The organism is Posidoniimonas corsicana, from assembly GCF_007859765.1.
GTDB classification, from domain to species: domain Bacteria; phylum Planctomycetota; class Planctomycetia; order Pirellulales; family Lacipirellulaceae; genus Posidoniimonas; species Posidoniimonas corsicana.
In genome coordinates this window covers 1,108,583-1,339,268 of the sequence record NZ_SIHJ01000001.1, presented here as the reverse complement: position 1 = coordinate 1,339,268, position 230,686 = coordinate 1,108,583, and the positions used below count along the sequence as shown (strand labels likewise).

Below are 230,686 nucleotides of genomic sequence, written 5' to 3'. Positions count from 1 at the left end.
CCTCGGGGAGCGTCCACTGCTGGGGGATGAGCTGCGTGCCTGCCATGCCTGTTAGGGTCCTCGCTGGTGTTCGGTTCTTGGTTCTGCGCTGGTGCTTCGCCGCGGGCCGCGCGTTATCGCGTGAAGATTTGGTGAGTCCCGTCGGCGCCCGGGGCTAGCGGTAGATCCAGTAGAAGGTGGTCCCCGACTCGTCCACGCGGACCTCGCCCCGGAGCCTCGCCTGGAACAGCAGGCGGCTGAGGATGCGGTGGTAGGCCATGTTCGCACGCGGGAGCTTCACCTGGACCTCGGCCGGGTCGATCCGCTTGGCGTCCAGCGCGGCGTGGTCCCACAGCACGGGCATCTCGATCCGCAGGCCAATCGCGTCGACCGCCTCCTGCAGCGAGAACCCGTCGATCTCGACGTTGATCTTCTCGAACATCTTCGGCGCCAACTCGGTGCCCCGCGCCTTGGTGGGCCAGCCGATGGGCCAGGCGTCGTCGATGTCGCCCGCTAGACGGATGGCCGCCTGCACCGGCTTGCCACGCGGCTTCTCCGGCGCCATCGCCAACCCCTCGGCCTTCAACGCGATCGCCAGGCCGCAGCCGTACGAAAGGGATTGCAGCTCGTCACGGCAGGTGAGCCGCGACAGCGTGGGGGCGACGAGCGGATCGATCGTCACGCTCACGCCGGTTTCGGCGGATAGCTTGTCGACCAACGCGCCGAGCGGCTTGCCCTTGGTGGAAAACCGGATCGGCTTGCCGAGCTCGGTGAACGCGTGCTCGAATTGTTCCTTGGTCAGCCCATACCGCCCGCGCTCGGCGGTCATCGCCTGGGCGCCGTCGGCCAGCACGCGGTCCAGGTAGTCACGCAGCTTGGCGGTTTGCCCGATGGTGAAGCTCTCGCCCGGCAGCGCCAGCTTGCCGCCGGAGGTCAGCACCCCGGTGACCCGGTAGAGGGTCCCCGTGGCGAGCGGCGTCTCCTCGATGTCGGCCTGGTCGCCCGGCCGGCCGCTGCGGATACGCACGCTCGAGATGCCCGCGTTTGCCAGTCGTCGGCTCCACTCCTGCGGGGCGGTGATCGCTACGCCCTTGTCGGTGACGATTGTCAGCGAGTAGGAATCGGCGAATGCGGCGCCAGCGCAGCACACTACGAGTACGGTTGCAACGATTCTTTCCATGCCAAAGCATAACACGCACCCCGCCAAGAGCCGCCGGCGTCAGCCGGCGGAGAAAAACAAGCTCGGTGCTTGCAGCCGGGTTAGACTACGGATAGTGTACGCGTGTGCGCTTTCTTTCCTGCCGACCGGCTCTCCGACATGCGTTTCTGGCTCCTAACCAGCACCACCTACGGCTCGTGGCTCCCCGGTGATCCCCGGGGCAGCGTTACATCCGTCCGGGACTACCGTGCCGGCGACCCTAACACGCGACGCCGGGTCGAGCACGACCGACACGGCGACCCCTACGAACCGTACATGCCGGGGTTGTACCGCTCTGCCGGTGCGGCGCTCAAGCACAAGCCGGTAGCGTTCTCGCTGCAGCATGCGAAAAACTTGGCCGGTCGGTTCTGCGAAACCGCTGAGCATCGAGGGTGGCGGTTGTTGGCGTTCTCGATCATGAGGGACCACGTGCACTGGGTGTGTGGCGGCGCGGATTCGAGTCCGTCTGATGTACTGCGCGACTTCAAAGCGTACGGCAGCCGGGGGCTGAACGCGGAACTCAACGGCGGAGTTGCAAAGCGGTGGTGGACCGAAGGGGGATCCAAGCGGCTGCTGCCCAATGAGCGAGCGGTTTTTGGTGCGGTGAATTATGTCACCTGCCGGCAGTACATGCCGCGTGTGACTTGGCGATTGGAAGAAGAGTAGCGGAGTGCGTGTGGTGCTGCTCCGCGAGCTTACGCTCGCGGCTCTTGGTCTGACTCTATTCAAACGTCAGCTGCACGACTTCCTGATCGGGGTCGATCATCGATGGGCCCAGGTTCACGTTTACCTGGCCGCCGTCCGGCAGACCGACGGCCTCGCCGTCCTTGAGGATGGGGCCTTTCTCGAGCACGTAGTGCGCTACGTTGTAGGCCGTGCCGGCCAGGTGCTGGGCCTCGCCGGCGTAGAACGGCACCTCAAACTCGCGGTGGCCCAGCGACTCCAGCCCGGTGGTGAAGAGCGCCAGCGCGTCGGAGTCCTCGTGCTGCGTGACGCGGAAGTCGATCCACAGGTGCAGCGGCAGGTCCTGCGGCGTGATGGTGGCCGCCAGGCCGGCGAAATCCTCGGGGCGGTGCACCATGCCGCTGGGGCCCCATACGATGCCAGTGGCGTCCGCGGCCAGCGCGAGCGCGGCCGCCAGACGCGTCATCCGGGTGGCGGTGTGGATCGGCTTCTTCTCATCGTCGACCAGCGTCAGGAACAGGTGGGACGAGTGCCCCCGCAGCGCCGGCGCGGCTTCGGGCCAGTACCAGGCGGTGGCGCACGGTCCCTCGAGCCGCTCCCAGGGGATGGGGCGGTCCACCAGCGTGTAGTTGCCGTTGATCGAGCCCCAGCGGAAGGTGACCCCGCGGTCGGTGACGCTGGTCGCCTCGGGCGGCGCGGCTTCCGAGAAACGCTCGGCCAGCAGCGCGCCGACCTGCTCCAGGTCGGGCAGACGCTCCGCGTCGAGGGGCAGGAGGGCGAGCCAAGGGGATCCTGGGTGCATGGCGGTCAGTCGTTGCTGCGGGCCGCCTCGACCACCCGCGCGTGACCGGCGAGGTCGCGGATGGTCGGCCGACGCTCTAGGCCTGGGGTCTGGTCAATGAGTTGCTCCACCCGCGGCGCAATCATCGGGCTGATCTCCATCAGCAGCGACCCGCCGGGCTTCAGGTGGTGGGCGGCGGCCGGCAGCAGCCGCTCGATGACGTCCGTGCCCTGGGGTCCGCCGTCAAGCGCCAGGTGCGGCTCGAAGTCGCGGACATCCTTGTCCAGCTCGGTCATCTCCTCCGAGGTGATGTACGGCGGGTTGCTGACGATGTAGTCCAGCCGCATGTCGGGCTTGTTGGCGGGCAGCAGGTCCGCCTCCACAAAATAGACCCGGTCGTCCACCTTGTGCCGCTGGGCGTTCCGCTTGGCGACCGCGAGCGCCGCGGGGCTGACGTCGGTGGCCAGGATGTCTGCGTTCGGGACGTACTTGGCCGCGCACACGGCCAGCACGCCGCTGCCGGTCCCGATGTCGGCGATCTTGAGCCGGGCGTCGGCGGCGGGGCGCGCCTTCACCCGGTCGGTCAGCGCCACGACGATCAGCTCGGTCTCGGGCCGCGGGATGAGCACGTCCGGCGTGACCTCGAACGGCAGCGAGTAGAACTCGCGGCTGCCCACCAGGTACGCGACCGGCTCGCCCTCGCCGCGGCGCTTCACCAACGCCTTGAACTTGTCGCGAATGTTGGCCGGGGGGACCTCGTCGAAGGCCGCGTAGAGCATGATCCGCTCGCGGCCCAGCGAGTGCGCCAGCAGCACCTCGGCGTCCAGCCGGGCGGAGTCCGACTCGACCTTGGCGAAGTGGTCGGTGGTCCAGCTCAGCAGCCGGCCGATGGTCCAGGGGGCGGAGTCAGTCATTGCGGATTGTTGATTGCGTAGGGCTTCTCCCTCCCCCTTTGGGGGAGGGCCGGGGTGGGGGCGCCCCGGTACCCGCTTCACCCCCACCCTAACCCTCCCCCAAAGGGGGAGGGAAACATGCTCGCAATCAGTCCAGCCCCTCCATCTGGTCGCGCTGCTGCTGGCGTTCGTAGTCGATCAGGCCGTCGGTGACCGGCTGCAGGTCGCCGGCGATGATCTGGTCCAGCTTGTGGATGGTCAGGCCGATGCGGTGGTCGGTCAGCCGGTTCTGGGGGAAGTTGTAGGTGCGGATCCGCTGGCTGCGGTCGCCGGAGCCGACCAGGCTCTTGCGCTCGTCGGAGCGTTTCTTGTCTTCTTCTTGCTTGCGGTGGTCGTACAGCCGGCTCTTCAGCACGCGGAGCGCCTTGGCCAGGTTCTTGTGCTGGGACTTCTCGTCCTGGCACTGCACGACGATGCCGGTCTCGAGGTGCGTGAGCCGCACGGCGGATTCGGTCTTGTTGACGTGCTGGCCGCCGGGGCCGCTGGCGCAGAACTTGTCCAGGCGGTAGTCCTCGGGCTTCAGCTCGATCTCCACCTCTTCCGGCTCGGCCATCACGGCCACCGTGGCGGCCGAGGTGTGCACGCGGCCCTGGGTTTCGGTCTCGGGCACGCGTTGCACGCGGTGCCCGCCCGACTCGTACATCAGCTCGCGGAACACGCCCTCGCCCTCGAGCGACAGGCTGATCTCCTTGAAGCCGCCCAGCTCGGTGGCGCTGGCGTCCATGATCTCCAACTTCCAGCCCTTCGCCTCGGCGTGACGCTTGTACATCTCGTACAGGTCGCGGGCGAAGAGGGCGGCCTCGTCGCCGCCGGTGCCGGCGCGGATCTCCATGATGCAGCGGGCGCGGTTGGCGTCCTCGCCGCCGATGGTCATGCCCAGCAGCTCGTCCCACACGGACTCGCGCTCTTTGATCAGCTCGGGCAGCTCGGCCTCGGCCAGCTCGCGCATGTCGGCGTCGTCGCCGTCGGCCATCTCGCGGGCCTCGGTGATCTGGCGGGCGACGTCCTTGAAGTGCCGGTACTTGCCGGCCAGCTTGGCGAGCGAGCCGTGTTCGCGCGCCACCGCCGACATGCGGTTCGAATCGGCCTGCACGGCCGGGTCGAGCATGTCCTGCTCAAGCTGTTCGAAGCGCGCGAGTTTAGAGTCGAGTAGTTCGCGCATGGTTCAGGAAGGGGGGAAGGCAGGGTGGCAGGGGCAGGGACGTGAGCCGCCGGCCGCCAGCTACTTCTTCCCCTTCTTGCCGAGGCTGCCGTAATTGGCGCCGGCAAACTTCTTCTTGAACTTGTCGATCCGGCCCGCGGTGTCCACAAACTTGACCTTGCCGGTGAAGAACGGGTGGCAGGCGCTGCAGATGTCGACCTTCAGCTCGTTGCGGATGCTCCGCGTGGTGAAGGTGTTGCCACAACCGCAGTGGACTTCCGTTTCCTGGTAGTTGGGGTGGATGCCGTCTTTCATCGTGCTCGCCTTGGTCTGGCTGAACCTGGTAGATCTGATCCCGGGCGGCAGGCCCGGTGGATGTCCGTGGGGACCGGAGAATCTTTAAGAATACCGGCGCCATGACCGGGGCTCAAGCCCGGCCGGGCGGGGCGGCCCTCGGTCGGCGCCCGCCGCCGGAGCGACTTTTGTCCCTCATACGCCAACTCGATCCTTAGGGACAAAAGTCGGCACATCATCCGTCCCTCGATGAGCGTTAGTCTTTCTCACACAAGGGTTTGCAGCATACGGGGAAGATCACGACCAGAGACTTTTGTCCCTCCTGTGCACCCGATAGGGGCAAAAGTCGGGACCCAACTCAGCCGTGCTTCCGGCCGGCGACCGTCCGCACCCACTAATTCTACCCGTCGGGGTGGTCGGTTTCTGCCTCGAACTGCAGGAAACCGGACCGATGCGGTCCGCTAAGCGTCGGCGTGCCGGCGGCGGTGCCGGTCGACCACCAGCGTGTCGATCAGCAACTGCACAAAGTGGTAGGTGATCAGCGGGAAGATGGTCATCGGGCCGAACTGGAGCGCCACCCCCACGCCCACCGCCATCGACTTCTGGCTGCCGGCGACGATCACCGCCAGCGCGTCGGCCGGGCCGATGCCCGCGAGCCGGGCCGCGGCCGCGGCGATGGCGAGCAGCGCCAGGTGCAGCACGATGATCACCGCTGCCATCAGCAGCCAATCGGCCGCCGACGGCCGGAACTCGCTGGCCAGGATGGCGTTGCCGGCTTCGATGGCGCCCAGCAGCGCCATCAGCAGCACGCCCCACTGCGCCACCAGGCTGAGCGCAGCCTTTTTGTCGTCCGCCCATCGCCCGACCGGCCGCGCCAGCCGCAGCACCTGACCCAGCAGCATAGGCGCGGCGATGCCAAGCAGCAGCTTGACCATCAGTTCGCCGGGCTTGGTGTCGACCGTGGCGCCCAGCAGCAGGCCGGTCCAGAGCGGCAGCACGAGGAAGCAGGAGAAGTTGGAGATCATGCTGGTCAGCGCGGCGGCGGCGTCGTTGCCCCCGCCCCGGCGGGTCCAGACGATGGCCGCGGCGATGGTGCACGGCACGCACATGGCAACCGCCAGCCCTTCGGCCATCAGCGGGGGGAGCGGCCGCCCCATCAGCCACCCCAGCGGCGGCGCGGCGCCGGCGTTTACCAACAGCGCCAGGGCCACCGCGGACCAGCTGTCGCGGGCCCGCAACGCTAGCGCGAAGTTGGTGGCGAGCGACGTGGCGAGCATCACCACCGCGATCACGCCCAGCTTGGGCGAGTAGCGTGGGATCGCCGCCAGCTGCGGGCTGAACGCCAGCCCGCCAATCAGCGACGCCATCAGCACGACCAGGAACCACCGCTCTGCGAGGAAACGCCGCATGCAGGATCCCGGGGGCTACGGCTGGTTCGCGTCGGCGGCGAGCCGGTCGGCCCGGATCAGGTTGCCCAGCCGCTGCGGCGAGTCGTCGCCGCGGTAGAGCTCGGCTGCCTCCTCGTTGCGGCCGAGGCCCTCCAGCGCGCGGGCCTTGCCGTAGCGCACCGCATCACGCAGGTGGTCGTTCTCCGGGTCGTCGACGTCCACCCGGTCGAACCACTGCAGCGCCTGGGCGTGCTCGCCCTCCTCGTTCTTGAGCTCCGCGAGCCACAGCGTGGCGTCCGCCTTGGTGCGGTGGTAGATCTGCAGCCGCTCGGTGTTCGGAACCGCCTGGCTGAGGGTCTTCTCCGAGGGGCGGACCCGCGGGTGGAGGTAGAGCTGGGCGGCGGCCCGGTGGTCGTTGATCGGGTCGTGCAGCACGCCCTTCTTCTTCGCCTCGCGTTCGGTTTCGAGCATGCCGCGGAAGTAGAGCAGGCGGGCCTGCCACAGCCGCGGCGACCAGGCGAAGGGCCGCAGGTCGAGCGCTGCGGCGTTGCGGGCGGTTTCGGCGGCCGCGTTCGATGCCGCGCCCAGCACCAGCTCGCGGCGGAGGTTCTCGAACGGGTGGCGCCAGAGCACAACGTCCGACACGCCGGGGGCCTGCTCCAGCAGCTTGGCGGCCTCGTCGGCGTCGACCGTCAGCACAATGGCGGAGCTGCCGCTCTGCTGCTGCTGGAGCTGCTGGGCACGGCTGCTGAGCGAGAGGGGTTCGGCCACAACGGCGAACTCGGCGTTGGCCAGGCTGTCCGCGTCGACCGGGTAGGAGAGGTCGGGGCGGCTCAACGAATCGAGCAGCCCGGGGTCGGCCTGCGCCTGGGCGAACGTTAGCACCTTGCCGTCGGGGCCCGGCAGCGGCAGGCCGAGCTGCGGGTCGAACAGGTAGAGCTGGTCGTGGTCGACGATGCCGCACCACAGCCAGTCGCCCCCGCCCTGGTCGCCGGCCGGCAGCGTGATCACGCAGCACGGTATCCGCTGCTGGCGGCACAGCATGGCGAACAGCCACGACCGCTTCGCCGCGTTGCCGCGGCCGAAGACAAGCGTCTGCCACGGGCGGTGGTTCCGCAGGCGGGGGCTGTTCGAGAGGGTCACGTTGCGGACCACCCAGTCGAACAGACGCTCGGCCCGCGGCAGCGGGTCGAACGCGTCGCCCGCGTTCCAGGCGGCGATGTCGCGGGCCCAAGAGGCCTGCTGGATCAGCCGCCCCTCGTGGACGGCGAAGGTGTCGCGGTTGAGGGCGTCGGGGCTGATGTAGTCGGCTACCGGGGCTTTCTCCCGCAGCTCGGCCGGCAGCGACGCCAGCAGCTCCGGCGGGTCGACCGGATTGGTTTGCTTGCGGGAGCGGAGCCAGCGGTTGAAGCTCTCGGTCAGCCTCGCGAGCTCATCGGCGTCGGGCGTCGGCTCCCAGCCGAGCGCAGGCTCGCCGTTCCGCGCGTACCTGCCGAGGGCGCGGGTGATGGCCTGCATCTTGGCGTCCTTGTTGCGCCAGATCTCAATCCGCGGCGGCCACGCGATCGTAGGAACCAGGTTGTGGAGCTGGTCCAACGCGACGTTCTCGGCGGGGATGTTGACGCCGAACGCGTCGACCTTGCCCTGGGCGCGGAGGTCGTCGAGCTGGTCGATGCGCAGGCCGAAGGTCTCGGCGTAGAGCTCCTCCGGCACCCGGATCGATAGGTTGCCCGGTGGGCGGATGCCATCAATCACCTGCAGCTTGAGGTCGTCCAGGACTTGGGCGACAAGCAGGTCGGTCGCCTCGTGGGTGACCATCTGCGGGTCGACCTCGCCGGTCGCGTTCTGGCGGTCGCGGGTCTCGCTGTCGGGGAACATGTACAGCTTGATGATGTCGTTCGGTCGCACGCCCAGGTCGCGGAAGTTGGCGTTGCCGCTGACGATCTCCAGCGTGTTCCACGGCGCGCCGGCGATCCCTTCGGGACGCGAAACCGTCACCTCGACATCCTTCCCGTCGGAGCTGAACCGCGAGTCGAGCAGCACCGTCGGGGGGCTGAGCTCCAGCGGGATGCTGTCCGGCAGGTTGTCTAGCTTGACGAAGTCCGACTCCAGCATGGCGGCCGCCTCTTTGGCGGACCCCATCCCCCCCGAACCGGCGGAGTAGCGCGACTCCTGGCGCTGGCGGCACCCGGCGGGCGCCAGCAGCGTGCCGGCGAGGGCCAGCAGGACGGCGAGGTTCAGAAACGGCGCGTAGGCGGATCGATTCATGAGTGCAGGGCCGCCTCGCGGATCGTCGTGATGCGGCGGAGCAGCCGGGGGAGGTCGGCGAGCGGGACCATGTTGGCGCCGTCGCTCGGGGACTGGTCGGGGTCGGGGTGGGTCTCGAGGAACAGCGCGTCGACGCCGAGCGCGGCCGCCGCGCAGGCGAGCGGCTCGACCATCTCGCGGTTGCCGCCGGTGGCCCCGCCCAAGCCGCCGGGCTCCTGCACGCTATGGGTGGCGTCGAACACCACCGGCACGCCGAGCTGCCGCATCTGCACCAGGGCCCGCATGTCGTTGACCAGGCGGCCGTAGCCGAAGAAGGTGCCCCGCTCGGTCAGCAGGATGTTGTCGCAGCCCGAGCCGGCCAGCTTCGTCACGACGTGCTCCATGTCCCACGGCGCCATGAACTGCCCCTTCTTGACGTTCACAGTCTTGCCGGTGGCGGCCGCGGCCGTCAGGAGGTCGGTCTGCCGCGCCAGGAAGGCGGGCACCTGCAGCAGGTCGCACACCTGGCCGACCGCGGCCGCCTGGTGCGGCTCGTGCAGGTCGGTTGTGGTGGGCAGGCCGGTCTGCTCGCCGATCGACTGGAGGATACGCAGCCCCTCCTCGAGGCCCGGCCCGCGGTATGCGTCGAGGCTCGTGCGGTTGGCCTTGTCGAATGACGCCTTGAACACGAGGTTGATCGGCAGCGGCTCGACCGCCTGCATCAGGCCTTGGGCGATCTGCAGGGCGAGCTCTTCGCTCTGGAGCACGCACGGCCCGGCGATCAGCAGCAGCGGCTGCCCCTCTCCGCAGCGATACGGTCCGACGTTGGCGGGGTGATTCGGCACAGGGGTCGGGCTGAGTTGGGGGCGAAGAGCGAAACGTGTTGAAAGCGGCTAACTCGGCAGCCGAAAACCAAGCCGCGCGGCGATGTCGGGCCGCACGATGCAAGTCAGCCGCTGCGGCATCGACCGGACCGTGACCGGCAGGAACCCGCCCGGGTCGCCGTCGAGCTGGTAAGGAACTTTTTCATCGGACTCGACGGAGAACTCCCGGCACGGTGTGATCGACACGCTCGGCAGCCGGTGGTGGCGGCGGCGGAGCAGGTTCCACAGGTACCACACCGCCGACGACGCGTACCCGCGTTTGAACACGCACAGGTCGATCAGCCCATCGGTGCCAGACGCCTCCGGCGAAATCGGCAGCCCCTGAGCGTAACGCGGCAGGTTCATGCCGAACAGCCACCGACCCGTGGCGCCCCCCGCCGCATCGGCCCCGGGGCCCTGCCAGGCGGCCCGCAGGCTGGGGTACTTGTAGATACGCAGGGCGTCGAAGAAGGGTTTGGCGTAGGCCAGGTGGGTGATGTTGCCGCGGCGGCTCCTGTGCACCCGGTGCACGACGTCCGCGTCGAAGCCGACGCTGATCATCAGGGCGAACAGCCGCCCGTTGGCCTCGCCGGCGTCCAGCCGGACCTCCACGCCGCCCGTCAGCAGGTCGACGAGCTCGCGCGGCCGGGCCCGCTGTTCCAGGTACTTGGCGAGCAGGTTCTCGGTGCCGGCCGGCATCACGGCCAGCGCAGTTCCCGCGGGGGTCCGGTTGAGCGCGAGGCCGACGGTGCCGTCCCCGCCGATCGCCACGACCGCCCGCAGGGTCTGCTGGGCCATGGCTTCGGCGGCGGCTTCGGTCAGCTCGTCGGGCGTCTGCAGCCGGCAGGGGTCCAACCCGCTCTCGCGGAGCAGCGTTTCCGCCTCCGCTACCTTCCGGGCGCCCCGCCCTGCCCCGGCCTTGCGGTTGACGAGCAGCAGCACCCGCCGCCGGTCAGCGCCCAGCGGCGTCGCCTCCGGCGCCGCCGAGTCGCATTGCTCGCCGGTTGGTGGCGCATCGCTGGGGGGGAGCGGGACTGGCACGGCGTGCAAATGACCTGCGGTTGGGCGAGACGGTAGACAGCTGAGCTGCGGCCCGGCGTGCAGTTCGCTAGGTCGCGGAAGGTCGAAAGTCTCACATTGAGCCGGATCGGGCGCCGTTCGACGGCGGACAGCCGGTGGCCGGCGGCGGTTGGGGCAAGACGCGGCAAACGCAGCGTTTCGCTCCGCACGAAACGGCTTGTCTCATCTTTGGACGGCCATTCTAGGGCCCGCCCGGGACGAAGTTAAGGCGGGTTTGTCTCACCCTAACCCGAGTCAGGGAAAGCGATTAGCGATTCAGAACCGGCGATTGCCGAGCCCGCCGGTAGGCAATCGGCACGGCCCCTGCATTTAGATCGAGGCAACAGCAGGGCGGCGCTCTAGCCGCCCGGTGAAAATCGCTGGCCCGCGGGGCCTCGAATGATGTTGGCGTGTCGGGTCAATTGCCCCTGACCGATACGACCAGTCGGTGTGTAGCCGGCTCATTCGAGGCCCGCTTTTTTATGCGCGGTGCCGGCGGCGGGTGAGGCATCCCGTTAGGCCCAGCCCCACCAGCGCGGCGGCCGCCGGCTCGGGCGCGGCCGAGCCGCCCGCTGACAACGACCCGCTGGTCGCCCCAAAGTTGTCCCGCCACAGTTGGTAGTCGGCGGCGTCGACAACGCCGCTGCCGTCGCCGTCGGCCTCGAGCAGCAGCTCGGAACCGAGCGTGTCCCGCCACACCACATAGTCAGCTGAGTCGACCGTGCCGTCGAAGTTGTAGTCGCCATCGGGGTTGTCCAGCACCTCGATGCTGCTGAGGATCACGAGCGTGCCCAGCGGGTCGTCCACATCGCCGACCGGAACATCGTTGAAGGTCGAACTGTTGGCGCCGTCCAAATCGAGCTTCTGCAGCAGGTCGACGGCGTCGAACACAACCATGCCGTCTCCCAGCACCCGGCCGAATGCGGCGAACCCGCCGTCAGAGCGGGCGGGGCTGTCGAGGAACGAGTTGTTGTCCAGGTTGACGAACCACTGACTGGTCACTGTGTTGGGGCCCGACTTGGCGTTGGAGAGCGTGCCCCGCAGGTTGGAGATCCCCTGCACGCCGCCGCCCGGCTCGTCGGCAATCGGCGGGTCGGTTGCGATAGCCGGCGCGCTGTTGGGAGGCACGAACTCGAACCCGCCGCCCTGCACCACAAAGTTGCCGTCCGGCTGGCCAAGCGGGTTGCGCGTGTTGCGGTGGATGAAGGTCCCCGGGTAGCGATCGAAGTAGTTCAGGAAGTTCGCCACCGAGACCGGCATGGCGGAATCGAACATGCGGAAGTCGGCCGAGCCGTAGGCCTCACCGCCGATCGTGAAGTTCATCCGCACGACCGTGGCGTCGGCCTTGGGGGCGCCGAGGGCCAGAACCACCGCCAATGCGGTCAAGAAGCCACGCCGCTGGTTGGAGAGAGCCAGGGTACAAATCACGCGTGCTAACCTCCGCCCGAGCGCTCCGTCAGCCGCGATGCGGAGGGCCGCCCTGCTCTTGGTGTGCCTGCTAGTTCCGTAAAATAGGGGGTATCTGCATGCTAACCACCGTCGCCGAAGGCGTCCACGATCTCGCGGTCTGCTACCACACGCCCGGCAGCAGACGCCACACGTGGCGCCGGCAGTAGCGGTTGTACCCTTCCAAATTGGTCGTCAGCAGGCGTTCTTCCCGGAGGACCCGGACAACGAATACCGCGGTTCCCAGCAGCACCGGGACGAAGGCCCACCAAGAACCCAGCAACAGCGGCATCCCGAAATGGGCCAGCAGCATGCCTGCGTAACCGGGGTGTCGGACAGCGGCATAGGGCCCGGTCGTAACCAGGGTGTGCCCGCGGTCGGACTGGATGCGGACAAAGGTCGAGAAGAACCGATTAGCGCGCATCGCCCACAGCGCGAGACAGTACCCCAACACGAACGCGGCGCCGCCCAAGACGCTCAGCCAGCCCGGGACCGGCGGGCCCCACCCGAAGCGGACCGCATCCATTCCCGCGACCGCCATCGCGACCGGGTACAGCAGCAGGAAGCCCGCGGTGGCCAGCAGGGCGTCGCCGCGGTCGTAGCCGTCACCGGGGGCGGCGCGTTCCTTCAGCAGGTCGGAATCGACGATGGCCAGCGTAAGCGCGATGAACGCGGCGTACACGCCCAACAAAGCCCAACCGGCTGGCCAAGCGAGGCGGCCGGCGCCGCCGAACAGCGCGGCGGCCAGTCCCACCACCAGCGCGAGCGTCTTGAGCCACAGGTCGACCATGCCCGCAGCTTAGTGCAAAGCGGGACGGGGACAACCCGCGCGGGGTTAGGCCGCGGCCTTGAGCCCGTGGGCCGTGCGGGTGCGTCGCATAGCGACCGTGGTGGCGCGGATCACCCGGTTCCGTTCGGCCATGTCGGGTTCGACGTAGCCCCGCGAGTGGTCCAGGTGCACCGCGACCGCGCGGTACCGCAGCTGGATCGGCGTCAGGCCCAGGTTCACCAGCCGCTCACCGAACTCGCGGTCCTCGCCGCCGTACTGCATGCGCTCGTCGAAGCCGCCCACCTCCACGGCGTCGGACTTCCAGCACGACGCGTTGTTGCCGTTCCAGCTTGGCAGGGTGGTTGTCAGGCGGTCCAGCAGCGTCGGCAGCAAGCCGGGGCCGAGCAGCTTGAGACGCTGCACCGACCTCACACCGCCGTGCCGGGCGGCCCAGTCGCGGGTGAAGCAGCGGCCCATCGCGACATCGGCCTGCGTGATCGCTTTGCTCCCCTCGAGTGACAGCCGCACAGCGCCGCTCGACAGGAACGAGCCGGCCGCCGCGTGCGCGGCGTGCACGGCGATAAAGTCCCGCCGGGGGATGCAGTCGCCGTCGGAGAAGATCAGGTAGTCGCCCGTCGCCGCTTCGATCGCGCGATTCAGGATGATCGTCTTGCGGAAGCCGACGTCCTCGTGCCAGACGTGGTGGATGTTGAGCCCGGTCTCGCCGCGGGCGTGGTCGATGGCCAGCTCGGTGGCGTCGGTCGATCCGTCGTCGGCGATGATGATCTCGTCGGGCCGCCGCTGCTGGTTGGCGTAGCCCCAGAGGGTCTTGGTGAGCCACTCGGGCTGGTTGTACGTGCTGAGGATGACGCTGGTCTTCATCGCGCTGACTCCTGTCATGCGGCGTCGGTTGTGGGACGCGTCCACTGAACGATCGGCCGGCCGAACAGCCGGAGCCGCAGCTCGTTCTTCTCGATTCGGAGGCTCACGGCCTGCTTGCGCCAGGCCTTGAGGAGGGCTTGTTGGGTCTTCCAGCTCAGGCTGCCCAGCGGCTGCCGGTAGTCGCGCCACGGCGTGCGACGCAGCACCTCGGCGTACTCCCGCTTGAAGTGCGTGGGGAACAGCGACCACGGTTTGGGGCCCACGTAGTGGACCACGGCCGGTTCGGCGAACGCCGCCGCGACCCGGGCCCGCAGTGGGGCGTCGGTCAGCGGGTCGTCGGGCAGCTCGCGGTGCGCGACGTTGACGTTCCAGCGTTCCTCGAGCGGGCTGAAACCGCCCGCCACCGCGAGGTTGAGCGCGCACTGATCGGCGAAGCGGAGCTCCCGGCCCTTGGCGATCAGCTCTACGGCGCGGTCCATCTGGCCCTCGCGACGCAGCGCTTCCAGGTCGAGCAGCAGCACGCCGGCGTTGAAGTAGGACCCGACGCCGCGCCCCTCGGTGATGCGGCGGAAGTAGTCGCGTTCGACGCGGTTGTGCAGCGACAGCCACACGGCGCCGTAGTCGGGCGTCGCGGCCAGGGCGTGGCCGCCGAGGTCGTGGTCGAAGAGCTTCTGAACGTCGTCGCGCACCAGCGTGTCGGCGTCCAGGTAAACAGCGCGGTCGGCTTCAACGTACTGGGGCGCTAGCAGCCGGGCGTAGGTCATCCGGGTGTAGGCGCCGGCCCGCAGCGGCTTGGGCAGCCGGGCGAGCGCCTGGCCGGCGTCGACCAGCGTCAGCTCGGCGTTGCCGGCGGCGTCCGTGATCCGCTGGAAACGGTCCCGGCTCTCAACGGAGAGCGCGTCGTGGAACAGGTAGAAGTGCACCCGCGCAGAGGTGTTCTCGAGCGTCGACTGCATAACCACGCCGGCGCCGACGGCGAAGTTCTCGTCGGCGGCGACTACGATGGGGATGGCCAACAGGCTTCTCGGGGCGTGGGACGGTCGGTGCGGCGCGGCTAGGCGGCGGCGGCTTGGGGCGCCTTGGGCGTCATCCACAGCCACGATTGTTCAGACGGGCGCAGCTCGTCGACCATGTGCCGGCGGTACCGCGATGGCAGCAGCCGCGTCAGCACGCCCTCGAACGGGAAGTCCGCGGCGGTGCGGGGCGACTGCCACAGGATCTCGATATCGTGCGTGGCGCCGAAGCGGCGGAGAAACTCGGCCGTCACGCCGGGGCGTGCGAACTCGTGAAGCTCCACCAGCATCGCGCAGCGGGTCAGCGAGCCGACACGCCGCGGGTCGAGCAGCTCGGTCTCGTAGCCGTCGACGTCGCACAGCAGGAACGGCTTGGCTGACGACGCGATCAGCCCCTCCAGCTCGGCGGGGGTGCACTCGCCGCGCATCTCGATCTGGTTCTCGACGTTGTTGAGCCGGGCGAGCTCCTTCGCCATCGCGGTGGCGGCCGCGTCGCACTCGTAGCCCACCACACGGGCCTGGCTGCGTCCGGCCATCCCGACGGCAAAGTACCCCTCGGCCACGCCGACGTCGATCAGCGTGTCGTAGTCGGCGGAAAGCACCTCCTCCAGCACGGGGTAGAGCTCGCGCTCGTAGGTCCCCAGCACCTTGGGCACGTAGGCGCTGCCGAACGCCTGGTCGATGTAGTGCATGCCGCGGAACGGCCCGGCCTGCACCCGCTTGCCCGCCTGCGCGACCGCCCACCGCCGCAGGATCGCCCTGGGCGTGGCGTGGTTCTTGATGACAGAGGAGAGACGCACGGCGACTCCTTTTCGTTGCTGACTGTGCCGCACAGCGGGCGGCGACTCTATCGGTCGGTGGTGGCGCCCGCAAGGGCGATCGGCGCGGCCGGCTACGCGGCGTGGCCCAGGCCGTACTCGGTGCGGACCTTGCGCGAGGCCCGGGTGTCTTCGAGGATCGCCTCGTTGATGCGCATGATCTCGGGGTCGACGTAGCCCCGGTCGTGGTCCAGGTGCAGCGTCACTGCCGAGTAGCGGATCTGCAGCGGCCTGACGCCCAGGTTCTTCAGGCGTTGGCCGAACTCGAAGTCCTCGCGCCAGTACTGCATGCGTTCGTCGAAGCCGCCCACCTCAACGGCGTCGCGGCGCCAGCACGACGCGTTCGAACCGCTCCAGTGGGGCAGCACGCGCGTCATCCGGTTGAGCGTATCGGCCAAGGCGCGCGGGGCTGACACCTTCAGGATGCGGCGTAGCGGCACCCCGCCCACGCGGGCGACCCAGTCGGGCCGGAAGCAACGGCCGCTGCGGATCAGCGGCTCGTCGATGAGTTCGCTGCCGGCCAACGATAGCCGCACCAGGCCCCCCGAGAGGAACGCGCCGGCCGTGGCAAGTCGGGCGTGCGCTTCGACGTAGTCCGGCCGGGGGATGCAGTCGCCGTCAGAGAAGATGAGGTAGTCGCCCTCCGCCGCGTCGATCGCCAGGTTGAGGATCCGCGTCTTGCGGAAGCCTCGATCCGCGTGGCGGACGTGGCGGAGGTTCAGCGGCGAGTTCGCCCGGAACCGCTCGATGACGCGGCGGGTCTCTTCCCCGGAGCCGTCGTCGGCGATGACGATCTCATCGGGAAGGCGGCTCTGGTTGGCGAACCCGACCAGCGACTTCGTCAGCCAGAGCGGCTGGTTGTACGTGCTGAGGATGACGCTGACATGCATAATCACTATGCCCGCGGTCGGAGCAGGCCGCCAGTCACGGCATCCGCGAGATGGGTAGATGAGTGGGGCCCGGGGGCCTATTGGCAGCCTTATCGGCTCGTGGGCTGGTGGGATCTGAAGGGGAATGAGCGGCACGCTGGGAAAACTCCAGGCGCACCACTAGCCGAGGTCCGGGAGACCCTAGGGCGGCGGCAATGTACCCGCGTTGCGAGAATCTGAGCAAGCTCAGCTTGCAGGCCCGACTTGGCGCAGCCGCGAATGCATGCACCGCGTTTGCGTCCGCGGACGCTTGCGGTTGCAGTGCTAGTGGGCCATCCTAGGCGGTTTGCCCCGTGTTCACTCACCCCGACAAGCCCCATCCCGACAGGCGACCGGATGATTAGCGTTGACGACGGACTTACCCCGCAGGACCTGCTGCCCGCGATCGACAAGATGTGGGCCGCCTCGGCCGACCGGCTGGACCGCATCGAGGGCCGCTGGCAGGTGGGCGCGCCGTCGCCCGTGTTCACGATCAAGGGCGAGTACCAGGCGCAGGGCTGGACCGACTGGACGCAGGGCTTCCAGTATGGGTCGCTGATCCTGCAGTACGACGCCACCGGCGACGCGCGGTACCTGGAGCTCGGCCGCCAGCGGACCGCCGACTGCATGGCGCCGCACGTCACCCACGCCGGCGTGCACGACCACGGCTTCAACAACATCAGCACCTACGGCGCCCTGCTCCGCCTGGCGAACGAGGGCCGCCACGACGCTTCCGAGTGGGAACGCCGCTTCTACGAGATGGCGATCAAGGCGAGCGGCTCGGTCCAGGCGCTCCGCTGGTCCACCACCAAGAGCGGCGACGGCTACATCTATTCTTTCAACGGGCCGCAGTCGCTGTTTGTCGACACCATCCGCTCGTGCCGCGCGCTGGCGGTGGCCCACCAGCTGGGCCACAAGCTGATGGGCGAGCGCGACGAGCCGATCTGCCTGCTCGAGCGGATCGTCAAGCACGCCCGCGCCACCGCCCAGTACAACATCTGGTACGGCGAGGACCGCGACACGTACGACCTGCTGGGCCGCACGGCGCACGAGTCGCTGTTTAACGTCAACAACGGCGACTACCGCTGCCCCTCCACGCAGCAGGGGTACTCGCCGTTTTCCACGTGGACCCGCGGGCTGTCGTGGGCCATGGTGGGCTACCCGGAGCAGCTGGAGTGGCTCGCCACCCGGCCCGACTCCGAGCTGGAGCCGCTGGGCGGTCGCGCCGAGGTTGAGGGCGTGTTCCTCAAGGCCGCCCGTGCTACCTGCGATTTCTTCATCCAGCACACGCCCGTGTGCGGCGTGCCCTACTGGGATACGGGAGCGCCGGGCCTGGCCGCGATGGGCGACTACCTCGACCGGCCGGCCGACCCGTACAACGACCACGAACCGGTCGACAGCTCGGCAGCGGCGATCGGCGTGCAGGGGCTGATCCGGCTGGCCAATCTGCTCGACGCCCGCGGCGAGACGGCCGACGCCCAGCGCTACCGCCAGGCGGGCCTTACCTCGCTGCGGACGCTGCTCGACGGGCCCTACCTGAGCACCGGCAGCAACCACGAGGGCCTGCTGCTGCACTCCATCTACCACCGCCCGAACGGCTGGGACTACCAGGCGCCGGGCCAGGGCGTGCCCAACGGCGAGGCCTGCATGTGGGGCGACTACCACCTCCGCGAGGCCGCGCTGCTGGTCCAACGCCTGGCCAAGAACGAGCCGTACTACACCTTCTTCGGCCCGACGGAGTAGCCCATGCCGACTCACGACAAGCCCGTCGCGCTGGTGACCGGCGGCAGCCGCGGCATCGGCTACGGCATCGCCCAGGCGCTCGCCGCGGAGGGGATGAGCCTGGTGATCAACGGCCGCCGCCCTGAGGCGGACATCGCCGACGCGCTCGACGGCCTGAAGCCTGCCGAGACGCTCTACTGCCAGGCCGACATCAGCGACCTGGACGACCACGCCCGCATGATCGACGCCATCCGCGAGCGTTTTGGCCGGCTGGACGTGCTGGTCAACAACGCCGGCGTCGCGCCCGACGTGCGGGCCGACCTGCTGGACGCCACGCCCGAGTCGTTCGACCGGCTGATCCGGATCAACCTCCGCGGCCCGTACTTCCTGACGCAGGCGGTCGCGCGGTGGATGATCGAGCAACGCGGGGCCGACGCCGACCGGCGGCCGTCGATCATCAACGTGTCGTCGATTAGCGCGGTGGTCGCGTCGACCAACCGTGGCGACTACTGTATCAGCAAGGCGGGCGTCGGCATGTCGACCCAGTTGTGGGCTGCACGGCTCGGCGAGCACGGCATCCCGGTCTACGAGGTCCGCCCCGGCGTGATCAAGACCGACATGACCGCGGGTGTGGCAGACAAGTACGACAAGCTGATTGCTGAGGGGCTCACGATCGAGCCGCGCTGGGGCGTGCCGGAAGACATCGGGCGCGCGGTCGCCACCCTGGCCTCCGGCGGCCTCAGCTACGCCACCGGGAACGTGCTGTACATCGACGGCGGGCTCGCCGCGCCGCGGCTCTGAGGCGCCCCCCCGCCCTGCCCCGTGAGTTTGCCGCCGCTCCGCTAGTCCTGGCGGCGTGGCAGCTCGAAGTCCATCGCGTCGTCTGCCTCTGCGACTTCGGCGGTGAGCGGGGTCGACCTACGGTCGGCGTACACCGATGGGACCAGCCTCACGAACCCGGGGTCCTCGGCCTGCAGTTCTTCAGCGGGCGAGGCGGGGCCGGCTGAGTTCTCGCGGACCGCGTCGATCACTACCTTGTGCGTGCCCAGGAACGCGCCGTCGCCGCGGTCGTAGGTGGTAAGCTCGTAGTGGCCCGCGGCGTCGATGGCGCCCATCGCCATGCGGCGGCCGTCCTCGGGGTAGAACATGATCCGCCCTTCGGTCACGGGCTCGCCCGCGTAGGTGACCTTCCCGGAGATGGGCACGCGTTGGTCGCGGCCCGAGTCGCCGCCGCAGCCCGCCGCCAGAAAGATCCCGGCCAGCAACACAGGCAGCCGGTTCGTGCACCGGGTCATTCGCCAATCCGCTCCAAGCAAGGGGCCGTGCTACAGCGTCTGATCGGCTTGCGCGATCGACCCGTAGGCCTGATAGAGGTCGGTGCCAATCGACTCTTCGATGAAGCTCACGTGCCCGTCCGCCCACACGAACTGGGCGCCGCCGGGGTGCTCGCTCCCGAAAGGCACCTGGTCGTACTGGCCGCCGATGGGGTCGAGAACCGAGTTGATGGGGAACTTGGTGGACCGGGCGGAACGCCGCGTCCGCTGCCCGCCGGAGCAGGGGTTCTTGGCGGTGCCCCGGTTGCAGTTGCCGCCCCAGATCCAGGGCGTTGCTCCGCCCGAAGCGGTGTTGTAGAAGATGTCGGGCTTGCCGTAGCGGTCGCCGTGGATCGCCTCGCCGGCGGCGAGTGAGTGGGACAAGCCGTCGGTGATCTTGCCGGGCTTGGTGACCTGCGCCATGACGAACAGGCCGTCGGCGTGCCTGGGCTGCCGGTTAACATCTTGCCCCCGGACGCCGTAGTAGTCGCGCCGCTCCGGCAGGTCTTCCCACATCGATACCGAGGGGCACTTGTAGAGGTCGATGACGATCTTAGTGAGCGGGTCGTCGTTGCCGACCAGGGTGTTGGTGCCCATGACGGTTGACTTGTCGTAGCTGCCTTCGATGGCGCTGTCTTCCAGGTAGGGGAGCAGGGTCATCCACATCGGGGCGCCCCGGCAGGAGCCGCTGTTGCAGTTGTCCGGGAACTGGATGTGGTCGCTTGCGGGGAACGCCTTGTGGGTGGACGCGTAGTTGTGAATCGAGAGCCCGATCTGTTTCAGGTTGTTGGCGCAGTGCATCCGCCGAGCCGACTCGCGCGCCGACTGCACCGCCGGCAGCAGCAACGCAATCAGCACACCGATGATGGCGATCACCACCAGCAACTCGACCAGCGTGAACGCGCGGGCAAGACGCCGCGGTGCACGCGCGACTAGAAAAGTAACGAACACTTGCTCCCCCTTCCCAGGACTGCTGCAAGACGCTCGGCGCCGGATCCGGCGGTGAAAAGTTCGCGGGCTGGCCAGGGTTGCCCAGCCGCGGTCGCCTCATTCTACCGCGACCGCAAACCTCAATCGGGGCGGCATGCTGCAAGTCGAGGACCCTTGGCCGCAACCCGCGGCGGCCTCGTTGAGCGGTGGCGAGACTGACCGGTGTGCGACGCGTCAGTTCGTGCGTCCTCTGCTTGCAAACCGACGGCTCGCGCGTGACACACGCTGCACGCCGAGGCACAATCAGTCGCCTGCCCGCCGTTTGTTATCCCGCAATCTGGGGGAACCGCCGCCGGTGCTCACCGCCGCGACCCCGCAATCAACAACGAGGCAAAGATGAAGACCAAGCTGCTTCTCATGTGTGTCGCAGCGGCCGCTCTGGCGTATCGGGGGTTCGCCGAGGACGGCGCCGAGCCGGCGGACCGGGCGCCCGACAAGAAGTTCACGATCGACAACTGCGTGAACACCTTCAACATGGAGGGCGCCATCAAGACCGACGCCGGCTACCAGTACTGGTTCGCCGACAAGGACTTCCTCGACGGGCGGACACTGAAGCTGAGCGTTGTGAAGCCCCACCAGGCGACCCATGCGCCCCACACGCACGCCGAAGACGAGTTCTTCTTCATCCTCGAGGGCGAGGCCGAGTTCCACCTGAACGGCCAGACCAAGACCGGCGGCCCGCTGACCAGCTTCTACTGCCCGCCCAACTCGCACCACGGCCTGCGCAACATCGGCGACACCGAGATGAAGTACCTGGTGATCAAGAAGTACCAGCGTTGAGCTGGAGGGCCGGCTGCTAGTGCTTATAGATCTTGTGCTGCGGGCGGCCCGACAGGATCTGCTCCCTGCCCCAGGACGTGACGTCCTTGAACGACTGGCTGTGGATGAAGTCGACGAACGCCTGCTCGCTGGACCACTCGCTGGTGATCAGGTACGAGGCGTCGTCTGCGACATCCTTCCACAGCGACGAGCTGTCGTGCCCCTCGGCGGCCTTGAGCGCATCGATCACGCCGGCAAACTTCTCCTCGAACTCGGCCTGCTTGCCGGGGATCACGTGATAGTTCATGCCGACAGTAATCATGGAGAAGAGCCTCGGTAGTGGAGAGAAAGGTTGCGCACGCGGCGTGCGGCCACGCCGGCCCCACTATCGGCGATACGCCCTGTGCGGGCAAGTGAGCCCGCTGTCGGGCCGGCACGGGCGACTCAGTCGCTGAACAAACCGGTGGCGTACCAGATGCCGTTCGCGCCACGCTTGATGTCGTAGCCGTATGCGCGGTGCGGCCGGCTCACGCCGCGCCAGTGGCCCGACGAGTGCCGCCACGACGCGACGCAGTCGACGACCGAATCCATCAGCGACTGCCGCGGCCAACTCTCGGCGCAGACCTCCGTCACGCTGCTGCCAGCGGCCGCGGACAGGCGGTGGAACCGCCGCTCGAAGTTCTGGTGCCCCTGCTGACGGACACGCGCCTGGTAGGACGCGTGCTCCTTGGCGCCCGCCGCGAGCGCCGGGTGGAACTGTCCGCCGGTGCTCTGCGGCGCCTCGGGGTGCATCCTCACCGCCCACACCAGCGACCGCTGGGTGAGCGTGCCGGGCGGGAGGTCGAGCGCCGTGCGCAGGCCGCGGACGCTCCACTGGTAGTACTTCCCGCCAGCGTACGGCAGCACCGTGACCGCGTGGCGGAAGTACGGCGCGTCGGCGTGCTTGAGGTCGATGATCACGAATCCGGCGCCGCCGCCCAATTCGCCGAAGCCGTCGAGCCGCGCTAGGCTCTGGGGCTTTCCGGCAACGTCGATCTTCGTGTCGGCGGGCGCCCGGAGCAGCGTCATCTGCGTCAGCTGATCGCGCAGGCCTTCGTCGGCCGCGAGGGAGTCGTCGACGCTCTGCTGCCGGTTCGCGGTTCCAGGCGACGTGAGGTTCACCAGCAGCATCCGCCCGCCGTCGACCGCTTCGCGGTAGGCGTCGTAGTAGTCGGTGTGCCAGGTGAGCCCCGCTGCCTCGATTTGTTCAGCAGGGCCGGCCGGCTGGCCAGCCGGCCGGCTGCCCGAGGTGGTCGCGGCGGTCGCCGGAGCGGCGAGCAGGCTGATCAGGCACAGCGTTCGAATGAGAGACGACACGGCGGGGCTCCGTTGGCGGGGCGCAGCTTTCCCAGGGGAAGGCGTGCGGGGAGGATTGGGGGCGCGGGGCAGACGCGCTGCGCAAGCGTGTTCCGGTGAGGACCCGAGTCTAGCCCGGCGCCATCGACCGGGGGAACCGACCCCCCGCTTGGAGCGAAGCAGATGTGCGGAAGAATGAAGCCTGCCCGCGGGACGCCGTTATGAATCTCGGAGCAGCGCCTGTGTCTCGCGGAACCGCCCCTTCTTGGTCAGCCGCTCCCACCAGCTGGCGCGGCGGAGGTTGGGGTCGGCCAGCGAAACTGTATGCTCCTTGCCCGTGCGGGTGATCAGCACGGCCCGCTGGTCGTCGAGGATCTCCTTGACGACCCAGTACTTATCCACCGCGTAGGAGTAGGTTTCGCCGCGGGGCGCCGCGGAAACGTTCGTCGCCCGCGGTCCGGGCGCGGAGCTGTGCTTCCGCTTGCGGTAGACGACCCAGTCACTTGGTGCGATAGGCTTCACTCTAAACCCTCTTTGGCCCGGCGGTTGCATGCCGTGCGGCCGGCTCCTATAGTCTTGCCCAGGCTAGCGTCTTAAAGAAATCTTAACAATCGCGTTTCGGCGGGCGAGACTCCTTGAACCTTTCTTCACTGACCCAGCTCGTGTTCGAGCTGGTTGGCGGCCTGGGCATCTTTCTGCTGGGCATGAAGCACATGTCCGAGGGCATGCAGGCCGTGGCGGGCAGCAGCCTGCGGCGGATGATAAGTGCGGTTACCAGTAACAGGCTGCTGGCGATCCTGGTGGGTGTTGTGGTTACGTGCGTCGTGCAGTCGAGCTCGATCACCACGGTAATGGTGGTGGGCTTCGTCAACAGCGGCGTGATGGCCCTCAGCCAGGCGGTTGGCGTGATCATGGGGGCCAACATCGGCACCACCATCACCGGCTGGATCTTGGTGCTCAAGATCGGCAAATACGGCCTGCCACTTTTGGGAGCGGCCGCGTTTGTGTACTTATTCTCGCGTGGCGACCGCTGGCGCTACTGGGCGATGGCGATCATGGGCATCGGCATGGTGTTCTTCGGCCTGGAGCTGATGAAGGACGCCTGCGGGATTATCAAGGAGAACCCGGACTTCGAGAGCTGGTTCCACCGTTTCCGGGCCGACGACTACATCGGCGTGATGACCTGCGCGCTGATGGGGTGCCTGCTGACTACCCTGGTGCAGTCCTCTTCGGCGACGCTCGGCATCACGATCTCGCTGGCGTTCCAGGGGGTGATCTCCTACGAGACAGCCGCCGCGTTGGTGTTGGGGGAGAACATCGGCACCACGATTACGGCGCTCTTGGCGTCGCTTGGCGCCACCACCAACGCCCGGCGCGCCGCTTACTTCCACGTGCTGTTCAACCTGGCGGGCGTGTTTTGGGTGACGCTCGTCTTCCAGTGGTACATCGGGCTAGTGCAGTGGGTGGTGGACCTGGATGTTGCGAAAGAGGTGATTGTTGATGGCAATGCGACCTTCCCCAACACCACCGCCGCGATCGCCGCCACGCACAGCATCTTCAACATCGCGAACGTGTTGCTGTTCTTGCCTTTCGTGCCGATGCTCGTCCGCCTGCTGGAGCGGGTTGTGCCGTCGAAGAATTTCAAAGAGAAGCCGCACCTCACCGACCTCGACGTACGCATGCTCGACACGCCCGCGCTGGCGATCGAGCAGTCCCGCACCGAGTTGGAGCGGATGGGAGACGGGTGCGAGAAGATGCTGCAGTGGCTCGCCACGCTGCGCGAGCAGGACGAGCCGGACAAGCAGCTCGCCAACCGCCTGAAGCGGCGGGAGCAGGTCCTCGACTCGATCCAGGACGAGATCGCCGTCTACATCACGAACCTGTTGTCTGGCAACGTGCCCCACACCGTAGCCGACGAGGCCCGCCGTCAGCTGCGGATGGCGGACGAGTACGAGTCGGTCAGCGACTACATCGCCGACCTCGACAAGTTCGACTACAAGCTCCGCCGCGACGGCCACCGGTTCACCCCCGAGCAGCAGGCGGCGCTCAACAGCCTCAACGGCGAGGTGGTTGAGCACCTGGCCAAGATCAACGTCGCGCTCGAGCACGACAACCGCAACGTGCTGGTGGAGGTGGCCCCGGCCGCCAAACGGATCCGCACCCACATCAAGCAGGTGCGACGCCAGCACCTGGACGACCTTTCTCAGGGCGGCGTGCCTCCGCTGGTGAGTGTGGCGGTGATGGCTTCGCTGAACGCGTACTCACGCATTCTCGACCACACGCACAACATCGCCGAGGCGGTGTCGGGCGAGAAGTAACCGGCTTAGAAGAGTGGCGGCGTTGCGTTAGGCCGCCTTCTCCGACGGGGCGTTCTCCTCGGACTCCTCTGCCTCGTTGAGCGCCTCGTTGGTTTTCGACAGCTCGCTGCTGAACTCCTGCTGGCCCGGGTGCTCGCGGACAAGAGACTTGAGCGTCTCTTGCGACGCGCGGAGCGTCGCGAGGCCCTTGTCGCGCTCGCCCAGCTCGACCTGCAGGCGGCCCGCCTCACGCTGCGCGGCGCCCAGGTCGCGGCGCTGGCGGGGCGTGGGCGACTCCTCGGGCGGAACGTCGAGCAGCTCGACCGCGGACTCCAGCTCCGCGAGCGCCTCGTCGGGCAGATTGATGGACCGCAGCAGCATGCCCAGGTTCATCCGTGCGCCTGCCAGGTCCAGCTGGTAGGCGGGGGCCTCGGGGTTGCGGATCACCAGGCTGGTCATCAGCTCGGTCGCGGCGCGGTACTGCTCGATGGCGGCTGGGACGTCGTCGCGGGCGGCGTGGATATCGGCTAGCACCCGCCTGCACGTGGCGAGCCGCGATAGGTCGGCCACGTTGTTCGGCTCTGCCGCCGCCGCGCGCTCAAACTGCTCGATCGCATCGCGTAGCTGCGCGGCGGCTTCTTCCGGCCGCTGTAGCTCCAGCAGCACCAGGGCCGTGTTTAATGAGCCGATGCCCAGGTCACGCAGCAGGAGCGGGCCGGCTCCGGCCTCGCCGTCGGCGTGAGCCGCCCGGATCGACTGCGCGTGCTGCAGGCGGGCGAGCGCCTCCTCGCGGTCGCCGTAGCCGGCGAACAGCAGTCCGACGTTCATCACGGTGCTGGCGAGCTCGCGGGCGCGTTCCGCCGAGTCGGGTTGCTCCTCCGCGAGTTGCTGCCGGATTGAGATCGCCTGCTCATAGAGATCAAACGCGTCGTCGGGCCGCTGAAGTTTTTGATACGCGCGGCCAGTGGCGTTGAGTGTCAGGGCGTAGTCGATCGCCTGTTGGTCGGTCGCGGCGGCGGACTCGAGCTGAGCCTGCTGGATCTGGGCCGCCTGGTCGTAGTGCTCCAGCGCCTGCTCGGGGCCGTCGATCACCTCGGTGATCTTGCCGACATAGTAGTGCGCCGCGGCGGCCTCGGCCTGGAGCTGCTGGTCGTCGCCGCTCTCGGCGAGAAACCCCTGGTAGTAGTCCAGCGCCTGTCGCAGCAGGTCGTTCCGCAGGGGGTGCATGCCGGGCTGGTCGAGGAGCGACTCTTCGCTAACGCGGACGTAGTAGTCGCGGACCGCCTGCCGGGCGAGCTCGGCGTTCTCCTCGGCGCGCTGGCGCTGGGCGACCGCCTCCTGCAGGTTGAGGTCGGCCTGGTCCTTGGCGGCGGTGATCTTCTGGTTGGCGGAGCTCAGCAGCAGAACGCCGAGCGTCAACGCGACCAGCGCCACCACGGCGGCGGTCATGCCGCTGAGCACCAGCGTGCGGTGCCCGCGGACCCACCGCCACGCGCGGGCGGATAGGGGCTCTTCGTAGGCCGACACCGGCTGGTCCGCCAGCCACCGCTCGACGTCCAGGCCCAGTTCGCCGCACGTCGGGTAGCGGTCTCCCGGCTCGAGCGCCATGGCCTTTCGGCAGATGGCGGACAACGCCTTGGGCGCATCGGACGCACGCTTGCGGGGCGGCTCGAATATGCCGGACCGGACCGCGGCCAGCACGTTCGGGTTGTTGGGGTCGAACGGCGGGGCGCCGGTCAGTAGCTGGTAGAGCGTCGCGCCCAGGCAGTAGACGTCCGTTGCGGGGCCGATGCGGTCGTGCCGGCCGGCGGCCTGCTCGGGGCTCATGTAGATCGGCGTGCCGATTACCCGCCCGGCGGCGGTCATCTCGGCGGCCGAGTTGCCCGACAGCTCCACCGCGGGCGCGCTGCCGGTGTCGTCCAGCGAGTGGCTCTCGCCGGACGCCTTGGCCAGGCCCCAGTCGACGACCAGCGTCTCGCCGTAGTCGCCCAGCATGATGTTGCTCGGCTTCAGGTCCCGGTGAAGCACGCCGCGGCTGTGCGCGTAATGGATCGTGTGGCAGACGTCGACAAAGCAGCCCAACAGTTGGCGGAAGCGGAGCGGCTTCTTGTCCGGCGGTAGCAGGCGGTAGGCGTCGATCGCCTGCTGCAGGTCGGCGCCGTGGATGAACCGCATCGCGTAGTAGGGGCGGCCGTCCTCGTACTGCCCCAGCGAGTACACCGGCACCACGCCCGGGTGCTCCAGCGCACCGGTGATCTCCGCCTCGCGGACAAACCGCCGCCGGTTGTGCTGGTCGTCGGCGCTGGCGGGCAGGATCTCTTTGAGCGCCACCTCGCGGTTGAAGTCGGAGTCCCGGGCGATCGAAACCAGTCCCAGCCCGCCCTGCTGGTGGGGCCGCAGGATGGTGAACCGGCGGGGCTGGTCGGCGGAGGCCTCACGCGACCCTGAGACGCAGGTCACAAACGGGTCGGCGCCGGGCCCGCCGTCCTGGCTCGTGGCGGGCGGGGCGACCGTGAGATGGCCGTCGAGCAGGCACTGCATGTCCGGCGGCAGCGACGCGACCGCCCGCGACGAGTCGCCGCCGTGCGCCGCGAGCCGCCGCTCGACCTCCTGCTGGGTCCTGGCGGCGTCTTCGCCCGTCAGCAGGCCGAGTCCCTCCAGCCGCTCGCGCAGCGCGGCCCCATTGCCCATGGCCGCCGCGTCGGCCAGGTGGTCGGGCGTGAGCAGGCCGAGCTCCACCGCGGCCGCGCCAAACAGCAGGTCGAGCTCGTCGGACGCTTCCATACGGCGGGGCTAGGGGTCGCAGAACGGGTTAGGGTCTCTCCCTAGAATAGCCCCTCGGCAGGCCGATTTCGAGCACTCCGGCGGCGGCTAGAACTGATGCTGCACCTGCAGGTTGTACTCGAAGTCGAAGCCGCGGTTGTCGCCCGAGCGGAGCGGGGCCGTGAACCCGTTGGTGATCGTGGTGTTGTTCACCCGCGCCGACACGCCAAGCACCGCGTTGAGGATGTCGACTCGGCTGTTGAGGTTGCCGATCACCGGGTCGAACGCGTCGGCGTTGATGACCGTGTTGGGGCCCACCGCGATGAAGTCGAGCGGGATCCGGTCGAGCTTGGCGTCCTGCAGCGTGGTGGTGTAGTGGATCTCGGCCTGGGCGACCAGCTGGTCAAAGAAGCCGTGGTTGTCCTGCTCGTTGATCAGGAAGTAGCCGCCGCCCAGGTTGAGCCGCATCAGCGGCTGCGCCTGCAGGTTGAGCAGCGCCGAGCCGCCGATCGAGCCGTTGACGGTCCATAGGGCCACGAAGTCGGGCGAGCCGCCGGTGATGTCGTCGTCGACGATGCTGAACGAGCCGAAGTCGGTGAAACGCACCTTGGACGGGTTGGCCGCGACCTCCACCTGGGCAAACCCTTGGTGGAAGAACCGGCTGTTCTTCTTTTTCGATGCGTACGCCAGGAACGGCGAGAAGTACCAGGTCTCGTTGGTGAAGTGGGTTTCCGTGAAGAAGTTGCTGAGCGACGCGTACGGCACGGGCGCGTTCGGGTAGACCAGGACAATATCTTCGACGTCCACCGTGTACAGCACGTCCTGCGCGGTCGGGGCGGTCATGCCGCAGCCGGCCGAGAGCACAAACCCCTCGTGCTCGGCCAGCATCACCTTGAAGATCGCCGAGATGTTCGCCAGCTCAAACTCGCGCCCGCCCAGCAGCTGGAACGTGTCGGGGTCGATGAACCCGTCGAAGTCCGAGTCGATGATGGTGGTGGTCGGGTCGGAGGTCAGCCGCTGGTCGAATGGTATACGCAGCTCGACGCTGCAGTAGCCCTCGCCCAGGCGTCGCTCGACGCCCAGCGTGTGGCGGTCGACGTTCAGGTTCTGCATCAGCCCGAACACCTTGCCGGGCGTGGCGTTCTCGAAGTGCCGGTAGCTGTAGTAGACCCGGTCGGTGGTGACCGCGCGGTTGTTCTCCGCAATGTTGAGTCGGCTGCACGTGAGCGTCGGATGCGACAGGTCGCCCTCGATGTAGCCCGTGGTGCCGAACGACAGGCAGGTGCCGGCGGTGGTGTCGCCGATCATGTAGGGCACGCTCGCCAGCCCGGCGAACGCGCTCGCACGGACCGCGTTGCGGCGGAGCACCGTGTTGGAGAACCGCGGGCCGTCGCTCGGCGAGCGAGTGAAGCGGCTGGCGGACGGCGCCGTGGCGGGAGCGGACGACGCCGGAGCCGGGGCGGTCGCCTGAGCGGGCAGCACGCCTGGGTCGGCTTGGTCGGAGGCCCACGCCACATCCCCCCAGTCGGCCTCGGCGGCGATGCTGCCCGGCTGTGCGAGGCCGCTTTCCAGATCCGCTTGCTCGCGGGCTTGGAGCGACGCCGTCCCGAAGCATGCGGCCGCGAGCAGCGATAGCAGGGAGAGTCTAGCGGGGCGGTGGACCATGGCGGGGGCCGTGTGCGGAGGGAGTTCGGTTTACCTCCTGGTTAATCGAATGCGGCGGGTGCACTAATGGAGTCGATTGCGCCGCCTCGGCCCGGAGGATGCCGGCACGGTGAGAACCTGTTACGGTTAGCCAGCCCCAACCGCGCGAAACTGTGACGCCTAGGGCGGGTCTCTGGTCGTCGGTTGTCCGGCGACCAGTTCGGTCGGCGCCGAGAGGACGCGGCCCCGCGGCTAGAAAGGCCGCTGCACCTGCAGGTTGTACTCGAAGTCGAAGGCGCGGTTGTCGCCGGTCCGTAGCGGCATCGTGAAGCCGTTGGTGATCTGCGTACCGTTGATCCTGGCTGACACGCCCAGCACACCGTTGAGGATGTCGACCCGGCTGTTGCGGTTGCCGATGAACGGGTCGAACGCGTCGAACGCGCCGGTGAACTCCCCGGTGGTGTCGACGCCGAGCACGTCTAGCGGGATGCGGGCTAGTTTGGCGTCCTGCAGCGGCGTGGTGTAGTGGATCTCGGCCATCGCGATCAGCTGTTCGAACAAGCTGTGATTGTCAGACTCGTCAATCAGGAAGCAGCCGCCACCCAGGTTCAGCCGCATCAGCGGCTGCGCGTGCACGTCGCGTATCACCGAGCCGCCGATGAGACCGTCAACGGTCCAGATGACGCCGAACTCGGGGTTTACAAAGTCGTAGCTCACGATCGAGAACGAGCCGTTATCCGTGTACCGAACCCGCATAGGGTTCGTGGGGACCTCGACCTGCAAGAATCCTTGATAGAAGAACGGGCTGTTGCGAGAACGGTTGGACCACGCCAAGAAAGGCGAGAGGTACCAGGTCTCATTGGTGAAGTGCGTGTCGAGATCGAAGTAGCTGAGCGTCGCGAACGGGTCGGGGAGGTCTAGGTAGGTGAACACGATGTTCTGGATATCGACGTTGTGACGCACATCCTGGGCCGTGGGGGCGGTCATGCCGCAGCCGGCCGACAGAACGAACCCCTCGTGCTCGGCGAGCACCATTTTAAAGATCGCCGAGATGTTGGCGAGCTCCAGCTCGCGTCCGCCGAGCACCTGGAAGTCGTCGTCGAAGAACGTGTCCGGCGGATTAACGTCGTTCACGCGTGTCGCCATGTTGGAGGTGATGCGGTCCTCGAGCGGCACGCGGAGCTCGATGCTGCACCAGCCGTCTCCGAAGGTCTTCTCCAGCCCCAGCGTGTAGCGGTCGATGTTGAGGTTCTGAGAGAACTGGAACACGCGACCCGGAGAAGCGTTGTGGAAGTGCCGGTAACTGAAGTAGACGCGATCACTGGTGATGGCGCGGTTGTTCTCGGCGATGTTTAGCCGGCTGCACGTGAGCGTCGGGTGCGAGATGTCCGCCTCGTAGTAGCCGATGGTCGCGAACGACAGGCAGGTCCCGGCGCCGGTGTCGCCAATCATGAACGGCACGCTGGCCAGCGCCGCGTACGCACCGGTCTGCGCGGCGCCGCGCCGGAAGCCGGTCGTCGAGAACCGTGACCGCCCGGTCTGCGACCGGGTGAAGCGGCTCGTCGACGGGCTTGTCGGCGTGGTGGTTTGCGCGGGAAGAATGTATGGGTCGACCTCGGCCGCAACCCACTCCGCTTCCTCCTCGATAGACGACGGGTAGGCGAGTTCGATCCGTTCGAGCTGCCAGTCGGGCTGGTCAACCGGCGCGGCCTGAGCAGCGGACGCCAGGGCCGCTAACGCTAGCGTGAGCAGTGGTTTGGCCATGGTGCAGGCAGGGTTTGGCGGATGGGTTGGGCCGGACGTTCGGCTCGTCAGGCTCCTAATCGATTGAACGCCCGCGCCTAGTCGACCCGATTGTGCCGGATAGGCCCCAGCTTTGCTCACGCCGCGTCCGGTTGTTACAGTTACCCGGGTGGCGCCGTGTTAAGGGGCGCCGGTCGCCTCGCCTGTGCGGCGTGTAGGCGTTGTCCGGACCACCGCGGTCAGTGCGTTATTTCACGAAGATGAGCTTCAATCTCGCCGGCGATCCGATCCTCTCCGCCCGGTTCACGCTCCGCGTGTTCGAGGCGCACCAGCTCGTATTCGAGATGGATTTCGATGGCCCGGTCGAGCTCGGCCGGCAGCGTTCCGGCGAGGCCCGGCCCTACCACCGCTCGCACCAGGGCGAGGTGACGAGAGTCGTTGTGGCGCCGCTGGCCCAGACGGAGGTCTCGCGGCAGCATGTGCGGCTCGAGCCGGCCGCCGACGGCGCCCTCGCATGCACGAACATCAGCCGCTCGGCTTCGATCGTTGCGCCCGGTGGGCTGACCCTGGCCCCGGGCGAGTCTCAGGAGGTGGAGCCGCCGCTGCTGCTCACCCTGGGCGATCGGGTGGTCAGGGTGGAACGCGAGCGAGAGGACCAGCAGTTCGAGGGCCTCGGCGCCAAAACCCAGGCGCCCGGCTCCGACTCCGCCGAGCCGGAGAAGCTCCGCGACCTGATCGAGAACGCCACCGGCGGGACCGACGCCCAGGACCTGGTGGCCTGGCTGCGGGGTGTGATGGGCGTGTTCCAGAGCGCGGCGTCGCAGCCCGACTTCCTCAACCAGGCCGTGACAGCCGCGGCGTCGATCGCCGACCTGGACGCGACCAGCATCGTCGAGTGGACCGGCGGCGACTGGCGGGTTGCGGCGGGCCACGTTAAAGCCGACTCGACGCACGCCTGGCGTCCCAGCCGGCGGATGCTGGACCGCGTCCGCGAGGGGGGCATGACCTTCCGCTCGCAGCCGGGCGCACAGCTATCCGAGACCGGCGTCACCCGGGCCGAGGTGGCCGCCATCGTCGCTGCGCCGATCCTCAATGCGCAGGGCGAGGTGGTCGCCGCCCTGTACGGCGAGAAACGCCGCGGCGGACTGCCAGAAGGCTACGCGATCTCCGAACTCGACGCGATGCTCGTCGAGCTGCTCGCCTCGAGCGTGGCGGCCGGGCTGGCCCGGCTGCAGCAGGAGAAGGTGGCGGTCGCCGCCCAGGTGCAGCTGGAGCAGTTCTTCACCCCCGAGCTGGCCCGCACGCTCGCCGCCCAGCCCGGCCTGCTCGAGGCTAAAGACATCGAGATCAGCGTGCTGTTCTCGGACCTGTGCTCCTTCTCCGCCACTACCGAGCGGGCCGGCGGGCCCACCACGCTGGAGTGGCTGCACGAGGTGATGAGCCTGCTTGCCGATTGCGTGCTGGAGGAGCAGGGCGTGCTGGTCGACTTCCAGGGCGACGGCATGATGGCCATGTGGGGCGCGCCCGCCGAGCAGCCGGACCACGCGCAGCGGGCCTGCCAGGCGGCGGTCAACATCCTCCGCCGGCTGCCCGAGCTGAGCGCGAAGTGGGAGCCCTCCATCAAGTGCCCGACCCAGGTCGGCATCGGCATCAACAGCGGCGCGGCCCGGGTGGGCAACATCGGGTCCCGCCAGAAGTTCAAGTATGGGGCGCTGGGGAACGTCGTGAACATCGGCGCGCGGGTCCAGCAGGCGACCCGCCGGATGGGCGTCGACCTGCTGGTCACCGAGGCCACGGCGCGGCTTGTTTCGGGCGTGTTCGAGTGCCGGCCGCTCGGTCAGACGCGGCTCAACAACATCTCGCAGGAGATCCTGCTGCACGAGCTGCCCGCCGAGCCGGACGGCCCGTGGCGGGACTCGACGCGGGCGTACGCGGAGTCGCTATCGCTCTGCCAGCAGGGGGACCTGCACCGCGCGGCCGCGTCGCTGACGCAGGCGCTCTCGGCCCGGCCGCACGACCAGCCAACGCTGATGCTGCTGTCGCGCGTGATCGAGGCGATCCGCGGCGGGGGCGGCGGGTTCGAGCACGTGTGGGACCTGAGCCGCAAGCCGGCCTGACCGCCCTCGATTGCGGCGCCGCGTCTGCTGGCCTAAGATTCAGGTCCCGCGAGGTGACTCCAACGCCGCACCCTACCCCGATGCCCGAGCTATGGCGTTCCTGAAGATTGTGACCGGCGTCTCGCCCGGCAAGACGTTCGACCTGCTGAGCGACGAGTCGGTCATTGGCCGCAGCTCCGACTGCGAGATCGCGATCGACGTAGCGGCGGTCAGCCGCCGGCACGCGTCCGTGCTGCGCGAGCGTGGCCAGTTCCTGCTGAAGGACCTCGGCAGCCGCAACGGCACACAGCTCAACGGCCAGGCGGTAGTGGCGCCGACGCCGCTCCGCGAGGGCGACCGCGTCACGGTCTGCGACCAGGAGTTCTCCTTCCACGCCAGCCCGCCCAACAGCCTGCTGGGGGGCGACACCGCCTACCTGGGCGACGAGTCGTCGTTGGCCCAGCTGGTCAACGACACCGAGGACGACGGCCCCGCCAACGTGATGGCCACCCTCGACCTCGGCCCGGGCTCGAAGAGCTGGTCGATGTCCGCCAAGCCTGAGGTCAAGCTCTCCGCGCTGCTAGAGATCTCCAACAACCTCGGCAAGGCGCTGTCGGTGGAGGAGATCCTGCCGAAGCTGCTGGAGAGCCTGTTCAAGATCTTCGTGCAGGCCGACCGCGCGTTTGTGGTGATGCGTCCCGGCCCCGACGCGCCGCTGGTGCCGGTGTCGTGGCGGTGCCGCCGCAAGGCCGACAACGAGGAGGCGCCCCGCCTGAGCCGCACGATCGTTGAGCAGGCGATGAAGTCGCAGCAGGCGATCCTGTCGGCCGACGCCGCGTCGGACGAGCGGTTCGGCATGGCCCAGAGCATCGCCGAGTTCGAGATCCGCTCGATGCTCTGCGCTCCGATGATCGACTCGGACGGCAACTCGCTGGGCGTGATCCAGGTCGACACCACCAACCAACGCAGCCGCTTCACCGACGAGGACCTCGAGGTGCTGGCCGGCGTGGCGTCGCAGGCCGCGGTGGCGATGGACAACGCCGTGATGCACGAGCAGGTGGTCGCCCAGCGAGCGCTGCAGCGCGACCTGGAGCTGGCCGCCCGCATGCAGAGGGCGCTGCTGCCCTCGCGGGCGCCGGTCGCCGAGGGGTACGACTTCTTCTCCTACTACGAGTCGGCCCGCCAGGTCGGCGGCGACTACTACGACTACATCCAACTGCCCGACGGCAGGTTCGCCGTGATCGTCGGCGACGTGGCGGGCAAGGGCGTCTCGGCGGCGATCCTCATGGCCCGCCTGTCGAGCGATGTCCGATTCACCCTCGCCAGCGAGCCGGACCTGGCCAAGGTGGTGATGCGGGTCAACAAGCTGTTCGCCCAACAGGGCTGGGACGACAAGTTCGTCACCATGATCTTCGCAGTGGTCGATCCGACAACGCACGAGATGACCATGGTCAACGCCGGCCACATGGCGCCGCTGCTCCGCAGCACCGGCGGGATGGTCGAGGAGATCTCCGAGGAGATCTCCGGCCTGCCGATCGGCGTCTACGAGGACTACGAGTACGAGTCGCTTACCCGCACGCTCTCGCCCGGCGACGTGCTGACCGTGTTCACCGACGGCTTCAGCGAGGCGATGAACGCCGACCGTGACCTGTACGGGCTGGAGCGGCTGGCGAAGGTCGCCGCGGCCGATGCCGCCAACGTCAGCGAGCTGGGCCAGCACATCCTGGAGGACGTGCGGTCGTTCGTCGACGGCTACGCCCAGAGCGACGACATGTGCCTGGCCTGTTTCGGCCGCAACCCCTCATAAATAAAGCACCGACCGAGCGTCGCATTGGCCCACAGCAACCCAACCCCGGCTGAGCTCCCAACGGCGGTCGTGGTATTCGACGGCGGGCGGCCCCACCTGCGTGAACGCGCAGAGGCCCTGCTGCCCGACCTCAAGCGGTACTTCGCGGTCACCTCCGTTCAGGACGACCTGGACGAAGTGTTCCACCCGGAGGGCGCCCAGTTCGCGGTCACCCTGGGGGGCGACGGCACCATCCTCCGCACCGCCCGCCTGATGGCGGACCAGCAGCTGCCGGTGGTGGGGGTGAACCTGGGCAACCTCGGTTTCCTCGCCGCGCTGCAGCCCGAGCACCTGGACCGCGCGCTGCCCGAGCTGGCCGCCGGCGGCCACACGCTGATCGACCACCTGATGTTCGAGTGCGAACTGGTGAACGCCGACGGCGGGGCCACCTCCCGGCTCGGCCTGAACGAGGTCGCGGTGCTGGCCGGGCCGCCGTTCTCGATGCTCGAAGCCCAGCTCTACGTCGACGGCGACCTGGTCGCCACCTACAACTGCGACGGACTGATCATCAGCACGCCGGTCGGCTCAACCGCCCACAACCTGGCGGCCGGCGGTCCGATCCTCCGCAAGGACCTGCAGGCGTTTGTGATCGCACCGATCAGCCCGCACACGCTGACCAACCGTCCGGTGGTCGACTCGGCCGACCACGTGTACGAGGTAGTCGTGCCCGCGCCCAACGAGGGCACTTCCCTGCTGGTGGACGGCCAGGTGGTCGCGCCGCTCACGCCCGGCGACCGCGTGCGGGTGAAGCGTAGCCGCTCGGTGTTCCAGCTGGTTGAGGTCAGCGGCCAGAGCTACTACCAGACGCTGCGGCACAAGCTCGGCTGGGGCCGCCGACCCCGCGACCCGCAAGACGACGGCCCCTGCTAGCGGCATCCTGCTAGCTGCCCTGCGGAATGCTGGCAAACTGCTCTAAGCCGGCGGGCGGCGATTGATTATCCTGACGGCCCTCGCACAGCCGCCCCCTCATCCTCAGGAAGGAATCTCAGGATGTCGTTATCCGGACCCGCCGCCCGATTCGCGTTCTCGACCACGCTTGCGCTGCTCGCCGCCCTGCCCTGCCCCGCCGCGGACTCCGACGCGCAGAAGCACACGCTGCACTACAAATTCGAGATCGGCGACGTGCTGAGGTACGACATCGAGCACGATGCGCTTATCCGGTCGACCATGGAGGGCTCGACCCAGAAGGCCCAGACCCGCAGCCAGTCGGTCAAGGCGTGGAAGGTGATCGACGTGCTCCCCAACGGCGAGATCGAACTGCAGCACGTGGTCGAGGAGCTGCAGATGACCAACCGCCTGCCCGAGCGGGCCGAGGTGAGCTACGACAGCACCAAGGACAAGGCGCCCCCCGCCGGATTTGAGGACGCCGCCAAGGCGGTCGGCGTGCCTCTGAGCCACATCCGCCTGACCCCGTGGGGCAAGGTGGTGAACCACGAGGTCAAGCACCACCAGCCGGCGGCCGACCCCTACGCGCCGCTCGCGGTGCTGCTGCCCGAGAAGCCGGTCGCCGTGGGCGACTCGTGGGACGAGCCGGTCGAGATCAAGGTCAACCTGTCGGAGGGCGGCACCAAGGCGGTCACCACCCGCCGCCACTTCCGCCTGGCAAGCGTCAAGAACGGCGTCGCGGTGATCGAGTCCGCTTTTCAGACCCTCTCACCGGTGACGCCTGAAATGGAGGGCCAGCTGGCCCAACGCTACATCGAGGGCACGGTGCGGTTCGACATCAAGCGGGGCCGAGTGCTCAGCCAGGAGTACGACGTCGATAAGCGGGTGCTCGGCTTCGCCGGGCCGGCCAGCAGCATGCATTACCGCATGCACATGACCGAACGGCTGCAGGACGGCGCCGCTGTGGCGAGCCGCCCCTCGAAGACCGACGAGAAGTAGCGTCCGCGGCCGCGGGACAGACGCCGACGTGCGCAGATACGAGGGCCGGCGCGCCGATTAGCCCCTCGACTTCCGGCCGCAAGTCTGGGATTCTGGTGGGCTCCCGCCGCGCGGACGCGCGGCCGTCACGCGCCCCTCCCACCTGCCTGCCGCCCTCCGATGCCCCAGAAGACGCTGCCGATCCCCGAAGCGACCCTCCAGAAGCTGGCCGCCGAGACCCCCACGCCGTTCCACATCTACGACGAGGCCGGCATCCGCCGCAATGCCCGCGCGTTGATCCAGGCCTTCAGCTGGGCGCCCGGATTCCGCGAGTACTTCGCCGTCAAGGCGACGCCCAACCCGCACATCCTCAAGATCCTGTTCGAAGAGGGCTGCGGCATGGACTGCAGCAGCCTGGCCGAGCTGGTCCTCTCCGAGCGCGTCGGCGCCGGGCCGGAGGACATCATGTTCACCTCGAACAACACGCCCGCCCACGAGTACCAGAAGGCGAAGGAGCTGGGCGCCATCATCAACCTGGACGACCTCACCCACGTGGAGTTCCTGCGGGACGAGGTGGGGCTGCCGGAGCTGATCAGCTGCCGCTACAACCCCGGCCCGCTGAGCGCGGGCTCGGCCATCATTGGCAAGCCGACCGAGGCCAAGTTCGGCTTCTCGCGCGATCAGCTCATCGAGGGCTACGCCAAGCTGCGGGACAACGGCGTCAAGCGGTTCGGCCTGCACGCGATGATCGTGTCGAACGAGCTGAGCGAGGACGCACTGGTCGCCAACGCGCGGATGCTGTTCGAGCTCGCCCTCGAGATCCAAGAGAAGACCGACGTCCGGATCGAGATGGTCAACCTGGGCGGCGGCATCGGCGTGGCCTACAAGCCCGAGGACACGCCGGTCGACCTCGCCAGCTTCGGCGCGAAGGTGCACGCGGCGTACGACGAGGTGATCGGCGGCTCGGGCCTGGAGGGGCTGAAGGTGATGATGGAGAACGGCCGCTGCATGACCGGCCCGTTCGGCGTGCTCGTGACCAAGGCCATCCACACCAAGCACACCTACCGCGACTACCTGGGCGTGGACGCGTCGATGGCCAACCTGATGCGGCCCGGCATGTACGGCTCGTACCACCACATCACGGTGCTGGGCAAGTCGGACCAGCCGCCGGTGGGCGAGTTCGACGTGGTCGGCTCGCTGTGCGAGAACAACGACAAGTTCGCCGTGCAGCGGCCGCTGCCCAAGGTCGAGATGGGCGACTACCTCGCCATCCACGACGCCGGCGCCCACGGCCACTCGATGGGCTTCAACTACAACGGCAAGCTCCGCAGCCCGGAGTACCTGCTGAAGGAAGACGGCTCGCTGCAGATGATCCGGCGGGGCGAGACGCTAGATGATTTGTTTGCGACGCTGGAATTCTGAGCGACAAAGTCTCTGATGGTTCTCAGGGCCCGGGAATGGAAATCTAAGGTCTTGGGCATCCGGCGTTGTCTTCGAAACAGGCAGTGGCCAACTCGAGGGGCGTAGTTTAGATCAATGGCTACCCTTGCCGACCTCGAATCCAAGATCACAGCGTCGGTCCCAATCGGCTACTCTACGTATGTGAGATCTAACTCTGAAGACTCACTTTCTGCGCAAGGCTTTGATCCAACGACGCTGCTTGTGCTCAACTTGGAGCTTGCGGAGCTAGAGGACACGGCAACGCACAGGAACCGTTTCTTCTTGAATGGTGACGGGTGTGGCAATTACTACTTCGTTAAAGGCAAAGACCCGGATGAGACTGTGTACCTCTGGGATCATGATCCGCTTGGTGTAGCGGACATGGGAGTAGAACTCTCGGACTATCTTCCAACGGCAGTCCAGGAGTGCCGAATTGACTGGCCGCCGGATGATAGCCAGCTGTACATTTGTCGTACCCGGCAATTTGGAGAGTCCATTCTAGATCCGATCCGCCTCAATGAGTGGATCGCGGCTGTCGAAGCCACGGACGGCATTCAGCATGTCGGCTACCGAGAAGGTAAGAATCCATTCACTTACGCGGTTGTTCGATTCGAACAGCCGGGATTCTCAGTTACGAGTGGAGCTGCTGTCAGCCGAGCGGTGCATTGGTTGCACGGACGGGCGATTCTGGCAAACGCACCAGATAACTGGACGGTCGCAGCAACGCTTGCTGAGAAGCTAAACTCGCATCTAATTGGTAGCATTAATCGGTAGAGTTTGCGGTTGTTAATCCCTCTAGGCGAGGGTGGATCGGAATTGATGGTCGGCGGTGGGAAACTCAGGGCCACTTGCCTGCGAATCTCTCGGCACTGAGCCTCCAAAGTACACACGGTTTCCAAACCGTGAGAGGGATCTCGGAATGACGAGCCGGACCAGTTCCTGCTTCGGAGAGCCTTTGATTCCGTGTGCCCCTTTACCGGTGGGAATCAGTAAAGCTGCATCGGCAGATACCCACCGGTCGGCAGCGCGATGATCCCCCACGTGCTACCCTCTTCGAGCTTTAGCTTCTCGGTCTGCGGCGCCTCGCCGGGGATCTTGATCACCACGGTGTACGTGCCCGGGCCGACCGTGTAGTTCAGCGCGTCCTGGGGGTCGCGGCCCCCCTGCCCCGCCTTGAGCTGGTAGTCCTGCTTGCCGATAGTGAACACCACCGGCCGCGTGTGGGCGTTGCCGAGCACCAGCCGGGCCTTGCCACGCTCGGGCAAGATGCCTTCCTTCTCGGCTAGCGATTTCTCCCGCGTAACCACGAGGATTGACGTTCCCGAGCCGGCGGGCTTCACCACGGCCGTCAGCTCGCGCTGGGGCGTGCGGAAGGTGAGGCGGCCATCGTTGATGGTCACCAGGGTCCAGCCCTCTTTGGGTAGCTCGCGCTGGAAGAACTTGCTCACTTCCGGCCACGGCTTCGCCACGGTGGCGGTGTACTCCTTGCGGAAGTTGGAGCCCGTGCGGCTGAGGTCCTCGACGCCGTCGGGCATCGGGATGTCGGCGTCTTTGAATCCCGGGATCGGCGGCGCGGCGGGAGCTGCCGCGGACTCGGTCGGCATCGACGTGATCCGCGTGGTGGGGGTGAGCAGCGCCGCGTCGATCTCCGCGGTGAATGACATCTTGCGGCTGAGCACCGTCTCGGCCGCCATAGTCCACTTGCCCCGCACGCGGCCGTCCTCGACCTTCATCTGGTTGGTGTAGTCGGCCGGTTGTTTGCCGCCGATCCCGACTCCCGGCACGGAGAACGACACGCTCTCGAACTTGCCGAGCTGCAGGATCAGGTAGTCCGGGCTCTGGAAGTCGTCGTACAGGTCCCACAGCGATGGGTCGTCCTCGGCAGCGAGCAGCTGCTGGAGCTGTCCCAGCGGGATCGGCTTGGACGCGAACACCACTTCCGTGGCGTAGCCGCCGCGGTCCTTGGTCTGGAAACAGGCGACGTTGTTGAAGGTGTATTTCTTGCCGCCGTAGGTCACCACGGCCTGGCCACGGTTGTCGGCCACGCTGACGGGGGTCTTGTTCATCGCCGTTTCCGCGGCGACCTCCGCTTCCATGGCCTCGACCGGGTTGCCGATCGGCAGCGACGCCACGGCCGCCAGCGGCGGCTTCCTGGGCGTCGGCCGGGAGTCCTCGTAGCCGAGCACCGCCCGCGACCCGGCGTCGTGGGTGAACACGTTGACGCTCACCTCGGCGCCGCCCTGCTTGAACTCGGTGTAGCGGCGCGTGTCGGTGATAATCGGACGGCGGGACTCGCGGAAGCCGAGCTTGCGGACCTGATCACAGTAGAAGTCGTACGCCTCCTGCAGGCCCTGCGGCGAGATCACCGTGACGTCGTCCGCGTCGAAGTCGGGTTTCCGAGCGTCGGCGGGCGTTTCGAGCTGGGTGTGGAAGAACCGCACTGCCGGCGGCACGGGCAGGCCGGCGGCCGCGATGCTGGCGGGGTCGTCGACGCCGGCAAAGTCGAGCTCGTCGCCGTCGATACGGACCTTCACCTCTTTGGACCACTGGCTGATGCGGAGGTCGACCTCGTGTTCGCCATGGGTGAACACCAGCTCGATGGAGTCGTCGTCGATCTCGACCTCGTCCTTGTCCAGCTCCCAGCCTCGTTCTCGCATCTCCTCGAGGTAGAACGCGCCGAGCGACTTCAGCGGCGACTGGCTGTTGTAGGTGATGTCCTCGGACCAGGCGGTGAATTCCAGGTCGTACGCGTCCGGCGGGTACGGCAGCTTGAGCACTTGCGGGCTGAACTCGCCGGCCGGGCTTGTCCCGGCGGTCAGCAGCAACACGGCCAACGTGGAGCTCGCCAGCAGGCTGGATGCGCGGAGCATGCGTTTCCCTTCCCTCGTCATGCGGTTGTGAACGGCAGATCGAAACGGCAGGACGCTGCGCCGCATCCTACCGGGTAGGGCCGGCGCCGCAACCATCCCGTGAGCGGGTGGGTGTAGAACGCCCCCGTCGAGTAGATCATCAACCGCGCGTGTGGCCCGCCACGGGGATTTGACAGCTCGCCGCTAGACGTTGACGTACCGACTAGTTGGCGTCGATCGTCACGCCGCGGTACGTCATCTTGTCCCGCTTGGCGGTGAAGCGCGCGGCGAGCTCGGGGATGTCGTCGCCGTGGCCCAGGATGATGACGACGTCGCCCGCCGCGAGTTGGGTGTCGGTTGGCGGGTGGAGCGTGGTGGCGCCGTCGGCCGTGCGGATGCCGACAATCAGGAACCCGTGGTTGCCGCGGAGCTCGATGTCGGCCAGCGCCTTGCCGGCGATGGCGCTCTCGGGGGTGACCTCCAGCTCCTCGAAGCGGAGGCCGATCCTGCCCAGCTCCTCGCTCATGTCGCTGCGGCTGGTGAGCTGCTCCAGCAGGTTCTCGGCGGTTGGGCGGATGATCATCTGCGCCAGCTTCTTGGCGCCGATCGCCGTGGGCAGCACCACCTTGTCGGCGCCGCTTCCCAGCAGCTTCTTCTCCGTGCGGGGGTTCTCGCCGCGGGCGATGATGGTCAGGCCGGGGTTCATCTCGCGGGCGGTGATCGTGACGAACACGTTGTTGGCGTCCTGCGACAGCACGGTCGCCAGCACGGAGGCCCGTTCGATGCCCGCCTGCTCCAGCACGAACTCCTCGGTGGCGTCGCCGCTGACCACCAGGAACCCGCGGTCCTGGGCCTCCTGAAGACGCTGGGGGTCCGCGTCGATCACGACAAACGGCTTCCCGCCGGCCTGGAGCTCCTGGGCGAGGATGGTGCCCACCCGACCCGCGCCGCACAGGATGGTGTGGCCGCTGAGCTTCTGGATGTCGCGGGTCATTCGTCTTGCTCCTAGAGCTTTGTTCAGTTCGCCGTCGATGAGCATCTGCATAAACCCACCCACGGTGTAGATGACCGCCCCGTAGCCCGCGATGATCACCAGGATGGTCAGGGCCCGCTCGGCGGGGGAGTCGACCGGCTGGATCTCGCCGTAGCCGACGCCGAAGATGGTGATCACCACCATGTAGATCGAGTCGTCCAGCTCCCAGCCCGAGGCCAGGTAGCCGATCACGGCGATCAGGCAGACCGTGAGGAACAGCGCCAGGCCCGTGACAATCTTGCGGATGGGACCGGACAGGGCGAGCGGCCTTCGTCGTGCGGGCGGAGGGTTTTGTGGTTGCTGTTCCACGCTTCGCCCTTGCTGGGTGCTCCCGTTGGTGCGGTCTGCCTAGACCTTGGGCTCTGGCGCCTAAGTGCTGAGCTGATCAGTCGGCAAGCGTACCGGGACGCGGCGGCCAGACGAGGACGCCCGCTGCGTCAAAAACCCTTGTCACGAAACATCTTGAGCTTTGCTGGGCGGGCGACCGCCGTTGTCTGATAGCAGTTGTGGCGCCTAATTTGCATTTAGCGTGCCGGAGCTCGGGGCCCTCCCGATCTTCTGCCGTTTCCGATCTTGTTGTGGGGCGAATCGCCCAGGCGGACCCAAGTTTCGAAGGAGACCTCTCTGATCGAACCCCGGCGGCCCATGCCGTAGCAACGGCGTGCGCCGCAGCGTCTTCCAGACCACCGTCCGAGCCGCACGGCCCCGCCGCGCGGTTGCGGCTGGTTGCCTGCTTGCCACTGCCGATCCGCGGCGGCAAGCCTTCCCGACGCCGGCCGATGCGGCCGGGTTGCGGCGGCAGCCCCTGGAATTGCACGCCGGCATCGCTTATGCCTATGGCTCAAGCGCAGCCGGCCAGCAGGCGAAGACTCCCCGCCCGCCTCCCCCGCTCGAGATCCCCCGAACCCGTTCACAGGCGGCGCCACGCCGCCCTCCCGTACTCCTCACACCACACCAGGAGACCCCAAGTGAGCACGAACTCGACCTCCACCAGCACCGCCAAGTCGATTGGCGGACACTCTGGCAGTTCTACGCGGCAGTCGGCGATCACGGCGGCCATCAACTATCAGCCGTCGGCTCCCCCGCTGGACTTCGCGAACAGCTCGCCCGAGGGTGTGTTCGGCTCCAACGTGTTTGGCAAGGCGCAGATGAAGAAGCGTCTGCCCAAGGCGATCTTCAAGTCCCTGATGAAGACCATGGAGGCCGGCGAGAAGCTCGACCCGACCGTGGCCGACGTCGTGGCGATGGCCATGAAGGACTGGGCCATTGAGAAGGGCGCCACGCACTACACCCACGTCTTCTACCCGCTGACCGGCGGAACCGCCGAGAAGCACGACAGCTTCATGGCGCCCACCGGCGACGGCAGCACCCTCGCCCAGTTCAGCGGCAAGGAGCTGATCCAGGGCGAGCCGGACGGCTCCAGCTTCCCGTCGGGCGGCATCCGCCAGACGCACGAGGCCCGCGGCTACACCATCTGGGACGTCACCAGCCCGGCGTACATCCTGGAGAACCCCAACGGCACCACGCTGGCCATCCCGACCTGCTTTGTGTCGTGGACCGGCGAGGCGCTCGACAAGAAGACGCCCGTGCTCCGCAGCATGCAGGCGCTGGACGCCCAGGCGCACCGCATCCTGAAGCTGTTCGGCCACGACGCCAAGGCGTTTGTCGCCTCGACGGCCGGGCCTGAGCAGGAGTACTTCCTGGTCGACAAGGGCTTCTTCTACGCCCGCCCCGACCTGGTGAACGCGGGCCGCACGCTGTTCGGCGCCGCCCCCCCCAAGGGCCAGGAGTTTGACGACCACTACTTCGGCGCCATCCCCGAGCGGGTGCTGGCCTTCATGTTTGAGGTGGAGCGCGAGCTGTTCAAGCTGGGCGTCCCCGTGAAGACCCGTCACAACGAGGTGGCCCCCGGTCAGTACGAGATCGCCCCGATCTTCGAGACCGCCAACGTCGCGACCGACCACCAGCAGCTTATCATGCTGGTGCTGAAGAAGGTCGCGAAGAAGTACGACATGGAGTGCCTGACGCACGAGAAGCCATTCGCGGGCGTCAACGGCAGCGGCAAGCACGTCAACTGGTCGCTCGGCTCCAGCGAGCACGGCAACCTGCTTGACCCGGGTGACACCCCGCACGAGAACGCCCAGTTCTTGGTGTTCTGCGCGGCCGTGATCCGCGGCGTGTACAAGCACCAGGGCCTGCTGCGGGCGGTTGTCGCCTCGGCCGGCAACGACCACCGCTTGGGCGCCAACGAGGCCCCGCCGGCGATCCTCTCGATCTTCCTCGGCGACCAGCTGCAGGACGTGTTCGAGCAGATCAAGGGCGGCGGCGCCAAGAGCTCGCTTCCCAAGGGGAGCCTGGAGGTCGGCGTCGACACGCTGCCGCCGCTCGACAAGGACGCCGGCGACCGCAACCGCACCAGCCCGTTCGCCTTTACCGGCAACCGGTTTGAGTTCCGTGCGGTCGGCTCCAACTTCTCCATCGCCGGCCCGCTGGTGGCGATGAACACCATCATCGCCGAGTCGCTCGACTACTGCGCTTCGCAGCTCGAGGCGGCCACCGGCGGCGACGACGAGAAGCTGCACGGCGCCGTCCAGAAGCTGCTGTCGGACGTCATGTCCGAGTGCGGCGACATTATCTTCAACGGCAACGGCTACTCGGAAGAGTGGCACGCCGAGGCCGAGAAGCGTGGCCTGAAGAACCTGAAGACCACCGCCGACGCCCTGCCCGAGCTGCTCTCGGACAACGTCAAGAAGCTCTTCAGCACCTACGAGGTGCTCAGCGAGCGTGAGCTCGAGAGCCGCTACGAGACGTACTGCGAGCAGTACTGCATGACGGTCAACGTCGAGTCGAACCTGACCAAGCAGATCGCCCGCAAGATGATCTTCCCGGCCGCGATCCGGTACCAGAACGAGCTGGCCACGACCTGCACGAACCTGAAGTCCCTGGGCTACGAGTTCGACACCAAGACCCTCGACCGGATCACCGGCCTGGTCAAGGACCTGCAGGACGCCATCAACGAGCTGGCCGAGGCCACCAAGGAGGGCTGCGAGGACGTCCGCCTGGCGTGCGACAAGGTGCTGCCCGCTATGCTGAAGGTTCGCGCCGCCTCGGACATGCTGGAGGGACTCGTGGCCGACGACCTGTGGCCGCTGCCCACCTACCAGGAGATGCTGTTCATCAAGTAGTTCGGCCCCGCTGAACCTGCTTGCCCGCCTTCCGGCCGGGCGGCGGCCGCCCCGTGCGGTCCGTCGCCCGGCCGTTTTTCGTGGCGGGGCGGCCCTTCGAACGCAACCCATTACATGCAACTTAACTGAGCCACGCCATGACCGACCGCGAGAACGACCAGCACATGATCCGGTCGTGGTTGGCCAACGCCCAGGCGTGGGCCGACGCGGTCCGCCACGACAAGATCGAGAGCCGCGTGGCGGCCACCAACCACGCGATCGTCAGCACGGTGACCGACCTGGCCCCGGCGTCCGTGCTGGACGTTGGCTGCGGCGAAGGGTGGCTCGCGAGGTCGCTGGCGGTCCACGGGGTCGACGTGCTCGGCGTGGACGCCGTGCCGGGTCTCGTTCAGCAGGCCAACGAAGCGGGCGGCGCCCGGTTCTCCGTTTGCTCCTACGAAGAGATCGCCGCCGGCGCCCTCACCGAGAAGTTCGACGCGGTGGTGTTCAACTTCTCCCTCTTCGGCGACGAGTTGGTGTCCCGACTGTTCGCCACGGTCCCGAGCCTGCTGAACCCGGGCGGGTGCTGTGTTGTTCAGACGGTCCACCCGTTGGCGGTGGGCGGTGAACTCCCCTACCAGGACGGCTGGCGAACCGGCTTTCGGGACGGGCTGGGCGACGCCTTCCAGGACCCGCCGCCTTGGTACTTCCGCACGCTGGCGTCGTGGGTCGCGCTGTTCTCCGACAACCGCCTGCGGGTGGTTCGCTTGCGGGAGCCGATGGCGCCGGGAGCGAGCGTCCCGTCGTCGCTCGTCCTCGTGGGGCAGGCGGGCTAGCGGCGAGTCGCTTCGCCACCCCCCCAAGAAGGTCGGCCCCGCCCGCTGCAACCCGACCCCTTCTTCTGTCCGTTGCCGCCGGCACAACCCGACCAATCAACGTGTTGATTTGGGCACGCCCCGCGGGCGGGAGTATACTAGAGCGGCGCGTAACCGCGTCTCGCCGCCGGTCCGGGCGGCGTCAACCAGCACAGCCATCCGCACACAGAGCCCCCCACACACTCGGGAAGCCTAGACATGAGCGCCACCAAACTACTCTCGATCGTTTCCGTCACGCTGCTCGCGGTGCTCTGCCTGATCTGGGAGGGCGCGGCTCAGGACTCTGCGTCCGCCGCCACCACGGCCGCGCCGAAGAAGATGGACCCCGCGGCCGCCAAGGTCTGGAACAGCCCGCAGATGATCCAGGCCCGCAAGTGGCTTAACGACTACATTAGGGTCTCCGCCAAGATCACGCCCGAGGAGGGCGCCGAGTACAAGCGTGAGCTTGAGGGCCTCAGCGCCACTCAGATGAAGCTGTGGCTGCTGAAGTTTGAGCACGAGCAGCAGATGCAGCAGCAGCAACAGCAGGCGTGGCAGCAGGCCCACCAGGCGTCGCTGCAGCACGCGATGGCCTACCAGCAGGCGGCCAAGCAGGCGCTGTCGAGCGTCAGCCAGGGCGAGACCGCCGCGGCGATCGAAGGCGAGAAGCAGCTGCAGGTCGAGCAGCAGCGGGCGGCCGAGATGCAGCAGTCCAAGCTGGACGACCTGAACGCCCCGCCCACCTGGGGCGCCGGCGGTTGGTTCAACCCCTGGGGCGGCCCCTACGGCGGCTACGGCGGCGTGCACTACCACATGCACCTGTACCCCGACGGCCCGTAGGGGTGAGGCCGGCTTGGCTACCGGTGTGGCGGCAGCCGCAGCTCTCGGCTCGCCAGCTCCGCGTCACAGTCGTGAAACAGCGCCTGGCACGCGGCCCGTTCGACGTGCGGCAGGACCGCGCACCCGGGTTCTCGCAGCCCCCGCTGGGCGAGCTCCTGCGGCGTGACGTCCGACGACTGGGGCCAGTAGGCGTTGGCGTCCTCCATGGTTGACGCACCGAACACGACCAGCTCCAGCTCTGCCCACAGGCAGGCCGACATGCACATCGGGCAGGGCTCGCACGTGCTGTAGAGCACGTGTCCGGCGAGCGACAGCCGCCCCAGCCTGCGCGTCGCGAGGCGGATCGCGTTCACCTCGGCGTGGTTGGTCGGGTCGGTCTCGGCGATGACCGTGTCGTACGACTGGGACACGAGCTCGCCGCTCTGCAGGTCGTAGACCGACGAGCCGAACGGCGAGGGGTGCGGAGTTGAGAGCGAGGTTCGTGTGAACGCTACGAGCTCTCGCATCCGCAGCTCGTTGGCGGCCTTGTCTGGCAGCGGCATCTGTTCTCACCTTGGCCCGTTGTCGTCGTTCCACCAGCGGTCCCACAGAACGGCCGCGCCCATGGCCACCACGAGCGCCGCCGATCCGGGCTCGGGGATCGTGTTGACCGTGGCCTCCATGTTGTCGATCCGCAGGTCGACGCCCAGCGTCGTGGCGGAGTAGTCGGCGTGGAACGCGTAGGAGAACTGGAACGGCCGCGAGAAGTCGGGCGTTGCGCCGCCGCCATCGGCCGCCAGAAAGTCGTTGGCCTCCAGGCCGGCGTGGCTGAGGCGGGCCCAGCCGACTTCCGATCCGTCCATCGAAGGCGTGGACGAGGTCGGCGCGGCGATAAAGAACCCGTCCTGCAGCACGGCCATCGTCACGTCCACGCGTGACGCCCCGGCGAGCGACTCGGCGAACACGTCCACCACGAAGTCGAGAGAGGTCGCAGGGCCAAGCTCGATGGGGTCGTAGATGAACTCGTCGCCAATCGGAAACGCCACCACGAGCTGCTCGTCGGCGCCCGACGCGGGCGCAGAGAAGGCCAGTGCGGCGCTCGGCGGAGGGTTGCCGGAGTCAATGTCGAGCGAGTCGCTGAGCGTGGCCTGGCCGCTCGTGTCGATCGGCTTGTTCTTGCCGCCCTTGCCAACCGAAGCGCTGATCTTCTTCGCCATGTTGGAGCCCTCACCTGCGGATGATTGGTGGGGCACGCCGTGCCCGCCCTGATTGTAGGCGGCTGCGCCGGCGGAGTCACGCTTCGCCTCCAACGGGGGTCACGGGCCTGCCGGCGATACTGCTCTACGGCGCAGCCACCGGCTCGCCAACACGCGGCCAGCCCTCCTTGGTCCAGGTCAGCGGCCGCACCTGCAGGATCCGCTGGGCGTCCAGGTTCTCTACATCGTACGTGTGGTGCACCATCCACTGGCCCTGGTCGGTGGTGATCACGCCGTTGTGGCCCGGGCCGCGCCACCGCTCGCTGTTCTCCAGGACCAGCGTGCCGCCCCCTTCGAGCATCGGCTTGCCGTCGGCGTCGGCGTACGGGCCGGTCGGCTGCTTGCTGCGTCCGACCATCACCTTGTAGGTGCTCTTGGCGCCGTCGCAGCACGAGTCCCACGACACGAACTGGTAGTAGTAGCCGTCGTGGAAGATGACGAACGGCGCCTCGATGGCGTGCGAGCGGGTGTCGGGCCGGGCGGCCACGGCCAGCACCTCGGCGCCGTCCTTGGGCTTGCCGGTCGACGGGTCCACCTCGACCGCCTTCAGCCCGGCCCAGTGCGACCCCCAGAACAGCCACCACTTGCCCTGCTGGTCCACCAGCAGCGCCGGGTCGATGGCGTTGAAGTCGGTCTCGGCCGCGTCAGACGAGATCACCTGGCCGCGGTCTTCCCACTTGTTGTCGGGGTGGCCGGGCTCGAGCGACTTGTTCACCGCCAGCCCGATCACCGAGTGCTGGCTGCCGAAGGTCGACACGCTGTAGTACAAGTAGAACAGCCCGTCGTGGTAGCTGAGGTCCGGCGCCCAGATGCCCTGTGTGCCGGGCACCGCGCGGGCGGCCCACTCGGGCACGGGGGCGTGGAACACGCGGCCGGCCGGCTCCCAGCGCGCTAGGTCAGTGCTCCGGAGCAGTTGGACGCCCTGCCCCGTCGCCGCGACGTAGTAGACCGTCTCGCCCGCGTCGTTCTTGACCGCCACCCCCGTCGGATCCGGCGCCCCGTTCAGCAGGCCCTCGCGGGCGCTGGTTTGCGCCGTCAGGTGCGCGGGGGACCCGGCAGCTAGCAGGCCAAGCAGGAGCAGGGGAGCACGCAGGCAAGTCCGTGGCACGTGGGTCGTCACGAGAGGGTTCCTGATTCGAGGAGCGGCGTTTCGGTTGGGCGACATCCTAGCACGCCGCAACGCGCCGCGGGTAGCAGCCCTAACGGTAGTGCTTGTGAGACCCGTCGCACCCGGGCGGCTTCTGGGTGTGCCCACACGTGCAGTCGTTGAGGCCCTTGCCGTCGAGGATCCGCGGCGCGCACTTGTCGATCCGCGCCGTTCGTGTGCTGGATTGCTTGGCGGCCGCGAAGTGCATCAGGTACGCCCGCTGGCGGCCCGGCGTGAGCGCCTCGAACGCCGCCTTGAGGGCTGGGTCCTCACGCGGCCTGGCGTCAAGCTCGGCCGGCGCTTCGGGATCGACGCCCTCGCTCCGGTCCACCCGGGCGCCCTCCTGCTCGAGCCGAATCGCGTCGCGCAGGTAGGACTCGAGTAGGGGCGTCAGGGTCTCAATCTGGCTGACGCTGGTGAAGCGGGCGACGCGGGCCGCCCGGGTGTTCTCGCCCGGCTTGGTGAGGATGCCCTGAGGGTCTTTCAGGAGCGCGCCCTTAAAGAAGCTCAGCGTGCAGCTGGACTTGAAGGCGCCCAGGATCGCGACGTTGCTGTCCTGGTAAGTGTAGCAGGGCTGCCGCCACTTGTAGGCCTCGGTCAGGCCGCACCGCAGGGCGATCCGCCGCAGGGCGGCGAGCTCGTCGCGCCACTGCTCGAGCGACGCGAAGAACTCGTCGACTTTGGGGTCGGTTTCGGGCATCGCGTCAACTGCGCATGGCTCGTAGGGCTGGAAGTCACGCGCTGAGTTTACCGCAAGTCCGCGGTCGTGTCGTCATGCCCACGGCAGGTTACAATGCGGATGCGGTCGGGGTGCTGGAGGACTTGAGAACAACACTCCCTGCTCTTCACTCTTCGCGGGAGGTCGGCGATGTCTCGGTCGGTTTGCTTCTTCCTGCTTGCTGTTGGCGCCTCATCCAGCTTGTCGGCAGGCGTGCTCTACCGGGCCGATGACGGCGGCGCCGAAATGGTGCGTGGCGGACCTGCTGGGTTTGATGGACTGCTGGGGAATCTCTTCTCTGCCCAGCCCGGCGGGGAGGTCATCACCGCGATCCAGGTCGCGTGGGGGACGCCGCTGAACCCTGGCCACGCCCCGGCCGACACGCCTGTCGAGGTCCTGCTCTACGACGACCCGAACAACGATGGTCTGTTGAACGATTTAGTCCTTCTCTCCTCGGGCGCCGGCGTTATTTCCTCGCCTGACAGCAACACCTTTGTCAACTACCCGCTGGCGCCGACCAGAGTCCAGGGGACGTTCTTCGCGGCGGTCATCGTGCGGGATTTGCCCGGTGGCCCTTCGCCTATCGCGACCGATCAGGGCGACTTTCAAGGGGTTACCTTCACACAACTCTCGCCGGACATTGACACCTCGGCTATCTCTCCGATGTTCTCGTTTCCAATGACCGACGGCAACGCCATGGTGCGCGCAGTCGGCGTTCCCGAGCCGCTATCGGCATCGATTGTCCTCCTTGCGGGCGCGAGTGTTCTGGCGACAAGGAGAGTTGCTGAACGCAGGTACGATTCTGCCCGTTCCCTCTCTTCTTGGTAGAAACCGGCCACCCTGCGCGGTCCAATGTCTAATTGCGGCGGACTGTCTTCTGCCGCTCGTCGCCCGCGGGGTCGACGACTTTTGTCCCTACTAGCGTGTGCCGGTGGACAAAAGTCGGCCGAGTTAGAACTGAACGCAACCCGGAACCTGTTGTCAGCTTAGGGCTTGCGAAGAGAGCGTGCTGCGGCAGGGGCTGGCTTTTGTCCCTAAGATTGCGTAGCGCCAAATGGGACAAAAGTCCGTGGGCACGCGAAGGTGTCGAAGGACGGCTCGGCGCGGTTGGCCGCCTGATAGATGCGACGCCCTACGGCTTCTTGGGAGGCGTGAAGCGGATCTTCTCGACCAGGGTGTGGGTGTCGTTGTTCTCGTGGTAGCCGGAGATCGCGGTGATGGCGTGGATGGTGTAGTCGTAGCGGAGGTTGTAGTCGGCGTCGATCTCGACCTCCGGCTCGTCGCCGGCGCCGGGGCCGCCGTCGTCCTGGATGAGCGACCGCAGGTACTGGTGGAGCTGGGCGAACGCGTCGGGGCCGTTGCCGAACGACTTCTCGCCCAGGCTGACCGACTGCAGGCTGCCGTCGTCGTTGGAAGCGAGACGCAGCCGGAGAGTGGGGGTCTCGAGCGGCTGCGGCTGCGTGTCCTCGCTGGGCAGCGGCATGCGGATGTTGAAGTCGCCCTCGGGCAGCACAATCTTGAACGTCATGATGAAGAACACGAGCAGCAGGAACACGATGTCGATCATCGGCGTCATCTGCAGCTCGATCTTGTCGCGGTGGTCCGCGTGACGGATCTTCATCGGTTGGAGGGCAGTGCGTGGTGCGTGGTGGGTGGTGCGTGGTGGGTGGTGCGTGGTGGGTGGTGCGTGGTGGGTGGTGCGTCGTGGGTGGTGCGTAGTGGGTGGTGCGTAGTGGGCTGGGTTCCGGCCGCTAGCGACCAGTCACGAGACTCGTTACTCCCGCAGGATCAGGGTGTCTTCGCTGCTGGTCTTGCCGCGGAGGGCGAAGGTCTCGAATTCGGCTTCCTGGCAGGCGCTGATCGCGTCCTGCACCACGCCGGTGCGGACGGTCTCGTCGGCTCGGATGATGATGGTCACGTCCGAAAGCTGCTTGTCGTACGCGCGGATGATCGAAGCCTCGCGCCGCAGCGCGGGCAGCAGCGCGTCGGGCTCCAGCTCGTCGCGGGCGAAGAGGATGGTCTCGTCTTTGGTGATCTGCACGGTCAGCGGCTCGTCGTACGGCACGTCGGGCGGCTGGGCCAGCTCGCTCGCGGGCAGCGTGATCCGCTGGTCCTGCTCGACCTCGGTAAAGTTGATCAGCACCATGAAGAACGCGATCAGCTGGAACGTCATGTCGATCATGGGCGTCAGGTCGCCCTCGGATGCGTCGAGCTGCTTGCGTTGTTTGAATCGCATGTTGGGCGCTGGTTGGAGGGCGCTGGTTGTTGGATACGGCTGCGCCGTTAAGTCGTTCTCTTGGAGCGGATGAGGGCGTGTAGCAACTTGCCGAGCGGTGTCGTGATGGCGACGAGCGACTCGTACGACGTCAAGTCGAGGTATTCAATTCTCTAGCGATGTACAGTTGTGTTTCGATCTCCGCGAGTGACCCCAACGCGATTCCAGAGAATCGTATCATCTCGCTCGGAATGTTTCGGGCATCGCCCTCCGCAATGTTGGAGGGTACTGACACGGCGGCTCTGCGAATCTGAGAGGTGAGCCCGAACCGTTCGTCGTCCGGGAATGTGGCAGTCGACCGATAGACCTCTAGCGAGAGTCTCACTCCCTCCTTCCAAACCCGTAAATCCTGATAGCCGGCCAATGATTGCCCCTCAACACCAGCGCCCAGCGCCCTCCAGCCAGCGCCTACTCTACCTTCTTGCCTCCGCCGACGTTTTGGAAGCGGCTCATCAGGCCCTCGCTGACGATGCCGACTTCCAGCACCAGGCGGGCGATGCGGTTGCGGAGGATGTTGTACGCGGCGATCGCCGGGATGGCGATCATCAGTCCGGCCAGGGTGGTGAACAGCGCGGTCGAGATGTCGCCGGCCAGGTCGCTCGGGTTGGGGGCGCCGCTGGCGGTGGTGGCGATGGTCTGGAACGCGCTGATCATGCCCTGCACGGTGCCCATCAGGCCGATCATCGGGCTGATGGTGCCGATCAGCGCCATGTAGCTCAGGCGGTGCTCGAGCTTCATGTTCTCCTCTTCGCCGACCTCCTGCATGGCCTCGATGGCGTGGGCGTAGCTCTGGCCGCCGGACAGCTTGCCCAGGCCGGCGGAGAGCACCTTGCCGAGGAACGACTCGTCGGCGTTGGCCAGCTCGTAGGCCTCGGTGTACTGCTTGGCGTTGAGGTGCTCCTCGAAGCTCTCGGTGAGCTCGGCCGGCACCACGTTGCCGCGGCTGGCCTGCAGCAGGTTCATGACGAACAACGCGACCAGCGTAAACGAGAGCGCCAGGAACACGATGCTGTAGCCCCAGCCGAGCGAGGTGGCCACCCAGGTCAGGTAGTTCATCTGCTCGATCTGCGCGGCGGCGTTGCCGGCGTCCCCGTCCTGGGCAAGCGCCACGCCGGGCGTGGCGAGCACGCCGATGAGCAACGCGAACGAGAGGGAGCCCGTCAGGCCGCGGGGGCCGAACGGGGCGAGTGGTGACCGCATCTGGTTCTCCTGTGGCTGGGGCGCCAAGGCATCTGTTCCGGTAGAGGTTTCAGTCTAGTCACGCCGCGACAGGCCCGCAAAGCCCGCGGCGGGCGCCCGATGCCCGGCGGCGGGCCCGCGGCGCCAAGACGTAGCAGTTAGGAGGGTGGGGTGAGTCGCACGGCGTGCGGGCCGGCGCTAGCGGTTTGCCCACTTGCTCGACGCGTACTCGGCCTTGAGCGTCTTGCGCGCGTCGAGCGCCTTGGAGGACTGGCCGATCGCTTCCCACAGCTGGCCGAGGTGGTAGAGCGCCTCGGCGTGGGCGGCGGGGTCAGAGTCGTACAGCAGGTCGACGTGCAGGTAGGCGAAGAGCGCCTCCTTGGTGCGGTCGGCCAGCAGGTAGCAGCCGCCCAGGGCGTTGTAGGCGTCGGCGTGCAGCTGCTGCTCCTCGGGGTCGGCCTCGGCGATGACGGAGCGGACCAGCTCCACGCCCTCGTCCACCTTGCCGGTGGCGCCCAGGCTGACCGCTCGGCCAAGCTGCGCGGCCAGCAGCTGAGGCTTGTCGTCGTCGGAGTCGCCGGCCATGGCTTCGGCCTGGGAGAACCGCTGGATGGCTTCATCGTGCTGACCGGCGGCCTGCAGCGTCTTGCCGACCAGCACGGCCGAGCGGATCTTGAACGCGGGCAGGCGGCTCCGGGCGAGCACCTCGTACCGCTTGACCGCGTCGTCGCTTCTGCCGAGCGCGACCAGCATGTCCCCCAGCAGCTCGTTGGCCTCGAGGAAGTGGAAGCTCTGCCGGTTGTTCTTCACAAAGTTGTTCAGCTCGGAGCCGGCGCTGGACACGGATCCCTCGCCCACGAGCGCCTGCTTCGCCCGGCAGTAGGCCGTGTAGAACTCGACCTCCTGCTTGACCTCGTCCCGTTTGAGTGACGCAGCGTCGACCTGCGCTAGGCTCTCCAGCGCCTTGGCGTACGCGCCGCTGAGCGCGTTGACGCGGGCCTTGGTGAGCTCGGACGGCTCGTCGCCGAACTGGATGGTGCGGATCGCGGCGACCGAGATCGGCGTCTCGCGGCCGCTCCGCTCGACCGTCACGCCGAGCGGGCCGACCTGGGTGACCGTGCCGGTCTTGACCCCGGAGGTGGTCTTCACCCGATCGGTCTGAGCGGCCGCGGGTTGCGTGATCAACAGCGCGACCGCTACGGCCGCGAGGTACTGGAGTGGGTGGTTCTTCATGCTGCTGATAAGTGTTTGACGCCGGCCATGCGGCGGGAGGACTCAATGAGCGAAGCGGTGGTGAATTCAGCCAGGCCCGCCGGCTCTTCGCCCTGGGCCCGTTGGATCTTCTTGAGCAGCGTGTCGAAGCGGCTACGCATCGCGGGGCCGCCCAGGTCGGAATACTGCCGCGACAACAGGAGGATTGTCTTGCGGGCGCTGGCGAGCTGTTTGGTCTTCCGGTCGCCGCTGGACTGCATGCCGGCCAGGTACCGGCTGGTGGCGACGTTCAGCCAGGATTCGAAGAACAGATCCCGGTACTCCGGCTTGCTGCGGGCGACCTTGCCGCTGACGCTGGCCAGTTTGCTCCAGCCCCAGATCAGGTTCTTGCCGGTCTGGGGCGACTTGCGGGCGCCGCCGATCGATTGCTGCAGCCGCTCGGGGTCGCCCGACTCGCCCCACTCCTGGAGCGTGTACGCGGCCAGCTTCTGGACGTCGAGCATCATCTCGCGTTCGGCCAAGAGGTCGGTGAACACATCGACCGCCCGGTCGTACTCGCCCAGGCCCCGCAGGGCCGCCCCGAGCTGCATCCGCACCGCCAGCCCCGACGTGGGGCTCGGCATCGAGGCCGGATCGCTCGCGGCGCGGTCCGCGAGGGTTTGAAAGCCGTCGCGGGCGCGCTGGTAGAAGGCGGTGCGTTGCTCGGCGTCGCCATCGCCGAGGCCCTCGGCGAGCTTCAGGAAGGTCTGGGCCATCCACTGCTGCATGGTCCAGTCGGCGCCGTCGCCGGCGTCGCCGATGCGGGAGATGAACTCCGCGAACGCGGAGCTCACCCGCTGCGCGTCGGCGGACTTGCCGGCCTGGTTGAGCTGTTCGATCTGCCGCTGCAGCTGCACGCCGAGGGCGAAGTAGATGCGTGTGAGGGCCGACTTGTCGGCGACGGCGGACTCGAGGGTCTCCATCATCTGCATCGCTTCGGCGGTGCGGGGGGGCGTGACCGACAGGTACGCCTGCAACGCCGTGCGGTACGCCTCGGCCTTGAAGCCTGGGTTGTCGGCGATCGCCGGCGCGTCTTGGTTGGCGAGTGTCAGTGGTCCGAGCTTGGAATCCTCTAGCAGCTTCGCGGCGGACTGTGCGTCGCCCTGGCCGAGCTTGGCCTGGGCGAGGAACAGGGCGCCGGTCGCGCCGGTCGCGTCGACCTGGCCCTGCTCCCTGACCGCCCGGAAGGCGGACTCCAGGGCCGCGATCGCCTGGTCGCGTTGGGCCGGCGTGGCCTCGGCGTTCCCGCCGCGGGCGATTTGTTCCCAGTTGGCCAGCGCGAGCCGCAGTTCGAGCGGCGCGCGGCGTTCCGGGTCGACGCCGGCGAGGACGCTGCGGGCGTCTTCCAAGCGGTTGTCGCGGATTGCGGTTGCTAGCAGCACCTTAAACGCCGAGTCCGCCAGCGGCTCGCCCGCCCAGCGGCGGGTGACAAACTCACTCAAGCGGACCAGGTGGTCGGTGGCGAATTGGGTCGGCTCGCCGGTCTGCTCGGCTTCCGTCCGCAGCTTCTCAAAGGAGGCCATCGCCAGCTTGGCGGCGCTCTCGGCATTGGGGTCGTCCGGGTGCTTGGTGGCGAGGAACTCCGCCAGGGCGGCGCTGCTGAGGTAGTCGCCGGACTCCCAGTAAAGGTAGCTGAGTTTGTTGCGGGCGTCATTGAGGCGGGCGAGCGGGGTCTCGGAATCGGCGAGTCGCAGCGCCTGCCGAAACGCGTCGAGCGCCCGTTGGCTGTCCGCGGCCGTGGGGGCTGCGTCCTGGCCGCCGTTGGCCGCAAGCTGGGCGGCGAACACCGCGTTGAGCGCGTCGACGCCAATCTGGAACGCCTCGTCGAACGTGGCGGCCTGCACCTGCTGGTCGCCGAGTTCTTCGGACAGCGCGGCCAGGCGGAGGCGGGCGTCGGCCTGGTGTTCGTTGAACCCACGCGAGGCTGCGGTGAAATACTGGCGGGCCTGCTTGCGCAGCTCGCGTGAGTCGCCCTGGTCGTCGGTCGAGTCGGCGGCGGAGAGCGCGGCCTCGCCGAGCTGGTGCTTGAGAGCTAGCACGTCGGGCCGCGACTGCTCCTGACGGGGCACGTCGTCTACCCAGTCGGCGCCCCGCTCGAGCGCCTCGTCCGCCTTACCCTGGGCGGTCAGCCCAGCGACCAGGCTTGCCTGCGCCATCCGCACCAGGCGGCGGAGACTGGGGTCTTCGGTCGGCAGTGAAGCCACCACCTCGAAGCAGCCGTCGGCTAGTCGGTGGTCGCCCAGCTCTTGGTAGCAGCGGCCCTCGTACAGGTGGGCGTGGAAGCCGATGCCGGCCGACTGCTGGGTGTCGTACTTCTCGTAGAGCGAGGCGAACTCCTTCGCGGCGTTCTCTAGCGTCTGCTTCCGCTCACGCGAGTCCGACGGGAACGTGTTGGCCAGCTCCGCCAATGCTCTTGCGCTGTCGAACCGCGCCTGCGCGAGTTCGAAGCGGAGCTGCAGCCGCAGCTGCGACGCGTCGCTGCCCGGCTGGACGGATCTGAGGGGCTCGAGGGCCTGTTGGTAGGAGTCTTCCGCCTGGGACAGGTAGCCCCGCGCGTCCTCGATGTCGCGGCGGGCCTGTTTCAGGTCGGCGTTGTTCGCCCGTTGGGGCTGGCGTTCCATAGCCAGCAGGCTGCGGCCTGCCCCGTTCACCAGGGCGCCGGCCAGCTTGACGCTGGCCTCGGCGGCCAGGCGCGGCTCGGCGCCGCCGTTGATGAACTCCTGCAGTTCGCGGCGGGCAGAGGCGACCGCCGCCTGGCGGGCGGAGGAAGAGCTAATGGTCTGCGCCTGTTCGAGCTGAGTCACCGCCCGCTCGTACGGGATCCGCGAGCGGGTTTCGGGCGAGGTGCGGTCCGAAGCGGAGACGAGGTCCAGGTACTCGAGCGTCAGTTCGTAGTTGCCCGCCTGACGCATCGCGTCGAGGAATGCTGCCGTGTCGTCGGCGGCGCTGGACTCGCACGGCTGGAACCACAGCGTCAGCGCCAACGAGAGGGATAGGGAGAATCGCCTGGAGAGCATAGGGGGGACAAGGGGGCAAGCGGCTGTGGCGAGCAGAGTCGTCGCGTGACGCACGCATTCCCTTGACTATAAGCGAAACCAGACGGTTAGCTCCATTAGTTGGCAGAAAGCCGTCCGTTCACTCTTCTGCAGCAATCTGGTTCAAACGATTGTGCAGGCCATCGGGAATGCGCACGTTCTGCAGCAACGCGTCGAGGTCGACCGATTCGGCGGCAGGTGGGGCAGGAGCCTCGCCGCCCACGCGCGAGGCGACGCCCCGCTGGGAGGGGTCGAGCCGGTGCGGGCCGACGAACGCATTGAGGAAGCCGCTGTCCGAGGCGTCCAGCGAAGGAAGGTGGTCTGACATTAAACTGGTTCACTTTCCCAACCGGCGCCGCCATGGAAACCAGCGCCGATCGAATACAAGTTACACGCCCGGGGGGCGTCCCCTCCCTCCCCGGCCGGCCCACACCGCCGAGGCGGCGGGCATGATTCGGCGCGGGCATCAGTCCGCAGCGTTCTGCTGGGCACGCCAGGCAGCACGCGACGCGGGGGTCGGCAGCACTCTCTCAACAAAGCTTACGACACAGCGGCTTGTCGCATGGCTATCGCTTGGAGACGCTGAGGAGGTATTGGCGGAGTCGCCGGCGGGCCCGACTGACGCGTGAGAGCACCGTTCCTAACGGCACGCCCAATTCGTCAGCGGTCTGCTGGTGGGTAAGCTCTCCCACGACAACCAAGAGCAGCGACTCTCGGAGTTCGGGGGACAGCTTGGAGAGTGCGTACTGCATCTCGTCGGTATACTCGTGAGCCAACGGATCCTCGGCCTCGCAAGCGACGTCCATCACACGCTCGCCAGCCGCGACCGGGACTCTCCCGGAACGCCGCCAGCGGTCGACGACACGCCGCCGCAAAATTGCCGCTAGCCAGGCCCGTTCGCCTCGACCCTGCTCGAATCGCTCTCGGCTGGTCCATGCGCTACGCATGGTTTCCTGCACGATGTCCTCCGCGTCGTGCGGCGAACCCACCAGGCGGTAGGCCAGCCGGTACAATGCGGAGGCATGCTCCTCGATCAGGACGTGAAAATCGGCCCTTGATAGCGACACCCGTTGCCTCTCCTATCTGCCTGTTCCGTGCAGATGCTGGAGTATTCCGTGGCCTGCATCTTAGCACGCCACGCTCGTTCCGCACTACGATTCGGAGTTGCGGGCTGGACTATTCCATCTGGCAGAAGAAATTGAGGGAAATCCTGTAATCCCTTATGCCCGTTAGGGTTGTGGAGATGGTGGTGGGCTGGGACAGCCGGGCGTGCAGCGGCGAATACCCACACCGCTCGGCGCCAAGCGGGCTCAGACGGGGTTTCCGTAACTCGTCCCAATGCCGTTGCCTGACTTGAAACTCTAACTCAACCTGAGCTCTAGGATGACCTGCAATCCACTCGGTCACGCAGCGCGACGGTCGTTGGGCGTCGTCGTGGCGTTGTGCCTGTTGGCGACCGAACCCGCTACGGCGCAGCCGCCAGCGCCGACAGTCAACGACCTGGTCTACGCAAAGACCGTGTCCGACAGCGGCGAACCGATCGAGCTGCACCTGGACTTGTGGATGCCGCTGGACCGGTCTGCCAGACCGCGCCCGCTAGTAATCTGGGTCCACGGCGGGGCGTGGCTGGCCGGCAGCTACAACGCTCCGCCCCCGGGGCTGCGGCAGCTCCTGAGACGCGGGTTCGCGGTGGCGTCGGTGCAGTACCGCCTTTCTAGTCAAGCCATTGCGCCCGCGCAGATCCACGACATCAAAGGCGCAGTGCGTTTCCTGCGGGCCAACGCAGCCAGGCGTCAGCTCGATCCCGAGCGGTTCGCCGTGTGGGGGGCGTCGGCCGGCGGGCACCTGGCCGCGCTGCTGGCGACCTCCGGCGGGGTCGCGGAGTCGGAAGGTGACGTCGGCGGCAACGTCGACCAGCCGAGCGGCGTCCAGGCCGCGGTCGACTACTTTGGCCCAACGGACCTGTTGCGGATGCAGACCGACGTGGCGGATCCCCCCGGGAGCGCTATCGATCACGACGCGCCCGACTCGCCAGAGTCGAAACTGCTAGGGTTCACCGGACCCGGTCGGGGGGTAGGTGTGCTCCGCGAGGCTGCCGATAGTCGCCTGACAGAGTTTGCGAGCGAGATTGCCCTGGCGAAGCTGATGAACCCGATCGAGCATGTCGATGCCCACGACCCACCGATTTTCATTGCGCACGGCGAAGACGACAACGTCGTGCCGATTGAGCAGAGTGTGCGGTTGGCCCAGAAACTGGCAGAGGCTGGCGTGCCCCACGAGCTTCAGCGTGTCGCCGGCGCAGGGCACGGGTTTCGAGCCATGTCGGCTGACGTGAATTCGGCGGCCGTCGACTTCCTGGCCGAACGTATCGGCCCGGCCACGCAGAAGCGGCGACAGGCTGACGCCGGTTCTGCCGAGTAGCGTGGGGCGGGTCGCCGCTGCGAGGGGGGCCTGCTAAGCTGCGGGCCCACCATTCGATCCCCTTTAGTCCTTCCGTGCATGTCCGCCGCTGACTCCGCCGTTGCCGCTGCCAAGAAACTCGCCAAGCAGATCGACAAGCTCCGCTTCGCCGAACCGGTGGCGTGCGTCTACAACCCGCTGACCTACGCCTGGGCCGCCCACGAGGCCTACCTCCGCCAGATCCCCGCCGGCGGGGTGCGGGTGCTGATGCTCGGCATGAACCCCGGCCCATGGGGCATGGCTCAGACCGGCGTGCCGTTTGGCCAGGTGGCGTCCGTGCGGGACTGGATGAAGATCGACGCGCCGATCAAGCAGCCCAAGCAGCTGCACCCCAAGCGGCCGATCCAGGGACTGGAGTGCCCGCGGAGCGAGGTCTCTGGCGAGCGGCTCTGGGGGCTGATGCGGGACCGCTTCAAGACGCCCACACTGTTCTTCAAGGAGCACCTGGTCGCCAACTACTGCCCACTGGCGTTCATGGAGGAGTCGGGCCGCAACCGCACGCCCGACCACCTGCCCGCCGAGGAACGCGCGCCGATCGCTGAGTTGTGTGACGCCCACCTCGCCGCGGTGATCGAAGCGGTGCAGCCCGAGTGGGCGGTGGGCGTGGGCCGCTACGCGGAGAAGTGCCTGCAGCGGGTCGCCGGTGACAGGGCGAGGGTCACCACCATCCTGCACCCCAGCCCGGCCAGCCCGGCGGCGAACCGCGGCTGGGCCGCGGCCGCGACTAAGCAGCTCGAGGACGCCGGCGTGTGGTGAGGCCGGCGGCGGTAAGCAGGCAGGCTACCGCGGTGGGCTCAGGCGTCCGCGTCGCGGCGGCCGACGAGGCGCCGGCGGCGCCGTAGTTCTCCCGCCACGTCGAGTACTGATTCTGGCCGATGACGCCGCCGTCCAGGTCGTTCGGCAGCGAGCCGGCGGGCCCACCTAGGCTGTCGCGCCACACGCTGTAGTCGGCTGCGTCGACGAGTCCGTCGTCGTTGTAGTCGCCAGGCAGCAGCAAGCCGATGGCCGCAAGTTGCGCCGGGGTGATCTCAACCCCGGCCTCGTCCATCGCCTCCTGGAAGGCGTAGGAGTCCTGGACGTCGGTCAGCCCATCGAGGTTGAAATCACCCCTCCGCAGGCGGCCCAGGGTGTCGTGTCCGGAGGTGTCCGACTGCCAGACGCTGACGAACGTCCGGACATCGGCGGCCGTGAGCAGCCCGTCCAGGTTGGCGTCGCCGGTAAGCATGGTGAGCGCCGTGTCGAGGTACGCCCGGGCGACTGATGCCTGCTCGTTGAGGTTCCACTCGGAAAGCGTGTCGACGATCGGCCCGTTGCGGCCCCAGAACAGGTCGTAGTGGGTGTTCGGGTCCTGCTTGTTGGCGTTGAGCCACGCCAGCGCTCCGTGCACCGCGGTGCGCCACCGTGGGTCCTTGTCGGTTAGGTAGAGGTCATTCAACGCGTCGACCAGTTCGTAGGCCCAGTAACCCTCATCGTTGATGCGTCCGGTGGCGGAGTCGAAGTACCGGCCGAGGCTCGCCGTGGCGATGCGCTGCGCCTCGGAAAGGTAGCCCGCTTCGGACGTAGCGGCGTACAACTCGAGGTTTGCTGAAATCCCCACGCCAGCCGAGTTGACGATCTCCACGCCCGAGGGCGTTCCCTCTGCGATCAGGTAGCCTTGATTGAATAGCCCGTTGGAGAGCTGGATATGGGAGTTGGCCCATTCGAGCAGTCGGGTCGCGTCGGCAAGGTAGGCCGCCTCGCCGGTTGCCCGGAAGAGCATCGCGGCGCTGCGGGCGCCCTGCAGCGTTGAGATGGCGTCTTTCGACGAGAAGTCGAACTGCTTGAAGTAGATCCCGCCGCCCGCCGCCGTATCCTCGCCCTCGAGGACGAACTTGTAGGTGTCGATTGCCCGCGCGAGGTAGACCGGATCGTCGGTCAGGTTGTAGGCTTCGACCAGGGCGACGGCGATGTGGGCGTTGTCGTCGTAGAAGCGGTCGCCGGCGCCGGCCCCAGAGCGGTACCCGTCGTCCCAGTAGGATCGACGCAACTCGTTGGAGAACTGACGCAGCACGGTCGTGCTGGCGTTGGGCTCGGACTGGAGTAGCGAGTTCAGCACGCGGAACTGCGTGCTGGCGGGCCACACGAACGAACGGCCGTTGATCCCACCCGACTGGCCGCCTCCTAGCGACGCGGTCTCAGCGTATAGGTTCGTGCCCGGGACGCGGAGCGAGCTGTCGATCTCTGTTGCGACCGCTTCTCCCCAGCCCTGCAGCACCGACAACGCGACCGCCTCGCCGACCGACGGCGATGCGGCGAGCAGAACGCACAACGCCGCGAGCCGACGGATTATCAGGGGTGGGCTGGCGGCGATCATCGGATGCACGTCCTGGCCGTGGGGCGCCTGCTCGGGATGGCGCCGCATATTGAGTGGAGGGGGATAGGCCCGGCCAGGTGGGCCGTTGGGGGGAGTCTTTCTCATCGTAACACGGCGCCTCCGGGCCCGCCACGCAATGGACTGGCGCACCGCCGCTAGCGCCCGGCGAGCACGATTCCGGCGGCGCCTGCGGCCAGGACATAGTAGAAGAAGACCCACCAAGTCTTGCGGATGAGCACGCCCTCCTGACCGCTGACGCCGACCACCGCCGACGCGGCGACGATGTTGTGCACGCAGATGGTATTGCCGGCCGCTCCGCCGACCGCCTGCAACGCGACTACCCACAGCGGGTCGGCGCCGATCCGCACCGCGACGTCAAACTGGAACAGCGAGAACATCATGTTGCTGATGGTGTTGCTGCCGGCGACCGCGGCGCCCAGGCCACCGACCGTCGGCGCAACCGTCGGCCAGGCCGATCCGACCACCGACTCGACGCCCGCCGCCAGCGACAGCGGCATCGACTCGTGCCCGGCAGTCCCCCCGCCGCTGAGGATGAACACCTGCACCAGCGGCACCGCAAACAGCAACGCGACCGAGGCCCGAGCGACCGTAGCCGCCGCCGCACGCCACTCGCCGCCGTAGGTCCGCCAAGGACGGCCGCCCCGGCGGTGGAAGGCGGCGAACGCCAGCAGCGACACCACCACGAAAATCGTGCCTGGGGAATAAAGCGGCGCGACGCTGCGCGAGAACGACGCGCCTAGCGGGCTGGCTACCGGGATGACGAACGACGTCAACGCTTGTTTGACGGCCGGTGCGGTTCGCGTCAGAAGCAGCAGGGCCGCCGCCAACGCGTAGGGCGCCCATGCCCACACGGCGCTGATGGGCACCGTCGGGGCGTCCTGCTCAACGGCATCAGTATGCGAGTGCGGCGTGGTTGGTTCGAAACGCCACGGCGAATCGGCGTAGCTCCTGAAGAAGCCAAGCTTCAATGCCAACGCGACGACGACCAGCCCAACCAAGCCCCCTGCCAACGCGGGGAATTCAGGCCCAAGCAGCCAGGCCGCCGCCAGGTACGGCACGGTCATCGCTAGTGCGGCGAAGAGGGCGAACGGCCAAACCGATAGCCCGTCGCGGAACGAGCGGTTAGGGCCGAAGAATCGCGTCATCAGCGCTGTCATTAGGAGCGGGACCAGCGTGCCGATCGCCGCGTGTAGCACCGCCACGCGTAGACCGATCGCCTGCAGGAACCCGCGCCAGTCGGCTTCCGATGCGTACCCCAGCGATGCCGCGTACTGCTGAACCTCCGGGCTGCCCGACAGTCCGGTGGAGACCCCCACCAGGATCGGCGTCCCCGCCGCCCCGAACGACACCGGCGTACACTGGATCGCCAGCCCCGCGAAGACCGCCGCCAGCGGCGGGAACCCAAGCCCGACCAGCAGCGGCGCCGCTAGCGCGGCGGGAGTGCCGAAGCCCGACGAGCCTTCCACAAAGGATCCGAACAGCCACGCGACCACAATCACCTGCACGCGTTGATCGGGCGAGGCATTCGACACGCTGCTGCGGATCGCCTGCATCGCGCCGGTGCACTCCAGCGTGCGGAGCAGAAGCACCGCGCCGAAGACGATCAGCAGGATTTCGGCCGTGATTGTGAGCCCCTTAACCGAAGCGGCGGTGACCTGCGCGGCTGAAACGTCCCACACACCAGCAGCCAGCGCGACCACGCACACGTACCCGACCGGCATCGCGAACTTGGCGGGCGTGCGGAACCCTACCAGCAGCACGCCGACAACAATCAGCGGCAGCGCGGCGAGGATGCTGAGGCCAATGTCGCCCATCCAGGACTGGTCCCTGCCCCGGTCGGGGCGTAGGCGTTGGGGTCCGCTTGGATTCTGAGAGCCGAGGGGCCCTAATGGTTGTTGATGGTCACGCCCGGCCAGTCGTCGGTGCGGAACGGAGTGAGCGGCAGGTGGGCGCCGTCGTAGACGTTGACCACCGGGTTGTTGCCCCAGCCGTAGCGAACCGCCGCCGGCTCACTGACCTCGTCGCTCCAGACCTCGATCCGGTCGCCGTCGACAACCTTCGCCTGGGCCCAGACAAACTTCTTGTCGGTCCCGGCGATGGCGAAGCCGACCGGGTCGTTGGTGTCGAACGGCCGCAGGCCGCCGTCAACGTGGTCGAAGCTCAGAACGGCCTTGCCGTCGGCGACCTCCATCGAGCTGAACCGCGGGCTCCGATGGGCAATCTCGTAGCCGTAGTCGTTGGCGAGCGCCAACCGGGCCAGACGGTTGCCGACATCCCGCTTGTTACGGGGGTGGATGTCGCGGCCCTCGCCGATGTCGATGATCACCGCCTCGCCCGTGTTGGGCAGCTTGTCTTGGGTCATCGTCTGGGCCTCGCGGAGCTCGGCCCAGCCGCTCTCTTCGGGCTGGTCGGATTCGCCCATGAAGTCGGCCAGCTGCACCCAATAGAACGGGAAGTCGCCCTGGCCCCACTCCTCACGCCAGTTGGAGATCATCAGTGGGAAGAGCTCGCGGTACTGATACGAGCGTCCTGCGTTGGTCTCGCCCTGGTACCAGATGGCGCCGCGGATCCCGTAGCCGAGGTGGCTCTTGAGGACGCCGTTGTAAATGTTAGCCGGCCGGGCGTTGCCACGCATGTTGCGCCGCAGGTCCCGCAGGCGCCGCCGCTGCTCGTCGGTCGGCTCGTCTACCGTCGCGAGTTCATCGTACTCTGACTCCATCTGTTCCCAACGCTCCATCAGCTTGTCGAACCCGGCCTGCTTGATCTCGTCTCGGTTGATCCAGGCCTCGCACGCCGAGCCGCCCCATGCGTTGTTGATCATGCCGACGGGCACGCCGAGGGTCTCCTGCAACTGCTTGCCGAAGTAGTAGCCCACCGCCGAGAAGTTCCCGATGTTGTCCTGCGAGCTGAGCATCCAACGGCGGTCGTCGTGCGAGAAGATCGGCTCCTGCACGCCCACCTGTGGGAAGTTGATCATCCGCAGCTTGGGGTTGTTTGCGACCAGTTTCTCGAGGTCGGCGTCGTAACTGTTGTTGATACTCCACTGCATGTTGGATTGGCCGGAGCAGACCCACACCTCGCCGACCAGCACGTCGTTCACGGCGACCTCGTTTTTGCCCTTGGCCAGCAGCGTGTGGGGGCCGCCGGCGTCCAACGAGTCGAGCTCAACCGACCACAGTCCCTCTTCGTCGGCGGTCGCCTCGTGCGACTGATCCGCGATCGTCACGCGCACGCTCTCGCCCGGCTCCGCCTGGCCCCACACCTTGTTCGCCTGGTTCCGCTGCAGCACCATGTGGTCGCTGAAGATGTTGGGAAGCTTGACGTCCGCCAGGGCGGGCGCCGGCAACAGGGCCGCCGCCGCGGCAGCAGCAAGGAGGCATACGCCGGTGCGGGCAGCCAGTCGAGCAAGGTATGAGCGAAGCATGCAGAATTCCCCTGTGATCATCGTGTGGGCGCGGCCCAGACGGCGCCGCCGGCGGCCATTGTAGCCGAGGGTCGCGCGCCAAGCGAACTACCGCGAGGAACCGGTGCTCGGATCGGGGAAGGCTAGTTGGCGGCGGGGCCTTCGCCGCCGTTCGCCAGGTGCTTGCGGAGGTAGGAGGCGCGTTCGATCGCGCGGTCCGACGAGTCCAGCTCCATGCCGGCAAGCTTCTGCAGATGGGCGGGCTGGGTGTGGATGAAGAGCTTGTTGATGGTGGGCGTCTCGACGTCCTTGATCAGGCCCAGGTTGATGCCTAGGCGGACGCTGGAGAGCAGGTGCAGCGTCTCTTCGCTGGTGATGGTCTGCGCGGTGCGGAGGATCCCGTACGCGCGGCTGACGCGGTCGTGCAGGGTCTCTTGGCTCTCACGGATCAGGAAGTCGCGGGCCTGGCGTTCGTAGTCCAGCAGCACCGGGACCACGTCGGCCACCTTCTTGGTCAGCTCTTCTTCGCTCAGCCCGAGGGTCACCTGATTGCTGATCTGGTAGAAGTCGCCCATCGCCTGCGAGCCCTCGCCGTACAGGCCACGCACCGCCAGACTGATCTTCTGCAGGCTGCGGAACACCTTGTCGATCTGCCGCGTGATCACCAGCGCCGGCAGGTGGACCATGACGCTCACCCGCGCGCCGGTGCCGACATTCGTGGGGCAGGCGGTTAGGTAACCGAGCTTGTCGCTGTAGGCGTAGGTGACCTGCTCCTCGATCAGGTCGTCCAGCCGGTTGGCGGCCTCCCAGGTAGCCTGCAGGTCGAGCCCGCTGCGCATCACCTGAATCCGCAGGTGGTCCTCCTCGTTGACCATCACGCTGAATTGCTCCTGCGGGTCGACCGCCACGGCGCGGGCACCCTCGCTGTCGGCCAGTTCGCGGCTGATCAGCTGCCGCTCGACCAGGAACCGCCGATCCAGCTCGGCCAGCTCGCCCACGTCCAGGAACGTGAGGTTGCGGGGCAGCCGGTCCTCGGCCTGCAGAGCCTCGATGCGCTCGCGGAGGATCCGCTCGATCTCCGCCCGGTCAACTTCGGTCGCCTTGGCGATGAAGGGGAACTCGGCCAGGTTGCGGGCCAACCGCACGCGGCTGCTTACGACGATGTCCGGCTCGGGGCCCGTGCCCCGCAGCCATTCGCCGCAGCTCTGCGCAAGTTCGTTGAGGTCGAGGCCCATAGGTCGCTAGCGTTTGGGGGCGGGTGGATGGAACCAGGAGGGAGGAGGGCGGCGTCCGCTACGAGGCGCGGGCGCCCTCGATCGACTTGATCTCGTCGCGGAGCTCGGACGCGCGCTCGTAGTTCTCTTCCGCCACGGCCTGCTTCATCTCGCGTCGCAGCCGGATGAGCTGGGTCTGCTGCTCGGCGTCCTGAACGCTGTGCCGGGGCGATTTGCCGACGTGATGCGTCTCTCCGTGGATGTTCACCAGCAGCGGCTCGAGCTCACGGGTGAAGTGGGCGTAGTCGTGGGGGCAGCCCAGCCGGCCCTGCTTGCGGAACTCCAGGAAACTGATCCCGCAGAACGGGCAGACTCGCTCGTCGAGCCGCGCGAGGTCCTCGGCGGTTTCCCCCACCGCCGCCTGGGCAATCAGGCCTGCCATAGCGGGGATGACCTCGTTGGACTCCTCTTCCTCGGGCGACAAGAACGTGTGGGCGCACTGCTCACACAGGTGCAGCTCCTTGGGCTCGCCGTCCACCAGGTCGGTGATGTGGAACGTAGCCGGTTTCTCGCAGCGTTGGCATTTCATAGGTCGGCGCTCGGCGTTTGGTTCGCGGCGGGTGGGAGGGGGGAATCTGCCCTGGAATGGATGATCCGCGCGAACCCTCACGGCACAGGCGATTCTATAGAGGGCCCCCCCAGTGTCAAGGCAACTTACGCCGGCTGAGATCTTCGCAACCCCTAGCGGCGCAAGCAATAAGGGCGAGCCGCAGGGCCGTTGTCCCGCTCGCTTGCTGGCTGCTAAAGTAGGGGCTTCGACCAGGCGACTTCACCCCTCAACCCTGACGCTGCACGTGCACCACCCCTGCCCCGCCGATTTCAAGCAGCTGGCCTCTACCGCCGACTACGTCCCCGTGTTCCGGCGGCTGGTGAGCGACTCGCTGACGCCCGTTTCTGCGTTCGATCGGCTCGACGAGGGCGCCTCCGCCTGCCTGTTTGAGAGCGTAATCGGCGGTGAGAAGGTCGGCCGGTACAGCTTTGTCGCGGGCGACCCGTTTCGGATGATCGAGGCCCACCGCGACCGGGTGGTGATCACGGACTTCCACCGGCCTGCGGACGAGACCCCCAAGCCTCCCACGACCGCCGAGCAGCAGTCCGACAACCCGCTGGAATTGCTTCGCGAGCATGTGCAGGCGGTCCGTGTCGCCAAGCTGCCGGGCCTGCCCCCGTTTGTGGGCGGCGCGGTTGGCTACGCGGGGTACGACACCGTCCGGTACGTGGAGCACCTGCCCGACGCGCCGGAAGACGACCGAGAGCTTCCCGACCTGTCGTTCGCGTTCTTCGACCACATGGTGGTGTTCGACAATGTCAGCAAGACCGTCTACGTGATCGCCTTAGCAGACGTGTCGGGCGCGTCGAACGACGCGCAGCTGGCCGCGGCGCAGCAGGAGGCCGCCGCGCGGGTCGATCGGTTGGTGGATCGCCTATCGGTTCCCGCTAGCACTCTCACCCCTGAAGACATCGACACCACCGGCGGAGTCGACCTGCCCTACGAGTCCAACTTCACCCAGGACGGGTTCCAGGCGGCGGTGGAGAAGTGCGTCGAGTACATTCGCGCGGGCGACATCTTCCAGGTGGTGATCAGCCAGCGGCTACAGACGCCGCTCGAGCAGTCGCCGCTGGAGGTGTACCGCACGCTGAGGGTGGTGAACCCCAGCCCGTTCATGTTCCTGTTACGCTCGCCGTCCTGCACGCTGGTGGGCAGCTCGCCGGAGATCATGGTGCGGGTCGTTGACGGCAGGGTAACCGTGCGCCCCCTGGCCGGCACCCGCCCGCGGGGCGCGGACGACGAGGAGGACCGTCGCCTGGGCGAGGAGCTGCTGGCCGACCCCAAGGAGCGGGCCGAGCACGTCATGCTGGTCGACCTGGGACGCAACGACGTCGGGCGGGTCGCGCGGTACGGCAGCGTCGAGATCTCCGACGTGATGGTCATCGAACGCTACAGCCACGTGATGCACATCACTTCGAACGTGAACGGGCAGCTGAAGGAGGGCGCCGACGCGTTCGACGCCCTGGCCGCCTGCCTGCCAGCCGGCACGGTCTCGGGGGCGCCGAAGGTGCGGGCGATGGAGGTCATCGACGAGCTGGAGCCCCACCGCCGCGGGCCATACGCCGGCGCCGTGGGCTACTTCGACTTCGCCGGCAACCTGGACACGTGCATCGCCCTGCGGACCATCGTCATCAAGGGCGACACCGCCTACGTGCAGGCGGGCGCCGGCATCGTGGCCGACAGCGTCCCCTCCGCGGAGTACCAGGAAACGCTCAACAAGGCCCGCGGACTTCTCAAGGCGATCGAGATCACCAACCGCCGTGGCAAGCATGCGTAGCATTGGGGCACGCCGGCCGATCTGTGATTGGCCTTTCCCAAGGGCCGCGATCTTGATACAGAATCGCATCTATCGGCGGGCACGCGCAGAGGCTCGCTGCTAGCACTGGTCTCGCTGGTTCGATCGCGGCGTAGCTCTGATGAAGCTCAACGGTCCCCTCATCACGCGCGTCGCCAGCTGGCCCTTTTCGCTATCGATCCGTTCGTGGATGAGCACGCTGCGGTACCGGGTGCTGTACGAGGACCCCTCGGTCGACCCGCTGTTGGCGCCCGGCGAGCCGCGCATCTACGTCTTCTGGCACGAGAACATCCTGCTGCCGCTGGTGAAGCGCGGCGGCTGTCACCTGACGATGCTGCTGAGCCAGCACCGCGACGCGGACATCCTCGCGCGGATCGCCGACCGTTTCTCCTTCGAGTGCGTGCGCGGCAGCACCTACCGCGGCGCTACCGGCGCATTGCGTCAGCTCGCCGCCCACAGCAAGGACCATCACCTCACCATCACCCCCGACGGCCCCCGTGGCCCTCGGCGTCGGCTGGCCCAGGGGCCGGTCTACCTGGCGTCGAAGCTGCGGATGCCAATCGTCTGCCTGGGGATCGGCTACGACCGCCCGTGGCGGCTGCGCAGCTGGGACCGCTTCGCCGTCCCCCGCCCGTTTAGCCGGGCGCGTGCCGTGGTCAGCGGAGCGATCCGGGTGCCTGCCGAATTGGACCGCGAAGGAATTGAGAGCTGGCGGGTGCAGATCGAACAACGGCTGAACAACGCTACCCACGACGCGGAGCAGTGGGCCGAATCCGGCGCGAACCGTCCTGGTGAGCGGCCGATCCGCACCGGCGCCGGCTACCGCCCTTCCCGCGGCTGCGCGGTCGACGAAGACCGGCAAGCGGCCTAGCGCGGCGCCAAGCTACCACCGAGCGGCGCGATCGGTTATCTCTAGGGGGACCCCGCCGCCGCACCATCTACCCTGAGGGACCCGCCATGGGCAGCTTGAACGAGGGCATCAAGACATTCAACTCCACGGTTCGCACCCTGATCGCCGCGGTGGTGGTTGGCGGCGCCGGGCTGGTCGGCTACCAAGCGTACGACGTCTACAACGAGCCGAACAAACGCCTCCAAGAGCAGGAGGCGAAGCTGCAGCAGGCGCTGGGCGACCTGCAGGCCACCCAGAGCAGGGTAGAGGAGCAGCAGCAGGAACTAGCCGAGAAGACGCTGAAGATTGATCAGCTCGAAACGGCCCGCTACTTGTTAAAGGTTGATCAGCGGATCGCCGAGCTGCGGGTGCTCTCGCAGACGCCCGGGCCCGAGGAGGGGGACCCGGTGGTCACGACCGTGGAGTTCGTCGAGACCGACCCCGAGGGAAAGCAGATTGGCAAGCCGCAGCGATTCGACGTCCCGGGCGAGCAGGTTTATTTGGAGTACTTGGTCGTCAAATTCGACGACGAGTACGTAGAGCAGGCGCACCTCGAGAAGGGCACGGCCATCTGCCTGTTCCGCCGGTTGTTCGGCAGCGCTCAGAAGCCCGAGGAAGGGTTCCCACTCGACTCACCCAACACGCGGCCGACCGCCTACGCCCGCGGCGAGCGGATGTCGGAGTTCGAGGAGCAGCTCTGGGCCGATTTCTGGGCCCTGGCGCACGACCCGGATCGGCTGGCCGAGCTGGGCATCCGAAACGCGCAGTCCAACTCACCAGCGATCGTGGCCCGTCCCGGCGCCCGCTACCTGCTGGAGCTGCGATCGACGGGAGACCTCACGCTGAAGTATGTTGCGGAGTAGACGAACGCGACCTCAGACGGTCGCCAGCGCCTTGGGCTGGTAGCAGACGGCGCCGCAGTGCCGCTGGGGCGTCCACTCGGGGCCCATCTCGTTCAGCGCCTCGCTCGACCCGACGAACAACCAGCCGCCGGGGTTCATCTGTTCCGCGATGCGGCGGAACAGGCTCTGGCGGTCGGCGTTCTTGAAGTAGATCGCCACGTTGCGGCAGAACACGATGTCGAACCTGCCGAGCGAAGTGAACGGCTGCAACAGGTTGCGGACCTCAAACCGGCACTTGGAGCGGAGCACCTCGTTTACGTGGTACTCTCGGTTCGACTGGCTGAAGTAGCCGCTCTGGTGGATCTGATCCAGTCCACGGCTGATCTCGAGTTGAGAGTACCGGGCCTCGCGGGCGCGGCGAACCGCGTCGGACGAGATGTCGGTGCCGACGATCTCCAGGTCCCAGTTGGCGATGCCCGGCACAATGTCCGCGAATGTCATCGCGATGCTGTAGGCCTCCTGCCCGGTGCTGCAGGCGGCGGACCAGACGCGGATCTTCCGCGGCGTGGCGGTGTTCGCCTTGGCGTCGATCAGCTCTGGCAGGATCTTGAAACGCAGCGCGTTGAACGGCGTTGCGTCGCGGAACCAGAGCGTCTCGTTGGTGGTGATCGCATTGACGACGTCGTCCGCCACGGGGTTGGACGCCCCGGCCCGCGCCTTGCGCGCCAGCTCGGCGTACGACTGGCACCCGTGCTTCTTGACCAGGTCCGCCAGCCGCCCCTCGATCAGGTAGTCCTTGCTGGAATCCAGGTAGATCCCGCAGAGGTCGTTGACCAGGCCGCAGATGGCGTCGATGCCCTCGGCGTCGAGTTTCATACCCGCGCCCCCCCTCTGGTGTACGCGCCGATGACGGTCGGCATCATGGGGAGCGGGGCCACCTCGTCCGACAGCCCGGCCTCGAAGACCGCCCGGGGCATGCCGTAGACGACGCAGGTCGCCTCGTCCTGGGTGATGATCGGGGCGCCCTTGGCCTTGAGCAGGCCGGCGCCCAGGGCGCCGTCGTCCCCCATGCCGGTCAGCACGACTCCCAGCGCGGCCGAGCCGTAGGCCTCGGCGACCGAGCGGAAGAGGTAGTCCACCGACGGCTTGCAGTTGCGTTCGGGCGCATCGTCGGTGATCTGGATGACGTGCTCCTTGTCGCGTTTCACAACACGCATCTGCTTGCCGCCCGGGGCGATGATGACGTCGCCACGCTGGACGACCTGCCCGTCTTTGCCCTCGCTGACGTTCAGGGCGCACCGCCGGTTGAGGTCCTCGGCCAGGCTGGCCGTGAACATCGGCGGCATGTGCTGCACCAGCAGGATTGGGCAGGGGAAGCTGGCCGGCAGCTTGGGGAGCAGGCTCACCAACGCCTGAGGGCCGCCGGTCGAGACGCCGATCGCGACCACCTTCGACGGCACGTCGATGCGGCGGCGGACGGGCATCGGGGCCGGGCCGGTTGGCGCCGCACGCAGCGGCGCGCGGGTCGGCACGGCGCTTGTCGGGCGAGCGGCGACGCCGCGGCAGGCCTCAATCTTGGGGATCAGGTCCCGGCGGAGTTGTTGCACGCTCATCTCGAGTGACTTGGTGGCGGGCTTCAGGATGAAATCGAACGCCCCCTCGCGGAGCGCCGCGTTGGTCGACTGGGCGCCCTGGGCGGTGAACGCGCTGACCATGATCGCCTTGGGGGCGTTCTGCTGTCCGGCCAGCCGTTTCAGCACGCCGTGGCCGTCGAGCTGGGGCATCTCGACGTCCAGCGTAACCACGTCGGGGCGGAGTTGGTTGATCCGTTCCAGCGCCATGACGCCGTTGTTCGCGGCGCCGACGACCTCAACGCCCTCGATGCCGGAGAGCACGTCGCGGACGATCTTGCGGTACAAGGCCGAGTCGTCCACGACCAGGACCTTGAGTGGCGGGCGGTTGCTCATCGTGGTGCTCGTGTTGTCGATCAAGCCGTTTCGGCGGTCGAATCAAGGGGCCGCCGCGCCCCGCGGGAAGGGGGCGAGGCGGCGTCGTTGGGATCAGGTCTTGAACTGGCTGACCAGCGACTGCAACTCGGTGGCGAGCTGCGCCACCGACCCGCCCGCTTGCCGGGTCTCAGAAGCCGCGTCGGAAGTCTGCTTGGCGCCTGTGTCAACGCCGACGATGCTGCGGGTGATCTCCTCGCTGGCCGCGGCCGATTCGCCAACCCCCTGCGAGACGGCGTCGGCGGCGGTAGCGGTGTCTGCCACGGTGGCGGCGATGTCCTTGGTAGTGATGCTCTGCTCCTCAACCGCGGAGGCGATGGTGCGGGCGACCTCGTTGACGCGGTTGATCACGCCGGTGATCTCGTGGATGGCGCCAACCGCTTCGACGCTTGAGGACTGGATTCCCTCGATACGGCCGCGGATCTCCTCGGTCGCCAGCGCGGTCTGCTTGGCGAGTTCTTTGACCTCGGTGGCGACCACGGCGAACCCCTTGCCGGCCTCTCCGGCGCGAGCGGCCTCGATCGTCGCGTTCAGGGCCAGCAGGTTGGTCTGCTCGGCGATGTCCTGGATCACCTCGATCACCTTGCCGATCTGGTCGGCGGCCTCGCCGAGCCCCCCGACCTTCTGGTTGCTGACCTCGGCCAGGCGGGCGGCCTCGTCGGCCACCTTGGCAGACTGCTCGGCGTTCTGGGCGATCTCGGTGATGGTCGAGGTCATCTGATCCGTCGACGCGGCGACCGAGCGGATGTTGGTTGACATGGTTTCGCTGGCGGCGGCGACCTGCTTCATGTTGGCCGCCATCTGCTCGGCAGCCGAAGCGACGGTGGCGCTCTGCATCGTGGTGCTCTCGGCGCCGGAGGCGAGCGAATCGCTCGTGACGCCAAGCTCCTCGGCGGCGCCGCTAAGCGTGAGGCTGTTGCCGGCGACCAGGGCGATGATCTTCTGGACCCGGCCGATGAACACGTCGAACCAGTGCCCCAGCTCTCCCAGCTCGTCGGAGCTCTTCAGATCGAGGCGTTTGGTGAGGTCGGCTTCCCCCTCGGCGATCACACGGGCGGCGTCGACCATCTTGTTGATCGGCGTGACCAGCAGCCGCACGAACAGGTACGCGACGCCCAGCACCACGACCGCGGACACGGCGAGGATCGCCAGGGAGGTAGCGAGCATCCGGGCGGTGGCCGCGGCGGCCGTCTGCTGCATCTCACGCGCCGCGGTGAACGCCTCGGACGTGTCGATCTTTGAAGACTGGGTCCAACGGACCCCCAGCACGTCGACGGGGCCGTACGCGATGAGCGTCTCCTCACCGCGGTAGTCGGTCACTACGGCGGCGCCGGTTTCGCCGGCGAGGGCGGCCTTCACGGCGTCGCTCTTGACGCTGCCGGCAGCGGGGGTGCGGAACGAGGCCGCCAGGCTGTGGGTATCCGGCTGCAGGTGCGAGTTGCTGCGCATCTTGAAGTCGGGGCCGACGAGGATCGCCTCGCCGGTCTCACCCATCCCGTCCCGCGAGGCCATCAGGTCGCAGATCCGGTCGACCGGCATCTGGAACATGGCCACGCCGAGCAGCTCGTCGCCGTCATAGACCGGCGCTCCGATGAAGCTGGCCGGCGCCTCGTAGCTGGGCGTGTACTGCTCGAAGTCGACGAACGCGTACTCGCCCTTGCTCAGGCTGCGCGCCTGGCGGAAGCACTCGCCGAAGTTGGTCTGGGCGTACGGGCCGTCGATCAGCGAGGTGGTGTAGTCCAGCTCCTTGAACACGGAGTACACGATGTCCCCGGTCTCGGCGTCGACGAGGAAGATGTCGTAGTAGCCAAACTTGTCGAGGTAGTCGCGGACCACCGGGTGCACCATCTTGTGGAGCTGCCCGTAGTCGGTGTCTGTGTCGGCGGCGTCCAGCAGGTGCTTGGAGCCCAGCGGGTTTTGGTTGGCCTTGATGTAGGCGTGCTGCAGGGCGAGTGAATCGTCGTCCAGCGCGGCGAGGAGTCTGCCGGCGTCTGGGTCGGCGCCGCTGTTCTGCGCGCGGTACTCGTCGCTGAAGTCGCCCTGGTAGTACGACGCCAGCTCGTCACGCAGCCGCGGCAGGTCCTCTTCGGTCAGGCCCGCCTGCTCGCGGTACGAGCCGAGCCGCGTGGGGAATTCGCGCATCGCGCCGACGATCATGCGGTTTTCGGCGAAGGTTAGGGCCTGGTCCCGGATCTGACGGAAGTAGGCTTCGACCTGACGGGTCTTCAAGGCCCGCTGGACCTCAACGACCGCGGTCGCCTTGGCGCGCATGTCGGCGACCGCGTGCGTCTGCACGGCGTGCATGGCGCTGGAAGCCGCCAGGTAGCTCGTCACAGCGGCGATCGACAGAGGCACGAGGCCGCACGCCAGGAAGCCGAGGGTCAGCTTAGTGCGAATCTTCATTGTCGGGTTAGCTCTGAAGGGGAGGATGGGGAAACGGGTCGCAGAGCGGGAGCGGGGCCTGTGGGGTGGCGGCCCTGCTAGTCGCGGTCAGCCAAGACCTGCTCGACGTCCAGCAGCACAACGATGTCGGTCTCCAGGGTGTGGACCCCCTGGAAGAACCGGCCGTCGATGCCGTCGACGTTGGCCGGCGCCGGGGAGATCTCGTCCGCCTTAAGGGTCAGGATGTCGGAGATGCGGTCGACCCACAGGCCGATCGCCTCGCCCTGGGACGCGACGATCAGGTTGCGGGCGTCGCGCGACTCCTCGGCCGGGGGCATGCCCAGCACGGTGCGGAGGTCGATCACGGTGGCGACCTCGCCACGCAGGTTTATCACTCCGCGGACGTGGGCCGGCGCGTTCGGCACCGCGGTGATGTTGACCTGGCGGTTGATCTCCTGGACCGCGGCGATGTCGACGCCGAACAGCATCTCGCCGAGGTAGAACGTGGCGAACTGCCGCTCGCCGACGCGGGCGGTGGTGTTTTCTAGGATGGCGGTGGTCACGGTCTAGGCCTCCACGAGCTGGGACTGATTCTTGTTGCGGTCGACGCCGTGGTCGACAAAGTTGCGTAGGGAGTTGAGCAGCTTCTCGCGGTCCATCTTGATCTGGTAGTCGTCGATGCCGACCTCGATGCCCCGCTGGATGTCCGACGTCCCGGCCAGCGAGGTCAGCGCGATGACCGGCAGGTCGCGGAACTGGGCCGAGTCGCGGATCTTCTGGCAGAGCTGGAAGCCGTCCATGTTGGGCATCTCGATGTCCGTCACCACGACGTCCGGCGCGTACTCGCCGCTGGCCAGCTTGTCCCACGCGACCTGTCCGTCCTCGCAGGCCTCGACCCGGTAGCCCTTGTCCTCGAACATCTTCTGCACCTGGGTGCGGAAGAACGTCGAGTCCTCTGCCAGCAGCACCAGCGGCGGCAGCGCGTCGTCGGCGTAGCCGGCGGGCTCGTCGCCCAGGAACCACTCGGGGTGAGAGAGCTGGGTGATCTCGTAGAAGTCGATCAGACGCACGGTCTTGTCGTTCCGCACGAGCGAGCCAACCACGCCCTGCTCGCTGAAGGTCGCGGTGTCGATGTTGGTCGTGACGTTGGTGATGTCGTGCAGGACCGGGGCGATCAGGCCGACCTCTCGCCCCCGCACCTCGAACACCACGACGTAAGCCCGGTCCATCGGCCCGGGCGGCGTCGCACGGATGCAGTTCTCCAGCCGCAGCAGCGGCAGCGTGGTGCTCTTGTACTGCAGCACCTCCTGCCCGGCGACCGTGTCGATCTGGTCGGTGCGGATCCGCTCGATGCGGGCGATCAGGGCCATCGGGGCGGCGAACTGCTCGCCCGGGCCGTTCTCGAACAGCATCACGGCCTGCTCGTCGGTCTCCTCGTTCGACTGCTCAGCGTGCTTGTCGGCGGCCGCCTGCAGCTCCTCGTCGGTGCGCAGGTCCTGGTGAGCGGCGATGCCGGCGATGTCCAGAATCAGCGCGACGTGCCCGTCGCCGAGGATCGTGGCGCCGGCCAGCGTGCGGCAGTTCTTATGGTGCCGGCCGAGCGGCTTGACCACGATCTCCTCCGAGTCGTGCAGCGCGTCGACCACCAGCCCGAAGCGGGTCTGCCCGGTGTCGACGACGATGATGTTGGTGGCGCCGGTCTTGTTGTGCTCGTCTTCCTCTGGTCCGCCGCAGTTGAGGGCCTCGTTCAGACGCACCAGCGGCAGCAGGCTGCCCCGCAGGCGGAGCACCTCGGCGTTCTTGACGCGGCCCAGCTTGGTTTCGCGTTCGCTCTCGCGGACGCGGACCAGCTCGGCGATGTTGACCTGGGGGATCGCGAAGCGGTCCCCGCCCGCCTGGATGATGAGCGAAGGGATGATGGCCAGCGTCAGCGGCAGGGTGACGATGATGCTGGTGCCTTTGCCGAGCACCGACTCGACGTCGACCGTGCCGCCCAGCTTGGCGATGTTCGTCCGCACGACGTCCATCCCGACGCCGCGGCCGCTGACGTCGGTTACCTCTTTGGCGGTGGAGAAGCCCGGTGCGAAGATCAGCCGGACCGCCTCGCGGTCTCCCATCTGGTCGGCCTTCTCCTGGGTGATGACCCCCTTGGAGACCGCCTTCTCTTTGAGCACGGCCGGGTTGATGCCGCCGCCATCGTCGTTGATCTCGATGCGGACCTTGCCGGCCTGGTAGCAGGCGCGGAGCTCGATCTTGCCGCTGGCCGGCTTGCCGTTCTTGACCCGCGCGTCCGGCGACTCCAGGCCGTGGTCGACCGAGTTGCGGATCAGGTGGGTGAGCGGGTCGCCGATCGCCTCGACAATCGTCTTGTCGACCTCGACCTCCTTGCCCTCGATCTCCAGCTCGCACTGCTTGCCGAGCTTGGCGCTGAGGTCGCGCACAACCCGCGGGAACCGGCTGAAGACCGAGCCGATCTGCTGCATGCGGGTCTGCATGATCGCCTCTTGCAGCTCGCTGGTCACCTGGTCGATGCGTGCGGAGGTGGCCTCGAGGCCCGACCGCTCCTCCGAGGCGACCGCCTGCATCAGCTGGTTGCGGCTGAGCACGAGCTCGCCCGCCAGGTTCATGAGGCTGTCGAGGACGGTCACCGACACGCGGATGTTGGCGTCCGCCGTCGGCGACGGCTTGCTGGATTCCTCTGCCATGGGCTTCGCCTGCGGGGGTTCGGGGGGGGCGGGAGATGCGGCGGGTTGAGGCGCCTCGGCGGCCTTGGCCGCGTTCTTCGCCGCCAGCTTGGCGGCGATGGCGGCTTCGATCTGCTCGTCGAGCGTCAGCTCCGTCGACGGGGCCGCCTCGTCGGCGACCGGTTCGGGTGGGGCGGCCGGGGCGGCGGCGGTCGGGGCCTCGGCGCCGACAGCGATCGCTTCGAGCGACTCGACGTGGTGGCTGATGTCGTAGGTCGACGAGTTGTGAACGTCGTCGATCATCGAGGTGAGCGTGTCCGCGGCCTTGAGCATGACGTCCACGATGGCCGACGTGGGCGCCAGCTCGCGATTGCGCATCATGTTCAGCAGGTTTTCGAGGCTGTGGGCCAGGTCGTTGACCGTGGTCAGCCCCAGGAAACCCGCCGCGCCCTTGATGGAGTGGATGGCGCGGAACACCTCGTTGATCAGGTCCACGTCGATGTTGGCGCCCTGCTCCTCGATGGCCAGGAACTGGTTCTCAACGTCGGCCAGGTGCTCTTTGGACTCGATGACGAAGTCGTTCAGCAGTTCGTTGTCTTCCACCGTCTTCTCCCGCGCGGGTCGCAGAGGTCAGCGCGTGGGATCACGAAATCCCTGCGCTAAAATGTGTTTGATGACAAAAAGTAGGTCATCAGATGCGCGCCGCGGCGGACCTGGAGATCCACAGCGCAGCACAGAAATGGCGGCCGGGGGGATGACCGCACACGGGACCGGACGCGCGCGCGTACTGGGACAGATGCGCCGGCTGGGCGGGTGGCCTACCCCCGTGGGGGGTGGCGTCGTGCCGGTTTTTCGAGCTCCGCCGCCAAATCTTCTGCGTAGCCTGGCGGGAAGGGATTTCCCGAACTCTCGTCCGGCTTCTCCCCACGCGGCGGTGACGCGGGCGATTCGGACGCCGGGTCGCCCGCTCCGGACCGCGCCGGCGGGGCGGGCTCCGGCGCGGCCTCGTCGGGCGGCAGCGGCTGAGAGAACTCGTTGACCCAGTAGTCGGCGTCGCCGATGTCTGCGGGCTTCTCCGGAGTGGATACAGGCGGCGCGGAGACCGGGTGGGCCGGGCGGCGGAGGAGCTCGCGGTTCCAGTCGGAGCTGTCCCGCCAGGCGGCTCCGCGGCTCCGCGCTGCCCTCTGCACGCGGCGGTCCCCGGACACCACAAGCAGTTCCTTGGGCGCCCGGTCCGCTTCGATCAGGGCCTCGAGCATGGCGTCGGCGTCCGCGTAGCGGCGCGCGAACAGCACGTGGACGCCCTCGTACGTGTACTGGTCGGGCAGCCCGGGCGGCGCGCCGGCGGCGTCGAACACAATCACCGCACGCTTCCGCTCGCGCTTTGTCAGCCGTGAGGCCAGGAATGACAGCAACGCCTCGCGTGCGCCCTGCAGCGTGCCTGCCAGGGCGTCGGCGCCGTGCACGTCGGTGGCGTGCAGCAGGTTGTAACCGTCGATCAGCAGCCGGACACGCGCGGGCGAGCGGGCCATGTGCTCGCTCCTGGGGGCTAGTCGTTGTAGACGTGCCGCTCGCGGTAGGTCTCAAAGAAGTGGCGGGCGATGGCGTGGTCGACGTCCATCACGTGCGCCAGCAGCGCCGCGCGGACCCACATGCCGTTGCGGGCCTGGCGGAAGTACATGGCGCGGGGGTCGTCGTCGACCTCGGGGGGGATCTCGCCGAAGTGCTGGTCGCGCGGGAACGGGTGCAGGATGGGGGTGTACAGCCGCATCCGTGCAACCAGTTCTGGGGTCAGCCGGTATTTGAGGGTGTCGATGGCGGCCATCGACTCGGCGTCCTCGGGGTCGTCGTGCTCCTTCTGCACCCGCGTCATGTAGAGCGCGTCGACCTGCTCGATCACCGGCTTGCCGTCCAGGTGGGCCTCGAACGAGTCGAGCTCGTACACCGGCACGCCACGGTCGGCGAGCCGCTGCTTCAGGTCCTCGCGGATGCGGAGCTTCGGGTGGTCCGGCGAAATGAACACCAGCCGCACGCCTTCGTAGGCGGCCAGCAGCATTGCCAGCGAGCGGACCGTGCGGCCGCGGCCGATGTCGCCGCAGAAGGCGTAAGTCTTGTTCTCGAGGCCCTTGGTCAGGTCGCCGTAGCCGGGCATCTGCCGCAGACGCTCCAGCTTGTCGCCGCCGGGCGAGTCACGCGGGTTCTCGAAGTTGAACGTCCGCTGCAGCGTGTAGATGTCCAACAGCGCCTGGGTGGGGTGCTCGTCGGCGCCGCTGCCGGCATTGATCAGGGGCACGCTGCGCTGACCACTCCGCTCCAGGTCGTTCATCAGGTACGCGCACGACTCGGCCAACTTGGCCACCGGCGACCGCATGATGATCAGGTCGAAGTAGCTGGAGAACATCCGGATTGAATCGAAGCGGGTCTCGCCCTTGGTCTCGGACGAGGTGCTCGGGTCGCGGACCTCGTTGCAGGTAATCCCCAGGATCTGGCAGGCCGCCATGAACGACAAGAACGTCCGCGTCGAGGGCTGGGTGAAGTACAGCATTGCGCGGCGGTGCGACAGCAGGTTCCGCAGAAAGTCCTGCCCGCCGCGGCTCTTGGAGAGCAGCCGGATCATGTCGGCGGTCTCGGCCAGCTCGGACAGCATGGCCGGGGTGAACTGGCCGGAGAACACCACGTGACGCAGCCGGTCGCCGCGTTGGAAGTCGGGCGCCTTCATCAGCACGGGCCGCTCCAACCGGGCGGCGTAGTGCTCCAGGTTCAACTCATCCTGAGTGGGCGCTTGGCCCCGGCTGGCGTTCTGATCGGCTGGCGTAGACAACTTCGGCTCCTTGCGTCGGCGTTGCTAGCGTTATCGCACAGCCCCGCCCGGCGGGCAATCCACCCCGGTAAATCGCCGCGCCCTACCCGCGCACGCCGCTACTCGGACACCCGCCAGCGGGCGTGGAACAGCCACATGATCAGCAGCAGCAACGCCGCGTTGTACAGCACCGTCCAGCCGACGTACCCGTAGAACACGCCCATGTCGCCGATGGCCTGCTGCACCGCCGCGTCCGACCGGTCGTTGGAGTGCTCGATGTCGAGCGGCAGCGCGAACACCGCGGCGAACGGGCTGACGCTGCTGACCGCGTGCACTACCCGGGCGCCGGCCGTGTCCTGGAAGAACGTGTCGGAAAAAAACCGCGCAGCCAGCGGCGCCACGAACATCGTCAAAATCAGCACGTAGGTGGTCATCAAACTGCTGGACGTCTTGCGGTAGATGGTCGAGCAGAAGAGCGCCGTGAACGCGGTGGTCAGGCACGCCAGCGCCGTAACCAGCAGGTAGCCCGCCATGGTCGGCAGGTTGTTCCAGTAGTCCAGCGGCATCAGGCACGCTAGTAGCACCGGCCACAGCAGGAACGAGGTCAACACTACCGACACCCGCAGCCCGCTCAGCAGCTTGCCCCACAGCATCTGCCAGGGGGTGATGAGCGTCGTGAGCAGCAGGTCGAGGGTCTGGCGTTCTCGCTCGTTGCAGACGCTGCCGGCCGAGAACACCGGTCCCACAAGCATGTTGAACAGCAGAACGTACGCGATGTACCACGGCGCCAGGTTCATGTACATGTACAGGCAGACCGCCATGATCGGCAGCGCCAGGCCCATCGAGATCTGGATCACCAGCCGGAGCATCAGCGTGCCCTGGGCGAAGATCTCGCTCCGCATCTCCTTGTCGTAGATCGGGTTGGCGCCGTCCTCGATAAAGGTGGTCCGCTTCGGCGGGGCGAACAGCTTGTCGGGAAACTCGTCGCGCTTGATGTACAGGCCCACCGCCTCGCGGGCCTCGCTCTCCAGGTCGACCACTTCCTTGCCGCCCGAGCCCAGGTCGGCCGGGTACAGCAGCCGCCGCGCGATGTCGGCCCACAGCACTGCGCCCACCGCGGCGCACGCGATCGGCACGACCGTCGAGACGAACGCCACCCGCGCCGGGCCGAGCTGCTCCAACGCGTTCCACACCAGCACTCCTACGATCGCCAGCGGCAGGATCATCAGGTACGACACCACCAGCGACGCGCTGGTGCGTTTGAAGTAGCTGCTGGCCCACAGGCTGATCATGCCGAACAACGCCACCATGGAGAACATGGCGATGTACGCCGCGAACACCTCCAGCGCCGACACGCCCCCCAGCGGCAGGCAGAGCATCACGATCGGCAGCGAGCAGAATATCAGGATGCCCAGGTAGGTGAGCGACGCGAACAGCTTGCCCAGCACGATGGCGCCCGGCTTGATCGGGCTGGCGAGCAGCATCTCGTAGCTGTCGCGTTCCTTCTCGCCAGTGATCGAGCCCGCGGCGAAGCTGGGCGCCATCAGCGACGCCAGCATGTACTGCCCGAAAAAGAACAGCTCGACCAGCCGCTTGGCCTCCTCCGGCTGGGCGAAGTCGAGCTTCTGCTCCTGCGGCCAAGCCAGCAGCACTACGCCGCCCAAGAGCGCGATGTACGCAAACAGCAGCACAAACGCCCGCGGCAGACGCAGGGTGCTCAGCAGTTCGTACTGCAGCACGGGGTTGTCACGCACGTACATAGGCGGCTGGTCGGTGGTAGGTTGCTAGCGGAGGTCGTTCGGCCCACGGCGCCAGCCGCGGAACCAACTACCCGATATTCTCCAGCACCCGCTCAACTTCTTCCCAGACCACATCGGTCGGGATCTCCTTGAACGGACGGTCAACAAACGTCCCGCACGACTCGCACGGGGTCTGTACTTCGCTCGGGGCGACAAATCTTTGGTGCTCGCGGTGCGGGCGGGTCCATTCTACCGGGCTGATCTGGAACAGCGATACCATCGGCAGGCCGGCCGTGGCGGCCAGGTGGTGGGGGCCGCCATCGTTGCCGACAAACAGGTCGCACCGCCGCATCACGCCCATTAGCTGCGGGAAGGTCGGCATCGGGTAGTCGACCACGGCCGGCGACTTCATCCGGTCGGTCACCTCGCGGGTCGCCTGCTCCTGCCCCGGCCCGTACACCATCAGCGGCGTGTAGCCCCGCTCCGACAGGCGGTCGGCGATCTGGGCGAACCGCTCGGGGGGCCAGATCTTGTCGGGGTCCTGGGAGATGACGTACATCGCGACCGTCCGCCCGGGGATGTGATCGGCCTTGAACTGGTCGGCGAAGGCCTCGTCCTCGCTGCTGATCGGGAACTCGAGGTCGACGTCGTCGTAGTCCACGCGGCCGTCGCCCAGCAGCCGCAGGTTGCGGCGGGCGTTGTACTCGTACGGCATCTGGTCGCGGGGCGTCGACTCCGTGTAGCAGAGCGGCCCCCGCGCCAGCCACTTGCGGTAGCCGATCCGCCGCTTGGCGCCGCTCGCCAGCGTCAGCCAGGCGGTCTTGGGGATGCCGTGCAGGTCGATCGCCAGGTCGTACCGACGCTCACGCATTGCCCTGACGACCGACCAGATCTCGCCGGCCGACGCCTTACGGCGGAGCAGGTGCCGCTGCGCGACGTGCGGGCTGTAGAGGAAGATGGCCCCATTCTGCGGCTGGCACAGCAGGTCCACCTCCGCCTCGGGGTAGATCCTCTTGAGCTGCCGCACCAGCGGCGTAGCGAGGAGCGAGTCGCCCAGCATCCGCAGGCGGACGACCAGGATGCGTTGGGGAGGAGAATTCACCACAGAGTCACGGAGGGATCGGAGTAGCAGGAGAATACGCTAGAGCACGCGGCGTGTGATCCCGTGTTTGAGCAGCTGAGTGTTGAAATTGATTATCAGCCCCACCGATTTGCCCGAGAGTCGCAGGTAGGTAAGCAACTGGGCCTCGTGAATGCCGGTCACTGCGTCCACGGACTTTAGCTCAAGGATCAGCCTGTCATCCACCAGCAGATCGATTCGATAGCCCGCATCGAGTCGCTGGCCCTTGTAGTCAATCGGCAGCGGCACCTGACGTGCGAAGGGGATTCCACGTTCGGCAAGTTCGCGACACAGGCACTCCTCGTACGCGGATTCGAGCAGGCCCGGTCCCAGATGCCGATGCACTTCAACTGCTGCCCCAATCACCTGCTCAGTTAGGTCAGAGTGCGGGTAGCCTGTGACCACGGGGAATCCTCCCGGGAGCTCTCTCGGTGTTCTCAGTGACTCAGTGGTGAACTTGTCGAGCTCAGTCCACGCTCTAGTAAGCGCGGGGCCGCACTTTGCCAAGAACCCGGCTAGGCAGGCCCTGCAGGCGGATGAAGCCTTCGGCGTCGGTCTGGTCGTAGCTACCGCCGCCCTCCATGCTCGCAACCTCCTCGTCGTACAGGCTGTTGGGGCTGGTGCGGCCGTGGATCAGGATGTTGCCCTTGTACAGGCCGAGCGTCACCTCGCCGGTTACCGGCTGCTGGGCCTCCTTGATGAACGCCAACAGCGCGTCCATCTTCGGGCAGTACCAGAAGCCGTAGTACACCATCTCGGCGACTTCCGGCGCCAGCCGGTCGCGGAGGTGCACCAGGTCGCGGTCCAGGGTGAGCTGTTCCAGCTGCAGGTGCGCGGCGTACAGGGCGGTCATGCCGGGCGCCTCGTACACGCCGCGGCTCTTCATGCCGACAAAGCGGTTCTCGACGATGTCGATCCGCCCCACGCCGTTGCGGCCGGCGATGTCGTTCATTTCCTGCACCATCGCGAGCGGCGACTTTGCCTGTCCGTTGATGCTGACCGGCACACCCGCTTCGAAGCCGACGGTCACCTCTTCAACCGAGTCCGGCGCGTCCTGCGGCGAGACGCCCATGCCGAAGTCTACGATCGCCACGCCGTTGACCGCGGTGTCCTCCAGCTTGCCCGCCTCGTAGCTGATGTGCAGGCAGTTCTCGTCGGAGCTGTACGGCTTGGCGATGGACGCCTTGACCGGGATCTTCTTGGCGTCGCAGAAGTCGATCATCTCCGTGCGGCCCGGGAACTTCTCGCGGAAAGAGGCCATCCGCCACGGTGCGATCATCTTGACGTCTGGCTCCAAAGCCTCGGCTGCCAGCTGGAAGCGGCACTGGTCGTTCCCCTTGCCCGTGGCGCCGTGCACGAACGCCTCGGCGCCCACCTCGCGGGCGACTTCCAGGCAGGCCTTGCTGATCAGCGGCCGCGCGATCGACGTGCCCAGCAGGTAGATCCCCTCGTACTTGGCCTGCCACTGCAGCACGGGGAAGGCGAAGTCGCGGCACAGCTCCTCCTGCACGTCCACCAACCGGGCGGAAGCCGCGCCGTTGTCGTGCGCCTTCTGCATGATCGCCTCGCGGTCCTCGCACGGCTGACCGACGTCGACGTACACGCAGTGCACCTCGTAGCCCTCGTCCTGGAGCCAACCGAGGATCACAGACGTATCGAGGCCGCCGGAGTAGGCGAGGACGCACTTGCGCATGGGTAACAATCCGTAGCGGGGGAGAATCGGGCATTTTACGCGGAACGGACATTGTGGTTGCCGCCGCCAGAACTGACAAGCGGCGCCGTCGACAGGCTCACCGAGAGGTGGGCTGCGGAAGCAGGGAGTGGAAGAATCACGCGGATGGCTAGCCGCTGATGATCTCGAGCTGAGCCTCGAGCACCGGGTCTTCCGCTTGGCCCCGCAGCAGCGTGACCGTCAGCTCGTTGCCCCCCTCCTGCAGCGGCGGCAGCTCGGCCGCAGACCCGTCCAACGACAGCGGCCCGCCGTTGAGCTGGGCGCCCACAAGGGTGTGCGCGGTGGACAGCCGCACCAGCACCCGCGTGCCCGGACCGAGCGAGGTGGGCTGATTGAAGCGGCGGCTCAGCCGCACCTGATCGACCCCCTCGCCAAACGCGTCGCGCCACCCGCACGGCAGCTTCGCCCGCAGCGGCGGGCCGCTGGCGGCGACCGCCTGCCACGGGCCACGGAGTCGGATGACGTGCGCAGCACCCCCCGGGGCGCCGGCGTCGGACTCCGGCGGGCTCACTTGGGCACGAACGTCTGCTTGACGTTCACTTCGCGGATCTGGCGGCTGTCCAGTTCGTACCCGCGGAGCGTGATCTGGATGCCCCGCAACGCGGCTTCGTAGGGCGGCGCGGTTTCGCGTTCGCCCGCGTCGTCGACGCCGTTAATCCCGTCGTTGTCGAAGCCATCACTCCCTTCGTCGACGCCGCCAACCGGGGTTCCTGCGTCCCCGTCGTCGTCCTTGCCGTTGTTCTCGTAGGAGGTAGACCAGGTGTCGTAGGTGCGATACGGCTGAAACGCGTAGCCGCTGGCGTTGGCTACAGGCCAACCCAGGCCACTCTTCACCTGAGTGAGGCCGGCATACGGCGAATCTCCCAGCAGCGGTGCGAGGCTCGGATCGGTGCTTGCCGGCAGCCCGCCTACGGCCGTGTTGCGTGCGGCGAAGGCGCCGTGAAGATCGTAGTAGCCAAGGTCAACATACGCGCCGCGGCTGACGATTGGCTGATAGGACGTGCCCGAGCCTGGGTTAGTGAGTCGCTCGCGGAGGATCAGGCCCCAGCCGGGGTCGCCCGGGGCCACGACTTCACCGGGGTACGTGACCGACCGGCCGGTATCGTTGACAGGCTGCTCGGCCAGCAGCGGCGCCCCGGGGTCGTACACCTTGATGTCGAACGCCAGCATGTTGCTCAGCACCACGTCCTCGCCGCGTCGGTCGCCCGACAGCGGGACCATGCCATTGGTGAACATCACCACTTGGCCGTCCTCGTTAACGATGGCGCGCGTCGTGGGGCGTTGCTGACTGTCTTCATCGATGAATACAAACGGCCGGTTGCCCATCCGCTGACCCCGCTGGTTGGCGTCGCCCAGCTCGTACGTATCTACCGTTCCGCGGCCGCGAGCCGCGGCCCGCCCGCTGATGTTCGTGTCGTCGAACGCGATCGGATTGTCGCTGTCTTGCACCTGACGCATTGCCGGGTCAGCCCCGTGGCGGATGTTGACGATGCCCGACACTCCCCGGCCATCGTCCACGGACCGGTAGGGGAATCGACTGCGGGCGCCGTTTCGCGGGTCGCCCGCGGCGACGTGCTGGTGGTCGAAGCGGTTCTCGCGTTTGGTCAAGTCGCCCAGGGTGTTGGCCTTGATCAGCCAGAACCCGGCGATCGGGTCCCATTCCAGACGCACGGACAGGTCGTACGCGTCCTGGAACGCCAGCAACGCCGAGATGGCTTCGTCGACTGCATCCTGGTTGACGTTCCGCAGCACCCGCACCACCCCCGGCCCGAGGTCCTGGTTGTTGACCTCTATGCCGTAGTCCAGCTGGGGGGCGATCAGCAGCACCCGGCGGTAGACGGTGCGGAAGCCGGGTTCACCGAAGTAGAAGGTCCGTGCATTGGACGGCTCGACCGGGTTCTCCACCGCGAACCAGACCACCTCAGCCAGGGGAGATTCGATCTCGGTTGATCCCCAGTTGGCGAATCCGGCGCCGTTGCTGGGCACGCTGGCCGGCACGCGGCCGACGAATGGTTTGTCGTCGTTGCGGACCGTCAGCATCAGCACGTCGTCCCAATCGCCCAGGCCGCCGCCGTCGGTAACGTACTGCGAATCCATAGCCACGTTGCTGCCCGGCAAACGGTTGAGCGTCGATCCCGGCAGCTGCGAGATCGCCAGATCGAGCTGAACTTGATTGGAGGCAGGGCCAACTGGATCTACAAAGCTGTCATTGTTGACGTCCTGCAGGTAGATGCTGGGATCAAAATCGCACTGCGGGCCCTCGACGATTTCGATGTAGCCGTGGTTTGACTCCGGCTTGACCCACGGGATGGCGGGGCAGGTGTGGTTCGCCAGGTCCGCCTGCAGGAGGTTGCGGGCGTAGCGGAGCTGCGAGGACATCTCGATGCTGGCGCGGCGCTTCGCGACGCTCTCCGAGACGTTGGCGAACACGCCGATCACCGCCGCCATCATCAGCAGCGTGAGCGACATCGCCACTAGCATCTCGACCAGGGTAAAGCCGCGGCGCCAGCACAGGCTGGGCGCGGGCACGAAGCTCCGATGCGGCTGATCGCCGCGGATAAGAAGATACACGTTGCGCTCCACTGTCCGGTGGGTGGCATGAGAGCCCCTGACGCCACTCCAGACTTTCATTGCAACGCGCCGTAAAGTCTGTGTCAAGCAAAGGTTGTGTCCGCCGCGGAGCCGGAGTCGTGGCGCCGCGCGGACCGGCGGAAGGCCCCTGACAGGTAAAGGTTGCCACCGCCGGCCTCTGTTCGCGCCTTTTTCGGCCCCTGCGCCCTTGGACCAGCCCTGCGAAGGGGAGAATAATAGGGGCTACGCCGGTTGTCCCCGCCCCGCACCGCCCCAGCAGCGAATCCTTGCCCCCACGCCCGCCCTCTCCGGCCCTAGCCCGCCCGGCCAAACGCCCCACGGCCGCAGGAGTTCTCGCCTGCGGGCTGGCGTGGTTGATGCTGGCCGCATCCGCGCCAGCGCAGCAGCCGGCCAAGCCCTCTCCGGAGGCCGCCCGCGCGTACGCCAGTGCGGCCGCGCTGCAGGACCGTGGGTTGCACGACCTGGCGGCGAAGGAGTGGCAGACGCTCCTCAAAGAATTCCCTGCCGACGCGTTGGCGCCGCGGGCCGAGTACAACCTGGGCGTCTGTCGGTTCCAGCAGGGCGAGTACGCTAAGGCCGTCCAGGCGTTCGAGCAGGCCGCCCGGCACGCCAAGGATGACGCGGTCGCCGAGGGCGCGTGGTCCAACCTCGGGCTGGCCCGCTTCAATCAGGCCGCGTCGCTTGCGAGCAAGCAGCAGGCCGCGGCCGCCTATGGTTCGGCGGTCGAGGCGTTCGACCAGCTGCTCGCCAAGTTCCCGAAGTCGACGCAGGCAGGCGGCGCGCAGTTCTACCGCGGCGAAGCGATGACCGCGCTCGGCCAGTTCGATCGTGCGGCAGACAGTTACCGAGCAGCGCTGGCGGACGATGCCGCAGCCCCGCTTCACGTTGCAGCCCGATTGGGCCTGGCTTCCGCCGAGCTAGAGCTGGGCCAGCCGGACCAGGCCGAGGCGACCCTCAACACCCTGATCGCAGCCGGCGCGGTCGGTCAGACCGGCGGCGAGGCCCACACCTTGCGGGGTGAGGCCCGCCTGGCGGCCGGCAAGCCCGCCGCCGCCGCTAACGATTTCGCCCAGGCGGCCGCCGTGGACGGTTACGCGGCGGCCGACCACGCGCAGGAGCGGCGCGGGTTCGCTCTGTATTCCGCCGGCGACCACGCCGCCGCCGCCCAGGCCTACCAGGAGCTGGCGCGCAAGTTTCCCCAATCGCCCCTCGCCCCCGGCGCAACGCTGGCCGCCGGCAAGTGTCTGCTGCTGGCCGGGCAGCGCGAGGATGCGGCTTTTTTGCTGGGCGCGTTGTGGCGTTCCGACCCCACCGCCGGCAATGCCGAATCGGCCCACTGGCTGGTCCAAGCGCTCGCCGCGGCCGGTAAGCCCGATCAGTTGGTTGAACCCGCCCGCCAGGCGCTAGCGACCAACCCCGCGGAGGAGTTCGCCGGGCCGCTCCGCTTCGCCCTCGCCGACGCCTTGACGGAATCGCCCACCGGCCGCGTCGAAGCGCTCAGGCTCTACCAGCAAATCGCCCAGCGAGACCGCGGCGAATCGGGCCAGCGCGCCGCCTACCTGGCCGCGCACACGGCGATCCAGCTCAAGCAGCACGAGCAGGCGCTCCGCCTGGCGGAGCAATTCCTGCAGCGGCACGCGGGCAGCGAGTGGGCGGCCGAGGCAAGGCTCGTCGCGGCCGAGGCGGCCGCCCAGCTCGGCCAGACGCCGGCCGCGATCAAGCACTACCAGCAGCTGCTCGCCGCCAAACCCGACGACGACCGCTCAGCCGACTGGACGCTGCGGTTGGCGTCGCTGCTGCGGGCTGACAGCCAGTGGGACCAGCTCGCTGAGATGCTCGCGGCTCGATTGCCGACGCTGCCGCCCGACCGCCGCTCGGACGCGCTGGTGCTGTTGTCGGAGGCCCGCCAGCAGATGGGCGACGCCTCGGCCAGCATCGCCGCGCTCGGCAGTCTAATCGAGCAGTCCACGGACGACGCCCGCGTTGCGCAGGCCCTCTACCAACGCGGCGAGTTGCTCACGGCCGCGGGTCAGCTTGACGCCGCGAACCGAGACTTCGCCGCGGTGGCGCAGAATCACGGGAGGCACGAGCTCGCCCCTTACGCTCTCTATAGCCTCGCCAACAACCAGATGCAGGCCGGCGGCAAGGCCGCCGGCATCGCGACCCTGCGGCGGTTGGTCACCGACTACCAGCAGGGCCCGGTTGCCGAGGCCCGGTTCACGCTCGCGGGGCTGCTGCACGAGCAGAACCAGGACGCCGAGGCGCTCAAGCTGCTCGATGCCGCCAAGGCGCCACCGGCCGATCTTAGCTACCTGCGGGCGCTCTGCCTGCTGGGCGCCGGCCGCACGGAGGACGCCCGCTCGGAGCTCACGGCACTCCTCAAGAACTACCCGCAACACGCGAACGCCGATCAGGCAGTGTTCGAGTTGGCCTGGATGCGCCGCGAGACGTCGCCGTCTGAGGCTGCCGCACAGTTTAAACGCCTGGCGGCGGACTACCCGCAAAGCCCGCTGGGCGCCGAGTCGCTCTTGCGGGCCGGAGAGCTGCTCTACGAAGCGGGCGAAGAACAGCAGGCGGTCGAGCCACTCAAGGCGCTCGTCGGACGCCGCGATGCGCAGCCTGCGCTCCGGGCGCAGGCGAACCACTTGCTCGGCTGGGTCCGTTTCGACAGCGGCGACTACGCTGCCGCCGCCCAGGCATTCGCGGCTCAGCTAAACGATGAGCCGGCGGGCGCGGTTGCCGCGACGGGAGCGGCGATGCTCGGCGAGTCGCACTTCGCCCAGCAGCAGCACCAACCTGCGATCGACGCCTACGCCCGGGCCATCGACCCGGCCCCATCGGACAACCAGCTCGCCGCGACCGCGTGGCTGCACGCGGGGCAGGCGGCAGCACAACTTGGTCGCTGGGAGGACTCGCTCGCCTGGCTCGACCGTGCCGGTCAGGCAGACCAGGCGGGGTCGCAGTCGGACCAGATCCGCTACGAGCGGGCGTGGGCGCTGGTGAACCTGAATCGGACCCAAGAAGCGCGGCCGCTGTTCGAATCGCTGATCCAGTCGAAGGACGGAGTGCTTTCTGCGCGGTCGCAGTTCATGCTGGGCGAGATGCAGTTCGCCAACAAGGAGCACCAGGCGGCGGTCCGCACGTTCTTCCGCGTCGCCTACGGCTACGGCGGCCGCGACGCGCCGGAGGAGTACCACCCGTGGCAGGCGGAGTCGCTTTTCGAGGCCGGACGCTGCCTCGAGGCTCTCGGACGGAAAGAGCCGGCTCAGAAGCTCTATGTGGAACTGTTGGAACGTTTCCCCGACTCCGCCAAGGCGCGGCACGCCCGCGCTAGGTTGCAGCAGGGGGTGACGCGTTAGATGATGGAGCGTTGGATTCAGCCAGGCGAACGAAGTGAGATAACCGTGATGCCCCTTGCCCGCCACCTGGCGATGACTCTGGCTCTGCTGACGCTCGCCGCCGGCCCGCTCGCCGCGCAGGCGCCGCCCGCCAACCCGGGCGAGTTCACCTTCCCACCGCTGGGGCCCCCGCCGGGGCAGGCGGGAGTTGACCCGGACGCGCTGGCCGAAGCGGCGCTCGAGCCGCCCCCGGCGCCCGCGCCGGTAGACGACATGGCCACGCCGGTGCTTGAGCTGTTCCTCAAGGGCGGCTGGCTGATGGCGCCCATCGTGCTGATGTCGGTAGTGGTGCTGGCGGTCGCGCTGGAGCGGATGCTTGGGTTGCGCCGCGGGCGGATCCGCCCGCGGAAGCTGGTCGCCACGCTCCGCCGCTTTGCCGACGACGGCGACCTCGACCCGCAGCGGGTCTACAACGCCTGCCGCCGCAGCCGCAGCGCACTGTCGCGGGTGGTGATCGCGGCGCTGTCCAAGGTGGGCCGCCCCCACGCCGAGGTCGAAGCCGCCGCCGCCGACGCGCTGCAGAACGAGGCCGACCGCATGTACGGCAACGTCCGCACGCTCAACCTGGCCGCCGCGGTCACCCCGCTGATGGGACTGCTGGGCACGGTGTGGGGCATGATCGAGTCGTTCTTCGTCACCGCCAACGCCGCGGAGGGGACCGACAAGGCGACCGCCTTGGCCGAGGGCATCTACGTCGCGCTGATGACCACGTTCGCCGGACTGGCGGTGGCGATCCCCGCCGCGGTGCTGGCGCACTACTTCGAGGGGCGCATCCTCCGCTCGCTCCGCCGCGTCGAGAGCCTAATGACCGTGCTCCTGCCGCGCATCGAAGCGCTGGAGGGCCGCGGGCGGATCGACCTGCGGCAGCTCGAGATGAACTTCCAGAACAACCGGTCGGGCTACCGCGAGCCCGCCCCGGCGGTCCCGCCCGAACCGCCTGCCGGCCCGCCCCACCACCTGCAGCGCTCCGCCGAAGCGGGCGGGAGGGTGTAGCCGCCGATGGCAGTCAAAATCAACAAGGGGGCCTCGGCCGGCGCGCTGAGCATGACCCCGCTGATCGACGTGGTGTTCCTGCTGTTGATCTTCTTTCTGGTGGCCAGCCGGTTCGAGCAGGAGGAGCGGCAGATGGACGTCACGCTCCCGCAGGCCGCCGAGGCCGCGCCGACCGTCCTGCCCGGGCAGGAGGTGTTTGTGACCGTCACGCCGGCCGGGCAGTACTTCATTCAGGGGCAAGAACTGACCGCCGCGATGCTGCGGACGCGGCTCAAGGCGATGTACCAGGCGAACCCGGGCAAGCAGACCGTGGTGATCCGGGCTGACGCGCAGTCCAGCTCCGGCGCGCTGGTCACCGTGCTCGACGCCTGCAACCAGGCAAACATCGGCAACTACCGCATCGCGACCGAGTGAGTGAGGCAGCCATCGGCAACCTCCCATCGGTGTTGCGTCAGCAAGGACCCGCGTCCCGCGAGCTAACAGCCACAAGCTAACCGCCAACTGCCCGCCCGTTGTCCCTCGACCCCGCCATCCACCGACCAGCCTTCGACGAGCGGGCGGCCACCGTCAACGCGGCGCTTGCGCTGTGGACCGGCGCGGCGGCCGGCGGGATCGTCGCCCTCGGCGGGTTCGACGACCCCGACCCGTGGGCAAACGGCTACTACCGGCTGGCCACGCTGGGGCTGACCTCGGTGCTGCTGGCGGCGGCCTTCCTCGCCGCACCGGGGCCCTCGGCAAAGCGGCTGCAGCTGGGCGTGGTGGCCAGCCTGCTGGCGCACACGGCGCTGATTGCGGGGCTGGCGTTCGGCGCGCTGCGGATGCCGCAGCTGTTGGTCGAGGCCGACGCGCCGCCGTTCGAGCAGCCGGAGCAGGAGCAGCCCCCAGAGATGGTCATCATCGACCGCGAGCAGCTCAACGAGGTCCCCGACTTCGAGCGCCCGGTCGCGACCAGCGCCCCCCAGAGCCAGGCAGAGATCCGCGAACTCGAGCGGCAGGCGCCCAAGGTGGCGGAGACCATGCTGCAGCCGACCGATGCGCCCCGCGCCGCACCGCCGGCGCCGGACGCGGCGCGGTTCGAGCGTCCGCAGTCGACGCTCGCCCAGGCGGCCATCGAGTCTGGGCGGCGGAGCCGCAACGTCGCGTCGGCGGCCAGCATCGCCCCGCAGGCGGCTGAGTTTGACGTCGGATCATTGATCACGCCGGCGCCGGCCGACGAGCCGGAACCGAGCGCCCGCCCCACCCCGCAGCTGGCGCGATCGGCCGCGCCACTCTTGGCGCCCTCCTCGCCGGTGGTGACTCCCCGCGCTCCGTCGCGGCCGCTGCCGCCGCTGCAGGGCCCGCTCAACTCGGCGGCGCGGCCGACGCCACGGCAGGCCGCCGCGCCCACGCTCAGCGCGGCGCCGGTGACGCCCCGCTCGCGGCCCCGCACGCTGGCGCAGCTCGGCCCCTCGGCGATGGACCCGATCACGCCGCTCCCCTCCCAGACGAATGAAACCACGACCGACCAGCCGTCCGCACCGCGGATGGCCACGCTCGCCCCGGCGGTAGAGCGGCCACAGCGAGAGCGGCCCGCCATGGCCAGCCTGGCCCCCGCCCTGCCCCGCGTCGCGCCGGACCTGCCCGACATGGCGCCGCTAAGCCCAGCGCCGGCCGCGCCCGAGCGGCTCGCGATGCGGTCCGACGGCCCGCTGCCGCAGATCTCCGGCGCGCGGGTGCTGGCGGACGTGCGTTCCCGCCCCCGCGGCGGCGCCGCGCCGCTGGCCGCCCTCGGCGCCGCGGGCCGCGCACTAGAAGCCCCGGCCGCCGCCGCCACTCCCGGCGCCGGCCAGCCGGGAGTGGCGGCGGAGCTGGACGCCCGCCCCGACCGCGGCGGGCTGGGCGTGAAGCCGGCCGACACCGCCGGTTTGTCCAAGGCGGACCCCAACCGCGACGCCACTGCCAACCTCTCGCCCGGCCGGTTCCGCAACCAGGCGGCGGGCGGAGCGCCGGCGGTCTCGGGCGAGGGCCGCGCGCCGACCGCGGCATTCAGCAGCCGCGGCAAGCGGGTCGAGATGATGGAGTCCGGCAGCGAGGGCTCCCCCTCGCCGCGCACCGAGGCAGCCATCGAACTCGGCCTGAAGTTCCTGGCCGGCGTGCAGCGCCCCGACGGGTCTTGGGCGTTTGACTCGCTGGCGGGCGCCGAGGTCCGCGCGGCGGAGGTGCCGCAGATCCGGGCCGACGCGGCCGCCACCGGGCTGGCGCTGCTGTCGTTTTTCGGGGCGGGGTACGACCACATCGACGGCAAGCATCAGTCGACCGTCAAGAACGGCGTCGACGCGCTGATCGCGATGCAAGACGACTCGGGGGTGATCTTCCCCGAGTCCGGCAGCAGCGACGCCTACCAGGTAGCTCGGTTCTACAGCCACGGCATCGCCACCATCGCCCTCTGCGAGGCGTACGGCATGACCGGCGACCCGCGGCTGCAGCGGCCGGCGCAGCGGGCGATCGACTACATCGTGTCGACGCAGGTCGAGCGGCTCGGCGGCTGGCGGTACACGCCCGGGTTCAACTCGGACCTGTCGGTGACCGGGTGGATGCTGATGGCGCTACGGAGCGGCGATCTGGCCGGGCTGGAGGTACCCACCCGCACCTACGCCGGCGTGCGCCGGTTTCTCGAGGCGTGCCGCGAGCAGGCGGGCGACCAGGCCCGCTTCTGCTACAACCCCAACGCCCCGGCCAACGATGCCCGCACCAGCCACGGCCGCAACCCCGGCACGGTGATGACCTCCGTCGGCCTGCTGATGCAGCTCTACCTGGGTGAGGGGCGTGAGAGCCGCCGGATGCAGCGGGGCGCCGACCACCTGCTGGCCAACCTGCCGACCGTGGGCGAGTCGATGACCCCCGCCCGCACTAGCACGCTGGGCAACCCGCTGCGGGACACGTACTACTGGTACTACGGCACGCAGGTGATGTTCCACGTGGGCGGGCGCCACTGGGATGCGTGGAATGACTCCCTGCACCCGCTGTTGGTCGACAGCCAGACCCGCGGCGGCGAGCTGGCCGGTAGCTGGAACCCGATCGCCCCGGTCCCCGACAAGTGGCGGCACCTGGGCGGCCGGCTGTATGTCACGACGCTCAACCTGCTGAGTCTGGAGGTGTTCTACCGGCACCTTCCGCTGTATGAGATGACCGGTCGCTAGCGCCGCGCCCAGGTAGCAGTGACTTGTGCCGCACGCTGGTTGAGTCACCTAGACCCAGTTCAAGAGGATCACAGGAGGTGTTTATGGCCGCCGAAGCCGCCGAGCCGGCCGTGCTGCCCGCGGAAGAAACGGAGAAAGCAGCCGAGTGCCGCAAAAAGCCGAAGAAGCAGCCGCCCTACGCGGTCATCCTGCACAACGACGACATCAACGGCTTTCTGTTTGTGGTTGAATCGATCATCAAGGTGTTCGGCTACGAACCAGAGAAGGCGCTCAAGATCACGATGACGGCCCATGATTCTGGCAAGAGCTGTGTGTGGTCCGGCATGCGTGAGCACGCCGAGCTCAAGGCCGACCAGCTCCGCTCGTGCGGCGCCGACCCAGAGCAGGCCCACAAGAACGCCCTGCCGCTGAAAGTGACTACCGAGCCCTTGCCCGGGTGACCCAACTGCTAGTGCCAATCCGAGACCGACCCCCGCTCCGCGATACACCTTCATCCATGAGAATCACGATGCCGCGTCAGTTGTTGATCGCCTTGGTTGTGCTAGCCACCGCACCATGCTGTCAGGGGCAGGAGGCGCGTCCCGAGCTGAAGCAGCGGGGCTTGTCGGGCAACCCGGTGTTCGCCGGCTGGTACGCCGACCCGGAGGCGATCATCTTCGGCGACCGCTACTGGATCTTCCCGACCTATTCGGACAGGTACCACAAGCAGACGTTCTTCGACGCGTTCAGCTCCACGGACCTGGTGAACTGGACCAAGCACCCGCGCGTGCTCGACGCGGACAACGTCGACTGGGCCAGCTACGCGGTGTGGGCGCCATCGATCATCGCGGCCAACGACAAGTACTACCTGCTGTTTGGCGCCAACGACATCCAGAACGACGAGGCCCTAGGCGGAATCGGCGTGGCGGTGGCGGACAAGCCGGAGGGCCCCTACAAGGACGCCATCGGCCGCCCGCTGATCGACCGGTTCCACAACGGCGCGCAGCCGATCGACCAGTTCGTGTTCCGCGACGACGACGGCCAGCTCTACCTGTACTACGGCGGCTGGCGGCACTGCAACGTGGCCCGACTGGCGCCGGACCTGCTGTCGCTCCAACAGTTCCCCAATGGCGAGACCTTCAAGGAGATCACGCCGGAGAACTACGTCGAGGGCCCGTTCGTGTTCAAACGCGGCGGGCGGTACTACATGATGTGGTCCGAAGGGGGCTGGACCGGCCCGGACTACAGCGTCGCGTACGCGATTGGCGACTCGCCGACCGGCCCGTTTAAGCGGGTCGCGAAGATCCTGAAGCAGGACCCCAAGGTGGCCACCGGCGCCGGGCACCACTCGGTAGTGCACCCGCCGGGCTCGGATGACTGGTACATCGTCTACCACCGCCGGCCGCTGGGAGAGACCGACGGCAACCACCGCGTGGTCTGTATCGACCGCATGGAATTCAACGACGACGGCACCATCCGCCCGGTGAAAATCACCTTCGAAGGGGTCGAGCGGCGGCCGCTGGAGTAGCTCCGCCGGGGTGTCGCGGGTCCGGTGGGTCCGTTAACCTAAACGGTTTGCCTCCCCCCTCCCCTCGATGCCCACCGAGCACGCAGCATGATCCACGTTGTCGCGACCATCACCCTGAAGCCGGGCGTCCGGGCGGGATTCCTCGAGGCGTTCGCGCGGCTGACGCCGCTGGTGCGGGCCGAGGAAGGCTGCATCGAGTACGGCGCGACCGTCGACGAGCCGACCGGCATGGATGTGCAGCAACTGGCCGGCGAGGACGCCGTGGTGGTGGTCGAGAAGTGGGCGAGCACCGCGGCGCTCGAGGCTCACCTGGCCGCCCCGCACATGGACGCCTACCGCCAAGAGACGGCCGACATGACCACCGGCGTGACGCTGCTGGTGCTGAAGCCGGCCTGAGCGGCCCGCCTGCTTCGACCGCCGCGCCAGTAGTACAATGGGGCGCGCCCGGCGGGGGACGGAACCCGCCGCGGCGACCCTGCGCCGATTCTCGCCAACCCCCGTTTCACCGATGCTAGACGCCGTACGCAACGAGATCGCCGCCATCGCCGACATGGTTGTCGTGAAGGTGGGCACCCGCACGCTGACCGGGCCCGACGGGGCGCTCGACCTGGGGCAGATCAAGTCGATCGCCGACCAGATCGCCCGCCTGCGGGCCGACGGGCGCAAGGTGGTGCTGGTGAGCAGCGGCGCGGTGGGCGCCGGCATCGGCCGGCTGGGCCTGACCGAGCGGCCGACCGACCTGGCCCAGCTGCAGGCGGCCGCCGCGGTCGGCCAGAGCTGCCTGATTGAGTGCTACAACCAGGCGCTCGAGCCGCACGGGCTGCACGCCGCGCAGGTGCTGCTAACCGCCGACGACATGCACGACCGGCGCCGGTACCTGAACGCCCGGAACACGCTGCGGGCGCTGTTCGACTACGGCGCAGTGCCGATCGTCAACGAGAACGACACCGTGCGGGTCGAAGAGCTGCGCCGCTCGATGGGCGACAACGACCGCCTGGCGGCGCTGGTCACCAACCTGATCCGGGCGCCGCTGATGGTGCTGCTGACCGACGTGGAAGGCCTGTACGACGGCGACCCCAGCGTCGAGGGCTCGAAGGTGATCCCAATCGTGCGCGAGCTGGACAAGACCGTCATGGGGTTGGCCGGGGAGTCGAATCACGCAGGCGTGCGGCTGTCCACCGGCGGAATGTCCAGCAAATTAAAGGCGGTGAAGATCTCGACCGAGGCGGGCGAGAACGTGGTGATCGCCAACGGCCGCCGGCCGAACGTGCTGCCAGACATCCTGGCGGGCGAGTCGATCGGAACGCTGTTTATCGCTAACGGCGCGTCCGTGCGGGACCGCAAGCGGTGGATCGGCTGGAGCGTGCACCCCGAGGGGAAGCTGCGGCTGGACGCGGGCGCCGAGCACGCCATTGCGGAGGAGGGCGGCAGCCTGCTGGCGGTCGGGATCACGGCCGTCGAGGGCGAGTTCGACAAGGGCGACGTTGTCAGCCTGGTGGGCCCCAACGGCGAGGAGTTCGCCCGCGGCCAGACGAACTACAGCTCGAAGGACGTCCGGCAGGTGGCCGGCGAGCCGACCGAGCGGTTCAGCGAGATCCTCGGCAAGTGGTCGTACTACGAGGTGGTCCACCGAGACAACCTGACGCTGCTGCGGGCGTAGGGTAATGCGGGCCGCAGCGGTTGCGCGGGCGGCGGGCGCCAATTGACTTGGCCCCGCAGCACGGGTGATTAGGCTGGGGAATGAGGTTCTCTTCCTTCCCCGCGTGAGTCCCCGCCATGACCGCCCTGCCCCGCTTGGCCGCCCTGACGGCTGTTGTTTGCGTCGCGACGATTGGCGTCGACGCCGCCCGCGCCCAGACCGCCTATGACGTGCAGCGGCAAGTCGAAATCGCGGAGCTGCGGCTGCACCTGTACCAGAACGTTGAGCACCCGGCGGAGGTGCGTCGGCTGCGGACCGAGCTGACCATGGCCGACGCCGAGGCGGAGTCGCTCAAACGGCTGCTGCGGGAGTACGAGCCGTTCAACCGGTTCTCGACGGGCAATCCGCTGACGCTGACCGTGGAGTCCACCCGGCTGGCGTTGCTGCGGGCCGAGCTGCGGCGCGACAACACCAAGGCCGATCTACAGGCCATGCAGCGGCACCACGCTCAGCGGCTGCGGCTGCTGCAGCTCGAACTCCAGCAGGCGCAGGCGGGGCTGTAACCCCGGCGGCCGCGCCCGTAGAATGGACGCACAGCGCCGCCCGAGGGGAAGTCGGGCGGGATGACAGCGGGCCCACTCTCTGACGCGCCAGCCAGACCACTGGCGTTGATCACCAAGCTATGAGCGAACTGCGCCACGAGTGCGGCGTCGCGGCGGTGTACCACCTGCCCGGCCCGCAAAGCCCCCTCTGCCCCTCCCAGGGGCCGTCGCAGGCGTCGCGGCTGATCCCGCGGATGCTGCTGGACATCCAGAACCGCGGGCAGCTGTCCGCGGGGATGGCGTCGTTCAACCCGGACCGCAAGCACCTGATCGAGCGATACCGCGAGCTCGGCAGCGTGAGCGAGGTATTCCGCCTGAGCCACAAGGAGAAGACCGACTCCCTGATGGCCCGCTTCGCCGGCCCGGCGGCGATCGGCCACGTGCGGTACGCCACCTGCGGCAAGGACGACGTCAGCTACGCCCAGCCGTTTGAGCGGCGTCACCTGCAGAAACGCAAGTGGTTTAGCTTCGCCTTCAACGGGCAGCTGGCCAACTACGCGGAGCTGCGTGACCAGCTGCTGGCCGAAGACGACCACCACATCACCCGCGCCACCGACACCGAGATCATCATGCACGAGCTCGCCAAGGAATTGGCGGGCGAGCACCGGCAGCCGCTGCTGGAGGTGATGCGTGGGGCCGCCAAGCGTTTCGACGGCGCCTACACGCTGGCCATGATCAACGCCCTGGGCGAGATGCTGGTCGCCCGCGACCCGCTGGGCATCAAGCCGATGAGCTACGCGGTGCAGGACTCGCTGTTCGCCGCGGCCAGCGAGAGCGTGGCCCTGCTGAACCTGGGCTTTGCACAAGAGAACATCCACTGCCTGGAGCCCGGGCACGCGATCGTGATCTCCGACGGCAAGCTCGAGATCCAGCCCTTCGTGGACAACCCAAGCCGCGCGCACTGCTTCTTCGAGTGGATCTACTTCGCCAACGTGGCGAGCACGATGGACGGCCGCAGCGTGTACCTGTCTCGCAAGGCCTTGGGCGAGGAGCTGGCGCAGCTCGAGGACCTACCCATCGACAACGACACGGTCGTCGTGCCGGTGCCGGACACCAGCAAGGCGGCGGCCGACGCCATGGCGTTCAAGCTCGGCGTGCCGAGCGTCGAGGGGCTGATGCGGAACCGGTACTCCGGCCGCACGTTCATCGAGGGCGGCGACGCCCGCTACGCCAAGGCCGCCAGCAAGTACACGCCACTGCGCGAGGTGCTAGAGGGAAAGCGGGTGCTGCTGGTCGAGGACTCGATCGTCCGGTCGACCACCATGCGGGTGCTGATCGACCGGCTGCGGACCGTGGGCCGCGTGCGGGAGATCCACGTGCGGGTCGCCTGCCCGCCGATTGTGGCGCCCTGCTTCTACGGCATCGACATGTCGACCATCGGCGAGCTGTTCGCGCCGCACTTCTTGAACAAGTCCGCCACGGATGGGGAGGCGTTCCGCGCGATGGCCGAGGAGCTGGGCGCCGACTCGCTGCGGTACCTGCCGCTGGAGTCCATCGCCCGCGCGGTCGGCCGCCCCGCCGGCGAGCTTTGCCAGGCCTGCATCAGCGGCCAGTACCCGACCAGCTGCGGCCAGCAGCTGTACGAGATCGCGGTCGAGAATGCGGGCGGGTTCGGCGATCCCACAGCGGAGCAGTCGTCGTCGCGCACGTACGAGGCGGTCAAACCAGACGTGTGATCAGCCCAGACGCGTGATCAGCGTCAGGAACGCGCGGACGGCTACTCCGTCAGGTCGAACTGAGACATGTCGCCGATCCGCACGCGGGCGCGGACCTGGCGGCCGCCGCGGAAGACGAGCACGTCCATCTCCTGGCCGATCTCGGTCAGCTTCACCATGCTGATCAGGTGGTCGTCGTCCTCGATGCGGACGCCGTTGTACTCGATCAGGATGTCGTCGGGACGCAGCTCCGCGACGGCGGCGGGCGAGTTCGGTTCGACGCTCTTGATACGCGTGCCCACCAGGCGAGACAGCCCGGCGGCGCGGGCGCGGCGTTCGTCGAACAACGCGTCCAGCTTGACGCCCAGGTAGCCCCGGCGGACCTGACCGGTGCGGGTGAGCTGCTCGCCGATCCGCATCGCGATGTTGACCGGGATCGAGAACCCGATGCCCTCGTTCCCGCCGGAGTTGCTGGCGATCGCCGTGTTGAGGCCGATCACCTCGCCCCGCATGTTGATCAGCGGACCGCCGCTGTTGCCGGGGTTGATGGCGGCGTCGGTCTGCAAAAAGTTCTGATACTTCACCTCGCCCTCGCCGAGCTCCAGGTTGTACCTGCCCTTGGCGCTGATGATGCCGCGGGTGACGCTCTGGCTGAGGCCGAACGGACTGCCGACCGCCAGCACCGGATCGCCGATCTCCATCACGTTGGAGTCGCCGATGCGGGCGGGCGCCAGGTCCGACGCGTCGACCTTCATCACCGCGACGTCGGTGTGCGGGTCGCTCCAGATCTCGGTCGGGCTGATCCGCCGCCCGTCGAACAGCTGCACGCGGATGTGGGGCTCGGAAGAGTTCTTGATGACGTGCCGGTTGGTGAGCACGTACTTCTCCCCACCGGGGGAGAACTGCACCACCACGCCTGAGCCGGCCTCCTGCACGTCGCTGCGGACGCGCAGCTCGCGGATTGGCCGGGCCTCGATATGGACGACCGACGGGGTCACCAGCCTTACCACGCGCTTCACCAGCCCGAGCAGACGGTCCATCGCCGCGACGTCCTCGGCCAGGGCCTCGTACTGGCGGTCACGCTCGGCCTCGGTCAGCGCCGGCTGCCCGGGGGCCAGCTGGGCCGCGGCGGGCCGCGCCATACCCGCGGCCAGGCACGACGCGATCAGCGTGGTGAGCACGAGTCGTCCGTGGGCTGGTGCGAGGGGCATGGGGCTGAAGGGTTGGCTCTCTTGGGCAGTGGTAGCGATACGAAAAAGGCCGCCGGGAGTCGGAGACCCGCGGCGGCCGTGTGTGTGGGCGGATCCGTTCCCGGGGAGTATACCCCGTGGTACGGGCCTGAAGACCGCCTACTGGACCTCAAAATCCGAGATCGTCGCGTCGGCGTCGGAATAGCCGGTATCGACGACCCGGCCCCAATCTTCGACCCGGCGGTCTTCCAGGGTGCCGTCTTCGGAAGCCCGCTGGCACTCGATGCACATGGTCGCGTACGGCAGGGCGTTCAGACGCGCCATCGGGATATTGGCGGCGCAGACCTCGCACTTGCCGTACGAACCCTCGCGGATGCGCGTCAGGGCGTGCTCGATGTGCTTGAGCTCTCGGCTCTCTGCCTCCGCGAGCTGGGAGTTGATTTCGTCCTGCGCGGCGTCCAGAGCGAAGTCGACGACGTCGCCGCCGATCTGCTCGCGGAGCTGCTGCAGCATGCTGAGGTCGCCCGCCAGGGCTTTGCGGAGCGCGTCCCGGCGCGTCGTGAGAAGATCGCGCATCTTCAGGATGGAGTCTTTGCGTGCCATTGCCGTTCACCTTGCTTGGTTTGACGCCACGGCCCCGAATCCTGTGCACCGCCTGGGCGGGCCTCGGGGGGGCGGCGCCTGCCGCCTCGTGTTCCCAGGGGAGCGCCTTGGCCCTCCTCGGCCGCCGTCGCTCGCCCCGCTTCTCTGCTGTAAATCTGGTTGACGCACGGGCCGGTCGCCCCTGGCAACAACCAAACTATAGTACGCAGTTTTCCGAAAATGGGTCGTCGGTTGTTCAGTAAACCGAGTTGACGGGCTGAGTTCCCTCGCCCGGGGCCGATTTCCGCGGGTTTTTCCTGCCCCGCAGTCAACGGCGCAGCGTCAATCGCCTGCGATCCCTTGGGTGGTCGGGCTGGACATTCGTTTGATAGCGGGGAACCGCCGGCCGCCAGGCAAACGGTTATCTAATCGGATCCTCCGGAACATCCGGTTGAGTGAAATCGCCGGAGGACGCGAGTCCGGCCCCAGGGGCCCGGGCCGTTTTGACCGCTCGCTCGTTGGAAGCTACATCCCAGTGAGATTATGTCGGTACGGGCGGTTGGTTTGCGGCGGAGTCGTGATGGCTCGCCAACGGCTGTCGGTCCGTGGAAACCCTCGAAGATGACGCCCTCAATGTCTACCGAAACGCAGGCCGCGGTCCTTGCCACGGCGGCTCCGCTGGGAGCCCTTCAACTGTCCGCCTCCGATTGGGAGCAGGGGTTCCTGCTGCCCGAGGGGCCGACCTCCATCGGCGCCGGGCCCAAGTGCGACCTGCGCCTTGATGCGCCCGGGCTGAAGCCGCTGCACTGCGTCGTGGTTCTCGCCGATGGGGCGGCTACTGTGCGGCGGTGGTCGCCGGGCACCAAGCTGAACGGGAGCACCTTCACCGAGGCGCCCCTGCACGCTGGCGACTGCCTGTCGATCGGTCCAGTCGACTTGCACCTGCTGCCGGTCGAGTCGTCAGGCGCCGGCTACGAAGTTGAAACATCGGCTGGTGCGGACCTGTTTGCCGACGGTCCGAACGTTGGTGATGACGACCTCAACCTCAGCGAACACAACGAGTCCACGGCCGACGACTCTGACAACGCCACGCTTGTCGCTGACCAGCTGGCAACCGAGGAGTCGGGCCTCCAGGCCGCTGAACCTGCGGGCCTTCTTGAGCACCTCGCCTTTGAGGACGCGGACGAAGTCGGGGAAGAGGCGGCGTATGCAGAAGAGCTGGCCGCTCCAACGTACGACTCCGAGAAGGCGACTCAGGATGAGCCTTCGCTCGCGGAGCACCCATTGGATTCGGGCGCCGAGGAATCGGTCACGGACGAGCCTTCTGCCACTGACGAACAGCATGACCTGCAGCCGGAGAAGTCCGACGACTCCGAGGCTGAGGGAACAAAGGACACAGCGATAACGCCGCCCGGCGCCTCGGTCTCGCCGGTCCCCCCCCACCTGCTGAAGCCATGGGAGGACGCGAATCGCGAGTCGGCAGCAGCTGCCGAGGAGGCAGAGGAAACCGATGAAGCGGCCTGCCCAGCGGAGGACGAAGCCACCGATGCGGAGGTTTCCACAGACACCCACCACCTCGTCACCGTGCCCGAGGGCGTCGAGCCTGAGCCCACCGGCGAAGGCGCCGATGAGGCCGCCGAGTCAAACGACGACTGCCCTGCCGGTACAGAAGACCCCGATCGCTTCGAGTTCTACACCGATGTGAACTGGAAGTCGGTCGAGGCGGTCGCCGCGCAGGCGTCCGGCCACGCCGGACTTGAAGCGGGCGACGGCATCCCGACGCCCCACCCGATTGATCTAGCTTCGATGCTCCGGGGGCAGGAGAGGCTGACGGCTGTCCGCTCGCGTGCCAAGCGTCTCGTTGAATCCCTGCGCGCCGAGCGGCAGCGTGCGGCGGAGACGACCGACCAGCTCTCCCACTACATCGAGCGCTGCGAAGAGCTGTCGGCCTGTGTCGACGAACTCCGCGCCACGCTCGCGGATCGAGACGCCCAGTACGCTAGCCTGGAAGCCGAGAAAGCAGCACTCGATGGCGAGCTCGACGGGCTCCGTCAGAAAGTTGAGAGCCAGGACGCCGTCAACCAGGAGTTACGCGACCAACTCGCGGAGCAGGCCGAGAAGATCGCCTCGCTTTCCGCCGCGATCGAGAGCTGGGAGGCCGAGCGGGAATCGCTGGCCGGCGAGCTGTCGGCGGCCCAAGAGCAGCTACGGCAGCGTGCCGAAGAGGCGGCGGTGCAGGCCGACGAAGCCGAACTGCCTGAGCCTTCGGACGATGCTGCTGAGGCCGGCGTGCCCAGCGAAGCCGCCGCGTCGGATGCCAGCATTGAGCCGTCAGACGCCGATTGGTCGGTTTCCTCCGAAGCGACCGAGCCCCCGACAGTGTCCGAGGTCCGCGAGACCGAGGACACCCCCGAACCTACCCCAACCGAGGCGAACTCGGACGAGTGGCTGGCGGCGCTGCCGGGCGCCTCCACCGAGTCGACCGAACCCACCGCTGAGACTCCGGCGGAAGACGAGGAAGCCGCCTTCCTCGGCGGCAAGACGACGCCCATCCGGTCTGGTGGCGAGGAGTTCGGCGCGAAGTTCGCCACGCACGAGCCCGTGGCAACCGAAGAAGAGGAGTCGCAAGGCGGCGCTGACGAAGTCGAGCCGGTCGATTGGCGCCTCTCGGGCGGCGATGCCGACAGCGTTTCGGACGCAGGCGCCGAGCAAAGCGAAGAAGAGTCGCCGCTTTCGGGCATGTGGGACGTCGCTGCCAAGGCGGACGAGCCGGCAACGACGGCGACCCCTGCGATCGACCCCGCCGGTATGTGGGATATCGAGCGGACGACCACCGAGGAGCCTCAGGAACAGGAACCAGCTGCGGAGGAGTCGGATAGCGGTGTCGCGGAGGAGGGAAGCGGCATGCTGCCTCTAGCCCAGTCGCCGCCCGAAGAATCCGTTTCCGAGTCGGAGGAACAGCTACATGCGCCTTCCTGGGAGGTCCCCGTACCCCCGCAGTCTGACGCGACGGACAACGATCCTGCCCTCAATTCCGCGGCGACCGTTGCGGAGCAAGTCTCAGACGACGGCGAGCAAGTTTGCCAGGAGGAGGGCGACCCTGCCGGTCCGCGATCGGCATCGCCCATCCCCGACTGGTTGATGGACGACTCCGATGACGAGGAGGAGCCCGAAGGTCACGGCCCCGCCGCCGAGGCCGATGAAACGCCGACCGCGGCGTTCGAGGCGCCCAAGTCTTTCGTCGAGCAGTACGCCCACCTGCTGCCGGCCGAGGACGGGCCGGATGCAGAGCAGCAATCGATGCCCGAGCCGGCGCCGGCTGTTCCCGCGCCAGAGCCCGCTGCGGAGAGCGCCGACCCCGACGAAGAAGACATCGACGCCTACATGTCGAGGCTGATGGAACGCATGCGGGGCGGCATCAACACGGCTCCGGAAGCGACGGAGAAGCCCGCGGCCTCACGCGAGCAGCAGCAAGCCGTCGAGCCCACGCCGACGCCCGAAGCGCCGGCGCCGGCCAAGCAGCCCATCATGAGCCTGGACGAGATCAAGCGGTCGGTGCAGCCAGAGCAGTCGACCGACATGGCTTCGCTGAGGCGGCTCGCCAACGACTCCGCCCGCCAGGCGATCGGCGTGGCGGCGTCGAAGCACAGCCGCGAGCAGTCGATCGCCAACCTCGTTATCGCTTCCATCGCGATGGCTAGTGGCGGCTACCTGATTGCGTCGGCGCCAGCGGTGTTCAGCACCCAGTTGGTCGGCGGGGCGTTTGCCTTGCTGCTGGCCGGCGTGTGGGTGTTCCGCTCGCTCGCCCACCTGCTGCAATCCGTCAGGACCGGCGGCAGCGACGGCGCGCTGCAAGAACGCCTGAACGCCGAGAAGCTCCCCATCAACAAGTAGACCGGTGCGGCGACCTACCGGACCTCGCTCCCCCACAACTGCCCGGGAGTGCGGTTGTAGGGAATCCGCTTCTGCTTGGCGAGCAGCGCGGCCGCCGGCCGTACGCCTACCGGGGTGAACGTGCCGCCGTGGGCGCGGGCGATGAGCGTCAGGCCCTCGGCGGCGTCGGCGTTGCGGACCGTCATGCCAAGCGTGTGCACGGTGAACTGCCAGTGGTCGGTTTGCTCGGTCAGGTACTCCAGCTTCCCCGACTTCTTCCGCTCGGCGCCCTTGCCGGTGAACAGGTACCCCCCGTCGGACAGCAGGTACACCACGTGCGGGCGCAGCGCGGCGGCCTGGTCCATGGCGTCGGTCAGGCAGTCGCCTTTGCACATCTGCACGGACGCCAGCCACTGCTCTAATCGCCCTTTGTTCGCTCGCGTGGCCGCGATCAGCTCGTTGGCCGGCTGCGGGAAGAACATCGGGTAGACCTGATCGCTGTAGAACAGGACATGGAACTCCTGCTTCGGCTTCATGCCGCCGATGGAGTTGAGCAGCTCGAAGAAGGTGGTCTCCATCCGCCCGCCGGTCATGCTGCCCGAGTTGTCGACTACGAACACGAACCGGTTCCCCTGCGCCCGGGCGCCGAAGAACTGTGCGGACCCCGCGCCGCTCTCGCTGCCGTCGCCGGTTTCGCCCCCTGCCCCACTAATGCCTGCGGCCTGCATCAGACCGCTGGCGTCGGACGGGAGCGTCTCGATTGCGGTGACTTGGGTCACCGCGTAGTCCGACACGTCGGCGAACAACGCCGCGTCTATCGTGGCTAGCGCCGGCTCGTCGAGCGGCAGCGTGGCCAGCGGGTCTAGTTCGAGATCGAGCGGGGGCTCGTCCGACTCCTCGGCTTCGAGCGAGATCTCTACGAAATCGTCGAAGTCTTCACCGTCGGTCGCGTTGGCGAGCAGAAACCTAGTTTGATCCAAGGGGAGCCCAAACGTTACGCAGCCGAGCAGCACCACCAGCGCCAAGTGCGCAGCGAGGCTAACCGTCCAGGCGGGCTTGAGTCTCCGTTTCTTCGATCTCTTGCGTGATGTGCTCTTGGTCCGTGGGCCCTGACTCAGGGCGCCAAACTCGGGGCTGACCTGAGCATCCGCTGGATTATCAACGGGCGGTACGGCCGTCGGCGTGAATGGCTCATCGGGGTTGCTTTGCCTCGAGTCGATTCCCGCCGAGACCGGTCGCGTTGGTTGGATTCCCTCGCCGCGGAGCAGGTCTCGGTCCTCGGCCAGCCGTTCTTCCTCACGTTCCAGTTGCTCGGTAAGCCGCGCCGCCGCCTCGTCCTCGCCGCGGGCTTCCAGCCTGGCGAGTTCGGCGCGGAGTCGGTGGGTCTCGATCTCGAGCTGGGCGAGCCGCCGTCGGGCGTCTCGCAGCAGCGTCGCGCGGTCCGGCGGCGAGTCGGCGTGGATGGGTTCGGCCATGGCGGCGGCCGCCTTCGCAGGACTGTGCGGACAGGCCTGCGCAGCGGCGTGAGTAGCGAGCAAGAGGAGAGGCAACGCCTGGAACGAGTTGCCAGTCTAATTGCGGCCGACCGTTGGCTCAAACAAACCACTGGGTTTTGCCATATTTGTCGCGGTTTGACCCACTCGAGACGACGCGACGGCTCCCAGGACTCCGGCTCACGTTCCTTTACCGCCTGGGTAGCAGTGTTCTCGGCCTCCGCTACCGTTTGCGTTTCGGGCTCATATCGCGCCCATCCTTGCAGCTGCGACAGAACCTGACGAAACGGGTTCCGCTGACCGGTCTAGCCCGCGGTCAGGCGCCTGAGCCTTCCGGAACTCGTCAGCGCTCGACGTGACCCGACGCCGAGGCGCAAGGTGAGCACCTTAGGCGTCTACAGAGAGCCCATCGCGCGCCGCGATGGTGTTAGCCAGTTCCAACTCCTCGGCCGTGTTGACCTCGATCACCGGGCGCGTGACCTCGGTGACGCGGATCGACCGCCCGTGCTCAAGCGCCCGAAGCTGCTCGAGGCTCTCGCGCAGCTCCAGCGGAGTCTGGGGTAGTTGGCAGAACTCTTGCAGGAACGGCTCTCGGAACGCGTACAGCCCAAGGTGGTGCAGCGACTCGCCCGAGTCGAACGTCGACCCGTGCGGGATAACCGACCGTGAGAAATAGATCGCGTTCTGCTGCGCGTCACGGATCACCTTGACCGCGCTGGGGCCCTCGAACTGCGCCTGATCGCCGAACCGGGTGGCCACGGTCGTCATGTCGGGCGAGTCGCCGGCCAGGTAGGGGGCGACCAACGCCCGCAGCATCTCCGGGTCGACGAACGGCTGGTCGCCTTGGACGTTGGCCACGATCTCCGCGTCGGGGAACTGGCGGGCGGCGTCGGCCACTCGGTCGGTGCCGGTTTGGCAGTCGGCGGAGGTCATAACCGCTTGCCCGCCGAGGCGGTCGACCACCGCGGCGATCTCGTCGTGGTCGGTGGCGACTACGACCCGGTCGAAGACGCCGCTCGACTCGGTGCGGCGTAGCACCCACTCCACCATTGGGCGTCCGGCAATCAAGGCGAGGGGCTTGGCCGGGAGGCGGCTCGACGCGTGGCGGGCGGGGATAACGGCGAGCGTGCTGGGCATGGCGCTACGGCTTCCGGCCGAGGGAACAACCATTGGCCGCGGCGACCGCCGCGGCAACAAAAAAGGGACGCTCCAGAGAGCGTCCCTTAGTCGCTGTGCTAAGCGACCCCGACGGGGATCGAACCCGCAACCTCCGGATCGACAGTCCGGTGCTCTAACCAATTGAGCTACAGGGCCTTGCTGCCGGTGGGCGAGGCCCTCCTCAAGCAAGAACGGTAGTTTAGCTAGCCGCCCCGCTAAGCGTCAACCGCTGTTGGGGACGCCGCTAACAATCCCCCGCGGGGCGCCCGGCGCGACCGGTGCGGCCCCGACAAACCCGACCACCAGAGCTGCGGACGTCCCCCTTTCGCCCCGCGGGAACGCGCCGCAAGTTGACTTTTGTGACTCGGTTTTTCTACCATCAGACCTGGGCGAGAAACCTCGCTCCAGATTCTGGCTCTGGCCGCGAGCGGCCGCGGGCAAACCATCCCGGCCACCCTCGTCGCTCGCCTTGCAAGAAGGAGTTCTGCCATGCCTCTCTTTGAGATCGAGACCGACAACCACATCATTATCAGCTGGGCCAACGACGCCGATGAGGCGAGTGGTGTGGTGGCTGACGCCTACCCCCAAGAGAGCGTCAAGCGGCTGACGAAGCGGCCCCGCGACACGTGGGTGATCTCCAAGAGCGCACTCGGCATTCAGAACTCCGTCGACCCGTGCAACACCGCGCGCGACTGCCTGTCCAAGGCCGAGGGCGACAAGGTCCACGCCATCCGCCTGTACATGCACGAGACGGGCGTCGACCTAGAACAGGCCCGCAAGGTCATCGAGTCGAACATGGTGATGGGCTGGTAGCCCTCGCACCGGTCCGTCTCAAGGCAGCGGCGGCTCGTTTGGCTGATCTCCGCCAGCGGATGTGGTCACCTTCGCGCGGGTTGCATCGCCTGACGGCCGTTCACATCGTAAGTGCTGGACCTTCCCCGCTGCCGTCGATGTGACCCGCAGGGTGGGTTCGAAGACAGCTAAGCCCTAGCCCCGGCTCTAACGCCAACCGCGCGGCTTAGGGAAGAGCCGCTACACCTGTGCGCCGATTCTGAGCCGAGGCGCCGTGCCTGTTGTCGCTGCCGTATGGCTCACGGATTCCGGTGACCAGCACTACTTCTTTGTAGAAACCGGCCACCCCGCGCGGTCCAATACGGGGTGAGAAGGGGCTGGTCCGAGCGGGTAGGCGCCTGGCTGATCTCATCAACGCCCATGAGGCGTTGATCACGCCTTGGGCCCAGCAAAAGGGGCCCTGGGGGATTCGACCACTTTTGTCCCTATTAACGCGCGAGCGTGGACAAAAGTCGGCCGGCGGGCGCCGTGAGGATTCGTCCAGACGCTGCTATGCAAGCGTGAAACGAGCCTGGGGGCTTCCGGTGGGGCCCGACTTTTGTCCCTAAGAATCGATAGCGCCAAAAGGGACAAAACTCGCGCGGCGGTGGCCTAGGCCGCCAACCGCCCGTGGCGCCCTAGTAACGGTACGCCTCGGTGCTCGGGTAGGACGGCGCCGCTGGCGAGCCCTGCGGCTGGGCGGCAGGGGCCGCCTGCGTCTGGGGTGGCTGAGTCGCCGTTGGGGCGGTCCTCAGCGCGACGCTAACCTGCGAGTCGTAGCTCGAGGTGCCGCCCGGTCGGTACCCGCCGGGGACGCTGTTGATCGGCGCCGACTGGGCGGCCGTCTGGCTGACGTGCGGCGTGCTCGGTGCGGCGGGCGTGGACGTGATGGGCTGTGCGGCCGGCGTCGATGGCTGCAGGCCGGCGAGCGGCGACGAGACGGCCCCGTAGCGATCCCCCGCGGAAACCACTCCGCTGGCGGCAGGCGTGGTCGGCAGCGGCGAGCTCGGCGTTGACGGCGTCGTGGCAGCGGCCGCGACGGGCGGCATGTCGGCCAGCGGCAGCGAGTTGCCCCCGCCGTAACGGTTGTCGGCGTAGCGGTCGGCGGGCGCGGCGGGCGTTGTCGGTGCCGGCGGCGTGTAGCCGTTGGGATCGTACGGGCCAGCGGCCGGCGAAGCCGCCGCAGCGGGCGCCGACGCGGCGGCGTAGCTGTTGGTGCTCGGGTAGGCCGGAGTCGACGGCGCGGTTGTCGCCGGTGGGGCGCTCGCGACCCCGGTGGTGGGGTACGCGGAGGACGGCGGAGTGGTGGTCGGCGCCGTGGCCGCCGGCTGGAAGGCCGGCGCGTCCGACGTGGCCGAGGCGGAGCTCGCGAGGGCGGCGCCCCCGCCGGGATTGCTCGCTTGGGCCGTGGGCAGTTCCGGGGCGGTCCGCGCAGCGATCGAGGTTTCCTGGTCCCCGCTGGACCACGGGTTCAACGACGCCCAGCGAGAAGAGCTGCGGCAACCGGTGGTCATCGCAGTCAGAAGGATCAGCAACGCGGCGTACCGCTGGGTTTTCGCTGGGAAGGCTCGCATGGCGTCCGTGCCTGGGAGTTGGTTGTCTTCGACGTCGCAGGGTCCGGGTCGACCGAAGTCCTACAACCGCATTTTTATCTGTTCGGCTCACGCCGGGCCGGTGGTCCAGCCGGATCGGCACGCTTTGCAAAATGCATGCGGCGCCGGCACGGCGGATCAGCCAACCGCGGCGGAGTATAGGAGGCGGGCCGGTCGAGTCAACGCCGATTTGCCCGCGAATCCTGATCCGCTGCGCAGCACCATAAAGAAAGGCCCCGCGGGAAGCCCGCGGGGCCTGTGAGATTGCGTCAGTTTTCGCGGCGCCGCCGCGGGTGCTATCAGCCCTTGGCGGCGGCGTAGCGGTCCGCCACGGCCGACCAGTCCACCACGTTGAAGAACGCACTGATGTAGTCGGGCCGCCGGTTCTGGTAGTGGAGGTAGTACGCGTGCTCCCAGACGTCCAGGCCCAGGATCGGCGTGCGGCCTTCCATGTAGGGGTTGTCCTGGTTGGGGGTGCTTTCGACGACCAGCTTGCCGCCGTCAACGCTCAGCCAGGCCCAGCCGCTGCCAAACCGGGTGGCCGCGGCGTTGGAGAAGGCCTCCTTGAACTTCTCGAAGCCGCCCAGCTCGGCGTCAATCGCGGCGGCCAGATCGCCGCTGGGGGCGCCGCCGCCGGAGCCGCTCATCACGGTCCAGAACAGCGAGTGGTTGGCGTGGCCGCCGCCGTTGTTGCGGACCGCGCCGCGGATGTTCTCGGGGACCGACGCGATGTTGCGGCACAGATCTTCGATCGACTGCTCCGCCACGCCCGAGCCCTCGAGCGCGTCGTTCACCTTGGTGACATACGCGTTGTGGTGCTTTGTGTGGTGGATTTCCATGGTCCGCGCGTCGATGTGCGGCTCCAGGGCGTCGTAAGCGTAGGGGAGTTTCGGGAGGGAATAGGCCATGAGGGTGCTCCTGTATTCTCGTTGCGGCGGGTTGCCTTGCGTCAACTTGGGCTGCAACAACCGCGCCAAAATCTGCTTGGCGTTGAATGCCGCAGGTTAACGCGCTGCAGGTTGGCTGGCAATCCGCCAGGGAGCGGCCTCAGGGGCCCGCCCGGCCGCATCGGCGGCGCGGGCGGGCGGCGCGGTTAGCGTCTTTGCCGCTCTCGGATCTTCTCGACCGCCTTGGTCAGCTCGTCGTCCAGGCCGGCCTCGACCGCGATCTTGGTCGCCAGGTTGGCGATCCGCTCCACATTTTCCTGCGACAGATCACCGACGACGTTGGCCATCACCAACTCGCCCCCGTCCTGGGCCAGAACGAACACGCCGCGGACCGCCTCGCCCTCACGCTGCAGGTACACGTGCGCCAGCTTGTTTCCGTCCCGGGCGCGGAGGGTCGTCTCCCAGCCCTGGTCGGACAGCTGCGCGGCCACCAGTTGCGGCACGTCGGCCGCCGCGTCGCCTAGCGCGCGGGCGTCCTTCCAGACGTTGAGGTGGACGCTGTCGACCACCTCGCCGAGCACCTCCGTCAGTTCGCGCGTCGCGCCTACCTGCTGGGCGATGTAGCGGACCGCTTCGGCGTTTTCGGCGGCCGCGTTCTCCTCCAGGCCGCTGAGGAAGCCGGATAGCGCCGCCTCGCCCAACCCGAGGGCCTGCTGGATGAGCCCCTCGCTGAGGTTGAGCTCGACCGTCGGCCCCGGCAGGCTGGCGAAGTCGAGCCGCGCCTGGCCGGGCGTCGGTGACCCGCTCCGGTCTTGCGCCGAAGCGGCGGGCGCGAACGCCGTCGCCGCCGCGAGTCCCACGAGCACCCCAAGCCGCCGCACGCCGCTCGGCGCTTGCATTGCACAACCCATTGTCGATTCTCCCTGCGAATAGAGTGAAACCTGTCTGTGGCGGCCGGGCCGCCTGGAAGGTAATTCGCATCCGGCGCCGGCAGATTGGGCCGAGGCGGGAGATTGCAGAAAAAAAGCCGGGCTGCCCCGGCTCAGCGTTTATCAGTTCGACGCCGTAATGGTCACTCGGCGGAGTCGAGCAGCTCGAGCAGCCGGTTCAGCTCCCGACGCTGTTCGTCGATCTGCCTGAGCTGCGTGGCGATCTGCTGAACCGCCTCACGCGTGGCGTCAGAGCCGCGGCTGGCGGCGTGCGTGCCGTCGGTGCGGCGGGGCGCCGGCTCGAAACCGGCGAACGCCTCGTCCAGGGCGGCGCCCCCTTCGACGGCGTGGCGCGCGTGCTGCAACGCCCGGCCGCGGGGCCCGGTGGGGAGTTTCATCTCGTGGAGTTCGCGTTGCATGGCTGTGGTTCTACTTGGCGGGGGTGGGCGCGGCGTCCGCCTCGCGGGCCATTAGGTACGAGCGGAGGCTGCCGAGCAGCTTGCGGGCGCGTTCGGTCGCGTAGCCGCGGCGGCGGTCCCGCTCGTGCCGGGGCCGGATCGTCACCGCGGCGGTGGTCTGGGCGTAGGTGCCCTTGGCCATGCCGGCGGCGTTTTCGCGTTCGACGAACTCCTCGGCCAGCTTCAGGTCGAGGACGAAGCCCACCGGGCGGTCGTTGGCGCGACGCAGCGCGCCGGCGTCGGAGCACTCGATCCGGATCTCGTGCTCGGCGGTCTTGAGGATCTTGGCGTCGTGGTCGGCGATGAAGCCCTTGAGCTTCTCGACGGCGACCTCGATCGGGACGTTGGTGATGAGGGTCGTCTCGACGAGGGACTTGCCCCACGAACCGAATCCCCACCAGCTCTTCTTGGGTTCTTCTTCTTCCATCCCAGCCCCCAGCTGAACGACCTGGTTGCGCCCTTGGTCCTTGGCCTGCAGCAGCGCCCGGTCGGAGCGTCTGAGCAGCGTTTCTGGGGTGTCGCCCGCCTGCAGCTCGGACACGCCGAAGCTGGCGGTGATGGACTTGCCCCCGAGTTCCGTTTGGATTGTGTCGGCGAGGGTCCGCCGCATCTGCTCCGCCCGCATCGCCGCGTTGGCGTTGTTGCAGTCGGCACAGAGCACGGCGAATTCTTCCCCACCGTAGCGTGCGACCAGGTCGCCGGTGCGGCACATCGATTTGAGCAGCGACGCGAAGGTGATAATCGCCTCGTCGCCGGCCTGGTGGCCGTAGGTGTCGTTGATCGACTTGAAGTGGTCGATGTCCGCCATGATAAGGCTGCACGGCAGGCCGGTCTCCTGGTGCGCGTCGACGAACATCGCGAGCGCCCGGTCGAACTCGGCCCGGTTGGCCACCTGGGTCATCGGGTCCTTGGTCATCTCGACGTGCAGCGCCTGGCACCGCTGCTCGAGCGAAGCCTCGCTCGAGGCGTCGTGCAGCAGCACGGTGGCGCCCAGCACGCCTTGGCTTGGCGAGCAGACGGGGATCGAGTGCAGGTCCACCTCGACGTGCTTCCCCTTGCGGCCGATGACGCTCAGCCGCTGCACGTTGGGCGCGCCGGAGCTGATCGCCTCGGTGATGGGGCACTCGGCGTCCTCGAGCATGCGCCCGTCGGGGGCGCTCATCACCAGCAGCGACGGCGCCAGCGTCTGACCCACGGCGGCCGAACTGGCCACGCCGGTCAGCCGCTCCGCCCCGGTGTTCCACAGGATGATCTGGCGGTGCGGGTTCACAAACACGACGCCGTCGTGCATGTGGTCGATGAGCTCCTTCTCGAACATCGCGACTTCGTTGGCCGGCGACTCCGCCTCGGCCCGCGGCGCGTGCCGGGTGAACTCCCACGGGAGCTCGCCGCTGCCGGTCGACAGCTGCGAGAGCCAGCGTTTCGACACCTCTGCCGACCGCTCGGCGTGGTTCTTGCCGAGCTGGTCCACGAAGCTGCGGACCAGGCCGGGGTCGAACTGCGAGCCGGCGCACTCGAACAGCTCGGCCACCGCCCGCTCCTGCGACTTGGCGGGCCGGTAGACGTGGTCGGTGGTCATCGAGTCGTACGCGTCGACGATCGACAAAATCCGCGCGAGCGCCGGGATGTTCTCTCCCGCCATGCCCTCCGGGCCCCGGCTGCCGTCGAACCAGGCGTTCGAGGCGAGCACCACCTCAATCAGCTTCTCCGGGGCGCCGGCGCGGCTGAGGATCACCTGCGCGTGCCGCGGGCTGCGGCTCAACGCGGTGACGTCCTCCGGCTGCAGGCGGCCCTGCTTCATCAGCACCGAGTCGGGCACGCCGAGTTTACCGATATCGTGCAGCAGCGCGGCCAGCTCGAGCTGGGTGCGGAGCTCGTCGGGCATCTCCAACGCGGCCGCCCAGCGGCTGCAGCCGAGCGCGACACGCAGGCAGTGCGACGCGGTGGGGGGGTGCTTGCAGCGCAGCCCCGTGAAGAGCGAGCTCGCCACGCCTAGCCGGGCGGCGGCCAGCCGGTCCTCGAACTCGGTTGTCTTGGGGTCCGCATCGGCCGACGCGTGACCGCTGCGTCGGGCGGTTTCTTCCAGCGTTTGCAGCAGCTCGGGGATCCGAGACGGGTCTGCGGGCGGAGGGCCTAAGGGGACCGACGCACCAGGCAGAGGATCCACGGGGCTGGGCAGGGTGTCTGACATCTCGCCGGGGCGGGAATAATGGTTCTTGCGGACGCTACTCGGCAAAACTAGGTCACGCAGGGCCGCTCGGCAAACCACTCGCTTCAAACACGTTACAGCGATACGGTTGGGCGCGACCCAGCCGGCGCAACCGCTAGCAGTCGGCGTTTGCGCTGCTTGCCCAACCCGATTTATGAGCCCGCCGACTGAAACCTCCGGGTCGCATATGCCGATCCGAAAGGTTGTAGGGAACAACCGGTTCGTGGCCCCGCAGCGCCACGCTTGTCTCTGACCAATCGACCGCCCGCGGGATGCCGGGCTTAGGCGAGGGAACGCTGATGGCAGCTGGAGGAAGGGATGATCGCCGACGACGGATGCTCAACGACGGGACGCGGAACGCCGGCGGCGTCGCCGACGGGCCAACCGGCCCGGACTCGGCTGACACTCCCCCTGTAAAGAAGCGCCGGTTTGCGCCAGACGCGGCGAGCCCCAGTTTCGCCGTTGCTCGGGGCGTGCTCCCAACCAAGGGCGCGTCGCTGGCTGGCGCGATCGCGTTGGGCCTAGCCGCCAGCGGCGGCGTGGTTGCGGCTCAGTACTTCCACGCGTCGCTTCCGACCGCTCTTGCAAGCATGATCGGTGGATCGTCGCCGGCTTCGATCGGCGGCTGGTTTGCCGGCGCCCTGCTGCTGGCGCTGGGCGGGATGTGCGGTGTGATCTACGGCCTCCGGTCGAATCGCACGGACGACGTCCGCGGGCGGTACCGGTGGTGGGCGGTTGCGGCCTGCGCGGCGGTGACGCTCAGCGCCGCCTACTCGGTAGGCCTGGGCTCGGCCCTGGCGCAGCAGCTCAGCACGCTCACCGGGTTCGCCCCGTTGGGAGGCGCCGGCTGGTGGATGACCGGGTTGGTGATTGCCGCTGGGGTGATCAGTTTCCGTCCGGCTGCTGACGTTGTCGAGAGTCCGCTATCGCTATCGCTCGCCGTGCTGGCCGTGGTTGGCGTGATTGTCTCGTGGTGTGGGGCGACGGGCGCTCTCCCCGCCGGCGTGTCTGAGCACGCCGGGTTGTTCGAGATCGGCGGGCTGCTCTGCGGGCTAGTTCTTGGGCTAGGGGCCCAGCTGGCCTACGTCCGCCGCGTGCTGCTGGAGACCGACGGCGTCATCAACGCTCCGGTCAAGAAGCCCAAGCCGGTCAAGGCCGCCAAGCCGCGTGCCGACGAGGTCAAGAAGGAGAAATCGGCCCCCAGTCCGGCGCCGACGACCGTGAAGTTCGAACGCCCGACAGTGCAGTCTGATTCTGAGGCGGACGAAGAGGAGACCGACTCGCGTTCCGCCCGCCGCGCGGCCCGCCGCAAGTCGGCGCCGACGCCGGCGGCCTCTAGCGAGTCCCGCTGGACTGACGGCTCTGAGGGCGACGCCGAGTACGAGGACGACGATGCTCCACGGCGCAAGCTTTCCAAGGCCGAACGCAAGCGGCTGCGGAAGCAAAAAGCGAACGGACGCTACGCGGCGTAAGGGGATTGGCGTAGAATCACGCCCTTGCACCCGCACCGCGTAGGCCCGCTACCGCTATGACTGTCCGCACCCGTTTCGCGCCGAGCCCAACCGGCTACCTCCACATCGGCGGCGTCCGCACCGCGCTGTTCAACTGGCTCTTCGCCCGCAAGCACGGGGGTCAGTTCCTGCTGCGGATCGACGACACCGACCAGCAACGCAACGTGGAGGAAGCCCTGGCGCCCATCCTGCACGGCTTCCGCTGGCTGGGGCTCGACTGGGACGAAGGCCCCGAGTCGGGCGGCGAGTTCGGGCCGTACTACCAGTCGCAGCGTGGCGATCGCTACCAGGTCGCGGTCGATCAGCTGCTTGCCCAGGGCGACGCCTACCGCGACTACGCCAAGCCGGAAGAGCTGCAGGCCGAGCGTGAGGCCGCCCAGCAGGCGGGCGGGTCGTTTACGTACAGCCGGAGCTGGATGGCGGAAACGCCGGAGCAGGCCGCCGCGTTCGAGGCCGAGGGCCGCCAGGGAGTGGTGCGTTTGAGAATGCCCCGTGAGGGCGAGCTGGTGCTGCAGGACTTAGTGCGCGGCGAGGTCCGCTTCGCCTGGACGCGGGAGCAGGACCACGTAATTCAACGGGCGGACGGCTCCTGCCTGTACCACCTGGCGACGGTCGTTGACGACCACCAGATGCAGATCTCGCACGTGATCCGCGCGGAGGAGCACCTGTCCAACACGCCGCGTCAGGCGTTCATCGCCGAACGGCTCGGGTACCAGTTGCCCGAGTTCGCCCACGTCCCGTTCGTCGCCGAGCCGGGCAGCAAGACCAAACTGAGTAAACGCAAGCTCGACAAGTACCTCAAGAACCGCGATTTCGCCGCGCTGAACCAGCACGGTCAGCACGTTGCCGAGCTGCTCGGGCTGGAGACCGCGGCCGAGACCTTTAACCCGGTGATCGTCGACTTCTACGAGCAGGTTGGCTACCTGCCAGACGCTATTCTCAACTACCTGCTGTTGCTTGGGTGGTCGCTGGATGACTCGCGCGAGGAGTTCACTCGCGAGGAGATGATTGAGTCCTTCGACTTAATCGGCGTGAACAAGGCGCCGGCAAGCTTCGACCCGAGCAAGCTGCAGGCGTTTCAGGATCGGGCTATGCAGCAGCTCCCGCTGAAGCAGAAGGCCGCCTGGTGCGTCGACTTCCTCAAGCGGGCCGGCTATCTGGAGTCTCCCCCACCTTGTGAGGCCGGCCCCTACGTGACGGCGATCGTTGAGCCAGCCGGCGACCGGATCAAGACCGCGGGCGACATCCTCGATTACCAAGAGTTCTTTGTCGCGGATGACGAGCTGCAGTACGACGAGAAGGCCTTTGCCAAGCGGATCACGAAACCGGAGGAGGCCGCCGACCTGCTGCGGAAGTTTGGCGAGCGGTTGGCGGGCCTTGAGCCGTTTACTACGGAGTCGACCGAAGCCTGCCTGCAGTCGCTTCTCGAGGCCGAAGGGGTGAAGATTGGCCAGGTGATCCACGCAATACGGGTCGCGGTGACCGGCAAGGCGGTAGGATTTGGCGTCTACGAGACGCTCGCCATTCTCGGCCGCGACCGCTGCCTGGCCAGGATCGAACGGGCCTTGTCGCTGGCGGGGTAAGCCGGCCAGCGGGGGCGGGCGGACCGGCCGCGTCCCGCGTCAGTTGAGCGGCTTCTTCCAGAACAGCATCGCGCCGGGTGGGTTAGCTGAGTCCCCCCCTAAAAACCCGCACCCGCGGTACAGCGATTTGGCCTGCTCGTTGTCAGCCACGACTTCGAGCGTCAGGTAGCAGCAGCCGCGCCGTCGGGCCTCCGCCTCGACCGACTCCATCAGGCGCCGCCCGATCCCCAGGCCGCGGCGGTCCGCCGCGACCACCAGGTCGTGCAGGTTGAGGACGGGTCGCGCGGAAAACGTGCTGAATGTCTGGCAGCAGACCGCCGTTCCCACGGGCGCGTCGCCGTCAACGGCCATCAAGACGCAGGCGTTTGGCGTGGCCTCGAGCATCGCAGAGACGTTCTGGCGGGCCTCGTCGGTCATGCCGGTACCGCTCCCCTGGGGGGTGTCTGCGTAGGAGTCCAGCAGCGAAACCAACGCCCACCGGTGGGCGGGGGATCGGTAGTTGATCGGCACAATATCGACGGCCATGGCGCCTCTTTCTGGCAGGAATCGCGGCGAATCAGGCCGCATTCTAGCAGCCGGAGCGTTTGTAGTCGGGGGCCGGAGGGCATTGCCCCCGTGGGCCTACCCGTCTTAGCGGGGGTGCTGGCAGCCATTGACAGCTTTGAGGCCACACCGCTACTCTATGGGGCTTCGATGACCCCCCGATACCGTACAGGGGCCGCCCGACGGATGGGCCGCCCTGGCACTGGGCCCCAAACCATGGGCCCCCAGATTAGTAGAAGGCGCCGGAAATGGCTGTCCCGAAGAGAAAACACTCGAACTCACGCAGCGGCAAGCGCCGTAGTCACGACGCCCTCCAGGCCCGGCAGCTCCACGCGTGCCCGAAGTGCGGGACGATGATCCCCACGCACACGGTCTGCCCGAATCCGAACTGTGGCCATTACATGGGCCGCACGGTCGTTGAGGCCAGCTAAACCGTCGTCGCAATCGCCGCGTTGACCCTGCCGAGCTAAGCATCTTATGAGCTCTCGAACCGCCCTGCTCTTCCCCGGCCAAGGCGCCCAGACGGTGGGCATGGCCGCTGAGCTGTGCGAGCGGTCGATCGTGGCTCGCGAGCAGTTTGACGCGGCCGCCCAGATCCTCGGCTACGACTTGCTGAAACTGTGCGTCAACGGCCCGGCCGAGGACCTTGACTCTACCGCCTACAGCCAGCCAGCGCTCTACGTGAGCAGCCTGGCGGCGCTTGAGCAGCTTCGACTGGACGACCCCGCGGTTGTCGACAACTGTGTGGTGACCGCCGGGCTCAGCCTGGGCGAGTACACGGCTCTCGCATTCGCCGGGGCCATCTCTTTCGAGGACGGGTTGCGGGTCGTGGCCGAACGCGGCGCCGCAATGCAGGACGCCGCCGAAGCAACGCCGTCAGGGATGGTGAGCGTGCTCGGTCTGGAAGTGCCTCAGATTGCGGACCTCGTCGATCAGGCCCGCGGCGAGGACACCCTCGAGATCGCCAACCTCCTCTGCCCTGGCAACACGGTGGTTTCCGGCGGGACCACGGCCTGCGAGCGGGTCGCGGAGCTGGCCGACAAGGCGGGCGCAATGCGGGTTGTGCCGCTGGCTGTCGCCGGCGCGTTCCACACCAGCCTAATGCAGCCCGCGGTCGATCGCCTGCAGGCGAAGCTGGCCGGTGTCACCATCGGCACGCCGCAGATCCCGGTGATCTGCAATGTTGACGCGGGCGTGCACGACGACCCCGAAGAAATCCGCTCCCTGCTGGTCAAGCAGGTGGTGAGCCCGGTGCGTTGGGAGGACTCGATGCGGCGGATGATCGATGACTTCGGCGTCGACACGGTGTACGAGGTTGGCCCTGGTCGGGTGCTGCGGGGGCTGTTGAAGCGGATCAATCGAAAGCTGCCTTGCGAGAGCGTCCCCGCCTAGCGGCAGGCATCCTCAGGCGCCGTCCCTATAGAGCTGAAGTTTCTGCTAGGAGCCGCGATGGCTGAACCGAGTAAAGCACAGGTAACATCCGACCTCACAGGACGCACCGCATTGGTGACCGGCGCATCACGCGGCATCGGCCGTGCGATCGCGCTGCGGCTGGGCCGCGCCGGCGCAACGGTGGCTTGCGTCGCCAGGAACGTCGAGAAGCTGGAAGAGGTCGCCCAGGCGATCCGCGATGCGGGCGGCGAGGCGAGCGTCCACCAGTGCGACGTCTGCGACTCAGCCCAGGTGCAGCAGACCGTCGACGCCGTATCGGAAAAGTGGGGCGGGATTGACATCCTGGTCAACAACGCCGGCATCACCCGCGACACCCTGCTGCTCCGCATGTCCGACGACGACTGGGGGGACGTCATCTCGTCCAACCTGCGGTCGGTCTTCCTGTTCACCCGCGCCGTGGCGCAGGTGATGGTCCGCGCCAAGCGCGGACGCATCATCAACATCTCCAGCATCTCGGGCCTGATGGGCAACCCGGGGCAGGCGAACTATTCGGCGTCGAAGGCGGGCGTGATCGGATTCACCCAAACGGTCGCGAAGGAACTCGGCAGCAAGCGGCGCCCGATCACCGTCAACGCGATCTGCCCCGGCTTCATTCGCTCTGACATGACCGACATCCTGGCCGAGGCGGGCGGTGACGCCTTCCACGACGTGGTGAAGCAGCGCATCCCCCTTCAGCGGCTCGGTGAGCCCGAAGAGGTGGCGGACGCGGCGCTGTTCCTGGCGAGCGACTCGGCCGCGTACATCACCGGACAGGTGATCACAATCGACGGCGGGATGACCGGTTAACCCCTCCAAAACCGCCCGCTGCCCCGCTTCGCGGGTCGACCTAGACAGCCCCAACCCAAACGGCTATACCTTGACCTCGCTTGTGGAACTCCTCTATTTTGAGAGGTCAACCTCCACGCGGAGTCTGCAGGCAAAACACCCTACCAACTGATTCCCGGACCTCGGCCGGGGGCGTCGCTAGTCGCTCCTGGTAGTGGGCGGCAGGGCCTTCCGCTAAGCCCCGCCCAATCGCCACGGCAGACGGCCCGATTAGAAGCGTACCGCAAGCGGATTCAAGGAGAACTGTAGTGGCCTCGGTATTGGAACGCGTCACGGACATCGTGGCTGAGCAGCTCGGTGTCGACAAAGAAAAGATCACCGCGGACACATCGTTCGTGAACGACCTCGGCGCCGACTCGCTCGACACGGTCGAACTCGTGATGGAGCTGGAGGAAGAGTTCGACATCAATATCCCCGACGACGCCGCGGAGAAGATCCAGACCGTTGGCCAGGCGGTGGAATTCATCGAGGCCAACTCGGGGAGCTAGCCCCGCCGACGGCGGGGCGGCCGGCGTCTGTCAGAGGACGCCTGCCGCCGGTTCCGGGTAACGCCGGCGCGTGCAACGGCGCTGGGCCTCGCAGCCCGGCGCCCTTTTTTTTGGGCTCTGTGCGTCCGCGGACGCGTCGGCCCTCGAACGCGACTTTCCTCCGACACTAGACAGCGGGCGACTGCTATGAAACGGCGTGTGGTTGTAACCGGCATGGGCGTGGTGAGCGTCCTGGGCTGCAAGGTTGACGAGCTCTGGGCCAACATCCTGGCCGGCAAGAGTGGCATCCACGAGCTCAAGGCGTTTGACACAACACGCCACAAGGTCAAGTTCGGCGGCGACATCTACGACTGGGACCCTTCGGCGTACATCTCGGCGAAGGAGGCTAAGCGCATCGACCGGTTCACCCAGTTCGCCCATGTGGCGGCGGTGGACGCAGTGAACGAGTCGGGGCTCGACTTCGCGAATGAGGATCTGCGCCGGTGCGGCGTAATCATCGGTTCAGGAGTCGGCGGCCTGACCGAGATCGAGGCCCAACAGACCCGGCTGATCCTTAAGGGGCCGGACAAGGTTTCTGCGTTTACCATCCCGAAGCTGATGGTCAACGCGGCCTCGGGCCACGTGTCAATCCACTACGGCCTGAAGGGCGTCAACGTGGCGGTTGCGACCGCCTGCGCCAGCGCCACCAACGCCATGGGAGACGCCTTCCGCGCCATCCAGTACGACGACGCCGACGTTGTCATCACGGGCGGCAGCGAGGCGGCCTGCACCGAGATGGGCCTCGCCGGGTTCGCCAACATGAAGGCGCTCTCCGAACGCGGGCACGACCCACAGGGCGCCAGCCGCCCGTTCGACCTGGAGCGGGACGGGTTCGTCTTGGCAGAGGGCGCCGGCGTGCTGGTCTTCGAGGAGTACGAGCACGCCAAGGCGCGCAATGCGCCGATCGTTGCGGAGATTGTTGGCTACGGCGCTAGCGGCGATGGCGGGCACATCACGCAGCCCGACCCGAACGGATCGGGGGGCGCGTGGGCGATGACCTGCGCCATGCGGGACGCCAAGCTGAACGCAGAGGATGTCGACTACATCAACGCCCACGGGACCAGCACGCCACTGGGCGATAAGGCCGAGACCCGCGGCATCAAGTCGGTGTTCGGCGATCACGCCTACAAGCTGAACGTCTCGAGCACGAAGAGCGAGCTGGGCCACTTGCTGGGCGCGAGCGGCGGCGTGGAGCTCATTCTCAGCATCAAGGGTTTGCTGGACGGCGTCTGCCCGCCCACCATCAATCTGCAGAATCCTGACCCCGACTGCGACCTCAACTACACGGCCAACGAGCCGCAGCAGCGGGAGATGCGCGTGGCCCTCAGCAATAGCTTCGGATTCGGCGGCCACAACGGATCGATTATCGCCGCGAAGCTCTAACGGCACGTGCTGTGCGGCTTGCCGTGTTTCGGGGCGAAAGCTTGCGTCGTTGCGCGCCCGTGCCTAGCTTCAAGCTTGGCGGCGGGCGGCAGGCGCCCGCCCTATTGGAACAGGACGGCTCGCCCCAATGACCTGGCCCAGGCCGGCAGGCCCGCTACTGCTATTGCTGGCTGCCGCGATCGGCGCCGCTCCCGTGCCGAGCACAGCGGTCAACCTGCGTATCGACTACAGCCAGGATGGATCCGGCTTCTTCAGCGCATCGACCTCCCAGGGCCAGCAGGCCCGCACTGCGGTTGAGGCGGCGGCTGACTACTATAGCGCGATCCTTGAGGATCAGCTTTCGCCGGTGTCGGTGCCAGCCCGGTTCTTCGGCGTCGGGGGCGGCACGGCGAACTTCTACCTGCAGTTCGCCGACCCGAACCACCCGACCGACGCCAGCCGAGCGGTCAGCCTCGCCTCCTACGATTTCGCCCAAGACGAGTACGTCGTGTTTGTAGGCGGGGCGGCGCTTGCCGGCTCCCAGATCGCCAGCGCTGGCGTGGGCGGATCCAGCTACGACTACCGTCTGTTCACTCAGAGTGACGTGACGCAGGTCGAGCAGATCTACGAAGCCTTTGTCGCCGACTATGAGACCCGCGGCCAGTCGTCTGGGTTTGCCCATTGGGGTGGGACGATCTCATTCGACAACGACGGCAGCACCACCTGGAATCGCGACGTCGGCTCACTGCCGGGGGCGGGTGAGACGGACCTCTACTCGGTGGCCCTCCACGAGCTTGGCCACGCGCTTGGATTCGGCAGCGCAACCCTGCAGTCCGAAGGGTTGGTGGACGGGGCGAACCGGTTCATCGGAGCGGCCGCGGTAAATGAGTATGGCGGGCCGGTACCGCTCAACCCGGCCGCCGGCCACTGGGCCGAGGGGGTAACCTCCACCATCCTGGGATCGGTAGTCCCGCAGGAGGCCCTGTTTGACCCTAGTTTCAACGGGCCGGTGAGGAAGGAGCTTACCGCGCTGGACGCCGCCGGGCTGGCGGACCTGGGATGGAGCGTCGTGGTTCCGGAGGGAATCGCCGGAGACTTCAACCGTGACGGCGCCGTGAACGCCGCGGACTACACGGTTTGGCGCGACGGCCTGGGCGGAGCCTACTCCCAAGCGGACTATCTCGTTTGGCGTCAGGCCTACCCCGCGAGCGGGGCGGAGGCGGCTGCCTATTCTGCGGCGCCTGCCCCGTCCTCGCTCCTGACGCTGGTCCCGCTAGCGGCTTTCGCGCTCGGCCCGGGCGTCCGGCGAGCATCCGTCTTGCGGCGTTGACGCCGATGCGCGTACTATCCGCCCCCCAGCGGGTCGATCACGGCTCGCACCGCCCCCGGTGGAAGCGTCCGCCCGATCGACGGGAGTACCCCCAATGCGTAGCTTTCGACTCGCCGCCCTCCTCTGCACACTTGCCCTGGCGCCAGTAGCGGTCGCCCAGCAGCAGGACTGGTCGGCGCCGGCGGCCGACTCCCGGTACGGCGCTGCCGCAGGCGGTCCTCCGCCCGCAGCCGGGGATGCCCGCTACAACCAGCCCGGCGCGCTGCCAGCTGGGTCGCCGGCGCCAGACAACAGCATCACGCCGCTTCCCGGCGCCACGCCACCGGCGGCAGGCGCTACGACCGGCGGCATGACGCCATTGGGCGGCGCCTCCGCCAGCCGGGCCCGCGTGACCAAGGGGGCCGCGACGCTACCCAACGACCACGGTCAGGTGATGCGTGAGTACGACATCCGCCCCTACACGCTGCGGGCCGCCAACACGCCGCACCCCGAGCAGACCATCGTCGACTGGGTGCTGCGAGAAACCGGCTACGAGACTTGGCATTCCGAGCCGCTGGGGATCCTCAGCGCCACCCGCGAGTCGCTCCGCGTCTACCACACACCTGAGACGCAGGCAATTGTCGCGGACATCGTCGACCGGTTCGTGAACACGCAGCACGAGTCCAAGGCGTTCGCGCTGCGGATCGCAACCGTGCGCAACCCCAACTGGCGGGCGAACGCTATGCCGCTGATGACCGCCATCCCGGTCCAGTCCCCGGGCATGCAGGGCTGGATCCTGCCCAAGGAGAATGCCGCGTTGCTCATGGCGGACCTCGTCCGAAGGGCCGACTACCGGGAGCACAGTGCTTCGGGGCAGTTGGTCCTGAATGGGCGTTCGTCGGTCATGTCGACGATGCGGCCCCGCCAGTACATCAAGGGCATCGTGCGGACCCAAAATACTTGGCCCGGCTTCCAGCCGGAGACCGGGGCTCTTGAAGAGGGCGCTAGCCTTGAATTCGCTCCGCTGCTCTCGTTCGACGGCGCCACCGCGGACGCGATCCTTAAGATCCGCGTCAATCAAGTGGAAAAGATGCAGCAGGTCCGGCTCGACATCCCAACCCAGATGGCCGGCCCGCAGCGGATGGAGATCGAGGTTCCGCAGCTGACTTCGGCGACGATCCACGAGCGGTTCCGCTGGCCCGCCGACCACGTCCTGCTGCTGAGCCTGGGCGTGATCGCTCCGCCCACGCCCGACAAGGGCAACCAACTGCTGAACATGATCCCCGGCGTTAATGCACCGCCTCGGGCCGACGGGCTGCTGTTCGTTGAGGCGAAGGGGACCGCCACGCCGAGCTCGAGCCCGGGCGCCGCGCCCGCCACGGCACAACGCGCCACCAGCGGTTTTACCGGTAGATACTAATCCGCCGAGCGCTATACTGATTGACCCTCCCCGGATTATGCCGACCCCGGCGATTTGGTAAGCTGCGTAGACTATGAGCACTCTCCCCCCCGCCAGCCGTGTGGTGATCACGGGCATCGGCCTGATCAGCCCATCCGGATGCACGCCCGACGAGCTGTGGGACGCCCTGTCTTCTGGCCGCAGCGCCATTGGCCCGTCGACGCTTGTTCCTGAGCAGGCGGGGCCGATGAAGATCGCCGCCGAGGCAAAGGGGTTTACGGGCGCGATCGGCGACTTCGGTGACCTAGATGGGAAGCTGAAGAAGTCGATCCGCAAAGCCATCAAGATGATGTGCCGCGAGACGCAAATGGCGGTCGCTGCGGCCCAGCTGTCGCTTGCCGATGCGGGCCTGGGGGAATCGGACTGCGACCCCGAGCGTACGGGGGTTGTCCTGGGCAGCGACTACATGCTGACCATGCCCGAAGACTACGTGCGGGCTGTCGAGAAGTGCGCCGAGGACCACCGGTTCAACTACGGCCGCTGGGGCGACGAGGGGCTTGCCGAGATCGAGCCTCTCTGGATGCTGCGTTACCTGCCCAACATGCCGGCAAGCCACATCGCGATCTTCAACGACCTCAGAGGGCCAAACAACTCGCTCACCATGCGGGAGGCGGCTGGCCTCATGGCGGTTGGCGAGGCCTACCGCATCATTTCACGCGGCGTCGCCAGCCGCATGGTCGCCGGTGCGACCGGCACCCGACTGATGCCGATGCAGGCGATTCACTCGATGCAACTCGAGCAGCTGGCGCCCGCCGATGGCGACCCAGCCAAGGCGTGTCGACCGTTTGACAAGTCCCGGCAAGGGATGGTCGCCGGCGAGGGCGCCGCGACCATCGTACTCGAGTCGCTCGAGGCGGCCGAAGCGCGGGGCGCTAAGATCTACGCCGAGGTCACCGGCTTCGGCGCCAGTCAGGTGGCCGACACCCAGCTCAGCGGCGACACCCAGGCCGCACTGACCAACTCGATGCGGGCCGCGCTTAAGGACGCCGACCTGCAGGCAGGTGGAGTGGGGCACGTTAGCGCGAACGCACTCGGGACCACCGACGGTGACGCGGCCGAGGCCCGGGCGATCTCTACCGTCTTCGGAGCCGACGCGGCCAGAGTGCCCGTCACCGCGCTGAAGAGTTACTTTGGAAACCTGGGCGCCGCGGGTGGCGTGGTCGAGCTCGTCGGCGGTGTGCTCGCGCTGCGGAGCGGAACGTTGCCGCGCGTTCTCAACTACCAGACCCCCGACCCCGAGTGTCCCGTTCAGGCCGTCCGCGAAGACGGGCAGCCGGCCGGTGCGAGTGTGTTAGCCAACAGCGTGACCCCCCAGGGGCAGGCTGCGACGGTTGTTGCGGTTGCCGCGGACTGAGCCAGACCCGCGACGCCAGCGGCGGTTGACACGTCTAGGCATCAGGGCTAGTCTGCTAGTAACTCACTGACCTCGTTCGGGGCCCCTCTACCGGGCGGCTCCTGACAGCCGGCGAAAGCCGGCTTTTTGCGTCAATGGGGGCGATGCGGACCGCGGTGTGGGAGCTGAGGGGTCCGCTGGTACAACCCGACAACCCGATTTGCCCGGCGGCGGGCGACATTCGCCGCGAAGGAGCACGAAGCCATGAACGCCAGCGAAATCCTGCGGATCGTCGATGCCATCCACCGCGACAAAAACATCGACAAAGAGATCGTCTTCGAGGGCATCGAGGCGGCCCTGGTTTCTGCTCTGAAGAAATACCACGGCGAAGAAGCCGAGATTGACGTCAAGATCAATCAGGAGGACGGCTCGGTCACCGCCGTCTGCGAGGGCGAGACCCTCGACTCCGAGGAGGTCGTCGGCCGCATTGGCGCTCAGACCGCCAAGCAGGTGATGATCCAGAAGATCCGCGAGGCGGAACGCGACGCGCTCTACGACGAGTACGAAGAGCTCATTGGTCACATGGTGAGCGGCGTTGTGCAACGCTACGAGGGCGCCGCGGCGACGGTTTCGCTCGGCAACGTCGAGGCGATCCTGCCACGCAGCGAGCAGATCCCCGGTGAGACCCACCACGCCAACGAACGCGTCCGCTGCACCGTCTACGAAGTCCGAAAGGCCGGCAGCCGGGTCAAGGTGATCCTGAGCCGCCGCGCGCCGCAGTTGGTGCAAAGGCTGTTTGAGCAGGAGATTCCAGAGATCTCCGACAGCGTCATCGAGATCAGAGCGATGGCCCGCGAGCCCGGCTACCGTTCCAAGGTGGCGGTCAGCAGCAGCGACGCCCGCGTCGACTGCGTCGGAGCCTGCGTAGGCGTCCGCGGCAACCGAATTAAGAACATCGTAGACGAACTCTCTGGCGAACGGATCGACATCGTCCGCTGGGATGATGACCTCGAGGTGCTGATCCCGAACGCCCTGCAGCCGGCGGAGGTCGACCAGGTGATCCTGTGCCGGATCCTGGGCCGCGCCATCGTGCTCGTGCGTGAAGACAACCTGTCGCTGGCGATCGGCCGCCGGGGGCAGAACGTACGCCTGGCGAGCAAGCTGTCCGGCTGGGACATCGAGATCATGACCCAGGAGGAACTCGCCGAGTCGATCGACCGCGCCGTTGAGGGCTTCAGTGGCATCGAGGGGGTCACCTTCGAGCTGGCCGAGAAGCTGGTTGAAGAGGGCTTCCTCAGCTACGACGACCTTTCCATCATCGAGCCGGACGATCTGATGCAGATGGGCGGACTGACCGAGGAGCAGGTCGACAAGATCGTGGAGCAGGCCGAGGCCCGCGCCGAAGAGGCCGAGGCCGCCGCGGCTGCGGCACGTCGCAAGAAACACGAGGAGGAACGGCAGGCCGAGCAGCTTGCCCAGCAGCAGGCGGCGGAGGAAGCCGCTGCGGCCGAGGCGGGCGACTCAGAGGATGGCGTCTCAGCGGCCGAAGGCGAGCAGGACGCCGCTGGTGACGAGCCGGCCGACGCGCCGCCCGAAGAAGCAGAACAACCGGCCCCCGAAGCAGCAGAAGATGCCTCGGAGGAGCCAAAAGAGGCGCCGGCCGAGGGCTAGAGGCGCTAAATTTGCGCTAATCCCCGTCCCCGGCACGCTGCCCCCCTTTTAACAGCGACGCCGAACGGCGATGATAAAGGGCTTGGCGGTCGCTCACGGGAGTGGGCGGGCACACTACCAGCGTCCGGCGGACCGGGCGTTACCCAAGCGGAGGCGCGCGTCATGGTTTCGTGATAGGTACTAGCGAGAACTTGCCGGAACCACCCACCGGGGTGATTCGGCGAGCAAACGTGAACGAACGCCAGACGCACGTCGAGTTCAACGGAGAACACTAGTTTGGCGGTTCGTATCTACTCACTGGCCAAAGAGCTAAACGTCGACAGCAAAGAGCTGGTCGATATCTGCACCCGCGCCGGAGTGCCGGGCAAAGGATCTGCCCTGGCGAGCCTTACCGACGACGAGGTGTCGAAGGTCAAGCAATTCATGAGCGGCGCCAAAGAAGCGCCCGCCGCCAAGGGGAAGTCGGCTCCGCCGCCCCCGATGCGTCCGCCCGAGAAACGCGGCGACGACCGGATGAAGGTCATCGTGACGCCCAAGGCCACGGGTCCGCGGCTCAGCTCGCGACGCGGCGAAGCCGCGCCGCTCGACGATGAGCCGGCTGTCAACGAAGTGCCGGAGGCCGCCGAGGCCATCGCCGAGCAGGAGTCCCCGGTCGACGCCCCGCAGGTTGAGCAGCCCGCCGCCGAGGTCCAAGACGACGCTGTCGTCGAGCAGCAGGAAGCCGCTAGCCAGGAGGCCGAAGCCGCCGCGGCCGAGCACCGCGAGAAGCTCGCCAAGCCGGGCCCGCTGGCCCGCATGGTGCGCAAAGAGGATTACATCGGCCCGGCGAACGCCGGCACCGGGAAAATGCCGGTAGTGGGCGCCGGATCCGACCAGCGCAAGGGCGGCGCCAAGAAGCCGGCCGAGGCGAAGGCCCGCCCAGCGGTCCGCCTGGCCGCGGTGCCCGCCAAGACCCAGCCGAAAAAGGTCGAGAAGCCGAAGGAAGAGACCAAGGCTCAGAAGCCGGTCATGACGCTGCCGACGGAGGTGCTCGGCGCCAACAAGCTGGGCAGCAAGCCTCTCGCTCAGCACCTGCGTCGCGCCGAACGCACGCTGGAGGCCGAGCAGATCCGCGAGCGGGCCGGCGGTGGCAAGTCAAAGGAGATGGTTGACGATGACGGCCGCCGCAAGTCGGGCCGTCCGATGCTGGGTGGCCGCGAGGCGCGCCAGCTCAACCGCGACCGAGGCGGCTCACGCCGCCAGCGCCCCGGACTCGGGCGGCGTGTCCGCCGCAGCCGTCGCTCGGGCGTCAACACCGCCGCGCCGCGGAAGGGTCGCATCGAGGTCCAGCTGCCGTGCACCGTGAGGGACCTTTCCGAGTCGGCCGGCGTGCCCGCTCGGGACATCCAGCGGATCCTCATGGAAGAGGGTGTGATGGCCACCATCAACACGCCCATGGACCCGGACCTGACGGAGTTCGTGGCGGCCGAACTCGGCCTGGACGTCGACTTCCTGCAGCCCGAGACCCTGGAGGACAAGGTCCTCCGCCGGCTCGACGAGATGGAAGATCCCGAGGGCGACCTGGTGGACCGTCCACCGGTAATCACCTTCTTGGGGCACGTCGACCACGGCAAGACGTCTCTGCTCGACAAGATGATCGGGATCGATGTCGCGAGTGGAGAGAGCGGCGGCATCACCCAGCACATCCGCGCCTACCAGATCGACAAGGACGGCAAGCCGATCTCGTTCGTTGACACGCCGGGCCACGAGGCGTTCACCGCCATGCGGGCCCGCGGCGCCAACGTGACCGATATCGCGGTCATCGTGGTCGCCGCCGACGACGGCGTTATGCCACAGACCGAGGAGGCGATCAGCCACGCCCGCGCCGCCGAGGTTCCGATCATCGTCGCGCTCAATAAGATGGACCTGCCCGGCGCCGACCCGATGAAGGCGATGACCGGCCTGAGCCAGAACGGGCTGCAGCCCAGCGAGTGGGGCGGCGATGTGGAGGTCGTGAAGACCAGCGCCGCTACCGGCGAGGGCATGGACGAGCTCCTCGACACCATCCTTACCGTCGCCGAGCTGCACGAGTACAAGGCCAACCCCAATCGCGCGGCGATCGGCGTCTGCCTCGAGGCGACCCAGGACGCGGACCAAGGCGTCCTGTCGAAGGTCATCGTCGAGACCGGCACCCTCCGCGTGGGCGACATCGTCGTCTGCGGCGACGCCTACGGCCGTGTGCGGTCCATGACCGATACTCTGGACAAGAGCCGGCGGCTCGAAGAGGCCGGCCCCACTGTTCCGGTCAACCTGGCTGGCTTCGACATCGCTCCGCCCGCTGGCGAACGCTTCTACGTGCTGGACGACATCTCCCAGGCACGCGAGATCGCCGAGACCCGGGCGCACCAAACCCGCTCGGAGTTCCTCGGCGCCACGGGCTACCAGCACGTCACGCTCGAGACCCTCTTCGACCGTCTCGACGGCGTCGAGGAGGTGCAGACGCTCAACCTCATCCTGCGGGCCGACGTCCGCGGCTCGATCGAGGCGATCCAGAAAGAGCTGGCGAAGCTTGAGCACCCAGAGGTGCGTCTGCGGATCTTGCAGGCCAGCGTCGGCGGCGTCACCGCTGCGGACATCCATCTGGCCGACGCGTCAGACGCCATCATCATCGCGTTCAACGTCGTCCCAGAGGAGTCCGCCCGCTCGCTCGCCGAACAGTCGGGCGTCCAGGTCCGCCGTTACGACATCATCTACAAGATCACCGACGAGCTGCGGGCCGCGATGGAGGGCATGCTCCGTCCGGAGAAGATGGAAGTCTCGCTTGGCCGGGCCCTCATCCAGCAGGTGTTCAAGATCAGCCGTATCGGCGCGGTCGCCGGCTGCCGCGTGATCCAGGGCGTTGTCGAACGCAACGCCCGGGCCCGCGTAATCCGCGACAGCACGATCATCGGCGACTACCCCATCGACACGCTCAAGCGGGAGAAGGACGACGCCAAGGAGGTGCGGGAGGGCTACGAGTGCGGCATCAAACTGGCCGGCTTCAACGACATCAAAGAGGCCGACCTGCTTGAGTTCTACAAGGTGGAGGAGATCGCCAGGAGCTTCGACGACTGACGCGGCGCCGCCGCAAGTCGACCGGCCGGGACGCGTGCGCGTCGCCGCGCCCGATAGTTCCTCGCTGATAGTTCTGGGCTGCCTCAATGACCTCAAGACGCGTACTCAAAGCCGCTGAAGCCATCCGCGAAGTTGTGAGCATGGCGATCCTCACCGAGATCCGCGACCCACGGGTGTCGGACGTCACCGTGACCTACGTTGAGGTTTCGCCGGACATGCGGCAGGCCAAGGTGCACGTGTCTGTCATGGGCGACGACGCCAAGGGCAAGCTCTGCCTGCACGGTTTGCAAAGCTCAGCCGGCTTCTTGCAGAGCAAGATCTCGCAGCGGATCGACACCCGCTACACGCCACAGCTGAAGTTTGAGCTCGACATGGGCGTGAAGAACTCCATCGCCATGACGAAACTGCTCAACGAGGTTCTCGAGGACCGCCCAGAACAGCCCGGTAACGATCCGGACAGCGACGAATCAACCACGCAACCAGACGACTGACAGCCCACGCTTTTTGCTTAAATGGCCGCATCCAACCGCGCTAACCGCATCACCAAGCTCGTTTCGAGCCTCAAGAAGCACTACAAGCCCGTCGCCTGCTCCAACGAGCGGACGCTGCTAGAGAACCTGGTGTTCGCCTGCCTGCTCGAGGGCTCGCCGCACGCCGAGGCCGAGGCCGCATTCGAGGGGCTCCAATCAAACTACTTTGATTGGAACGAGGTGCGTGTGAGCACGCGCCGCGAGCTGGCCGAAGAGCTGAAGATGCTCAACGACCCCGACGCGGCCGCCGACCGGCTCAAACGCACGCTCCAGAGCGTCTTCGAGGGACTGTACACGTTCGACCTGGAGCCGCTGAAGAAGCAGAACCTGGGTCAGACGGTCAAGCAGTTTCAGTCCTACAAGGGCGTCACGCCGTTCGTAATCTCATACGTTACGCAGGCGTCGCTCGGCGGCCACTCGATCCCGGTCAACGAGGGGTTGTTCACGGCCTTCGTGACTCTCGACATCACCACTCCCGCCGAGGCCAAGGCGGGTTCGGCGCCCGGACTCGAACGCGCTATCCCCAAGGCGAAGGGCGTCGAGGTCGGTTCAATGTTGCACCAGCTTGGTGTGGAGGTCGGCAAGAACCCGTACGGGCAAAACGCCCGCAAGGTCTTGCTGGCCCTCGACCCAGGTTGCAAGGATCGCCTGCCCAAACGTCCGCCGAAGCCCGAGGCCAAGCCAAAGCAGGGGGCCGCCGCCAAGAAGTCGGCCGTCGCGAAGAGGGCGTCGTCGTCGGACGCCGCGACCAAGAAGAAGGTCGCCCCCAAGAAGTCTGCCCCAGCAAAGGCGGACGCGGCCAAGTCGCCCGCGCCCAAGAAGGCGGTGAAGAAGAAGGTCGCGAAGAAGGCCGTCAAGAAAGTCGCCAAGAAGAAGGTCGCGAAGAAGTCGCCTGTAAAGAAGGCGAGCCCCGCCAAGACCAAGAAGAAGTCTGCCGCCAAGCGCAAACCAAAGTAGCGTCCCCGCCGTGGCTTCGAGACCGTCCTTCAACACGCTGCTCTGCGCGATCGCCGTGGCCCCGCTGCTGGCGTCAGCCGCCGATGAACGGCCACTGACCGAGGGCGAGCAGGACCGCGCACAGGCAGCGGCCAGCTACGCCCTTGGCAAGACGCTCTACGCCCAGTCGGACCTGGCCGGCGCCCTGCGGGCGTATCAGCGCTCCTGGCGGTGGGACCCAACGCAGACCCAGCTGTTGGACGAGGTCATCCCACTGGCTGTCAGCCTGGGCCACGGCGACGAGGCCATCCGCTACGCGGTGATCCAATCCCAAGCGGGCGGCGTTGCTCCGGAGATGCTCCGCCGGCTCGCCCTGTTTGCAGCTGAGTCGCAGCAATGGCGGCAGGCGGCGATCCTCTACGAACGCTGGCTAGACAGAGCGCCCGAACGCGACGCTTCGTTCGAGAAGGCGATGATCAGGATTGAGCTGGGCCGTCTATACCAGCAGCTCGGGCAGTACGAAGACGCTTCGCGGAGCCTGGCGATCGTGCAGCAGGAGCTGTTGGATTCACCCGAGTCGGACGCGGCGCGTCGTCTCACGTCGGCGCTGGGAGGCTCGCTGGCGCAGGTCTACGAGACCTTCGGCCAATGCCACCTCGAGGCGGGTAAGCTAGGACTTGCCGGCCAGGCATTCGCGCAGATCGCCGACGGAATTGACGCCGAACCGGGGGTGCAGTTCTGGCTCGCGAAACTGGCTTTGGCGAAGTCTCAGCCCCTTGAGGCCTACTCACAGCTACGCGAGTACTTCCAGCAGCCGGGCGATCCGTACGGCGCCGATCCGTACAGCCTGCTACGCGCCACCCTTACGCAGTTGAATGACCGCGGGCGGTGGCCGGTAGAGCTCCAAAGAATTAGGGAGGAGCGTCCCGACAGCCTATACGCCCTACGGGCCGACGCGGTGCAGCGATCTGATTCGGGGTGCCCGGATGATGCCGCGTCGCTGCTGCGCCGATTGGTCGACGCGGCGGTCGGATCCGAGGCGCCCATCGACGAGGAGACCTTCAACGAGTCCGCCAACTGGCTTATCAAATACTACACAGAGGCTGACGACGCCAACCGCATCCTGCCATTGATCGAGCAGCTCGGGCAGGTTGACCCATCGCTTGCGGACCACGCCGACGCCCTCAAGAGCGCCATGCGCAGCGATGCGTTCGCGAGTCAGATCGCGACCCGCCTGCAAGTTCTGCTTAACGCCGAACCGGCCGCTGCCGAGCGGCTGCTTCCGGCGGCGCGTCTTGCTGCGATTTCAGGTCGGCACGAGCTAGCGGTTGAGCTCTTCCGAAAGGGAATCGGAGCGGTTGACCAGAACGCCGGCCCGCTGACGCTGGACTTCGCCATCGGCCTGATTCTAGCGGACGAGGGTTCGCTGGCGGCGGGGCTCATCCGCGACGGACTCAATAACGGAAGCCTCGAACAGGATGACCCTGCTGCATGGTACTACCTGAGTGCCGCCCTGCCCTGGCAATCAAACCCGGATGACGCGGTGAATGCCGCACGCAAGGCGGCGGAACTGGCCCCAGACTCTCCCGACTTTGCGGCCCAGATCGCCCGCGTGCTGCAGGCCGCCGGGCGTGAGGAGCAGGCGGTAGAGCAGTACGCGGACCTCCTTGGTAAATTCGACGACGAGGTCGACGACTCTGCGCGGCAGCCCCTCCGCGAGGCACGCTTGAGCTACTCCTATTTGCTGCTGAAACTCGGCAAGACCGACGCGGCTATTGAGCAGCTGCAACTTGTGCTCGATGAGTTCCCCGGCGACCCTGGCGCTAGCAACGACCTTGCCTACCTATGGGCGGACCGCGGGCTCCACCCCGAACGGTCTCTGCGGATGGCGCAGTCGGCGGTCGATGCGGAGCCCGAAAACCCGGCCTACTTGGACAGCTACGGCTGGGCCCAGTTTCGACTGGGGCGCCACGATGAAGCGACCACCACCCTCCGCAGGGCGGTCGCGTTGACCGCGACCCCGGACGCCGAGATACTCGATCACTTAGGCCAGACGCTCGCCGCCTCGGGCGAGGCCGACGCCGCACGTCGAGAGTGGCGGCGAGCCATCCAAGCGCTGGCCGAGCAACCCGAACGCAAAGAGCTGCGCGAAGCCATTCTTGGCAGGATCGACTCGCTCCAGCCCGAGAGGCAGCAGCCGGCGCCCAGCGACGCCGAGTAGTAACCACCACACCCCTACGCACTCACGAGCACAACATGGCAGGCCACTCACACTGGGCGGGCATCAAGCACAAGAAGGCGGCGATCGACGCCAAGCGAGGGAAGGTCTGGAGCAAGCTCTCCAAAGCGATCATCGTCGCCGCCAAGATGGGCGGCCCTGACCCCGATGCGAACCTCCGGCTCCGCTACGCGATCAACGACGCCAAAGCGGTGTCGATGCCCAAGGACAACATCGAGCGGGCGATCAAGAAAGGCGCCGGCGACAGCGACGGCGACAACTACGAGGAAATCATCTACGAGGGCATGGGCCCGTCGGGCGTGGCTTTCATGTGCGAGATTCTCACCGACAACCGCAACCGCACCGCCCCAGAGATCCGCAAGATCTTCGACGTGTTTGGCGGCAAGCTCGGCGCCACCGGCTGCGCGGCCTGGATGTTTGAGCGCAAAGGTTTGTTGGTGATCGCCGCAAGCGAAACCGACGAGGAGTCGCTCATGGAGCTTGCTCTGGAAGCAGGCGCCGACGACGTCAAGCACGACGGCGACCAGTTTGAGGTTACCTGCCCGGTTGACGCCTACAACGAGGTTTCTAACGCCGTCGAGGCGGCGGGCCTGGCCACGGAAACTAGCGAAATCACCTACCTGCCGAACGACTACGTCGACGTCGCCGGAGACGACGCCCGGCAGGTCCTGAAACTGATGGAGCGACTCGACGACCACGACGACGTCCAGAAAGTCAGCTCGAATTTCAACATCGACGAGTCCGTGATGGCGGAGCTTGAGGGCTAGCCGCGGGGACGGTTGGCCGAGCGGCAACCCCACTGCGAGGCTCCCTCGGCGGAAAGCGGCTTGGTGACTTGGGCTTCCCCTCCCCGCCGGCCTGTAGTAATCTAGTGGCAGTCGCGACCCTTGCTCTCAAGGCTTCTCCGCGGCGACATCTTACCTAAGTTCGGGCCGTGGCGCAGTCTGGTAGCGCGTTTGACTGGGGGTCAAAAGGTCGCAGGTTCGAATCCTGTCGGCCCGACTTTGTAAAGCTCTTTGGCAACACGGTTTACGACCGGTTCGCCTCTGCGGCCGGTTCGCGGGCGCCACCCAAAACGCCACCCTGGCTCCGCTCGAATACGTCCCAGACCTGGTTTGCTGTCCGCTCCGCCGACTGACCCACGTAGTACTTCAGCGTAGTCTTGATATCCCGGTGCCGCATCAGTTCTTTCAGCACCGGTGGGGTCACCCGAGCCGCCCACCGCTCGCCAAACGACCGCCGCAAGTCGTGCACTGTTGGGTGCCGTCCCGGCTTAGTCACAATGTTGGTCGTGGCGCCGATGTCGGAGATCAGAACGCCGAGCGTGTCGACCGACCGCACCACCCTGCCCTGTTTCGTCAGCGGGCGGTAGACCCGTCCCTCGCGGTTCGGGAGAGAGCGTAGGTGCTCCACGAAGTCGGGCGTCAGCGACAGTGTCCGCCGCTTGCGGCCCTTGTCGAGTTTGGTGGGGATTTCCACCATCGGCCGACGCCCGTCGATTTTCACCACCAGCAGCTCTTCCGAGTTGTCCCACGACAGCAGGTACCCCTCAGTCCTACGCAGCCCGGAGAGCCAGTAGCCCCGCAGCATGCTCTCCATCGGCGCCGCGTGCACGCCCAACAACTTGCCGGCCGCTTTCAGCAGACGCTCTAACTCTTCCAGAGAGAGCGGCCGGCCCTTCATCTCCTCGTCCTCGTCGACCCTCGGGACGACAACCTTGACCCGCTGCTCGAGGTAGCCGTGCTCTGCGGCCCAGTTGATCGTTATGCGTAGCTGCCTCAGGTAGCTGGCGGCCGTAGTGTTCGCCAGGCCCGCCTCTCGCATCCGCGTATGAAACCGGGCAAGCATCAGCGGCGTGACGTCCGACACGCGCTTCGGGTTGCAGAGGTTTTCGAGCTTTCGAGCTGCAGGCACGAACGACGCGCGGTAGTTCTTGGACTGACTCTTCAGATGGTGGTCTTCGAACTCCTGTTGGAAGCTGAGCCAGTCGTCCTCCCGAGGACGCTCCATGCTCGCGATCAGGTCTCTCGCCAACCGCTCAGCGTCGCGGTGGCGGGAGACGCCCAAAGAGGTCTCGCGAGCCCGCTCTCCGCCGTGCCAGCGGATGATCAGTCGCTTCCGCCCGGACCGCTTGATAATCTTGAATCGTCGTTCCAGCCCTCGGCGCGTTGATTGATCCATAGGTTCAGGTGATCCCCGGTAGTGATGTAGACGTTGCCGAGCTTGTAGTGCCAGCAGCCCTGCGAGAAGACGTGCTCACGCACCCAGCGGATCATATTCTCCGCCTTGCCAGTGCGGCCGAGTTGCTTGGCGATCTGCAGCGCGTCGTAAGATTTGCCGTTCTCAAACAAGCAGAAGGCGCTCGTCATATCGATGGTCCTTGGTCCAACTCCCGCCGCTGACGAATACGCAATTCGCCTACGGCGGTCTCCTTGAGGTCGTGCTTAGAAGGGAGCCCTGACCGCGCGACGATTCGGGCGACAGGCTTAGCGACAAGGGCCAGCTAGGGGCTGCCGCGGGCTAACCGCATGCGTTGTTCGTGTCGGGGCGATTCGATCGCCCAGCCCCCGACCGTTCGAGATAAAGTACGCAGCGGTGCACAGTTAGACTTGGCGTAACCGCCATGGCGTCTCCCGACCTCGCACTTAGGGAGATGTCTGAAATCCCGATCCGCAGTTGGCGCTGCGGGCCGGACGCCATTTGAAGGTGCAGCGTCGATTGTGAACGCCGCCCGGCGGTTGTCAACGCGCGCCGACGACACGGATCGCGTCGGCCGCGGCCAGGCCCTCCACGGAAGCCCTTGGGAGAGCAGGAGATAGACAGGGGGCCGGGCGGTAGAGAACGCGTGGCGTTTTTCTGTTCCGAGAACTTTCCGCGCGCACGACTGCGCCCGCTCTTCTGCCAGACCATCGGTTGCCTCCGGTTGCTGCAACCGCGCGCCGCAGCCTAACTCACGCTAGCGATTGGGGGGGGCCTGTTTGCACGCTCGAAAGCCGATGCACGAGCTGCGCAGAACGGCGCTGCGACCCCTGCGATAAGTATCAGGGACCTAAGCCAAGGGTCCGAAGCCGCTGTCTCGAGTTCGCAGAGGTGGTGTACACCGACTGCGATTGACGGCTCGCTCAAGCGACGGAGGTTGGGCACACCTTAGCGAGTTGTGCGCGGCTACAACTCAGGTCGGTTGATCTAACTTCTGAGCCTTGCAGCGGTTCCTGAACTGCTGTAGGCCCGGCAAAAGCTTGCGGCTGGACCAGCCCTAGAGTTGATGTTAGCGTAGCTAGGTATAACTTAACTCGCGTACGACGTGCCTCGTGCCAAGCTCTTCCTGAGATAGATACGGCTACGAGACAGACCCACCTGGTGTTGGACATGACTTACCGCTTGACGTTTCTTTTCCTGCTGGTTGTCCTGCCCATCCATGCCTACGGGCAGGTAACCATTTCATCGCTGCTGCAGGAGATGACCGACCGGGATTCGGTCGCCAAGTTCCCGGCAAGAAGCTTCCGGTTGAAGCAGCACAGCAGCTACAACCGGGCCTCCAAGACGCCTGATGAGCCGGTCGGCTGGTTTACCAACAAAGACTTCAACCGCGGACCGAAGGACAAGAATTTTATCCGCGTAGAAGAGAACAACGGCCGCAAAGAGTGGGTGCTTATGGATCACACCGGCCCCGGTGCGATCGTGCGGACGTGGATGCCTTGGTTGAATCAGTTGAAGCCCGGCTCCGATATCACGATGCGGATCTATTTAGACGGCTCGGACGAACCGGTGCTCGAAGGCAACATGCTGACCTTGTTTGATGGCACGGGGGCAATCCCTTACCCCCTGGCTCACCAGTCGCTGCGTTCGGCGGTGAGTTTCTTCCCAATTCCTTACGCCAATGGGTGCAAGGTGACGACGGACAAGACTCCGTTCTTCTTCCAATTCACCTTCCGTGATTACAGCGAAGGGACCGACGTGACGACCTTTACAATGGAAGACTTCAACGCCGCCAAAACCTTGACCGAAGAAACAGGCAAGTTGCTGCTCAACCCCTCAGCCGAGGATGCCAATTCACCGTTGAGCATCAAGGCGTCACTCGCCAATCAGCAGGAGATGAGCCTCGACTTGCCCGCCGGTGTCGCCGCCGTCCGGGAGCTATCCGTCAAACTCGACAGCTATAAGAACCCGAATGTCACGCGACAGGTTGTCCTCAAAGTGGAATTCGACGGCATGCAAACCGTCTGGTGTCCGATTGGTGATTTCTTTGGTTCGGGCATTGGGCTCAATCCAATGCAGGGCTGGTACCGCACAGTTGGCCAAGATGGCGCGATGACGTGCCGCTGGGTGATGCCCTACCAAACAGGCGGCAAGGTAACGCTGCTGAACCTGAGCCCCGAGGCAGTCGATGCAGATCTTAGGGTGAAGACAGGTGATTGGACCTGGGATGAAAGTTCGATGTACTTCCACGCCGCCTGGCGAGGTCAGTATCCCGTACCAACGCGACCGCGTTCCGACTGGAACTACGTTACGCTTATGGGCCGGGGAGTGTACGTGGGTGACACCCTGACGGTCATGAACCCCGTCACCAGCTGGTGGGGCGAAGGAGATGAACGGATTTGGGTCGATGGTGAAAATTTTCCCTCGATCTTTGGGACCGGCACGGAGGACTACTACGGCTATTCCTGGGGCGGCCGCAGCACCGACTTCTATGAGCACCCCTTCCACGCTCAGCCGATGAGCAATAAGTACAACAAGCTCAATCGCAAGCCCAAGAGTGACAAATCCAAGAACACACTAGGGTACAGTGTCGAGACACGCAGCCGAGCGCTCGACACGATGCCGTTTGGGAGTTCATTGCGGCTTGACATGGAGGTTTGGTCGGGATCGGATTGCGACATGGGGTACCAGGTTGGAACCTATTGGTATGGCTTCGCAGAGACGACCTCCAACCGCGATCCGACTCCCGAGGAAACGCTCAACATGCCGCCTGCGCAAGATCTTTCTACAAAGCCAGAGGAGCAATCGACGAAGCCCAGGAGCAATAAGGATAAGCCGAGGAAGACCGCCAAGAAGTGACCAGCCCCCTTCAAACGAGTCCACAGCCGGCGCGATAATCGCTCGGCGTGGGCGCCACCTGACGGAGGTTCAGGACGCCACGAGGGAAGAAGCATTCGGCGTAGGAGATTGTTGGGTAGCTGCGAGAGGCGGAGGTGCTGTTGCCGCAAAGCTAGACCCAAGAGCAGCAGGCGGCCAAGCAGATCGGCGTGACCTACCCGACCTACTGCCGCTGGCGTAAGGGGTACGGCGAGTTGAAGCTCGACCAGGCGAAGCGGCTGAAGGAGCCCGAGAAGGAGAGCGCCCGGTTGAAACGTCTGCATGCGGACGCCGAGCTCGACTAGGCGATCTTGAAAGAAGCCGCCTCGGGAAACTTCTGAGCCCGGCCCGCCGACGCCGGGCGGTCGAACACGCGAGAGACTCGCTCGGCCGACCGCTGGTGTCGGCGCGTCGGGCCTGCCATGTGCTAGGGCAGCCGCGGAGCACGCAGCGTCGCGGCAAGCACGTGCTGATCGACGAGCCACGGCTGTTGCGGTAGACGACGCAACTAGCAAGCGACTACGGCCGGTACGGCTACCGCCGTATCTCGGCGTTGCCGCGAGCGGGTGGTTGGCGGGTCAATCACAAACGAGTCAAACACCTGTGGCGCCGCGAGGGCCTCATGGTTCCGTGTAAGCAGCCTAAACGCAAGCGGCTGTGGCTGACGGACGGGTCGTGCGTCGGGCTCCGACCGGCGTTCAAAGATCACGTCGGGAGCTACGACTTCGTGATGGACCGGACGGCCGTGATCGCTCTTCTGCCAGACCATCGGTTGCCCCCGGTTGCTGCAACCGCGCGCCGCAGCCTAACTCACGCTAGCGTTTGGGGCGGGCCTGTTTGCACGCTCGAAAGCCGATGCACGAACTGCGCAGAACGGCGCTGCGACCCCTGCGACAAGTATCAGGGACCTAAGCCGAGGGTCCGAAGCCGCTGTCTCGGATTCGCAGAGGTGGTGTACACCGACTGCAATTGGGGGCTCTCACTAGCGATAGAGGTTGGGCACACCTCAGCGAGTTGTGAGCGGCTACAACTCAGGTCGGTTGGTCTAACCGATGCGTGGGGGCCGGCGCACAAAGTCGCCTACGCGTGCTCAACGGACGCGTGCTCCGACCTTTCCGATTCTGAGTTCGACCTTACAGTCTTCTGCAGCGACCATCTGAGCTAAGGCGCGTCATTAGCTGGCGTCCTCAGCTGCTTGTTCGAATAGAACACTCCGATCACACGCGTCTGCGTCTTCTCTAGAGTAGGGAAGTGTCCGCCAGGAACCCCATCGACATCCATCATGTTACACGTCATAGCGTAACGACCAAGTTCTGGGATATACGCAATATCCGGATCTTGGATTCTGTAGTTGTCCCAGTCGTCGATTTCGTTGGATCTCGGAGCGATTGCTATGCCGAGATACGCAAACGGCTCATTCAGGTCTCTCGATCTCCAAGCAACGACCTTATAGGGGCTGCCCTTTGACTCCCGGTCGCAGAGGATGTAGTAGTCTTCTCCAATCTTGGCAATCGTTGCGTCTCCCACACCGTACTTGTGCCCTTCTTCGGGGTTAGGGTCAACGGCTCTGGAGTTGACCAACCTCCATTCGCCCAAGCCTGTTTCAGAAGTGAAGTGAGCCAAGCTGGTTCCATCAGGGCCGTGAGGGAAGTCGCCATGCTCTCCGAACATGTGGAACACCCCGTCTTCGACATAGACCCCTATGTCATCACACTGCTTGTGAGGAAACGCTCCTGCTAGCTTCCACTTTCCGTTGGCTTGCTCGAGTGGCCCCGAGAACGTATACACTCTACCGGCTTCGAAGATATAGTAGACGCCGTTCACCTTTACACCGTCATCGTACTCGTAGTGATTCCCGATCCTGTACTGGTCAGAAACAAGTTCCCAGTCTGCGCTGTTCCACGAGAACTTCTTGGCTCGCCACAGATGGGCTGCATTGGGTGTCTGGCTAATGATCAAGTGATAGGGGTACTGCAGCTCCGGCTCAACGAAGAGGATTGAGTCATGATTGTTGCCCTTTGTCGTGATGAATGTGTTGGCGTCGACGGGGCGGTGCCAAGCTATCCACCGGTCCTTCGCCGTAGGCATTTCGTCGGCATAGCTGAGGGCAGCTGACGTAAGATTGGCTGATAGAAAGACGATTAAGATGAGTTCTGCCTTCATTCTTCATGCCTTGCAATAGACCACGACTTTCGGCCAAGAGTTGACGGCGCAGTGCCGCAGACCACTCCCTGGAGCGGAGTATACAGCTCACAGCTGGGTATCGCATTGTCTTGGGTAGATTTTGCGATGCTGTCTTTGACGCTTCGGTCTCCCCACCGAAGGCGATTAGGGGCATACCTTTGAGCTGATGGTTGCATCGTCCGCGACGCCGGAGTGCGGCAGCGAACTCGCTAGGGTTGTCACAACCTCGGTCCGATTCGGGATTACCGAAAGTGCGCAGGATTCATCGTCCTGCGCATCTCTCTTCGCTTCGCAGAGATCAAATAAACCAGCAGACTGCTCGCACTCCCGGCCCGACGGCCACTCTAGATCTCCTCCCCCGCACCGCCCGCATCACTTCCTCCACCCCCGGCGACCTCCCGCCCGGCAGCTCCCTCAGCTTCCGATGCAGCTCCGCCGACGGCCCCGGCCGCGCGAACTTCACACCCGGCTCGCTCGTCAGCAGGAACGTCATCGGCCGCGACGTCACCACCTGCCCCGAGCCGAGCGTCACCTCCACCTCCGGTGTGTGCACGATCGCCGCCATCGGCGCAACGCCGGGCGGCGTGCCCCACTCCACCGCCAGCACCAGCGAGTTGACCTGCCCCGGCGCCAACCGGTTCACCTTCCGCAGGCTCACCTCGTAGTCCAATCAGGCGTCATGCCTACCAGCAGCTTTCGGCATTAGGCTCGCTACCAGCGCGGGAACCGACTCGGTTCACTTTCCCGCGGGAAGAACACAAATCGCGAATTCTCTTCAAATTGTTCGTAATGTGGCGCCTGCTTACGGAAATGTTATGCACAGCGATAGCTCTGCGCAGGCCCTAAAGCCACTTGCGTGGATGGCTTTTCCCAACTGTACGTCGCGCTTTTCTGACAATCTCACGGCTTAGTCGCCCCGAATGCCAGCCCATGCTTCGCCCCAGGCGAGGCACTGCGGGCGAACCCGCGCCCTGCTCTGCTTTCTCGTGAAGACAGGATCCTATGACGAGCACGTCGACTCCTCCGCAGCTTTCTCGCCACACTCCGTTCACGGTCATACTCGCCACAGCCTTGCTCCCCTACAGCCTAGCCGCGCCGTCCTACGCTCAGCTGGGCGTTTGGAGCGCTGATGATGGTGGCGGCGTCGGTTCCGGCACGGGGGACTTCTTCGATCCCAGCAACTGGCACAACGGCGTTGTTCCCATTGGGAACAACCGGGCGCCGACGATCCGAGACGGGGGCACAGCGATTCTCAACGACCCCAACGCGAATGTCGACACTGAGGGGCTCGTCATTGGTGACGCGCCGAACAGCTCCGGTACTCTCCAAATCGATAGCGGATCCCTGACGGTTTACGACGCGGCTAGTTCAGTCCTCGGCAACAACGCCGGCGGGCAGGGGACGCTCATCATGAACGGTGGGTACCTCGAATTCGGCGATGTCGACGGCAACGGACCTGGATCGGGAGGGGCAAAGTCACTGGTGATCGCGAACGCTTCGGGGACAACCGGCAGGCTGGAGATGCACAACGACGCCGTGCTCCGCAGTCTTGCAGGATTTCAGTTCGCCAACGGCAGCGAAGCCGATCTGCCTCAGGGCACGCCGGGTCTACCCTCGATCACGATCATCATGGACGGGGCCGCCGACGCATCCGCGGCGGGTGGCATCACCCTGAGAGGCGGCAACCTGAGCATGACTCTCTCAGACGACGCACAGATGACGCTCGGCAACAGCCTCGGGCCAGCAGACCCGAACGGCCACTCTGCCGTGCAAAACGGGCATTTCAACGTGGGCGCCCGTTACGGAGCGACCGCAGATATCGTTGTCGAAGGCAACGCCGTCTTCAATCTCGACGCTCTCTACAACGAGAAGTCGGAGCTGACGCTCACCGTGCGAGACAATGGCGAATTCAACATCTTCAATACGGCCACCGGTGGAACAGAGACAGACTTCGGAATGCAGAGTTACCTGTCACGCGAGATCAACAGCAACTATGGAGTGTCCAGCACCGTCGTGACGGTTGAGGGCTCTGGCAGGTTCACCGTCAACAGCAGGGCAAACACCGTGAGCATCCCAGGCAATAAAGACCATCCTTTAGGGCATGCCGACTTGATTTCTACGGATGGCCTGATCCTAGCCGGGGGAGACTTATACCCCATCACGCATTGCGGCCAGGCATGTAACGGGCGCTACCCAGGAGGCGTCGCCCTGGTCGATGTGAAGCAGAACGCTGAGTTCTCTGTCGTGCAGACGCTCTGGATGACTGCGGGCGGTGGTGGTGGGGCGTCCTCCACCTTGAAGATTACAGGGCCCGACGCGACCGTCTCGCTAGGCGACCTGGTGATGGCGGAGTCGATTGATCAGAAGATCGTGGGCGGCAGCGTCGTGTTTGGTGATCCGTTGTGGATCGCACGCCCCGGCACGGCGGAACTGCACAGCGTCATTACCGGATCGAGTCACTCCACAATCCAGGTGACTGACGACGCCCGGATCGGCAACGGCGAGCTGGTGATCGAGCTGAGCGGGTACAGCCCTGTGCCTGGTGACAGCTATACCCTGCTTCAGACGGGCGACCCAAACGGCGTCGAAGGAATGTTCAAGGGTGTCGACTTTTCTCTGGCGCCACTCAGCGAGGGCCTGTCATGGGAGCTCGTCTACAACGCCGACAGTGTCGTGCTGAGCGTTGTCGGCGAATCCTCCGTGCTGCCAGGCGATTTCAACAACGACGGAGTCGTCGATGCGGCGGACTACACCGTGTGGCGCGACAACCTCGGCGCTATGACGGAAGAGGCGCTGAACGGCGCCGGCAGCAACTCGGGCGGCGTCGACATCGACGACTACAACATCTGGAAAACCCGGTTCGGTTCGACTTCGAGCAGCGACTTGGCTGACTCCAGCGTTCCCGAACCGAGCGCCTCGCTCTTGACGCTGGCCTTCTCCGGACTGCTTGCTTGCCGGCTCGGCACTGCTCGGCCCGGTCGGCGTCACGGCGGCAGGGACGGTAGCTACGCCGCCTGAAGGCCGCTTGGCCCGTTAACAACGTGGCGCCTCGGCCGCGGCGGATCTAACCTCTTCGCTGCTGATGCCGGGCACAAATCGATCAACACGCTTCTCAACCCAGCACAAACAGGAGGATTGCTCTCAGTGCCGTTCTCAACGCAAAGCCGGCCGCTCCAAGCCGTGTGCTGTTCGTTTCTTATGGTCAGCCTGACTGGTTGTGGCGGAGATTATCGCCAGGTTTCCGGCGTTGTCACGATAGATGGAAAACCCCTTGAGACCGGACGTGTCAAATTCTTCCCGGAGGCCGGACGACCGGCGATCGGCGAGATCACGGGGGGCGGAAGGTACACGCTCACGACGATTGACCCGGGCGACGGCGCTCTGCCGGGAGACTACACCGTCACGGTCGAATCGACCAAGTATTCCGCGTCTGGTCGAATGGCTAGCTCGCTGGAAGAAGAGCTATCGGGCGTCGGCGTGAACGTCCAGATCGAATCGCAGAGCCTCGTCCCGGCCCGTTACTCGAACAGGGGCGATACGCCAATTAAGGTGACCGTCAAACCGAACGGATTGAATGAGATCGACCTCGTACTCGAGAGCTCCTAGCTGCTCCACCCCGCTCGACAAGCTCACAATCCACAGTGAGGCACACATGACGCGCCGCTGCACCACACTAATCACGCCAGAACAGCGCCGCCGAGAGCGCGGCTTTACGCTCGTTGAGCTGCTGGTAGTGATCGCCATCATCGGGATCCTGGTGGCCTTGCTGCTCCCTGCCGTGCAGTCCGCGCGGGAAGCGGCTAGGCGTTCCGCGTGCCAGAACAATCTCAAGCAGATCGGCCTCGCGTTGCAGAACTACCACAACTCCAACAGAGAATTCCCGCCCGGCACCAAGGTTTCACTGCAAGACTGCCGCAACAACGACCCAAAAGACTGCCGAGGGACCGGAATGTACGTGCTGCTCATGCCGTACATGGAAGAGGGGGTTCTCGAGGACAGCATTCAACAGCTTGTCGACCAAAGGCGTCAGCAGGATGGGGGGGGATGGACCTGGTCGCTGTACACCAAGACCGGCGCACGGATCTCCGTCTACCAATGCCCAAGCGTGAGCGATGAGCTCAACTTCCCTGAGCGGCGTGACTACTTCGGAATCTCAGGCGGCCGCAACACGTCGGACGACAACCCCAGGCCAGACGCCGCCAACGTCCAGCCTCGGATCAACGGATGGCGAGGCAATATCTACACCGACGGCCTGTTCCTGCACCGTGACGCCATTGCAATACGCCAGATCACCGACGGCACAACGAACACGATGGCCGTTGGGGAAAGTGTCCACTGGTCGATTGTGGGCCACGGCCCAGGTTATGGCGACCCTCAGGTGGGGGGGCCTTTGGCGTGGTTCTTCGGTGTCGACGGCCCCATCGACTGGCGTGAGGAAGAACGCTATTCAATGTACCTGATTTCGGCAGGGCGGGTCCTCCGCACGACGCACGAACCGATGAACACATCGCTAAGACCCTGGTCCTCGAACGCGGAAGCGTTGAAGAAAGACATGGACGCCCCCCTGTCCAGTGAGCACCCCGGCGGTATCCAGGTCGTCTTCGCCGATGGGCACGTGGATTTCCTCAACGAAGCTATCGACTTTCTGATCTACGAGTCGCTCGCGACAAGGGCCGGTGACGAGGTGATCGGCAGCTTCTGACGCCCCCGACAACAACCACGCCCCCCAATCCTGGCGGCTGAGGGGACGTTCCTGCTGGCGCCCGAGCGTGCCGCTTAACGCCACACCGCTTCTCAATCCCGCCATCCACGGAGAGATTCACATGACGCTCTGCTCCACCGCAGGAATCTCGCCAGGTCGGCGTCGCCGGAATCGCGGCTTCACGCTCGTCGAACTGCTGGTGGTGATCGCCATCATCGGGACCCTGGTTGCCCTCTTGCTCCCAGCGGTGCAAGCGGCCCGTGAAGCCGCGCGCAGGATACAGTGCACCAACCACCTCAAGCAGTTCGTGCTGGCGATGCACAACTACGAGTCAGCCAATAGGGAGCTGCCTCCGGGGATCGATGTCGACGACTCGCTCGGCCTCAATGCGACCGCCCAGGTCTGCCTGCTCCCGTACATCGAAGAGCTTGCGCTCAAGGAGGGGTGGGACCACAACGCGAAGGCCGACGCGAACATCGCGGTGGCCAGTGTAAAGATCCCGTCGTTCTTCTGCCCCTCCGACGACGCGTCCGCGAGGCTCGCGGTGACAACGCACCAATCGCGAGTATTCTCTCGATCAAACTACGTGACGTGCTTCGGCAGCAGGACAATGCTTGCCGATCAAGGCGGGCAACAGATCTGGAGGAATCACGACGGAAGCAAGGTTGACTGGACCACGGACGGCGCCTTCGGCGTCGACAGCTATACCGCGATCGCGAAGATGACCGACGGCGCTTCCAAGGTCGTGGTCGCCAGTGAGGTCCTAAGTGGCAGGGACGACGACGGCACCGATCAGGGCAACTGCAGCTCCACCTACTGCGTCGATGTGCGAGGGGTCTGGACGAGTTTCCTGCCGGGCTCATCGTGGTACACCCACCTCAACACTCCCAACGGAGCCGCGGACGCCGGGCCTGTGGGGGGGGCGGGACGCAGCTGGGCAGTGAGTGAAGCCGTTCCGTGGATGCCAGTGATCCACGGTGGAAGCTACCACGAGTATCACGCAAGTGCGCGCAGCCTCCATCCGGGCGGGGTGATGGCCGCCTACGGAGACGGTCACGTCGTGTTTGTGCCAAACGAGATCGACGCCATCGTTTGGAGATCTCTCGCTGCGATCGATGACGGCGAAAACTTACCGATCCAGTAGCAATCGGATTGAAAGCATGATGAAACGGAGTGAATCCAGCCGCGTCTCCCTGGCTGTCTTGTTTGGACTTTGCCTGGCGCTGGTTGGGTGCGACAGGTCAGATCGCCTTCCTTTGAACGGCGAGGTCAGTTTCGATGGGGCGCCCGTCAAGCACGGGTACGTGCAATTCACCCCTATGGCGGCAACCAAGGGACCGACCTCCGGTGCCGACATCAAGGACGGCGCCTACCAGGTCGCCCCAATCAGAGGGCTGATGCAGGGCGCCTACCGCGTAGAAATCCAGGCTTGGGAACGTACTGGTGGGGTTTCTCTAGACCCTGTCACCGGTGAGAAGTTTCAAGGAGGGGCATTGGTGCAACTCTTGCCGGACAAATACAACAAGCAGTCTGAGCTGACCCTGGAGATCGAACCCGGAACGCGGACTTTCGATTTCCATCTCAAGCCCTAAGGGGCGCCCGTCGTGGCGTACCCGCAGCGCCACACACCGGCCCTAGAGCCGATACTCCAAGCCGATTCGAGCCCCTTCGCCTAGCGGCGTCTCGCACCAACTGAGGCAACCAGACGCCACCCGCAGATGATTCGCAGTTGGCCGATCATACTTGCGGCGGCGTTGGTAAGAGAAGGTCCGGTGGCTGTCCCGAGAAGACCGCGATCTCTTCGATGCAGTAGACTTGGACCATCGGTTACCGGAGGCATCCGGCTAGGCTAGTTCTGAAGCCCCGCTCCGGCAGGGCGTACGGACAGCAAGTCCCGGTCGATCTTTTTGGCACGTAAGCAACGGCCACTCTTGCGGTTACTCCAGTGGTCGTTCCCGCCTCATTGCCAACCGCTTCCGCACCCGCTCCGCCTTCTCCCGCAGCTGCTCGTCCGCCAGCCACTCGTCGTCCATCGTGACGATCAGCACCTCCTGGTGGTTCCCGCGCACCGTAGCGAACGGCACGCCGATCTGGTAGACCGCTGCGAACTTGAGCGTGATCTCTCGGTGCCTAGGCATAGGCTTTCTGCCTTCCGGTTGGTCCAAACGGTTACAACTCCTTGCCGCCGCCCGCCTCAGCCCGCTACAAAAGCCAAGACAAGAGCGCCACCACGACGGCGAACGACGCGCCGTAAATAGCGATCGCGATCGCCTCGCTGCGGCACGCACAGTGGTTGGCGTCGCCGTAGCCGCAGCTGCAGTACGGCAGATGGCAGCCATGCGCTCGCTTGTGATCGGCGTCGCTATGCGTTGGCTGATCCGGCGGTTCGAGTGGCTCGCCCTCCCGTTCGAAGTACTCCTGCACTCGGTTTACGGGACGCCACGATGGGTCGCAAAGCTGAGAGAGCGACGCCGGTAGGACAGGCGCCAAAAGGTGGCGCCTCTGTATGACGGCACTGAAGGTAACCCTCGGAGCACGAGAACACACCTTCTTCGCCCGATCACCACTACCGGCCGCACGGCTCGTTGGGGTACGCGGCCCCAGCCAAGTTCGCGGCGAGCAGCGTCTTGCAGTCTGGATTGTGAACCTGTTGTGGTGGCCTCACTGGATCACCCCTGACTTCTATATTGGCATGGCAAGAATTGAGCTCAAGATCGTGGCACGCCTACTCACGATCCGCTAAACTCCGGCATGGCCAACGGATGGACCAATCAGCAGGTGCTCGACCTCGCTCCCGACGCGGCGTCGGTGAAGGCCGGACGCAGTCAGTCGCAGGTTAGCAAGTGGCCTGTGCTTGGGGCGGCCGAGCGAGCGCTGTGGGGAGAGGTCAAGGGGAGCGGGAAGAAGCCTTACCAGGTCTGTGTTGATCTGCACGGCCCGGCCTTCAAGTGCAGCTGCCCCAGCCGCAAGTTTCCTTGCAAGCACTCGATCGGCCTCATGCTGATCTACGCGGATCAGGCGGATTGCCTGACCGAGGGGGAGGCGCCCGACTGGGTTGGTGGGTGGCTTACCGAGCGGGATCAGCGCGCCGAGAGGCAGGTCGCCAAGGCGCAGGCGGCGAGCGACAAGCCGGTTGACGAGAAGGCGCAGGCCAAGCGCGCAGCTAGACGCGAGGACCGAGTCCGATCGGGTGTTGAGCAACTCGGCGTGCTGCTCACCGACATCGCGCGGCAGGGCCTCGCCTGGGCACACGCGCAACCGTACAGCTTCTGGGACGGTGCCGCTTCGCGGCTTGTCGACGCCCAGGCGCCGGGCCTCGCGCGGCTCGTGCGGGAGTTGGGGGACGTGGCGGGATCGGGGGCTCGGTGGCAGCCGCGATTCTTGAGCCGACTCGGCCGTCTGCACCTAGCGGTGAACGCGTACGCTCGCCTGGATCGGCTGCCGGACGCTACCAAAGACGACCTGCGGACGATCATTGGTTGGACGGTCAGCAAAGAGCGGTTGGCGGGGCTGACCATTGAGTCGGGGCGATGGTGCGTCGCTGCGCAGCGTACCGAGCAGGAGGACCGACTAACGGTCCAGAAGACTTGGTTGGTTCGCGTTTCTGACGGACGACCGGCCCTGCTGCTCGATTTTACCGCCGCGGGGCAGCCCGCGACCGTAGCGCCGCCGGTCGGTTCATCGATTCAAGCCGACTTGACCTACTACCCGGGCACGCTGGGCGTCAGAGCCGTAATCGCATCGCAGCAAGTTGCTGCAAAGGCGGCGGAGTGGCCCGGATTGGATGGCGTGGAGCTGGTCCGCGAGCGATTCGCCGACGCGCTCGCCCTGAACCCGTGGCTCGAGCAACTGCCGGTATGCGTTGCGGGCGTGCGGTTGGCGCCGCCTGGTTCTGGGGACGGTAGGTGGAGCATCGTCGATCGGGATGGCGCCCTTTTGTCATTGGGGACGGGGCGTCGCGACTATTGGCCGCTTCTGTCGGCAAGCGGCGGTGGTGAGATGACGGTCTTCGGAGAGTGGGACGGCGATCGGCTATCGCCGCTAGCCGTCTGGACCGATGGCGTCTGCTACACCGTATCCGACCGGGCCCATCCGGCACCGATCGCGAGGGTGGCATGAACGCCGAAGGACATCCATCACGAGAGTGGGAGGCATTGGTGAGTGGGGCGGTCTTGGGCGCCGATCGATCGCTTGGCGTTGCGAGCGTCGGGGCGCGGGCGTGGATGGTGGCCTCACCAAGCGCAACCGAGCCGGCTGTGCGTCTCCTGAACGATGCGGCTACACTTAGCGTCTACGAAATCGCGGGCCGCGCCGGCGAATCGGTCCAGGCAGCTGCGCCAACGCTGCTGATCACCAGCGAACCGACATGCGGGAAGGAATCAGGGGCGTACCTGCAGTCTGTCTTATTCGGTGATCACGGTGAGGTGCTGCTGGAGTGGTGCAACGCAGCAATTGCGGCAGGGCTCTCAGCGCCGCCGGAGTCCGTGCCGGCACTGCTGGGCCGAGCGGCCAGCACTAGCGACCACGGACTGAGGACGGCGCTGGTTCATGTGTCAGGCGCCCGTGGCCGTTGGCTTGCGGAGCTCAACCCGGAATGGGGGGGGCACCCAAGTTGTCGAGGCGTCCGTTGAGGAGCTGATTGTAGTCTGGGAGGAGGGTGACAAGGGAGAACGCATTACAGCGCTCAAGGCCATCCGACGAACGGCTCCGGAAAAAGCCCGCGAGCTTGTCCAGGCGGTTTGGGACACAGAAACAGCCGCAGACCGGGCAGGATTCATGGGAGTCATGTCCCAAGGGGTGTCGCTTCAGGATGAGTCGTGGTTGGAAGCCCTGCTCGATGACCGATCGAAGCAGGTGCGGGCCGCGGTCACGCGGCTACTATCACTCATACCCGAATCGGGCATGGCCGAACGCATGGCCTGGCGAGTGGATTCGTGGATTGATCGGCCTCCGGCGAGAGGAAAGAAGCAGAAGGACTCGGCAACAATCGAGTTCATGCCTCCTGATGAGCTGGACCCGTCGGCTGTGAGGGACGGCTTGCAGATGAAGTCGGTCGGTGGGCTTGGCCCGAAAGCGGAGTTGCTGCGGGGTATAGCGTCCCGGGCGCCCTTGTCGGCGTGGGCGAACCGCGGTGGTGATGCGGCAGCGTGGCTCGACGCGGCAAGAAAAAGCGACTGGGCCGACGCTTTGTGTCGAGGGTGGATCGAGGCGGCCGCGCTGCAACGCCACGCGGAGTGGGCAGAGGCGGTCCTGTTGCGGTTGTTGGACGACGCAACCTCCCATGACGAATTGCAGCGGGCCCGGATTACTCAACTCATGGACGCCCTGCCCCGCGAGTCGGCGGAGCGCGTCACACTGAATGCCGTTGCGAACCGGGGGCTCGTCGAACGGCCGCGGGTTGTCGAAGCGGTGCTGAACGCCTGCGATTTTGGCTGGGGGGAAGAGCTGTCACGGGCGGTCGCCGGAGCGGTGCGCGACCGGCTCGCGGCAAAGGAGGCCGTCTACGATACCTTCTTGCGGCAGATTCTCCGACTGTCTGCTGTTCGTATCGATCCGAGTGTAACCGAGGAAGTTGGGCGGATGTGGACCGAGAGTCAGGACCACTGGTCGGCAAACCTTGGAGAATTGGTTCACGACGCGATTGGAACGGTGCGGCTGCGTCGTGACATGCTCGCGGCCCTCAAGAACTCACCAGCCCAATAGGAATCCAAGCACGTGGCGAAGAAAAAGGCGTCCCCCAAGAGCGACCACTCCTCAGTATTGCGTCGGCACGCAGAGGATCAATTCGCTGAGGAGCTCGCAGAGATCGCCAAGGTCGACGACCGGCAGCGGCCCCCAAATTGGCGGCTCTCGCCGTGGGCGGTTGTGACGTACCTGTTGGGTGAGCCTTTAGATAACGGGTTCCAGGTCTCCCCCAAGTACGTTGGCTCACGGCGGCTGATGGAGGTCGCTGTGGCGACGCTGGCGACCGACCGCGCGCTGCTGCTGCTGGGCGTGCCGGGCACCGCGAAGACCTGGGTGAGCGAACACCTAGCGGCGGCGATCAGCGGCGACTCGACGCTGTTAGTTCAAGGGACCGCGGGCACGGCCGAGGAGGCAATCCGATACGGGTGGAACTACGCGTTGCTGCTGGCCAAGGGGCCGACCAGCGAGGCGTTGGTTCCCTCGCCGGTGATGACGGCCATGCAGCGAGGGCAGATCGCGCGCGTCGAGGAGCTGACCCGCATGCCGTCCGACGTGCAGGACACGCTCATCACGGTGCTGTCGGAGAAGACGGTGCCGATCCCAGAACTCGGCGACGAGTGCCCTGCGGAGAAGGGGTTTAATGTCATCGCGACCGCCAACAACCGAGACAAGGGCGTCAACGAGTTGTCCAGCGCGTTGAAACGCCGGTTTAACACGGTCGTGCTCCCGCCGCCGAAGACCGCTGAAGAAGAGATTCAGATTGTTGAGCAGCGGGTGGCGTCGTTGGGCAGGGCGCTGGAGCTCCCGTCCGAAGCGGCGGCGATCGAGGAGATTAGGCGGGTGGTGACCGTTTTCCGCGAGCTTCGCGATGGCGCTACGGAAGACGGCAAGACCAAGCTAAAGTCGCCCAGCGGGACGCTTTCGACGGCTGAGGCAATCAGCGTCGTTAATAGCGGCGTCGCGTTAGCTGCTCACTTTGGTGAGGGACATCTAACCGCGACTGACGTCGCCTCCGGCCTGACTGGCGCCGTGGTGAAGGACCCGGTTCAGGACGTGATTGTGTGGCGCGAGTACTTGGAGACGGTCGTCAAGGAGCGGGACGGCTGGAAGGACCTGTACCGCGCCTGCCGCGAGCAGTTGTAGGCCAGGCGACAGGGAGGCTTGAGTGGCGTCAGACCGTGTCCATCTCCTTGGCATTCGACACCACGGGCCAGGCTCGGCCCGCAGCCTCCTTCGTGCGCTAGGCGAACTAGAACCCGATTGTGTGCTTATCGAAGGGCCGCCGGACGCCGACGCCCTGCTGCCGCTGGCATCGCGTGCAGAGCTAAGGCCGCCGGTAGCGCTGCTTGTCTACGAGTCGGCGAACCCGCGCAGGTCAGCCTTCTACCCGTTCGCTGAGTTCTCTCCCGAATGGCAGGCTGCGCGGTACGCGGTGGGACGTGACGTCGAGGTCCGCTTCATGGACCTCCCACAGGCGTATCAACTCGCCGAGGTCAGAACTGGTGGGAACGCCGAGTCGGAAGACGAACCGCCTGAGGGGGAGGCCCGGGCCAATTCCGACAGCGAGTCGGACGCCGGTGACCCGTCTGAGTTTGCCCTGCGCCGCGACCCTCTGGGGCAGCTGGCCGACGCCGCCGGTTACCCCGACGGCGAACGCTGGTGGGACGCGCTCATCGAGAGCCGCCGCAACGACGCAGGAGACGTTTTCTCCGCCGTGGCCGACGCAATGACGGCCCTCCGGGAAGGCGACTGTCTCAGGTCCGATCTCCGGGAGCGTCGACGTGAAGCATTCATGCGCAAGACGATTCGCGCCGCCATCAAAGACGGACGCGAACGGATAGCCGTGGTGTGCGGCGCATGGCACGTGCCGGCGCTCGATCCCAACTCGTGGCCACCGCTCAAGGACGACAACGCAGAGCTGAAGGGGCTGAGCAGGGTCAAGACGGAGGCCGCCTGGGCCCCGTGGACTTACCAACGGCTGGCGGTGGAATCGGGCTACGGCGCCGGCGTCGCTTCGCCCGCGTGGTATGAGCTGCTCTGGGAGTCGGCGGATTCGCTAGTCGGGACGCTTTGGATGACAAAGGCAGCCAGACTGATGCGTGACCGCGACCTCGACGCGTCATCGGCACAGGTCATCGAGGCCGTGCGTCTGGGCGAGACACTCGCCGCGCTGCGAGGTCGCACACTTGCCGGCCTCGACGAGCTTGAAGAGGCCGCACTGACCGTGCTATGCGGTGGCCAGCCCGCGCCGATGCGGGTGGTAAGAGACTCGCTGGTGATCGGGGACCGGCTCGGCGCCGTGCCAGATGACGCGCCGCAGGCGCCGCTGCAGAAAGACCTAGCCTCGCTCCAGAAACGACTGCGACTGCCCCCGCAAGCGAGTCGGAAGCAACGCGACCTCGACCTGCGAAAGCCAATGGACCGTGAGCGGAGCTGCCTGCTCCACCGGCTCAACCTGCTTGGGGTTCCCTGGGGCGAGGTTTCGGAGGGGGCTGTGCGTTCGCGAGGAACCTTTCACGAGCACTGGGTGCTCCAGTGGGTGCCCGAGTTTGCCGTCGGTTTGGTCGAGGCGTCCCGCTACGGAAGCACTGTGGCCGAGGCGGCCGCGGCCAAGACCATCGAGTCCGCATCGGAAACCACTACGCTGTCCGGCCTAACCTCGCTGCTGGGGGACGCCCTGCTGGCAGACCTTCCACGCGCAGCCCAGCAATTGATCAAGGCGATCCAGGAGCAGGCGGTCGCCAGCGGAGACGTGCAGCAACTGATGGCCGCGGCGCCACACCTGGCTCAGGTCAGCCGCTACGGCGACGTCCGTGAAACGGACGTGCGTCTAGTGTCTGACGTTCTGAGGGGGATTGTTGAACGCGTTTGCGTGGCGTTGCCGCCGGCGTGCTCGTCGCTCGACGACGAGGCGGCCGGCAAGATGTTAGCTCTGATTGGCGGCGTCGACGATGCGATGGCGATGCTCGACTCCGATGACCTCCGCGATGACTGGCGGGACTCGCTAAATCGCGTAGTGCAGCGCGAGTCTGCGCACCCGCTGTTGCGCGGGCGGGCCGCGCGCATCCGGCACGACGGCGACGCCGAGACGCCTGACGAGACTGCGCGGCTGATGGGGTTTGCGTTGTCTCGGGCGGCGGACCGCGTCGGCGCCGCGGCATGGATCGAGGGATTCCTTGGCGGCTCGGGACTGGTGCTGATCCACGATCAGGGGTTGTGGTCGCTAGTCGACGGCTGGGTGACCGGCCTTTCTGCTGATGAGTTCGGCGAGCTGCTGCCGCTGCTGCGGCGGACGTTCTCCGGCTTTCCCGTTGGCGAACGGCGGCAGATTGGGGAACGGGTCCTCCACGGCGTATCCACCAAATCCGCGGAGCCGCTTGGCGACTTCGACTTTGAGCGCGCCCGGCGGGTCCTGCCGTTGCTGGCGACGATCCTTGGCGGGGAGGAGACGAATTGAGCAGTCACGAAGAACGACTCCGACGCTGGCGGCTCATACTGGGTGGCGAGAACGCCGACGGCGTAGGCGTGACGCTCGGCAATATCGACGCGTCCGTTGACGCGGCTCTCAGTGCGCTGTACGACGCGCCGCGTCGGGGTGGGCTGGGGGGATCGGCTCCGAGCGTGCCACGTTGGCTGGGCGATATCCGGAAATACTTCCCGTCGTCGGTGGTGCGGGTGATGCAGCGTGACGCCCTGGATCGGCTTGGTCTGACGCAGATGCTTACCGAGCCGGAGACGCTCGAAGCCATCGAGGCGGACGTGCACCTAGTGGCCACGCTGTTGTCGCTGCACGGCGCCCTGCCCTCCAAAACCAAGGAGACCGCTCGTGTCGTCGTCGCGCGGGTGGTGGAGGAGCTGTTGCAGCGGCTCGAGAGCCCGATGCGAGACGCGGTCGCCGGTGCCCTGAACCGCGCGCTGAGAAACCGGCGGCCGCGTCACAACGAAATCGACTTGCCGCGGACGATCCGCGCCAACTTGAAACACTACCAGGCGGACTACAAGACAGTGATCCCCGTGACGCGTATCGGGTTTGGCCGCAAGCGCAGCTCACTCCGCAGGGTGATCTTGTGCATCGACCAGTCGGGGTCGATGGCGTCGTCGATTGTCTATTCAAGCGTGTTTGGCGCCGTGATGGCATCGATCCCCGCCGTCGACACGCGGCTGGTGGTGTTTGACACCTCGGTGGTCGACCTGACCGACCAGCTCGACGACCCGGTCGAGGTATTGTTCTCGACGCGTCTGGGGGGCGGCACCGACATCAACCGAGCCGTCGGCTACTGCCAGGGCCTGATCGACTCGCCCGACGAAACGATATTCGTGCTGATCAGCGATCTCTACGAGGGCGGGGTCGCCGAGAACCTCGTGCGGCGGGTCGGAGCGCTCCAGGGCGCCGGCGTGACCTTCATCACGCTGCTGGCGCTGTCCGACGAAGGCGCGCCGTTCTACGATCAGGCGCTCGCGGCCAGGCTGTCATCGCTCGGCGCCCCATCGTTCGCGTGCACGCCGGACCTGTTTCCTGAGCTGATGGCGGCGGCGATCAACCGTGACGATATTGGGCAGTGGGCAGCTGAACGGGATATTCTCACCGCACGGGGGGGAGATCAAGCAGAGACTATTTGAGGCGCAACGGTGATCGAAGGGGTTGACACGCCGCATGTTAGTGTAAAAGTAACACTAACAAAGGGAGCGAAGCCATGCACTACGCCACTTCACTGGCTCTTCTGACGGACCTCTACCAACTGACGATGGCCTCCGGCTACTGGAAGCTCGGCCGGAGCGAGCAGGAGGCGGTATTTCACCTATTCTTTCGCGAGCCTCCATTCTCGGGTGGCTACGCCGTGGCTGCCGGGCTGGGGCCGGCGGTCGATTTCCTCAAGTCGTTCCGGTTTGACGCTTCGGACGTTGAGTATCTGACGACCCTGACGGGCAACGACGGTGGGCCGTTGTTCGACGGGGGCTTCCTAGACTACTTGAGTGAACTGCGCCTGACGTGCGATGTCGACGCAATGCCCGAAGGAACCGTCGCCTTCGCCCAGCAACCGCTGGTGCGTGTTCGCGGACCGATTCTCCAGTGTCAGATCCTCGAAACGGCACTCCTGAATATCATCAACTTCCAGACCCTTATTTCGACCAAAGCGGCTCGCATCAGCGGGGCAACCGGAGGGGAGCCGGTGCTAGAGTTTGGCCTGCGAAGGGCGCAGGGGATCGACGGGGGGCTCGCCGCGAGCCGTGCCGCGTACATCGGCGGCTGCGCCGCAACATCCAACGTGCTCGCGGGTAAACAGTACGGCATCCCAGTTAAGGGAACGCATGCGCACAGCTGGGTCATGTCGTTCGACGACGAGACCAAGGCTTTTGATCGCTACGCCGAGGCGATGCCCAACAACTGTGTGTTCTTAGTGGACACCTACGACACACTGGAGGGCGTCCGCAAGGCCGTTGAAGCAGGCAAGCGGCTGCGGGAACGCGGCTACGAGATGATCGGCATCCGGCTAGACTCCGGTGACCTGGCGTACTTAAGCATCGAGGCCCGCAAGCTGTTGGACAACGGAGGCTTCCCAGACGCCACTATCGTCGCGTCGAACGATCTCGACGAGAACATCATCCAGAGCCTGAAGGGCCAAGGGGCCAGGATCGCCGTGTGGGGCGTTGGCACGAAGCTAGCCACCGCGTACGACCAGCCCGCTCTGGGCGGGGTCTACAAGCTCGGAGCGATCAAGAGCGGCGAGGGCGAATGGGAGCCGAAACTAAAGCTCTCCGAACAAGCCGTGAAGACCTCGATCCCGGGCGTTTTGCAGGTTCGGCGGTTCGAGAACGAGAAGGGCCTCGTCGGCGATATGATCTACGACGAGACACGCGGCATCGACCAGCGGAGCGTCATCGTCGACGCGGGGGACGCCAACCGCCGTAAGCAGATCCCGCCCGACGCTACCGGGACCAACCTGCTTGTTCCCGTGATGCGAGCGGGGGAAGTCGTGGTCCCATTCACAGAAGAGTCGAAAGATAAGATCGACGATACGCGGGCGCGGACGCAGCGTGAACTGGGCCGGCTTCACCCTGCCGTCAAGCGTCTGATGAACCCCCACGAGCACCCGGTTGGACTCGACATCGGGCTGCACGAGATCCGCGACCAGATGATCCGCGAGGTGCGGTGGGACTTCGGCGATTGACGCCGAGGTCCGCCCCGCGACAAGGAGGCTTGCATGAGACTTGTTCGCGTTGCCGCTGCCGCGCTGAACCAGACGCCCCTAGATTGGGACGCGAACGCTCGGAACATCCGCCGAGCTATTTCCTCCGCCCGCGAAGCGGACGCCCGGCTGCTTTGCCTGCCAGAGCTGTGCATTACTGGGTACGGGTGCGAGGACGCGTTCTACTCGCGTGGGGTATTGCGGATGGCGGAACGTGTGCTCGCGGAGCTCCTGTCGAGCACCGAGGGCATGGCGGTATCGGTCGGTTTGCCCATACAGCATGCCGGCGCTCTCTTCAACGCGACAGCATTGCTGGTGGACGGCGCGATTGCGGGATTGGTCGCAAAGCAGCATCTTGCGGGCGACGGGCTGCACTACGAGCCGAGATGGTTCAAGCCTTGGCCCGACGACGCCGTCACCAGCATCCGTCTTGCCGGGAGTGAACTTCCGATCGGTGACCTTCTGTTCGATATTGATGGCGTCCGATTGGGATTCGAGATCTGCGAGGACGCTTGGGTTGCGAACCGACCCGGGCTCGACCACGCGAAGCTCTCGGCGGACATCCTCTTCAATCCGAGCGCCAGCCATTTCGCGTTCGGCAAGTCGGTCACGCGTCGGCGGCTGGTGGAAGAAGCCTCGCGTAGCCTAGCCGTCACTTACGTTTACAGCAACCTGGTAGGCAACGAGGCGGGCCGCGTTATCTACGACGGCCAGACGATCATCGCCACTTGCGGCGAAACCGTCGCCTGCGGGCCGCGGCTGGGATTTGAGTCGGTCTCCGTGATGGTGGCGACAGTTGACGTCGACGCGCCGCGGATGCGCCGCGCGCAGTCAGCGAGCTTTGAGCCTCAAGTGGTCGTCGATAACGCACGGTCGACGCCCGTAGCGTTCAAGTTGCCGGCGGCGAAGCCGACTGGCGAAGAAGCTCAGGTTGCGGATTGGGAGAAGTCCAAGCATCTCAAGGAGGAGGAGTTCACACGGGCGGTGACTCTCGGATTGCACGACTACGCCCGCAAGAGCCGGTCGCACGGGTTCGTCGTGTCGCTCAGCGGCGGCGCCGACTCGGCGGCTGTTGTGTGCCTGGTGAGAATGACGGTGCAACGGGCAATTGACGAGCTCGGTATTGCGGCCGCTTGCGAGGCTTTCGGCCATGGTCCGGAGAATGACTTAGATACTCTTACCGCAGCGGTGCTGACGACGGTGTACCAAGCCACCCGCAACAGCTCTTTGACCACGCGGGACGCGGCCCGCGAGATCGCCCTGGCCATCGGAGCGACGCGTATCGAATTGGACGTCGACGACGTCTGCGACAGCTACACCCGCAAGACCGAGGCCGCGCTCGGCCGCGAGCTGACTTGGGAGTCCGACGACATTGCGCTGCAGAATATCCAGGCGCGTTCGCGAGCCCCCTCGGTGTGGATGCTGGCGAACGTTAAGAACGCCCTTCTCTTGGCGACCAGCAATCGCAGCGAGGCGGCGGTGGGCTACGCCACCATGGACGGCGACACATGCGGGGGCCTGAGCCCGATCGCCGGCATCGACAAGGCGTTCCTGCGGCAGTGGCTCGGGTGGCTCGAGGGAGAAGGGCCCGATGGATTGGGGTCGATTCCCGAGTTGAGCGTGGTCAATCGGCAGCAGCCGACTGCGGAGCTGCGTCCGCAGGATGCGGGTCAGACAGACGAAGACGACCTGATGCCCTACGACCTTCTTGACGCGATCGAGGACCACGCGATCGGCGAGAAGCGTTCGCCGGCTGAGACGCTGTCGGCCGTATCGGCCCAGTTCTCGGGGTACGAACCAGGCCGCCTTACCGCCTGGGTGCGGCGTTTCTTCGAACTCTGGAGCCGCAATCAGTGGAAGCGGGAGCGGTACGCCCCCTCGTTCCACGTCGACGACAAGAACCTCGACCCCAAGACGTGGTGCCGGTTCCCGATCCTCTCGGGCTGGTTTCGAAGAGAGTTGAACGAACTGCAGGACGCCGACTCGCACGACGGTCATGGCTCCTAGTCGCGACATAACCACGGAGCTACCGAGGTTCTTCTGCTCAAGCTTGACTTAGTGTGGTGTAGACACTATGCGGAGTGTAGGGGTAACACTAAGAGGCTCTCCCATGACGCATCTGTACGAATTTGCCCGACCCGCTCTTACGGTCGACATCGTCGTCTTTGGACTCGACGAGGAGGACCTGCAGGTAATGCTGATCCAGCGGGATCTGGCGCCCTTCGAGGGTGGGTGGGCCCTGCCCGGTGGCTTCGTGCGGGTCGACGAGACGCTGGATGACGCTGCGCGGCGGGAGCTAGTCGAGGAGACGGGGCTGAAGGACATCTACCTCGAGCAGCTCTACACCTTTGGAGCCGTCGAGCGTGATCCCCGCGAGCGGGTGGTTACCGTCGCCTATTACGCCCTGGTGAACTTGGAGGGGCACCACGTCCAGGCGAGCACCGATGCCCGCAACGCGGCCTGGTTCCCGGTGAGCGACCTGCCGGAGCTGGCGTTCGACCACCAAGCGATCCTTGACGCCGCTCACGAGCGGCTGCGAGGGAAGGTCCGCTACCAGCCGATTGGCTTCGAGCTGCTGCCAGAACGCTTCACGCTGAGGCAACTTCAGCACATGTACGAGGTGATCCTCGACCGCGAACTGGACAAGCGGAACTTTCGCAAGAAGGTGCTTGCGATGGAGATCGTCAAGGAAACGAAGGAGATCGAGAAGGACGTCGCCCACCGGGCCGCGCGGCTCTACCGCTTCGACAAACGCACCTACGACCGCCTGACGAAACAAGGCTTCAACTTTGAGATCTAGACCATGACCCTCTACCCACACATCCTAGGATGCCTGCTAGGCACTGCCGTGGGTGACGCCGTCGGGTTGCGGAGGGAGGGGCTGGCGCCGAGGCGAGCGACGAAGCTCTACGGCGATGACTTGTCGCCTGCGCTGTTTGCGGGTTTCGGCGTGTGCAGCGACGACACCGAGCACACAGTGATGGTCGCCCGCTCGCTGGCTATCGCGAACCATGATCCCGAAGCCTTCGAGCGGCTTATGGCGAGCCAGCTCAAACGCTGGTTGTTGGCGGCGCCAGCCGGTGTCGGGCTTGCGACGCTGCGCGCCTGCTTGAAACTGCTGGTTGGCTTCGGTCCCGGCCGGAGTGGCGTCTTCAGCGCCGGCAACGGACCAGCGATGCGATCGGCGCTAATAGGCGTCGCGTCGCGCTCGGACGCCCAGTGCGAGGAGTTCGTTCGCCGCTCGACCCGGCTGACTCATACCGATCCCAATGCGGAGGAAGGCGCGCTAGTTGTCGCCCGTGCCGCCGGATTGACGGCAAGAGGGAAGCCCGTCGATCCCAGCGGATTCCTGGGTCGCGAAGCGGAGCGAATCAAAGGGCCCGAACTTCGTGAACGCCTTGCCGCGGCGCACTGTGCGCTCGTGGACGGCTTGAGCCCCGCCGAGTTTGCCGAGTCCCAAGGATGGACCAACGGGATTGGTGGATACGTTAACCAAACCGTGCCGGCGGCCCTGTACTGCTGGGCGTCGTCACCGAACGAATATCGGCAGAGCGTAACTCAAGCTGTGCTGCTGGGAGGTGACACGGACAGCGTCGCCGCCATCACCGGCGCGATTGCGGGAGCTAACCTGGGAGACGCCGCGATCCCAAGCGAATGGGTCGCTGGACTCACCGAGTGGCCACGAGACGTTGATTGGATTGAGCGGGCGGCTAAGGCGCTTGCAGAGAACCTGGCTGGGCAGCGGTACACGAACCCGCCGCCGATGCATTGGCTGGCCACACTCCCAAGGAATGCGGTCTTCGCCGCCATTGTGTTGGGGATGGGATTCCGTCGATTGCTGCCACCGTACTGAGAAACCACCCATGAACTACATTGAAGCGCCGAACGAGTACAGCGGCGAAGATCCGTATGTGTTCCTTGCAGGCGGCATTTCCGACACCGAGTACTGGCAGGCCGAGTTCCTCGGGCGCGTCGAGGGCCACAGCCTGAGCGTGGTAAGTCCGAGGAGGAAGGCGTTCCCGATGGGCGACGCCGTAGAGGGCAGGCGGCAGATTGAGTGGGAGTGGCGTTATCTGCAGCGGGCCGGCTTAGTTGCGTTCTGGTTCCCTCCGCAGACGCTTTGCCCGATCGCCTTGTTCGAGCTTGGGGCCTGCTGCAGTTCGAGCGTCCCGTTGGTGGTGGGCACGGACCCAGTCTACGCAAGGCGGTTCGACCTGGAAGTGCAGTTGAGACTACGCCGGCCCGAGGTTGAGTTGCAGGATTCGATTGCGGCGGTCGCCGATCAGGTGGTCCAGCATCCAGCAATCGGAGGAAAACAATGAAAGTCCTAATACTTGTCGACATCCAAAACGACTTCCTGCCCGGCGGCGCGCTCGCGGTGCCAAACGGGGATGAGGTGGTCGCTGTGGCGAATCGATTGATGCCCGAATACGAGCTTGTCGTCGCCACACAGGATTGGCACCCTGCCGACCACCAGTCCTTCGCGAGCCAGCACGACGGCCATGCTGTCGGTGAGGTCATCAGCGTTGACGGCCTCGAACAAATCCTCTGGCCTGACCACTGCGTGCAAGGGACCCCAGGCGCCGAGTTTGCCGCTGCACTGAACACCGAAGGCGTTGACCATGTCATCCGCAAGGGGACGGACCGGATGATCGACAGCTACAGCGGCTTCTTCGACAACGACCATCGGAAGGCGACCGGCTTGGGCGACTACCTAAAGGGACGAGGTGTCACCGCCGTCGACGTGATGGGGTTGGCTACCGATTACTGCGTCAAGTTCACCGCCCTGGACGCGGTCGGACTCGGCTTAAGCGTGCGACTACTGACCGAAGGAAGCCGCGGCGTCGAGCTAACTCCAGGCGACTGCAACGCGGCAATCCATCAAATGAAGGAAGCAGGGGTGCGGATCGAGGGGGAGGAATCCGAATGAGCCGCAGCAACCGGGCGGGAATCGCCAAGGAAACACTCGAGATCGTGCAACGCGGTTGGTACGAAGTCGACGGATTTGGTCGCGTCGAGGTCAACCAGCAGGTCGACGCTTGCCTAGCCGCGACGACTCTCATCCGCCCTAGCGATCACGACGGGCCAAGCGAGAGGGACGCGAACATGCAGGCGTCGACAGCGTTTGAGGTACGCAACGAAACGACGTTGACCGCTGCTCATCGGTTGGTGGCGGAACGCGGCCTCGGTGACGTGCTGCTGCTCAACTTCGCCTCGGCGAAGAACCCCGGCGGCGGTTTCCTGGGCGGCAGCCAAGCGCAGGAGGAGAGCCTGGCGCGCTCGTCTGCCCTGTACGCGTCGTTGCAGACGCAGGCGGACTACTACGAGGCCAACCGCGGTTGCCGGACAGCGTTGTACACCGATTACATGATCCTGAGCCCCCGCGTCCCAGTGCTCCGCTCAGATGACGGTCAACTGCTGTCGGCGCCTTATGTTGTCGGCATACTGACCTCACCGGCGGTGAACGCAGGGGCGGTCCATGACAACGAGCCGGCCAACGTCGAGAGGATACTGCCAACGATGGCGAGTCGGATTGACAAGGTGCTTGCGGTTGCTGTGAGGCATGCGTATCGACACCTAGTCCTCGGGGCTTGGGGATGCGGCGTGTTCCGGAACGACCCTGAAGCAATTGCAGAGTTGTTCAGCGAGGCTTTGCTTGGAGAAGGGACGTACCGCGACGCCTTTGAGAGCGTGACCTTTGCGGTCCTTGACGGTACAAAGAACGAGTCGATCTTCCGCCCCTTCCAGCAGAGGTTTGAGGGAGCCTTTCAATGAACGGCATCCAGAGTAGCAGAGTCGACGATCAAGTCGTTGCCATTGAAGCAGGCATGCTCGGCTGCATGGTGGGCGATGCACTCGGTGTGCCGGTCGATTTCACGAGTCGGGACTCCCGGCGCGAATCGGCGGTCACGGGGATGCGGGCTTACGGGACCCACCATCAGCCCGCCGGGACTTGGTCTGATGACTCCTCGCTGATGCTCTGCTTGGCGGACAGCTTCGCCAGTGCGGGCGTCGACTACCAGGACCAGGCGTCGCGGTTTGTGGCGTGGATGCAAGATGCAGTGTGGACTCCGGATGAGGAGGTCTTCGATATTGGCTATGCGACACGCGAGGCGATCTCTCGGCTCGAAGCGGGCGTCGAGGCGATGCCACAACTGCACCTGCACGACAACTGACCATGAAGGACGTAAGGATGTCAGACATCAATCCAACGCCAGTCTACGAGGGACGACACGTGTCAATGCTCAGGCGTGGCGGGTGGGAGTATGCCGTGCGCAACATCGCCCGATCCGCGGTTGGCATTGTGGCCGTTACAGATGCTGGTGATGTCGTTCTGGTGGAGCAGCACCGGCCTCCTGTTAATCAGACCGTTATCGAACTTCCCGCGGGCCTGAGCGGTGACATTGTCGGCAAGGAAGATGAGGCGCTTGTCGAAGCGGCGAAACGGGAGCTGCTCGAGGAAACCGGCTACGTTGCAGATCGGTGGACTGAACTAATGACCGGGTATTCGTCGCCGGGCTTGACCGACGAGTCGATCACGCTTTTCCTGGCCGAGGGCTTGCAGCGGCAAGGCCCTGGTGGGGGCGATGCTAGCGAGGACATCACCGTTCACGAGGCGCCTCTTGGCGACGTGTTGACCTGGCTGCGAAGCAGGTCGGCAGTCGCGGATCTCAAGCTCTTGGCTGGACTATTCGCTGCGTCTGAGGCATTGAGGAGTCGGAAAGGGGGTGACTAGGTGCCACTACCGATCGAGATATGGCTGATCCATCCGGAACGAGAGGCTGCCGAGGCGTTTAGCGAGCGATTCGAGGGACTTCCCACGGTACGAGTGATTCAGACGGCCTACGAGGGGCTGGATGCCCACGATTGCTTTGTGACGGCGGCGAACTGCTACGGGATCATGAATGCCGGTATCGACGCTGCAGTTGTGAGGCTGCACGGGGTCGAGCTGTGCAAACGGATTCAGCATCGGATACTCGATGAGTTCCTCGGAGAACAACCTGTCGGCACTGCAATCATTGAACCAACCGGGAGTTCTCACAGTCTCTACGTGTGTCACGCGCCTACGATGCGGGTTCCAGGTTCGATTCGCGGAACCGACAACGTCTACCTCGCCACGTTCGCCGCACTGACGGCAGTGTATCGGTACAACACCGCCCACGATCATCCGATCCGCACGGTTGTTCTGCCAGCAATGGGGTGCGGATTCGGAGGAATGGACTACTCAGAGTCTGGGCGCCAAATGGCAGCCGCCTACAAACACTACTTGAGCCCGCCCCACCAGCTTGATTGGAACAACGTTATCGAGCGGGAAAAGCGCATCCGGTACGATGGTGAACAGCAAGTCGTGCGATAGGAGTAAGGTATGCCCACGGGCATTTGTGTGGAAGAACGATTCGTTGGCTGCCTGCTCGGTTTGGCGGTCGGAGATGCTCTCGGTGCCCACTTCGAAGGGCAGTCGCCCGATTTCATGGAGCGGCGCTATAGGTCGGCGACCGACCTGATCGACCACCCGCCTCCGGGCGAGCTGTGGTACACCGACGATACGCAGATGGCGATAGGCGTTGCCGAAACGCTCGTTGCTTGCGGGCGGATCGACGATGAGGTGCTCTGTTCCCGATTCGCTGCGAACTACCTGCCGCAGCGTGGGTACGGTCGTGGGGCTAAGGTGGTCCTTCAGGCGATGTGCGACGGAGAAGATCATCGATTCTGGGCTGAGAACTTGTTCGAAGGTGGATCTTTCGGCAATGGCGCCGCGATGCGAGTCGCTCCGGTGGGGTTGTTGTTCCGTGACGATCATGACGCCGTCTGGGAGCAGGCCCGACAGTCTTCGCTGCCGACTCACATTCATCCGCTTGGTATTGAGGGGGCTCAGGTCATCGCGTTGGCGGTGGCGATTGCGTCGTCGTTTGATCAGCTTGACCGCAGTTCGTTCTTCGAAGAGCTGGCTTCGCGGTGCGCGTCCGTCGAGTATAGCGGGCCGCTGAGGCGAGCCGGTCGATTGGAGGATGACCGCGACTTGGGGCTCTTCGGTAACGGTATTGAGGCAACCGCGTCGGTCGTGACGGCGGTCGCTGCCTTCGGGCTCACGCCCGATTCGTACGAAGAGACGATTGGCAACGCAATCCTGCTCGGCGGCGACACGGACACAATCGCGGCGATGGCAGGCGCCATCAGCGGGGCCTATCTCGGTGTCAATACGATCGCGGGGCACCTGCTCAATAACCTCGAAGATCGAAAGCAGGGGAGAACCTACATCAAACAGCTAGCAAAGAACCTTCATGGAAGACATGCGGATGCGGTCCGATAGCTAGTGCGGCGGAGAGGAATCAGGAAATGGACGCTCAATCACTCAAGAAGATCAGTAAACAACTCAGTTACGTGCTCAGGCACCGCCCCGACTCAGTTGGACTCGAATTGGGAGAAGGGGGCTGGGTCCGCGTTGACGACCTCATCGCTGCCTTTGCCAGCTATGGCAAGTCTTTGTCGGCGTCGGTCCTGGAACAGGTCGTCGCCGAAAACGACAAACAGCGATTCGAGTTCTCCGAGGACGGGCTTCGGATTCGGGCTCGGCAGGGGCATTCAGCGGAAGTGGATCTTGGGTACGATCCGGCGACGCCTCCTGACGTGCTCTATCACGGCACGGCCACGCGTCATCTCGACTCCATCCTCCAGCAGGGGCTCGTCAAGGGCCGCCGCCACCACGTGCATATGTCGACCGACAAGGAGACAATGATCCAAGTCGGGATGCGACACGGCAAGCCTGTGTTGCTGTCGATTGATGCAAGAAGAATGGTTGCAAACGGCTTTGAGTTCTACGTGACTGGCAACGGAGTGTGGCTTACGGATCACGTTCCTTGCGAGTACCTGCGGAGGGTGTAGCGGGGCTCAGTAGTCCGTGGGGTAGACTACCCCAGTGTCAGGTGCAATCTGGAAGAGTCTGGAGAGCGTCGCGTCTAGATGGGGCGCGGCTTAGCACCATTCTCGTCGCCAAGTTCTTGCGTTGGCATGGCTTAGCAGGCGATGCAGGCCCGCGTGGGGTGCTGGAGGTAGTCGAATCGAAATCCGTCGGCCCGACAATGCAACGCTCGTCCGCGACCGGTTGGCTCTGCGGCCTGTTGAGTGGTGCCCCCCACAAGACACCGCTCCGGCTCAACCCCAAAGCGTCCCACACTTCATTCGCCGCCCGCTCCGCCGACAGACCCACATCGCTCATCAGCGTTAAGTTGTTGCCGCAGTGCTGCAGCAGGTTCTGCAGCACCGTCAGCGTTACCCGATCCTACCGCCGCTCGTCAAACAACCGCCACCGAAAGTGCATTGTCGGGCGCCATCCCGGCTTGGGCACGATGTTAGTGGCGGCGCCAGTTTCGGAGATCGAGACGCTGAGCGTGTCGTCTGATTACACCACCCGGATCACCCAGCAGTCCGCCCAATGTTCAGTTTCGCCGAGCATCGGGACAAACAGCTCTGTGTCCCGCGTTAGTAGTCGTGGCTGTAGTGGTCGCGCCGATAAACCCGCTGGCGATAGCTGCCTGATAGGATATGACGAGCTATAGTTGGTCGTGTGTCTTCCACTTGCCTCGCACCGAGATGACCAAAGATGGCGATTGGTACTGAGTGTTTCGCATTCCGAAGGGCCGCGTTTGCCGCGAGTCTGTTGCTGGGAGTGGCGACGGCCAGCGGCGCTGAGGACTGGGCCGAGGTGCTCGGGTACCCTCCGGGCAAGAAAGTCGTTGTGCTGCACGCTAACGAGATGGGGCTCTGCTTTGAGACCAACGAAGCGGTGGCCGCCCTGATCGAGGACGGCACGTCCCTTTCGGCTAGCGCAATGGCGCCCTGTGTGTGGTTTCCGCACGCGGCCGATTACGCCAAAGGCCACCCCGATTCCGATGTTGGGTTGGAGCTGACGCTCACCAGCGAGTGGCCGCTCTACCGCTGGGCCCCCGTGAGCGGTAGGCAGGGCCCGACGTCACTCAGCGATAGCCACGGCTACCTGTGGCGTAGCGTGCTCCAGATGGCGGTCAGCGCCAGCAGTGAGGACGTGAGCCGTGAGCTCGACGCGCAGCTGCTCCGCGCCGAACGGACGGGGATGCGGCCCACACACCTCACCACCCATCTCGGCGCGCTATACGCCCGGCCGGATCTTGCGGGCGTGTACCTCGACTTCGCGAGGAAGAACTGGATCCCGGCAGTCGTTGTCGATCTGACGCCTGAGCTAATGGCGCACTTTGCCGACCACGGCCTGCAGGTGTCAGACAGTCTCGCCCAGTTGATTGCCGAATACCCGCTCCCGAAGCTGCGAGAACTACGGATCGTGCCGCGCACGGAGTCCTACGAGGAGAAGCTTACCAAGACGCTCACGCTTATCGACAATCTTCCTGCGGGGATCTCGCAATTGGTGTTCGCGCCCGCGACGGAATCCGACGCCCTCAAGTCCCTCACGCCCGACTGGCGGCAGTATGTGTGGGACTTCGAGCTCCTGCGGGATGACAAGCTGAAGCAACGCCTGTCGAAGGACGACGTTGTCCTCACGACCTGGACTGAGATTATGCGTCGGTTCGACGCGTCGGCCCGCTAGCACAGCCCGGGAGCCCATCATGGCGTTTGCAAGCCTACCCTCCTGGCGCCGCCCACCCGCCAGCGGCCTGCTGACCTTCGTGCTGGTGTCAGCCTGCTACGGCGCCTGCCAGGCCCAGTACACGAACTACTCGGACGCGTACCGCAGAACGCTGCAGGAGCACCCGGGCCGGACGATGGACACCAACCGCTACCTGTACGACAGGTACTTCCGCAACAACGTGGCGGTCAGCCCGTATGTCAGCGGGGCGCTGCTCGGCGGCGACCTTGGCGGCACCGCCTATTCCGCGGTGGTGCGTCCCGATCTGGCGAGGCGCGAAGCGGTGCTGACGGATCAGTCTCGCTACGTGCAGCAACGGAAGGTTCAGGGCAATGTGGGGTACACGGCCAATCCGGGCGGCGGTTACATCGGCGCCATGCCGGGCATGGGGATTCAGAAGCCGGTGCAGCCGTCGGTGAGCACTCCCGGCGCGTACCAGAACCACTGGTACGGCGGCTGGAACCGGTAGGCAACGTTGTCGAAGCCGCGCATGACAGCGCCCGCGGCAGCGGCAGGGCGAAGTCCGTTGGAATCACGCCTAGCTCGGCTCGCTCGAGGCGAACAGGACGACAACCGAGTGGTCCGACGCGGGGTACGAGTCTCCAAGGACCTCCGGCGCCTCGTCCCACGGCATGATATCGTCTGGCGACTCGCGGGCCGTGTCGATCCAGCGCCGCCAGCGACTGGCGCCCGGCGTGGGCAGGTCGAACGCCAGCGGTTCCCAGTAGGCGTTGAGGATGAAGTGGAAGGCGAGCCGCTCGCGGGCTAGTTCGCCGCCGAGCGCGATGCTCCGGGACGAGTCGCCCCAATCGGGCTGCCGTAGTCGGACCCCGTGCCACTGCAGCTTGGCTTCCCTCAGCCGCAAGCCGATGCTGGTCCGCCGCAGTTCGTGCTCGGCGTCACGGGTTGCACGCCTTGCGCACAGCAGTTTGACGAACCGGTGCAGGTCGGCGTGCGTTTTCACATTGCCCCAGTCGAACCAGCTCAGCTCGTTGTCCTGGCAGTAGGCGTTGTTGTTGCCGCGTTGCGTGCGTCGCATCTCATCGCCCATGAGGAGCATCGGTGTGCCGAGCGAGAGCATCGTGGCCGTGATGAGGTTTTTTGCCTGCCGGTTGCGGAGACGCTGCACCGCCGGGTCGGGCGTTGGACCCTCGGCGCCGCAGTTCCAGCTGCGGTTGTCGTCGGCGCCATCTTGGTTCTCTTCCCCGTTGGCCTCGTTGTGCTTCGCGTTGTACGAGACCAGGTCGTTGAGCGTGAAGCCATCGTGGCAGGTTACAAAGTTGACGCTCTGCTCCGCCTCGCGCTGCTTGTGCCCGTAGAGCTCCGGGCTGCCGACCATCCCGTCGGCGATCCGCCGCACGGCCCCTGGCTCGCCGCGGAAGAAGTCGCGGACGTTGTCTCGGAAGCGTCCGTTCCACTCGCGCCAGGCGTCGCCGATGAAGCTGCCCACCTGGTACAACCCGCCGGCGTCCCACGCCTCGGCGATGAGCTTCGTTCCGGCTAGGGCCGGGTCGGTCTCGATGTCCCAGAGCACGGGCGGGTTCGGCAGCGGGCGGCCGGAGGGGTCGCGTGACAGGATCGAGGCAAGGTCGAACCGGAAGCCGTCCACGTGGAAGTGCTCTACCCAGTAGCGGAGGCTGTCGACAATCAGCCGACGGACGACCGGGTGGTTGGCGTTGAACGTGTTTCCGCAGCCGGTGTAGTTAGCGTAACGCTCGCCGCCGCCCTCCAGCATGTAGTAGGTCGGGTTGTCAACTCCGCGGAAGCAGAGGGTCGGGCCGTGCTCGTTCCCCTCGGCGGTGTGGTTGAACACAACGTCCAGGATCACCTCGATGCCCGCGCGGTGCAGTGCTTTGACCATGTCGCGGAACTCGTCAATGGCACCCTGGGGCGTTCCGCGTGAGCTGTACGCAACATGGGGAGCAAAGAACGACACCGGCGAGTAGCCCCAGTAGTTGCTCCTGCCCGGCGGCGCGTCCCCGGAGTCGAACTGGAAGACGGGCAGGAGCTCCACGGCCGTGACGCCCAGCTGCTGCAGGTAGGGGATCTTCTCGACCAACCCCGCGTAGGAGCCTCGAAGGGTTTCGCTCAGCCCGGAGCTGGGGTGGCGCGTGAAGCCGCGGACGTGCATCTCGTAGATGATCGTGTGCGACGCCGGTCGACGCAGCGGCAGGTCGCCGTGCCAGTCGTAGACGGCGGGGTCGACCACGACGCTCTTCATCGCGGCCGCGGTGTTGTCGCCGGGCTGGGAGGCGGCTTCACGGCTGTAGCCGGTCGGGATCGCGACACCGCGTCCGTACGGGTCCAGCAGGAGCTTGTCCGGGTCGAATCGCAGCCCGTGCGTGGGGTTGGCGGGGCCGTGGACGCGGTAGCCGTAGAGCTGGCCCGGCTGCACCCCGTCCACCTGCGCGTGCCAGTAGTGGTAGGTGCGCTGGGACCGCGGGTCGAGCCGGATGACCCGTGAGGGGACCGCGTCGTCGTCGCGGTCGAACAGCAGGAGGTCAACGCCTGTTGCGGCGCGCGAGTAGAGGCTGAAGTTGGCGGCGCCTTCGGCGGGCGTGGCGCCGAGCGGAGAGCTGCGACCGGTGCTCCTGGTGCGGTTCATGGCCGATCGGCTTTCGAGTGCACAACCCCTTGGGCCGTCAGTGAGATCGGGGCGCGGCCCACTGGTTCCCCCACCCCGAGTAGAGGTCGTGAAGGAAGGCCTTCCAGTCTTCGGCGGTGCGGCCGGGCGGGTAGGGTTCTGGGGCGATTGGAGCGGGAGCGGTCCAGACGATGCGGAACTGCCCGTCGGCCTGGATCTGCCCGACCCGCGGCGTCTTGAAGCAGTGCTGCGTGTCCGGGTCGATGCGGACTTCTCCTTCGGGCGCGGTGAGGCGCTGGTTGAGCATCGCACGCCGCACCGCCTTCGGTTCGACGCTGCCCGCCTCGCGCACGGCCTGGGCCCACAGGTGCACGCCGATGTAGGCCGCCTCCATGGGGTCGGAGACGACGCGCTGTGGGTACTTCTTGGAGAAGCGTTCGACGAGGTTCCGGCTGGCCTCCGTGTCCAGCGATTGAAAGTACGTCATCGCCGCGTAGTCCCCCACCACGTCGGCGGCGTTGAGCGTGCGGAGCTCCTGCTCGCCCACGTTGAACGACAGGCACGGGGTCTGGCCGGTGCTAACGCCCGCCTCCCTCAAAGCCCGGAAGAAGGCAGTGTTGGCGTCGCCGGCGAGCAGGTTGAGTACCATGTCCGGCTTGGCGGCCTGGATGGCCTGCACCGTCGAGCGGAAGTCCGAGCTTCCGACCGGGTGGAAGCGCTCGTCAACGATCGACGCGTCCGTTTCTTGCAGCTGGCTCTTGATGATCTCAGCGGCGGCGCGCGGGAATACATAGTCAGAGCCGACCAGGAAGAACCGCTTCTTGCCCAGGTTCTCGCGGGCCCAGGTGACCGCGGGGATGATCTGCTGATTGGGGGCGGCCCCCAGGTACACGATATTGGGAGAGGTCTCCATCCCTTCGTACCAGACCGGGTAGACCAGCAGGTGGTCGTGCTGCTCGAAGAGTGGCTTTACCGACTTGCGGCTGGCGGACGTCCAGCAGCCGAACACGACGCAGACTTGGTCGTCACTGATGAGCCGCTCCGCCTCGCGCTGGAAGACGTCCGAGTCCGAACGGCCGTCCGCTACAATCGGGTTCACCGGCCGCCCCAGGAGCCCGCCCTGCTCGTTGATCTCATCGATTGCCAGCAGCGTCGCGTTGGTGACGCTAGCGCCGCTCACCGACATCGCGCCGCTGAGCGACTGCAGCACCCCCACGTCGATGGGGTCTCCCTGCGCCGCGGCGATCGCCGACGACCCCGACGCGGGGTCACGCCCCATCCAGGACCCGGCCACGACCGCCGCCAGGCAGGCAATCGCGACGCCGGCGCCGACGGCGACGAACCGCCTGCGTGTGGGGCCGGACTCCGTTGACGAGACCGTCGGGTGGGCCGTCCCCGACTGGCTCGGGAGCTCGATCCGCGTCTCGCCCGATGGGGTGGAGGTGACCGCCTGCAGGTCGGCCAGCATCGCCTCGGCGGTCTGGTAGCGGTCGGAGGGGTCCTTGGCCATCGCGCGGGCGATGATCTCGGAGCACGCGACCGGGACCTCGGGGTTGGTCTCGCGTGGGTCGGGGATGCTCTTCTTGCAGTGGGCGAACAGCACCTGCATGACGCTGTCGCAGTCTTGGTAGGGCTGGCGTCCGGTCAGAGCACAGTAGTAGGTGGCGCCGAGTGAGTAGATGTCGCTGCGGGCGTCGACGGGCTCCGCCTGGCACTGTTCGGGGCTCATGAAGTGGGGCGTGCCCACGACGGTGCCGGTGCGAGTCAGGTGGGGCGAGTCGGACGAATCGAGCGACGAGACCTTGGCGATGCCAAAGTCGGTCAGCTTGACGGCGCCGTCGGCCGCCCTCAGCAGGTTGGCCGGCTTGACGTCGCGGTGGATCAGGCCGGCGGCGTGGGCGGCCGCTAGGCCCTGGCAGGCGTCGATGGCAATGCGGGTGGCGTCGAGCACGGGCAGCGCGCCGTGCCGCTGCAGCTCGTCCGAGACGCTCCCTCCCCCAATCAGTTCCATCACGATGTAGTGCGCCCGGCCCTCCTCGCCGACGTCGTAAATCGCGGCGACGTTCGCGTGGCTCAGCCTGCCGGCCGAACGCACCTCCGCGCGGAAACGGTTGAGCACGGTCTCGTTGTTGGCCAGCTGCTCGGGCAGCAGCTTGATCGCCACCTCGCGGTCGATCGCCGGGTCGTAGGCGCGGAAGACCACCCCCATGCCGCCCTGGCCCAGGACGCCGGTGATCTTGTACTTGCCGAGCGTCGTGCCCACGCGGCCCTGTGGCGACGGGCTATCGCCCGCGGTGGGGGAGGTGTCGTCCGCGCTGTCCGGAAGCGACGTTGTCTCGCCTTTGGCCGTTACGTCCGTTTCCCGCGTGGGCTGCTCGTCGTACTGCTGCTCGTCCGGGGTCACTGCGGGTTCAACGCCTCCAAGTAACAGGTGGAGTGGGAGGACGCGTGGCAAACAACCGGACTCCGGGCGGCGGCTCGTCGGTAGCTCACTTGGCCGGGACCCTGCGCAGCAAAGTGTGGACCGTCGACACCAGTGCCACGGTCCGCAACTTGCCGGCGAGTGGCCAGAAAAACAGTCACCGCCAACTCGACCCAGAAGACGTCCTACAGCATCCGCAGCACGCCCAGCAGCGGGGTCACCGGACCCCCGTTGCTTCCCTCATCCTCGTGTGCTCCCGCTATTCCTGTTGTCCCGCTGGATCATCGAGCCGCACAAGCAGCCATTGCTGCGTCGATCCGTCGGCGAAGTGAACCAGCACCGGCGCCGTGTCCTGCGTGAGGTTGTAGATGCCGGTCTCCATGATCGGCCGATCCTTGCCCACAACGTTCCACGCCGACCGCTGCGATCCCTTGTCAACCATGCCTTCGATGGTCTGGGTGGTGTCGGTCTTGGTGTCGTTGAGCGTGCCGGAGATAACGCCCTCCTTGCTGATCACCAGCTGCAGGAACAGCGTCGGGTCGGGGCCGTCTTTCTGGCCGTCCTGGGTGACGGCGAACACGCCGAGCGGCATCCAATCGCCCTCGTCGACCTCGACGTCGTCGGCGCGCGAGGCGATCTGCTCCGCCTGCTCGATGTACTCGGCCTCGGTGGCGACCGGCTCGCCGTCGTAGCAGACGGAGCCGTCCTCGTAGTAGACGTTCTCGCCGTAGTTGTAGTAGACGGGGTTGGACCAGCCGTAGTCGACCCAACCGGCGACGCCGCCCCACGCCGCCCAGCGGTAGGGCCGCGTGATGGCCCAAGCGCCCCACAGCGGGTGGTCGGACCAGAAGTCGCGGATCGGGTGATCGTGCACGTGATCACGAATCTCGTCGCGCCGCTCTTGGCGGATCTCCTGGCGCTGGCCGCGGTTCTCGATCCGGTCGGGCCGGCTGCTCGCCAGCGGACGGTCGGGGTGGACGGGACGCTCGCCGCGGCCAGGCCGGTCACCAGCTCCAGGTCGGTCGCCTGCGCCCGGTCGGTTGCCTGGTCCAGGCCGGTCGCCTGCGCCGGGACGTTCGCCGCCGCCGGGTCGGTCGCCCGCTCCGGGACGCTCAGCCGGCAGCGTGCCGGGGCGAGCGCTCGTGTCACGCAGGAAGTCTGCCGCGGCGCTCCCCGCCAGGCCCGCGGCGGCGCCCCCCGCGAAACTGCCGCGGCCGCCACCGGGGCGGGTCGAAGGTTGGGTCCCGGGCCGTGCGCCGGTGGACGGCTTCAGGTCGAGGAAGTTCTGCAGGTCCGACGTCGACGGGCGGCCCCCCGCTCCCGTCCCCGGGCGCGTGCCGCCGCCGGGTCGGGCGCCACCGCCAGGCCGAGCGCCGGGAGTCGATCCGCCGGGCCGGGGGCCACTGGGGCGGGTCGTCGCGGAGGGGGGGCGGGTGCTGGGACGCGAAACGCTCGGACGGGACGCCGAAGGCGTAGACGGACGCGAGACGGGACGGCTCACCGACGGGGTCCGGCTGGCGGGCGGTCGGGAGTAGCCCCCTCCACTGAACCCGCCGCGGCTGTAGCCACCTCCGCCGCCACGGCTGAATCCGCCACCGCCGCCTCCGCGCCCACCGCCGCCTCGACCACCGCGCGCCAACACGTGGTCAGCGACTAGTAGGCAACTGATCAAGACTGCGACGACCAAGAATGCCCGTTTCATGTCAATTTCCTCTACCGAGATTGTTCTGTGCCCGTGTGCGACGTCCAGCCGCGAGTGGTCGCGTCGCACCGCCGACGCGTTGAACGGCTGTCGGCTACTCCGCGTCCGTCTGCCGAACGACGACCACCTCGTCGACGTTGGGGAGCAGCTCACCGCCTGCCTTGCGGTCGAGCGACTGCCAGGTGAGGGTGTTGTCGTCCACGCGGGTAATGACGTTCAACGCCGACGACTGGCTGCCATCCGGCGCCACGCCGGTGGTGTGGATGTGCCAAGAATCGCCCTTCCGCGTCCAGGCGCCTTGCCCGAACCCACCGTCGGAGTCGAACACCCACGACCTGAGCTGCTTCGCGGCGGGGTCCCAGCCAATGATCTGCAGCCCCGAGAAGTCGGTGCGGTCACCAATACTGACCCCGAACATGCGGGTGATGAAGTTGCGGTTCTTGGTCCACTGGCAGGAGGTCGCAACAACGGCCTGATCGTCGCGGTCGACCCACTCGCCAATCATCCATTCGAGCTCTTTGAGGTGGTCGTAGTTGGAGCTTGCGGCCTCTGATTGCTCCTCCGAGACTCGGTCGAGCAGCCACTTCCCGTCACGCCTGACGTAAACAGCCGTGTACTGAGTCTCCTCCTGCTGATCGCCCAGCAGCTTGACGACCGCGGTCCCTCGCTCGATGGCGACGTTCGGCGAAACAAACTCGATGGAATCGGTGGTGGCGGCAAGGGTTGGGCTGTCGCCAGAAGCAAAAACACCCGAGAACTGAGCTTTGATCGCCTCACGCCCGACGAGCTGCTCGCCGCTGCCCGGGTCTGTGTAGACTGCCTCTGGCGACCACAGCGCGGCCACCGCGGCCGCGTCCCCACGGTTGAAGGCGCCCACGTAGTCCGCGACCGACTTCCTGATCAGGGCTTCGTCCGCCGCGTGATCGCCGTAGGCGTGCTGGCCGATCAGCGCACTCGACACCGCAAGCGTCAACATCAGCGTTGTTCGCGTCATGATTCCTCCCCTGATTCCCTATCCCTACTGCAATTCTTCTGGGGCGGCGCCGCCCACGGCCAACCGGTCCGCCACGGCGATCTCGCTAATCGCTGCTCCGACTTGCCAGCCGAGTCCCATTCGACCGAGACTCGGACGCTCGAAGGAGCCGAGCCCGACGAGCCGCCGCCGTAAGTTTGGCACGGTCTGGGCGCCCAGTCCAGTAGATACTGGTCGCTTTGCGACCAAGTCTGTCGTAGAATCCGTCGTCAGTGAGTAGCGTTCGGAGAGTCCACGGCTGACGCTTATCGAGTGGAGCCTCTTTGCCGGTAGTCCACTCGATTGAGCGCTGTCGGGGGCAAGTGTTTCGAACACCATTTCCACCTGGCAGGTAGTCAAACGCCGCCGGTCTCCCGGCGGGCGGAGCGCTGGCAGGTGTCACGTGTCAAAACATCATGGGTAGAGAAGAGTGTGGTTGGAGCGGCGCCCGCGGCACGGTCTCTTGTCGCGAGTGCGCGACTCTTGCAATCACTCATATTTGGGCTAAGTGCACGGAAATCGTCGCCTTCAGCCCGGCGATTAGGGCGGCGCAGCCGTCCCCAAGTCCTATCTAGTCTGTCTGGTCGTTAACTTTATCCACTTGGAGGTCTTGGATGGCCATTGAAAGCCTAATCGATCGCATCGACGCGGAGTTGGCGGCGGCCGATGAGCGGGCGCAGCAGCTCAAGTCTCAGCAGGCCGAGGCGTACCTCGGCCGCCAGCAGCGGCTGGAAGAGTTCGGCCAAACCGTCGAGCGGCTCAGCGCGATCTGGCGCCCCCGGCTCGAGGCGCTGGCACAGAAGTTCGGTGAGCGCGTTGACACGCACCCGGTCGTCGAACCGAGCCGGCGGAGCTGCCTGTTTGCGTTCCGGTCGGAACTCGCCAAGATCGACCTGACCTTCTCGGTGGCGCCGGACCCGGACGTCCGGAACCTGATCGTCAGCTACGACCTCAAGATCCTCCCCATCCTGATGAAGTTCGACTCGCACAGCGAGGTCGACTTCCCCCTCGACGCCGTCGACGAGGACGCCCTCGCCAGCTGGATCGAGGACCGCATCGTCGGCTTCGTCCAGACCTACGTGGCGCTGCACGAGAACAACTACTACCTGAAGGACCACATGGTGGTGGACCCCGTCGCGAAGGTCAGCTTCCCCAAGTACGCCGCCGCCGCGACCCTCAACGTCGGCGGCGAAACCTTCTATTTCATTGACGAATCGACCCGCAGCGAGTTCGAGCAGCAGTCGGCTGCGAAGTAGGACGGGATGCGTTCTCTGTGGAGGCGGGGGCGTTTCTCAGCGCACGGGAGAGATGATTGGCTACTTTTCGGTATCGGGGCAAGACACAACCCATTCCTGATCAGGGATGAACTCTTGTGAGTCCGTGATGTGCTCGAGGACGATCTGCCATGCGCTGTCTTGGCGGCGAAAGCCGAGCGTGACGCGGAGCGTCTGGGTGTCGAAGCTTTCTTGCGCGTCAGACGACAAGATGAGCAAGAAGTGGGCAAAGCCGATTTGCCCCGACTCATGGTGCTGCAGGTCGACCACCTCTGTCTGCAGCAAGCCCCTCGTCTGACTCAGCCTCAGTTCCCACGCCCGGCGCACCTCGCTCATCCGAAGCGAGTCCCACGGCAGGCTCGACGCGTACCCACTCACCTGGTCGGCGTACATCATGGTGAGGCGGAGAGTGTCGCGCCGCTGCAGTGTGTGCAGCCACGCGTCGATGCGTTCCGAAATGGAAAGCCCTGCATCCGACGGAAGGCGGTCGGCAAGTGAATCGGCGCCGGCGGGGACGGGCGATGCGAACTCGGGGCTGCAGTCAACGTCGTTGTGTGCGTGGTCCATGCGTTTACCTTGAAGGATGAGATCGGCGATGCGGTTCGGTTATTAGGGGGCAGCGGGGGCGTCGGCCAAAGGGACCGCTACGACCCCGTACATGTTTGCGCGGATATACCTGGGGCGTGGGTCTTGGTCCTGACGGTTGGGCAGCAGTCCGTTGGGTCCTAGGACGACCGGGCCGCCGTTAGGCGCCGCCGCCTTCCAGATCGAGTGAACGCGATCGATGCTCTCGCCTGGTCCTACCTGGGCGAACTGATCGTTGGCGGGGAAGCGGTTCGCGGTATCGTGAGGGGACTCGTCGACCCCGATCTCGTCGCCCGTGTTCTCGAATGAGGCGGCCAGCCAATCCGGCGCCGCGACCCGGTTGTCGAGCAGCACATAGAGGGCCGAGGGGCGGGTGAGCATGATCTCGATCCGCAGGTCCTCGTCCGCCTTGTCCTCGTTGAACATCCGCACGTAGTCGCCGCCAACCAGGTACGCGGGCATGCCGTCCGGCGTGAGCCCGTTCCATTCGTGAAAGCGGTCGACGTAGGCCGGCGCGTCTTCCCGCATCCCGCCGGCGACGATCTCGTAGAACTTCCAGTTTCCTTCCCGGTCGACGTTGTCAGCGACCGAGCCCACGACCGGCGTCCGCGGCGCTCGGTTAAGGTCCATCGGATCACCGGACGACTGCACGCTCATGATCCGCGACAACCCGCCCTCACTGCTGACGTGCACGGCGTCTCCCTTGGCGAGGTGCAGGGCGTCGCCCGGAGGTGCGCCGCCGTTCTTGGGATTGGTTGGTGGCACGCGTAGGTCGACCTTGCCTCCGAACACGACCAGGTCGGTCCCCGTCTCGGCGGCCGCGACGGAGAACACCGTACCGAGGTCAACGACCTCGGCCGATGGGGTGTCGACGGTGAATCCGTTGGTAAGCTTGGGGGCGGTCACCGTGATCCGTCCCCGCACAAGTTGAAGCCGGGAGCTGCTGTGCAATTGGAGTTCCACGGGGGCGCGGAGCACGCCCACCGCGCCCCCATCGATCTGCATCTCGATCGCCCCGGCATCGACCCAGAGCTTCTCTCCGAGTCGGATACGCTGAGGGTTCGCGTCTGAGCTCTGTGAGCTCCGCCAGCGGCTGTCGTTGGTTGGCGAGGTCAACGACGCAGCAAAGATCGCAGTGCTGGCACCGGGGTTCTGCTGCGCAGGTTGCTGCGAGGCCCGGCTGTCCGCGTTCGGTAGGGCTAGCTCATCGCGCTCGCCGCCCGCATCGGCGACCACGGTAGGCAGATCATCCTCGCTGCCAGGCCAAAGGCTTACCGCCAGACCAATGGCCGCCAGCAGGCTCGCCGCGAGTGCTGCGGCAAGCCAGTAGATGGGCAGCCGGACGGGCTGGCCGTGGTGGGGTGTTGGCGAGTCCGTGTCCCGACGCTGTTGGGGCGTCCGGACATCGGCGAGGACCCAGTGCAGGTCGGTGTTGAATGCGATCAGCTCCCAGTACTCGCACCGGAGCCGTTCCGACCGCGCCAGCAGGGCGTGGAGTTCAGCGTAGCCATCGGAATCGAGGGCGCCGTTGCACTTATCGCCGACCAGCTGCTCGAGTCGATCGAGATCGGACTGCTCTCTCGGATCGGTCATCCCGATACTTTCGCGTTTCCGTTAGAGATCAAGCGAAATGAGTAATTGGGCCGCATCACACGGGTCTTGAACGCTGCGCCAAGCTCCGCTCAACACATTCCCGCAGCCGTTGACGAGTCTTGGTCAGCAGCTTGTAGACGTTTCGGACGGACCGGCCCGTGGACTCGGCGAGGGCCTTGGCCGACTGTTGTCGCGCGTAGAAGTCGTTAATCAACAGACGCTCGTCGGTGAATAGCTTGTCAATACAGCCGGCGAGCGCGTCGAGCCGCTGCTCCCGCACGCCTGTCTCTCTGGGGTACGCCGCGGCCAATGACTCGAGGACCGCGTCGCTCGCCCACAGGTGCTTTGCTGAATGCCGGTCGCGGAAACGCCGGATCTCGATCCACGCAAACCCGAACGCCCACTGCAGGAACCCCTGGTCCCAGTCATAGAGTTCGCGCTTCTTCCACAACGCCATGTTTATCTCCTGCAGAACATCCTCGGCGTCGCCCAAGGAAGGCGTCATGCCGGCGATGAACGCAAGCAGCCGGCGCTGGTTCTGCGTCAGCAACTGCATGAACCGGTCGTCGGTGTTGGAGTCGGCTTCGCCCATCCCATCCCTTTGATTACGCCTTCGCCAATTCGGCCCTGGGTACGGAACCATCGCATCCACGCCGATGTCGGCCTTCCCGGCCGCAGGCGCCGCGCGGATCCACTCTAGAGATTCCTCCCTGCGGGAAGCTTGAAAGTGCCCTCGAAAAAGAAGAAAAGATTCAAATTCGACCGAGAACGCCCGATTGGCGTACCCATGACCGATGTTCGCCAGAAATATTGCGGTCAACCTCAGGGAGGCTGGGGCACGATGTACGGGATTTGTAGCAGGAGAGCGGCTACTGCATGGTAAGTTGCGGCTTCCGAATGCATGCTGCCGCTACCAACGCTGTGGGGCGTGTGTACAACGCCTGGCACAACCCGTGTCGAGAGCTGTACGGGTCAGCCCTGGTAGGCGCCATTGCCTAAGGGCTTCTGCGTAGGGGGTGCCCCCTAATGCGACGCGAGAATTGGCGCACCTTGTCAAGTTCTGGCTGCCGCTGACCGGATCGAAGCACACAGCCTCAAGAGTCCTGACGACGTGAGCTGATGAAGACTCTGCTGCAACCGACCGTGTGCAAAGGCAACCAGCACGCCAGCTAGCCGCGTAGCCGCATTGACGGGCTGGCACGCTGTAGCGGGTGTACTACTCCAGTCGAAGAAGGGAAGCAGATGACGATTGAACCAGCTCCTCATTTTACGGAACGTGACTCGAAGCTGCTGCGGGAACTCAAGTGTGGCGCCACTAACAGCGAAGCGGCTACGCAACTGCAGCTCAGCGTCCGTACCGTAGAGAATCACCGGCGGACCGTGATGAAGAAAATCGGCGCCCGCTCAGCATTCGAGTTTGGATACTTGATCGCATGCCAAGAGCTGCTCGCAGCGCGTGTCGAACCACAGGAGTAGAAGGCGAGGCAGCGCGCAGTTACCTTCCTGCCTGGCAGCTGTGGAGTAGACAGCTTCTTCGCATGCTCGGAGCCTACCACCGGCGTCGGGTCTATGCCCTCGATTAGGGAACAATCTCTCGGTTCCCGATTGCCTGAACGACGGCGTCGACGGTGCTCACCGCGTTGAGCTTCTTGCGAGCGGCCCGGACGTGCTGTTCGACAGTGCGTTCGGAAATACCCAGCAGCCGGCCAATGTCCACCTGCGATTTCCCCGTCGCCACGTGCTGCAGCACCTCACGCTCGCGCGCCGTCAGGCGAGCCAGCTCGTCAACCCGCCGGGCATTCCTTCCCAGCAGACTTTGAATGTGGGTGGAAAGCTCTTCGCCGTCCACGGGCTTGGTCAGCACGAGCAGGCCGCTTGCCGGGTTGTGCGTGGCAAGATTTGCTGCCCCGGCATCGACCAGCACAATTGAGCCAATATGCGGCGTGTACGACACCGCGATGTTCGCTAGCCCGAAGCCATCCGTCGGGCCCGCCAACGCGGAGTCGGATATCAGGATGTCCATGCCATCACGCCCGACTACTTCTAGGGCCAACGCGACGCTCCGAGCAACCCGCACGGTGCACCCGAGGGCTTCCGCCGCAGCGACTGCTGCGCTGATCTCGTGGTCTCCTCCGCCCGCAATCAGGACCTTCGCTGGGGCGGCCGACCCGTTCGTCGGCGCGGCCATTTCCACCTCTCCGTTGATGGCCGGGAACCTCATCGCGACCGTGGTGCCCTCGGACTCAACGCTGCTCAACGCTAAGTACCCACCGCACTGTGTCACGTACCCGTGGACGATGCTCAGCCCAAGGCCGTAGCGGCCGGGCTCCGCGAAGGCGGAGTAGAAGGGTTCGAACGCCCTCCGCCGTACCTCGTAGGGCATGCCACGCCCTCGGTCAGCGATGCTCAGCTCGATCCAATCGGGCTTGTGAGCGATGGGGCAAGGGATGTCGTCAAAGTCCCCGCGGCAGCGGGTGCCGATGACAATGTGCACACGCCCCGACGCCGCGCGGCGCGCGTTGTCGATCAGGTGGCTGACGACGACTAGGAACCGCCGCGGGTCGACACGGCAGCGGGGTAGGTCGGGCGCCAGCTGCAGCTCAAGGTCGCACTCCTCGCCGGCGATGACCTTGATCTCGGCGAGGAACTCGTGGACAAGATCGTTGAGGTCGGCCGCCTGAACATCCAGCCGCTGGCGACCGGAGAACGCGTTAAGGCTGCCGAGGACAGACGCGACCCGCTTGACGGCGAACAGGGCCTGGGAAACGCCGCGGTCTGACGCACCGGGCGGCGTTGGTGCGGCGGCGATGCGCTGGAGGTCAAACTCGACCGACGCGACCGCCGTGCTGACAACGTCGCAGATGTTGGACGAGAAGTGTTCCAGCGACGACAGCCTTAGGCGGTCGGTGCTACGGGTCTGCGATATGTCGGTGGTCACCGCCGCGATGCGTAGCTTGTCGCCTTCTGAAGTGGTGCGAGTCAGGTGGGACGACACGTAGACGATCTGGCCGTCCGACCGGACCATGCGGTACTCGCAGCTGTTGTGCGTAAGCTCATTCAGGCTCTCGCAGGCCGCGACAAACGCCGCATGGTCCTCGGGGTAGATCGCCGTCGTCCAAGCATGGGCGCGTCCAAGCAGCGAAACGTCCCGTTGGCCGATCAGCTCCAACGCGCCGCGTGACAGCGACACCAGCGTCCGAGTCTCCCAGTCCATCTCCCAGAGCACCGCCGCGACAACGTCGGCAAGCCGTTGGTACTGCGCGGACGTGCTGTCGAACGAGTCGCCGACACGCACAAGCTCGCTCACATCGTCCAGGACGATTGCGATCTTGCCCTCGGCCGGTTGCGATGCCTCAAGCTCACTGATGGTCACACGCAGACTGCGGTCCCCCAGTTTCTTGACCAGCATCAGCCGCCGCTGTGGGCTAGCGCCGACGGACCGAACAACCCCCTCTAGATCCATGCTGGGGATCGCGTTGGCAAGCTCCATGCAGTACAGCAGGCCGGGGTCGATCCCCACCATCGACACGAACGCCTCGTTGGCGAACAGCACGCGACACTCCCGGTCCGTAACGACAACCGCGGAGCTGACGTCGGTCATTACCTGCGACGCCAAACCGCGCAGCTGGAGCAGGCGGGACGCGCGGGCCTCCATGTACGCGTCGATCACGAACGTCACGTCGAAGAACACGAGTCGGAACAGCGTGCTGAGCGTGTGCCGGCCATCGTCGCCCCGCCCCATCACCACCGGCAGCAAGCGGCTCACCTGCCGCGCCAGGCCGGCAAGGTAGAGCTGCGGTGGGATGCCGAGCTGCTCGTGCACCGCGCCGATGCGCATCCGCGAGGTCGCATACACCGGGTCGATCTCTCCCCGCAGCAGCTCGCTCCAGTACGACCTCACCTGCCACATCAGCCGTTGAACCTGCTCGCCTTCCAGCATCCCGGCAAGGTCCGCGGTGGATTCGATCAGGTCGTAGAATTCTTGGAGCACCCCCGGGAGGGCGTCCAGCACCGCGGGCGCGGCGGCGGCGAGGCCCTCCAGACAGCGGTCTTCCAGTCCCAGGAAAGTCGCTCGGCGGCTGACGTCGCTCTCGTTCATCCGCAGGCGTCTTATGGCCGCCGTGGCGTGACGCTGACCGTTCACCGAACTCGGCGTTGGCATGCCGGATCGCTCCCCCGTCGGAACGTGTGGGCCGGTATGCTCAGCCGCTCCGCTCGTCGCGGCCAGGTCCGCGTTACGCATGTAGGCGTCGAGGACAAGCGAGGCGTCGAAGAACAGGCTCTTGACCATCGCGTCGATCTCGTCGACCGCCATCGGCTCCTGCCGATTGGTCGTGGGCGCGGCCTCGATGTAGCCGCAGAGGAGATGCGCGCACGCCGCGAGGTACCACTGGGGCTTCACACGCAGCTGGTGGTGGCGGGCGCCGATCCGGAGTCGGCGATCAACGTACTCGGCGTCGATCGGATCGCAGAACAGGCTTTCCAAATACTCGGTTTGAACAAGTATCAGTTTTGGGATGCGGCTCGGGTGGCCAAGCACCGCGGCCAGGTCTGGGGTCGAAATGAATTGGTCGTAGAACTGCTCAAGCAGTATGGCGGTCGACTCCTGTGCGGTCGGCCAGTAGCTGCCGAGGCTGTCTCGCGAGGAGGCGTCTAGACCTATCATCTGCAGCCGGGTCTCAACCGCCTCGGGGGTGAGGCCCAACGCGCTCTTAAGGTCATCGTCGTTCGTGTCTGCCATCTACGGCCCTTGTCGTTTCCGTGTTGATCACACTTGGCGCCGCGCGACGCTTCGACTCTGCCCAAGCGCGACAAGACCGTCCGACGTGCGGTCCGCGCACACGCCTGTCGCGATGGGGGTTGATCTTGCGAGCACATCCTGCGCTGTGTCGCTCCGCCGGCCAGACACATAGGGAACTAGCCAAGCGAGCAGTTGATGAGTTGCGCGGCAACGCGTTGATCCTGCCTGAGGATACACACAGTTGCCGCTGCGCCGCTAGGACAACTGGGCTGGAGGCGGTTTGGATTGAAATTCTTCGACGCGCGGTACAACGCGAAGACGATTAGCCTTTCATCAATGGAAGTCGATCACGTCTACGCAGGACTGCCAACCAACTTCGGGCAGCCGAAGTCGCATCGCTGTTTGCCGTCGATGTGTCAGTCGCATCCGTTGCGTCAGTCACAGATTCTCTCACGTAAAGACTCGTGCACTCCCAAACAGACCCATGCAGAAACTCACACGATGCCACACGCGTTGTGCGAACGGTGACGCGACGCGAACGAGATGGAGTGGCGGTGCGATGCCGGCCTAGGGGCTATCCCTCAACGGCCTTCTCAGCAGACTCCCCACCTACTGCGTTTGGATGATAGCGCAAGGGTTAGCCCGTATGGCTCGACTCTCGAGGCTCGGATAGCCTGCAACAAGGATAGGACGGCGGCGCCCCGACTCCTCCGTGCCGTCAAAGGTATTCGGTCGAGACAGGCGTCGCCGACCACTCGGCTTCCAGCTCGAGAAACGACGAGGGACCCATGACAGAAAACGACGGGCGAGAGTTCCGACACGACGTGCCCGACGCTCTGATGCGCGGGGAGCGATCGGTGATTGAGATCGCGGTGGGCGTGCTGGTCGACAACCTGGCTTGCGAGGATGGACCCACCGGCTGCGCGGAGTTCGACGCGCTACCCTATCAAGAGCGTCTGCGGCGCCTCGATCAGTTGCTGTCCGTGCTGCTGGTACCCTCGCGTGAGCGGGACGCCTTGCTAGAGCCGGAGTCACTGCGTGTAGCGGTGGCGGCGGTGTACCATTGGGTAGAGTCGGAGCTGCTCGCTGAGATCGACAACGACGAGCGGCTGGCCGATTTTGTTGCTGAGTCGGGCAACGAGATCGAGAGCCTTAGGTCGATCGTTTCCTCGGCCTGCGAGAATGTCGGACAACCGCTGCTGGAGCCAGACGAGCAGAGAGAGGTTTACCGTCGGGCAGTACGGTTCCTGTGCAATCGAACCTTCTCCGTCATCGACCGACGGGTTGCGTGCTCGACGACGACAGTGGAGGAACGGGTGCGGCCGCATCGAAGCCCGCCGTCGAGTGACGGCGGCAGTGATCTGACCCAACTACTGCTCCGCCTACAACAGCTCACATCCGTGGGACGGTAGCCAAGTCAGTGGTGAGAAGCTAGAGCGCGAAGCGTGGTTCACGGCGCCGAGTTCAAGCAATTCTTCCCTTTGGCGTAGAGAACAGTATCAGAGCGAGGGAAAGCAAGGCATCGATGAGCAATAAAGTCAGACGAGATCGTTCCTATCGGCTCGATGGCATGGTCTGCGCCTCGCTGTGCAAGATCGCCGGCCCAAGCGGGAGCATCGACTCAGACTGGGAAGACCCACCCGCCGGCGTGCTCAGCCACATTGAGGAGGCCACCGAGAAGCAGGCTCTCGGCGTCCTGATCCATGCGCTGCGTCGGTGGCATTCCCTTAGGGCCGAGTAGATTGTTTCCGCGGACCTTTTCGGCGCCCCGAACCGCGTTTGAGAATTCGCAAGAGCAGAGCTCAGCGCGTTAGCTTAGGCATCGCGGCGGGCCGGTGGCACTACACCACAACAATAGCCGCGTGCCCGCCAGCAGAAGCATGCCGAACTTGGGCGCCACAACGACTGACTCAATCCGGAACTTTATGCGGGCGTAGGAGCCGCCGCACAAGCATCGCTTGTGAACAGCGGGCCTGTCGCACTGGAGGACATCATCGCATTCGGCGCATTGAGCGAGTCAAGCGCGCCCCGATTCACCGGCGAAGTCCACACGCGTTCCCCGGAGAGTCTCCGGGGACTGACGTCCGCCAAGTCACCGGTGGAGCATCCTTCGTCGAAGATCAACCACCTTCCCTTGGCCGCGCAGCTACCGCAAGCGATCGGTTGAACCAGCCCAACGCGCCTGCGATGCTGGGAACCTCTCCAGTTAGAATTGAGCGTGAGCGTCCCAGGGGAGAAGTGCGTAGTCGTGAGATCGCGGCTCGTTCGGCCGGGCCCCGGCCTGTAGGCGCCAGTAGTATTGCCGCCGTCGACAGCGAAGGCCTGAATGCCACCGCTGCTTGGCGCCGTCGTAGACAAGCCCCTGACCTGTCGGACGGCGGCAAGGTTAGAGACGAACGTTGGTTCCTCCGTCGATGTCGTGGGCTGCTAGAGCAAGGCTGCCTGGGTAGGCGACCTCCGCGTAACCCTACCCGTCGTAGCGTAAGCCCGTCCTGGCCACGCCTAGCTCAAGTACTCACGGGTTGCCAACCAGGTGCGTTTCGTTGATCCCGCGAACGTTGGTGAAATTGACGCCCGGGTAGTTGGTGGGCGTGAATGAACGGTAGGGCGTTGCTTGCGCGCAGCAAAGACGGCTCGCGGCTTATGGTCCGGATGCCCAGTTCCGGTCGCGATCGCAATTCGTTGCTGAGAACGGCTACCCAGCGCGGTCTACTGGGGAGTGCGCGTTCGTGCGCCTGCGTCGCTCTGTTTGTGAAACCGCGTTGAGCATCGTGAGGTGTCCGAGTCTGCGCGAGCTGGATCGGACGAAACCCTCGCATCGGCGTTCAGGTAGAACCTGTGTAATGGGTTGCGCAGTAAGTGCTTGCAGTCAAGCTATGTGGAAGTCCGCGCCAATTCTTGTCCGCACCGCTTTTTTTTCTGGACAGAACGATTCGGACCACTCTTCTGGGAAAGTGCTGCGATTTGGATGGCGTTGAGCGGCGGGGCGGAGCGGTGCGCTTGCCCGAAGCGCCGAATGAGGGGCTGGTCTACCAGCAGCACATCCGAATGGGTTCTGCGAGACGCCTTCTCCGCGCAATCGTCAGACTCCCACCGAGATCGACCCCGCGGCCCGGCGATGCGCGGGCAGCGCGCATCCGGCACAAACGGTCGCGTTTTCCCGCCTATCTCAGACCAACCGCTGCCCTCCGCTTGTGGGGGTTTCACCCCCAGCTACACTGAAAGGACGGATGTGGCTCGCCCGGATGTGCACTCATTGAGGTGCGCTGACGTGGACGGAGTCCACCCACCCTGCCCCGCCTCCTGAGCTTCCTCCCGCCTTGCTCACCCAAAACGCTGACCCACCGATCAGCTACTCCGCGCCCACCGCGTCAGCCCAGCTGTCGGCGGAGGACTGGGCAACGCCGTGGCACGTGGCGTACTGCAAGCCGCGGCAGGAGAAGTCACTCGCCCGGGACCTGATGAGCCTGGGCGTTTCGTACTTCCTGCCGATGGTCGAGCGGCTCACCACCTCCGGGGGCCGCCGGCGGCGTTCGCTGCTCCCCCTCTTCCCCTCCTACTTATTCTTCGCCGCCGAAGAAACCCGCCGCCTCGAGGCGGTCCGCACGAACCGGATCTTGCACTTCCTGCCCACCAACGACGCCGAGCACGACGTGCTCCGCCGCGAGCTCCAGTCGCTCGAGTCGTGCCTGCAGACCAGGCCGGAGAGCGTCGAGCTGTACAATCACGTGGTGAAGGGCCAGCGGGTCCGGGTCACCGGCGGCGCCATGAAGGACTGGGAGGGCGTGGTGCTTGACGCGTCGCGGCCCCACAAGGTGTGGGTCGGCGTTGGCGCCCTTGGGGGCGGGATCGTCGTGGAAGTGCACGCCGACCTGCTCGTTACCTCCTAGCTGCCGACCATGAAGCCGTGAGCAACTCCTCCTCAAAGACTCGACTGTACATCGCCGGCCACCGCGGCATGGTGGGCAAGGCGCTGGTCCGCGCTCTAGAGAACGACCCGCGCTACGAGCTCATCCTCCGCACCCGCGAGGAGCTCGACCTCACCAGCCAAACCGCCGTCAACGAGTTCTACACTGCAGAGAAGCCCGACCAGGTGATCGTCGCCGCCGCCAAGGTCGGCGGCATCGTCGCAAACTCGACCTACCCGGTCGAGTTCATGATCGACAACACCCGCATCGCGCTCAACACGATTCAGGGCGCCTACGAGGCGGGCGTCGGGCGGCTGCTGTTCCTCGGCAGCACCTGCATCTACCCCAAGCTGGCGCCGCAGCCGATCCCGGAGGACTCGCTGCTCACCTCGCCGCTGGAAGTCACCAACGAGGCCTACGCTCTGGCCAAGATCACCGGGCTGAAGCTCTGCCAGTACTACCGCCAGGAGTACGGCGTGACCTACCACTCGGCCATGCCCACCAACCTGTACGGGCCCGGCGACAACTACCACCCAGAGAACAGCCACGTGCTGCCCGGCCTGCTGCGGCGGTTCCACGAGGCGAAAGAGGACGGCCTCGAAGAGGTGGTCGTCTGGGGAACCGGCAAGCCCCGCCGCGAGTTCCTGCACGTCGACGACCTGGCCGCCGCGCTGGTCCACCTGCTCAACCTCCCCGACCCGCCCGACTGGGTCAACGCCGGCACCGGCCAGGACATCCCAATCGGCGAGCTCGCCCAGCTCATCGCTCAGACCGTCGGCTACACCGGCCGCATTAGCTACGACACCTCGCGGCCAGACGGCACACCCCGCAAGCTGACCGATTCGTCACGCATCCAGTCCACCGGTTGGACGCCCGCTATCAGCCTGAGTGACGGGCTCCGATTGACCTACCAGGATTTCCTCGCCAGCAATCAGTCCGCCACCCTCCGGGCCCAGTAGCCCACCACAACGGATACCGACGTCCACGAGAGACCCATGTCGAAGAAAGCACTCATCACAGGAATCACCGGCCAGGACGGCTCTTACCTCGCCGAACTGCTGCTCGAGAAGGGCTACGACGTCTGGGGCACGGTGCGCCGCTCGTCCAGCTTCAACACCGACCGCATCGACCACATCTACCAGGACCCGCACGAGCACGACCCGCGGCTTCATCTGGTTTACGCCGACCTGGCCGACGCGTCGTCGCTGAACCGGCACCTGAAGATGATCCGCCCCGACGAGATCTACAACCTCGGCGCTCAGTCGCACGTGAAGGTCTCGTTCGAGGTGCCCGAGTACACCGGCGACGTCACCGGCCTCGGAACGATCCGCCTACTCGAGGCGATGCGTGAGCTCGAGCTCGACGCCAAGTTCTACCAGGCGTCCTCGTCGGAGCTGTACGGCAAAGTCGTCGAGACGCCCCAGAAGGAGACCACCCCCTTCTACCCCCGCAGCCCGTACGCGGCCGCCAAGGCGTACGCGTTTTGGGTCACCAAGAACTACCGTGAGTCGTACGGCATGTTCGCCGTCAACGGAATCCTGTTCAACCACGAGTCGCCACGCCGCGGCGAAACCTTCGTCACCCGCAAGATCACCCGCGCGGTCGGCGCCATCGCCCGCGGCGAGCAGGAGTGCCTGTACCTCGGCAACCTCGACGCCAAGCGCGACTGGGGCTTCGCCGGCGACTACGTCGAGGGCATGTGGCGGATGCTGCAGGCCGACACGCCCGACGACTACGTGCTGTCGACCAACGAGACCCACTCCGTCCGCGAGTTCTGCGAGATCGCCTTCGCCCACGCCGACATGCCGATCACCTGGCAGGGCGAAGGCGACGCCGAGCAGGGCCTCGGCCCCGACGGCCGCACGCTGATCCAGGTCGACCCCCGCTACTACCGCCCCGCCGAGGTCGACCTGCTGCTCGGCGATTCCACCCGCGCCCGCACCGAGCTCGGCTGGGAGCCGAAGGTAAGCTTCACCGAGCTGGTGCACATGATGGTCGAGGCAGACCTGAAGTGAGCTTGGCGCCCAACTTCTAATGTCGATTCGAAAGCGAACTCTACGAGGTATTGGCGCGAATGCCTTCGGGCAGATTGTCACCGTCGCGACCCAACTTCTAAGCGTTCCCTTGTACCTGACCTGCTGGGGGGAGCAGCAGTACGGGGAGTGGTTGATCTTGGCTGCTCTGCCTACATTCATTGCTCAAGGAGGCGGTGGCTTTGCGTCAGCGGGCGGCACGGAGATGATACTAGCGGCGCACGACGACAAGCGCAGAGTCGAGGAAGTGTTCCAGACCTCTAGCCTAATAACTTTGGCCGTTGGCGTACTGATTCTGCTCGGTGCCGTTCTACTCGCGTTCGTCGATCTAGGTCGTTTATTTGGGTTTAGAGCCTTGGATCGTAGCACAGTGACGACGCTGCTCATCGCGTTTGCATTTCAGGTGAGTCTCCAGCTTGTGGTTGGGCTGTTGCTTGCGGGCTACAGGGCGGCAGGGAAGTACGCTACGGGCTTCATGTGGCAGCACGGCTCAAGGCTAGCAGCATTCGTCGCTGTCGTTATCACATTGCTCAGCCGAGGTACGCCATCAGCGGTGGCCTTTGCGATGGTCGCCGGTCAAGCGGTCTTCGTACTGCTTGGATTCGCCGCACTCAGGAAGCAAGTGCCATGGCTAAGCTTTGGTTTTGCCAGCGCTACTTTCAACTCTGCACGATCACTAGTTCGACCTTCCTTGGCTGATACGCTTCTACCGCTTGCTGCGGGGCTGCGGTCACAGTCGATGGTGGCAGTCATAGGGTATACGAGTTCAGCATCGGCTGTGGTGGCATTCACTGCGTTCCGAACTCTTTCTTCGTTAGTGCTCCAACTGACCCGAACAGTGAATCGCGCGGTGCAGCAGGAAATGTCGGCCGCCATTGCAAAGGGGGACTTGCAGCTCTTGCGGCGAATGTACGATCTGCTGTTGTCTTCGTCATTCTGGGCATCGGTTAGCGCAGCATTAGCGCTCGCCGCACTCGGACCGGTGATTACTTCAGTTTGGCTCGACGACCAGGTTGCTTACAACGCAACCGCGTTCTTCGCACTCTTGCTTGGAGCCTCCGCGCACGCCGTCGCGATGGTGAACACCACTCTTGCAAGGTCCATGAACAAGCACGAGTCATTCTCGCTAACGCTACTCGCGTGCATCGCTGCCGGATGCATATTTGCCGTTCCGGTGGTCAATGTGGCGAATGTCACTGGTGCAGCGATTATGCTAGCTTTGGTCGACCTTGCCTTCTTGTTTTTCTCAACGAAGCGTGCGTCGGCTCTCTCTCAGCAAGGAATGATAGACGCTTTCTCTGCCATGGTCCGCGCGCCGTGGCGCACGCGCCCGGGTTCAACACGCAATTCGATTCTGGCACTATGAGCTACATCTCCGGGTGGATGCGTCGGTTCGGCACTCGCTCGACAAGGTTCGTTGGAGAGTTCTGGGGCGAGTCGTTCCCGTTCTACTACGTGACGGAGTTTCCCAAGTCGGGTGGAACTTGGCTGGCGAAGATGGTCGCTGACTACCTCCAGATACCCAAGCCCACGCACACAGTGTTCCCTATGGGCTGCAGCTGTGTTATCCAGAACCACTGGAAGTACAGCCCACGGCTTCGACGCGTCTTCTACCTGTACAGGGATGGGCGAGACGTCTGCACATCAGCCTATTTTCACGTGCTCCGAGGATTGGAAGCGGGCGACGAGGGAACGAAAGCGTACGTTCAGCGATTGTTTCCCGAAGCCGTTGCCGATAGATGGTCAGTGGAAAGTTCGGCGGAGAACATGGCAACCTTCGTCACACGCTGGTGCACACGCCCGCTAGGCATTTCAACTCCTTGGGCGGACCACGTTCAGCAATGGACTTCAAGTCGGGAACATGTCGCATTGGTGCGCTACGAAGATTTACTATCCGACTGCGCCGGAACCCTCGGCAGGGCCATCGAATCGCATTCGGGGACGCCTGCCGATCCTGTCCGAGTACGAGATACAGTGGAGAAATTCAGCTTCGAGAGGCAAACGGGCAGGAAGCCAGGAGAGAGTGACGCAAGCTCGCACAACAGGAAGGGTATCGCGGGCGATTGGAAGAACCACTTCACGCCGGCGGCCGTTGCTGCGTTCAAGGAGCATGCAGGCGACCAACTTGTTGCGCTGGGCTATGAACGCGATCACACTTGGACAGCTCGAATCTAATGTTGAGGGAGGTTGAGAATCGCCGTGACTCGTCCGCTGCCCCTTTGTCTCACAAGGACTCTGTAGCAAGCCAAGGTTAATCGGCAGTGGATCACGCGAATTTGGAGCTCATCGTTTTCTTCACTACAGCCTCGGTTGGAGTGTACCGCGGCGTAAGGCGGCCCGAGGGGATCTTATCACTGTCGTTTATTGTCTCCATTATCTTTATTGGGTTCTGGGGGCCTCAGTTCTGGCTCTTGTCGGAATCAAATTCGCTTCCACCCGGGGCGATAAGCAAGACAATCCTGATGGCTACGCTGTGCCTGGCGATGGCGATCGGTGGCTACGAGGCCTCGCAGAAGAGCGCTCGCTGGAAGAATGCCCTTAAGCAACCCGAGGTTAACTATGTAGCTGTAACATGGTGGTTGCTGTCGGTCGGCATCGCAACTCTCGCCTTGCTTTCTACTCTGCCATCGCACCTGAGAGAGTCCCGACAACCCGAGGGGCCAGTTGCGATGATAGCTTTCCTGTCGACGTCTCTAGCGATTTCGTTTGGCTTTGCGCTTACCGGGTGGATGCGGACCAAGAATCGGTCCTACCTCCTGCCATTGGGTATCTCCGCTGCATTTATGCTATACCGGGTCTTTGTAGTCGCAAAGCGGACTGCGGTGGCGGAGATTGCGCTCGTCGTACTAGGTGCCTTGTGGTTCACCCGAGGCAAGCGTCCACCGACATGGATTGGTCTCGTAGCAGTTCCTGGATTGGTGATCCTTCTCGCATTTGGGAAATCGTACAGGCATGCACTCCATGATGGCGCCGGTCAGTGGGCTGCGCATGGCGTTTCGGTGGAGGCGATGGGCGAAGCTGCGACGACAGCGGTCGAACGAATGGATCTGTCAGAGGCAGCAACGAGCGTGGCGACAGCTGAGACCACTAATGCTGCGTTTGCGATCGAAGCAAAGTCTCGCACCTGGGACTACGACCTCGGAACGGCCGATTTGGTGACAGTTGGGCGGCTGTTACTGCCGCGGCAACTGTTTGGCGATCTACGGGACCACATTATTCCCACCACTCAGTCTGCACCGGACGGATTTAAGGTATTCGGATACAGAGAACCGCTAGGCACTCCGACGACGGGGATTGCACGTGCTTACGAGGCGTTTGGCTACTTTGGGTCTCTACTATTCTTTGCCTTCAGCTACTCGATCGGAATTGTGTATCGTGCGGCACGAAGTGGAAGTGCACTTGCGATGGGGATTTGGGCTAACGCGGTCTTCACCATGGCGAATACGATATCACACGACACGAACCGCTTTTGGCTTGGAGTTATCCGGCTAATAGTACTTGTTGTGCCCGCCCTAATCGTATGCAGGGGTAGAAGCTCACTGTCTAACTCCAGGGAAATCGAGGTCTAGTTGGGGAAAACGTTGAGAACGCCGGACTTTCTAGTCATAGGCGCGATGAAGTCAGGCACGACAACGTTATTCCGTGACCTCGACCAACACCCGCGAGTATTCTTCCCTGATGAGAAAGAGCCCAATTCGCTCTCTAGTGATGATGTCTTAACACCACGAGGGCTTAAGGCGTACCTTAAGCTATTCCGCGCAGCTCCCACATCAGCGCTGTGTGGTGAAGCGTCCACAATGTACACCATGTCTCCCATGTACAACGGCGCGCCAGGTCGCGCCTTGAAGGTAATTGGGCCGGATTTGCGAGTCATCTACATCGTGCGTAATGTTATCGGGCGGTGCGTGAGTCACTATAACCACTGGTTGGACACGGGCCGCGTTAGCGGGGATATCGATTCAGAATTGCGCCGTGAGAGTCACTACGTGGACTTTAGCAGGTACGCGACACAGATTGAACGATGGACAAGCGTGTTCCCGACATCGCAGGTAATGTGCGTCGGTTTTGAGCAGTACTCAGCGAGTCGGTGTGCCGGGGCCGCCAAAGTTTTTAGCTTCTTAGGTCTCGAGCCAGTCAAACTGGCGAGCACTGAAGTATGGAATTCCAGGGCACAGCGGCGAACCCCGATGCGACTTGCCGGTTGGTTCGCGAACTCGGCAATTTACCGCAAGACCTTGCGGCGGGCGATGAGCGGCGATTTGAGGCGGCGGTTAGGGGCAAGTGTTAGCTACAGGAAGGAGGCGAATTCCTACCGTCGGCCTAGCGCTGAAACAGTAGAGTACCTACACGGCATGCTGAAGAAGGATGCAGGGGTATTTCGTGAGACTTGGGGAATCAAGGTGCTCGGCTCTCTAGAGGAATCCATCTCCACGTTTGCTAGCTAAACGCTGTTTACGTCTTGCGCCGAATCGGTCTCGCCGGGTTTCCGGCAACAACCGTGTCTGACGGAACATCTTTGGTGACAACCGATCCCGCAGCTATTACTGATCGCGCGCCGATTTGGCTCACCGAGTGTAGGATGATAGATCTAGCGCCAATCCATACAAAGTCACCGATCTCTAGCGATGCTCCTTCAGGAGTTGATCGCGGGTCGAGACCGTGATCGTGGGTCAAGATTGTTGACTCCGCTGAGATGAGAGTGCCGTTCCCTATGGTGAGAGTCCCCGAGAAGTCGATGCTGCAGTTCCGGTTGATTTGGACGTCATCGCCGATGATTAATGATCCCTGCGGCAACTCTGCTCCAATTGCAACTCCGTTGTCAATTAAGCAGCGATGACCAACTCGAATGTTGCGCGGGTAGTCGATGAAAACACCCACTCCACAACGAAAGTCTGCTCCGCAGGAAGCGAAACTCTGGGAGTGGATGATGCTCGCGAAGCTGCGTTGGATATACGCAAACCCTTGACGCGCTGTGTAGCAGGTTCCGTATACAATGCCACCGCGACGGAAGTACTTTAGGGCTGGCATTAGCTGGAAGACGCTCAGTTGAACCAAGTGATTGCACTGCACTCAGTCGCTTCGCTCGAACCTAGCAAAGGCGGACCGTCACGGACCGTCCCTGCGCTTTGTCGGAGCATCGCAGCTCAAAAACGCGACTGGCATGTAGAGGTTACTGTAACTCCCAAGGAAGTGCTAGAACGCTTCGCCACTCGGTGCCAGGGCGTGATCCACGATCACGGGCAATGGCTCCAGATTAACCGTTCATCCGCTGAGGCTGCACGCCGGTTCTCTGTGCCTAGAATCGTTACGCCAAGAGGAATGCTTAGCCCCTGGGCGATGAACTTCCGCAGATGGAAGAAAAGCATAGCCTGGTGGGCGTTTGCGCGGCGCGATCTTATGGAGGCCGCCCTGGTTCACGCAACGAGTGAGATGGAGCTTGCGGAACTTCGTGAACTCGGCGCACGCCAGCCGATCGCGATGATCCCAAATGGGGTCGAGCCATTGCCGCTCACCGAGGCAGACGCTGCCCCTCCGTCGCGTCCCTACGTGCTATTCCTCTCCCGCGTGCATCGCAAGAAGGGCATCCAAGAGCTTCTGGAGGCCTGGGGAGGCTTGGCGCCTCAGGGGTGGGACCTAGTCATCGCTGGACCTGACGAGGAAGGTATTCTCGCCAAGGCCAAGCTGCAAACTGGGGTGCGGTACATTGGATCTGTCGAAGGTGAACCAAAGCACCGGCTCCTGCAGCAGGCAAGCCTGTTTGTTCTCCCGACCTACAGCGAGAATTTCGGCGTCGTGGTCGCCGAGTCGCTGATGGCGGGCGTGCCGGTCATCACCACGCATGGCGCGCCGTGGAGGTGCCTCCAAACGGAACGCTGCGGCTGGTGGATCCCGATGCAGCCCGACGTGTTGCGCGACACCCTCCATTCGGCGATGCGAACCCCGCCTGACGAGCTGCGGGCGATGGGCCTCCGCGGTCGCGCCTATGTTGAGCAGCAGTTCTCGTGGCCGGAGATCGCCCGCCAGATGATCGACGTTTACGAATGGGTGTTGGGGGGCGGCCCGCCACCGGCTTGTGTCTCGACCGACTAGACCACCGCTCCAGGGGAGGACAGAGCATGCCTAGCACGTTTGCTTCGACGAACGCCGAGTTCCACGTCGGTCGCAAGCCGCTGTTCATTGCCGCCGCGGCGGCGATCGCTCTGGGCGTGCTCCCCCTCTTCGCGGCCGAGCTGTCGGTGCTCGCGTCTCGCGACATGTACACCTACTTCCCGTTCATCTACGCCTTCATCGGGTTCGTGGCGTGGCAGCGTTGGCAGGCCGCCGAGGGGACCATCGGGCCCCGGGCGAGCCGCTCGTGGTGGCCGGAACTGCTTTGTCTGTCGGGCGCGCTGGGCGTGCTGCTGCTGCACGCGGGGCTGTTTGGGCCTTGGCTGGGCGGCGCGGCCGCGACGCTGACGCTCGCCGCCGCCGCGTTTGTGGTTCGACGCGTGCGCGCGGTCCAGTTCTGGGACCTGTGGGCCCTGTTCTTGGTCACTCAGCGGATGCCGCTGGAAGCCGACCGCAAGCTGGCCGCCGCGCTGCAGCAACGCAGCTCGGGACTCAGCAGCCTGATGCTTGACAGCCTAGGCGTGCTGCACGTTCGGGCGGGCAACATCATCGAACTGCCCGGCAAGCCGTTGTTTGTTGATGAGGCCTGCAGCGGGGTTGTGTCCACCATGTCCGTGATCGCCGCGGCGGCGGTGCTGGCGGTCTGGCGCCAGCGGCCGTTGCTGCACACGCTCTTGCTGATCGCCTGCAGCGTCGGGTGGGCGTTGCTGATGAACGCGTCGCGGATCACCGCTATCGCCGCGATGTACAGTTGGCACGGCATTGACCTGACAGCCGGGCCGCAGCACGAGTTGGTTGGCCTAGCAGCATTCGCGGTGCTGATGCTCTGCCTGTGGTCGACCGATCTTGCCTTGGCGGCGTTAGCCGCTCGGATTGACGGCTGGCAGGAAGAAGGGTTTTCATTGGAACGAGGCCGCGTCGCCAGGTTCTACAACCGTGCGGTGAGTTTCCTGCTGTTTCCACAGCCGGACCGGGATGCGCGTCTGCTAGACCGGCCCGCTGTGCGCCCCGTTCCGGCGCTGCGTCTCGGAACGCTGGCGGTGTGCTTCGCCGCGGTTGGTCTGCTGCACGGCTATGCTCTGTACGCAAATTACCGCGCGTCAACCCTCGACCGTAGCGGCGTGGTAGCGCGACTGCTCGACCTCGACGAGTCGCGTGTGGACGCTGCAGTCGCTCCATGGCGCGTCACGAAGCACGAGCTGCAGGAACGCAACACGATCTCAGAGCTGGCCCCGCTCTCGATGGTCTACTACCTCACCGACGCAGGTGGAGACCACACCGCCATACTCTCCATCGACTTCCCGTTTCACCGGCGGTGGCACAACGTCTGCGGCTGCTACACCAACTCGGGTTGGCGGCAAACCAGTGAGGCCAACCACGCCCTGGCGAGCGATGTTCCCGTCGAAGGCGGGGGGTACGTGACCGCTGACCTCGAGAGCGAGCGCGGAACCTACGGGCGGGTCGCGTTTGCCAACTACTTTGAGGACGGTCGGCTGATTGCGCCGCCTGCCCACTTGCCAAGCCTCGGCTACGCGGTTGACACCCTCATCCACAAATGGCGCCACGCCCGACAGCTTAGCCTCCGGCCTCAGAAGCTGATCCAGATCCAGGTGTTCGCCGAGCAAGAACAGCCCTTTACCGAGTCGCAACAACAAGAGCTGTCGGAGTTGCTAGAGTCGAGCAGCCACATGCTGGAAAGCTTCCTGTTGGGCCAAAATACGCCCGAAATGCTGCCGGAATCGAGCAAGCAGCTATCCGATTCAGGGCATGCCGGATCAGGGACTCTACAAGAGTAACGCGAGCCGGGAGCGGGCGAGGGGCAGTGTACAGTCAGTTTTCTTGCCACTTTTAAGTCGAAACCAGGCCACCCTCTCTGGGAGAATGCTGAAGAGGTATGGCGTGCCGGCGGGCACAGGGGGCTTTTTTGAACGGCACGGTGGCGCCCGCTGCGGGTCGCGGGACGGGGCGATGGTCGGGGCGAGCGACGAGGCTTGGTAGGGGCGTCAGCTTTGTCCGACTTTTGTCCCTGTTGTCGCTCTACGGTGGACAAAAGCCGGCCCGCCCCGCTCGGCACAATCGACACAACCCTTTGCTGGCAAGGGACTAACGCCAAGACGGCGCCGCAATCGGGGACGACTTTTGTCCCTAACAATCGATACTGGTAAATAGGGACAAAAGTCGCCAACCGGGACAAAAGTCCCGCGCCGAAGATCCTCCCCTCCCGAGCTTCTGGCTGACTCAAAAACAACTTCCGCGATTTTTTTTCACCCCCTCACCTTGCCTCTCCCTCCTTGGGGGAGAGGGATGCAATGAGGAAGTTGTTTTTGAGCCATCCCTCGAGGTACCCCGCCTGCCCCCCACCAACCACCAGCCACTAGCCACCCCCCACCAACCCCCGTGCCCCCCGAGCTTGACATCGCCGAGAACCGCCGCGCGGTCAAGTACTCGCGTGGCGAGCTGCTGCTGCGGGTCGTGTGGGGGCTGGCGAAGCCGCTGTTCCGCTACAGCCCGCGGCCCTGCTTCGCGTGGCGGCGGTGGCTGCTGCGGCGGCTGGGCGCTCGGGTGGGCCGCGACGTGCACGTGTACCCGACGGCCATCGTGTACTACCCCTGGATGCTGAGCGTCGGCGACGGCGCGGCCATAGGCGAGGACGCGCTGGTGTACAACCTGGGGCCGGTGAGCATCGGCGACCGGGCCACCATCTCGCACCGGGCCCACCTGTGCGCCGGCACGCACGACCACCGCGACCCGGCGCTGCCGCTGCTGCGGCCGCCGATCACGATTGGCCCGCAGGCGTGGGTCTGCGCCGAGGCGTTCATCGGCCCCGGCGTCACGGTCGGCGAGGGCGCCGTGGTAGGCGCCCGGGCGGCCGCGTTCAAGGACGTGCCGGATTGGGCAATTGTGGGGGGGAACCCTGCGTCCTACCTCGGAGATCGTGTATTGGGGGAATCCTCGTCTGGAGGCAGTTGTGATGAAGCAAGTTGACGAGATAAGTGGTTACAAATACGAGGGCAGTGGACAGAACTGCTCGCACGCGTATCTGCTGCCAGCGGTCGACGAAGAGGTCAAACGTCACGCGGAGAGCCAAGGCGGAGCAAGGCGATTGTTCGACCTCGGGTGCGGAAACGGTTCAGTCGCACACCACTTCGCACGCCAGGGCTTCAATGTTTCAGGGGTCGACGTATCGAGCGAGGGGATCGCGCAGGCAAAAGCCGCCTATCCAGATCTTCGACTGGAGGTCGGCTCGGCCTATGATGACCTGGCACCTGTGTATGGCGCATCCCCACTTGTCATAAGCCTTGAAGTGGTCGAGCACGTGTACGCCCCGCGCGACTACGCGGCAACGCTCTATTCGCTAGTTGAGCCTGGCGGCGTAGCCATTGTCTCCACGCCCTACCACGGCTACATCAAGAATTGCGTGATGGCGCTATCTGGGACCATGGACAAGCACTTCACGGCCCTATGGGACCATGGGCACATCAAGTTCTGGTCGATTGCCACGCTAACTTCGTTGTTGGAAGAGGCTGGGTTCCAAGACATCCGCTTCCGCCGAGTCGGTCGCGTTCCGGCCCTTGCCAAGTCAATGATTGCGATAGCCAGAAAGGTCGGATAGTTGGTATCAGTTTTGATCCTGACGAAGAACGAGGAATCAAACATCCGCCGCTGCCTAGGGTCGGTTGCTTGGTCGGACGATATCGTCGTGTACGATTCGGAGAGCACCGATCGGACGACCGAGATCTCGCGCGGACTGGGCGCGCGTGTGGTGACGCGCAAGTTCGACAACTGGTCGGCCCATCAGAACTGGGCGGTGGGGAACATCGACTTCAAGCACCCTTGGGTCTTGTATATCGATGCCGATGAGCAGTGCGATGATGAGTTGCGCCAGGAGGTCACGCAGCGGGCTGTGGCGTCGGCGCAGGAGTCTGCCTTCCGCGTGCGTCGCAAGGACTACTTTATGGGACGCTGGCTCCGCCGGTCACAGCTCTACCCAACATGGATTGTCCGCGTATTCCGCCCGGACCGGATCCGCTACGAACGCCTGGTAAACCCGGTGGCCGTTGTCGACGGTGGGACTGGCGAGCTTCAGGGGCACCTGCTGCACCACCCGTTCAGTCACGGTGTGTCTCACTGGTTCGACCGCCACAACCGGTACAGCTCGTTCGAGGCCGAGGATCTGCTTGAGGAGATCCAAAGCTCGGTCGACTGGTCCGGACTAATCTGCCGAGATGCGAGCCGTCGGCGGAAGGCGATGAAGCATCTTGCGTACCGGCTTCCCGGCCGCCCAGGTCTGATGTTCCTTTACCTTTACGTCGCTCGACTGGGATTCCTTGATGGGGCGCCTGGCTACTACTACAGCCGGATGCGCGCAGCCTACGAACTCATGATTGACGTGAAGGTGCGGGAGTTGCGTTGGCGGCAGTCGAGTTCAGAGTCGGTCGATGGTCCGATTAGGCAAGTTGTAGAGGGGTAAGGGAGGCCGCGGCGGGGGCGGAATCGCCTTGACGCAACGGAGAGGGTGACTTTAATAAGGGCTGTGGCGGACCGCGGGGCGGTTCACCGCCAATAGAGCACAGCACCTTTGACTTACACCCCCTCCCCCTGCGTCGGTCCAGCGCCCCCCGCTGCGGACCGGCCCCTCGGGTGCCAGCCTTCCGGCGCCCAGAGCCTGCCCTTGACTACGCTCACCACGATATTGCTATTCAGCGCCTCGGCCCTGGCGGCGATGGCGTTGACCCGCTTCATCGCCACCACGTTCCGGCGGCTGTCGCTGATCGACCGGCCCGACGGCGATCGCAAGCTGCAGACCGAATCGGTGCCGCTGGGCGGCGGCATTGCGGTCGCGTGTGCGGTTGCGATCACCCTTTCCCTGGCGTCAATTTGGGGAGGCCTAGCGGGCGATCCGTCATGGAATGGATTTTACGTCGGCTTGCTGCCGGCCGCGGCGGTGCTGCTGCTGGTCGGGGTGATCGACGACTTTGTCGGCATGACCGGCATTTACAAACTGCTGGGCCAGTTCCTGGCCGCAACGCTGCTGGCGGTAGGCGGCGCGCACTTTGAGTACATCAGCCTGGCCGGCGTCGGCGTCGAGCTGGGCGACATGGCTATCCCGTTCGCGATTTTCTTCTGCCTCGGGGCGATCAACGCGTTCAACCTGATCGACGGGTCTGACGCCTTCGCGTCGAGCGTCGGCGCGGTAGTCTGCCTTACGATGGGGTTGATCTCGTTGGGGCGGGGTCACGTTGCGGGCGCCGCGTTGAGCTTTGCCGTGGCGGGCGCCCTGATCGGCTTCCTCCGCTACAACTGGCCGCCGGCCAAGATCTACCTGGGTGACACCGGCAGCATGCTTATCGGCCTGGTGGTCTCGTACGTTTCGATCAGCTGCTCGATCAAGGAGCAGGCCGTGGTGGCGATCGCCGTGCCGGTGGCGCTGTGTGCGATCCCCATCTTCGACGCCGCGGCCGCGCTGCTTCGCCGGGTGCTCACCGGCCAGAGCGTGTTCGCCGCCGACCGGGGGCACTTCCACCATTCATTGATCCTCAGGGGCCTGTCGGTCAGCCAGGCGGCCGCGGTCGCGGCATTGCTGACGTCGGTTACCTGCGCCGGCGCCCTTGCCAGCTACGCGACCAACAACGAGGCCTACGCCATCCTCAGCGTCTTTGCGGTCTTCGGAGCGCTGGCTTCGTTGCGGGTGTTCGGGCACACCGAACTGAGCCTGCTATTGCACCAGGTCGCGAAACGCTTCCGCTCCCTGCGGAAGCGGTCCAGCGCCGCTGACCAGACGGACCAGACGCACCATTCGATTCAGCTGCAGGGCCAGCGGGCCTGGCGTGACCTGTGGCAGGCGATGTGCGAACGGGCCCCGAGCTACGACGTCCGCGGCATGCGGATGACTATCAACATCCCCCGCCTGCACGAGCACTTCTACGCCTCGTGGGAGGACAGCAGCGCTAAGGCCGGCCCTAACGAGTGGTCGATCGTGGTCCCTCTGAACTACCAGGGCGTCATGGTCGGCAAGGTGAGCCTCAAGGGGCGCCCGTCGACCGCCGGTTTGGAGTCGATGCGGGATGTAATCGACTTCCTCGAGCCGATCGAGCAGCAGCTCGCCAGCTTGATCGAAGCTGCGCCCGAGGCTAGTTCTCCGGCGCCCGCCGCGGTCGATCGTAAGGCGATCGCGGTTTCCTAGTTGCGGGCCCCGTAGAGCAGCAGGCGTCATCAAGTTGGCAGCGAAGCGACTGGTTCTGCTCTACCACTTCTTCGCGCCGGACGACGTCGTCAGCTCGGTTCAATTCTCCGAGCTGGGCGAAGCCCTGCAGCAGCGAGGCTGGGAGGTCGAGGCTTGGCCCTGCAACCGCGTGCACTCCGGTGGGCGGCGATCCCTCCCGCTGACCGAAGAGGTCAACGGCGTCAAGGTCCGCCGCATCTGGCGACCCGCGTGGCGGCAGTCGTCAGGGATAGGGCGGATGCTAAACGCAATGTGGATGGTCGGACGCTGGGGGCTACGTGCTGCGACCGCCAAACGCCACCCCAACGAGGTGGTGGTCGTCGGCACGGATCCGGTGATGGGGGTCTTCACCGCAGTTCCGTGGAAGCTGTTTAGACATGGTTCCAAGGTCGCGCATTGGTGCTTCGACCTTTACCCCGAGGCGGCGGTCGCCGACGAGAAGCTGTCGGCCGGCGGACCCGCCGAGCGGTTGTTCTCTTGGATCTCACGCCTCGGCTACCGCCGCTGCGACTACGTAGCAGACCTGGGGGCCTGCATGCGGCGTAGGCTCGAGCCAAGCATTGGCGCCGCACGGTCGGGAACGATTACTCCCTGGGCGCTTGTTGAGCCCGAGGCCCCGCCTGAACCCGACGAGGAGGTTCGCGAAAACCTATTCGGCGACGCTCGGCTCGCCCTACTCTACTCAGGCAGTTTCGGTCGGGCCCACAGCTACCGTGAGTTCCTGAGTCTTGCGCGCGAGCTCCGCGGTGAAGGCGTGGGGTTCTGCTTTGCTGGCCGCGGACACCGAACCGACGAGCTGAAGTCCGCGGTTGAGTCCGATGACACGAATGTCACCTTTGCGGGGTTCGCTCCGGAGGCAGAACTCGAGAAGAGGCTCACTTCTTGTGATTTGCACCTAGTGAGCCTAACCCCAGAGTGGACTGGTACAGTCGTGCCATCAAAATTCTTTGGGGCTCTCGCTGCCGGGCGGGGAGTTCTCTTTGCGGGCGCCGAGGATTCAGCGATTGCGCAGTGGATCCGCGAGCATAGAGTTGGTTGGGTTGTCACTTCCGAAAACGCACCGCAGGTGGCAGATGAGTTGCGGCAACTAACTGCGGCGCCAGACCGTTTGTTCGAGTTGCGCAGGCATTGCCACGCTGTCTACCACAAGCAATTCAGCCGCGGTCGGATGATCGACAAGTGGGACCATGAGCTAACTCAAATCCTGACGCGGCGGTAGTAAGGTCCGAAAGTCTCGGGCTGCGAGGTGTGGCTAGGGCGTTTGTCGCTACCTGTGCTTTCGATAGGAGACGATTTTGTATTCGAGGGCTTGCCGTTGTTGGGGGCTGCGTGGGTAGCGCCGGATGCACGCAGTTGTAGACTAGGGCCCGCAGGAGATGTATGTCGCTCAAGAAAGATCCATAGATACCTCCCTGTGGCGGACAGATGCCTTCTGGAAGCCCCGCCATTTTGTCACGGCGCTTGGTCCGGTAGCGACGCAGCGGTGGTGCGTTGAGGGGCAATCTTGTCCCGCAATGCATTTGCGTCGGCCACGCTGAGCTGGCGGGACCAGCCGACTCGCTGGTGGGGCGCGGCTCCGGGGCCGGTCGAGTTGAACTCGGCGTAGCGGGCGGTCTGTTCGTTGCTGAGGTTACGCCAGTTGTGCCATCCCTCGGGCTTGATCGACTCGTCCATCTCGCAATCGATGAATGCCACGCTCGAGTGCGGGCGCCAGGGGCGTCCCAGGTACGTGGTTGCCCGCCCCGTGCCTGTTAGCTGGCAGTTGCAGAACACGAAGCCATACGGCTTGTGTCGTGGCGTGCTTGCTGCAGTCACGTAGCCGCTATTCTTGGTTCGCAGCACGCAGTCGTCGAAGACGGCCGAAGCGCCGCCATAGATGTAGTCGACGCGGCCCTCAATTTCGCAGCGAGCGAAACGGTGCCCATCGCCCTCGAGACGCAAGGTGTCCTGCCACCCTAGCAAATGGCAGTCTTCTACCCGGGCGTGGTCGCCGTCGATCCGCAACGCTATCGCTTGCCCGTGGTCGCCGGCCATCTGACGGAACGTAAGCCCGCGGGCCTCAAAGCCATCGGCCAGCACCACCACGCCATGGCCCTTGAACTTCGTCGGGACGCTGGGGGGATGCGGGTCGTGCACCGTGAGAGCGTAAGTGATAACCGACTTGGCGGCGCCGGCGCCCTCGAGGGTAATGTTTGGCTTGTTTGCGGGGATCAGCATTTGACCAACATACACGCCGGGTCGGATACGGATCGTGGTGCGGTCGCTGTTGTTAGTCGGGGCCGCTCCGATGGCCTCCTGGATCCGGTTGAAGTCGCCTGTTCCGTCGGCCGCCACGGTGAAGCTGCGGGCGCCATGCGGCGTGGTCGCGTTTGGCGCCTCGCGCGCGGCGACCGGAAGTGGCGCCACCTGGGGCGGTGGGCGGTGGGCGTTCTGAAGTTCGGCCAGTTTGCTCGTGGGGAAGAAGTCCGCGAGCCCGGTAACATACGAGCGGCAGTCCATCGCGACCACGGCGCCGAATAGGGCGGAACCAGCCGGGTTGAGGTGTGTACCGTCCAGTTGACCGTTCTCCTTGGTGGGCGAAATGGCCCGACAGCCGGTGGGCGTGAGCGACTCGTAAGCCTCAAGCGACCGCATGTGCAGATCGACCACTGGTGTGGAGGTTTCCGCTGCAACTGCGTGGACTGCCCTCGTGTAGGCCGCCAGCGAGGAATCGATTCTGCCCAACCTCTGTGGATCGCGACTCCATTGCCGGCGGCAAAGCGGGGTGACCAGCACGGGCCGCACGCCGGCCTCCCGAGCTTCGTCGATGCACTCGATCAGGTTGTCGCGGTAGCCCTCGCCTGGAGAGTTCTCACGACCCGGGTGTCCCGGCTCGTCGTTGTGGCCGAACTGGATCAGCACCCAGTCCGGCTGCAAAGCGAGCGCGTCGTCCCAGTGCCCTTCGTCTCGAAAGCTTGAGGAACTACGTCCGCCTTGAGCCATGTTGACGCAGAGCACGTCGTCGCGTAGGCACGCGGCAAACGAGGCACCCCAGCCCGCGGCGTCCGTGACGGTTGAGTCCCCGACAAGGACAATCCGGGACCGGGCGTCCTGCCAACCATCGGGTGGATTCGCGGTGTCGGCAGCCCCAGACGGGCGGGCTGCGGGTGAAAGCAGAAACAGAGCGATAATGGAAAGACGGTGAAGTGCCATACGAATTCGTCTGCTGTGTGAGCGCCGGTTATACAGGCGTGCCCGTGGTTCAGCCCCCCACCTGCACTCTACCGGGCTGCGGCGAATGCGATGAGGCAGGCGTTGCGGCGCGGAGCGCCGCCACTCGGAAGAAAGCGAAGTCTGCATAGCTGGCGCCGTCCGGGTTGGGCCCGCAGGCGTACAATCCCATTCGGGCCCCAATCCACACGCCCGGGGTTGCCGGAAACGGATCGCCGGCCAGTTGGAAGGGACGCTCTCCGAACGAGAATTCGAACTGGCATAGCGAATCCTTGGTGACCGTTAGCCGGAATCGCACAGGCGAAGCGGGTCCTACGCTGATCAGTGACGCCGCGCCGCCGGTCCGGACGCACACCCGCTGCTGCGACTGCTCGCGACGCGTGTACACAGCGGCGTGTTCGCGTCCCACCACCGCCAACCCCGCCACGCCGGACTCGATTCCAGGACCCAGCTCGACCTCGGTCTCGACGGCGAATTCGGGCGCCGGAAACTTCTGCAGCAGCAGGTTGGGAGCGGATGCAAGCTCGGCAGGGTTGTGGGGCCGGCAGAACAGACGTGCCCAGCCCGGTCGTTCGGTCAGTGAGAGCCAGTCCGGGCGGTGGTTGGCGTTCCACTGCCACTGCAGTCCTAGCTGATCGGAGTCGAACTCATCGGACGACTGCGGCGTTTGGGGGCTGAAGCCGCCCGCCGATGCTGGCTTGCGGTGCGATTCCACCGGTTCCCATCGCCCTCCGTCGGCCGACGGCTTGCCAATCTGCGGCCAGTCGTCCTGCCAGTTCACAGGCTCCAGGTGGGTGATGCGTCCGTAGGCGCCGGCGTCCTGAAAATGGATGAACCAGGAATTGCCGTCACGGTCGTCGACCAGGCCGCCCTGATGGGGCCCGTTGATTGCAGTGCCCCCCTGCTCCAGCACGACGCGTTCCTCGTAGGGACCAAAGAGGTCGCGCGACCGGAGGACCGTCTGCCAGCCGGATTCGACCCCGCCTGCGGGGGCTGAGATGTAGTACCAGCCGTTGCGTTTGTAGAGTTTGGGTCCTTCGATGGTCGGGTTGCGCTGCTCGTTCTGGTAAACGACCTGTCCCTCACCCGTCAGTCGGCTGGCGTCGGGCGCCATCGGACGGATCCGCAGACAGTGCTTGATGCCGCACCGCGAGTGCGCATAAGCATGGGCGAGGTAGGCGGAGCCGTCGTCGTCCCAGAATGGGCAGGGATCGATCACGCCGATTGCGGCGTGCATCAGCCGAGGTTCGCTCCAGGCGCCGGCCGGGTCGCGCGCCGTGGTGACGTAGACGCCCTCGTCTGGCATGGCGAACACGATCCAGAACCGGCCCTCGTGGAAGCGGATCGACGGCGCCCACACGCCGCAGCCGAGCTGGGCGCACCCGTAACGCGGGTGCGGCAGGTTCTTGACCGCGTGGTTGATGATCCTCCAGTTTACCAGGTCGCGGGAGTGCAGGATTGGAAGCCCCGGCGTGCACTGGAAGCTAGAGGCAATCAGGTAGAAGTCGTCGCCGTGGCGGATCACGTCCGGGTCGGAGTAGTCCGCCCAGATGACTGGGTTGCGGTAGCTCCCATCGCCCTGGTCGGGCGTCCAGGCGGCGTCCGTTCGCTGCACGCCGGCGCCATTCGTCAGGGGGATGTGGGGCTGATTGGGGGTCATGACTCTTGTGGTCTCCCGATGACCGGAACAAGCAGCTGGATAGCGAGTAGCGACAGAAGGTACATGCCGGAGAAGTAGCCAAACACCCCGGCGTAGGTGCCGGTCCGCTCAAGAATCATGCCGGTGATCCCGTTCACAAACCCGCCGGTGAAGAAGCAAAGGAACCCGCCCAGGCCAACCACGGAGCTGATGGTCTCGCGGGGCATCGTGTCCGAGACAACGCTGTAGAGGTTTGCCGACCAGCCCTGATGGGCGGACCCGGCCAGGCCGGCGATGAGCACGGCCACCAGCACGTTGCCGGCCGCCGGCGCCGCGAACACCGGAACCACGCACAACGCACAGACTAGAAGGGACACCTTGCGGGCCGCGTTGAGCGACCAGCCGCAGTTCATCAACGCGCCGGCCAGCCAACCGCCGGCCACCCCGCCGATCGCTGCGATGGCGAAAAACGCCCCGGTCCACCAGCCGGTGGCCTGCAGGCTGAGGCCGAACCGCCGTTCCAGGAAGTCTGGTATAAAGAACTGGTAGAACCCCCAAGCTGGCCCGGCTAGCATGCTGGCCAGGATGTAAGCCCACACAGCCCGGTAGCCAAGCAGAGAGAGCCACGGGGCGCTGGTCGGCGCTTCTTCCACGTCCGGCTTGCCGCTATTGATGTAGGCGAGTTCCTCCGCCGTGACGCGTTTGTGCCTGGACGGTGCGTCGTAGATCAACCACCACGCGGCCACCCAGAAGAATCCAAGACCGCCGGTTAGGTAGAACGTGGATTGCCACCCGATCCGTTCGTACAACCAAGGCACGGCGATCGGGCAGAGGATGGCGCCGACGTTGGTGCCCGCGTTGAATAGGCCCGTGGCGAGCGCCCGTTCCTGCACAGGGAACCACTCGGCGACCGCCTTGATCGCGCCCGGGAAATTGCCTCCCTCGGTCAGGCCCAGACCGATCCTCGCAAACATAAATCCGGCGGCGGTCATCGGCATAGTGAGGGTCGTCATCGCCAGCCCGCCTTCGGCCCAGGAAAACCACGGGTAGCGGACGCTGAACACCTCATTGAGGCCAATCAACCCCACCAGGCCGTGCGCGGTAGCTGCCAGGCTCCAGCAGAAAACGAAGATCGGCAGACCGACCTTCACGCCCATCCGGTCCATCAGCCGCCCGCCGAACAGGTAGCCGAAGGCGTAGGCGAACGAGAATCCGGCCGCGATGTACCCGTAGTGCGTGTCGGTCCAGCCGAGCTCATCGCTGAGCGGCTTCTTCAGGATCCCGATCACCAGCCGGTCGATGTAGTTGACCGCCACGGAGAAAAACAACAGCGTGCAGACGACCCAGCGGTAGCTGCCAGCCTTGGGTGGAGGGGACGCGTTCGGGTCCATCACGGCTGCCCTCCCGATGCGCCGGGGGATGGGAACGGCAGAATTGCTACCGCGTCGGCGGGAGCGTCACCGGTTGTTTCAACGATCGCCGATGCGTCGTCCGCCGATGGCGCCTCGATTGCTACACCGCCTGATCGTGAGCCCGTTACGCGCAGATAGACCTGACTAAGATTGGCCAATTCTACACCTGTGATCGCGACGTCGCGGGCATTCTGCAACTCGTAGGCGGGCTGCTGCTCCGCTGCTACTTTCACCCGGTAGAAGTTCACCGACTCAATGTGCTTGGCGACGACGCCACGCTGGCACGCAAAGCTGCTGTTGCTGAAGTGAAGGTTGCGTAGCGGCGCTTTGGCCATCCCATACAGCACTACGCCAACCGGGGCGCCGTCGGCGTGGATGTTGTCGAACCGCATGTTGCGCAGCATCGGCGCCGCGTCGGCGGCTAGCTGACTCGTATCCGCTGCGTATGCCGTATTAATAATGATTACGTCCCGCTGCATGTCACGGACTTTCAGGTTGCGGACGTACACGTGCTCGATCACGCCGCCACGGTCGGCGCGGGACTTGATGCGGACGGCGTGGTCGGTGCCATCCAGTTGGCAGTCCTCCATGAAAACGTTTCGGACGCCGCCCGACATCTCGCTGCCGATCACTAGCCCACCGTGGCCGCGTTTGCTGGTGCAGCCACGCATAACCACGTTTTCGGTCGGCCTGCCAACTCGCCAGCCATCCTGGTTGTAGCCCGACTTGAGCACCACACAGTCGTCGCCGGTGTCGAACATGCAGTCCTCGATGAGCACGTCGACGCACGAATCAGGGTCGATGCCGTCGTTGTTTGGCCCCTCGGTGAGCACCCGCACCCGCCGGATCGTGGTGTTGCGGCAGTACACCGGGTGGATGGTCCAGTTTGGGCCGCTGCTGATAGTGAAGTCTTCCAGCAGCACGTTGCGGCAATCGAAGAGGCAGACAAAGCTGGGGCGGATCTTGTGCTCGCGAGTGGCGAAAACACGCTTGTCAACGGGCACGCCCCGCTCGCCCATTTCGAAATGTTCACGCGTTTCCTGGAAGGCCCATTCCCACCAGGCGCGGCCATTGCCGTTCAGCTTACCCTTGCCCGTGATCGCTACGTTCTTGCAACCGCGGGCGTAGATCAGCGGCGAGTAGTTGTAGATCTCGATCCCGCCTACCCTCACAAGCACCGGCGGGAGGTAGTCTTCGATTCGGTCGCTGAACCGGATCTCGGCGCCGTCCGACACGTGGAAATCGACGTTGCTCTGCAGGTGGATCGGGCCTGTCAGGAACTCGCCCGCCGGCACGACCACCCGCCCGCCGCCCATTTCAGAGCAAGCCGCGATGGCGCGGGCGAACGCCGCTGTGCAGTCTTCCGTCCCGCCAGACCTGGCGCCGAAATCGGTCACGGGGAAGACACGGTTGGGGAACGATGGCGGCTTGATGCGGGCGACAATCTCCTCCGCCTGGCGCCAAGGGTCGTCGGCATCGGCGCGGGCGGCTGGTGAGAGGGCTCCTACCACCAGCAGGCCGACGCAGGCGACAAGGCCGGAGCGGGGCCGCGGCGCCGTCGCGCATCGGCGGCGCCGCTGGGCCCCGGCTGCCAGGAAGAGTGACGCGGTAACCGCCGCGGTCGGCTCGGGGGCGTGGGACACGCTGGACTCCGATTGGCTTTGGCCGAAGTTCGCACGCCAGGCGTCGTAGTCGGCCTGGTCGACTACGCCCGGACTGGCGGTTTCATTCGGCAGGGTGACATCCTCCCCCAGGTTATCACGCCAGACCGTGTAGTCGGAGGCTTCGACCACCCCATCGTCGTTGAAGTCGCCCGCGAGGTTGAACGGCAACGCGGCCAAAGAAGCCAGCGGGTCCCATGCCCGGAAGTTCGCCTGGCCGGTGTAGGGCCCGATAAACTGCGGCTGCAGCGCCGGGTTGGCGTTCCAGAATTCAGGGCCGTTGAAGATGTTCTCCAGCGTATACGCGGCGGCCTGCTGTTCAGTCATCGCGTCGGCCCAACCGACACGTCCTAGCGGCACGCCACCACGACCAACACCGACCGGCGTCCCCGCGGCGTCCATGGTGTTGAACTCTGCGTAGCGGGTTGTTCCATCGGGATCGGGATTTACTGGGTTGCCGCCCGCGCCGTCCCAGGGGTCCCAGCCCGCCGAGCGGATGTGGCTGTCCATCCGGGTGCTGATGAACGTCACGCTGGCGCGGCTGCCACCTTCGCTGGCGGGCCAGTGCCACGGCCGTCCCAGGTAGGTCGACTGGTCACCTGCGCCGGGCGGTCCCTCAGCAGTGAGCCTGGAGTTGAGGAACACAAACCCGATCGCCTGATTGGCAGGGGTCTCGGCGGCGGTTACCCAGCCGCCCGCGGTGCTGTTAACTACCGAGTTCTCAAACACCGCCGTCGCGCTGCCGAAAATGAAGTCGGTGTCGCCGGTGATGTAGCAGTCACGGTAATACTGGCGTGCCCGGTTCTCTGCGAGCAGCGTGTCTTGGTACCCCTCGAAACGCACGCTGGAGAATGCCGACCGGTCCGCGCTGTTGCGCACAGCGAGGCCCACGCCGCCGCCATCGGGGCGGGTGCTGCGGAACGTAATCTTGGTCGCCAGGAAGTCGTTGGCCGAGCTCTCCAGCCTGGTCGCCCCGGTCAGCCCCGCAACGTCGTTTTGGATGACCACATCGCTGGGCGCTGCGCCCTGTCCAATAAACGACAGGAAGGGCTTGTTAATGATGAGATTGCCGCTGGAGCTAGAGGTCTCGTTGTAGACGCCTGGCGCGATATAGATGTTCGTGCGATTGCTCTCGCTGCCAGGAGGCGCCGCGTTGACCGCTGCCTGGACCGAGGTGTACGCCCCATTGGCGCCGGTGGGGTGGACGTACAGGTCGACCGCATCGGTGGGACGGCAGGTGTGAAGCAACAGCAGCGTCAGCAGCCATGGACGGTGCATCGCCCGCCGCGGGCCGGCGATTGTGGACTGTGTTTCGCTTTCGTTATTGGCCTGCATCAATCGCCTTCTCACGTAGTCACCTGGACGTAACTGGCGTAGCGTCTACGGAGCATTGGTTCCTCTGAACCACGCTGGCCATTTTCAGGCGAGACGCCTTGTTCCGTGGCTGGCGACTGGGGCGCGAGAGCCAGGAACACTCCGCATGCGACCCAGGCGTTTACCCCGTGATGGCTCATCGAGTAACGCGTCAATAGAGTCAGACTCCCGAGAGACGAAGAGAAAAGAGGCGATGCGGCGCGGCCGCCGACGGCGCGAAAACCGCCGATTCACGGGGCCCCTAACGCTGTCGACTGCGATCGGCGGTCGCGATGCTCGCAAGGGAGAGGGCAGCGAGCGACCTGTCGACACTCCAAGGGTAGCCAGGCGGGCCCGACAAACCACCTGACTTTGACGCAAAAAAATACTCCAGGCACGCATCCCGTCACGGCGCGGTGAGCGCAAACACGCAACGCCCAGCGATGGCCATTCAGGCGTCGCGGTGCTCGGGGCTGCGGTCGATGGTGCGCCGGTACTCTCGCGGCGACATGCCAAACTCGGCACGGAACGCCTTCGCAAGCTGATTTGAGGAGCTGTAGCCGGTGCGTCGCGCCACAACATTGATCGCCGCGCTCCGCTCCTCGCGCAGCAGCCGCTTGGCGTGCTTTAGCCTTTGCCGGCGGATGTAGTGGAACGGGCTCTCGCCCAGCAGATCGCGGAACGCGTACTCCAACCACCGCCGCGACACGCCGCTGTGCGCGCACAACTCCGATACGGTGACCGGCTCCTCAATGTTTTGTTGGAAGTAGACCAGGGCGCTCCGCAGCCGGTCGTCGCTGATCGCAACAATATCGGTCGACTCCCGCATCGCCACCCCGTGCGGCGGCACCAACTCTTCATGGTCCTGGTTCTCGTCGTACACCCCCTCGATGAGCTGATCGAGGATCCGTGCTGCCGCATAGCCCTCCGCGATGTTGTTCCGGGCGATGCTGCTGATTGTGGGGTGCGTGTGCTCGCAGATGATCTGTTGATCGTCGACCCCGAGCACCGCAATCTGGTCGGGGACGTGCAGTCTGAGTTCACGGCACGAATTCATTACTTGGCGGGCACGCGCATCGGACGCAGCTAGCACGGCGCAGGGCGCCGGCAGCTTAGCTACCCACTTGGTCAGCTCTTTCTGCTGGCCAAGCCAGTGGCTCCCCCGCACCCGGAATGTGGGCGAGGCCAAGTGTGTGCGGACCTGCAGGCCATTCTTGGCGACGGTCTCCGCCAGACCCTCGAGGCGCTGAGCCGAGTACTCGATGCCCTTCATGCCGTAGAAGGCGTAGTTTTCGTAGCCCCGCTCGAGGAAGTGCTCAGCAGCTGCGATGCCGATCTGGCGGTTGTCGACCATCGTCCGAGGGATGGGAGAACGCCTGAGGGCGCTGGAAATGTTGACAACCGGCAGATGAAACCCCTCCGCGCACTTGGCCTCGGCGGGAGTGTTCAAAGCCGCGATGACCCCGTCGCCGGGCCACCCAACGAGTTGCGTGATTGAGACCGAATTGGACTCCGGCGCGATCATATAGGACCACTTACGGTGGTGATCGCGGGCATATTCAAGGATCCCCTCAATGAAAACCTCCTGGTGGGAGCCGCGGGGGAAGGCGAATGCAATCTCTTGAAAAGGCTTCACTTTGGCGGTCTCGGCAGTTGGGGAAAGCCCGTTCGCTATGGCTGGCGGGCCGGTCCAATCGCAAGCATAGCGGTTCGCGACTGCGTTGCGTACCTGGAGTGTTTTTTTGCAAATCCTGCGCTTGAGCGAAACCCCTCGCACCATGATCATGATCCCGTGTTCGAGCGCTGCTCGTCTTTGCTCGATGCATTTCAGTTTCAAGCATCGCAGGTTCATCTGCGTCGATTCGGAACGACCAACTTTTCAGAAAGCCTTTTTAGCTGACTAGAACCGGCCCAGCCGCGTCATGGCGACGCAGTGGTTGGCCGGGCGGATGGCGCTGGCAGCGCCGCCCGCGCTGGGCCGCGCAGCGGGCCAGTCCCACTGATCGATGACGCGCACGGCCATCCACTCCTTGGGCGGACGGGGCAGCGGCGGCGGCGCCATGTGGTTTGGCGCCGGCGCCACCGCTCAGGGAGGGCCGCTTTTGTGGGCCGAGTGTCCGCAGCGGAGGCGCCACCCTCCACGCACCCACGACGACCTGGGCCGCCTGACAGGCACGCCACGGTCTTCCCAGTTCATCCAGAGGAGCAACTGATGAGATGCTTCAACACGCGGATCGCCCGGCAGCGGCTTTCGGTGAGTTTCTGCAGGGTTCTTGCCGTCGTGGCTGTGGCGGCGATGGTCGCCACGCCCGCCCAAGCGGTGATCTTTACCGCCGGCGAACTGCTGGTCGATTTGAAGGTTAACGACCTGGTGAGCGATGCGACGGCCTGGACCAATCGGGCCAGCGGCTCTGCCGCCGTCGGCGACTTCGCCGATGTCGACGCTTCGCCGCTCAACCTCGGAGCCGACATCGGTGGCGTACCGATCTCACTCAGCCTCTTGTCCGAAGGCGAAGGGGGGCTCGAGCCGATGGTCTCCAACTCGATCGTGTCCGCCGGGAACACGCCGTCATCAGTACAAGGCAATCAGACCCGCACCGTAGAGGCTTGGATCTACTCTACCGACACGAGCGGCTCGCAATCGGTAGTCGCCTGGGGCGCGACCTCGAATAACTCGATGAGCCGGTTCTCCTACAACACCGGCGGCAACGGTTTGCTGTCGGCATGGTTCAACGACACCGGATGGGGCAACAACGAAGCCCTGTTAGCCGACGAATGGGTTCACTACGCAGTGACGTACGATGGCTTCATGACGCGTGGGTATATCAATGGCGAGAAGATCGCGGAAGTGGCTCAACCGGCCCCGCTCACCACGCCCGAGTCCGTCGTCAATATCGGTGCTCGACCGGGCGCCGGCAACGACCCCTTCAAGGGCTACATCGCCGATGTCCGAGTGCACAGCGGCGTGCTGAACGACGCTCAGATCCTTACTAACTTCCAGGAAGGGATCGGCGAAGCCGACGGCCTAGGGTGTGACTTCGACGGCGACGGCGACTGCGACTCCATTGACTTTACCTCCCTCAGCGACAACCTCTTCACTCCGGGCGGAGTTGAGCAGGGGGACTACGACCGCAGCGGCTTCATCGATCTTGCCGACTACCGGGCCTTCAAGGACGACCCAAATACTGTCATTGGGGTTGTTGGTCCGGCGTCCCCCACTAACAGTGCGGCGCCAGAGCCGTCCGCGGTAGTAAGCCTGGCGGCCGTCCTCGTGTTTCTCAATGGAACAGGAGTCTGCAGCCGGCGAAAGTTTTGAGCGTAGTTCGACTCTCGCTGCCGTGGCGAATGCCGCCGATTGGCAAGTCCCGAATAGACACAACATAGATATCTACTGGGAGTGAATAGCATGACCACAGGTCGACGCGTTCAGATAGTTGCATACATCGCGGTGGGGGCAATCGCACTGACGCCCCTCCAGGCCGACGCGGTGGTGGCCGTAGCGGGTGAACTGGTTGTCGATCTGCAGGGCGTCAGCCTGGAAGGGGTCAGCAGCACCTGGGTGAACGGCGACACAACGGGCGACACCGCCGGGGATTTTTCGACTGTTGGCGGCGGTGGCCTCAACGTGGCCGCCGCCGTTTCCGACGGCAGCACCACGGCCCCATTCGCGCTTGACGTGGCCCGATCATCCGGAAACGCGGTCGTCGCGGCGAATATGTCGCCCGCGTCGATCATTGGCAACGAGGCGCGTTCCGCAGAAGCATGGGTGTTTGCTCGGGACGGCTCGGGCCAGCAGACGCCCGTTGGCTGGGGCGGGTCCGGGAATGACCAGGACAGCAGCTTCCAGTACAGCGATGCGGGGCAAGGCCTCTTCAACGGATGGTTCAACGACGGGGCGTGGCGTCTCAACCCTGAAGACCCCATCGTTCCCATCATCACAAACGAATGGGTCCACGTGGCGTGGACCTACGACGGCGCCGCGGTGCGTGGCTACCGCAACGGCGTCCTCACGGGCGTTTACAACACGGTCGATTCGAACTCGAGCGGGCAGAACCTCGACACAACAGACGGGCCGATCAGCGTCGGCGCTGGGCGCGGCGGCGGCGCCAACCCGTTCTCCGGCTATCTCTCTGACGTCCGTGTCCATACCGGACTGCTCTCCGACTCCGACATCGTGAACAACTTCAATGAAGGGATCACGCAGCTGAGCGGACCGGTCTGCGACCTTGACGGTGACGGCGCTTGCAACTCAGTCGACCTGGGAATCTTGCGGAGCAACCTCTTCACTGCGGGCGACTCTTCCATGGGAGACATCGACCGCAACGGCTACATCGATTGGGTCGACTGGCGGCTGATGAAAGACGACGCCAATCGCGTCGTTGGCGCCGGTCTGAACTCTGCGGGGGATGCGGCGCCGGAGCCTACGGCGCTGGCTATCGCGATGGTCATCGCGGTGCTGAGCGGGAGCCGTCCCCGAGTTTCCTGTTGCACCGGCGCCTAAGTGCTTCGTTCACAACACCGTCATCGCAATAACACAGCCGAAATACTCAACTGAGGTAGTCCAACGATGTTCAGGCTTACTGTCTACAGGGTTGCGATCATCGCGGCCGGGTCTCTCGCTGCGGCGTCAGCCAGCGCGCAGAACGTAGTCAACTTCTTGCCCACAGGCGCCGCGGATTGGGGTGTCGGCGCCAACTGGAGTGACTACGGGTTTGGCAACAACCCGCCTGAAGGCCAGTTTGAAGAGGTTGCGGTCATTGGCCTGGGCGGCACCGCCCAGGTGACCACAGCATTCCCGGTCGGCACGGACACCGGACCCAACGGACCAGGCCGATTGGAAGTGCAGAACGGAACGGTCCAAATCCAGAACGGTGGTTTGCTGGGGCTTTCGGACCCAGGTTCGCTGGATGTCGTCGATCGTGCAGCCGTGATTAATGACAGACTCCATATCCAGGGAGGAGGGCAACTGCTCAACGCCCAAACACTGACATTCGGCTCCGGCGCCACCTACAAACTGGACCTGACGCCAGCGACGACATCGCCCATCGAGGTGAACGGCGCCGCGAACCTGGGTGGAAGCCTAGAACTTGACTTTAGCGGCGTTACCGCTGCGGGCAGCTACCCCTTGATCTCTGCAGGAAGCATTTCCGGCGATTTCACCCACGTTTCCGCGACCGGAATCGGCGCCGCCCAGACATTGTCTCTCTCGTCTGCTGGCGGGGTCTACGCGGCAAGCCTCAACAATGTTCCGGTTCTTACGATCGATCGCGATACCGGCGCCGCGACGATCGAGAACCCCCACGGTTCTCCCTACTCGCTCGACGGGTTCTCGATTCGATCCGCACTAGGCGCGCTTGACGCATCAGCTTTTTCCGGTCTTCCGCGCAGTGGCTGGGAGAATGCGGGCGGGAATTCGGCGAACATCGTGGCGGACACGTACGAGGGCCCCAGCGCTGGGAGCCCGAGCGACGCGCTCCCCTCTTCAACCCCGCTCGCCGTAGCGGGCACCGGGTTCTGGACGCTTCCAGCGGCTCCGGCTTTTCTGCAGGCCACAGAAGAGTTGATCTTTGAGGTCACCGATCCCACGCTCGGCCCCACGCCCGTTCGCGGCATCGTTGAGTACACCGGGACCAAGGTTGTGAATAACAACATCGTTCTCTACATCGACAACGATGGCGCGGACGCCGGCCAGGCAGCCATGCTTAATTCGACCGGTTTCGCCCAGGGCGTCGAAGTCTACCGTGTCAGTTCCTCCGGCAGCCCCCTGCAGACCGACAGCTGGATCCCGCTTGAGGGGCAGTCAGGACTGGACAACGACACCTGGCAGGTAAGCGCCCAGTCCGACTCGACCGCCCTGCTGGAGGTGACCGAGGAGGGCTCTAGCGTGTTCGACCGCTTCACCCGCTACGACATTGGGCAGATCCTTGACTCTGGATTCTCCGAGTCGGGTCTCACCTTCGAGTTCCTGCTGGACGGTGACTCTACGTTTACGCTAGGCGAGGTGGTGTTTGTGAGCGAGCTTCCTGACGCGGACCCGGCGAATCTGGGCGACTTCAATGGCGATGGCATCGTCAATGCCGCCGACTACACGCTTTGGCGAGATAACCTCGGCGACCCGGACGAGTCCAACATCAACAGCGCCGGAGACGGCGGAGGCGTCACCCAGTCCGACTACCTCGTGTGGCGTGACAACTATGGGGTGTCCTACTCGCTGGCTGCGTCCACCGCGCAAGCGCCCGAGCCGGCGTCGATGGCCGCGCTGGCTGTGCTGCTGGCCGGCGTCTGCTGCCGGCGGGTTAATGGGCTGATGACCTGACTAGAACGCTGCTATCCGTCTGCGTCTTGTTTGTTGGTGGGAATTAGAACGCTTCTGGCGTGCTTACCTGGAAGGAGACCCGGCTTGAGGCTCGCGATACTTTGCTTCGTTTCGGCGTTTACCCTTGCCGGCATAACCGGGTGCGGGAGCCGCCCTCCCCGGGCCGCCGCGCCCGATTGGTCGCCCAGCGACATGGCCCAAGCGGCCATTACCCAACTGGATGCTTCGGGCGATTCGGTGATCGATCGCAAGGAGGTCGCGGCGTCGCCCGGACTCCTGGATGCGTTTGAGACGCTGGACGCTGACGGCAGCGACAGCCTCTCCGCGGCGGAGATCGAAGAGCGTTTCAAGCTCTACGACAAACTCAAGACCGCCTTCGTCAAGACGACGATACAGGTGAAGCTCAACGGCAGGCCCCTGAACGGCGTCCTGGTGAAGCTCATCCCGGAAGATTTTCAGGGCGACGCGTTGTCGCCCGCGGTAGGAACCACCAACCAGGTAGGTCAGGTCTCACCGCGGACCGAGGGGAAGTCGTTCCCGGCTATGCAGCCCGGCTTCTACCGCGTGGAACTGTACGAGGACGAGGCAGCCTCTAAGCCGATCGAGGTTAAGACGCCGCTTGGGCTTGAGTCGTCGCCCCAGTCGAGGCGTGACCGGAACCTCCTCATTGTTCTCAACTACGAAGGCAAGAGGCCACAGAGCCTCCGCTAGCACTCCCCCCACACATTAGGCTCAACCCATGCGTCATCACAAGGGATTCACACTCGTCGAGCTTCTGGTGGTCATCGCCATTATTGGGGTGCTCATCGCGTTGCTCCTGCCCGCCGTGCAGTCCGCCCGCGAGGCGGCTCGTAGGACCCAGTGTCAGAACAGCCTGAGACAGGTCGCCTTGGGCGCCTACAACCACGTGGACATCCACGGATTCTTCCCCTCCGGGGGCTGGAGCTGGCGTTGGTACGCCGACCCCAACCAGGGCTACGGACGGTCGCAACCGGGCGGTTGGGCGTATAGCATCCTGCCGTTTATTGAAGAGCAGGCGGTGCGTGACCTTGGCGCGGGCGAGACCAACCCGGCGCGGCTAGAGACTATGATGAAGACCGCCGCCGCGACCCCCATCCCGTCATTCAACTGCCCCAGCCGCCGTCCGCCGGTCCCCTACCCCTACGCGAGGACCGACCTCGGCTCGCTGGCGGGGAATATGCCCAACTGTCGTCCGGGCAACTGCCAGATCGCACGCTCTGACTACGCGGCATGCTCAGGGAACATTAACGCGATCGACCCCAACGGCCCGAGCTCGCTGACAAGTTGGAAGTCGTTCGACTGGCCTCACAGCAAAGACAAGTCCAATGGGTTCCAGAGCGGCGTGGTCTACCAGGGCAGCGAGGTGAAGCTCCGCCAGATCATCGACGGGACCACCAAGACGATCCTGTTCGGCGAGCGGTACATCAATTCTGACCGCTACGTGGACGGGTTGGCGTCGAACGACGATCAGGGCATGTACATCGGCTACGACTTCGACACCATCGCCTACACCGGCGACACATTCGAGGTCTACCAGCCGACCCAGGACACGCCCGGCGTCAATCTGTGGTACTACTTCGGGAGCACACACCCCGGCGTGTTTTACATCGCCCACTGCGACGCATCGGTGCAGTCGATTCCGTACGACATCGATGAAACCGTTTGGAAGGCGATGGGGAGCCGCGACGAGTCGCTCGACAAACGCCCCAACAGCCGCTAGCGGCGCCGCGCAAGCCGTCGCCCGTCCCGCCGCCTGTTTGCTCTTAGAGGTCGGCAGTTCCCGCTACAAGCCGCAGACGGTTGTGGCTAGAACTGTCGGCCTCTCGGCTATTCACGGAACAGAAGCCGTGCGGGTGTCGGCGGCCTACTCATCGACAACCAACTCGGGCTTGGAGTCACGCAGGGCTTTCAGGTCGTCGGCCGAGTACTCGGCGCCGCCCAGTGACAGCCGCGTCATCGCGGGGGCTGCCTGCAGCCCAGCCAGGGCGTCATCTCCGAGTTTCGCCCGGGCTAGCACCAGCAGATTAAGTTTCGGGAGGCCGGCGAGGGGACTCAGGTCGGTCAGTGGGCCGCATTCAGACAGGTCAATTGCGGTCAGCTTGCTCAGCTGGCCAATTTCCACGAGGGTGTCGTCGCTCAATTGGGCGCCGCTCAGATTGAGGACCGCTAGGTCTCGCAGTCGCCTAAGGTCCCCAAGCCCCTCGGCGCCTACCCCGCAGCCGCCAAGCGAGAGCGACGCCAGCGACGTCATCTTTCCGATCTCTGCAAGGTGCGAGTCGTCAATCGGCATCCCGTCAAGGTTAAGCGAGGAAACCGCCCGCAACCCGCGGACGATCTCAAACGCCTGCTCAAAGTTGACCTCATCCTTGATGGTTGAGAAGTTTACCGACGCGACCCTGCTACCCGAGCCATCGAGCGTGGCGAGAACGCCATACTTGGATAGCTCGGCACGAGTACCTGTTTCGTCCGCTCCCGCCATGGGAGTGAACTCTACGATGCCGATAGCAATGGCCGCCAGTGCCGCAACCAGTATCAGTACTAGGCCAAGCTTCCCCTTGGAAGACGAAACGCTGTCATTCGGCATGCGTTGGAACCCTGGATAGAGGCGTTCGGGAGAACGGAGAGGGTGGCTGCGTCTAAGCGGACGAGCAGTGCAGCAAGAGTGACGGTCATTCTAGCCGCCGAGATGAAACGTGTATGCGCCCCTCAGGTTGCAATATGGAGACGCGTTAGTTGCTTGATGACGGCACTACAAAGCACCTCGTCTAGAGATCCCGCGCTGCGCTGGCGCCGCCAAGCACGCTGTCCGACGAAGCAGATTGATCCCGCATACGTCAATCGGAGTGTTGCGGTGGGTTGGTCGACACCAACTTCGGGAGGATGGCCACAAACAACGTGGTGGCCGCGGTGGCGGCCAAGGCGGGGATGCCCCAGAACTCTGCCCAGTGGTAGGGCGGAGGAGAGACGCCGTCAGGCGTAAGGAATGTCTCCTGTGCGGAGCCTGCCATCAACGCGCCGCCTAGGTGCCCGAGCCCGGTTGTCGCAGCGGCGTTCAGGCCCTGCGCGGCCCCGCGGTGGCCGGGGTCGACGAGTCGGTCGACGAGCATCAAGCCGGCAACGTACACAAAAACGTAGCAAGGGCCATGGACTAGGATCGCCGCGTAGACCGCCGCGTGCGAGTTTGTCGCGGATGCAAACGTCAGCAGTCCGTACCGAACCGACCAGGCGGCAACGCCTGCCAGGAATAGCCGACGCAATCCGAATCGGGCGATAAGCCTAGGGAGTGCGAAGAGGCAGAGCACATCGGACACCTGGCCCAGCGTCATCAGTGCAGCTGGGTTAGAGTACCCCGCCCAGTTGAGGAACAGGTTCGCGTAGGCGTTGTAGGCCATGCTGGATAGGCATGCGGCAGCCGACGCGCACAGAAACAGCACAAGAGGGCGGTTGGCTAGCAGTCGCAGCGCGTCCCGCCACAGCGACGGGCGTCCGCGGCCAACTAATGGGTTGGGCCGAGTATACGGCAGCGTGAGCGCGTAGCAGGCCATGACCAGATTGGACGCCGCGCCCACCAGAATTGGCGTCGCGGTATCCTCGATGGAGTGGCCCGATAGGCTAGGCCACACGAGTCCGATAAACAGCCCCGCCGAGATCCACCCGCCGGTTGCGAACAGCCGTGCGTGTGGGTACTGCCGGTCTGGTTTGGGGAGGTGCTGCAACGCAATCTTGTTCGTGAGCGCGCAGGCCGGGTTGAAGCAATTCCAGTACACGAGCAGAGCAATAAAGAAGTTCAGCTCGTCGCGGCACGAGGACATCCACCACGCCGCCGCGGCGCAGCCCAAGTGCAGCAGCGCAACCAGTCGCTCCGCCGGCAGCAGGCGGTCGCTCAGGAAGCCGAACACCATTGGCGCAACGAGGCTCCCAACCGCCCCTGTGATCGTGCTGTAGCCGGCGAAGCCTGCCGAGAAGATCGCCTCACCTTGTTCCCCCGTGTTCGCCGCGATGTAGGTGCCAACCGTGACCGCCCACACACCGAGCGGCCAGTATTGCAGGAACATCATCGCCGCCACCCGCGGGAACAACCGGGAGGGCGGGTTGTGCGGGCCTTCGGTCGTGGGCTCGGCCATGGACGGGTCGCAGGGCGGCGCCGCAGGGATAGCGACGCGGCGGCGTCGAATTAAGTCACCGTGAGGTTAGCAGTCTCGAAATCCGCCCGCCAGGCGCTGGCCCTTCTTCGGCGGCTCAGCTTCGCCGGCGGTGAGGGGCGAACGCCATCGCGAGGAACGTGCTCAGCAGCACGGCGGACGGTTCTGGCGTCGCCGCCAACGCGCCGACTTGAGTGGCGGCGTCGCGCCACAAGGTGTAGTCGGCCGCGTCGACTATACCATCGTAGTTCCCGTCGGCGCCGCTGCCCGCCAGGATGGCAGACGAGCCGAACGCGCTCGCCCACACCAGGTAGTCTTCCTCGTTGACCTGACCATCTCGATTGTAGTCAGTGGCAGGCGCCGCCGCATTCAGCAGCGTTTCAGCCTCCTGGACCTCCAAGGCGGCCAGGTGCGCCGATACCTGGTCCAGGGAGGCAACTATCTCCGCGCTGTTCGCATACTCGCGTCGCGCGACATAGAGCCGGTAGACCAGCTCCAGTTCCGCTTGGCCATAGGATACACCGGTATGCTCCTGAACCCGAAGAAGGTAGTCGAAGCCGGTCTCAAGGGTCGGCTCGAACATGGTGCCCTCGCCGAAGTCGTTGAAGGTGGCGAGCTGCAGGAAGTCCACACGGCTAGAGAACAACGCCGCCTGGTCGAGCACCTCGTCGAGGGTCTGCCCATCGTGGTGTGGGATCTCAAACGGAACCGGCGAGCCGGCGCCGCCTTCTGCATAGAAATCGACAAACCCCGGGTAGGCCACGCCTCCGGCCATCTCGAGGCCGCCCGCGCGGTACCGGTAGAAGCTTTCCTGGTGGTCTAGGTGATTGTCTTGCGACTCGTCCTCGTAGATCCACGCGTACTCTCCGCGGGCATTCGCGCCGGCGTCGGCGGACTCGTACCACAATGGGAGGAATGCGATCGGCTCATTGCCCTGGCTCAGGATTTGCGTCCACTGGGTCTCCTGCTGGAAGGTGATGGGGCCGAACACCGCCAGCAGCGGGTCGTCGCCGTCGCCTACCCGGACGTACTCAGATCGTGGGAAGTAGTTGTCGCGTAAGTAGGCTACATTCGCCTCAGCCTGGCCAATGTTTGCAGAAAAGCGGTCTTCGAGCACGACGGAGAAATCGAGTCCGAAGTCGCCGATGCGGTCCACCAGGGCGTTGCTGTTGGCTAGCAGGTTGGTGATGTCGCCGTTGGTTCCCTGGACGCCGTACCAATCAATCATGACCCCGTCCACGCCGGAGAACTTCATGAGCAGCAGGTGGTACTCGATGACGTCGGGGTCGCTCGATGCGTACGGGCCGATCATGGGGTAGAAGTGAGACGCAATCTGACGCCGGCCGTCTCCGTCCATGATGTTGGGGTTCTGCGTATTCATCCGCCAGTGCCAGCCCCATTGCCCGGACCCCAGTGTGTCAGGAGTTTCGTACCACGGCATGTAGTGCATGTACACCTTCTGCGGGTTTGACTTCACCACGTCAGATGCACAGGCCAGCCCGCCTTGCATCGACGAGCAGAACACGATTGCCGTGATTAGGTGGGGGAGTCGCATCGCTGGTGTCCTAACGCGGCGCGTGGTCGAATGTGCCGCGTCGAGTCGGAGCGGTCTCCACATTATAGCCGCCCCATCAGGGCGATGGTTATTCCGCCGCGTTATCTGCTAGGTTGCGGCTGCCGCGAGCGCGGTGAACCTCGAGGTCGACGTCGTAGTTGACGCCGTGCACGGAACCGTCGCAATACACCACCTGGAAGACGGATGCGTGGGCTGCGCCGAAGTTGAACTGGAGAGTCCGCTCGCTGGCGGTGGCTGGGTAGTAGGCGTTGTCGCCCACGCTGTCCATCCACGCCTGGTACTGGGCAGAGGTCGGGTCGGCGAGCGGCGGCACCCAGGCCGACACGATATTGTCGCGGTCGAACCCGTTGTAAGCGCCCTGGTCGTCGAACAACGAGGTGCCTGTCGAGTACAGGTCGGATTCTCGCATCCGCTCGCCAACGATGTAGGTGTGCGAGGTTCCGTCGGTGATCTTTCTCATTGGGATAGGGATGCGAGGCAGGATCATGCCGTTACTCCCGGACCCCAACCGTGCGAACCAGTTGTCCACGCCCAAGCCTGGGAGCTTTCGGTCCCACTTTTCCGCCTCGGCGAACGTGGAGGGTCCTGGGCCATCGAGCATTAGAAACCGCCGCACCTCCACGGGGTCGCCAGAGCTGTTGGCCGCGTCCCAAGCCTGCTGCGTGCCGCCGCCGCGGCAGCCGGCATAGTCGCTGCGGAACGCAACGCCCGGGTTCTGTGCGAAGTCGGCGCCGGTGTTCCGGTAGCCGCTGTTGACGTTGGAGCCGTTGTTCACAAGCGGGTACGGCTCCGCCTGGCGGCGGCTCGGGCAGTTCATGATCGAGATTTGCCGCACGAGCAGCTGCCGCATCGCGTCGTCACGGGCGGGCGAGTTGGGGGCGGTGCCGGCGCCGATGTCGCGTAACGTCCCCTCCTCCATGAACGCGAGGATGCTGTACAACCAGCTCCCCGGCTGCGTCTTGCCCGCTCCGGCATCTGGCTCGGGCATCCACAAGTAGCCCCATCCACCACTGGGAAAGTACCCGAAGGTGTCGTGGTGATTCTGCAGCGCGAGCCCGATGTTCTTGAGGTTGCTGCGGCACTGCGTCCGGCGGGCCGCCTCGCGTGCGGACTGCACCGCAGGCAGGAGCAACGCGACAAGAACGCCTATGATCGCGATGACTACCAGCAGTTCAACCAGCGTGAAGGCACGCTGTAGGCTAGTTCGGCTGAGCATGTCGGTCCCTCCGTCGGGCTGTTGTTTTGCGTCGCGTTTGCCAATTGAACTCCGCGGCCGCGGGCTGCCCCTCCCGTGGCGGCTGGGCGTTTACCGCCGTCGGCGGGAGGCCCCTCCGGCCAGGGCTAGTGCCAACAGAATTGTCGCGGCGGGTTCAGGTGCGGAAGAGCCTGCCGCGGCCGTTAGGGCGCCGTAGTTCGACACCCACAGGTCGTAGTCACCGGAGTCGACAGTGCCGCTCCCGTCACCTCCGCCTCCGAGGGCGGACTCGTCGCCTTCCAGGTTGTCCCTCCACACGGTGTAGTCTGCGGCGTCGACTCGCTGGTCGCCGTTAAAATCGCCCGGCATAGAAGGCGCGTCCGACGCTTCGATCATCAACGCGTTAAGGTAGCCTAGCGAGCCCTGCGCTCCGATGAAGTCGACGTACAGGATGTCGTCTTGCTGGGGCGCCAGGCCGGACAGCACGGCGACGGTGTCGCGGTTGTGAAGGGATGGGTCCAGGGCGTCCTGTACGTCAAGCGTCGCCGAGTCCACCAGAGTCGAGTAGCTGTTGTCGGTGTAGACCGAGTAGACCGTGGTCGCGTCCGTGCTGTACTTGTGTGAGCCGAAGAACGTCAGCTCGTACCGCTTCGCAGGGTTCAGACCCTGGAGCTCAAAACGGACGTTGTTAGGGTCTAAACCCGGCCCGGCGACAAAGTCGAATGCGGCCGCCAGCGACCCGCCGAGGTCACCCAACGCCGCGGCGTCGATGTCAGTTAGGAACACATCGAACGCCTGCTGCCCCGCCGTGGTCGGACCGGCCGGCCCGTTGTAGCTATCCGTTGCAACGGGTGTGCTGAACCCAAAGTCGATGCTGGTCGGCGTGTTGGACACATCCACCAGGTCCTCAAGAAACACCCCGGTTGCGATGCTTGTCCAGTAGTTGCCGTTGTTGTCGGGGCTGGCGACACTCAGCCCACGGAAGGTTGTGTCGGCGCCGAAGTCTAGCAGCAGTTTCTGGGCCCCCGCTGCGGGCGGCGCGGCCAGCACCAGCAACGCCGCCGCGCGGCAGAGCCAACGCTTCATTTCTATCGGTTTCCACATCGTCATCGTCTGCTTGCTCTGGGCGTAGGTGGATCAATGCTCAGCGGGCTCGGCGACGCGACCAGGCCGGCGCGACCAGGCACGCCAACGCCGCTAGCGAAGTTGGCTCGGGGACAGCCGTCAGTTGCAGCGCGTTCAAGTAGCCTTCGCCCCCACCCGCTCCGCCGAATCCGACATACAGGATGCCGTCGGCAGCCGGCGAGACGCCGCTGATCGTCGCAACCATGTCCTGGTTGTGCATGTCGTCCACGCCTACAAGCAGGTCTGCCGAGGCGATCGGAGTGGAAAATGTTGCGTCGGTATAGACCGTGTACCGCGTGGTGTTGTTGCCGTTGTACTTGTGTGAACCGAAGAACGAGAGGTTGTAGCTCCCACCGACACTCAGATTCTGGATCTGGAAGGTCGAGTTGGTGTAGAAGTCGTAAACGGCCTCGTCAACGCCCAGGTCGCCCAACGCGGACACGTCGTAGACGGAGTTCGCAGGCGGCTGTCCGCCGTCAGTGGGTCCTGCCGGGCCGTTGTAGGAGTCGGTGCCGCCCGGCGTTGTGAAGCCAAAATCAACGGCGGTCGACACGCCGTCGCTGTTGGGGATGTCCTGGTAGAACGCGCCTGACCAGACGCTCGTCCAGTGGTTGCCGTTGCTGTCCGGGCTGGGCGTCGAGGCGCCGCGGAATGAGGAGTCATTCCCAAGGTCAATCAGCCACGACTCGGCCTGCGTCGTCCCCGAGGCCAAGGTCAGAAGGGTTACTGCTGCCGCAGCGGCCAGCACACGCCGCGAAGGTACTCTGCGAGTCATGAGTCATCCCCAGAGGTGAAAAGTGTAGGTACGCAGTAGTGGTCTTATGGAATTGGAGTCGGCCTAGCCGAGGCAGCAATAGCCGCCAACGCGCAAGTGGCGATGTGTCTTTGCACGACACGACGCGTCTCACCAACGCGCCACGGATTGCAGGAAGAGTCAGGAGATAAGCACAGGTTGACCGGTCGACTTTCGGGCGTCCGACTGGCAATGTATAGCGGTCATGCTATAGTGCGGTAGAGGCTGTGTCAAACCTTTTTCTTAGTTGAGCAAGAGTCTGGTCAGCTGGGCAAACAGCCCAGCGTTCAGGGGTCACACCGATGGCGGCGCCAGCCAAGTACAACGAGGTGATGTCGGTCATCAAGCGGCGTATCTCCGAGGGGGACTATTTAGTCGACAGCATCCCCGGTGAGCGCCGCCTGGCCGAAGAAACTGGCGTCAGCTACATGACCGCCCGCCGCGCCGTGCGTCAGCTGCTTGACGAGGAAGTCCTGATCCGTGCGCCGTCTGGTTCGCTCGACGTGCACCCCAGCTACTCCAAACGCACTAAGCCGGCTGAAGTGGTGCTTCTGTACCCTGCGTACCCATCAAGCTACCTAACGCAGCTGCGGGGCGTTGT

The 230,686-nt window shown here is 65.8% G+C and carries 191 protein-coding genes, 2 tRNA genes and 1 pseudogene (2 of these 194 cut by a window edge); 100 read left to right on the top strand and 94 right to left on the bottom strand.

Annotation, left to right across the window (positions count from 1 at the left end):
• Window positions 1–46, bottom strand: partial view of a hypothetical protein gene (locus tag KOR34_RS05110; RefSeq protein ID WP_146562796.1) — the 5' portion only. Its footprint begins 695 nt before the window's first position; only the first 46 of its 741 coding nucleotides appear in the window; the start codon lies at window positions 44–46; the stop codon falls past the left edge of the window.
• A gap of 108 nt (window positions 47–154) precedes the next feature.
• On the bottom strand, window positions 155–1,159 hold the full coding sequence (locus KOR34_RS05105) for a hypothetical protein (RefSeq protein WP_146562794.1): 1,005 nt from the start codon (window positions 1,157–1,159) through the stop codon (window positions 155–157).
• A 138-nt stretch (window positions 1,160–1,297) separates the two neighbouring features.
• On the opposite strand from KOR34_RS05105, the gene KOR34_RS05100 reads away from it, so the two are divergent.
• The gene (locus KOR34_RS05100) at window positions 1,298–1,843 is read left to right on the top strand and encodes a transposase (protein ID WP_146562792.1); all 546 of its coding nucleotides are present in this window, start codon (window positions 1,298–1,300) and stop codon (window positions 1,841–1,843) included.
• Window positions 1,844–1,898: 55 nt separating this feature from the next.
• Here the strand turns inward: KOR34_RS05100 and KOR34_RS05095 are convergent, their stop codons facing one another.
• The 14 genes from KOR34_RS05095 to KOR34_RS05030 form a co-directional block, all read right to left on the bottom strand.
• On the bottom strand, window positions 1,899–2,663 hold the full coding sequence (locus tag KOR34_RS05095) for a DUF4261 domain-containing protein (protein ID WP_146562790.1): 765 nt from the start codon (window positions 2,661–2,663) through the stop codon (window positions 1,899–1,901).
• 5 nt (window positions 2,664–2,668) lie between these two features.
• A complete protein-coding gene (gene prmC, locus KOR34_RS05090) occupies window positions 2,669–3,556 on the bottom strand; it encodes a peptide chain release factor N(5)-glutamine methyltransferase (protein WP_146562788.1) in 888 nt (295 codons plus the stop codon).
• Between the two features lie 127 nt (window positions 3,557–3,683).
• Window positions 3,684–4,757, bottom strand: coding sequence for a peptide chain release factor 1 (gene prfA, locus KOR34_RS05085; protein WP_146562786.1), 1,074 nt, complete (start codon window positions 4,755–4,757; stop codon window positions 3,684–3,686).
• 60 nt (window positions 4,758–4,817) lie between these two features.
• The gene (rpmE, locus tag KOR34_RS05080) at window positions 4,818–5,051 is read right to left on the bottom strand and encodes a 50S ribosomal protein L31 (RefSeq protein WP_146562784.1); all 234 of its coding nucleotides are present in this window, start codon (window positions 5,049–5,051) and stop codon (window positions 4,818–4,820) included.
• 440 nt (window positions 5,052–5,491) lie between these two features.
• Complete coding sequence (locus tag KOR34_RS05075) at window positions 5,492–6,439, bottom strand: bile acid:sodium symporter family protein (protein ID WP_146562783.1); 948 nt, start codon at window positions 6,437–6,439, stop codon at window positions 5,492–5,494.
• Window positions 6,440–6,454: 15 nt separating this feature from the next.
• The gene (locus tag KOR34_RS05070) at window positions 6,455–8,686 is read right to left on the bottom strand and encodes a transglutaminase domain-containing protein (RefSeq protein WP_146562781.1); all 2,232 of its coding nucleotides are present in this window, start codon (window positions 8,684–8,686) and stop codon (window positions 6,455–6,457) included.
• Window positions 8,683–9,510 (bottom strand): 3-deoxy-8-phosphooctulonate synthase, encoded by an 828-nt coding sequence (gene kdsA / locus KOR34_RS05065; RefSeq protein ID WP_146562779.1) that lies wholly within the window; start codon window positions 9,508–9,510, stop codon window positions 8,683–8,685. Before kdsA ends, KOR34_RS05070 begins: the two co-directional genes overlap by 4 nt.
• 48 nt (window positions 9,511–9,558) lie before the next feature.
• On the bottom strand, window positions 9,559–10,569 hold the full coding sequence (locus KOR34_RS05060; RefSeq protein WP_197531157.1) for a diacylglycerol/lipid kinase family protein: 1,011 nt from the start codon (window positions 10,567–10,569) through the stop codon (window positions 9,559–9,561).
• 498 nt (window positions 10,570–11,067) lie between these two features.
• Window positions 11,068–12,015 (bottom strand): peptidylprolyl isomerase, encoded by a 948-nt coding sequence (locus tag KOR34_RS05055; protein ID WP_146562775.1) that lies wholly within the window; start codon window positions 12,013–12,015, stop codon window positions 11,068–11,070.
• 142 nt (window positions 12,016–12,157) lie between these two features.
• On the bottom strand, window positions 12,158–12,823 hold the full coding sequence (locus KOR34_RS05050) for a methyltransferase family protein (protein ID WP_146562773.1): 666 nt from the start codon (window positions 12,821–12,823) through the stop codon (window positions 12,158–12,160).
• A gap of 45 nt (window positions 12,824–12,868) precedes the next feature.
• Complete coding sequence (locus KOR34_RS05045) at window positions 12,869–13,684, bottom strand: glycosyltransferase (protein WP_146565827.1); 816 nt, start codon at window positions 13,682–13,684, stop codon at window positions 12,869–12,871.
• A gap of 14 nt (window positions 13,685–13,698) precedes the next feature.
• Entirely contained in the window at window positions 13,699–14,700 is a 1,002-nt protein-coding gene (locus KOR34_RS05040; protein ID WP_197531155.1) for a glycosyltransferase family 8 protein, read from the bottom strand.
• 38 nt (window positions 14,701–14,738) lie between these two features.
• Window positions 14,739–15,497, bottom strand: coding sequence for a 50S ribosomal protein L11 methyltransferase (locus KOR34_RS05035; protein ID WP_146562769.1), 759 nt, complete (start codon window positions 15,495–15,497; stop codon window positions 14,739–14,741).
• Window positions 15,498–15,589: 92 nt separating this feature from the next.
• On the bottom strand, window positions 15,590–16,405 hold the full coding sequence (locus KOR34_RS05030) for a glycosyltransferase family 2 protein (protein WP_146562767.1): 816 nt from the start codon (window positions 16,403–16,405) through the stop codon (window positions 15,590–15,592).
• Between the two features lie 375 nt (window positions 16,406–16,780).
• Here KOR34_RS05030 and KOR34_RS05025 point away from each other — a divergent pair, with 375 nt between their 5' ends.
• On the top strand, window positions 16,781–18,166 hold the full coding sequence (locus tag KOR34_RS05025; protein ID WP_146562766.1) for a glycoside hydrolase family 88 protein: 1,386 nt from the start codon (window positions 16,781–16,783) through the stop codon (window positions 18,164–18,166).
• Window positions 18,167–18,169: 3 nt separating this feature from the next.
• Window positions 18,170–18,946, top strand: a complete 777-nt coding sequence (locus tag KOR34_RS05020; RefSeq protein ID WP_146562764.1) for a 3-ketoacyl-ACP reductase — start codon at window positions 18,170–18,172, stop codon at window positions 18,944–18,946.
• 41 nt (window positions 18,947–18,987) lie between these two features.
• Here KOR34_RS05020 and KOR34_RS05015 read toward each other — a convergent pair whose 3' ends face one another.
• Both KOR34_RS05015 and KOR34_RS05010 read right to left on the bottom strand, forming a co-directional pair.
• Window positions 18,988–19,440, bottom strand: coding sequence for a hypothetical protein (locus tag KOR34_RS05015; protein WP_146562761.1), 453 nt, complete (start codon window positions 19,438–19,440; stop codon window positions 18,988–18,990).
• A gap of 30 nt (window positions 19,441–19,470) precedes the next feature.
• On the bottom strand, window positions 19,471–20,409 hold the full coding sequence (locus KOR34_RS05010; protein ID WP_146562759.1) for a DUF1559 domain-containing protein: 939 nt from the start codon (window positions 20,407–20,409) through the stop codon (window positions 19,471–19,473).
• Between the two features lie 375 nt (window positions 20,410–20,784).
• Here KOR34_RS05010 and KOR34_RS05005 point away from each other — a divergent pair, with 375 nt between their 5' ends.
• Window positions 20,785–21,228: a cupin domain-containing protein gene (locus tag KOR34_RS05005; RefSeq protein WP_146562757.1), complete on the top strand. Its 444-nt coding sequence runs from the start codon at window positions 20,785–20,787 to the stop codon at window positions 21,226–21,228.
• A gap of 16 nt (window positions 21,229–21,244) precedes the next feature.
• Here the strand turns inward: KOR34_RS05005 and KOR34_RS05000 are convergent, their stop codons facing one another.
• From KOR34_RS05000 to KOR34_RS04990, 3 genes are all read right to left on the bottom strand, one after another.
• Complete coding sequence (locus KOR34_RS05000) at window positions 21,245–21,529, bottom strand: antibiotic biosynthesis monooxygenase family protein (protein WP_146562755.1); 285 nt, start codon at window positions 21,527–21,529, stop codon at window positions 21,245–21,247.
• A 122-nt stretch (window positions 21,530–21,651) separates the two neighbouring features.
• The gene (locus KOR34_RS04995) at window positions 21,652–22,563 is read right to left on the bottom strand and encodes a CAP domain-containing protein (RefSeq protein ID WP_146562753.1); all 912 of its coding nucleotides are present in this window, start codon (window positions 22,561–22,563) and stop codon (window positions 21,652–21,654) included.
• Between the two features lie 198 nt (window positions 22,564–22,761).
• A complete protein-coding gene (locus KOR34_RS04990; RefSeq protein ID WP_228714514.1) occupies window positions 22,762–23,064 on the bottom strand; it encodes a hypothetical protein in 303 nt (100 codons plus the stop codon).
• Between the two features lie 113 nt (window positions 23,065–23,177).
• On the opposite strand from KOR34_RS04990, the gene KOR34_RS04985 reads away from it, so the two are divergent.
• Window positions 23,178–24,860: a Na/Pi cotransporter family protein gene (locus KOR34_RS04985; protein WP_146562750.1), complete on the top strand. Its 1,683-nt coding sequence runs from the start codon at window positions 23,178–23,180 to the stop codon at window positions 24,858–24,860.
• A 27-nt stretch (window positions 24,861–24,887) separates the two neighbouring features.
• On the opposite strand, the gene KOR34_RS04980 is transcribed toward KOR34_RS04985, so the two are convergent.
• The 3 genes from KOR34_RS04980 to KOR34_RS04970 all read right to left on the bottom strand — a co-directional run bounded on the left by KOR34_RS04980 (window position 24,888) and on the right by KOR34_RS04970 (window position 31,010).
• The gene (locus KOR34_RS04980; RefSeq protein WP_146562748.1) at window positions 24,888–27,623 is read right to left on the bottom strand and encodes a protein kinase domain-containing protein; all 2,736 of its coding nucleotides are present in this window, start codon (window positions 27,621–27,623) and stop codon (window positions 24,888–24,890) included.
• Window positions 27,624–27,710: 87 nt separating this feature from the next.
• Complete coding sequence (locus KOR34_RS04975) at window positions 27,711–29,267, bottom strand: hypothetical protein (protein WP_146562746.1); 1,557 nt, start codon at window positions 29,265–29,267, stop codon at window positions 27,711–27,713.
• Between the two features lie 231 nt (window positions 29,268–29,498).
• Window positions 29,499–31,010 carry a hypothetical protein gene (locus KOR34_RS04970; RefSeq protein WP_146562744.1) on the bottom strand — a complete coding sequence of 504 codons (1,512 nt, stop codon included), beginning with the start codon at window positions 31,008–31,010 and terminating at the stop codon, window positions 29,499–29,501.
• Window positions 31,011–31,249: 239 nt separating this feature from the next.
• On the opposite strand from KOR34_RS04970, the gene KOR34_RS04965 reads away from it, so the two are divergent.
• The 6 genes from KOR34_RS04965 (at window position 31,250) to KOR34_RS04940 (ending at window position 39,008) form a co-directional block, all read left to right on the top strand.
• Complete coding sequence (locus KOR34_RS04965; RefSeq protein ID WP_146562742.1) at window positions 31,250–33,106, top strand: adenylate/guanylate cyclase domain-containing protein; 1,857 nt, start codon at window positions 31,250–31,252, stop codon at window positions 33,104–33,106.
• A 91-nt stretch (window positions 33,107–33,197) separates the two neighbouring features.
• On the top strand, window positions 33,198–34,892 hold the full coding sequence (locus tag KOR34_RS04960; protein WP_146562740.1) for a SpoIIE family protein phosphatase: 1,695 nt from the start codon (window positions 33,198–33,200) through the stop codon (window positions 34,890–34,892).
• Window positions 34,893–34,916: 24 nt separating this feature from the next.
• A complete protein-coding gene (locus KOR34_RS04955; RefSeq protein ID WP_197531154.1) occupies window positions 34,917–35,801 on the top strand; it encodes an NAD(+)/NADH kinase in 885 nt (294 codons plus the stop codon).
• 120 nt (window positions 35,802–35,921) lie between these two features.
• The gene (locus KOR34_RS04950) at window positions 35,922–36,815 is read left to right on the top strand and encodes a hypothetical protein (RefSeq protein ID WP_146562736.1); all 894 of its coding nucleotides are present in this window, start codon (window positions 35,922–35,924) and stop codon (window positions 36,813–36,815) included.
• Between the two features lie 159 nt (window positions 36,816–36,974).
• Window positions 36,975–38,216 carry a diaminopimelate decarboxylase family protein gene (locus KOR34_RS04945; RefSeq protein ID WP_146562734.1) on the top strand — a complete coding sequence of 414 codons (1,242 nt, stop codon included), beginning with the start codon at window positions 36,975–36,977 and terminating at the stop codon, window positions 38,214–38,216.
• 114 nt (window positions 38,217–38,330) lie between these two features.
• Window positions 38,331–39,008 carry a hypothetical protein gene (locus tag KOR34_RS04940; protein WP_146562732.1) on the top strand — a complete coding sequence of 226 codons (678 nt, stop codon included), beginning with the start codon at window positions 38,331–38,333 and terminating at the stop codon, window positions 39,006–39,008.
• A gap of 212 nt (window positions 39,009–39,220) precedes the next feature.
• Here KOR34_RS04940 and KOR34_RS04935 read toward each other — a convergent pair whose 3' ends face one another.
• Window positions 39,221–41,104, bottom strand: a complete 1,884-nt coding sequence (locus KOR34_RS04935; protein WP_146562730.1) for a hypothetical protein — start codon at window positions 41,102–41,104, stop codon at window positions 39,221–39,223.
• Between the two features lie 202 nt (window positions 41,105–41,306).
• On the bottom strand, window positions 41,307–42,425 hold the full coding sequence (locus KOR34_RS04930) for a potassium channel family protein (protein WP_197531153.1): 1,119 nt from the start codon (window positions 42,423–42,425) through the stop codon (window positions 41,307–41,309).
• 659 nt (window positions 42,426–43,084) lie between these two features.
• On the opposite strand from KOR34_RS04930, the gene KOR34_RS04925 reads away from it, so the two are divergent.
• The 3 genes from KOR34_RS04925 to KOR34_RS04915 all read left to right on the top strand — a co-directional run bounded on the left by KOR34_RS04925 (window position 43,085) and on the right by KOR34_RS04915 (window position 46,974).
• Window positions 43,085–45,301, top strand: a complete 2,217-nt coding sequence (locus tag KOR34_RS04925) for a glutamine synthetase III family protein (RefSeq protein WP_228714512.1) — start codon at window positions 43,085–43,087, stop codon at window positions 45,299–45,301.
• Window positions 45,302–45,438: 137 nt separating this feature from the next.
• Window positions 45,439–46,116, top strand: coding sequence for a class I SAM-dependent methyltransferase (locus KOR34_RS04920; RefSeq protein ID WP_146562728.1), 678 nt, complete (start codon window positions 45,439–45,441; stop codon window positions 46,114–46,116).
• A gap of 237 nt (window positions 46,117–46,353) precedes the next feature.
• Window positions 46,354–46,974, top strand: coding sequence for a hypothetical protein (locus KOR34_RS04915; protein ID WP_146562726.1), 621 nt, complete (start codon window positions 46,354–46,356; stop codon window positions 46,972–46,974).
• A 17-nt stretch (window positions 46,975–46,991) separates the two neighbouring features.
• On the opposite strand, the gene KOR34_RS04910 is transcribed toward KOR34_RS04915, so the two are convergent.
• The 4 genes from KOR34_RS04910 to KOR34_RS04895 form a co-directional block, all read right to left on the bottom strand.
• The gene (locus KOR34_RS04910; protein WP_197531152.1) at window positions 46,992–47,516 is read right to left on the bottom strand and encodes a nucleoside deaminase; all 525 of its coding nucleotides are present in this window, start codon (window positions 47,514–47,516) and stop codon (window positions 46,992–46,994) included.
• Between the two features lie 6 nt (window positions 47,517–47,522).
• Complete coding sequence (locus tag KOR34_RS04905) at window positions 47,523–48,170, bottom strand: hypothetical protein (protein ID WP_228714510.1); 648 nt, start codon at window positions 48,168–48,170, stop codon at window positions 47,523–47,525.
• Between the two features lie 124 nt (window positions 48,171–48,294).
• Entirely contained in the window at window positions 48,295–49,329 is a 1,035-nt protein-coding gene (locus KOR34_RS04900; RefSeq protein WP_197531151.1) for an arabinan endo-1,5-alpha-L-arabinosidase, read from the bottom strand.
• A gap of 79 nt (window positions 49,330–49,408) precedes the next feature.
• The gene (locus KOR34_RS04895; RefSeq protein WP_146562719.1) at window positions 49,409–50,056 is read right to left on the bottom strand and encodes a DUF1801 domain-containing protein; all 648 of its coding nucleotides are present in this window, start codon (window positions 50,054–50,056) and stop codon (window positions 49,409–49,411) included.
• A 168-nt stretch (window positions 50,057–50,224) separates the two neighbouring features.
• Between KOR34_RS04895 and KOR34_RS04890 the strand changes: the two genes are divergently transcribed.
• Window positions 50,225–50,902 (top strand): hypothetical protein, encoded by a 678-nt coding sequence (locus KOR34_RS04890; protein ID WP_146562718.1) that lies wholly within the window; start codon window positions 50,225–50,227, stop codon window positions 50,900–50,902.
• A gap of 304 nt (window positions 50,903–51,206) precedes the next feature.
• On the opposite strand, the gene KOR34_RS04885 is transcribed toward KOR34_RS04890, so the two are convergent.
• From KOR34_RS04885 to KOR34_RS04850, 8 genes are all read right to left on the bottom strand, one after another.
• Window positions 51,207–51,695 (bottom strand): ExbD/TolR family protein, encoded by a 489-nt coding sequence (locus KOR34_RS04885; protein WP_146562716.1) that lies wholly within the window; start codon window positions 51,693–51,695, stop codon window positions 51,207–51,209.
• Between the two features lie 153 nt (window positions 51,696–51,848).
• Window positions 51,849–52,310, bottom strand: a complete 462-nt coding sequence (locus tag KOR34_RS04880) for an ExbD/TolR family protein (RefSeq protein WP_146562714.1) — start codon at window positions 52,308–52,310, stop codon at window positions 51,849–51,851.
• Between the two features lie 130 nt (window positions 52,311–52,440).
• Window positions 52,441–52,674: a four helix bundle protein gene (locus tag KOR34_RS27440; protein ID WP_197531150.1), complete on the bottom strand. Its 234-nt coding sequence runs from the start codon at window positions 52,672–52,674 to the stop codon at window positions 52,441–52,443.
• An 83-nt stretch (window positions 52,675–52,757) separates the two neighbouring features.
• Window positions 52,758–53,549, bottom strand: a complete 792-nt coding sequence (locus KOR34_RS04870; protein WP_146562712.1) for a MotA/TolQ/ExbB proton channel family protein — start codon at window positions 53,547–53,549, stop codon at window positions 52,758–52,760.
• A 177-nt stretch (window positions 53,550–53,726) separates the two neighbouring features.
• Window positions 53,727–54,761: a tetratricopeptide repeat protein gene (locus KOR34_RS04865; protein ID WP_146562710.1), complete on the bottom strand. Its 1,035-nt coding sequence runs from the start codon at window positions 54,759–54,761 to the stop codon at window positions 53,727–53,729.
• Window positions 54,758–57,796 carry a hypothetical protein gene (locus KOR34_RS04860; RefSeq protein ID WP_146562708.1) on the bottom strand — a complete coding sequence of 1,013 codons (3,039 nt, stop codon included), beginning with the start codon at window positions 57,794–57,796 and terminating at the stop codon, window positions 54,758–54,760. The genes KOR34_RS04865 and KOR34_RS04860 overlap by 4 nt, the downstream gene beginning before the upstream one ends.
• A gap of 118 nt (window positions 57,797–57,914) precedes the next feature.
• Window positions 57,915–58,142: a hypothetical protein gene (locus tag KOR34_RS04855; protein ID WP_146562706.1), complete on the bottom strand. Its 228-nt coding sequence runs from the start codon at window positions 58,140–58,142 to the stop codon at window positions 57,915–57,917.
• Between the two features lie 238 nt (window positions 58,143–58,380).
• Window positions 58,381–58,881: an RNA polymerase sigma factor gene (locus KOR34_RS04850; protein ID WP_146562704.1), complete on the bottom strand. Its 501-nt coding sequence runs from the start codon at window positions 58,879–58,881 to the stop codon at window positions 58,381–58,383.
• 316 nt (window positions 58,882–59,197) lie between these two features.
• Here KOR34_RS04850 and KOR34_RS04845 point away from each other — a divergent pair, with 316 nt between their 5' ends.
• Together KOR34_RS04845 and KOR34_RS04840 are read left to right on the top strand one after the other, a co-directional pair.
• Window positions 59,198–60,235: an alpha/beta hydrolase gene (locus KOR34_RS04845; RefSeq protein WP_146562702.1), complete on the top strand. Its 1,038-nt coding sequence runs from the start codon at window positions 59,198–59,200 to the stop codon at window positions 60,233–60,235.
• Window positions 60,236–60,313: 78 nt separating this feature from the next.
• Entirely contained in the window at window positions 60,314–61,030 is a 717-nt protein-coding gene (locus tag KOR34_RS04840; RefSeq protein WP_146562700.1) for a uracil-DNA glycosylase family protein, read from the top strand.
• Here the strand turns inward: KOR34_RS04840 and KOR34_RS04835 are convergent.
• The 5 genes from KOR34_RS04835 to KOR34_RS04815 form a co-directional block, all read right to left on the bottom strand.
• The gene (locus KOR34_RS04835) at window positions 60,999–62,675 is read right to left on the bottom strand and encodes a glycoside hydrolase family 76 protein (protein ID WP_197531149.1); all 1,677 of its coding nucleotides are present in this window, start codon (window positions 62,673–62,675) and stop codon (window positions 60,999–61,001) included. The two genes, KOR34_RS04840 and KOR34_RS04835, sit on opposite strands and share 32 nt — an antisense overlap.
• Before the next feature lie 107 nt (window positions 62,676–62,782).
• Window positions 62,783–64,462, bottom strand: a complete 1,680-nt coding sequence (locus tag KOR34_RS04830; RefSeq protein WP_146562697.1) for an L-lactate permease — start codon at window positions 64,460–64,462, stop codon at window positions 62,783–62,785.
• A gap of 71 nt (window positions 64,463–64,533) precedes the next feature.
• Window positions 64,534–66,072, bottom strand: coding sequence for a sialate O-acetylesterase (locus KOR34_RS04825; RefSeq protein WP_146562694.1), 1,539 nt, complete (start codon window positions 66,070–66,072; stop codon window positions 64,534–64,536).
• 122 nt (window positions 66,073–66,194) lie between these two features.
• Complete coding sequence (locus KOR34_RS04820; protein WP_146562692.1) at window positions 66,195–67,286, bottom strand: protein arginine kinase; 1,092 nt, start codon at window positions 67,284–67,286, stop codon at window positions 66,195–66,197.
• Between the two features lie 58 nt (window positions 67,287–67,344).
• Window positions 67,345–67,854 (bottom strand): UvrB/UvrC motif-containing protein, encoded by a 510-nt coding sequence (locus tag KOR34_RS04815; RefSeq protein ID WP_146562690.1) that lies wholly within the window; start codon window positions 67,852–67,854, stop codon window positions 67,345–67,347.
• Window positions 67,855–68,119: 265 nt separating this feature from the next.
• Here KOR34_RS04815 and trpE point away from each other — a divergent pair, with 265 nt between their 5' ends.
• From trpE to KOR34_RS04800, 3 genes are all read left to right on the top strand, one after another.
• A complete protein-coding gene (gene trpE / locus KOR34_RS04810; protein WP_146562688.1) occupies window positions 68,120–69,652 on the top strand; it encodes an anthranilate synthase component I in 1,533 nt (510 codons plus the stop codon).
• Window positions 69,653–69,791: 139 nt separating this feature from the next.
• Complete coding sequence (locus KOR34_RS04805) at window positions 69,792–70,541, top strand: lysophospholipid acyltransferase family protein (RefSeq protein ID WP_146562686.1); 750 nt, start codon at window positions 69,792–69,794, stop codon at window positions 70,539–70,541.
• 86 nt (window positions 70,542–70,627) lie between these two features.
• Window positions 70,628–71,422 carry a hypothetical protein gene (locus KOR34_RS04800; RefSeq protein WP_146562685.1) on the top strand — a complete coding sequence of 265 codons (795 nt, stop codon included), beginning with the start codon at window positions 70,628–70,630 and terminating at the stop codon, window positions 71,420–71,422.
• Window positions 71,423–71,434: 12 nt separating this feature from the next.
• Here KOR34_RS04800 and KOR34_RS04795 read toward each other — a convergent pair whose 3' ends face one another.
• From KOR34_RS04795 to KOR34_RS04735, 13 genes are all read right to left on the bottom strand, one after another.
• Complete coding sequence (locus KOR34_RS04795; RefSeq protein WP_146562683.1) at window positions 71,435–72,277, bottom strand: CheR family methyltransferase; 843 nt, start codon at window positions 72,275–72,277, stop codon at window positions 71,435–71,437.
• Window positions 72,274–73,368: a protein-glutamate methylesterase/protein-glutamine glutaminase gene (locus KOR34_RS04790; RefSeq protein WP_146562682.1), complete on the bottom strand. Its 1,095-nt coding sequence runs from the start codon at window positions 73,366–73,368 to the stop codon at window positions 72,274–72,276. The genes KOR34_RS04795 and KOR34_RS04790 overlap by 4 nt, the downstream gene beginning before the upstream one ends.
• 93 nt (window positions 73,369–73,461) lie before the next feature.
• Window positions 73,462–75,810, bottom strand: coding sequence for a methyl-accepting chemotaxis protein (locus KOR34_RS04785; RefSeq protein ID WP_146562680.1), 2,349 nt, complete (start codon window positions 75,808–75,810; stop codon window positions 73,462–73,464).
• A gap of 77 nt (window positions 75,811–75,887) precedes the next feature.
• A complete protein-coding gene (locus KOR34_RS04780; RefSeq protein WP_146562678.1) occupies window positions 75,888–76,352 on the bottom strand; it encodes a chemotaxis protein CheW in 465 nt (154 codons plus the stop codon).
• A 3-nt stretch (window positions 76,353–76,355) separates the two neighbouring features.
• Window positions 76,356–79,076: a hybrid sensor histidine kinase/response regulator gene (locus tag KOR34_RS04775; protein ID WP_146562676.1), complete on the bottom strand. Its 2,721-nt coding sequence runs from the start codon at window positions 79,074–79,076 to the stop codon at window positions 76,356–76,358.
• A 215-nt stretch (window positions 79,077–79,291) separates the two neighbouring features.
• Window positions 79,292–80,005 (bottom strand): NYN domain-containing protein, encoded by a 714-nt coding sequence (locus tag KOR34_RS04770; RefSeq protein ID WP_146562674.1) that lies wholly within the window; start codon window positions 80,003–80,005, stop codon window positions 79,292–79,294.
• Between the two features lie 17 nt (window positions 80,006–80,022).
• Window positions 80,023–81,294 carry an aspartate/ornithine carbamoyltransferase family protein gene (locus KOR34_RS04765; protein ID WP_146562673.1) on the bottom strand — a complete coding sequence of 424 codons (1,272 nt, stop codon included), beginning with the start codon at window positions 81,292–81,294 and terminating at the stop codon, window positions 80,023–80,025.
• A gap of 98 nt (window positions 81,295–81,392) precedes the next feature.
• On the bottom strand, window positions 81,393–83,033 hold the full coding sequence (locus tag KOR34_RS04760; protein ID WP_146562671.1) for an ABC transporter permease subunit: 1,641 nt from the start codon (window positions 83,031–83,033) through the stop codon (window positions 81,393–81,395).
• 67 nt (window positions 83,034–83,100) lie between these two features.
• Window positions 83,101–84,114: a glycosyltransferase family 9 protein gene (locus KOR34_RS04755; protein WP_146562669.1), complete on the bottom strand. Its 1,014-nt coding sequence runs from the start codon at window positions 84,112–84,114 to the stop codon at window positions 83,101–83,103.
• 39 nt (window positions 84,115–84,153) lie between these two features.
• Window positions 84,154–84,537, bottom strand: coding sequence for a GxxExxY protein (locus KOR34_RS04750; protein WP_146562668.1), 384 nt, complete (start codon window positions 84,535–84,537; stop codon window positions 84,154–84,156).
• A 73-nt stretch (window positions 84,538–84,610) separates the two neighbouring features.
• The gene (locus KOR34_RS04745) at window positions 84,611–85,825 is read right to left on the bottom strand and encodes an argininosuccinate synthase (RefSeq protein WP_146562666.1); all 1,215 of its coding nucleotides are present in this window, start codon (window positions 85,823–85,825) and stop codon (window positions 84,611–84,613) included.
• A 148-nt stretch (window positions 85,826–85,973) separates the two neighbouring features.
• Complete coding sequence (locus tag KOR34_RS04740) at window positions 85,974–86,375, bottom strand: hypothetical protein (RefSeq protein WP_146562664.1); 402 nt, start codon at window positions 86,373–86,375, stop codon at window positions 85,974–85,976.
• Entirely contained in the window at window positions 86,372–88,435 is a 2,064-nt protein-coding gene (locus KOR34_RS04735) for a PilW family protein (protein WP_197531148.1), read from the bottom strand. The genes KOR34_RS04740 and KOR34_RS04735 overlap by 4 nt, the downstream gene beginning before the upstream one ends.
• A gap of 377 nt (window positions 88,436–88,812) precedes the next feature.
• On the opposite strand from KOR34_RS04735, the gene KOR34_RS04730 reads away from it, so the two are divergent.
• The 10 genes from KOR34_RS04730 to KOR34_RS04685 all read left to right on the top strand — a co-directional run bounded on the left by KOR34_RS04730 (window position 88,813) and on the right by KOR34_RS04685 (window position 101,450).
• Window positions 88,813–91,815 carry a tetratricopeptide repeat protein gene (locus tag KOR34_RS04730; protein ID WP_146562659.1) on the top strand — a complete coding sequence of 1,001 codons (3,003 nt, stop codon included), beginning with the start codon at window positions 88,813–88,815 and terminating at the stop codon, window positions 91,813–91,815.
• 48 nt (window positions 91,816–91,863) lie between these two features.
• Complete coding sequence (locus tag KOR34_RS04725) at window positions 91,864–92,847, top strand: MotA/TolQ/ExbB proton channel family protein (protein WP_146562657.1); 984 nt, start codon at window positions 91,864–91,866, stop codon at window positions 92,845–92,847.
• 6 nt (window positions 92,848–92,853) lie between these two features.
• Window positions 92,854–93,261, top strand: a complete 408-nt coding sequence (locus tag KOR34_RS04720; RefSeq protein ID WP_146562655.1) for an ExbD/TolR family protein — start codon at window positions 92,854–92,856, stop codon at window positions 93,259–93,261.
• A gap of 98 nt (window positions 93,262–93,359) precedes the next feature.
• Window positions 93,360–96,026 (top strand): hypothetical protein, encoded by a 2,667-nt coding sequence (locus tag KOR34_RS04715; protein ID WP_146562652.1) that lies wholly within the window; start codon window positions 93,360–93,362, stop codon window positions 96,024–96,026.
• Window positions 96,027–96,109: 83 nt separating this feature from the next.
• Window positions 96,110–96,466, top strand: coding sequence for an ATP-dependent Clp protease adaptor ClpS (locus KOR34_RS04710; protein ID WP_146562650.1), 357 nt, complete (start codon window positions 96,110–96,112; stop codon window positions 96,464–96,466).
• A gap of 56 nt (window positions 96,467–96,522) precedes the next feature.
• Window positions 96,523–97,533 (top strand): glycoside hydrolase family 43 protein, encoded by a 1,011-nt coding sequence (locus tag KOR34_RS04705; RefSeq protein ID WP_197531147.1) that lies wholly within the window; start codon window positions 96,523–96,525, stop codon window positions 97,531–97,533.
• Between the two features lie 87 nt (window positions 97,534–97,620).
• Window positions 97,621–97,929 (top strand): putative quinol monooxygenase, encoded by a 309-nt coding sequence (locus KOR34_RS04700; protein WP_146562648.1) that lies wholly within the window; start codon window positions 97,621–97,623, stop codon window positions 97,927–97,929.
• A gap of 112 nt (window positions 97,930–98,041) precedes the next feature.
• Complete coding sequence (gene proB, locus KOR34_RS04695; RefSeq protein WP_146562646.1) at window positions 98,042–99,193, top strand: glutamate 5-kinase; 1,152 nt, start codon at window positions 98,042–98,044, stop codon at window positions 99,191–99,193.
• Window positions 99,194–99,309: 116 nt separating this feature from the next.
• Complete coding sequence (locus KOR34_RS04690) at window positions 99,310–99,735, top strand: hypothetical protein (protein ID WP_146562644.1); 426 nt, start codon at window positions 99,310–99,312, stop codon at window positions 99,733–99,735.
• Between the two features lie 119 nt (window positions 99,736–99,854).
• Complete coding sequence (locus tag KOR34_RS04685) at window positions 99,855–101,450, top strand: amidophosphoribosyltransferase (protein WP_146562642.1); 1,596 nt, start codon at window positions 99,855–99,857, stop codon at window positions 101,448–101,450.
• A gap of 41 nt (window positions 101,451–101,491) precedes the next feature.
• Here the strand turns inward: KOR34_RS04685 and KOR34_RS04680 are convergent, their stop codons facing one another.
• Entirely contained in the window at window positions 101,492–102,640 is a 1,149-nt protein-coding gene (locus KOR34_RS04680; protein WP_228714508.1) for a S1C family serine protease, read from the bottom strand.
• A gap of 138 nt (window positions 102,641–102,778) precedes the next feature.
• Window positions 102,779–103,222: a TraR/DksA family transcriptional regulator gene (locus KOR34_RS04675; protein WP_146562640.1), complete on the bottom strand. Its 444-nt coding sequence runs from the start codon at window positions 103,220–103,222 to the stop codon at window positions 102,779–102,781.
• A gap of 612 nt (window positions 103,223–103,834) precedes the next feature.
• On the opposite strand from KOR34_RS04675, the gene KOR34_RS04670 reads away from it, so the two are divergent.
• Complete coding sequence (locus KOR34_RS04670) at window positions 103,835–107,095, top strand: FHA domain-containing protein (protein WP_146562638.1); 3,261 nt, start codon at window positions 103,835–103,837, stop codon at window positions 107,093–107,095.
• Between the two features lie 14 nt (window positions 107,096–107,109).
• On the opposite strand, the gene KOR34_RS04665 is transcribed toward KOR34_RS04670, so the two are convergent.
• The 3 genes from KOR34_RS04665 to KOR34_RS04655 form a co-directional block, all read right to left on the bottom strand.
• Entirely contained in the window at window positions 107,110–108,549 is a 1,440-nt protein-coding gene (locus KOR34_RS04665; RefSeq protein WP_146562636.1) for a VWA domain-containing protein, read from the bottom strand.
• Window positions 108,550–108,954: 405 nt separating this feature from the next.
• On the bottom strand, window positions 108,955–109,704 hold the full coding sequence (gene kdsB / locus KOR34_RS04660; RefSeq protein WP_197531146.1) for a 3-deoxy-manno-octulosonate cytidylyltransferase: 750 nt from the start codon (window positions 109,702–109,704) through the stop codon (window positions 108,955–108,957).
• Between the two features lie 103 nt (window positions 109,705–109,807).
• A tRNA-Asp gene (locus KOR34_RS04655) sits at window positions 109,808–109,881 on the bottom strand.
• Window positions 109,882–110,214: 333 nt separating this feature from the next.
• Between KOR34_RS04655 and KOR34_RS04650 the strand changes: the two genes are divergently transcribed.
• Window positions 110,215–110,538 (top strand): DUF6793 family protein, encoded by a 324-nt coding sequence (locus KOR34_RS04650; protein WP_146562632.1) that lies wholly within the window; start codon window positions 110,215–110,217, stop codon window positions 110,536–110,538.
• 656 nt (window positions 110,539–111,194) lie between these two features.
• Here the strand turns inward: KOR34_RS04650 and KOR34_RS04645 are convergent.
• The 5 genes from KOR34_RS04645 to KOR34_RS04625 all read right to left on the bottom strand — a co-directional run bounded on the left by KOR34_RS04645 (window position 111,195) and on the right by KOR34_RS04625 (window position 116,613).
• Window positions 111,195–112,130: a hypothetical protein gene (locus KOR34_RS04645; RefSeq protein ID WP_146562630.1), complete on the bottom strand. Its 936-nt coding sequence runs from the start codon at window positions 112,128–112,130 to the stop codon at window positions 111,195–111,197.
• A 317-nt stretch (window positions 112,131–112,447) separates the two neighbouring features.
• Window positions 112,448–113,056 carry a superoxide dismutase gene (locus tag KOR34_RS04640; RefSeq protein WP_146562628.1) on the bottom strand — a complete coding sequence of 203 codons (609 nt, stop codon included), beginning with the start codon at window positions 113,054–113,056 and terminating at the stop codon, window positions 112,448–112,450.
• A 185-nt stretch (window positions 113,057–113,241) separates the two neighbouring features.
• The gene (locus tag KOR34_RS04635) at window positions 113,242–113,946 is read right to left on the bottom strand and encodes a DUF4252 domain-containing protein (RefSeq protein WP_146562626.1); all 705 of its coding nucleotides are present in this window, start codon (window positions 113,944–113,946) and stop codon (window positions 113,242–113,244) included.
• A gap of 161 nt (window positions 113,947–114,107) precedes the next feature.
• A complete protein-coding gene (locus KOR34_RS04630; RefSeq protein WP_146562624.1) occupies window positions 114,108–114,383 on the bottom strand; it encodes a hypothetical protein in 276 nt (91 codons plus the stop codon).
• 10 nt (window positions 114,384–114,393) lie between these two features.
• A complete protein-coding gene (locus KOR34_RS04625) occupies window positions 114,394–116,613 on the bottom strand; it encodes a diguanylate cyclase domain-containing protein (RefSeq protein ID WP_146562622.1) in 2,220 nt (739 codons plus the stop codon).
• 317 nt (window positions 116,614–116,930) lie between these two features.
• On the opposite strand from KOR34_RS04625, the gene KOR34_RS04620 reads away from it, so the two are divergent.
• Together KOR34_RS04620 and gltX are read left to right on the top strand one after the other, a co-directional pair.
• A complete protein-coding gene (locus KOR34_RS04620) occupies window positions 116,931–118,103 on the top strand; it encodes a hypothetical protein (protein ID WP_146562621.1) in 1,173 nt (390 codons plus the stop codon).
• A 56-nt stretch (window positions 118,104–118,159) separates the two neighbouring features.
• On the top strand, window positions 118,160–119,725 hold the full coding sequence (gltX, locus tag KOR34_RS04615) for a glutamate--tRNA ligase (RefSeq protein ID WP_146562619.1): 1,566 nt from the start codon (window positions 118,160–118,162) through the stop codon (window positions 119,723–119,725).
• 39 nt (window positions 119,726–119,764) lie between these two features.
• On the opposite strand, the gene KOR34_RS04610 is transcribed toward gltX, so the two are convergent.
• On the bottom strand, window positions 119,765–120,250 hold the full coding sequence (locus KOR34_RS04610; protein WP_197531145.1) for a GNAT family N-acetyltransferase: 486 nt from the start codon (window positions 120,248–120,250) through the stop codon (window positions 119,765–119,767).
• 266 nt (window positions 120,251–120,516) lie between these two features.
• Between KOR34_RS04610 and rpmF the strand changes: the two genes are divergently transcribed.
• The 15 genes from rpmF (at window position 120,517) to KOR34_RS04535 (ending at window position 138,006) form a co-directional block, all read left to right on the top strand.
• Window positions 120,517–120,699, top strand: a complete 183-nt coding sequence (rpmF, locus tag KOR34_RS04605; RefSeq protein WP_146562616.1) for a 50S ribosomal protein L32 — start codon at window positions 120,517–120,519, stop codon at window positions 120,697–120,699.
• Between the two features lie 46 nt (window positions 120,700–120,745).
• Complete coding sequence (gene fabD, locus KOR34_RS04600) at window positions 120,746–121,660, top strand: ACP S-malonyltransferase (RefSeq protein WP_146562614.1); 915 nt, start codon at window positions 120,746–120,748, stop codon at window positions 121,658–121,660.
• 57 nt (window positions 121,661–121,717) lie between these two features.
• Window positions 121,718–122,506: a 3-oxoacyl-[acyl-carrier-protein] reductase gene (gene fabG / locus KOR34_RS04595; RefSeq protein ID WP_146562612.1), complete on the top strand. Its 789-nt coding sequence runs from the start codon at window positions 121,718–121,720 to the stop codon at window positions 122,504–122,506.
• Between the two features lie 287 nt (window positions 122,507–122,793).
• The gene (locus KOR34_RS04590) at window positions 122,794–123,033 is read left to right on the top strand and encodes an acyl carrier protein (RefSeq protein ID WP_146562610.1); all 240 of its coding nucleotides are present in this window, start codon (window positions 122,794–122,796) and stop codon (window positions 123,031–123,033) included.
• 186 nt (window positions 123,034–123,219) lie between these two features.
• Entirely contained in the window at window positions 123,220–124,455 is a 1,236-nt protein-coding gene (fabF, locus tag KOR34_RS04585) for a beta-ketoacyl-ACP synthase II (RefSeq protein ID WP_146562608.1), read from the top strand.
• Window positions 124,456–124,582: 127 nt separating this feature from the next.
• Window positions 124,583–125,764 carry a hypothetical protein gene (locus KOR34_RS04580; RefSeq protein WP_146562606.1) on the top strand — a complete coding sequence of 394 codons (1,182 nt, stop codon included), beginning with the start codon at window positions 124,583–124,585 and terminating at the stop codon, window positions 125,762–125,764.
• Between the two features lie 94 nt (window positions 125,765–125,858).
• A complete protein-coding gene (locus tag KOR34_RS04575) occupies window positions 125,859–127,163 on the top strand; it encodes a hypothetical protein (RefSeq protein ID WP_146562604.1) in 1,305 nt (434 codons plus the stop codon).
• Window positions 127,164–127,236: 73 nt separating this feature from the next.
• A complete protein-coding gene (locus KOR34_RS04570; RefSeq protein ID WP_146562603.1) occupies window positions 127,237–128,556 on the top strand; it encodes a beta-ketoacyl-[acyl-carrier-protein] synthase family protein in 1,320 nt (439 codons plus the stop codon).
• A gap of 243 nt (window positions 128,557–128,799) precedes the next feature.
• Window positions 128,800–130,206 carry a transcription termination factor NusA gene (nusA, locus tag KOR34_RS04565; protein ID WP_146562601.1) on the top strand — a complete coding sequence of 469 codons (1,407 nt, stop codon included), beginning with the start codon at window positions 128,800–128,802 and terminating at the stop codon, window positions 130,204–130,206.
• 276 nt (window positions 130,207–130,482) lie between these two features.
• A complete protein-coding gene (gene infB / locus KOR34_RS04560) occupies window positions 130,483–133,299 on the top strand; it encodes a translation initiation factor IF-2 (RefSeq protein ID WP_146562600.1) in 2,817 nt (938 codons plus the stop codon).
• 140 nt (window positions 133,300–133,439) lie between these two features.
• Window positions 133,440–133,790: a 30S ribosome-binding factor RbfA gene (gene rbfA, locus KOR34_RS04555; RefSeq protein WP_390620771.1), complete on the top strand. Its 351-nt coding sequence runs from the start codon at window positions 133,440–133,442 to the stop codon at window positions 133,788–133,790.
• 21 nt (window positions 133,791–133,811) lie between these two features.
• Window positions 133,812–134,786, top strand: a complete 975-nt coding sequence (locus KOR34_RS26420) for a hypothetical protein (protein ID WP_197531144.1) — start codon at window positions 133,812–133,814, stop codon at window positions 134,784–134,786.
• A gap of 10 nt (window positions 134,787–134,796) precedes the next feature.
• Entirely contained in the window at window positions 134,797–136,986 is a 2,190-nt protein-coding gene (locus KOR34_RS04545; RefSeq protein WP_146562596.1) for a tetratricopeptide repeat protein, read from the top strand.
• A gap of 35 nt (window positions 136,987–137,021) precedes the next feature.
• The gene (locus KOR34_RS04540) at window positions 137,022–137,771 is read left to right on the top strand and encodes a YebC/PmpR family DNA-binding transcriptional regulator (RefSeq protein WP_146562595.1); all 750 of its coding nucleotides are present in this window, start codon (window positions 137,022–137,024) and stop codon (window positions 137,769–137,771) included.
• 161 nt (window positions 137,772–137,932) lie between these two features.
• Window positions 137,933–138,006 (top strand) — tRNA-Pro (locus KOR34_RS04535).
• A gap of 27 nt (window positions 138,007–138,033) precedes the next feature.
• Here KOR34_RS04535 and KOR34_RS04530 read toward each other — a convergent pair.
• Together KOR34_RS04530 and KOR34_RS04525 are read right to left on the bottom strand one after the other, a co-directional pair.
• Window positions 138,034–139,071, bottom strand: a complete 1,038-nt coding sequence (locus KOR34_RS04530; protein ID WP_197531143.1) for a tyrosine-type recombinase/integrase — start codon at window positions 139,069–139,071, stop codon at window positions 138,034–138,036.
• Window positions 139,072–139,112: 41 nt separating this feature from the next.
• On the bottom strand, window positions 139,113–139,373 hold the full coding sequence (locus KOR34_RS04525; RefSeq protein ID WP_146562592.1) for a hypothetical protein: 261 nt from the start codon (window positions 139,371–139,373) through the stop codon (window positions 139,113–139,115).
• A 1,000-nt stretch (window positions 139,374–140,373) separates the two neighbouring features.
• Here KOR34_RS04525 and KOR34_RS04520 point away from each other — a divergent pair.
• Complete coding sequence (locus KOR34_RS04520; RefSeq protein ID WP_228714507.1) at window positions 140,374–142,062, top strand: glycoside hydrolase family 172 protein; 1,689 nt, start codon at window positions 140,374–140,376, stop codon at window positions 142,060–142,062.
• 155 nt (window positions 142,063–142,217) lie between these two features.
• Window positions 142,218–142,825 (top strand): annotated as a pseudogene (locus KOR34_RS27080) (IS3 family transposase); the annotation flags it as partial.
• Between the two features lie 416 nt (window positions 142,826–143,241).
• Here the strand turns inward: KOR34_RS27080 and KOR34_RS04505 are convergent.
• Both KOR34_RS04505 and KOR34_RS04500 read right to left on the bottom strand, forming a co-directional pair.
• Complete coding sequence (locus KOR34_RS04505) at window positions 143,242–144,243, bottom strand: hypothetical protein (RefSeq protein WP_146562589.1); 1,002 nt, start codon at window positions 144,241–144,243, stop codon at window positions 143,242–143,244.
• A gap of 319 nt (window positions 144,244–144,562) precedes the next feature.
• Window positions 144,563–144,934, bottom strand: a complete 372-nt coding sequence (locus KOR34_RS04500; protein WP_146562588.1) for a hypothetical protein — start codon at window positions 144,932–144,934, stop codon at window positions 144,563–144,565.
• 332 nt (window positions 144,935–145,266) lie between these two features.
• Between KOR34_RS04500 and KOR34_RS04495 the strand changes: the two genes are divergently transcribed.
• From KOR34_RS04495 to KOR34_RS27075, 5 genes are all read left to right on the top strand, one after another.
• Entirely contained in the window at window positions 145,267–147,282 is a 2,016-nt protein-coding gene (locus tag KOR34_RS04495) for a hypothetical protein (protein ID WP_197531140.1), read from the top strand.
• 126 nt (window positions 147,283–147,408) lie between these two features.
• The gene (locus KOR34_RS04490; protein ID WP_146562584.1) at window positions 147,409–147,870 is read left to right on the top strand and encodes a hypothetical protein; all 462 of its coding nucleotides are present in this window, start codon (window positions 147,409–147,411) and stop codon (window positions 147,868–147,870) included.
• Between the two features lie 46 nt (window positions 147,871–147,916).
• Entirely contained in the window at window positions 147,917–148,966 is a 1,050-nt protein-coding gene (locus tag KOR34_RS04485) for a DUF1559 domain-containing protein (protein WP_197531458.1), read from the top strand.
• A 121-nt stretch (window positions 148,967–149,087) separates the two neighbouring features.
• On the top strand, window positions 149,088–150,110 hold the full coding sequence (locus KOR34_RS04480; protein WP_146562581.1) for a DUF1559 domain-containing protein: 1,023 nt from the start codon (window positions 149,088–149,090) through the stop codon (window positions 150,108–150,110).
• Window positions 150,111–150,129: 19 nt separating this feature from the next.
• Window positions 150,130–150,558, top strand: a complete 429-nt coding sequence (locus tag KOR34_RS27075) for a hypothetical protein (protein WP_146562579.1) — start codon at window positions 150,130–150,132, stop codon at window positions 150,556–150,558.
• A gap of 345 nt (window positions 150,559–150,903) precedes the next feature.
• On the opposite strand, the gene KOR34_RS04470 is transcribed toward KOR34_RS27075, so the two are convergent.
• Both KOR34_RS04470 and KOR34_RS04465 read right to left on the bottom strand, forming a co-directional pair.
• A complete protein-coding gene (locus KOR34_RS04470; RefSeq protein WP_146562577.1) occupies window positions 150,904–151,104 on the bottom strand; it encodes a hypothetical protein in 201 nt (66 codons plus the stop codon).
• A gap of 64 nt (window positions 151,105–151,168) precedes the next feature.
• Window positions 151,169–151,390, bottom strand: a complete 222-nt coding sequence (locus KOR34_RS04465; RefSeq protein WP_146562576.1) for a hypothetical protein — start codon at window positions 151,388–151,390, stop codon at window positions 151,169–151,171.
• Window positions 151,391–151,717: 327 nt separating this feature from the next.
• On the opposite strand from KOR34_RS04465, the gene KOR34_RS04460 reads away from it, so the two are divergent.
• From KOR34_RS04460 to KOR34_RS04370, 20 genes are all read left to right on the top strand, one after another.
• On the top strand, window positions 151,718–153,085 hold the full coding sequence (locus tag KOR34_RS04460; RefSeq protein WP_146562574.1) for an SWIM zinc finger family protein: 1,368 nt from the start codon (window positions 151,718–151,720) through the stop codon (window positions 153,083–153,085).
• Window positions 153,082–153,597, top strand: coding sequence for a DUF5691 domain-containing protein (locus tag KOR34_RS27435; RefSeq protein WP_390620770.1), 516 nt, complete (start codon window positions 153,082–153,084; stop codon window positions 153,595–153,597). The genes KOR34_RS04460 and KOR34_RS27435 overlap by 4 nt, the downstream gene beginning before the upstream one ends.
• Window positions 153,515–154,669 (top strand): DUF5691 domain-containing protein, encoded by a 1,155-nt coding sequence (locus KOR34_RS27070; RefSeq protein WP_261342640.1) that lies wholly within the window; start codon window positions 153,515–153,517, stop codon window positions 154,667–154,669. The genes KOR34_RS27435 and KOR34_RS27070 overlap by 83 nt, the downstream gene beginning before the upstream one ends.
• 12 nt (window positions 154,670–154,681) lie before the next feature.
• Window positions 154,682–155,794 (top strand): ATP-binding protein, encoded by a 1,113-nt coding sequence (locus KOR34_RS04450; protein ID WP_146562571.1) that lies wholly within the window; start codon window positions 154,682–154,684, stop codon window positions 155,792–155,794.
• 22 nt (window positions 155,795–155,816) lie between these two features.
• Window positions 155,817–158,108, top strand: a complete 2,292-nt coding sequence (locus KOR34_RS04445) for a DUF5682 family protein (RefSeq protein ID WP_146562569.1) — start codon at window positions 155,817–155,819, stop codon at window positions 158,106–158,108.
• The gene (locus KOR34_RS04440; RefSeq protein WP_146562567.1) at window positions 158,105–159,271 is read left to right on the top strand and encodes a VWA domain-containing protein; all 1,167 of its coding nucleotides are present in this window, start codon (window positions 158,105–158,107) and stop codon (window positions 159,269–159,271) included. The genes KOR34_RS04445 and KOR34_RS04440 overlap by 4 nt, the downstream gene beginning before the upstream one ends.
• Window positions 159,272–159,345: 74 nt before the next feature.
• Entirely contained in the window at window positions 159,346–160,821 is a 1,476-nt protein-coding gene (locus KOR34_RS04435; RefSeq protein ID WP_146562566.1) for a nicotinate phosphoribosyltransferase, read from the top strand.
• A 33-nt stretch (window positions 160,822–160,854) separates the two neighbouring features.
• Window positions 160,855–162,846 carry an NAD(+) synthase gene (gene nadE, locus KOR34_RS04430; RefSeq protein ID WP_146562564.1) on the top strand — a complete coding sequence of 664 codons (1,992 nt, stop codon included), beginning with the start codon at window positions 160,855–160,857 and terminating at the stop codon, window positions 162,844–162,846.
• A 103-nt stretch (window positions 162,847–162,949) separates the two neighbouring features.
• Window positions 162,950–163,639, top strand: a complete 690-nt coding sequence (locus KOR34_RS04425) for an NUDIX hydrolase (RefSeq protein WP_146562563.1) — start codon at window positions 162,950–162,952, stop codon at window positions 163,637–163,639.
• 3 nt (window positions 163,640–163,642) lie between these two features.
• Complete coding sequence (locus tag KOR34_RS04420) at window positions 163,643–164,692, top strand: ADP-ribosylglycohydrolase family protein (protein WP_146562561.1); 1,050 nt, start codon at window positions 163,643–163,645, stop codon at window positions 164,690–164,692.
• Window positions 164,693–164,702: 10 nt separating this feature from the next.
• Entirely contained in the window at window positions 164,703–165,161 is a 459-nt protein-coding gene (locus KOR34_RS04415) for a nucleoside 2-deoxyribosyltransferase domain-containing protein (RefSeq protein ID WP_197531137.1), read from the top strand.
• Window positions 165,158–165,769: a bifunctional nicotinamidase/pyrazinamidase gene (gene pncA, locus KOR34_RS04410; protein ID WP_146562558.1), complete on the top strand. Its 612-nt coding sequence runs from the start codon at window positions 165,158–165,160 to the stop codon at window positions 165,767–165,769. Before KOR34_RS04415 ends, pncA begins: the two co-directional genes overlap by 4 nt.
• Window positions 165,766–166,614: a TIGR02452 family protein gene (locus KOR34_RS04405; RefSeq protein ID WP_146562556.1), complete on the top strand. Its 849-nt coding sequence runs from the start codon at window positions 165,766–165,768 to the stop codon at window positions 166,612–166,614. Before pncA ends, KOR34_RS04405 begins: the two co-directional genes overlap by 4 nt.
• Entirely contained in the window at window positions 166,611–167,015 is a 405-nt protein-coding gene (locus tag KOR34_RS04400; protein WP_146562554.1) for an ADP-ribosylglycohydrolase family protein, read from the top strand. Before KOR34_RS04405 ends, KOR34_RS04400 begins: the two co-directional genes overlap by 4 nt.
• A 17-nt stretch (window positions 167,016–167,032) precedes the next feature.
• Window positions 167,033–167,575, top strand: coding sequence for an NUDIX hydrolase (locus KOR34_RS04395; RefSeq protein WP_146562552.1), 543 nt, complete (start codon window positions 167,033–167,035; stop codon window positions 167,573–167,575).
• A complete protein-coding gene (locus KOR34_RS04390) occupies window positions 167,576–168,196 on the top strand; it encodes a macro domain-containing protein (protein ID WP_146562551.1) in 621 nt (206 codons plus the stop codon). It begins immediately after the preceding gene.
• 9 nt (window positions 168,197–168,205) lie between these two features.
• On the top strand, window positions 168,206–169,150 hold the full coding sequence (locus KOR34_RS04385; protein WP_146562550.1) for an ADP-ribosylglycohydrolase family protein: 945 nt from the start codon (window positions 168,206–168,208) through the stop codon (window positions 169,148–169,150).
• A 26-nt stretch (window positions 169,151–169,176) separates the two neighbouring features.
• Complete coding sequence (locus tag KOR34_RS04380) at window positions 169,177–169,722, top strand: RNA 2'-phosphotransferase (RefSeq protein WP_146562549.1); 546 nt, start codon at window positions 169,177–169,179, stop codon at window positions 169,720–169,722.
• 718 nt (window positions 169,723–170,440) lie between these two features.
• On the top strand, window positions 170,441–171,418 hold the full coding sequence (locus KOR34_RS04375) for a polysaccharide deacetylase family protein (RefSeq protein WP_146562547.1): 978 nt from the start codon (window positions 170,441–170,443) through the stop codon (window positions 171,416–171,418).
• A 19-nt stretch (window positions 171,419–171,437) separates the two neighbouring features.
• Window positions 171,438–171,926: a hypothetical protein gene (locus tag KOR34_RS04370; RefSeq protein WP_146562546.1), complete on the top strand. Its 489-nt coding sequence runs from the start codon at window positions 171,438–171,440 to the stop codon at window positions 171,924–171,926.
• 69 nt (window positions 171,927–171,995) lie between these two features.
• Here KOR34_RS04370 and glgX read toward each other — a convergent pair whose 3' ends face one another.
• The 4 genes from glgX to KOR34_RS04345 all read right to left on the bottom strand — a co-directional run bounded on the left by glgX (window position 171,996) and on the right by KOR34_RS04345 (window position 179,159).
• A complete protein-coding gene (glgX, locus tag KOR34_RS04365) occupies window positions 171,996–174,062 on the bottom strand; it encodes a glycogen debranching protein GlgX (RefSeq protein ID WP_146562544.1) in 2,067 nt (688 codons plus the stop codon).
• Window positions 174,063–174,099: 37 nt separating this feature from the next.
• Window positions 174,100–176,445 carry a transporter substrate-binding protein gene (locus tag KOR34_RS04360; RefSeq protein WP_228714505.1) on the bottom strand — a complete coding sequence of 782 codons (2,346 nt, stop codon included), beginning with the start codon at window positions 176,443–176,445 and terminating at the stop codon, window positions 174,100–174,102.
• Window positions 176,446–176,722: 277 nt separating this feature from the next.
• Window positions 176,723–177,964, bottom strand: coding sequence for a hypothetical protein (locus KOR34_RS04355; RefSeq protein ID WP_146562540.1), 1,242 nt, complete (start codon window positions 177,962–177,964; stop codon window positions 176,723–176,725).
• 295 nt (window positions 177,965–178,259) lie between these two features.
• Window positions 178,260–179,159, bottom strand: coding sequence for a YybH family protein (locus tag KOR34_RS04345; RefSeq protein ID WP_228714503.1), 900 nt, complete (start codon window positions 179,157–179,159; stop codon window positions 178,260–178,262).
• 632 nt (window positions 179,160–179,791) lie between these two features.
• Between KOR34_RS04345 and KOR34_RS04340 the strand changes: the two genes are divergently transcribed.
• Window positions 179,792–180,433 carry a hypothetical protein gene (locus tag KOR34_RS04340; protein WP_146562538.1) on the top strand — a complete coding sequence of 214 codons (642 nt, stop codon included), beginning with the start codon at window positions 179,792–179,794 and terminating at the stop codon, window positions 180,431–180,433.
• Between the two features lie 60 nt (window positions 180,434–180,493).
• Here KOR34_RS04340 and KOR34_RS04335 read toward each other — a convergent pair whose 3' ends face one another.
• The 3 genes from KOR34_RS04335 to KOR34_RS04325 are packed head-to-tail and all read right to left on the bottom strand — an operon-like array spanning window position 180,494 to window position 183,221.
• Window positions 180,494–181,018 carry a nuclear transport factor 2 family protein gene (locus KOR34_RS04335; protein WP_146562536.1) on the bottom strand — a complete coding sequence of 175 codons (525 nt, stop codon included), beginning with the start codon at window positions 181,016–181,018 and terminating at the stop codon, window positions 180,494–180,496.
• A 42-nt stretch (window positions 181,019–181,060) separates the two neighbouring features.
• Window positions 181,061–182,629 carry a FecR family protein gene (locus KOR34_RS04330; RefSeq protein WP_146562535.1) on the bottom strand — a complete coding sequence of 523 codons (1,569 nt, stop codon included), beginning with the start codon at window positions 182,627–182,629 and terminating at the stop codon, window positions 181,061–181,063.
• Window positions 182,630–182,684: 55 nt separating this feature from the next.
• Window positions 182,685–183,221, bottom strand: a complete 537-nt coding sequence (locus KOR34_RS04325; protein WP_197531136.1) for a sigma-70 family RNA polymerase sigma factor — start codon at window positions 183,219–183,221, stop codon at window positions 182,685–182,687.
• 650 nt (window positions 183,222–183,871) lie between these two features.
• Between KOR34_RS04325 and KOR34_RS04320 the strand changes: the two genes are divergently transcribed.
• Complete coding sequence (locus KOR34_RS04320) at window positions 183,872–184,105, top strand: helix-turn-helix domain-containing protein (protein WP_146562532.1); 234 nt, start codon at window positions 183,872–183,874, stop codon at window positions 184,103–184,105.
• Between the two features lie 103 nt (window positions 184,106–184,208).
• On the opposite strand, the gene KOR34_RS27375 is transcribed toward KOR34_RS04320, so the two are convergent.
• The gene (locus KOR34_RS27375) at window positions 184,209–187,370 is read right to left on the bottom strand and encodes a protoglobin domain-containing protein (protein WP_146562530.1); all 3,162 of its coding nucleotides are present in this window, start codon (window positions 187,368–187,370) and stop codon (window positions 184,209–184,211) included.
• A gap of 788 nt (window positions 187,371–188,158) precedes the next feature.
• Here KOR34_RS27375 and KOR34_RS04310 point away from each other — a divergent pair.
• The 9 genes from KOR34_RS04310 to KOR34_RS27430 all read left to right on the top strand — a co-directional run bounded on the left by KOR34_RS04310 (window position 188,159) and on the right by KOR34_RS27430 (window position 197,756).
• Window positions 188,159–188,782, top strand: a complete 624-nt coding sequence (locus KOR34_RS04310) for a hypothetical protein (RefSeq protein ID WP_146562529.1) — start codon at window positions 188,159–188,161, stop codon at window positions 188,780–188,782.
• Window positions 188,783–188,895: 113 nt separating this feature from the next.
• Window positions 188,896–189,111: a hypothetical protein gene (locus KOR34_RS04305; RefSeq protein ID WP_146562527.1), complete on the top strand. Its 216-nt coding sequence runs from the start codon at window positions 188,896–188,898 to the stop codon at window positions 189,109–189,111.
• 1,579 nt (window positions 189,112–190,690) lie between these two features.
• Window positions 190,691–191,260 (top strand): transcription termination/antitermination NusG family protein, encoded by a 570-nt coding sequence (locus KOR34_RS04300; RefSeq protein ID WP_197531135.1) that lies wholly within the window; start codon window positions 190,691–190,693, stop codon window positions 191,258–191,260.
• A gap of 17 nt (window positions 191,261–191,277) precedes the next feature.
• On the top strand, window positions 191,278–192,237 hold the full coding sequence (locus tag KOR34_RS04295) for a GDP-L-fucose synthase family protein (RefSeq protein ID WP_228714502.1): 960 nt from the start codon (window positions 191,278–191,280) through the stop codon (window positions 192,235–192,237).
• Between the two features lie 36 nt (window positions 192,238–192,273).
• On the top strand, window positions 192,274–193,293 hold the full coding sequence (gene gmd / locus KOR34_RS04290) for a GDP-mannose 4,6-dehydratase (protein WP_146562524.1): 1,020 nt from the start codon (window positions 192,274–192,276) through the stop codon (window positions 193,291–193,293).
• A 19-nt stretch (window positions 193,294–193,312) separates the two neighbouring features.
• Window positions 193,313–194,677: a lipopolysaccharide biosynthesis protein gene (locus KOR34_RS26410; RefSeq protein WP_197531134.1), complete on the top strand. Its 1,365-nt coding sequence runs from the start codon at window positions 193,313–193,315 to the stop codon at window positions 194,675–194,677.
• Window positions 194,674–195,486, top strand: a complete 813-nt coding sequence (locus KOR34_RS04285) for a sulfotransferase domain-containing protein (RefSeq protein WP_197531133.1) — start codon at window positions 194,674–194,676, stop codon at window positions 195,484–195,486. The genes KOR34_RS26410 and KOR34_RS04285 overlap by 4 nt, the downstream gene beginning before the upstream one ends.
• A gap of 101 nt (window positions 195,487–195,587) precedes the next feature.
• The gene (locus KOR34_RS04280; protein ID WP_146562521.1) at window positions 195,588–196,880 is read left to right on the top strand and encodes a hypothetical protein; all 1,293 of its coding nucleotides are present in this window, start codon (window positions 195,588–195,590) and stop codon (window positions 196,878–196,880) included.
• Window positions 196,881–197,756 (top strand): sulfotransferase family protein, encoded by an 876-nt coding sequence (locus tag KOR34_RS27430; protein ID WP_390620769.1) that lies wholly within the window; start codon window positions 196,881–196,883, stop codon window positions 197,754–197,756.
• Between the two features lie 7 nt (window positions 197,757–197,763).
• Here the strand turns inward: KOR34_RS27430 and KOR34_RS04270 are convergent, their stop codons facing one another.
• On the bottom strand, window positions 197,764–198,339 hold the full coding sequence (locus KOR34_RS04270; RefSeq protein WP_146562518.1) for an acyltransferase: 576 nt from the start codon (window positions 198,337–198,339) through the stop codon (window positions 197,764–197,766).
• A gap of 27 nt (window positions 198,340–198,366) precedes the next feature.
• Here KOR34_RS04270 and KOR34_RS04265 point away from each other — a divergent pair, with 27 nt between their 5' ends.
• The 7 genes from KOR34_RS04265 (at window position 198,367) to KOR34_RS04235 (ending at window position 206,861) form a co-directional block, all read left to right on the top strand.
• Window positions 198,367–199,401: a glycosyltransferase gene (locus tag KOR34_RS04265; protein WP_315852858.1), complete on the top strand. Its 1,035-nt coding sequence runs from the start codon at window positions 198,367–198,369 to the stop codon at window positions 199,399–199,401.
• Window positions 199,402–199,427: 26 nt separating this feature from the next.
• A complete protein-coding gene (xrtU, locus tag KOR34_RS04260; RefSeq protein WP_197531131.1) occupies window positions 199,428–201,215 on the top strand; it encodes an exosortase U in 1,788 nt (595 codons plus the stop codon).
• A 601-nt stretch (window positions 201,216–201,816) separates the two neighbouring features.
• Window positions 201,817–202,404 carry a putative colanic acid biosynthesis acetyltransferase gene (locus KOR34_RS27370; RefSeq protein WP_146562513.1) on the top strand — a complete coding sequence of 196 codons (588 nt, stop codon included), beginning with the start codon at window positions 201,817–201,819 and terminating at the stop codon, window positions 202,402–202,404.
• Complete coding sequence (locus KOR34_RS04250) at window positions 202,391–203,032, top strand: class I SAM-dependent methyltransferase (RefSeq protein ID WP_146562512.1); 642 nt, start codon at window positions 202,391–202,393, stop codon at window positions 203,030–203,032. Before KOR34_RS27370 ends, KOR34_RS04250 begins: the two co-directional genes overlap by 14 nt.
• A 12-nt stretch (window positions 203,033–203,044) precedes the next feature.
• Entirely contained in the window at window positions 203,045–203,890 is an 846-nt protein-coding gene (locus KOR34_RS04245) for a glycosyltransferase family 2 protein (RefSeq protein WP_197531130.1), read from the top strand.
• Between the two features lie 201 nt (window positions 203,891–204,091).
• Window positions 204,092–205,603 carry an MraY family glycosyltransferase gene (locus KOR34_RS04240; protein ID WP_146562509.1) on the top strand — a complete coding sequence of 504 codons (1,512 nt, stop codon included), beginning with the start codon at window positions 204,092–204,094 and terminating at the stop codon, window positions 205,601–205,603.
• A gap of 277 nt (window positions 205,604–205,880) precedes the next feature.
• A complete protein-coding gene (locus KOR34_RS04235) occupies window positions 205,881–206,861 on the top strand; it encodes a glycosyltransferase family 4 protein (RefSeq protein WP_146562507.1) in 981 nt (326 codons plus the stop codon).
• Between the two features lie 233 nt (window positions 206,862–207,094).
• On the opposite strand, the gene KOR34_RS04230 is transcribed toward KOR34_RS04235, so the two are convergent.
• From KOR34_RS04230 to KOR34_RS27045, 6 genes are all read right to left on the bottom strand, one after another.
• Window positions 207,095–208,834 (bottom strand): pectinesterase family protein, encoded by a 1,740-nt coding sequence (locus KOR34_RS04230; RefSeq protein ID WP_197531129.1) that lies wholly within the window; start codon window positions 208,832–208,834, stop codon window positions 207,095–207,097.
• Window positions 208,835–208,883: 49 nt separating this feature from the next.
• A complete protein-coding gene (locus KOR34_RS04225; RefSeq protein WP_146562504.1) occupies window positions 208,884–210,512 on the bottom strand; it encodes a glycoside hydrolase family 43 protein in 1,629 nt (542 codons plus the stop codon).
• Entirely contained in the window at window positions 210,509–211,882 is a 1,374-nt protein-coding gene (locus KOR34_RS04220; protein WP_146562503.1) for an MFS transporter, read from the bottom strand. The genes KOR34_RS04225 and KOR34_RS04220 overlap by 4 nt, the downstream gene beginning before the upstream one ends.
• Window positions 211,882–214,899, bottom strand: coding sequence for a pectinesterase family protein (locus KOR34_RS04215; RefSeq protein WP_146562501.1), 3,018 nt, complete (start codon window positions 214,897–214,899; stop codon window positions 211,882–211,884). The genes KOR34_RS04220 and KOR34_RS04215 overlap by 1 nt, the downstream gene beginning before the upstream one ends.
• A 469-nt stretch (window positions 214,900–215,368) precedes the next feature.
• Entirely contained in the window at window positions 215,369–216,769 is a 1,401-nt protein-coding gene (locus KOR34_RS04210; protein WP_146562500.1) for an AraC family transcriptional regulator, read from the bottom strand.
• A 48-nt stretch (window positions 216,770–216,817) separates the two neighbouring features.
• The gene (locus KOR34_RS27045; RefSeq protein ID WP_146562498.1) at window positions 216,818–217,000 is read right to left on the bottom strand and encodes a hypothetical protein; all 183 of its coding nucleotides are present in this window, start codon (window positions 216,998–217,000) and stop codon (window positions 216,818–216,820) included.
• Between the two features lie 129 nt (window positions 217,001–217,129).
• Between KOR34_RS27045 and KOR34_RS04200 the strand changes: the two genes are divergently transcribed.
• From KOR34_RS04200 to KOR34_RS04180, 5 genes are all read left to right on the top strand, one after another.
• Window positions 217,130–218,233: a LamG domain-containing protein gene (locus KOR34_RS04200; RefSeq protein ID WP_146562497.1), complete on the top strand. Its 1,104-nt coding sequence runs from the start codon at window positions 217,130–217,132 to the stop codon at window positions 218,231–218,233.
• 90 nt (window positions 218,234–218,323) lie between these two features.
• The gene (locus KOR34_RS04195) at window positions 218,324–219,418 is read left to right on the top strand and encodes a LamG domain-containing protein (protein ID WP_146562496.1); all 1,095 of its coding nucleotides are present in this window, start codon (window positions 218,324–218,326) and stop codon (window positions 219,416–219,418) included.
• A 66-nt stretch (window positions 219,419–219,484) separates the two neighbouring features.
• Window positions 219,485–221,233, top strand: a complete 1,749-nt coding sequence (locus tag KOR34_RS04190) for a hypothetical protein (protein ID WP_146562494.1) — start codon at window positions 219,485–219,487, stop codon at window positions 221,231–221,233.
• Window positions 221,234–221,425: 192 nt separating this feature from the next.
• A complete protein-coding gene (locus tag KOR34_RS04185; RefSeq protein WP_197531128.1) occupies window positions 221,426–221,944 on the top strand; it encodes a hypothetical protein in 519 nt (172 codons plus the stop codon).
• A gap of 28 nt (window positions 221,945–221,972) precedes the next feature.
• Window positions 221,973–222,974, top strand: a complete 1,002-nt coding sequence (locus tag KOR34_RS04180; protein WP_146562488.1) for a DUF1559 family PulG-like putative transporter — start codon at window positions 221,973–221,975, stop codon at window positions 222,972–222,974.
• A 144-nt stretch (window positions 222,975–223,118) separates the two neighbouring features.
• On the opposite strand, the gene KOR34_RS04175 is transcribed toward KOR34_RS04180, so the two are convergent.
• From KOR34_RS04175 to KOR34_RS04150, 6 genes are all read right to left on the bottom strand, one after another.
• Window positions 223,119–223,838, bottom strand: a complete 720-nt coding sequence (locus KOR34_RS04175; protein WP_146562486.1) for a leucine-rich repeat domain-containing protein — start codon at window positions 223,836–223,838, stop codon at window positions 223,119–223,121.
• A gap of 250 nt (window positions 223,839–224,088) precedes the next feature.
• Window positions 224,089–225,378, bottom strand: a complete 1,290-nt coding sequence (locus KOR34_RS04170) for an MFS transporter (RefSeq protein ID WP_146562485.1) — start codon at window positions 225,376–225,378, stop codon at window positions 224,089–224,091.
• Between the two features lie 115 nt (window positions 225,379–225,493).
• A complete protein-coding gene (locus KOR34_RS04165; RefSeq protein ID WP_197531127.1) occupies window positions 225,494–226,951 on the bottom strand; it encodes a hypothetical protein in 1,458 nt (485 codons plus the stop codon).
• A gap of 88 nt (window positions 226,952–227,039) precedes the next feature.
• The gene (locus KOR34_RS04160; protein WP_146562483.1) at window positions 227,040–228,188 is read right to left on the bottom strand and encodes a DUF1559 domain-containing protein; all 1,149 of its coding nucleotides are present in this window, start codon (window positions 228,186–228,188) and stop codon (window positions 227,040–227,042) included.
• A 90-nt stretch (window positions 228,189–228,278) separates the two neighbouring features.
• A complete protein-coding gene (locus tag KOR34_RS04155) occupies window positions 228,279–229,253 on the bottom strand; it encodes a PEP-CTERM sorting domain-containing protein (protein WP_197531126.1) in 975 nt (324 codons plus the stop codon).
• 58 nt (window positions 229,254–229,311) lie between these two features.
• Window positions 229,312–230,067 (bottom strand): hypothetical protein, encoded by a 756-nt coding sequence (locus KOR34_RS04150; protein ID WP_146562480.1) that lies wholly within the window; start codon window positions 230,065–230,067, stop codon window positions 229,312–229,314.
• A 320-nt stretch (window positions 230,068–230,387) separates the two neighbouring features.
• Between KOR34_RS04150 and KOR34_RS04145 the strand changes: the two genes are divergently transcribed.
• Window positions 230,388–230,686, top strand: partial view of a substrate-binding domain-containing protein gene (locus KOR34_RS04145; RefSeq protein ID WP_146562478.1) — the beginning only. It continues 790 nt past the right edge of the window; only the first 299 of its 1,089 coding nucleotides appear in the window; the start codon lies at window positions 230,388–230,390; its stop codon lies off the right edge, out of view.

What these genes read in the sequence shown, in the direction of transcription:
- KOR34_RS04375 (WP_146562547.1), top strand. Translation starts at nt 170,441, where the DNA reads ATGGCGATTGGTACTGAGTGTTTCGCATTCCGAAGGGCCGCGTTTGCC.
- rbfA (WP_390620771.1), top strand. Translation starts at nt 133,440, where the DNA reads ATGGCGATCCTCACCGAGATCCGCGACCCACGGGTGTCGGACGTCACC.
- KOR34_RS04945 (WP_146562734.1), top strand. Translation starts at nt 36,975, where the DNA reads ATGCCCCAGAAGACGCTGCCGATCCCCGAAGCGACCCTCCAGAAGCTG.
- KOR34_RS04400 (WP_146562554.1), top strand. Translation starts at nt 166,611, where the DNA reads ATGAACGGCATCCAGAGTAGCAGAGTCGACGATCAAGTCGTTGCCATT.
- KOR34_RS04165 (WP_197531127.1), bottom strand. Translation starts at nt 226,951, where the DNA reads ATGCGACTCCCCCACCTAATCACGGCAATCGTGTTCTGCTCGTCGATG.
- KOR34_RS04150 (WP_146562480.1), bottom strand. Translation starts at nt 230,067, where the DNA reads ATGACTCGCAGAGTACCTTCGCGGCGTGTGCTGGCCGCTGCGGCAGCA.
- fabD (WP_146562614.1), top strand. Translation starts at nt 120,746, where the DNA reads ATGAGCTCTCGAACCGCCCTGCTCTTCCCCGGCCAAGGCGCCCAGACG.
- KOR34_RS04965 (WP_146562742.1), top strand. Translation starts at nt 31,250, where the DNA reads ATGAGCTTCAATCTCGCCGGCGATCCGATCCTCTCCGCCCGGTTCACG.
- KOR34_RS04435 (WP_146562566.1), top strand. Translation starts at nt 159,346, where the DNA reads ATGCACTACGCCACTTCACTGGCTCTTCTGACGGACCTCTACCAACTG.
- KOR34_RS05100 (WP_146562792.1), top strand. Translation starts at nt 1,298, where the DNA reads ATGCGTTTCTGGCTCCTAACCAGCACCACCTACGGCTCGTGGCTCCCC.
- KOR34_RS04640 (WP_146562628.1), bottom strand. Translation starts at nt 113,056, where the DNA reads ATGGCCTATTCCCTCCCGAAACTCCCCTACGCTTACGACGCCCTGGAG.
- KOR34_RS05105 (WP_146562794.1), bottom strand. Translation starts at nt 1,159, where the DNA reads ATGGAAAGAATCGTTGCAACCGTACTCGTAGTGTGCTGCGCTGGCGCC.
- KOR34_RS05025 (WP_146562766.1), top strand. Translation starts at nt 16,781, where the DNA reads ATGATTAGCGTTGACGACGGACTTACCCCGCAGGACCTGCTGCCCGCG.
- glgX (WP_146562544.1), bottom strand. Translation starts at nt 174,062, where the DNA reads ATGAACCGCACCAGGAGCACCGGTCGCAGCTCTCCGCTCGGCGCCACG.
- KOR34_RS04415 (WP_197531137.1), top strand. Translation starts at nt 164,703, where the DNA reads ATGAACTACATTGAAGCGCCGAACGAGTACAGCGGCGAAGATCCGTAT.
- KOR34_RS27375 (WP_146562530.1), bottom strand. Translation starts at nt 187,370, where the DNA reads ATGGCAGACACGAACGACGATGACCTTAAGAGCGCGTTGGGCCTCACC.
- KOR34_RS04870 (WP_146562712.1), bottom strand. Translation starts at nt 53,549, where the DNA reads ATGCGGTCACCACTCGCCCCGTTCGGCCCCCGCGGCCTGACGGGCTCC.
- KOR34_RS04330 (WP_146562535.1), bottom strand. Translation starts at nt 182,629, where the DNA reads ATGACCGATCCGAGAGAGCAGTCCGATCTCGATCGACTCGAGCAGCTG.
- KOR34_RS05005 (WP_146562757.1), top strand. Translation starts at nt 20,785, where the DNA reads ATGAAGACCAAGCTGCTTCTCATGTGTGTCGCAGCGGCCGCTCTGGCG.
- KOR34_RS04540 (WP_146562595.1), top strand. Translation starts at nt 137,022, where the DNA reads ATGGCAGGCCACTCACACTGGGCGGGCATCAAGCACAAGAAGGCGGCG.
- KOR34_RS27435 (WP_390620770.1), top strand. Translation starts at nt 153,082, where the DNA reads ATGAACGCCGAAGGACATCCATCACGAGAGTGGGAGGCATTGGTGAGT.
- KOR34_RS04970 (WP_146562744.1), bottom strand. Translation starts at nt 31,010, where the DNA reads ATGGCCAAACCACTGCTCACGCTAGCGTTAGCGGCCCTGGCGTCCGCT.
- KOR34_RS04915 (WP_146562726.1), top strand. Translation starts at nt 46,354, where the DNA reads ATGAGCGCCACCAAACTACTCTCGATCGTTTCCGTCACGCTGCTCGCG.
- KOR34_RS04830 (WP_146562697.1), bottom strand. Translation starts at nt 64,462, where the DNA reads ATGGGCGACATTGGCCTCAGCATCCTCGCCGCGCTGCCGCTGATTGTT.
- KOR34_RS04175 (WP_146562486.1), bottom strand. Translation starts at nt 223,838, where the DNA reads ATGCCGAATGACAGCGTTTCGTCTTCCAAGGGGAAGCTTGGCCTAGTA.
- kdsB (WP_197531146.1), bottom strand. Translation starts at nt 109,704, where the DNA reads ATGCCCAGCACGCTCGCCGTTATCCCCGCCCGCCACGCGTCGAGCCGC.
- KOR34_RS04675 (WP_146562640.1), bottom strand. Translation starts at nt 103,222, where the DNA reads ATGGCACGCAAAGACTCCATCCTGAAGATGCGCGATCTTCTCACGACG.
- KOR34_RS04380 (WP_146562549.1), top strand. Translation starts at nt 169,177, where the DNA reads ATGGACGCTCAATCACTCAAGAAGATCAGTAAACAACTCAGTTACGTG.
- KOR34_RS04745 (WP_146562666.1), bottom strand. Translation starts at nt 85,825, where the DNA reads ATGCGCAAGTGCGTCCTCGCCTACTCCGGCGGCCTCGATACGTCTGTG.
- KOR34_RS04580 (WP_146562606.1), top strand. Translation starts at nt 124,583, where the DNA reads ATGACCTGGCCCAGGCCGGCAGGCCCGCTACTGCTATTGCTGGCTGCC.
- KOR34_RS04790 (WP_146562682.1), bottom strand. Translation starts at nt 73,368, where the DNA reads ATGAGCAACCGCCCGCCACTCAAGGTCCTGGTCGTGGACGACTCGGCC.
- KOR34_RS04760 (WP_146562671.1), bottom strand. Translation starts at nt 83,033, where the DNA reads ATGTACGTGCGTGACAACCCCGTGCTGCAGTACGAACTGCTGAGCACC.
- KOR34_RS04425 (WP_146562563.1), top strand. Translation starts at nt 162,950, where the DNA reads ATGACGCATCTGTACGAATTTGCCCGACCCGCTCTTACGGTCGACATC.
- KOR34_RS04370 (WP_146562546.1), top strand. Translation starts at nt 171,438, where the DNA reads ATGGCGTTTGCAAGCCTACCCTCCTGGCGCCGCCCACCCGCCAGCGGC.
- KOR34_RS04485 (WP_197531458.1), top strand. Translation starts at nt 147,917, where the DNA reads ATGACGCGCCGCTGCACCACACTAATCACGCCAGAACAGCGCCGCCGA.
- KOR34_RS05075 (WP_146562783.1), bottom strand. Translation starts at nt 6,439, where the DNA reads ATGCGGCGTTTCCTCGCAGAGCGGTGGTTCCTGGTCGTGCTGATGGCG.
- KOR34_RS04325 (WP_197531136.1), bottom strand. Translation starts at nt 183,221, where the DNA reads ATGGGCGAAGCCGACTCCAACACCGACGACCGGTTCATGCAGTTGCTG.
- KOR34_RS05070 (WP_146562781.1), bottom strand. Translation starts at nt 8,686, where the DNA reads ATGAATCGATCCGCCTACGCGCCGTTTCTGAACCTCGCCGTCCTGCTG.
- KOR34_RS04385 (WP_146562550.1), top strand. Translation starts at nt 168,206, where the DNA reads ATGCCCACGGGCATTTGTGTGGAAGAACGATTCGTTGGCTGCCTGCTC.
- KOR34_RS04225 (WP_146562504.1), bottom strand. Translation starts at nt 210,512, where the DNA reads ATGACCCCCAATCAGCCCCACATCCCCCTGACGAATGGCGCCGGCGTG.
- KOR34_RS04160 (WP_146562483.1), bottom strand. Translation starts at nt 228,188, where the DNA reads ATGCTCAGCCGAACTAGCCTACAGCGTGCCTTCACGCTGGTTGAACTG.
- gltX (WP_146562619.1), top strand. Translation starts at nt 118,160, where the DNA reads ATGACTGTCCGCACCCGTTTCGCGCCGAGCCCAACCGGCTACCTCCAC.
- KOR34_RS04220 (WP_146562503.1), bottom strand. Translation starts at nt 211,882, where the DNA reads ATGGACCCGAACGCGTCCCCTCCACCCAAGGCTGGCAGCTACCGCTGG.
- KOR34_RS04335 (WP_146562536.1), bottom strand. Translation starts at nt 181,018, where the DNA reads ATGGACCACGCACACAACGACGTTGACTGCAGCCCCGAGTTCGCATCG.
- KOR34_RS04420 (WP_146562561.1), top strand. Translation starts at nt 163,643, where the DNA reads ATGACCCTCTACCCACACATCCTAGGATGCCTGCTAGGCACTGCCGTG.
- KOR34_RS04770 (WP_146562674.1), bottom strand. Translation starts at nt 80,005, where the DNA reads ATGGCCCGCTCGCCCGCGCGTGTCCGGCTGCTGATCGACGGTTACAAC.
- KOR34_RS04405 (WP_146562556.1), top strand. Translation starts at nt 165,766, where the DNA reads ATGAGCCGCAGCAACCGGGCGGGAATCGCCAAGGAAACACTCGAGATC.
- KOR34_RS04505 (WP_146562589.1), bottom strand. Translation starts at nt 144,243, where the DNA reads ATGAAGGCAGAACTCATCTTAATCGTCTTTCTATCAGCCAATCTTACG.
- KOR34_RS05045 (WP_146565827.1), bottom strand. Translation starts at nt 13,684, where the DNA reads ATGAAGACCAGCGTCATCCTCAGCACGTACAACCAGCCCGAGTGGCTC.
- KOR34_RS04625 (WP_146562622.1), bottom strand. Translation starts at nt 116,613, where the DNA reads ATGTCAGACACCCTGCCCAGCCCCGTGGATCCTCTGCCTGGTGCGTCG.
- KOR34_RS04520 (WP_228714507.1), top strand. Translation starts at nt 140,374, where the DNA reads ATGACTTACCGCTTGACGTTTCTTTTCCTGCTGGTTGTCCTGCCCATC.
- KOR34_RS04700 (WP_146562648.1), top strand. Translation starts at nt 97,621, where the DNA reads ATGATCCACGTTGTCGCGACCATCACCCTGAAGCCGGGCGTCCGGGCG.
- KOR34_RS04180 (WP_146562488.1), top strand. Translation starts at nt 221,973, where the DNA reads ATGCGTCATCACAAGGGATTCACACTCGTCGAGCTTCTGGTGGTCATC.
- KOR34_RS04895 (WP_146562719.1), bottom strand. Translation starts at nt 50,056, where the DNA reads ATGCCCGAAACCGACCCCAAAGTCGACGAGTTCTTCGCGTCGCTCGAG.
- KOR34_RS04650 (WP_146562632.1), top strand. Translation starts at nt 110,215, where the DNA reads ATGCCTCTCTTTGAGATCGAGACCGACAACCACATCATTATCAGCTGG.
- KOR34_RS04980 (WP_146562748.1), bottom strand. Translation starts at nt 27,623, where the DNA reads ATGGAAGCGTCCGACGAGCTCGACCTGCTGTTTGGCGCGGCCGCGGTG.
- gmd (WP_146562524.1), top strand. Translation starts at nt 192,274, where the DNA reads ATGTCGAAGAAAGCACTCATCACAGGAATCACCGGCCAGGACGGCTCT.
- KOR34_RS04720 (WP_146562655.1), top strand. Translation starts at nt 92,854, where the DNA reads ATGGCAGTCAAAATCAACAAGGGGGCCTCGGCCGGCGCGCTGAGCATG.
- proB (WP_146562646.1), top strand. Translation starts at nt 98,042, where the DNA reads ATGCTAGACGCCGTACGCAACGAGATCGCCGCCATCGCCGACATGGTT.
- KOR34_RS04340 (WP_146562538.1), top strand. Translation starts at nt 179,792, where the DNA reads ATGGCCATTGAAAGCCTAATCGATCGCATCGACGCGGAGTTGGCGGCG.
- fabG (WP_146562612.1), top strand. Translation starts at nt 121,718, where the DNA reads ATGGCTGAACCGAGTAAAGCACAGGTAACATCCGACCTCACAGGACGC.
- KOR34_RS04935 (WP_146562730.1), bottom strand. Translation starts at nt 41,104, where the DNA reads ATGCTCCGCGCATCCAGCCTGCTGGCGAGCTCCACGTTGGCCGTGTTG.
- KOR34_RS04940 (WP_146562732.1), top strand. Translation starts at nt 38,331, where the DNA reads ATGGCTACCCTTGCCGACCTCGAATCCAAGATCACAGCGTCGGTCCCA.
- KOR34_RS04630 (WP_146562624.1), bottom strand. Translation starts at nt 114,383, where the DNA reads ATGCAACGCGAACTCCACGAGATGAAACTCCCCACCGGGCCCCGCGGC.
- KOR34_RS05020 (WP_146562764.1), top strand. Translation starts at nt 18,170, where the DNA reads ATGCCGACTCACGACAAGCCCGTCGCGCTGGTGACCGGCGGCAGCCGC.
- KOR34_RS04975 (WP_146562746.1), bottom strand. Translation starts at nt 29,267, where the DNA reads ATGGTCCACCGCCCCGCTAGACTCTCCCTGCTATCGCTGCTCGCGGCC.
- KOR34_RS04305 (WP_146562527.1), top strand. Translation starts at nt 188,896, where the DNA reads ATGAGCAATAAAGTCAGACGAGATCGTTCCTATCGGCTCGATGGCATG.
- KOR34_RS04215 (WP_146562501.1), bottom strand. Translation starts at nt 214,899, where the DNA reads ATGCAGGCCAATAACGAAAGCGAAACACAGTCCACAATCGCCGGCCCG.
- KOR34_RS04820 (WP_146562692.1), bottom strand. Translation starts at nt 67,286, where the DNA reads ATGGGCCTCGACCTCAACGAACTTGCGCAGAGCTGCGGCGAATGGCTG.
- KOR34_RS04645 (WP_146562630.1), bottom strand. Translation starts at nt 112,130, where the DNA reads ATGCGAGCCTTCCCAGCGAAAACCCAGCGGTACGCCGCGTTGCTGATC.
- KOR34_RS04285 (WP_197531133.1), top strand. Translation starts at nt 194,674, where the DNA reads ATGAGCTACATCTCCGGGTGGATGCGTCGGTTCGGCACTCGCTCGACA.
- pncA (WP_146562558.1), top strand. Translation starts at nt 165,158, where the DNA reads ATGAAAGTCCTAATACTTGTCGACATCCAAAACGACTTCCTGCCCGGC.
- KOR34_RS04865 (WP_146562710.1), bottom strand. Translation starts at nt 54,761, where the DNA reads ATGAAGAACCACCCACTCCAGTACCTCGCGGCCGTAGCGGTCGCGCTG.
- KOR34_RS04170 (WP_146562485.1), bottom strand. Translation starts at nt 225,378, where the DNA reads ATGGCCGAGCCCACGACCGAAGGCCCGCACAACCCGCCCTCCCGGTTG.
- KOR34_RS04730 (WP_146562659.1), top strand. Translation starts at nt 88,813, where the DNA reads ATGCTGGCCGCATCCGCGCCAGCGCAGCAGCCGGCCAAGCCCTCTCCG.
- prfA (WP_146562786.1), bottom strand. Translation starts at nt 4,757, where the DNA reads ATGCGCGAACTACTCGACTCTAAACTCGCGCGCTTCGAACAGCTTGAG.
- KOR34_RS04185 (WP_197531128.1), top strand. Translation starts at nt 221,426, where the DNA reads ATGGCCCAAGCGGCCATTACCCAACTGGATGCTTCGGGCGATTCGGTG.
- KOR34_RS04635 (WP_146562626.1), bottom strand. Translation starts at nt 113,946, where the DNA reads ATGGGTTGTGCAATGCAAGCGCCGAGCGGCGTGCGGCGGCTTGGGGTG.
- KOR34_RS26420 (WP_197531144.1), top strand. Translation starts at nt 133,812, where the DNA reads ATGGCCGCATCCAACCGCGCTAACCGCATCACCAAGCTCGTTTCGAGC.
- KOR34_RS04235 (WP_146562507.1), top strand. Translation starts at nt 205,881, where the DNA reads ATGCTAAACGCAATGTGGATGGTCGGACGCTGGGGGCTACGTGCTGCG.
- KOR34_RS04815 (WP_146562690.1), bottom strand. Translation starts at nt 67,854, where the DNA reads ATGAAATGCCAACGCTGCGAGAAACCGGCTACGTTCCACATCACCGAC.
- KOR34_RS04620 (WP_146562621.1), top strand. Translation starts at nt 116,931, where the DNA reads ATGGCAGCTGGAGGAAGGGATGATCGCCGACGACGGATGCTCAACGAC.
- KOR34_RS04345 (WP_228714503.1), bottom strand. Translation starts at nt 179,159, where the DNA reads ATGACGCGAACAACGCTGATGTTGACGCTTGCGGTGTCGAGTGCGCTG.
- KOR34_RS04570 (WP_146562603.1), top strand. Translation starts at nt 127,237, where the DNA reads ATGAGCACTCTCCCCCCCGCCAGCCGTGTGGTGATCACGGGCATCGGC.
- KOR34_RS04495 (WP_197531140.1), top strand. Translation starts at nt 145,267, where the DNA reads ATGACGAGCACGTCGACTCCTCCGCAGCTTTCTCGCCACACTCCGTTC.
- KOR34_RS04705 (WP_197531147.1), top strand. Translation starts at nt 96,523, where the DNA reads ATGAGAATCACGATGCCGCGTCAGTTGTTGATCGCCTTGGTTGTGCTA.
- KOR34_RS04310 (WP_146562529.1), top strand. Translation starts at nt 188,159, where the DNA reads ATGACAGAAAACGACGGGCGAGAGTTCCGACACGACGTGCCCGACGCT.
- KOR34_RS04525 (WP_146562592.1), bottom strand. Translation starts at nt 139,373, where the DNA reads ATGACGAGCGCCTTCTGCTTGTTTGAGAACGGCAAATCTTACGACGCG.
- KOR34_RS04680 (WP_228714508.1), bottom strand. Translation starts at nt 102,640, where the DNA reads ATGCCCCTCGCACCAGCCCACGGACGACTCGTGCTCACCACGCTGATC.
- KOR34_RS04190 (WP_146562494.1), top strand. Translation starts at nt 219,485, where the DNA reads ATGTTCAGGCTTACTGTCTACAGGGTTGCGATCATCGCGGCCGGGTCT.
- fabF (WP_146562608.1), top strand. Translation starts at nt 123,220, where the DNA reads ATGAAACGGCGTGTGGTTGTAACCGGCATGGGCGTGGTGAGCGTCCTG.
- nadE (WP_146562564.1), top strand. Translation starts at nt 160,855, where the DNA reads ATGAGACTTGTTCGCGTTGCCGCTGCCGCGCTGAACCAGACGCCCCTA.
- KOR34_RS04840 (WP_146562700.1), top strand. Translation starts at nt 60,314, where the DNA reads ATGTCCGCCGCTGACTCCGCCGTTGCCGCTGCCAAGAAACTCGCCAAG.
- KOR34_RS05030 (WP_146562767.1), bottom strand. Translation starts at nt 16,405, where the DNA reads ATGCATGTCAGCGTCATCCTCAGCACGTACAACCAGCCGCTCTGGCTG.
- KOR34_RS04685 (WP_146562642.1), top strand. Translation starts at nt 99,855, where the DNA reads ATGAGCGAACTGCGCCACGAGTGCGGCGTCGCGGCGGTGTACCACCTG.
- KOR34_RS04670 (WP_146562638.1), top strand. Translation starts at nt 103,835, where the DNA reads ATGTCTACCGAAACGCAGGCCGCGGTCCTTGCCACGGCGGCTCCGCTG.
- KOR34_RS04880 (WP_146562714.1), bottom strand. Translation starts at nt 52,310, where the DNA reads ATGCGATTCAAACAACGCAAGCAGCTCGACGCATCCGAGGGCGACCTG.
- KOR34_RS04195 (WP_146562496.1), top strand. Translation starts at nt 218,324, where the DNA reads ATGACCACAGGTCGACGCGTTCAGATAGTTGCATACATCGCGGTGGGG.
- KOR34_RS26410 (WP_197531134.1), top strand. Translation starts at nt 193,313, where the DNA reads ATGTCGATTCGAAAGCGAACTCTACGAGGTATTGGCGCGAATGCCTTC.
- KOR34_RS04610 (WP_197531145.1), bottom strand. Translation starts at nt 120,250, where the DNA reads ATGGCCGTCGATATTGTGCCGATCAACTACCGATCCCCCGCCCACCGG.
- KOR34_RS04800 (WP_146562685.1), top strand. Translation starts at nt 70,628, where the DNA reads ATGGGCAGCTTGAACGAGGGCATCAAGACATTCAACTCCACGGTTCGC.
- KOR34_RS05015 (WP_146562761.1), bottom strand. Translation starts at nt 19,440, where the DNA reads ATGACCCGGTGCACGAACCGGCTGCCTGTGTTGCTGGCCGGGATCTTT.
- KOR34_RS27070 (WP_261342640.1), top strand. Translation starts at nt 153,515, where the DNA reads ATGTGTCAGGCGCCCGTGGCCGTTGGCTTGCGGAGCTCAACCCGGAAT.
- KOR34_RS05050 (WP_146562773.1), bottom strand. Translation starts at nt 12,823, where the DNA reads ATGGTCGACCTGTGGCTCAAGACGCTCGCGCTGGTGGTGGGACTGGCC.
- KOR34_RS04890 (WP_146562718.1), top strand. Translation starts at nt 50,225, where the DNA reads ATGTCTCGGTCGGTTTGCTTCTTCCTGCTTGCTGTTGGCGCCTCATCC.
- KOR34_RS05095 (WP_146562790.1), bottom strand. Translation starts at nt 2,663, where the DNA reads ATGCACCCAGGATCCCCTTGGCTCGCCCTCCTGCCCCTCGACGCGGAG.
- KOR34_RS05000 (WP_146562755.1), bottom strand. Translation starts at nt 21,529, where the DNA reads ATGATTACTGTCGGCATGAACTATCACGTGATCCCCGGCAAGCAGGCC.
- KOR34_RS04855 (WP_146562706.1), bottom strand. Translation starts at nt 58,142, where the DNA reads ATGTCAGACCACCTTCCTTCGCTGGACGCCTCGGACAGCGGCTTCCTC.
- KOR34_RS04395 (WP_146562552.1), top strand. Translation starts at nt 167,033, where the DNA reads ATGTCAGACATCAATCCAACGCCAGTCTACGAGGGACGACACGTGTCA.
- KOR34_RS04210 (WP_146562500.1), bottom strand. Translation starts at nt 216,769, where the DNA reads ATGAACCTGCGATGCTTGAAACTGAAATGCATCGAGCAAAGACGAGCA.
- KOR34_RS04860 (WP_146562708.1), bottom strand. Translation starts at nt 57,796, where the DNA reads ATGCTCTCCAGGCGATTCTCCCTATCCCTCTCGTTGGCGCTGACGCTG.
- KOR34_RS04885 (WP_146562716.1), bottom strand. Translation starts at nt 51,695, where the DNA reads ATGAAGATCCGTCACGCGGACCACCGCGACAAGATCGAGCTGCAGATG.
- KOR34_RS04795 (WP_146562683.1), bottom strand. Translation starts at nt 72,277, where the DNA reads ATGAAACTCGACGCCGAGGGCATCGACGCCATCTGCGGCCTGGTCAAC.
- KOR34_RS04270 (WP_146562518.1), bottom strand. Translation starts at nt 198,339, where the DNA reads ATGCCAGCCCTAAAGTACTTCCGTCGCGGTGGCATTGTATACGGAACC.
- KOR34_RS04920 (WP_146562728.1), top strand. Translation starts at nt 45,439, where the DNA reads ATGACCGACCGCGAGAACGACCAGCACATGATCCGGTCGTGGTTGGCC.
- KOR34_RS04230 (WP_197531129.1), bottom strand. Translation starts at nt 208,834, where the DNA reads ATGGCACTTCACCGTCTTTCCATTATCGCTCTGTTTCTGCTTTCACCC.
- KOR34_RS04845 (WP_146562702.1), top strand. Translation starts at nt 59,198, where the DNA reads ATGACCTGCAATCCACTCGGTCACGCAGCGCGACGGTCGTTGGGCGTC.
- KOR34_RS04320 (WP_146562532.1), top strand. Translation starts at nt 183,872, where the DNA reads ATGACGATTGAACCAGCTCCTCATTTTACGGAACGTGACTCGAAGCTG.
- KOR34_RS04690 (WP_146562644.1), top strand. Translation starts at nt 99,310, where the DNA reads ATGACCGCCCTGCCCCGCTTGGCCGCCCTGACGGCTGTTGTTTGCGTC.
- KOR34_RS04785 (WP_146562680.1), bottom strand. Translation starts at nt 75,810, where the DNA reads ATGAAGATTCGCACTAAGCTGACCCTCGGCTTCCTGGCGTGCGGCCTC.
- KOR34_RS04835 (WP_197531149.1), bottom strand. Translation starts at nt 62,675, where the DNA reads ATGCGGCGCCATCCCGAGCAGGCGCCCCACGGCCAGGACGTGCATCCG.
- prmC (WP_146562788.1), bottom strand. Translation starts at nt 3,556, where the DNA reads ATGACTGACTCCGCCCCCTGGACCATCGGCCGGCTGCTGAGCTGGACC.
- KOR34_RS04200 (WP_146562497.1), top strand. Translation starts at nt 217,130, where the DNA reads ATGAGATGCTTCAACACGCGGATCGCCCGGCAGCGGCTTTCGGTGAGT.
- KOR34_RS04460 (WP_146562574.1), top strand. Translation starts at nt 151,718, where the DNA reads ATGGCCAACGGATGGACCAATCAGCAGGTGCTCGACCTCGCTCCCGAC.
- nusA (WP_146562601.1), top strand. Translation starts at nt 128,800, where the DNA reads ATGAACGCCAGCGAAATCCTGCGGATCGTCGATGCCATCCACCGCGAC.
- KOR34_RS04960 (WP_146562740.1), top strand. Translation starts at nt 33,198, where the DNA reads ATGGCGTTCCTGAAGATTGTGACCGGCGTCTCGCCCGGCAAGACGTTC.
- KOR34_RS04575 (WP_146562604.1), top strand. Translation starts at nt 125,859, where the DNA reads ATGCGTAGCTTTCGACTCGCCGCCCTCCTCTGCACACTTGCCCTGGCG.
- KOR34_RS04470 (WP_146562577.1), bottom strand. Translation starts at nt 151,104, where the DNA reads ATGCCTAGGCACCGAGAGATCACGCTCAAGTTCGCAGCGGTCTACCAG.
- KOR34_RS04825 (WP_146562694.1), bottom strand. Translation starts at nt 66,072, where the DNA reads ATGCTTCGCTCATACCTTGCTCGACTGGCTGCCCGCACCGGCGTATGC.
- KOR34_RS27075 (WP_146562579.1), top strand. Translation starts at nt 150,130, where the DNA reads ATGAAACGGAGTGAATCCAGCCGCGTCTCCCTGGCTGTCTTGTTTGGA.
- rpmE (WP_146562784.1), bottom strand. Translation starts at nt 5,051, where the DNA reads ATGAAAGACGGCATCCACCCCAACTACCAGGAAACGGAAGTCCACTGC.
- KOR34_RS04665 (WP_146562636.1), bottom strand. Translation starts at nt 108,549, where the DNA reads ATGGCCGAACCCATCCACGCCGACTCGCCGCCGGACCGCGCGACGCTG.
- KOR34_RS04480 (WP_146562581.1), top strand. Translation starts at nt 149,088, where the DNA reads ATGACGCTCTGCTCCACCGCAGGAATCTCGCCAGGTCGGCGTCGCCGG.
- KOR34_RS04155 (WP_197531126.1), bottom strand. Translation starts at nt 229,253, where the DNA reads ATGAAGCGTTGGCTCTGCCGCGCGGCGGCGTTGCTGGTGCTGGCCGCG.
- KOR34_RS04805 (WP_146562686.1), top strand. Translation starts at nt 69,792, where the DNA reads ATGAAGCTCAACGGTCCCCTCATCACGCGCGTCGCCAGCTGGCCCTTT.
- KOR34_RS04250 (WP_146562512.1), top strand. Translation starts at nt 202,391, where the DNA reads ATGAAGCAAGTTGACGAGATAAGTGGTTACAAATACGAGGGCAGTGGA.
- xrtU (WP_197531131.1), top strand. Translation starts at nt 199,428, where the DNA reads ATGCCTAGCACGTTTGCTTCGACGAACGCCGAGTTCCACGTCGGTCGC.
- rpmF (WP_146562616.1), top strand. Translation starts at nt 120,517, where the DNA reads ATGGCTGTCCCGAAGAGAAAACACTCGAACTCACGCAGCGGCAAGCGC.
- KOR34_RS04725 (WP_146562657.1), top strand. Translation starts at nt 91,864, where the DNA reads ATGCCCCTTGCCCGCCACCTGGCGATGACTCTGGCTCTGCTGACGCTC.
- KOR34_RS04910 (WP_197531152.1), bottom strand. Translation starts at nt 47,516, where the DNA reads ATGCCGCTGCCAGACAAGGCCGCCAACGAGCTGCGGATGCGAGAGCTC.
- KOR34_RS04710 (WP_146562650.1), top strand. Translation starts at nt 96,110, where the DNA reads ATGGCCGCCGAAGCCGCCGAGCCGGCCGTGCTGCCCGCGGAAGAAACG.
- KOR34_RS04950 (WP_146562736.1), top strand. Translation starts at nt 35,922, where the DNA reads ATGTCGTTATCCGGACCCGCCGCCCGATTCGCGTTCTCGACCACGCTT.
- KOR34_RS04905 (WP_228714510.1), bottom strand. Translation starts at nt 48,170, where the DNA reads ATGGCGAAGAAGATCAGCGCTTCGGTTGGCAAGGGCGGCAAGAACAAG.